The sequence below is a fragment of the Halomicrobium katesii DSM 19301 genome, from assembly GCF_000379085.1.
GTDB classification, from domain to species: Archaea; Halobacteriota; Halobacteria; order Halobacteriales; family Haloarculaceae; genus Halomicrobium; species Halomicrobium katesii.
Map to the genome: position 1 here is coordinate 515,378 of NZ_KB905378.1, position 217,780 is coordinate 733,157.

Below are 217,780 nucleotides of genomic sequence, written 5' to 3' on the forward strand. Positions count from 1 at the left end.
CCTGTGCGTCGTCTTCGTCGGCGACGAGTACGTCGATGGCGTCTTGCAGAGAGAGGAGCGCCTCGCGGGCGTCCGCCAGCGACCAGAGGCCGGACTGGTAGTCCAGATCGAACACGCAGGTCCCTTCGCAGGCCCGATAGAGCGCCTCCGTGGTCCGCCGGGCCGTCGGCGAGAGCGCGGGCGTCGAGCCGCTGACGAAGAACACGTCGGCGTTCTGGACCATCGCCATCCGCACGTCATCGGTCGACACCGTGGCCAGCGCGGTGTCGCCCCGGTCCTGGACGGTCACGTCGTCTCTGGGTGGACTCCCCCGTTCGACGAACTGCAGGCCCTGCCGGCCGTCCTCGTCCCAGACCACCTGCGTCTGGAGCCCGTCGCCCTGCTGTTCCAGTTCGGCGACGACGCGCCGACCGAGCACCGTGTCGGGAAGCTTCGACAGCCAGACGGCCGGCGCACCGAGTCGCGTGGCCGCGACGGCGGCGGAGCTCTCGGTTCCGTCCGCGTGCAGCGATACGTCGGTCGCCGTCTCCAGGCGCTCGTGGTCCGGCGGGCTCAGTCGCAACGCGGTCTCTCCGAACGTGACGAGTCGACTCATGAGCCAGCCATCGACGGCCGGGGGCTTAGTTGCCACGGGCGTTACGGCGCGCGATTTCGGTCGACAGCGGCGGCGTCTTCCGGCGGTTCGCGACACCGCGAACGGTGCGCTCCGCCGCGGGAGCCGTTAGGTCCGCCGACCGCTGTGGCCCGGATAGTCCCGTTCGAACCGGTCTTCGAGTTCGCCGCGGTCGATCTCGACGACGACCGGTCGACCGTGCGGACAGGCGTAGGGGTTCTCACAGTCGTCGAGCGCGGCGAGCAACTCCCGGATCGAACCCTCGGTCAGTGAGGTGTTGCCCGTGATCGAGGGGTAACAGGCGAGATCCGCAAGCAGCTCGTCGGCGGCGGCCTCCACCGTGTCGGCGGCCTCGTGCTCGCCTGCGACGAACGCCGCCAGCACGTCCTGGACGAGTTCGGGGCCGGCGGCGTCGGCGATCACGCCGGGGACCGTCCGCACCTCGACGGTCCGGTCACCGGTTCGGTCGGCGTGAAACCCCAGTCGCGCGAGCGCCTCGACGCGGTCCTCGAACACCGCGGCCTCCCCCGCCGTCAGTTCGAGTTCGACCGGCTCGGCCAGCGCCTGCGTCGTCGTCTCGCCTTCGAAGGCATCTTTCAGGCGTTCGTAGTTGATCCGCTCGTCGGCCGCGTGCTGGTCGATCACGACCAGTCCGTCGTCGGCCTCCGCCACGACGTAGGTCTCGTGGAGCTGCCCGAGGATCCGTAAGGCCGGCAGCGAGTCGAGCGACTGGCCCGGTTCCTCGCCGCCCAGCCGGGCCTGGCGGTCGTCGCCGCGGAACTTCCGCTCTGGGTCCGCGTCGCGCCCGGAGCGGCCACGCCCGCGGTCGGCGTCGTCCGTCTGTGTCGACTGCGCGCTCGTCGGTGGCTCGCCCCGTTCGCTGGACGCGCTCGACCGACTCCGCGGCGAGGTGGTGTCCGCCGCGCTGTCGGCCGTCGCACCGTCCTCCGTCACGCCCCCCGCCGTCGCGTCGGGCCGTCCGCGGTCGCCACGTTCGCCGGCGGACGCGCCACTCGCTCCGTCGGCGGCTCGACTCGAAGCTGGGGTGTCTGGACGGCTCGTCTCGCCAGCCGAGTCGCCGCCGGACTGCTCCCCGTCGGCCCCCTCGCCGGCCCCGGCGGCGTCTGTCTCGTCGTCCACTCGCCCGGACTCGGGCGCGATCTCGGTCTGCTCGGCGGCCGAGCGGCCCCGCGGTGCGCTGGAGCGGACGAGCCCTTCGGCGAGCAGCGCCGACTGGACCGCGTGCTCGACCTGTCGACGGACGCCCTCGTCGTCTGCGAAACGGACCTCCATCTTCCGGGGGTGGACGTTCACGTCGACGGTCGCCGGATCGACGGCACAAAAGAGGACCGCGAAGGGGTACCGATCGGGCGCGAGCTGCGTGTCGTAGGCGTCGACGATCGCCTCCCGAACCGCGTCGGCCCGGACGTACCGGCCGTTGACGTACGTCGAGAGGTAGTCCCGGCTCGCGCGGTTGGTCTCGGGGTGGCTCACGAGTCCGGTCACCGACTCCAGGGGCCCGTCCGGCAGATCGCCGTCGTCCACCTCGATCATCGACTGTGCGACGTCGCGGCCGTACACCGAGAGGACGGTCGCTTCGAGATCGCCCTGTCCCGTCGTCGCGAACGTCTCCCGGCCGTCGTGTGACAGCGTCACCGCCACGTCGGGGTTCGCGAGCGCGTAGCTTGTGACGACGGTGTTGACGTGGGCGAACTCCGTGCTCGCCTGCTTGAGGTACTTCCGGCGGGCCGGGACGTTGTAGAAGAGATCGTCGACTTCGATGGTCGTCCCGGCGGGACAGCCCGCCGGCTCGACGGCGGTCACGTCGCCGCCCTCGACGACGAGTTCGGTCCCCCGGTGCTCGCTCGCTCGCGGGCGCGTGGTGATCGTCGTCCGAGAGACTGCCCCGATCGCGTGCAGGGCCTCGCCGCGGAAGCCGAGCGTCCCGACCCCGCGCTCCAGGTCCGCGATCGAACTGATCTTGCTCGTCGTGTGCTCCTCGACGGCCCGCTCGACGGCCTCGCGACTCATCCCGATCCCGTCGTCGGTCACCTTGATCCCCTCGATACCGCCCTGCTCGACGGCGACGCTGACGCGGTCGGCGTCGGCGTCCAGCGCGTTCTCGACGAGTTCCTTGACGACGCTTGCGGGCCGCTCGACGACCTCTCCCGCCGCGATGCGCTCGACGGTCGCCGAATCGAGCCGTCGGATCTCGGTGTCTGTCCCCTCGCTCATTGTCCCCTCGTACTGGCGGGAGCGCCTTGAGCCTGCGGGCTCCGGTGTCCGATTGCCCTGTCGTCTCCCGCCGGGAACAGGTTGATAACGCCGTATCGAGTACGCTCTCGTGTGCCAGCAGGATTCGATCCATCCGACGTGCCACTGTACGAGGACCAGCAGGCGCGCGACGACGCCTACCACGAGGCCGAGGCCGAATCGACGCCCTTCTTCGCCGTCGAACGGTACGAGGAGGGGTACGCGATCACCTACGATCTCCTGCCGGCGGGCCACGAACTCTCCGAGCCGATGCGCAAGGAACTCAACGAGCGCGTGACCCGCACAGTCGAGGACGTCGTCGGCGACGAGGCGCTCGCGACCGTCGAAGTGAGCCGGTCGATCGGCGCGTCGCTCGGCAACGTCTCCTTCTTCCAGCGGGAGGCGACGGCCCGCGACGTGGCCGCGGTGATCTCTCGGCTCGTCCTCGCCGAGGAAAACTGGGTCGAGGCCGACGGACCCGGCGATCTGCCGCCGACGGAGATCCAGAAGAACTGATCGCGCCGCTAGCGGGACCGACCTCAGACCGCGAGCGCCTGCCAGCCGACGTACAGCCCCACGAGGACGAAGGCCGCGCCGACCGCCCGGATCAGCGAGTGGACCCGACGCCCAGCACGCTCGGCCGAGCCGTACTCGCCGCGACGGTCCTGGGGGCTCCGTCCGACGCTGTAGGCGGTCCGGACGGCTCCCGGCGCGGCCAGGAGGACGAGCCCCAGGCCGACGCCGAGGACGGCCGCCAGGACGGTACGGGTGTCCATCTCAGTTGCGGAGCCGCTCGATGCGCTTCTCGACGGGCGGGTGCGAGGCAAAGAGCGTGGCCAGCAGGCCGCGCTCCTCGCCGAAGATACACAGTGCGCTGACCTGCTCGTCGATCGCGGAATCCTGGGCGCGCTCGCTCCCACGCGAGATCTTCTCCAGCGCGCTGGCCAGTGGCTCGCCCCCGACCTCCGCTGCGGCGTCGCTGTCGGCGACGTACTCCCGGTAGCGCGAGATCGCCAGCACGAACACCATCACGATCAGCTGGACGATCTGGCCGACGACGATCGCCAGGAAGAAGTCGGCCAGGTCGTTGTCGCCGGTCAGCAGGACGATCCACTGGGCGGCGATGGCGACGATCGAGGCGATCCCCTGGCCAAGCACCATCATCACTACGTCGCGGTTGCGGATGTGAGCCAGCTCGTGAGCGAGGACGCCCTCGACCTCGTCTGCGTCGAGGAGCTGGAGCAGTTCCTCGCTGACGACGACCGTCCCGGCACCCTTGCGGCCGACGGCGAAGGCGTTGGGCACGCCCATCCGCGCGACCATCAGCCGCGGTTTCTCGATGCCCATGTCCGTCGAGAGGTACTCGACTTGCTTGTGGATCTGGGGGAAGCGGTCCTCTGGCAGGTCCTCCGCGCTGACGCTGCGCAGGGCCGCCCACTTACCGATCTTGTACTGGATGCCGACGAAGAGGACGCTCCCGACGAGGATCAGCGGGAGCGCGCTCTCGCCGAACAGCCCCATCAGCACTACCGCGGCGACCGCGTAGAAGCCAAACAGCAGCGACCCCACGAACGCCATCCGGGCTTTCAGTCCGACGTGTCTCATACACGCCCCTCTCTGGTCGCCACTTGAGAACCTTCTGGCCTGTGTGCCGGAGGTGCTATACTGTTGTAGAGACAACAACTATCTATGGCACTCGACGTTCCCGTTCCAGATCCGCCGTCGCTGTCCGGGCCACAGACCAGAGGCGAGTACGAAGCCATCGACAACGAGATCGTCGACACGAGCGACGACTACCGTCGCGAGGAGGTCGAGGGGTTCCTCCAGGCCGGTGCCTGGCAGGACGCCTTCGAGGAGTGGACGACCAGCGCCGGGCTCTCGACGGCGGAGTTCGCGGTCGTCGAGCGGCTCGATCTGATCGAGGCCTTCGACTTCTACTGGGACCCCGCCAGCGACGAGGTCGGTTACCGCGCCCCCGAACTCCCCGACGACGCCGCCGACGAGTACGCCCTCGACGATCCCGACGGGATCGACATGGCGCTCGACTCGCTGGGTCGGATCGTCTCCGAGATGCTGGAGAACGACTACGTCCTCCGGGACGACGACGACTTCGGCTTCTTCGACGACGAGGACGTGGACTACGGCGACCGCGAGGAGTGATACGGAAAGTTGTAGTTGCGTACCGGTAAGCGTCGCCACGGAGTAGACGCTCACCGGTAAATTCCGACAACCGTCCGTATGACGGCACCCGAGCGGTCTCACTCGCGTCCCGCTCTCGGAATCTGAGAGCGGTTTTCACCCGCTGGGAACACGCAGCCTCTTATATCCCGTATCAACGCCAACTCGTACATGTGAGGGAGTGATTATGGCAACTAACACGGCGAACCCCCTGGCGACGGACTTCGAGCTCGACTTGGATGGGCCGCTGACGAGCTACTGGCTGGCCCTGCTGCGGGTCATCACGGGCTGGTGGTTCTTCCACTCGGGCGTGACCAAGCTCGTCGAGGACGGGCTGGCCTACAGCTACGGGCCGATGTACATGCAGGAGATGACGGGCACGGCCCTGGGGCCGATCCCGGTCTGGATGGGCAACAACCTGGCGTGGTTGATCGCGCCGGGCGTCCCGCTGTTCGAGACGCTGATCGGGCTGGCGCTGATGGCGGGGCTGCTGACGCGGCTGGCGTCCATCGGCGGGGTCACCTTCATGACCCTGTTCTGGATCGGCAACGCCGAGTTCGGCCACGGCCTGGTCAACAGCGACCTGATGGGGCTGCTGTTGTTCATGACCGTGCTCGTGCTGGGTGCCGGCCGGTACTACGGCCTCGACGCCATCGTCGAGCAGACGAAGCTGGTGCAACGCCACCCGAAACTGCGCTACATCCTCGGCTAACGAGGTGACCCACAATGACTGACACCACAACGATCGTCGACCGTATCGCCATGGGACTGAGCGGTGCCCTGTTCGTGCTGGGCATCGTCGTCATGGGCGTGCTGGAACTGCTGGCGGGCAAACCCTACAGCCCGGCCGCGCTGACCAACGACGCCGGCGAGGTGATCGCGACGCCGCTGATCGACCCGACGCTGCGAACCGGGCTCGTCATCGCCGCGCTGGTCGTGCTGGCCGTCTGGGGTGCCTACAAGCTCGTCACGCCGATGGCCGCCGACGCCGCCGACCGCGCCGAGACGCCCGCCGACTGACACGGCTCATTGTCCGCCTTTATCGGATCGACCGGGCAAACGGCGACAGTAGTCCGTCCGAGAACGAGGCCGCTTTGCCTCGCTCGACTCGCCGCCCCGTCGCGGGACTGTGTCGACGATTTTCGCGGCTGTCTCTGTCGCGCCGACTGTCACTGTCTGGAGACGCTCGGCACTCCGAGATCGAGAGATGCGTCCCAGACACAGAGCCGAAGTGTCAGGAGCCGTCGAGCAGCCGAATTCCGAGCCGTCGGGGCATGTCGAGCGCCTCGACCTTCGAGATGACCCGGTCGATGTCGTACTGGACGCGGCGGAGTTCGACGCTGTCGTCGTCGGTGTCGAGGACGGCGTAGGCCGCCCGCGGATCTCCGTCGCGCGGCTGGCCGACGCTCCCCGGATTGACGATCAGGCGGTCGTCGACCGTCGCTTCGTGCTGGACGTGGGTGTGGCCGACGACGACGCCGTCGTGGTCGTCGAGGTAGGGCCGCAGTTCCGGAAACTGCCGCGGGCGGACGTAGGTGCCCAGCTGGTCCGGGTCCGGGTGGCTGTGGGCCAGTCGGTACCGTCCGTCGGCGATGGTCGTCCGGGGCGGGCGGTCGGCGAGCCACTCGCGTTGCTCGTCATCGAGTGTCCGCCTGGCGCGTTCGAGTCCCGCCCGTGCCATCTCGTTGTGCGCGTACCGCTCTGGGGTCTCGACGGTGCGGTCGTGGTTGCCCTGGACGACGACAGAGCACGTCTCGCGGACCAGTTCGAGACACTCGGCGGGCCAGGGATTGTAGCCGACCACGTCGCCGACACAGACCAGTTCGTCGACGGGCGGCAGATCGTCGAGGACCGCGTCGAGAGCCGGGCGGTTCCCGTGGACGTCTGAGAGCAGTCCGATTCGCATACGACTCCTTGGCGATTCCGTCCGGAAAGCGTGGCGGTCGCGCGAGGGACGGTAACGTACCCCGATCGACCCGAACTGTTAGGTCCCTCGCCCCGCGCTATGGACCATGGCCCGGTACGTCATCTCCGATCACCACTTCGGGCACTCGAACATCATCGAGTACTGTGATCGCCCGTTCACGTCCGTCGGCGACATGGACAGCGCGCTGCTCGATCGCCACTACGAGACGGTCGATCCCGACGACCTGCTCGTTCACCTCGGCGACGTGGCTATGGATATGCGGGACGGTCGGGAGACGATCGAGTACTTCCAACAGCTGGGCGGGGACCTCCTTCTTCAGGGCAACCACGACGTGGGGCTCGATCCCGCCGCGGCTCCGTTCCCGGTGCTCGACTCGTGTGTGCTCGAACACGGCGACTACCGATTCTACTGCACGCACCGCCCGGAAGACGTCCCCGACGACTGGGACGAGTGGGTGATCCACGGACACATCCACAACAACGACCCGGAGACGCACCCGTTCGTGGCTCCCCGAGCCCAGCGGGTCAACGTGAGCTGTGAGCTGCTGGAGTTCCGACCGATCTCGCTGGCGACGCTGACGGGGGTGCTGGACGCCGCGACGACCAGCCTCCGGGACGTGGCGGCAGCGAAGGCGCTGGTCGAGGAGTGATTCCCAGCGACTGAGAGCGCAGCCCCCTCCTTTTGACCGGGGACGACAGAGAGTCAGCCATGGACCAGACAGACCGCGTCTGTCGGTACTGGGACCCAGGCGAGTGCGAGGGGACGCGACACTGCCCGCCGCGGTGTCCACGGTTCGTCGACCGGGAGGGTTCGTCCTGGGTGATCCGCCCGGCGGCCGACGGCGACCACGACCCCCTCGTCGCGATGTACGACGACTTCGCGCCGGGGCAGGCGGCACAGGGATTGCCCCCACGGAGGCGCTCGCGGATCGCCGACTGGCTCGACGGCCTGCTCGACGAGGGGTGTAACTTCCTCGTGGTCGGGGAGACCGGCGTCGTCGGCCACGCGCTGTACACGCCGACCGACGACGCCGAGCCGGAGTTCGCCGTCTTCGTCCACCAGGACTACCAGGGACGGGGCATCGGGACCGAACTGAGCAAGCACGTCGTCGCGGCGGCGGCCGTCGCCGACCGCGAGGCGCTCACGCTGATCGTCGACCCGGACAACCGCACGGCCCGCCGGCTCTACGAGAAGCTCGGCTTCGAGGTGGTCGAGGAACTGCCCTACGAGGAACGGGGCCGCAGGACGGCGATCCTCCGGCTCCGTCGAGCCCTGGACGACCGGGACGGAATCGAGTACCAGCACGTCCCGATCGTGGGGACGAGAGCAGACGGTCGCCGATAGGTGATCGCTGGTCGCGTCAGTCGTCGTCCAGTTGCTCTTGCCACTGCTGGACCGTCGCCAGCAGCTCGACCGGCGGCGTCTCGTTGACGTCGAGTTCGCTCAGTTCCTCGACGACGGCCTCGGTCTCGGGGTCCAGTCCCCCGTCCGACGCCTCGGCCGCCGTTCCACCGTCGGCGGTGGCCGTCTCGCTCTCGTCGACGCGTTTGAACCCGCCGGCGTTCACGTCGAAGACGGTCTGGACGGGTTCGGACGACCCGCTGCCTTTCGCCTCGATGGCCTTCTCTTCGCGCAGGCGATCGAGCACCGTCCGGGAGCGGTCGACGACGGGCTCTGGGACGCCCGCCAGGTCGGCGACGTGGATCCCGTAGGAGCGGTCGGTCGGCCCGTCTCGCACCGTCCGGAGGAAGGTCACGTCACCGTCGGACTCGTCGGCAGCGACGTGGACGTTGTGGACGCGGTCGAGGTGGTCGGCGAGCGAGGTCAGCTCGTGGTAGTGTGTCGCAAAGAGGGTCTTCGCCCGGACCTCGTTGTGCAGGTATTCGGTCGCCGCCCAGGCGATCGAGATGCCGTCGTAGGTCGCGGTGCCACGGCCCACCTCGTCGAGTATCACCAGCGAGTCGTCGGTCGCGGAGTGGAGGATGTTGCTGAGTTCCTGCATCTCGACCATGAACGTCGACCGGCCCTGTGCGAGTTCGTCCAGCGCGCCGACGCGGGTGTAGATCCCGTCGACGAGTCCGACCGTCGCCGCGCGTGCGGGGACGAAACTGCCGACCTGTGCCAGCAGCGTGATCAGCGCGGCCTGTCGCATGTACGTCGACTTGCCGCTCATGTTGGGGCCGGTGACGATCAGGAACTGACGATCCGCGTCCGCGTGCCCGCTGGCACGCTCCTGGTCCGGCGGCGAAGTCGCCCCGTCCATCCGGAGGTCGTTGGGGACGAACTCCGTGGTCTGCTCGACGACGGGGTGCCGGCCCGCTTCCACGTCGAGTTCGCGCCCGTCGGTGAGTTCCGGACGCGTCCAGTCGTTGCGGACGGCGTGGATCGCGAGCGACGCGAGGGCGTCCAGTTCTGCCAGCACGCGGCCCACGTCCTGCAGGAGCGTCGCCCGCTGGGCGACTCGCTCCCGCAGGTCGCCGAACAGCTCGTACTCCAGCTCGTGGCGCTGTTCTTCGAGGCGGAACACCTCGCGTTCCTTCTGCTGGAGGTCGTCGGTCGTGAACCGCTTCGAGTTCTTTAGTTCCTTGATTCCCTCGTAGCTCTCGGGGACCTCGTCGGCCTCGCTCTTGCCCACCTGGATGTAGTAGCCGTCCGTCTTGTTGCGGTCGACCGAGAGGTGCGTGATCCCGGCCCGCTCTTTCTCGCGGTCGGGCAGCGTCTCCAGCCACTCCAGGGCGTCCTCGTGGCGCTCGATCACCCCGTCCAGTTCCTCGTCGTACCCACGGCAGAAGAGGCCGCCCTGCCGGACCGTCCCCGGCGGGTCGTCGACGAGGGCGGCGTCCAGTTCCGCGGCGAGGTCGGCGGCGGCCTCGCGGTCGAGCCGATCGAGGGCGTCGGCCAGCGGCGAGTCGGCCAGTCGGTCGTCGTCGTCGACGATCGCCTCGACCGTTTCCAGCAGGGACAGCGTCCCCGCGACCGCGCGCAGGTCGCGGGCGTCGGCGCTGTCCGAGACCGCCTTCGACGCGAGTCGTTCGAGGTCGTACGCGTCCGAGAGCGTCTCACAGAGCCGTTCGCGAGCCATCGCTGCCTCGGTCAGCGCGGCGATACAGGACTGCCGACGCTGTAGTTCCCCGCGGTCACGACGCGGACGCTGGAGCCACTCCCGGAGCAGGCGCGCGCCGGCAGCCGTCGTCGTGTGGTCGATCGTCTCGAACAGCGAGCCGTCGGTCCCGCCTTGCATCGTCTCGGTCAGTTCGAGGTTGCGCTGGGTCGTCGCGTCCAGATTGACGTGGTCGGTCGCGCCGTAGGACTGCAGGCGCGTGATCGAGGCCAGCGTCCCGACGCCGGTGTCCTCGACGTAGGACAGGACGGCACCGGCGGCACAGATGGCCGCGTCGTCGTCGGCGATACCGACGCTGTCGACGGTCTCGGGGCCGAAGTGGTCGCGAACGCGGTGGCGCGCTCGTCCGGGCGCGAACGACTCCTCGGTGTGGACCGTCAGCGCCGCGTCGGTCCGCTCGCGCAGGCGATCGAGGAAGTCGTCGTCGCCACGCAGGTCGGGGCCGGGCAACACCTCCGCGGGGTCGAACTTGTACAGCTCCGTCTGAATCCGCGTGCGAGCGTCCGGGCCGTCGAGCTGGGTCACGTGGAACTGGCCGGTGGTCACGTCGGCCACGGCCAGCCCGTAGCTCCCGTCGGCTCCCTCCGCCGGGTCCGACGAGTCGCCGCCGGCACCGACGACGGCAGCGAGGTACTGGGCGGCGTCGTCGGTCGTCTCCAGGTGGGTTCCCGGCGTCACGACGCGCGTGATCTCGCGGGCGTGCCCGTCCGCCGTCTCGTGCTGGTCGGCGACGGCGACCCGGTAGCCCCGCTCGACCAGCGCGGAGACGTAGGGGGTCAGGTCGTCGACCGGCACGCCCGCCATCGGGTACGAAGCGCCGTGGGAGGACTTCTGACTCACCTTCAGGTCGAGCTCGTCGGCGACGATCTCGGCGTCCTCGTCGAAGAACTCGTAGAAGTCGCCACACTGCATCGCCAGCAGATCCGCGTCACTGTCCGCCTTCAGCGAGAGGAACTCGCCGACGATACCCGTCGCCTCTGTCATACCCGCCCCTGGGAGCGACGGGTGCCTAAGGGTTGTGGGTCGCCGATTGGTCCGTGTTCCCACGGGTCAGCTATTTGTCGGGTGGTGTGCAACAAGTGGTAAATGGGCGAGGTGACGCGTGGTGCCGTCGCGGTGCTGGTCGTGGTGGTGCTCTCGGGGAGCATCGCCCCCGCGATCACCGTCGCCGACTCGTCCGCCGCCGAGACGACTGTCGACGCCGACGTGCCGGCGTCGGCGGACCGATCGGGCTCGCGGCCCCAGCAGCTGTCTGCCGGCGTCGGCCAGTTCGGTCTCAGCGTGGGCGACACCGCCGGCAGCGACACCGGCCAACAGGACGACGAGACGCTCGGGGTCACCCAGCGGTTCCATCGCTTGCCCGAGCGTCCCGGCACGGTTCGGGTCCGGCTGACCTACAGCGTCCCTGCACGCGTCGTCTCCATGCGGGCCGCGCTTCCCGACGGAGCCACTTTCGTCTCCCGGCAGGGGTTCGCCCGCGACAACGAGACCCACTTTCGCTGGCGTGCCACGACACAGCAGCCGACGCTGACCTACGACTACCGGATCAACGAGACCATCGACCGGACGGGGCCACAGGCGAGCGACGGCCGCGCGCTGTACGCGGGCACGGGCGAGTGGGCGCTGTTCGAACGCCCGCCGACGCCGACCTACTGGGAGGCGACTGGCGGGACGCCGATCGTGTTCGACCGCGGCTCGTCGACGGCCGGTCCCGGCGCGGCCGGAGAGTGGCTCGTCTACCTCGGCGAGCACGAACTGCACGAGCGGACCGCCCACGGCCAGCGGTTCCAGCTGGTCGTCCCGGCCGCCGCGACGCTGTCGGAGCCACCGTCGGCGATCCTCGACGCGCTGGCCGACAGCTCCGACGCGTTGCGCGTCGGGGACCGCGACGAGACGGTGTTCCTGATCGCCGCGCCCACGGGTTCCGTCGAGTGGGGCGTCCGGGGCGTCCAGACCGGCGACACCGACGCCTGGGTCCGGGACGCCGAGACGCTCGACCAGCCGGACAACGCCTGGCTCCACGAGTACGTCCACACCCGGCAGGCGTTCACGCCCACGAGTCAGACGGGCTGGTTCACGGAGGCGTCGGCGTCGTACTACGCGGCGTTGCTCTCGCTCGAACAGGAGTCCGTGGCGTTCGCGGCGTTCCGCGATCGACTGGCCCGCGGGACACATCCGGTCTACGACGGCGTCGTCCTCTCGAACGTCTCGACCTGGGAGGGCGCGCCCGACTACGACAGGGGCTCGCTCGTGGCCGGCGAACTGGACCGTCGCCTGCGCGTCGCGACCGACCGCGAGCGGACTCTCCAGGACGTGTTCCGCGAGATGAACGGCCAGCAGCGGCCGGTGTCACAGCTCGACTTCCTCGAACTGCTGGCGACGACCGGGGGAACGTCCGTGCTGGACGAGGGCCAGACCTACACCGAGACCACGGCGTCGGTCGAGACGTGGAACCGGACGACCCACGCCGCCGTCTTCGGCCAGCTCCCGGCACGGGTCGGATACGAGCTGCCGCCGGCCGGCGACGCCGGCGGCTACCGGATCACTGGCCCCTACCGAAACGAGACGGTCGCGGACGACACGATCCAGCTGGTGACCGGCGAGCGCCTGACCGTCGACACCCTCGTCAGCAACGCCGGGGGCACTGCGGGCGTGTACAACGTCTCGATGCGCGTCAACGGGACGGTCGTCGACGAGACCAGCGGACGGATCGAGGCCGGGGAATCGACGACTGCTCCGCTGTCCCACCGGTTCCCGACGCCGGGCACCTACCACGTCGTCGTCGACGGCGAGCGGATCAACGTCACCGTCCAGCGGCCGGTACGGACCAACGTCGTCAGCCTCGACGTCGAGCCCACGACCGCCCAGCAGGGCGACACCGTCGTCCTGACCGCGACGCTGTACAACGGGGAGCCGCGACCGGGCGAGGCGACCGTCGTGTTCACCCGCGACTCCGAGGAGGTCGGTCGACGGCACGTGACGATGCCGGCCTACAACAGGACCTCCATCGAGCGGGAGATCTCTCTCCCCCGTCCGGGCACGGTGTCGCTCGGTGCCGGCACCGTCCCCTCCGTCGAAGTGATGGTCCGACCGAACCGCGTCCGGACGATGACGGCCACGGCGACCCCGACGGCGACGGCGACCAGCCGCGGTGACGGGGCGGGACCCGGTGTCGTCGCCCTCGTCGCGGCCCTGTCCGTGCTGTGGGTCGCTCTCCGCCGTCGACTGGGGTAGGCGCTCACGCCTCGACGCTGGCGACGAGGGTCTGGACGCGTTCGAGGAGCTGGGTCGCCTCCGGCGCGATGACGACGAGCCGGTCGCCGTGGCGGTCGACGATCGCCGCGGGCGTCGTCTCACAGTCCGCGAACGCCGCCTGTACGCGGGCCTCGGTCTCGTCGTTCTCGACGGTCGCGGTCTCCCCGTCGAGCGTCCCCAGCGCGTCGACCAGCGGTGACGTGGCCGTACACGACAGCGCGAACCTGACCGCTGGATCGTGCTCCCGGCAGGCGAGGATCGTCGCTGCGAGCGGCGTCGAGACGCCGAAACGGACGCCGCGATTGGCGCGGATCCCGTCTCGGGTCAGCCCGATACCGCCCTCGACGGCTGCCACCTCTGCCGGGGATTCGGCGTAGGGCGTCGCCCCCGCGACGTTGGCGATGCCGTGTGGGACCAGCGCGGTCGCGTTCGCGTCGCCCAGTCCGGCGACGACGGCCTCGACGGCCTCGACGGTCTCGTTGCGCGCGGCCTCGTTGCGGCTCTCGACGGTGTGGTGGACGGCACCCGCTCCCTCGCCCACGTCGACGTTGTACCGGACCGCGCGGGCGAGCAGGGCGATCCCCTCGCCGACGGCGGTCTCCGTGTCGTCGCCGTGTGCCAGCCGCGTCGCGACGGCGCTGGAGAGGGTACAGCCCGAGCCGTGGGTCGCCGCCGTGTCGATCCGGTCGTGTCGGTAGGTGTGGACGGTCTCGCCGGTGACGAGCGTGTCGACGACGGCGTCGCCGGGGACGTGTCCGCCCTTGACCAGGGCCGCGTCGGCACCCATCGCCACGAGCGCCTCGCCCGCGCGCCGCGCCGCCTCGGCGTCGGTCACTTCGATGTCGGTCAACACCTCGGCTTCGTCGGCGTTCGGCGTCACGAGCGCCGACGCCGCGATCAGCTCCTCGTAGGCGGCTTCCGCCGCCGGGTCGAGCAGTCGGTCCCCGCTGGCGGCGACCATGACGGGGTCGACGACCAGTCCCGGCAGCGTCTCGGCGTACTCGGTGACCGTCTCGACGATCGCGCTCGTCGACAGCATCCCCGTCTTGACCGCCGCTACGTCGAAGTCCTCGACGACGGCGTCGATCTGCTCGCTCACCGTCGCCGGGTCGAGCGTGGTCACGTCCCGGACGCCCCGCGTGTTCTGTGCGGTGACGCCGGTGATCGCCGTCGTCGCGAACGCGCCGCCCGCTTCGATCGTCTTCGTGTCGGCCTGAATCCCCGCACCGCCGCCGCTGTCGCTGCCGGCGATCGACAGGACGACCGGGGGCGTGACGGGCGCGGCCTCTCGTGTCATGTGTGAGGACAGGGCGACCCGGCCCTAATGGATGGTGATCCTGGTCTCGCTGCGAATCGCCGCGAAATTAATAATATTTATGATATGTGGTCGTGTACGTCTGTCAACCCGGGTCGCCGGGTGGCATGGGACGATGACACGCACAGTCGATCGAACAGGTGGGGAACAGAGCGACAAGTACGGGACGTTCATGACGGGCGACGGGAACTTCGTGGTCTACGACCGCGAGAATCCGGACGCCTGGATCCAGTCGGACTTCGCACTGGATCTGAGTGGGCAGTAGCCGTCGATCGCACGCGTCCACGGCGTGCGCGGCTTTTCTTGTCCGGATCGTCGTAGCGATCTCTCCGACAGCAGCGAGTCCTAGTATGGTATTATCACTCCCTATTGTATTCGGGAAAGGCTTATGTCCATCATTCCATTGTGAATCGGTACCGCATTCCAATCGATGACCGAATCAGACACCAGTTCCGACGCGACGACCGACGACGAACCCAGCGCCGACGAACAGTTCGGCGCGTTCACGACCGACGACGGCGACACTATCGTCTACGATCGGACCAACTCGGCGGCCTGGATCCAGTCGGACTACGCCGTCGAGGTGGGCGGGGACACCTCCTCGGCTTGATACCGAAGACACACGACCGGCCAACGCTCTTCCGTCCGGACTGCAAAGCGCGGGTAGGATGACCGACACCGACGCCGCCGACCGGCCGGAGTCGCCGACGACGACCGACGAGATCGCGGTCTACTCCGACTACGTCTGTCCGTTCTGTTATCTCGGTCGCGAGTCGCTCAGACAGTTCCAGGCGGATCGGGACGAGCGGTTGCGCATCGACTGGCGACCGTTCGATCTGCGTCACAACAAACGCAATCCCGACGGCTCGATCGACCACTCCGTCGACGACGGCAAAGACGACGACTACTACGAACAGGCAAAGGAGAGCGTCCGCCGCCTGCAAGCGGAGTACGACGTGGAGATGAGCCTCGATCTGGCCAGCGAGGTGGACTCGCTGTCGGCCCAGATCGCCTCCTACCACGTCAAGACGACGGCCGACTACGAGACGTGGCTCGACTTCGACACGAGCATCTTCACGGCGCTGTGGCAGGAGGAACGCGACATCGGCGATCCGGACGTGCTGGCCGACCTCGCCGAACGCGCGGGTCTGGACGGCGACGAGGTCCGCGCCGCACTCGACGACGAGACGCTCCGCGAGGCGGTCACGACGCGCTTTACAGAGGCCCAGCGCGAGGGGATCACCGGCGTCCCGACCTTCGTCTACGACGGCTACGCCGCCCGCGGGGCGGTCCCCCCGGAACAGCTCGAACGGCTCGTCGACGGAACCTGATCGCGGTCGGCTCTCCGCTCCCCGCTCGTCATACTGCCGGTTGTCCGTCTATCTCGGATTTCTCGACCCCCGAGCCGCGAATAACGGCTGTGATGGAACGGGTCTCATACGGGCGGTTGTCGTTGCGTCTCGCGGAGTGGCCACTGTTCAATACAGAGGGTATAGCCAGCACGACATCAGTTCGGAAAGCAGGAACGATGAACGTGAGTGGTCTGCATCCACTAATAGATGAAACGGGGCGTAGTGAACGACACAGAAAAGAAGGGTTACGTGTGTCCACTAACCTAGAATAGCTCTATTAGCCCCTCTAATTGCTATTTTCACATATTCCCAAAAAGAGAGAACATGCAAGATATAAAGTACTCTCAGATCCGTATCTATGGTATGCTCACTAGCGGCGACGAGGAATCCCTCCTTGCTGATATTAAAGAGGGAATCCAATACGCTCTTTTCCTAGGCAAGGAACGAGGGCGCTTTGCGGAGGAGGACATCAGGCTCGATAAGATTCGTCTAAACAAGCTTCAGTACATCGTCAACGAAGATCGAGACCTTGGCCTGAGCTTTGGCTGGTATAAATACGGCCCCGCTCCAGAGGACGTTACTTCCGACCATAATACAACTCTGATGCCAGCACCGGGGAGCGAGATCTCGCATCTTGAGGAGTCTCGGCTACCGACAAGAGACTCTCTCTCAACCGAGGAGTTTGCCTACTATTTCATCTCAGAACTCGGCGAGGAGTTCGATAAGATTGTGACAGCTGAGAACACTAAGGAGTATCTGGAGGTTTTTTACGCCAAATACGCCCCAAGGGACCGATATGCGGCGCGATATACTGACCTGTATATTGCCAGTGCGCGTCTTCAGCAGACTCTCGACAAAATCAAGGATGACGGGAGTTGGCACGAGGACTCCACACACTACTACTACGAACTAGAGAAGCGGTTCACTCCCGTTATCAATGAGGTGGCAAAGCACGAAGAATTAGAGCATACTACCGAGCCGCTGAGAGAGTACCAAAAGGTCCTCACCAGCGTTATCGCTGAGGCAGACGCTATGGAAGAACTATCTTCGGGGCAAGATGCATTCATCAGCAATGCAGTTCGGAAATTCTACAGCACGATTTGGGACTTCGTTGCACAGGAGGTCTCATTGAAGACGATGCGTGGCGATAACGTTGACTCCCTTCGGCCCAGCGTAGAGGCTACCGTAAAAACGTACCGAGGCGGATCTTGGGTTGATGAGCTTGACTCAATTCGAGATCGGCGAGGGAACTTCGACCTTGACCCTGATCGAGAACCGTCGGAGCCTCAGGGAAATAGCGAGACTGGGGAACAATCCATAGACGAGTCTCTTCTGAATGCGGTTTCCCGGACGGGTGTAGAAGCTATCAAGAGGGCAGAAAGAGAAGTTACGCAAGAATGAGTTTTCCCGAATATGGAGACCTCATTCACGTCAATTTCATCGACAGCGAAGAATCCCCTCCGGGAGAATTCGAGGACCCCCATCCTGCTGTAGTCGTGCAACACACGAGCGATGAGGATAGGGGTGTGGTTGTGGCACCGGTCTCTTCAAGAGACAGGCAGAGTTGGGCTCGAGAGGTGCAGTTGCCAGGTACCGTCAATGGATTAGATGAAGATTCAGTAGTAATTCTGAATCTCATCACGACCGTGTCATACGGAAAGTTGTAGGTCTTTACCAGATCGACCGCACGCCATCGTGCGGTCGACTGGGTAAACGCCTACAACCGTCCGTATCATTCGCAGAGCGAGTAAAGGCAAATGATGACGATAGCAATTCGTGGAGATTAGGCAAAATCCCACCGAAACACATGGAAGACATCCAAAACAAACTCGGAACACTGTTCCACTGCTAGACTTAGATACCGGCCGATAGATATTCCCACGGTAGTGCGGCTTCAAGCACAAACTGTTATACTCTCGGTATTGGCCGTCTATCGGTCGTACCTATCAGTTCAGCGTTGAAGAGATAGTAGAAGTCTTCGGTGTCTTCGTATACGTGTGGAGATCGGAGTTGATCGGATCCTCCATCAACCCTCTCCCCACCGAGTCACCGCTAATATACTTCACAGTTCTCTGTTTACGCCCACTCGTTACGGCATGTTGAATGCGCGCTGTGTATCTTGCTGGCCGAACCGAATATCATCAAACCTGGTAGGAAATCCGGTGGTCAATGAGCAAACCCACTTGCCGGACCATTCGCCCACTTTCGACTGAAAGAATGGGTTTGCAAGCGGTTTTACGACGCGCTCTGATACGGAAAGTTGTAGGTCTTTACCAGATCGACCGCACGCCGTCGTGCGGTCGACTGGGTAAACGCCTACAACCGTCCGTATGAAACAGTGACAGCCGGCAGTATCACTCGGCTTCGGTGACGAACGCGCGCACGTCGTCGACCGGGACGAACCCGTCTTCGAGCGTCTCGACGAGTTCGCCGTCGACGAACAGCAACAGCTTCGGCACCGACCGCACGTCGTACTCGTCGACGAGAACGGCGTCGTCGCGGGGATTCATCGTCGCGACCGTCGCGTCGGTCCCCTTCGCGACCGCGTCGAGTACCGGAGCCATCGCCTCGCACAGCGAACAGCCCTTCGTGTGAAACTCCACGAGCAGCCGCTCCTCGCTGGCGATCAGGTCGTCGAGCTCCGGCTTCGAGTCGAGCAGGTGTGGACGGGGCTGTGTCTCCGTGGCCATACCTCTCTTTGGTCGCCCAGACGCATACGGTTGTCCCCGTCGTTCGCCTCGGCGGCCGAGACACCGCGCCGACCCGCAGTATATTTGGGCGGGCGGGGCTTCCCTCTCGGGTATGGACGCGGCGCTGGGACCTCCCGAGAAGATGGCCGAGCGGGCCGACGAGCTGACGCCGATGATGCGCCAGTACTACGAGCTCTGTCGGGCCTACGACGACTCGCTGGTCCTGTTTCAGGTCGGGGACTTCTACGAGGCCTTCTGCGGTGCCGCCGAGCGGGTCGCCCGGCTCTGTGAGATCACGCTGACCAAGCGCGAGGACTCCACCGGGCAGTACGCGATGGCCGGCGTCCCCATCGACAACGCCGAGAGCTACGTCGAGACGCTGCTCGACGCCGGCTACCGCGTCGCCATCGCGGACCAGGTCGAGGACCCCGACGCGGTCAGCGGCGTCGTCGACCGGGCGGTGACGCGGATCATCACGCCGGGGACCCTGACCGAAGACGAGCTGCTCGACTCGCCGGACAACAACTACGTCGCCGCGCTGACCGCCGACGGCCGCCGCTACGGGCTGGCGCTGCTGGACGTGTCGACGGGCGACTTCTACGCGACCAGCGCCGACGCCGTCGACGCCGTCGCCGACGAGGTGGGTCGGTTCGCACCCGCGGAGGCGATCGTCGGCCCCGGCGTCGACGTGGACGAGGATCGGATCTTCGAGGCGGCAGCGATGGTGACGCCGTACGACGAGTCGGTGTTCGCCTTCGAGGACGCCGCCGACCGAGTGCGGACGTACTTCGGCGAGCCGGACGCGCTGCTGGCCGACGACCTGGAGGTGCGAGCCTGCGGCGCGCTGCTTGCGTACGCCGAGTACACCCGCGGGGGCGGCGCGGGCACGAGCGACGAGATCGCAGACGACGACGGCGGGCAACTGACGTATCTCACGCACCTCACGCGTTACGACCCCCGTGAGTACATGCTGCTGGACGCCGTCGCGCTCGACAGCCTCGAACTGTTCGAGCGCCGGGCGGTGCGGGGCCACGAGGGGCGGACGCTGGTCGACACCGTCGACGAGACCGCCTGCGCGCTCGGCCGGCGACGGCTCGGCGACTGGCTGCGCCGGCCGCTGCTCGACGCCGACCGAATCGAACGCCGCCACGAGGCGGTCGCCGAACTCGTCGAAGCGCTCCAGCGCCGCGAGCGACTCCACGCCCTGCTCGCGGACGTGTACGACCTCGAACGGCTGATCTCTCGCGTCTCGCGCGGGCGAGCCAACGCGCGGGACCTGCGCTCGCTCGCGGCCACGCTCGCGGTCGTCCCCGACGTGCGCGAGCAGCTGGCCGACGCCGACAGCGCCCTGCTCGCGGACCTCCACGAGGGGCTCGATCCGCTGGCGGACGTGCGCGAGGAGATCGAGGCGGCCATCTGTCCGGACCCGCCCCAGGAAGTCACCGAGGGCGACGTGATCCGCGAGGGGTACGACGACGACCTCGACGCGCTGCGCGAGACCGAGCGGTCGGGCAAGCGGTGGATCGACGACCTGGAGATCAACGAGCGCGAACGCACCGGGATCGACTCGCTGAAGGTCGGGCACAACTCCGTCCACGGCTACTACATCGAGGTGACCGACCCGAACCTCGACAGCGTCCCCGACGACTACGAGCGCCGCCAGACGCTGAAAAACTCCGAGCGCTTCGTCACGCCCGAACTCAAGGAGCGCGAAGAGGAGATCGTCCGGGCAGAGACGGCCGCCGACGACCTCGAATACGACCTGTTCTGTGAGGTCCGGTCGGCGATCGCGGCCGAGGCCGAGCGCGTGCAGGCGCTGGCCGACCGCCTGGCGACGCTCGACGCGCTCGTGGCCTTCGGCGAGGTGGCGGCGGCACACGACTACTGCCGACCCAGCGTCGGCGGGGACGCCATCGACGTGACCGCCGGCCGCCACCCCGTCGTCGAGCGCGCCGAGGCGTCGTTCGTTCCCAACGACGCCCGCCTCACTCCGGACTCGTTTTTCACGATCCTCACCGGCCCCAACATGAGCGGGAAATCGACGTACATGCGCCAGATCGCGCTCATCTGCGTGCTGGCACAGTCCGGGAGTTTCGTCCCCGCTCGCGAGGCGAGTCTGCCGATCGTCGACCGCGTGTTCACCCGCGTCGGTGCGAGCGACGACATCGCTGGCGGGCGCTCGACGTTCATGATCGAGATGACCGAACTCGCCGACATCCTCCAGGGTGCGACCAGCGACTCGCTGATCCTGCTGGACGAGGTCGGCCGGGGGACCTCGACGGCCGACGGGCTCGCCATCGCCCGCGCCGTCACCGAACACGTCCACGACGAAATCGGGGCGTACACGCTCTTTGCGACCCACCACCACGAGCTGACGGCCGTCGCCGACGAACTGCCCGGCGTCCGCAACCGCCACTTCGAGACGCGCCACGACGGCGACGGCGTCGTCTTCGAGCACAGCGTCGCCCCCGGCGCGGCCGCGGCGTCCTACGGGATCGAGGTCGCGGCCCTGGCCGGCGTACCCGATTCGGTGGTCGAGCGTTCGCGGACGGTGTTGGCAGGCGAGGACGAGCGAAGCGAGTCCTCGGACGCCGAAAACGGCGCGGCGGCCCAGGTGTCGGCCCGGGCGAGCGAGCCGCCGTCGGCGTCGACCGACGGCCACGCCGTCGAGCCAGCGACCGGTGACGAGAGCGGAGCTGACGCCGACCCGCTCCGCAAGCGGCTGGCACAGCTGGACGTGGCGACGATGACGCCCATCGAGGCGATGAACGCCCTCGCCCGGCTACAGGACGACATCGCGGACTGATTCTGTTGGCCGTAACCGTCCGCAAAACGCCGTCGTCTCGGCGGTCTGTCTCCCGTTCGTACCGCCAGCATCCGGAGACGACCACCCGATGGTACCCATCGATATATAGGACTCTATCGAGATCGTATCGGTACGTACCGCACCGAAACGAACGTACCACCAAGTACCCCTATTATAAACGAGTTTAGTAATCCTCCGTCCGGTTTCTGGTGATGACACGCGAGTCAGCGCGACTGTCTGATCTGGTATCACGGCGGAAATTCATACTGACCTCTGGTGCGGTCGGTGCTGCGGGACTCGCAGGCTGCACCAGCGGAAGTGAACAGGGTGACGCCGGGAGCGACGGCGGTGACGGTGGCGATGGCGGCGACGGCGGTGACGGTGGCGACGGTGGCGACGGCGGCGACGGTGGTAGCGGCGACGACTCGACCGTCGACCGGGCGTCGCTCTCGGGGGACGTCCGAATCTCGGGGAGCAGCACGGTGTACCCCGTGGCCGAGGAGGTCTCTCGACTGTGGAACGAGGAGTACGGCGACGGCGTCGGGTTCAACATCACTCCGGACGGCAGCGGCGGGGGCTTCGAGAACGTCTTCATTCCGGGCGACAGCGACGTCAACAACGCGAGCCGCCCGATCAAAGACGAAGAGCTCCAGCGCTGCCGCGACAACGGCATCGAGCCGGTCGAGTTCTTCGTCGCGCAGGACGCGCTCACCGTGGTCGTCAACAACGACGCTGACTGGCTCGACGAGATCACTCTGGAGGACCTGGGAGAGATCTGGTCGCCGGACACCGCTCCCGAGATGTGGAGTGACGTCAATTCGGACTGGCCGGACGAGCCGTTCGACCTGTACGGTCCGGCGAGCACGTCGGGAACCTACGACTACTTCATCGAGGCGGTCATCGGCGAGACCGAGTCGGACCAGCCGATCCGCAGCGACTTCGAGGGGACCGAGGAGGACAACCTGATCGCACAGGGCGTCTCCGGCAACGAGTACGCGTTCGGGTACCTCCCCTTCGCGTACTACACGAACAACCCGGACTCGGTCAAGGCGCTCAGCCTCGTCGAGGGCGGGAACGACCCGGTCGAACCGAGTCTCGAAGGCGCACAGAGCGGGAACTACCCGCTCGCCCGGCCGCTATTCTTCTACGCCAACATGAACAAGCTTCAGGAGAAGACTCACCTCCAGGAGTTCATCTGCTTCTACGTCAACGAGGCCGACGAGGACTACATCGCCAGCGACATCGGCTACGTCCCCTCCAGCGACCAGATGGTCGAGGACAACCTCGCGAACCTCGAAGCGGGCATCGCTGGCGACTACGAGTTCAGCAGGTGACCTGATCGGTCGAAGAGAGCGCCCAACGTCTACTCCAATTTCAGTATTATGAGCAACGAATCACAGTCTGTCTCTGACTCACTCCAGCGAAACCAGTTCGTCGCCCGCAAGGAGCGCCTGTACGCATGGCTGATCGCGGGGAGTGCCGTTCTCACGATCCTCGTGACCGTGGGTATCGTCCTGGCGCTCTCCGTGAACGCACTCACGTTCTGGAGGGAGATCTCACCGATCGCCTTCTTTACGGGCACGAACTGGAGTCCGAAGATCGCCGGTGAATACGGCGTGCTGCCGCTCGTGAGCGGGACGCTGCTCGTCACCGTCTGCTCGGCGCTCATCGCGTTGCCCGTCGGGCTGGCGGCCGCGATCTACCTGAGCGAGTACGCGAGCGAGCGCGTGCGGTCGATTCTGAAACCGGCACTCGAGGTGCTCGCCGGCGTGCCCACGGTCATCTACGGATACATGGCGCTCGTGTACGTGACGCCGCTGATCGACGGCTTTCTTCCCATCGACGCCACGGTAATCCCGTCGAGAATCCAGATTCTCGCCATTCCCGACTGGCTTCCGGCGATTTCGGGGTTCGTCCTCGCACTCCCGGAGTTCACGTTGGTCGTCCCGTCGCTGCGGACGTTCAACGCGCTGTCCGCGAGCATCGTCGTCGGGATCATGATCATCCCGATGGTCTCCTCGATCAGCGAGGACGCGCTCAGCGCGGTTCCCGACAGCCTCCGCGAAGCGGCCTACGGGCTCGGCTCGACGAAGTTCGACGTCTCGACGAAGGTCGTCGTCCCGTCAGCGACCTCGGGCATCGTCGCCTCGTACGTCCTCGCGCTGTCGCGGGCGATCGGGGAGACGATGGCGGTGACGATGGCGATGGGGATGAGCCCGCAGATGCCCTACTTCCCGAACGTCCTCAAGAACCTCGCCGAGTCGAGTCAGACGATAACCGCGGCGATGGTACAGATCGCGGGCGCAGACTCCCTCGGAACGGGGCCCACGTTCGAAGCGATGTTCGCGCTCGGCATGACACTGTTCGCGATCACACTCACGATGAACGTACTGGCTGAACTCGTCCGCCGCCGCTTCAGGGAGGCGTACGAATAATGGCGACCGAAGACGAGAGCGTCGACCAACTGCGTCAAGCGAGCGGCACACGGCTTCGAGAGCTCAAAGGCCAGCTCTTCGAGGCGGCGCTGCTGGGCGCGACGCTCGTCGGCATCGTGTCGTTACTGATCCTGTTCGGGTACATCGCGTTCGACACGTTTCAGCCCCTGACGGCCTCGGCCCAGTGGTATCTCCTGTACTTCGGGACGCTTGTGGCCCCGACCGCCGCGTTCACGTGGTACGCGAGACGGGACCCGGCCGTTCGAGCCGTGAACGCGAAGGCCTTCGCCGTCGTGTTCGGCGGGCTGGCTGTCAGCCTCGTCACTTACGTCGTCGCGGACTCCGTGAGTCCGTACGACGTGCTCATCTACCTGCTGTTCGGAGCCATCCCGCCGCTGCTGGTCGGTGTGTACGGTCGCACGACGGACGAGCGGACGTACACCGGCCCCGCGATACCGGTGGCGGCCGTGCTCGGCCTCGGTGTCGCTGCGCTGCTCTACGGCCTCGTTCGCCCGGTCGTCGGTATCGCGGCCCGGTGGATCGCGTATTTCGGAATCACGACGCTTCCGGTCGCCGGCATCATCGGTTTCGTCGTGGCGCGTCGCTGGTCGCCCCGGCATGGTGTAATGGCCACAGCGGCCGTCCTTCTGAGTGCGCTCCTGGTCGCTGGCGGGCTACTCGGTGTCGGTACCGATCCGTCGTTCTGGGTCGTGCTCTTTTCGACGTTCGTGGTCCCGGTGGGGTACGTCGTCGGCTCGACGGTCGGCACGAACTCGGAGGGTCGAATCGGCGTCCTCGGACCGTTCGTGCTCATCGGCGGCGTGCTCGCGGGTGCCACGCTCGAACGACAGCTCGCCATCAAGGGTCTGGAGAGCTATCTGACGCCGACGCTGCTCTTGGAGTCGTGGCACGGGCGGGTTGCGAGTGAGGCCGGCGTCTATCCCCAGCTCGTCGGGTCGATCGTCGTCGTCGGGTTCATGGCGATCCTCGCCTTTCCGATCGGAATCAGTGCGGCCGTCTACCTCGAAGAGTACGCCCCGAAATCGGGCTGGGGCAGTCGGTTCGCGACGCTGCTCGAAGTGAACATCTCGAACCTCGCGGGCGTTCCGTCAGTCGTCTACGGCCTGTTGGGGCTCGCCCTGTTCCGGCGGACGCTTGGGTTCGGAACCGGGATCGTCGTCTCCGCTGCGGGGACACTCGGGCTCCTCATTCTCCCGATCGTGGTCGTCTCGGCACAGGAGGCGATCCGGGCCGTTCCCGACTCGCTCCGGGAGGCCTCGTACGGCATGGGGGCAAGCCGCTGGCAGACGCTTCGCAACGTGGTGTTTCCCGAAGCGGTTCCGAGCATACTCACCGGGACGATTCTGGCGCTGGCTCGTGCGATCGGCGAGACCGCGCCACTCGTCATGATCGCGGTGGCGACGACGACGTACACGCCGCCTGAGGGGCTGTTCTCGTCGGCGACCGCGCTGCCGCTCCAGATTTACGCTGCGAGGTCCAGCGCGTTGCCAGAGTTCAGACACGGCGTGGTGCCGGCGGCCGCCATCGTGTTGCTGGCTCTGATGCTGGTGATGAACGCGACGGCCGTCATCGTCCGGAATCGATACGAGCGAGACACCTGATACCTATGAGCAACAACGAAATCGCTACCGACGACGGCATCGACGGCGCAACGACGACCGACACCGCTTCGAACACGCTCGATCCCTCGGGGGACCCACTGGTCGACCACGATATCTCCGTCGAGGGCTCGGACAGTCGTTCAGCGAGTTCGGGCAAGACGGTCATCGAATCCCGGAACCTCGACGTGTACTACGATGACCTGCAGGCTATCGACGACGTGAGCATGGCGATTCCCGCCAGACAGGTCACCGCGATGATCGGACCGTCGGGCTGTGGGAAGTCGACGTTCCTCCGGTGCATCAACCGGATGAACGACCTCGTCGACAGCGCCCGTGTCGAGGGCGAACTCCGCTTCGACGGCCAGGACGTGTACGAGCAAGATATCGACCCGGTTGCACTGCGTCGCCGGATCGGCATGGTGTTCCAGCACCCCAACCCCTTCCCCAAGAGCATCTACGACAACGTCGCCTACGGCCTGCGAGTACAGGGCCGGGACGGCGAGGTCGATCTCGATCAGCAAGTCGAGGAGTCGCTCAGGCGAGCCGCCCTCTGGGACGAGGTCAAAGACCAGCTCGACAAGTCGGCCCTGGACCTCTCCGGCGGGCAACAGCAGCGTCTCTGTATCGCACGAGCGATCGCGGTCGACCCCGACGTGATACTCATGGACGAGCCCGCCTCGGCACTGGACCCGATCGCGACCTCGAAGATCGAGGACCTCATCGAGGAGCTGGCCGAGGAGTTCACGGTCGTCATCGTCACCCACAACATGCAACAGGCCGCCCGTATCTCCGACCGGACGGCGGTCTTCCTCACCGGCGGGGAACTCGTCGAGTACGACGACACGGGCACGATCTTCGAGAATCCCGAGCACCAGCGCGTCGAAGACTACATCACCGGCAAGTTCGGGTAACATGGACTCCCGCAAGATCCAGACGGTCGGCGGCGGGACCTACACCGTCTCGCTCCCCAAGTCGTGGGCACGGGCACAGTCGCTCGAAGCCGGCTCCGTCGTCGACCTCCACACGCACGTCGACGGCGTGCTCGTCGTCGAGGCCCGCGAGACCGACGACGGGGCCGGTCGCGTCGAAGTGGCCGTCGAGGACCAGCGCCCGGTCCACCTCGAACAGACGCTTCGGGCGGCCTACGCCGCTGGCGCGTCGACGGTCAGATTCGAGGCTGCCGGCGAGTTCACCGAGGCCCAGTCCCGCCGGATCCAGTCGGTGACTCGCACGATGACCGGGGTGACGATCGACGAGCGCACGGCGACTCAGATCACGGTCCAGAGCCTCGTCGACGCCGCCGAGGTGTCGATTCCCCAGTCCGTCCGCCAGCTCGCTTTCGTCGCCCTCTCGATGCACCGCGACGCGACGGCGGCCCTGGCCGGCGACGGCGGCCCGGACATCGCCGACCGGGACGACCAGGCCGATCGGCTGGCCGCGATGGTCGAGCGCCACTTCGGACGCGCGCTCGCCCGCCTCGACGAGGTCGACGCCCTGGGCCAGCGGCGGCCCGAACTGCTCGACTGCCGGCGGACCGCCTGCGAACTGGAGCGCGTCGCGGACCACGCAGAGCGGATCGCGACCACGGCGGCGGCCCTCGACGCGCCACCCGCCGAATCCGTCGACGCGCTCACCGACCTCGCCCAGCGGGCCAGAACGGTCGTCGAGGACGGCGTCGGCGTCGTCGTCGATCGGAGGGCTGCCGGGGCGGCCCGGGACGTGCTCGACCGTCGCGACGGCGTGAGAGAGCGAGCGGCCGCGATCGAGCGGCGACTGGTCGACGGTGCGGACGGCGACTACAGACTCGTCCGCGTCCTCGATAGCCTCCGTCGGACGGCCGAGCACGGCGGCAACATCGCCGAAGCGGGACTCCGCGGCGCAGTCCGCCGCGGGGACCACCGGGATCCCGTCCGCTCTCAGCGCGAGGGCAGCGCCGTCGACGCGGCCTCTGACGCGGGCAGCTGACTCGGCTCTGCCAGACGCCACTGTCGTCGGCCACTCACTCTGCCCCTCGATTCCGCCGAGTGGCCGACGAATGTGGGCTGGTGAAACCGAATAGCTCCGGCCTGTTTCGATATGGCGGCGTGTGGAAACACTTTTGATCTATCTACCCGTCGCTTCGGGTATGTCAGAGGACGAGTCGACTGACGAGGACGTATCCGTGTCGATGGAGATCACCGGCCGGTACGAAGAGGTCGTGTCGAAGCTGAAATCCGAGGAGAGTCGCCCGGACGCGCTCGCCCCGCTTGCCAGCGACCTCGAAACGCTGCTGGAGACGGTCCAGCGCATGGGCGGTGGCACCCGGAGCGCCATCGCCGACGAACTGCCCGGCGAGATGGCCGCCGACTACGACGCCGCGGCCGTCGTCGAGACGATGCAGGTCCTGGAGCGGTACGACCTGGTCGTGCTCGAAGGCAACACCTGGAAGCCGGGTCCCCGTCTCGGCGAGTAAACGACGATCTGGCCCGCCACACCGTCGCCCTGCCGCCACTGGTCGGTCTCGTGGCTCCCACTCGTTTCGACGGGCACACCACACGACGTTTGGGGTTGGGGATCGTATCGGCGACCAGTTCATGGGTACTTCCGAGACGACTGGCTGGCAGTGGCTCGCGATCGCCCTCGTCGCGGTCGCCGCCGTCGTCGTGACCGCTGCGTTTACCGCCGACGCCGGCAGTGCCCGCCCCGAGCCGGTCGCGTACGACGAGACGGTCGGCGTCGGCCTCACGATGGAAGCCGAACAGATCGCGCGTGCGGAGGGGGCCTCTGTCCCCCGTGCGGAGGTCTTCTACTCGCAGTTCCGGTACGTGGTCGGCTACCCCGGCATCGACCGGCTGGTGAGTGCGCTGGACGCGCCCGCCCGCGCCAGTCAGTTCGGCTTCCCCCTCGCGGTGTACGTCTCCGACTACGGCGGCGTCTCGGTGGACTGCTCGGCCGGCGGCTCGCTCTCGGCGTCGGCCACCCCGGAGTGGACGCCGGCCGGGACCGCCCACTACGTCGTCGACAGCGACGCACGCAGCCCCGCCGGGCCGGTGATCGTCCCCTTCGAGGACCGCGCGGACGCCGAGTCGTTCACCGAGGACTGTGGCGGCCGAGTCGTCGACTGGCAGACGGTCCGCGCTCGGGAGCCGACGACCGACGACCCCGCCGCGGGGGTCCGAGCACAGGTCGAGCAGCGAGCGTCGCGAGCCGACGAGCAGGTCGCGGCCGCCCGCGAGCGCCGCGATCGTCCGGTCTCGGTCGTCGTCGGCCGCGACGTGGCGACGCTACGGGCCGCGATCGACCGCGCGCCGCCGAACACGACGATCAGGGTCCCGACGGCGACCACCGTCGGCAACGTCACCGTCGACAAGCCGGTGACGCTGCGGGGCGAGGGCACCCGACTCGACGGCGGCGGCGACGGGACGGTCCTCCGGGTGACCGCCGATCGGGCCGGCGTCGTCGGCTTCGAGATCGTCGGCGTCGGGAACGCGACCGTCGGCGAACCGACGAACGACGACTCGTCGTGGGACGCACCGGTCCGCCAGGGATACGGGCAGAGCGACGCCGCCGTCGCGGCGACGAACGTCTCCGGGCTCTTCGTCGCGAACGTCTCCGTCGAGACGCCGGCCAGCGGGTTCGTCCTCGTGGGGACGCCCGGCGCGGTCGTCGAGAACGTCACCGTCGACGGGACCGACGACTGGCGCGACGGATTCATGGGCGTCGTCGGAATGGACGAGCCGATCGTCGTCCAGCACTCGACGTTTACCGACGGGCGCGACGGCGTCTACTTACACCGGGCCGACGGGACCGTGCTCCGGAACAACACGTTCCGACGCAACCGCTTCGGTACGCATCTGATGTACACCTCCGACGCACTGATCGCCGACAACCGGGCACGCGACCAGAGCCACGCGGGGATCGTCGTCATGACGGACCCCTCGGGCAACGCGATCGTCGGCAACGACGTTCGCCGTGCCAGAAGCGGCATCCTCACCGCGGGTTCGAGGAGCTACGTCGGTCACAACGTCGTCGTCGGCACCGAGCGGGGGCTCTCGACGAACGCCGGTCGGTCGCTGTACGAGCACAACGTCCTCGTGGACAACGCGGTCGGCGTGATAGCGGCGACGATCGTCCCGTCGAACCGGGTCGTCGAGAACGACTTCGTGGCCAACGACCGCCACGCCACGAGCAGGCCCGGCCCCATGCGCAGCTACACGCACGACGGTCGTGGCAACTACTGGAGCGGTGCGTACGACCTCGACGGGGGCGGCCCGACGCTGTCGCGCACCTACTCGGCGACGGACTCGGTCGATCGACGGCTCCACCGGAGCGACGCCGCGGTGGTGCTGGACGAGGCACCCAGCGTCCGCGCGCTTCGCTCTCTCCGGGGGACGACGCCCGGATTCAGGTCGGCCAGTATCGTCGACACGGCACCCCTGACCGAGCCGGCCAACCCGAGACTCCTGGCGACGGCGACCAACGAGACGACCGGCGGGGGTGTCTCGCCGTGACCGACGACGTTGCGCTCACGGCGACGGACCTCCGTCGCAGCTACGGTGACGTGACAGCTCTCGACGGCGTGTCAATCGACGTGGCCACCGACAGCGTGACGGCGCTGATCGGCCCGAACGGCTCCGGGAAGACGACGCTGCTGGAGGTGTTGCTGGGGATCGAACGGTCCGACGCGGGCACCGTCGACTACGGCGAGTCCGACGCCCGCCGACAGGTGGGCTATCTCCCGCAGCGCCCGACGTTCCGGCCCGACGACACGGTCAGGGAGACGATCGCGTTCTACGCCGCGCTGGTCGAGGACGACCCGGACCGGCTGCTCGAACGCGTCGGGCTCGACACCGTTCCGGATCGGCGCGTCTCGGCGCTCTCTGGCGGCATGACGCGACTGCTCGGGATCGCACAGGCACTCGCTGGCGATCCGCCGATCCTCGCGCTCGACGAACCCGCGAGCGGACTCGACCCGGCCGTGAGCGACCGGATCTTCGGAGTGGTCGACTCGCTGGCGGCGGACGGGCGGACCGTGTTGCTCACCTCGCACGCGCTCTCGCTGGTCGAGCGGACGGCGGACCACGTCGTCGTCGTCGAAGCCGGTGGCGTCGCGGCGAGGGGGTCGCCGGCCGCGCTGTGTGAACGGACCGGCGGCCCGCTCCACGAGACGTTTACCGATCTGCTGTCGGAGCCGACGGCCGCGGTCGGCGGGGGTGGCGAGTCGTGATCCGCCGGCTCGATCGCTTTTGGACCGTCTTCGGCCGCGAGGTCCGGGGACTGGTTCGGACGCGGGTCGTGTTCGTCCTCGGGGCCGTCATCGCCGCGCTCGCGTTCGGCGTCGCCCGCGCTGGCGGCGGCCCCTCGGGCGGGTACGTGCCGACGGTCGTCGACGTGCTGGTCGTCGTCGAACTGCTCGTTCCGGCCGCCGCCTTCGCGATCGGCTATCGCGCCCTCGCCGACGCGACGGCCCGCGGCGAGCCGGCGGTGCTGGAAACCTACCCGCTCTCGCCGTGGACCTACGTCGCGGGCGTGTACGCGGGTCGAGCGGTCGCACTGCTCGCGGTAGTCGTCGTCCCGCTGTTGGCCCTCGGAGCCCACGTCGCGACGACCGCGGGTCCGGAGACGACGGTGCTCGCGAGCCACCGGGGCGTCGACTCGGTGTCGCTGTACGTCCGCTTCGTCGCGCTGACGGCGCTGCTGGGGCTGGTCACACTCGCCGTCGCGCTCGCGCTGTCGGCGGTCGCGAACTCCCGCCGCCGGGCGATCTTGCTCGGCCTGTTCGGACTCCTCCTCGCCGTCGCCGGCACCGACGTGACCGTCCTCACCGCCCTCGGGGGCGGTCTCCTCGACGAGTCCGCGCTCGGGACCGCCCTCGCCCTGACGCCCTCCGGCGCGTACCGCGGGCTGGTGTTCGAACACGTCCTCTCGGTGGCCTTCGAGGGCCGTTCCGGATTCGTCCCGACCGGGATCGCCCTCGTCGCGTCGCTGTTCTGGTGGGCCAGTGGCCTCTCGCTGGCGGCGCTGTGGGCGGGATTTCGCTAACTGTCCCGACCGAGGCTGTCGTCGACGAGTCGGCTGAACCGATCGACCAGCCGGTCGGCCAGGGAGGGCTCGACGGTCTGTAACAGCCGTCGGGTCTCGGCCGGCCGCGTCAGAGCGACGACCGCCCGGCCGCGCTGGCCGTAGGACTTCTCGGCGACGCCGGCCTCGATCAGCGACTCGACGTGCCAGGAGACGGTGCTGCGGGCCACGTCGAGGCGGTCGACCAGTTCGACCGATGCCAGCGGGCCGTCTTCCAGCAGGTGTCGGACGATCGATCGCGTCGTCTCCCGGCGGACCAGCGCGATCGCGCGCCGTTCCCAGGGGTCGTGCTCCCGGTCGAAGTAGTGCGTTCGACCCCGGATCTCCTCGGTGTCGATGTCGCCGGCTCGGACGAGTTTCCGGAGGTGATACTGGGCCTGCCCCGTCGCGATGTCGAGGCGGCGGGTCAGTTCGTTGAAGTGGATCCCGGGGTTCGCGGAGACGGACTCGCGCACCTGCTCTCTGACTGTCGACATTCGGTGTCGTCCCGTCGTACGTCTCGACGCATAAACTGCCTGTCGCCGGTTCTCAGTTCGTGGGATCACTCCCGTTCGACCGCCTCCCTGGAGAGGTCCGTCGCGGCGACCGTCTGGCCGCCGCGTTCCTCGGCGAACGCGGTGGCGTCGTCGGCCTCGCCGAACGGGACCAGCGCCGGCCCCATCGCGCCTTCCACGTCGGCCCCGACGACGACGGTCAAATCGCTCGTCGGCGCGAAGGCCGACGCGTCGAGGTGCTGGGTGACGACGGCGGTTCCGTCCGTCTCGCGGACCTCGCTGTCGACGCTGCCGTAGTCAGTCAGATACGTGACGGTGGGCGTCCACCCTCGCTGTTCGGTCTGGAAGCGGTGGCGGTAGGTACAGACCGTGCTACAGAACCGAGCCGGTGGATCGTGGCCCGCCGGGCTGTTGTCCTCGTAGTACGTCTCGCCGACCGGCCCCGACTGCTGTCCGATCACCATGCCACACTGGTCGCAACTCTCCGTCCCGTCAAGTGTCACTGGTTCGGGCGGCGTCTGGCTCTGGCAGCCGGCGAGCAGTCCCAGCGCCGTCGCGCCGAGCAGCTCGCGCCGTGATAGGGTCGCGTCCATACGTCACCGTACGCGCCTGTCCACCAAGTCGCTCGTGGTGCGTCCCTCGAAACGCTCGGCCGCTACGACGACTGTGGACGCGACCGCGACCCGAGACAGCCAACGAGTGTCACTCGCCCACGGCGTAGGCGGCCCCCAGTACGAACAGCGCGATGAGGAAGTCGAAGCTGTGTTCGACGATGTGGTGGGCCGGCATCGCCACCGCGCCCAGCGCCGTTCCGAAGCCGACGATCGACCGCAACACCAGCAGTCCGATCGCGGCCGTCACCAGCAGGTACGTCGTCGTTCGACGCCGCCAGGCGGCCGCACACGCCACCAGAAAGAGCGCGATCGTCCCCAGCGTCGCCAGTGCGAGGGCGGTAAACAGCACCGCTGCCTCGCCGGTGTCGAGCCACGGACCGACGGCGGAGACCATCTCTCGTGGTCGTTCGCACGTCGTCGGTGTATCGTTTTCGACCGCGGTCGGGCGTCGGGCCGGCGACCACTGGCTTTTCGGCCGCTCGCAGCCAAGCCCGCGTATGGAGATCGCAATCGTCAGCGACACACACGTTCCGTCCCGCGCCAGTCGGATTCCCGACCCGTTCCGCGAGCGAATCCGCGCGGCAGACCACGTCGTCCACGCGGGAGACTTCGACGCCGAGAGCACGGTCGCCGACGTACGGGACCTCGCGGACACGCTGACGGCCGTCCGTGGCAACACTGACCCGGCCGTCGGGCTGCCGGAGGTGGCGACGGTCGAACTCGGTGGCGTCTCGTTCGTCGTCACGCACGGCACCGGCTCGAAACGCGGGTACGAGGACCGCGTCGCCCGCCTCGTCCGCGAACACGGCGGGACCGACGCCGTGGGGATCTCGGGCCACACACACGAGGTGCTGGACACGACTCGCGGGGGCGTTCGCCTGCTGAATCCGGGCTCCGCGACGGCGGCGTCGCCGGCCACCAGCGCGACGATGCTGACCGCCACCGCGGCGGACGGCGACCTCACCGTCCGCCGACACGAACTCTGACACGCTCTCGAACGGCGCTCGCGTGGCGGTGTCGGTCTACTGGTCCCACCACGCCTATGGCGGTGCCCCCCAATCTCCCCGACATGAGCGAGCCCGGACTCGTCGAGACCGCCGACCCGGAAACGGTGTTCGGTGCGCTCTCCGATGGGACACGCGTCGACATTCTGCTCGCGCTGTGGGACGCGGACGGCCGATCCGCGACGTTCTCGGACCTGCGCGAGGAGGTGGGGATGGCCGACTCCGGACAGTTCAACTACCACCTCGACAAGCTCAGAGACCGGTTCGTCAGACAGACCGACGACGGCTACACGCTGACGCTGGCCGGCGAGCAGATCGTCGGCGCGATCCAGGTGGGTGCCTACACGATGGAGGGATCGATCGAGCCGATCCCGCTCGCAGAGCCCTGTCGAGCCTGTGGCGGCGAGCGGACGCTGTACTACGAGGACGAGACCGTCCGCATCGAGTGTGCGGACTGTCCGAGCACCTCGACCTCCGGCGTCCCGCCGGGCGTGTTCGCCGACCACGAGCGCTCAGAGATACCCGCCGTCGCGAGCCGCTACTTCCGGACGATCCTCGCACACGTCGGCGAGGGCTTTTGCTGGCACTGCGAGGGACCGATCACGGCGACCGTGGTGCCGGCCGCTGAGACGCGTGCCGCTCGCGACGACCTCCCGACGACGTTCGCGGAGCTGCCGATGGCCCGCTACGACTGCGGGCGCTGTGGCTCCGAGATCACGTCGGATCTGGGCGGCGCGCTGTTGAACCATCCCGTCGTCGGCGGCTTCTTCCACGAGCACGGGATCGACGTTCGCGAACGGCCGTTCTGGGCGTTCAACGCCGTCGGACGGGAGCAGTCGCGGTTCCGCGAGCGCGATCCCGTGCGAGCGACGATGACGTACACCGCCGGGGACGCGACGCTGACCCTCGTCGTCGACGGGACACTCGACGTGGTCGCCGTCGAGCGGGACGGCTGACTGCGGGCCACGTCCGGAACGGCGCGTCTCGCCACCACAATCTCTCGACCTGACAGTTATCGCGTGCGCCGACGAGCGTCTCCCCCCGGCGACGGTCTCCGCGTCGTCTGGCGTCTGTGGGCACGTGTCAGTGTAGAGATCTTCAGTAATCGCCGTTACAGAAATATCATTCTGATTACTATTATGCCGGTGTGGCCCCTCCGTCTAGATACGATGGAGTCTCACTCACCGCACGAACGACGACGCCCCGATCCCGGACAGTCACTGACAGCTGCCGGTCTCCTCGGTTATTTGGCCGTCATGGCCGCTCTCCTCGCGCTCGCGACGGCCCCGTTGACCGGCATCGCTCTCGTACTGGCGGTCCTGATCGTCGCGCGCCTCGCCAGGGCCGCCCGTCCACGCCGGCCCGCGACGAGCCCGCGTCGCCGGACGACGGTCGTCCCCGGCACGACCAGGTAGCGCTTCGATCAGACAGCGGCAACGATTGCCGACGCTGGCAGCGTCTTCCCCTATCGCGGTGCTTTTTCCGGTTCCCCACACAGACAGTGTATGGAGGTCTTCGCGGTCGACGGGCTGCCCGAGATCCGGCCCGGTGACGACCTGGCAGCGCTGATCGACGCCAACGCAGCTATCCGCGACGACGACGTGGTCTGTGTCGCCAGCACGGTCGTCTCGAAGGCCGAGGGCCGTCAGGCAGACCTGGCGGCGTTTCCGGCCGGCGACCGGGCACGCGACATCGCCGAGCGGATCGCCGACGAGACCGACGAGCAGAAGGATCCGCGCTTCGCCCAGGCCGTCCTCGAAGAGAGCGAGGAGCTCGTCCTCGAAGCGCCGTTCCTGCTGGCCGTGACGCGGTTCGGCCACACGACGGTCAACGCCGGTATCGACCGCTCGAACGTCCCCGACGCGGACCTGTTGCTCCTGCCGGCGGACCCGACCGCCAGCGCCGAGCGGCTCCGTGCCGGGCTCGAAGCGGACCCGGCCGTCGTCGTCACCGACACCTCGGGCCGGCCGTTTCGCCACGGCCAGCGCGGCGTGGCACTCGGCTGGGCCGGCATCCCCGCCTCCCGAGACTGGCGGGGCGAACACGACCGCGACGGCCGGGAACTGGGCGTCACCGTCCAGTCCGTGGTCGACGAACTCGCCGGTGCGGCCAACCTCGTCACCGGCGAGGGCGCGGGCGGGACCCCGGTCGCCGTCGTCCGTGACTTCGCGTTCGGCGAGCACGCCGGCAGCGACGAACTGTTTCGCGACCCCGAGACCGACTTCGTGCGCCAGGCGCTCAGAGAGTGGGACTACTAGCTATGTACGCGATCGAACTCACCCCCGAACATCCAGTCGAGACGTTGACCGAACACGCCGTCGAGGCCGAAGCGGAGGGCTTCGACGCCGTGCTGGCCAGCCACCACTACAACAACCGCGACCAGTTCATGGCGCTGTCCTCGATGGCCCGGGCCACCGACGAACTCCTGGTCGGCCCCGGTATCGCGAACCCCTACGAGACTCACCCGGTGACGCTCGCCTCGCGGGTCGCGACGCTCTCCGAGGTGAGCGGCGGCCGGGCGCTGTTCGGCGTCGGTCCCGGCGACGAGGCGACGCTGTCGAACCTCGGCTTCGACCACGACCGGCCGCTCCGGCGGGTCCTGGAGACGTTCAAGGTGGCACAGCGACTGTGGGACGGCGAGCGCGTCGACCACGACGGGACCTTCCAGGCCCAGGACGCCGGTCTGAACTACGACGCGGGCGAGATCCCGGTCTACGTCGGTGCCCAGGGGCCACACATGACCCGGATGGCCGCCAAGCACGCCGACGGTGCGCTGTACAACGGCGCACACCCCCGCGACCTCGAATGGGCCAGCGAGCGAGCGGCCGAGGGCGCGGCCGACCGGCCCGACGCGCGCGGCAAGTTCGACCTGGCGGCCTACGCCAGCGTCTCCGTCGCCGAGGACGGCGCGGCCGCCCGCGAGGCAGCGCGGATCCCCGTCGCCTTCATCGCCGCCGGCTCCCCGCCGCCGGTCCTAGACCGCCACGACCTCGACGCCGAGCGAGCGCGAGAAGTCGGCGACGCGATCGCGGCCGGCGAGTTCCAAGAGGCCGGCGACGCCGTCAGCGAGGCGATGATCGACGCGTTCTGCATCGCGGGCACGCCCGAGACGGTGGCCGAGCGGACCGACGCCCTGCTCGACTACGCCGACAGCGTCGTCTTCGCGTCCCCGCTGGGTCCGGAGCTGGAGACGGCCATCAGTTTGCTCGGCTCGGCGGCTCGTTCGACACGTCTGGCGTGATGACATCTGCCACCGCGCCGAGTGTCAGGTAGCCGAAAAACAGCGACGCGCCGCCGACGAACGCCGCGCCGGCCAGCGCCATCAGCAGTGCGAGCGGATCGTTCATGAAGTGTGTCACGAGGTTGGAGACGAGTTCGCCGACTGTCGCTTGCATACGCCGCCGTTTCGCCGGGATATACTTTACACTGCCGGCTCGCGGTCTGTATCGTCTCTCTGTACGCACGTGGGGCCACGGTCCGCTCGGGGGACGGTCGCTTCTCGACGCGCCCGGGAAGCGACATCGTCGTTCTTGGGCCCGACGGTCGTGGTACCACGCCTCTCGCAAGCGTTATTGCTCCCCCGCCCCTCCGTATATTCGTAATGGCAAACGGTACGGTTGACTTCTTCAACGACACAGGCGGCTACGGATTCATCGAGACTGAGGACGCGGACGACGACGTTTTCTTCCACATGGAAGACGTGGGCGGCCCTGACCTCGAAGAAGGTACTGACGTCGAATTCGACATCGAACAGGCCGACAAAGGCCCCCGCGCGACCAACGTCGTCCGCCAGTAAGACGGCCGCCGTTTCAGCGCGATTTTTCGCAGTGCACCTACGACAGGTAGCGCAGCCCGACCATCACGAAGACGATCGAGAGCTGCAACACGCCCTGGACGCCCCCGAGCTTCACGTTTCGCATACCGATCTCGCCGATGAGCTCGGTGTCGGGCTCCTCGGACGCGATCTGTCGGTAGATCCGGATCTCGCCGGGGAGAACGACGCCAAAGCCCTGTAGCCCGAGGACCGTGACGATACCCAGCGCCGCGAGCAGCCACGGCGAGGTCGTCGTGACCATCGCGACCAGCGACGTTCCCGGCAGCGTCGTCGCGAGGTACGCCCCCGAGCCGACGACCGCGACCCCCAGGACGGCGAGGGCACGCCGGTCGCCGAGTGCGTCGAACTGATAGGCCAACAGGAGGACGATCGGCACCGCGTTGACGGCGGTAAACACCGCGAGCCACTGGTCGGCGTAGGCGAAGGTCGTGAGCCGCAGGGCCAGCACGATCCCGCCGGCGATCGTCACGATCGCCAGCACCGGCATCAGAAACGTCATCTTCGGGGTGAACCGCCCGAAGAAGTCCGCCCGCTGTTTCGGGTCGAGACTGCCGACGACCGGACCCAACACCGCACCCATGAACATGTCGATGCCCGTCCAGAGGACGCCGGCCATCACGTGGACGTAGGTCAACGCCCGCACGTCGTTGCTCGCCAGCGCGGCCGCCAGCGCCGCCAGCGGGACGACGACCGCGCCCGCCGCGAACGCGGTGTTTGCCTGTGTCGCGAGTCCACCGATCCCCCACTCCGGCGTGTCGGCTGTCGACTGTGCCATGGCCGGGTGGTGAGTGGTGTGTCACAAAAAGCTGACTGCCACGGCGGGACAAAGCGTACAAGGGGATCGTCGCCGATCACACACCCATGGCACAGATCCAGCGCCTCACCGTCTATCCGGTGAAGGGACTCGACGGCGTCACTCCCACGGCGGCGACCGTGACGCCGGGGGGCACTCTGAGACACGACCGGGAGTTCGCGCTGTTCGACGAGGCGGGCGACGTGCTCAACGGCAAGCGGACCGCCCGGGTCCACGACATCGAGACGGAATTCGACGTGGAACGGTCCGAACTGGCGGTCGAACTCGACGGGGAGCGCGAGCGGTTCGCGCTCGACGAGGAGCCAGAACGCGCCAGCCGGTGGTTCTCGTCGATGTTCGACGCCGAGTTCACGCTCGAACGAGACCGGGAACTGGGCTACGTCGACCGACGCGACATGGGCCCCTCGATCGTCTCGACGGCGACGCTCCGGACCGTCGCCTCGTGGTTCGACGACGTGACCGTCGCGGGCGCGCGCCGCCGGCTCCGGGCCAACGTCGAGGTCAGCGGCGTCCCGCCCTTCTGGGAGGACCGCTTCGTCGGCGCGGACGCGCCCGCGTTCGCGGTCGGCAGTAGCGGGGCCGGCGACGCGGAGGCGGATTCGGAGCCGACAGCGGGCGTCCGGTTCGAGGGCGTGACGCCGTGTGGCCGCTGTGTCGTCCCGGAGCGCGACCCCGAGACGGGCGAGCCGACGCCCGAGTTCCGCGAGCGATTCGTCGAACGCCGCGAGGCGACCTTCCCCGACTGGGCGGACCCCGACGCCTTCGATCACTACTACACGGTCATGCTGATCTCGCGGGTCCCCGAACGCGACCGGGGCGGACGGATCCGCGTCGGCGACGAGGTGTCGATCGTCGAGTAGCGGGGTCGACTACGCGTGGTGTTTCCCGGTGGCGGTCTTCGACGCCGCGTCCGGTTCGGGGAGGGTCACGTCTCGGACCTCCCGTAGTGCCTGCTCGGCAGCCTCGCGGTTCTCCTCGCGGGTCTCGACGTTGTCCCTGCTCGCGGCCGTGGCGAAACCGGCGAGCCACTCGGCGGCCTCCCAGTACTTCGTGGCGACGACCCGCCCTCGGCTGTTGTACTCGTGGATATCGTCCCCGTCGGCCAGTCCCTGCCCCTTCGTGAAGCGGTTGGTCGCGTCGCCGAACTCCTCGCTGGCCTCGTCGAACGCCGAGGCGGCGAGCCCCCAGTCGCCGGCCTCGCAGTGTTCGAGCCCGCTAGAGAGGTAGCGCCGCCCCTCGCGATACCGGGCGTAGCCGGTGCGGTAACACCCCCGTGCGGACCCGTCAGGCGTGATCGAGCGCAGCTGCGTCCGCAGTCGCTCGAACTCCGGCATCGCGCCGGTGTCCGAGGCCACCCACTCGTGGACGACGACGCCGCGATAGTCGACGACGAACAGCGACCGCTCGGTGACGACCTGGCCGGCCTCGCCGGTCGAGGCCACCCCGTACGCCTCCGTGACCGACCCGTCGGCGTCGCTGGCCAGGGCCACGTCTACGTCTGCCTCGGCGGCGAACCGCCGGTGACTGTACACCGACTCGGGCGCGATCCCGACCGCTCTGGCGTCGGTCTCGCCCGTTAGCTCGTCGACCGCGCGCAACAGCGCGGCGCTCTGTCCGGACCGCGGCCCGAAGTCGGAGGGATAGAACACGAGGACGACGATCGACTCGCCGATCCACGAGCCGACGTTCACCCGTTCGATCTCACCGTCGACGACCCCCGGCAGCGAGAACTCCGTTACGAACTGTTGACCACCCATATCGTTTCACCTAATTCGCGGCAACAGGTTAAATTCTACGAATGTTTTTCTTCCGACCGCGCTCGCATTTACACCAGTTCGCCAGGACACAGTGATCACATTCGCTGTTTACGTCGCCGCGCTGATATTGAGGGACTCGCACTTCTGGACGACCCGAGAGAACGCGCGTAGATTTCGAGAGCCGAATGTGTGGAGGGACAGCTTATCGCCGAATACTGTTGGATACGAGTATATAATAGGATAGGTCTACACTATCACAGTTCTACGCATAGAATCGCATCTATGCAGACAAATATGAGGAACAGCAAATTCGACACCAGATTCTGTACCGAGCGGTGAAATTCGACTCTCGAATCCCCTCTCTTCGCTTCACTCCGTCCGTCGCTGCGGGATCACAGCCGCTTTCGCGGTCGAGTGTGTACGATCGCGCGCTCGACTGCGAGAGAGATCACACTCTGGCCCCGACGGAGTCGTGTCGGCCCGTACCGGATCGACCACACGACGACGTTCGGCCGCCGGGAGCACGACGACGGGGCTGCGCGTCAGGAGATCAGGACCACGCTCGCCACCGCCAGTCCGATGCCGACCACCTTCGAGGCCGACAGCGGTTCGTCGAGCAGTGTCACGCCGATGATAGCCGCGACGACGAAGTAGAGTGCGGTGATCGTCGTCGCCGTTCCCACCCCGCCGTTCTCCAGCGCGAGATAGTACGCGACCGTTCCACCGCCGGCAAACAGGCCGCCAGCGAGGCTCAACGCCACCACCGACGCCGAGATGTCGAACCCCGCTCCGGTCGTCGCCGAGTAGCCGACGACGAGGACGGCGGCGAAGCCATACGAGAGCAACAGGACCGGTCGGTGGCTCGACCGCGACATCGCGAGCTCGACGAACACCGCCCACAGGCCCCACGAGACCATCGCGACAGCGGCGTAGCCAGTCGAATCGAGAGACATACTCGGATGTCGTAATCTCGTTACTTAACGCTCACCCTCTGTTCGGGACGGCGCTGTCGCGGTGATCGACCCGTCAGACTGGGACGCCGCGGTCGTCTCGTCGGGCGACCGCGTGTGGTCGTACAGCCGCTTGAACAGAATCGGGGAGAAGCGCGGTTCGAGTAGCTCGGGTGGCGTTCCCGCCTGGCTCCCGCCCGAACTGCGCGTCCGTTCGAGCACGCCGTCCGTCGCCAGCTCTCGGAGGAACCGCCGCACCGTCCTCGTCGAGAGGTCGATCGGGTCCCGGTCGGCGATCGCTGCTGCCGCCGCGTCGACGGTCGGATGGCGGTCGGGGTCGAGCGCGACGAGCTCTCGCAGGACCGACAGACAGTCCGCCGACAGCGCGAACACGCGCGTGAGCGAGACCGCTTGGGTGGGCACGTCCGCGATGCCGGTGGTGACATGTGTGTCCTCGATCTGCTCGCTCTCTGCCCGCAGGGCGGCGTCCGCGGCGACGAACAACGCTGCGAGCGCGTCGTTCGCGTCGCCGTCAGCCCACTCGGCGAGACGCTGGGCGTGCTCGTGGCCCAGCGCGTGCTGGCCGAGTGCGTCGTCAGCGCGAGTCATGAGAACGTCGACCAGCGTGCTCGTCTCGTACGGCGTGAACTCGATCGCGGCCGGCGGCGTCCAGTCGAGGGCCACTGGCGGCGACCGACCGACACCGACCCAGCCGACGTCTGCGGTCAGCCGGTCGAACAGCGTCGCCACTCGCTCCGGGGTCACGTGTCTGGACGCCGTGAGGTGATCGACGATCGGGACGACCGGTCGCTCCGCAAGCACCGCGTCGAGTTCCTCTCGGACCGCCTCGATGCCGACGGCCCGCTGTGGTGCCGGCTCGTCTGTGAGGCGGTCGAGCACTGTCGCGTAGAACTCGAACCCGCTCGCAGTCCGGTGGGTATCGACGTAGACGAGTTCGGGGACCGGTGGGGAGTGAGTCCCTGCGGCCGTCCGAATCAGCTGGCCCAGCGGGCGCAGGTGTCTGTCGAGGTGGTGAACCAGCGCCGCCAGGATGGCGGACTTGCCCGTCCCCCGCTCTCCCCACACGTACGTGTTCCGGGGGAGTTCCCCGGCGAAGATTGGATCGAGCTGATCGAGGACGAGCTCCAGCAGTGGGCCACGGCCGGTCGGCTCCGCCAGGTGAGTCGTCGGCGACAGCACCGCCCGGTCGACGACCCGCTCGGTCCCCGCCTGACTGCGATACCGCCGCTGGATGCGGTCTTCGAAGTTCATCGGTCGTTTCCACGCTTGGGCGGCCGGTCGCCGTCGCTCCGGAACGACGCGGGCCGCGGTGGCGACCGCTGTGGCTCGCTGCGCTGTCCACGACGGCTGTGGTGTCGGGGCGGAGCCGTCGGCTGTTCCCTGCTCGCGTCTGTCTGTCGTCTCGTGTGGTCTGTCATGCGTGGATCGGCCTCTGTCGAGGCTCGCTGTCCGTCCGCCGGCCGCTCCACCGCCGTCGCGAGCGCTCTCCGTCGGTCCGCTGGCGGCGATCCGTCGACCGGGGCGGACGTGTGCGTCGGGTGACTGGTATATTGGTCTCCCGAGACAAACATAGACAAAGGTTAATATATATCCATACTGATAGCGGCAGTGTATGAGTCAAAAACACCGCCGCCGAGCAGCTTTACTCCCGGGGTCCCCCCGAAACCGGGGGCTCCGACGGCGTTCGTTGGGACGTTCGGACGCCGACGCGCCACTCTGGATCGAACGGTCGAACGACGAGCGGGCGTCGCCAAGCCGGAGTAATCGCGGATAGGGACCATGCTGGAACCACTGACAGACGCCGCCGGAACCGTGCTGTCCGTCCTGCAGATCGGCGGTCTCGACGGCCAGAGCTTCGCCTTCGAACAGATCAGCCCCGAAGTCGTCCAGTTGGGCCTCGCGGTTCTGCTGGGGATGTTCCTCGGGCTCGAACGCGAGTGGTCCGAGAAGAACGCCGGGATCCGGACGTTCGCGCTCCTGACGCTTCTGGGTGCGATCCTCTCGATCACCGGCGAACCGCTCTTGCTCGTGGCCGGCGCGTTGCTCGTGATCACGATGAGCGTCCTGCTGGCCGTCCAGAGCCTCCTCACCTCCGCGTCCGAAGCCAGTCTCTCGTTGACCACGTCGGCCTCGATGTTCGTCGCCTACGGCGTGGGAATCCTCGTCACCCAGGGCTTTCTCATCGAAAGCGTGACGATTGCCGTCCTCTCGTCGCTGTTGCTCGTGCTCAAGCGAGAGCTCCACGAGTTCGCGTGGGGACTGTCCAAAGAGGAGATGCAGAGCGCCACCGAGTTCGCGATCCTCGCGTTCGTCGTCTACCCGCTGTTGCCAGACGAGGCGTTCGGTCCGTGGAACGCCATCGAACCCAGAACGGTCTGGCTGCTCGTCATCGCGGTCAGCGGGATCGGGCTAGTCAACTACGTGCTGGTCAAGCGATACCGGGGCCGCGGGTTCATCGCGACGGGCTTTTTCGGCGGTCTCGTCAACTCGACTGCGGTGATCGCCGAGATGGCACAGCGGGCGAAACAGCAGCCGTCGCTGCGCAGCCTCGCGGTCGGCGCGATCCTCATCAGCAACGCCGCGATGGCGTTTCGCAACGCACTCGTCGTCGTCCCGTTCATGCCCGAGACGGCGCTCATCGTCGGCGTTCCGCTCGGTGCGATCACCGTCACCGGTATCGGGCTGTCGCTGTTCGTCAGCGATCTGGACCAGGACTTCGAGGCCCAGCTCACCTCACCCTTCAGCCTGCGGAACGCGCTGGTGTTCGGTGGCCTGTTCCTGGCGGTGCTCGTGGTGTCTGCGGGTGCCGAGGCCACCTTCGGCGCGAACGGGTTCCTCACCACTTCGTTCCTCGCCGGCCTGATCTCCAGTGGCACCGCGACGGCCACGGCGGTGACGCTCGTCGCGACCGACCAGATCAGCAGCGACCTGGCGATCGCGGGCGTCATCGCCGGGACGCTGGCGAGCATCCTGGTGAAAGTCGTCTTCGCTGCGACGATCGACTGGGACCTGGTTCGGCCGGTGATGATCTGGAACGTCGTCCTCATCGCCGTCGGCGTCGTCTTCGGCGGCATCGTGATCATGTTCCTGTAGCGGTCCGTCCCCGTGACGACGCTTTGCTCGTCGGTGTGTGACGAAACCGGCGACCGCCGCGGACGGTCGAGACACCGCCCGCGACGATCTATACCCAACAATACCCGAACGTATCGGTTCGTTCCCCGATGGAATCACCGCACTGATAGGGGACTCCTATTATAAATCCATTTACTACCACCCCGACCACTCTCGGGCGATGACAGCATCGTCGGCGTTCGCCGTCGCACCGAGTCGCCCGAGTCCGCGGACGTGATCGATTTATGATGGCACTACAACACTATCTGTCCCGGTTCGGTCCGCAGGCATCGTCGGCGCAACCTCTCACCACTGGCCCGGTAACTGGTAGCCAGCGGGGTAATTGGGACCTAAACGATCGAACATGAATGATAAACCTACCAAAGAATTATATTCTATTACTACAACTCTGGGGGTGGAGATGAAGAAACCAACTCGCAGAGACTACGTTAGAGGAATCGGTGCAGCAACAATTGTCGGACTCGCAGGCTGTTCCGGAGACGGCGGCGACGGTGGTAGCGACGGCGGTAACGGCGGTGACGGCGGCAGCGACGGCGCTTCGACCGGCGACAGCGGCGGAAGCAGCGACCTGACGTTCGACTTCTGGCACATCCACGGTGACGAACTCGGCGACACGCTGAGCCAGTTCGCTCAGGAGTTCTCCGAGGAGACAGACGGCGTGACGGTCAACGCGGTCAACAAGGACGGCTACCGCCAGAACCTCAACCAGTCCCTGCAGGCCTCGCGGGCCGGCGACCCGCCGGGCGTCGCCCAGATCTTCGAGATCGGGACACAGCTGTGTCTCGACAGCGGGGCCTTCACGCCCATCGAGCAGGTCATCCCCGACGGTGCGGTCGACTTCGACGATCTCCTCCCGTCGGTGTCGAGCTACTACCGCATCGACGACGAGCTCAATTCGATGCCGTTCAACTCCTCGAACACGATCATGCTGTACAACAAGACGGCGTTCGAGGAGGCGGGCCTGGATCCGGAGGATCCGCCACGGAGCCTCTCTGGCGTCCGCAGCGCCGCAGAGACGATCGTCGACCAGACCGACATGGAGTCTGGCATCTCCTGGCCCAACCACTCCTGGATGCAGATCGAACAGCAGTTCGCGAAGCAAGACCAGGTGCTGCTCAACAAGGAGAACGGTCGCGCCGGTCGTGCCGACAAGACCTACTACAACAGCGAAGCCGGTCGCAACGTCTACGAGTGGTGGAAGGGCATGGCCGACGACGACCTGTACCTGAATCCGGGCATCGAGGCGTGGTCCGAGGCACGACAGGCGTTCCTCACGGGTCAGGTCCCGATGCTGTGGGACTCCACGTCGAATATGGTCTCGATGAAGGCCGGTGCCGAGGAGAACGGTTTCGAACTCGGATCGGCGTACCTGCCCGCACCGGACGGTGCCAACAACGGCGTCGTCATCGGCGGCGGTTCGCTCTGGGTGCCCGACGCCCTCGCAGACGAGAAGAAAGAGGCCGCCGGCAAGTTCATCGCCTACATGGTCCAGCCCGAACAGCAGGCCCGCTGGCACCGCAACAGCGGGTACTTCCCGGTGAGTCAGGGTGCCGTCGACCAGCTCGATAGCGACGGCTGGTTCGAGGAGAACCCCGACTTCCGTACGGCCTTCGATCAGTTGCAGGACACCCAGGACTCGCCCGCGACGCGCGGCGCGGTCATGGGCGTCTTCCCGGAGGCGCGGAGTATCAACACGGAGATCTCGGTCAGTATCCTCAACGGTGACGTCGGCGTCGAAGAGGGCCTCTCGGAGATGGACACCCAGGTCCAGGAGACCCTGTCGAGCTACTCCGGCAACTACAGCGGAGAGGAGTAACCACGAGCGCGAACTTTTATTGCTCAACTATGGCAGAACAGACGAAACCATTCGATTCCAAGCTCCAGGCAGCGGCGCTACTACTGCCGACGATCGTCGTGCTCGTCGCGTTCCTGTACTACCCGTCACTGGAGACGTTTCGGCTGAGCCTGTTCGAGTCGGCGTTCCTCGGACAGGATCTCAGGTGGACGGGTATCAGTAACTTCGTGGAACTGGCCACGTCGTCGACCTACCGGAACAGCTTCGTGGTCTCTGTCCTGTTCGCGGGCGTCGTCGTGATCGGGACGCTGGTGTTGTCGCTGTTGATCAGCTACATGCTGTTCGACGTCGACCTCGGCTCGTCGTCGTACCTCGTCGCGGCGATCTGGCCCTACGCGCTCCCGCCCGCCGTGGCGGCGATCCTGCTGAACTTCCTGCTCCACCCGAACCTCGGGATCTTCACCCACTACCTCGAACTGTTGACCCCCTGGACGCTCGACTGGTTCAACAGCGGGCCACAGGCCTTTGCCGTGCTGGCGATCGTCGCAATCTGGAAGCAGCTGGGGTACAACATCATCTTCATGGTCGCCGCGCTCAACAACATCCCAGAGACGCTGACCGAGAGCGCGCAGCTCGACGGGGTCGGCCGGCTCAAGATGCTGTACAAGGTGTACGTGCCGCTGATCTCGCCGACGCTGATCTTCCTCGTCGTGATGAACACGATCTACTCGTTCTTCTCGACGTTCCCGCTGGTCGATCTGATGACCAGCGGTGGCCCGAGCGGGGCGACGAACCTGTTGATCTTCAAGCTGTACCGCGACGCGTTCGAGTTCAGTAACTACGGGCTGGCATCTGCCGAGTCCGTTATCCTGTTCGTCCTCGTGGCGATCCTGATGTACATCCAGCTCAGGGCCACCGAGGGCCACGCACAGTACGGAGGGTGACTACGATGGCAACTACAACGGACACAGACTCAACGCCCGTCGACGAATCACGGACGATCAGCCAGCGACTGCCCGACAACCTTGGCATGCACGTCGGGATCATCCTCTCGGTCGTCGCGATGGCGGCCCCGCTCTTGCTCGCGATCGTCATGAGCACGCAGACGACCTCCGAGGTCTACGAGGTGACGAACCTCGGCCTGGGGAGTCAGGGGCTGTCGAACTACCAGACGGTCCTCTCTGAGTACCGGTTCACCACGTACCTGCTCAACTCGTTCGTGATGAGCATCATCATCGTCGTCGGCAAGGTCGGCATCTCGCTGCTGGCGGCGCTGGCGCTGGTCTACTACGAACTCCCCTACGAACGTGCGGTGTTCATGTTCATCCTCCTGACGCTGCTGTTGCCGGTGCCGGTCCGTATCGTCCCGCTGTTCCAGCTGATGGCGGACCTGGGGTGGACGAACACGATGCTCGCACTGACGGGGCCGTACATCGCCAGCGCGACCGCCGTGTTCCTCTTCCGCCAGCACTTCATGTCGATCCCGAGTTCACTGGTCGAGACGGCCCGGATGTCCGGGATCGGACCGGCCACATTCCTGTTCAAGGTCCTGATCCCGATGTCGAAGGGGATGATCGCCGGCGTCTGTGTCATCACCTACATCTACTCGTGGAACCAGTTCCTCTGGCCCCTCGTCGCGGTCAACGACAAGAGTTCGCAGGTGGTTCAGGTCGGGATCAGCTACCTCCAGGGGTCGGCACAGGCCGGACTGACGCCCTGGGGCCTGATCATGGCGGGTGCCTGTATCGCCCTGCTGCCGCCACTGATCGTCTTGATCGTGCTTCACCGGCCGCTCCTGCAGACGTTTGCTGTCCAACGGAAGTGATTACTATGGCAAGGATACAACTCACAGATCTCGAGAAGCAGTACGACGACGTACTCGCAGTCAAGGGTATCGATCTGGAAGCACAGGACGGGGAGTTCCTCGTACTGGTCGGTCCGTCGGGGTGTGGCAAGTCGACGACCCTGCGGATGATCGCGGGGCTCGAAGACATCACGTCCGGGACCCTGCGGATCGACGACGAGGTCGTCAACGACGTGCCCCCGAAAGACCGGGACATCGCGATGATGTTCCAGAACTACGCGCTGTACCCCCACATGACCGCCGCCGAGAACATGAAGTTCGGCATGAAGTCGGTCAGCGACTTCTCCAGCGACGAGATCGACCAGCGCGTCGAGGAGGCCGCAGAGACGCTCGACATCGCCGACCTCCTCGACCGCAAGCCAAAGGAGCTCTCCGGTGGGGAGCGCCAGCGCGTCGCCATCGGCCGGGCGATCGTCCGCGAGCCGGAGGTGTTCCTGCTCGACGAGCCGCTCTCGAACCTCGACGCCAAGCTCCGGGTCCAGATGCGCGCCGAGCTGCTCAGGCTCCACGAGGAGCTCGACTCCTCGACGGTCTACGTGACCCACGACCAGACCGAGGCGATGACGCTGGGCGACCGCGTCGCCGTCCTCGACGCGGGCGAACTACAGCAGGTCGCGCCACCGCAGGAGCTGTACGACTTCCCGGCCAACCGGTTCGTCGCGGAGTTCATCGGCGAGCCGGCGATGAACGTGTTCTCCGTGGACATCCGCGAGCGCAACGGACACTACGTCGCCGACCACGCCGGCTTCAGCATCTCGCTCCCCGACGGCGAGGGGCTCGACACCGCGAGCGACTCCTCGGTGTCGATGGGCGTTCGACCGGAGGACATCTCGCTGGCCTCGAACCTGCCCGACGACGCCGAGACGTTCGCGGTCGAGACCACGGTCAGGGAACCGCTCGGCGAGCTGTTGTTGCTGCACTGCCAGCTCGGCGACGACGAGATCCACGTCAAAGTCGAGCCACGCAGCGAGATCCAGCCGGGCGAGACGATCGAGGTCGGATTCGACGAGGACCGGCTCCACGTCTTCGACGCCCGATCGGGCGACGCGCTGTATCACTCGACGGCTCCCGAACCGACGAAGTCCGAAGCGGTGGCCACGGAGTAACACGATGTGGCCGACATTCGCGAACGGTGCCCCGTGTGCGGACGCGCCAGCAGCCTCTCTCACCGCAGCCTGGCACGACGGAGCGAGTCCCGCTCGCCCGCTCTCTCTCCCGGTGGGACGGCGCGGACTCGTCCGGTCGGGGCTCGGAGGTCTCGCCACGTTCCTCGCGGGCTGTACCGGGGGCTCGGGTCCCGGAACCGAGACGGCTTCGCGCACTCGGGCGGACGACGTTCGGCTCATCGGCCACCGCGGCTGTGCCGACCAGTACCCCGAGAACACGATCCTCGCCGTCGAGCAGTCCGCGCCACACGTCGACATGATCGAGTTCGACGTACAGCGGTGTGGCTCCGGTGAACTCGTCGTGTTCCACGACGACGAGCTCGACCGGCTGACCGACGCGACGGGACCGGTCGCGACGACCGACTGGGAGGAACTGCGCGAGCTCACGATCCTCGACTCCGAGGAGACCATCCCGCGACTCTCGGCGTTCCTGTCGGCGGTCCCGTCGGACACGGCAGTCAACATCGAGCTCAAGCACGACGGCATGGTCGAAGAGGTCGTCACGGCCGCCGACGAGTGCGACAACGAGGTCCTCTTCTCGTCGTTCTCGCCGGACGCGCTCCGGGAGGTTCGCGAGCGCGACGACGACGCGGCACTCGCCTTCCTCGTCAGTGACGCGCCGGAACGGAGCCTCTCTTTCGCCGACGAGATGGACTGCGTGGCGGTCAACCCCGGCGTCGACCTCGTTCTCGACACCGACTTCGTCGAACGGGCACACGCCGAGGGGTTCGAGGTGAACACGTGGACCGTCGACGACTCGGAGACCGCGAGACGACTCGTCGACGCGGGCGTCGACGGACTGTTCGTCGACCGGTGGGACCTCCTGACGGAGTGATCGAGGCGGTCGGCTGAACGGCCGCGACGACGCCCCGGCCCCGAGCCGCGAACCTCGCAGGATCGCTCACGGTACGAACCGCGAACCGTCTGCCGCCCCCTGTTCTACAGCGCCCTGCACCCGTCCGAAACCGCGTCGAGTCGCCGGCACTCTGTTCGGGAGGGTCGAACGAAATCGTCGTAACAGCCCCGCGTCGTCGGCCGTTTCCCCGCCCGTCGCGTCGAGCGCCCGCGGCCGACCGCTCGCGAGCCCCGCGAGACGATGCACGATATCTGCGGTCTCGACGGTCCTACTGTGGGACGATGGGGGAAACGCTCGCTGTCTCTCGGTACCGCTCTCGGCGTCGCGACACCTCGCCGTTCGCGACTCTCAAACGCAATTCCGTTCGACGAGTTCTCTGCGAAGCGGCGGGAGCGAAACAATCTCGTATCAACAGTACTCGTGTTATTCTATTGTCGAAACACTGTGATTATTCCTGATAAATCCTGTGCGCCGTCACTGAGACGACCGCCGGCCACCGAACGACGGCAAATCGTTTGCGAGAGACGAACAACCTTCGCCACCGCTCGACACCTGACCGGTCTGGTCTCGGGCACGGCACTACCGTACAGACGCACGACCGACGGCATCATACGGAAAGTTGTAGTTGCTTACCGGTGAGCGTCGCCACGGGGTAGACGCTCACCGGTAAATTCCTACAACCGTCCGTATCAGGAGAACTGCGCGTTGATCTCGATGACGTTGGCCGACCGCGTCACCAGGTTCGGGAGTTCGTCTTCGTACAGCGGTCCGCTGAAGCGACTGGCCGGCCCAGAGATGCTGATCGCGCCCATCACCTCGTCGTTCATCGTGATCGGGGCGGCGACACAGCGCAGGCCCTCGATGCGCTCTTCGCGGTCGAAGGCGTAGCCGCGCTCGCGTATCGCTTCGAGTTCTTCGAACAGCTCACCCCGGGTAGTGATCGTCGCGTCGGTGAACTCCGGCAGTCCGTGCTCGTCGGCGATCGCGTCGACCCGGCTCTCGTCCATCCGTGCGAGCATCGCCTTGCCCAGCGAGAGACAGTGGAGATGCGCCCGGTTGCCGACCGACGACGCGGTCTGGACGGCGTCTTCGCCCTCGGTCTTGTAGATGTACACCGCCTTTCCGTGCTCCTCGGTGGCGAACTGCGCGAGCTCGCCACACTCCTCTGCCAGATCGTCCAGCTCCTTGCGCACCACGTCGTAGATCTGGAGGCGGCCTTTGACCGTCTCGGCGAGGTCGAGATACTGGAGGCTCAGCCGGTACGTGCCGTCGTCGTTCACGACGTACTCGTTGTCGACGAGCGTCGCCATGTGTCCGTGGACCGTCCCTTTCGATCGGTCCACCGCGTCGGCGATCTCCGTGATCCCGGCGCTCTCGACCGACTGGAGGAACTCGATGATGTCCAGGCTCGTCTGTACCGCGTCCACCGTTCGGGACTGGTGCTCGCTGGCCATGCCCGGCTGTACAGGCCAGTGGTATATAGTCGTTCGGCTAGTGCGAACGACTCGGTACGTTCGTGGTGGCCGAACGGATCCGGGTCGGCGACGGGGGACAACGACGACCGCGTCTCACAGGGAAAAGGCTATACGGTTCTCGCCGAAATCCGGGGGTACGATGGTCGCAGTCGATTACATGGCCCACCAGGAGCAGTACAGTCCGTCGGAGCTACTGGCGTTCTCCGAGCTCGCTGCGGCGAACGGGTTCGACTTCATCTGGACGTCAGATCACTTCCACCCCTGGTTTCACACGGACGCGGAGGCGGGGTTCGCGTGGTCGTGGCTCGGGGCGGCGATCGAGCGCGTCGACCTCCCGGTCGGGACGTGCGTGACGCCGGCAGGCGAGCACTACCACCCCGCCCTCATGGCACAGGCCTTCGCCACGCTCCAGTCGATGCACGACGAGCGGGTCGTCCTCGGGCTGTCGACCGGCGAGGCGATGAACGAGAAACCGCTCGGACACGAGTGGCCCGACTACGACGTCCGGCGCAGCCGCCTCGAAGAGACCCTGGAGATCGTCCACGGCCTCTGGGAGAACGACGGCTTCTACAGCTACGAGGGCGAGCACTACGAGGTCGACGACGCCCGCCTCTACACGATGCCCGACGAACGACCCGAGGTACAGATCGCGGCCAACGGTCCCAGCACGGCGTCGCTGACCGGCGAGTACGGGGACGGGTTCATCACGGTCAAGACCGGCGAGGAGTACACGGAACGGATGTACCCGGCGATCAGGCGATACGCGACGGACGCCGGCCGAGACCCCGACCAGATCGAGACGACGCTGCTCGTGATCGCCTCTTACGACGAGGACCGCGAGCGGGCCCGCCAATCGACCCGACCGTGGTGGGCGACCACGCAGGACGTCTTCGACCGCGCGCTGGCGAACCCGAAAGAGATCGAGCGCGAGGGGGAGAAGGCCACGCGCGAACAGGTCGAGGCGAAGTTCCTCATCGCCGACGACCCCGCCGAGATCGCCGGCCAGCTCGAAGCGTACGCGGAGATGGGCTTCGACCGGATCGCGCTCGGCAACACCAGTCCGGAGCCGGAACGGTTCTTCGAGGTGATGGGCGACGAGGTCATCCCGTCGCTGTGAGCGCGGCCGGTCCGTCCGATTTGAGGTACGTTTAACAATTGGGGTTCCGTCAGTACGGACGAGATGTCTCGAATGAACGGTGGCGAGATTATCGCCACGTATCTGGAGAAGGAGGGCGTCGAGTACCTCGTCGGGATTCCCGGCCACGGGAGCACGAACCTGCTCGACGCATTCAACGACTCCGACGTATCGGTCGTCCAGCCGCGTCACGAGCAAGGTGCCGCCCACCTCGCAGACGGGTACGCCCGCGTGACCGGCGACCCGCTGGCCGTCTTCACCTCGATCGGCCCCGGTGCGACCAACACGGTCACCGGCGTCGCGACGGCCTACGTCGACTCGATCCCGATGGTCGTGTTCACCGGCGCGCCACAGACCCACGAGTACGGACAGGGGATCCTCCAGGAGATCGAACGCCAGAAGCCCGGCGACTTCCCGAGCGTCATGGAGCCGGTCACGAAACAGAGCTTCGAGGTCAGCTCCGTCGAGCAGCTCCCTCGCGTGCTCCGGCGGGCCTTCCAGATCGCCCGCTCCGGCCGTCCGGGGCCGGTTCACGTCGACGTTCCGATGGACGTACAGGGCGCTGCCGCCGACGTGACGCTGCCCGAACCCACCCAGCACCGCCCGCACAGTCGCCCCGGTGGCGATCCGGAGACCGTCTCGGAGGCCGCGACGCTGCTTGCCGAGGCCGACCGGCCGGTGATCGTTCCCGGCGGCGGGACGATGCTCGCGGAGGCCTGGGACGAGGTGCAAGCGCTGGCCGAACACCTCCAGGCACCCGTCGTCCCGACGTTCCAGGCCAAGGGGATCATCCCAGAGGACCACGACCTGTTCGTCGGCTACGCGGGGTGGATCGGCTCGACGGCCGGGAACGAACTGGCGTCCAACGCCGACACGATCCTCGCCGTCGGCTGTCGCTTCACCGACATGCACACCTCGTCGTTCGAGGCGGGCGTCAGCTTCGAGATCCCGCCGAGCAAGCTGATCCACGTCGACATCGACCCCCAGGAGATCGGGAAGAACTACCCCATCGAGGTCGGCATCCAGGGCGACGCGAAGGTGGTCACTCGCCAGCTCACCGAGCAACTGCGCGAGCGGATGGAGCCGGTCTCGACCGAAGACAACGACTACTACGCGGAGATACAGGAGCTGTGGGACGAGTGGGCAGCGATGGTCCAGGAGCGCTGGGACGACGACAGCGTCCCGATGAGCATCTCCCGCGTGCTGGCGTCGCTGCGCGAGGTGTTGCCCAGAGACGGCGTCGTCGTCTCCAGTGCCGGCCAGCCCCAGGAGACGGTCAACCCCGAGTTCCCGGTGTACGAGCCCCGGACGAACGTCTCCTGTGGCGGCTTCTCGACGATGGGCTTTGGCGTCTCGGCGGCGATCGGTGCCAAACTCGGCAAGCCGGACAGCCCCGTCGTCGACGTCGAGGGCGACGGGAGCTTCCTGATGTGCAACCAGGAGGTGGCCGCGGCCGTCGAACACGGCGTCGACGTGACCTACCTGGTCCTCAACAACCGTGGCTGGAAGTCGATCCGGAACCTCCAGGTCGACAAGTACGGCTGGGACCGCGTCCTCAACACGGCGTTCGACGAGGACGCGGGGGTCGACTACATGGCGATGGCCGACTCGTTCAACCTCGGCTACGCCGAGCGCGTCGTCAAGCCCGAGAACCTCGACGCCGTCCTCGACGACGCGATCGCCCACGACGGGCCCGCGATGGTCGAGGCGGTCGTCGAGCCAGACAACCCCGACTCCGGCGCGATCGTCACCGGCGAGTGGGACCTCGCGGACCTCCAGGAGTAAGCCGCGGCCGCTCGCTGCCGGCGGTCCCGGCTCTGGAACGTCGCTGTCGTAACATCTATGTGGTCTCGTCCTGACTGCATCAACGCATGACACGCAAGCACGAGCAGCCCCCAGCAGCGACTGCGATCCCCGACGCCGTCCGGAACTACGTCGGCGGCGAGTGGGCGTCCGGGTCGGCGGACGGCCAGCCGGTCGTCGATCCGGCCACCGGAGAGCGCCTCGCCGACGTACCGTTTTCCAGCGCCGACGACGTCGACGAAGCGGTCCGGACGGCCAACGACGCCTTCGAGGAGTGGCGGCGAACGCCGCCGGTCGAGCGGGTCCAGTACCTCTTCGATCTGAAACACGAACTGGAAGCGCGGGAGGAACAGATCGCACACGCGCTCTCTCGGGAGCACGGCAAGACCGTCGAGGAGGCCCGCGGGGAGCTCCGCCGCGGGATCGAGAACGTCGAAGTGGCCACCGGCATCCCGAACATGCTCCGCGAGGCCAGCGGGACCGTCGAAGACGTCGCCGTCGGGATGGACGAGACGGCCGTCCGCCAGCCACTGGGGACCTTCGCCGCCGTCACGCCGTTCAACTTCCCGGCGATGATCCCGCTGTGGTTCCTCCCCTACGCGGTCGCGACGGGGAACACCTTCGTCCTCAAGCCCAGCGAGAAGGTGCCGCTCACCGCACAGCTCATCTTCGAGGCGATCGAGGCCGTCGAGTTCCCCGACGGCGTCGTCACTCTCGTCAACGGCGGCGTCGAGACGGTCGACGCGCTGCTGGCACACGACGGTATCGAGGGAGTCTCGTTCGTCGGTTCGACGCCGGTCGCTCGACACGTCTACGAGACCGCCGCCCAGCACGGCAAGCGCGTCCAGGCCCAGGGCGGGGCGAAGAACTTCGCGGTCGTCACGCCGTCGGCCGAACTCGACCGGGCGGTGCCAAACATCGTCGGCTCGGGCTACGCCAACGCCGGGCAGCGCTGCCTGGCCAACGACGTGGTCGTCGCCGTCGGTGACGTGTACGACGAGCTGCGCGGAGCCCTCGTCGATGCGGTCGAGGACCTGACCGTCGGACGCGGACTCGACGAAGACACCGACGTGGGGCCGCTCATCACCGGCGCGTCTCGCGAACGGGTCACGGAACTGATCGCCGAGGCCGTCGCGGAGGGCGCGGAGGTCGTCGTCGACGGACGCGGGTTCGAACAGCCCGACTACCCCGACGGGAACTTCCTGGGGCCGACGCTGCTGGCGGGCGTCACGGCCGACATGGAGATCGCCCAGACCGAGATCTTCGGCCCGGTCCTGTGTCTCGCCGCACAGCCGTCACTGGACGACGCCATCGAGACGGTCAACGGCACGGAGTACGGCAACGCCTCCTCGATCTTCACCGAGGACGGCGGCGAGGCACGCCAGTACCGATACGAGGTCGACGCCGGCAACATCGGCGTCAACGTCGGCGTCTGCGCGCCGATGGGGTTCTTCCACTTCGGGGGCACGAAGGAGTCGTTCTTCGGTGACCTCCACGCGCAGGGCGAGGACGCCGTCGCCTTCTACACGGACAAGACGATCGAGATCGAGCGCTGGTACAGCTAGTCCGACGCTGTCCGCCTCGAACGCCGACGTTCGAGCGCGCCGACCGTTAGTCCTGTTCGGCCGGCGTCGTCTCCGCGACGGCGTCGTCGTATCGGTCGATGGCCTCGTCGACGCCGTCCATCAGCAGTGCGACGTCCTTCCCGGCGATGAGGAAGTCGTGGCCCTGCTCTACCCGCGTGTCGATGTCGTCGAGGTCGGTGACCAGCGTCCCGACCGGAACGTCCGCGTCGTTCCCGGCCTCGATGACCGACGCCATGGCCGTCGTGAGCGACTCGGAGTCCCACTCCGCGAACTGCCCCAGCGCCCCCGAGAGGTCTGCGGGGCCGACGAACAGGGCGTCGACGCCGTCGACGGCGGCGATCTCGGCGGCGTTTTCCAGTCCCTCCTCGGTCTCGATCTGTGCGATCGTGAGGATCGTCCCGTTGGCGTTCGCGACGTACTCCTCGAAGTTCCGGCCGTACTCCGTCGCTCGACTGCCCGCGATCCCCCTGATGCCGCCGGGCGGGTATCGCACCGCGCGGACGAGTTCGCGGGCTTCCTCGGCCGTCCCGACCATCGGGACCATGACCCCGGCGACGCCGATATCGACGACGCGCTTCAGTCGGACGGGATCGTTCCACGGGACCCGAACGACCGTCTCCGTCTCGCCGTCGGCGGCGTCGACGCTCCGCGCGATGCTCTCGACGGTCTCTAACCCCATCGTCGTGTGCTCCATGTCGACGAGGAGGAAGTCGATGTCGAGCTGTGCTATCGCCTCTGTGATCGTGGGATGGCCGACGGAGATCCACGTCCCGAGCGGCGACTCTCCGGCCTCGATTGCGTCTTTGACGTGTGTCATTTGTGGGGATGACGCAGCGACTCCTGGGCACTCGCCGGCCGCTGCGCCGCGTGTCTTCGTCTCCCCTCTGGGACGCCAGTGCAAATAAATCACGGGGTCGCGGACGGGGCCACCCAGTCTATCGGAAGTTATAACACCGACTGTCCGGATACGGCGTATATGCGATTCGGTATCATCGGGTGTGGCACGATCGCGCAGATCATGCACATCCCGTACGTGACGGAACTGCCCGATCTGGAGCTGTACGCGCTGGCCGACCCCGCAACCGAGCGGGTGACGACGCTGGGCGAGCGGTACAACGTCTCTCACCGGTACGAGTCGGCGGACGAGATGATCGCCGAACGCGGCGACGAACTCGACGCCGTGATCGTGTTGACGCCGCCGAGCCAACACGCCGACGTGGTCGAGACGACGCTGGGCGCGGGGATCGACACGCTCGTCGAGAAACCGCTCTCGGTCTCCGTCGCGGACGCCGACCGGATGGTCTCGGCGGCCGAGGCGGCCGACGCGACCGCGATGGTCGCCTACAACAAGCGCTACGCGCCCGCCGTCGAGGCCGCCCGCGAGGAGATCGCGGCACTCGATCGAGTCGACAAGATCACCGCCTACGACGTGGACCCGAACCACGGGCGCAACATCGACGAGGTGTACGATCTCGTCGACGGTGCGGTCCCCCAGTCCGTCATCGACGCGACCCGCGAGAAGCAACTCGCCGACAGCAAGCAGGTGATCGACAGCGACGACGACGAGCTGGCCGACGACTACCACTGGCACCTCGAACACATCTGCCACGACGTGAACCTCCTGCGGGGGCTGTTCGGCGGCGTCGAGTCGATCGACCACGTCGACCTGTACGCCGACGGACGGTACGCGACCGCGAACCTCGTCTACGAGGGCGGCCGGCGGTGTACGCTCGACTCCGGGCTCTCGGACCGCAAGTGGTTCGAGGAGTTCGTCCGCGTCGACTCGCCGACGGGGATGATCGAACTGTCCTTCGACGACCCGTTCATCCGGAACTCGCCGCCGTCGGTACGGGTCAAGCGCGGCACCGACGAGATCTCCGACGAGACCCGAACGCCCGCCTACGAGGAGAGCTTCAAGCGAGAGGTCGAGCACTTCGTCGCCTGTATCCGCGGCGACGCCGAGGTCCGGACTCCCTTCGAAGAGGGACGGGCCGACGTGCGCCTGATCGCCGATCTGTTCCGACAGATCCAGGGCGCGCCGCTGCTGGGCGATTACTGACGCGAGACGGACCGAAACCACTAAGCGAAACCACACGTCGATACACGACAACACATGTACGAAGACTTCGCATCGACGCTCGCAGCGACGATGTGGGCCGACTTCGACGAACAGCCACGCCGGGCGGACGGTCCGCCGGGCGAGATCACCGACGTACAGACGGTGGTCGTCGACGGCAACTTCCCGTGGACGATCGTCACCGTCGAGACCAGCGAGGGGGTCACCGGGATCGGGGAGTGCTACCCGTCGCCGGGCGTCCACGAGGTCATCACCGACTACCTCCGACCGGTGCTGGTCGGCGAGAACCCGACCGACGTCGAGCGGCTGTACAACCTCATGCGCGAGAGCCTCTCCGGACGCGGCTCACAGCAGGGGATCGGGACGATCGCGATCAGCGGCGTCGAGATCGCGCTGTGGGACGCCGCGGGGAAACTCCTCGATCAGCCGATCTATCAGCTTCTGGGCGGCAAGCTGCGCGAATCGGTCGCCGTCTACGCGGACTGTCACGCCGGCGAGGCGATGGTCGAGTCCGCCAGGGAGGGACAGGAGGCATCGACGTACGATCCGCAGGCGTACGCACGGGCGGCTCGCGGGGCCGTCGACGACGGGTTCGACATCGTGAAGTTCGACCTCGACGTGCCCTCCGGCCGGGAGATCGACACGCTCTCGCGGCACTTCGACCCGCCGGAGATCGAACACAAGCGCCGCGTCGTCGAGGCCGTCACCGACGAGATCGGACACGACGCCGAGGTCGCGGTCGACCTCCACTGGAACTTCAGTCCCGAGACGGCAGAGCGACTCTGTCGCGCGATCGAACCGTACGATCTGGCCTGGATCGAGGACCCGCTCCCGCCGGAGAACACGGACGCGATGCGGGAACTGAAACGCCGAGTCGACGTGACGCTGTTGACCGGCGAGAACCGCTACGGCCGTCACGGCTTCCGCGACCTGGTCGCAGAGCAGGCCGTCGACTTCCTCGCTCCGGACGTTCCGAAGACCGGCGGCATCGCCGAGACGAAAAAGATCGCCGAGCTGGCCGAGACCTACTACCAGGCGCTCGTCCCGCACAACATCGGTAGTCCCGTCGCGACGGCGGCGACGGTCCACGTCGGTGCGACGGTCCCCAACTTCGTGGCCCTGGAGTACCACGCCCGCGAAGTCTCGTGGTGGGACGACCTGCTCGTCCGCGACGAGCCGTTCATCCGCGACGGCCGCATTCAGGTGCCCGACGGACCGGGCCTCGGCGTCGAACTCGACTGGGACGCCGTCGAGGACCACCGCAAGCACTGATCGGCGCTATCGCCCGTCGGCCGCTCTCTCGACCGAGAGCTCGCGCCAGCGGTCGATGTTCTCCTTGGCGTGGACGAGTGGCTTTTCGGTCTGGTTCTCGATCTCGATCGTGTAGTGGCCCTCGTACCCCGCCGCGTCGAGGGCGTCGGCGAGCGCCCCGAACGCTACGACGCCGTCGCCGAGGTCCGTGAACGACCGGAAGTAGTTGATCACGTTGTCCAGGTGGAAGTCCCCGTCGGTGAGCGCGTCCCGGTTGTCGGCGAACCCCTGACCGGGAGCGACGTCCTTGAGGTGGACGTACGCGATGTCGTCGCCGAACCGCTCGACGGCGTCGGTCACGTCGCCCTCGGGGAAGTGGTCGCTATACGGGTAGTAGTGTGCCGTATCGAAGAGCAACTCTAGCCCGTCGACGGCGTCGAGGTAGTGGCGGATCTCCGACGGCCGTTCGACCGCCGTCGCGCCGTGGTGGTGGACGACCGGACGCAGGCCGGCGTCCAGCGCCGCGTCGCTGACCCGGGTCAACCACGCCTCGACCGTCGCTTCGTCGTGTCGCCCTCGCTGTGGCGGGAGCAAGCCGAGGAACTCGGCACCGAGATCGGCGATCGTCGGCACGTCCTCGACGATCCGCTCGACCGCCTCGTCGCTCTCGATCCACTCGCTCATCACGCAGTACAGCTCGACGTCCGCGTCGGCGAGCCACCGCTTTAGCGTCGCGGTGTCGTTGTCGCGGACCTTCCCGAGGCCGATCTCGATCCCGTCGTACCGACAGGCACTGATGTCGCTGATCGCGGTCTCGATGTCTGTCGGGTCGTACATCATCGCCGTGTATCCAGTACCCATGCGTCGAGCTATCACGACTCGCCGAAAAATAGCTTCCGACTGATACTGCTTGCTGTAACTGTTTCAAGATTTCGCGACCACGAGGTCGCGATATGCTTCACAGACGTACAGCCGGCAGTATGAGACGACGATCTGTCGCTCTCGCTTCCGTTCGGAGATGACGAACACATCTGGCCCGCTATTGGCCGTCTCCACCGGGTTCCGGACTCGTGGGCCCGTGCTTCGGGCGTTCGCGCTGTTCTCCACGACAGCGGTGTTCGGGAAAGACGAACGATATGGGCATAGATTTCTCTGGCGACGCGGCCGACTGCTCGCCTACGTAACGACCGTATTGTTGTTATCTAAGCGCCGCCGACGAGTGGTCTGTTATAGTAGCCATTGAAAATCAATGCACACCCGATCGCACGACAGCAGTGCGATCGGTGTGTAAATCGTTTCAATTGTTACTATACCGCGTTCTCCGAACGGGTCGTCGGCCCCGCTTCTCGGCTGGAAGCGCGCTTCAGACGTCGGTTCGCGGAACCGCCGGCACCCCCTTCTGTTCGGCCTGCCCGAACGGTATCGAGCGAAGACCGTTCCCTATCGATCTCCGCGAACGCTCGTCGACCGGTCGACGCCAGCGTTCCGGGCTCGCACTGACCGATCGCGTCCCGCTCTGCCTCTCCTTCTCGTTTGGGCACTCCAAACGCACGCACCCACGGCGGATTCGGAATCTATCTCTCTGCTTTGTAGGTAGAATAATTAATCTACTACCAAAAACTCTAATAAAGGCCTCAACTTCCTCACATATTCCACTTTCTCACTCTGACGCTCCGAAATAGGGTGTAAATGCGGTTGGAAAATTGAGAATGCTGTCGATACCGCTCGAAGCGTGTGTTGAATGGCGAACTCAACGAACAAATACTGATTTCCCCTTCTGCCGTGATCCCCGTTCCGTCGAGCCGGCCAGGTACCACCGTCTCCGGCGCTCGCGGTGATCACCCCGCTCAGCGGTCGAACAGCCACAGCGCCGCCGTGAGTCCGGTCGCGCCGATCAGCGCCGCTGCCAGCAGCCCGAACGCGACCCGAAAGTCCGCCACGTCCGAGAGCCAGCCGACGATCGCCGGGGCGACCGCGCCGGCTCCCATCAGCAGCGTCCGGACGACGCCGAGGCTCCCGCCGGCCACGTCCTCGGGGACGACGGCCATCAGATACGCACCCCGGACCGGCCGATATCCGTGCGCTCCCAGGCCGAGCGCGACGACGGCTCCGCCCAGCGCGAGCGGTCCGCCGGTCGGCGCGAGCGCCAGGATCGCGAGCAGTCCCGCGGTGGCGACGGCGAGTGTCACCACCAGGACGGGGGCGGTCCCGATCCGGTCGCTCACCTCGCCGGTGACCAGCTGGACGAGGCTGACGACGAACAGAGCCGAGAACAGGAGGTTCGCGGTCGCGGCCGACAGCGCGGTCTCGCTGGCGAGATACAGCGGGAGGAAGGCGACCGCACCGTTGTAGGCGAAGGAAAAGCAGATCGTCACGAGCACGAAGCCGGTGAACTGCCACTCGCGAAACATCGTGAGGTAGCTGCCCGGCGCGGCGGCCGCGTCGCCACGGCCACTGTCGCCCGCCGAGTCACCCGACGACGCGAGCCGGCGCGGGACGCGCCTGCCGAACGCGACGGCCAGCCCCACCGTCGCCAGCCCGCCCGCGAGAAACACCGTCCGCCAGCCGGCACCGCCGACCGCGCCGAGGCCGGTGACGGCGACGACGGCCGCCGGTGCCGCGACGCCGCCGAAGGTCCCGAAGGTGTCGAACACCCCCAGCGCCCGTCCGGTCCGCGAGGGATAGATCCCGGAGAGCAGGCGCACGCCGACGGTCTTGTACGCGCCCGTCCCGGCCCCCATCAGGAGCATCGCCGCGACGAGCACCCACAGCGGCGAGTCGACGACGAGCACCAGCGCACCGACCGCCGCGACGCCCGCCCCGGCGGCGAGCACCCGCACCGACCCCAGTCTGTCGGCCAGCGCGCCGGAGGGAAACTGCATCGCCGCGTAGACGAGCATAAAGCCCGTAAAGGCCGTCCCCAGCACGGTCCGGGAAACGTCGTAGCTCTCGCCCAGCGTGCCAAAGAGCGGCGGGAAGGCATAGCGCAGGAACTTCCCTACGAACCACAGCGACGCAGTCAGCACCAGCGCGTCGAAGCGAGCCAGCCCTCGGAGGCGCGCGGCGAGTGTCACGATACGGGCAGTGGCCCGCTCTGACGGAAAACGGCGTCGGCTTCCGCCCGCGAGAGCCGGCGGTCATCGGCCATCAACAACGTCGCTCGAAGCGGGTCTGTGATCTCGAATCGAACGCCTCGACGAACTCGCGGAGGGGCTGTCAGTCGTCGTCGGCGGCCGGCTGGGCCACGTCGCGGTCCGCACGCGGCCCCTCCAGATCGACCTTCGGCAGGAGGTCCCGAAGGTACTGGCCCGTGTAGGAGTCGTCGTTTCGGGCCACGTCCTCGGGCGTCCCCTCGGCGACGATCCGGCCGCCGTGCTCGCCGCCCTCCGGGCCGAGGTCGACGATGTGGTCGGCGTTTTTCACCAGATCGAGTTCGTGCTCGATGACGACGACGGTGTTGCCCTCGTCGGTCAGGCGGTGGAGCACGTCGATCAGCTTGCGCTCGTCTTCGGGGTGGAGCCCGGTCGTGGGCTCGTCCAGCAGGTACAGCGTCTCGCCGGAGTCTTTCTTCCCCAGTTCCTCGGCGAGCTTGATCCGCTGGGCCTCTCCGCCGGAGAGCGTCGTCGAGGGCTGGCCCAGCCGCATGTAGTCCAGCCCCACGTCTTTCAGGAGCTTCAGGCGGCGGCGGATACCGGTGTGGCCCTCGAAGAAGTCGTAGGCCTCTGCGACGCTCATGTCCAGCACGTCGGAGATGGTGGCGTCCTTGTACGTGACATCCAGCGTCTCGTCGTTGTACCGCGCCCCGTCGCACTCCTCGCAGGGGACGTACACGTCAGAGAGGAAGTTCATCTCGATTTTGACGTTGCCCTGGCCGCCACAGGCCTCACAGCGACCGCCCTTGACGTTGAACGAGAAGCGCCCCTTCTCGTAGCCGCGCTGCTTCGAGAGGTTCGTCTCGGCGAACAGCTCGCGGATGTGATCGAAGACGTTCGTGTAGGTCGCCGGGTTCGAGCGCGGCGTGCGACCGATTGGCGACTGGTCGATGAGGCGGACGGTCTCGATCTCGTCGATCCCCTCGATGCCGTCGTGCTCGCCGGGGTTCACGTCGGTGTCGTTCATCCGCCGGACGAGACCCTTGTACAGCACGTCGTGCATCAGCGTCGACTTGCCCGACCCAGAGACGCCCGTGATCGCGGTGAAGTTCCCGATCGGCAGGTCCACGTCCAGATCTGCGAGGTTGTGCTGGCGGGCTCCCTCGACCGTGAGCGCGCCGTCCGAATCACGTCGGGAGTCGGGCACGGGAATCTGGCGCTCGCCCGAGAGGTACTCGCCGGTGACGCTGTCCTCGCAGGCGATCACGTCTTCCTGGTCGCCGTTGACGACGACTTCCCCGCCCCGTTTGCCCGGACCGGGCCCCATGTCGATGATGGTGTCGGCTCGGCGCATCGTCTCCTCGTCGTGTTCGACCACGAGGAGCGTGTTTCCGAGGTCGCGCAGCTCAGCCAGCGTGTTCAGCAGGCGGTCGTTGTCCCGCTGGTGGAGCCCGATCGAGGGCTCGTCGAGCACGTACAACACGCCGACCAGTCCGGAGCCGATCTGGGTCGCCAGCCGGATGCGCTGGCTCTCGCCGCCGGACAGCGTCGACGCCTCCCGGTCGAGGGTGAGATACTCCAGCCCGACCTCCTCCATGAACCCGAGGCGGGCGCGGATCTCCTTGAGGATCTCCTCGGCGATCTTCGTGTCGCGTTCGTCAAGCGACGCTTCCAGCCCCTCGAAGTGTTCCAGTGCGTCGCCGATCGACATCCGGTTGACCTCGGTGATCGACGTACCGTCGGAGGAAACCTCCGACGACGGTCCGCTCGCATCGCTCGCGGAACTCCCGTCGACGAGGACGTGACGGGACTCCGCTTTCAGGCGGGTGCCCTCACACTCGGGACAGGTGGTGACGGCCATGAACTCCTCGATGTGTTCCCGTGCCCGGTCGCTGTCGGTCTCGACGTGGCGACGTTCCAGGTTCGGGACGACGCCCTCGAAGCGCTCGGTCTTCTCGCGGGTGCCGTTCTTGGTCTGCCACTCGAAGTGGACGAGGTCGTCCGTGCCATAGAGGAACTGGCGCTGGATCGACTCGTCCAGCTCCTCGAAGGGCGTCTCCAGCGAGACGCCGAAGTGGTCCGCGACGTTGTCCAGCTGTCGCGAGTAGTAGGTGCGGTCGTAGCTCCAGGGTTCGAAGACGTGCTTGAGGGGCTTCGAACGGTCCTGGATGACGAGCTCCTCGCTGACCTCCTTGGTCTCGCCGAGCCCCTCACACTCCGGACAGGCCCCGTGAGGGCTGTTGAACGAGAACGAGCGGGTCTCGATCTCGGAGATGTCGATCCCGCAGTGGGTACACGCCAGGTCCTCCGAGAACTCGACGACGAGCCGCTCGCGGTCGCTGTGGTCGTCGCTGTCGCCGGTCCCCGCGAGATCGCCCGTCGAGCGCGCCGTCGCCCCGCCGAGGGACACGCCTTCCGGCGGGTCCGGGAGGATCACCTTCGTGATGCCCGCCCCTTCTTCGAGGGCCGTCTCGACGGAGTCGGTGATCCGCGAGCGGGCGTCCGCGCTGACGCTCACGCGGTCGACGATCACGTCGATCGTGTGGTCGTAGTTCTCGTCGAGTTCGGGGTCGTCGATCGTCAGGTCGTACGGTTCGCCGTCGACCTCGACGCGGGCGTACCCCTCGCTCACCAGCTCCTCGAACAGCTCCTCGAAGGCCCCCTTCTGGTCGCGTACGACCGGTGCGGCGATCTTCGCGCGGGTCCCCTCGGGCAGGGCCAGCATCCGACGGACCATGTTCTGGGCGGACTGCTCGCCGACCTCGCGGCCACACTCCGGACAGTGTGGCGTCCCGATTCGGGCGTACAGCAGGCGCAGGTAGTCGTGGAGTTCCGTGACGGTCCCGACCGTCGAGCGGGGGTTGTTGGCGGCGTTCTTCTGGTCGATCGAGATCGCCGGGCTCAGCCCCTCGACGGTCTCGACCTGTGGCTTGTCCATCTGGCCCAGGAAGTTCCTGGCGTAGGCCGACAGCGACTCGATGTAGCGGCGCTGTCCCTCGGCGTACACCGTCTCGAAGGCCAGCGAGGACTTGCCCGATCCCGACAGCCCCGTCACGACCGTCAACTCCTCTCGCGGGATCTCAACATCGATGTCCTTGAGGTTGTGTTCCTCCGCACCGCGGACCTCGATGTACTCTCGTGTCATCTACGGCCCCCTGAGGACTGCCGGCGTGAAACGCTGTCGGTCCGTGGGTGGCGCTCGTTCCCTCTGTCAGAACTGGTCACAAAATTAAAGGGGAGATCACACGAGGGTCCGGACATGAGTGCCGTCTCGAAGTACGACATCGAGGGGCTCGACCTGACAGACAGCAGCTACACGGTCGAGCAGTCACTCGTCCGCAGCAAGTACAAGGCGATGGACGCCGCCGGCAACGTCGTCGTCCGCGGCAAGCAGAAGATGCTCAAGATGAAAGAGGAGTTCCCCTTCACCGACGGGGACGGCAACGAGGCCTTCACGGTCAAAGCCGGCGGCATCATCGACGTGGCCGGCAACTACGTGCTCTCGGACGCCCAGACCGGCGAGGACCTCGTGGTCCTCGACAACGACTACTCGGTCATGCAGGACACCTGGACGCTCCGCGACGCGGGCGACGAGCGCGCCATCGCGAAGATCGACTCTCGGGGCGCTGCGGTCACGCTCGCCCGCAACCTCCTCCCGTTCGGTGGCATCATCCCCCACAAGTACGAGATCACCGACGTCGACGGCAACCACGTCGGCTCTATCGACGGCCAGCTCTCGCTGCGGGACCGCTACGAGATCACCATCGACGACGCGAGCAACGTCCCCAAGGAGGCCGTCATCGCCGCCGCGATGGTCATCGACGCGATTCAGGGGAACTAGCGCAAAGCTTCTCCGTCCACGCTCCTCAGTGGGCGTATGCGTCGCCGCCCCCTCCTTCGAACACTCGGCAGCGGTCTCGCGCTCGGGAGCGCCGGCCTCGCGAGCGGGCACCCGACTGCCACCAGCGACGGGACGCCGCCCGCCGAGACGCCGGACAGCCAGCCCCTCGGGACGGTCTCGATCGAGAACGTCCGCGAGATGGTCCTGAATCTCGACGGGACGGTCGCCTACGTCGCCACCGTCGACGGCTTCGCGGTCGTCGACGTGAGCGATCCGACCGAGATGCGGGTGCTGGCTCGCGAGCGGCTCCTGGCCGACCACGCCGACGGGCCGCTGTCTGGGATCTGGGACCTGCACTGTGACGGCGACCGACTGCTCGTGGCCGGCCCGGCAAACGGTGGGCGCGACTCGGTCCGTGGCTTTGGCTACGTCGACGTGTCCGATCCCGCCGATCCCGAACTCCTCGCCGAACACGAGGTCGACTTCTACACCCACAACTGCGTGCTCGCGGACGGCGTCGGCTACTTCACCGGCGGCGGTCTGGACGGCTCGCCCCTGGTCGTCGCCGATCCCGAGAGTGGCACGGAACTGGCCCGCTGGAGCGTCGTCGACGTCGACGACCGCTGGGCCGAGCTGCCCTTCGGCATGGTGAACCTCCACGACGTGTGGGTCCACGACGACCGCGCGTATCTGGCCTACTGGGACGCCGGCACCTGGTGTCTCGACGTGTCCGACCCCGGCGAGCCGACGCTCGTTTCGCGGGTGCGCGGTCGACCACTCGACGATCTCCTCGACGTTACCAACAGGCGACGCGAGCGCACGGAGCCGCCGGGCAACGACCACTTCGTCACCGTCAACGAGACCGGCGATCTGCTGGGGATCGGGACCGAATCGTGGGCGGCGGCCTCGGGCTCGACCGGCCCGGGCGGGATCGCCTTCTACGACGTGACCGACCCCGCCGAACCGACGCGACTCGGGGCGATCGACCCGCCGCCGACGCCCGATCCCACCCGCGGCGGCGTCTGGACGACCGCCCACAACTTCGAGCTCGTCGACGGGCGCTGTTACGCCGCCTGGTACCAGGGCGGGGTCACCGTCCACGACGTGACCGACGCGACGGATCCCGTCGAGCGGTTCCACTGGCGCGACGCCGGCCGCGGGAAGTTCTGGACCGCACAGCTTGCCGCGCCGGGCGAGTTCTTCCTGGGAGCCAGCATCGGCGCGTTCGGTGTCAACACCGCCGCCGACTCGCCCCTGGAGTCGGCGCTGTTCGCGTTTCCGGACCAGCGGCCGGCCGACGGCGCGCCGACGACCGACGGCACCCGGTCGGGACGGGCGTCGACGCCCACCAGCGAGACGGGAGCCGGCGCTGGTGTCGGCGCGGGTCTGCTCGGACTGCTCGGTGCCGGCGCGTGGTGTCGACGGCGTTCGGAGTGATCACTCAAGGCCGTGTTTGACGGCCTTCGCGACGCTGCGGGCCTTCTCGGCCAGCCCCTCTGAGACGTGGCCCGCCTCGACTGCCGCGTCGAGTTCGTCGTCGTCGACCCGCTCGACGCGGCCGTCCGCGTGCTTGACCACGTCTACGTGGAGGTCGACGTAGCGGACCGCGTCGGGGAACACCTCGACGGGGGTACAGACGTTGACGTAGGTACCGCGCTTGGTCCCGTCCGCGCCCTCGTAGACCGTCGGATACCACCAGCGGCCCTCTTTGACTTTCGTCGTCGCCACGTCGCCGGCCTGACGGTCGACGCCGAGCGCGTCGTAGGTGCCTCCCGGCGACATCTCCCGTTCGACGGCCACCGTGCCGTCGGGCTCGACGGACTGGACCGCCGCGTCGCCCAGCGTGTACATCCGACCGTCGGGCTTGCCGTGGTCGAGGCAGACCGTGTCGCCGGCCGCGGGGCCGAACTGGCTCGCGACCGCAGTGAAGGGAACGTCCTGCTCGCCGGTCCGGAAGCCGTCGGCGACTGCCTCGGCCAGATCGACGCCGGCCGAGGCGCTCCGCGAGCCCGCCTTGATCCGGTGGTGGCCCGGCATCGTCGCTGTCACGGCCTCCCGCTGGTCGTCCAGCGCGAAGCGACTCTCGCGGCCGAACCAGACCCACGCCGTCGACTCGGGGGCCGCGTAGCGGTCCGGCGGGTCGTCACCCGGCGCGTCGGCGAGGGCGTCGTCCAGCGCCGCCGCGCGGTCGTTGGCCCGTTCGAGCGCATCGCCCAGTGCGTCGAGACTGGCGTCGTCGCTGTGGCGGTGCCAGGAGCTCCCCCAGCCGTCGATCGGGTCGGCCGGGAGGATGTCGGCGAGTTCCGGGCCGGTGTGCTCGATCGTCTCGCCGCGGACGAGCGTCACCAGCGAGCCGTGGGCCCGGATCGTCGTGTCCAGTGTCGGCCGGTCGTCGCTCCAGGGCGGGCTCGGTTCGTCGACCTGGACGCGGAGCCGATCGCCGTCCTCGATCCGCCGGTCGGTCGCGCCGTAGGGCAGGTACCCCTCGCCGTCTCCCAGGTCGACGATCGCGCCACCACCGAGCGTCTCGGTCACTGCACCGTCGTAGACTGCGCCACGGGGAGTCGGATCTGGCCAGACGAAGGCATCTCGCCCGACTGCCCCGAGTTCTTCGCAGACCGCCTCGACGGCGTCGGGCTCGCCGGTCACGCGAACGCCCTGCCGGTCGTCGGTCGTCTCGACTGTCACCGTCGCCGGCTCGTGAGTGAACTCGGCGTCGAACCGGTCGACGATCGGCGGCGAGGGCTGGACGACGCCGGGTTCGTCCCGGAACAACTCGGTCAGCGCGGTCGTGTAGATCCCCCTGATCCGGACGGTCATAGCGCGTCGTCGTCGTGAGCGAAGCGCACGCGGCCGTCGACGGTGGGACCGAGCGTCAGTTCGACCACGTCCTCGCCCAGGACGCGCCCGCCCTCGACCGGCACGCCCCACGAGTCAAAGCGGAGGTAGCCCCGGATGTCGTCGGCGTGGGTGAAGAGGTCCAGATAGTCGACGGCGTGTTCCTGTACGTCGCTGGCGCTGTGTGCCAGCTCCATGTCGGAGTAGACGGTTTCGCGATCGGCGAAAAAGCCCTCTAGCGTCGCGGCGGCCTCGTCGGTGGCCGCGACGACGGCCTCCGAGGCGGCGGCGATCTCGTCGGTCGAGAGGCCGGCCTCGGCCAGTGCCTGCTGCTCGCGCTGGCTGAAGTGCATGGACGGCCGTTGCGACGGAGCGATGAAAAGCCCGCCGTTACACCGCGCCCAGCATGAACAGCGCGTTGAGCATGAGGATCAACACGCCAAAGAGGACGCCGAATGCCACGACCGACCGGGGATCCATTCGGATCGTGTTGCTGTCTTCCGCGTCGAAGTACCGAACGAGTCCGGCACTGGACATCAGTCCGCCGCTGTCGCTGCTGCTCATACAGAGGCGTCGTCGGTCCCGCCGAGTAAGCCTTTCCCTTTCGTCCCCCGCCACGGGCAGGATCCGTCGTGGTGACAATCCTTATTTGGGCCCACCGGCTACCTCCAACGAGTACCGATGACAGTCACGCTCAAGGACTTCTACGCAGACTGGTGTGGTCCGTGCAAGACGCAGGATCCGATCCTCGAAGAACTGGAAGCCGACTGGGGCGACGTGAGCTTCGAGAAGATCAACGTGGACGAAGAGCAGGACGTGGCCAACGAGTACCAGGTCCGCTCGCTGCCGACGCTGATCGTCGAGAACGACGACGGCATCGTCGAACGGTTCGTCGGCGTCACCCAGCGCGAAGATCTCGAAGACGCCCTCCAGCAGGCTTCGGCGTAGTCTCCCCGTTCTCACCGTTCACGTACACGACCGCGAAAACGAGTCAGTCAGAGACGGCCGCGTCGGCCTGTTCGGCACCGGAGTCGGTGATCTCGTAGAGGTTCTGTCTCGCGTCCGCGAAGTAGACGTCTTCCTCGATGACGCCGACCTCGTCGAGGCGTTCGAGCGCGTAGCGGACGGTCCGCGCCGAGAGCATCGACTCCTCGACGATCCCCTTCTGGGTGAGTGGACCGTCGTACTCCAGAACCTTGTACACGAGCTTCGCGCTCGGTGGAAGGTCCGCGATGGCCTCCCCGTCGGTTTCGGTCATCACCTGTCACGAGTGGCGCGGGCTCCATAAAGATTGAGGAGTTGCGCCGAGCAACGAACTGTGCCGCCCGTACTGCACCGTATCGCGGGCGTTCTGGGTGGGGGTTCGACTCGCGACCGCGCTCGACGCCGACCCGTGGCTGGGACTCGTGACCGTGCCATCGAGCGTGCCCGAACCGGGCGGCTTTTGGTCCCCGACGGCGGACCATGGCGTATGGCAACGGACACGGTCGAGGGCATGAGTTCGCACTTGCGCGGACTCACTGTCACGACACTGGCGGCCCTCTCTGGGTTAGCCGCCGGTGTCGCGGCCAACGAGATAGCGGCCGGCGCGGGTGATCGACTCGCGGTCGCCGTGCTGATCGCAGCGATCGTCGTTCAGTTCCCGATCTTGAGTGTACTGGGCGTCGACATCGACGACTTCTCCGCGAAGGACTACCTGTTCGTCGGGTTCATGACGTTCTCGCTCTGGTTCGTCTCGTGGGGAATCCTCATGACAACGGCGGCACTCTAACATGGCCGACGACAGTATCGCGGTCGTCGACCTCGACCGATGTCAGCCCGACCGCTGTAACTACGAGTGTATGAACTTCTGCCCGCCCAACCGGACGGGCAAGGAGTGCATCGTCAAGCGCGGCGACGCGTACGACGAGGACGACAACTACGCCGGCAGCGACGACCAGGTGTGGATCTCAGAGGAGATCTGTCTGGGCGAGTCCTGCGGGATCTGCGTCGAGAAGTGTCCCTTCGACGCCATCGAGATTATCAACCTCCCACAGGAACTCGGCGACGAGCCGGTCCACCGCTACGGCGAGAACTCCTTCGCGCTGTACGGACTGCCAGCTCCCCAGGAGGGCCGGGTCACCGGGATCCTCGGCCCGAACGGGATCGGGAAGACGACGGCCGTCCACATCCTCGCCGACGAGATGACGCCGAACCTCGGTCGGTTCGACGAGGAGCCGGCCTGGGAGGCAGTCATCGACGAGTATCGGGGCACCGAACTGCAGGACTACCTCGAAGACCTGCGCGAGGGCGACATGACCGTCGCACGCAAGCCCCAGTACGTCGACCAGATCCCCGACCAGTTCGACGGGACGGCCAGCGAGTTGCTCGAACGAACGGACGAACGCGGTGCGCTGGACGACCTGATCGAGCGGACGGGGATCGGTCCGGTCGTCGACAACCACATCGACGACCTCTCTGGCGGAGAGCTCCAGCGGGTCGCGCTGGTCGCGACGCTCGCTCGCGACGCGGACTTCTACTTCCTCGACGAGATCACGCCGTACCTGGACATCGGACAGCGGATGACCGCCGCCCAGCTGATCCAGGAACTGGCCGAGGACGAGGACCGCTCGATGCTGGTCGTCGAGCACGATCTGGCGATCCTGGACCTGCTGGCCGACGCGCTGCACGTCGCCTACGGTGAGCCCGGCGCGTACGGTATCATCACCAGCCCGAAATCGACGAAAAACGGCATCAACGAGTACCTCTCTGGCTATCTCGACAACGAGAACATGCGCTTTCGCCAGCAGGAGATCGAGTTCGAGGAACACGCCCCGCGCTCGGTCTCGACGGGCGACGTGGTCGCCGAGTACCCCGACCTCACGAAGTCCTACGGCGACGGCGAGTTCTCGCTGGACGTCGAGGCCGGCCAGATCCGCGAGAGCGAGGTGCTGGGCGTCGTCGGCCCGAACGGGATCGGGAAGTCGACGTTCGCGAAGCTGCTGGCCGGGCGGCTCGAACCCGACGCGGGAACCGTCGACGCCGACCTCGACATCGCGTACAAGCCCCAGTACATCGAGATCGACCAGCCGATGCGGGTCGACGCCTTCCTCTCCTCGATCACGGACGACTTCGGCTCGTCGTACTGGAACACCGAGATCGCCCAGCCCCTCCAGCTCGACGCGGTGATGGAACAGCAACTCACCGATCTCTCTGGCGGTGAGCGCCAGCGGGTCGCCATCGCGGCGTGTCTCTCGGAGGACGCCGACCTCTACCTGCTGGACGAGCCCTCGGCCCACCTCGACGTGGAACAGCGGGTGATGGCGACGAGCGCCATCCGACGGTACGCGGAGAACCACGACGCGACGGCGATGGTCATCGACCACGACATCTACATGATCGATCTCCTCTCGGATCGACTGCTGGTCTTCGACGGCGAGCCGGCAAAGCAGGGCCACGCCAGCCCGCCCGTCGAGATGCGCGAGGGGATGAACCAGTTCCTCTCGAACCTCGACGTGACCTTCCGCCGGGACGAACGAACCTCCCGGCCCCGGATCAACAAACCGGGATCGCAGCTGGACCGCCAGCAGAAACGCGACGGCGAGTACTACTACGCGCCGTAGGAGATCCCGAACGCAGTGAGGGATCTCCGAACAACCGAACGGGGAGCGTAGCGACACGCGAGGTAGGGTGATCGCGACCAGCGGGAGCGATCACCTCGTGAGCGAACGGGTCCGGAGAGCGGTCACTACGACACGGGATCGGGTTCTCCGACCTCTGCTCCGTCGACGGCGTCGTCGAGCCCGTCCTCGATGTCGACGCCGCCGCCGTCGTCCGGGAGTTCGCGGTCGCTGCGCTTGGCCGCCCGGTCCTGTGACTCGGTCACGGCGTCGTCACCGGTGACCGACACGAAGATGTCTCCGAGTTCGTCGATGCGGGCGGACTCCTGTGTCTTGCTCATACATCGTGCCATAAGTTAACACACACAATAACGGCGATACCTAACTGAGTTGGTAGCATCGCATCTCGTCGTTTTCAGCGGCTGTTCGGAGACGAGGGTCAGCGACGAGACCGCACCGCAGAGAGCGACTACGTCACCTGTGTCGCACAGGAGCCACACAGCGACTGCTCTTTGACGTCGACCTCGCGGACCGTGGGGGAGAACTTCATCACGCAGCGTTCGTTGTCACAGTGTTCCAGGCCCAGCGTGTGGCCGATCTCGTGGACGACCTCCTTCCGGACCCGGTCGCCGAAGATGTCGCTCGCCGACCGATTCGAGAAGCCGCCGTCAGAGGAGGTCTGGAGCCGGTGTGTCGAGATGACGCTCCCGCTGCCGCTGAGGTAGGCCAGGCCGAAGACGTAGTTGCGCCGCCGGTAGTACAGGTCCTGTGGCGTGATCGCGATGTTCTTCTCGCCGCTCCCGGTCCGCTGGGCGAGATCGATGAACTCCTCGGCCCGGTACTGGTCCCGGTCGGCGTCGTACGCACCGGTGGGGATCGGCTGGGGTTCGTGCATCGAGACCTCGCAGTCGTAGACGGTCCGCAGTCCCTTGGAGGCCTCGCGCTTGACCCGTGCCGAGACGTCTCCCACCGGCACGACGTCAACGTGCATGCGAAGCCATATGTGCCGATGTGACATAAACATCCCGCCATGAACGACCCACGCAGCGCTCTCGTCGATCGATTTGTCGACTTCGAGCGCGTCGTCGAGGTCGGCGTCGGCCGACGGCCCGACGTGGCACGACGACTCGCTCGGCGGGGCGTCGACGTGACCGTCACGGACGTGGTTCGGCGGGACGTGCCGCGGGCGCTCGCCTTCGTCCTGGACGACGTGACCGATCCAGCACCCAGCGTCTACGCCGACGCCGAGGCCGTCTACGCGCTGAACTGCCCGCCCGAACTGCACCGTCCGCTGCGCGCCGTCGCCCGCGAGCACGGCGCAGTCTGCTATTTCACGACGCTGGGCGGCGACCAGCCCGCCGTCGCGGTCGACCGCGAGCAACTGCCCGGCGGCGAGACGCTGTACCGCGTCCGCGAGGACGGTCCGAAAGGCAAATGAAATAGTCGCCCACCGCGTTCCGGGCGGTATGCACGTGGATGCGGTCGTCCTGGACATCGACGGCGTGCTCGTCGACGTGGCCGACTCCTACCGACGGGCCATCGTCGAGTCCATCGAGCGGCTGTACGGCGAGACGATCGACCGGTCGGCGATCCAGTCGTTCAAGGACGCTGGCGGGTTCAACAACGACTGGGAGCTGACTCACGCCGGGGCGCTGTACGTGCTCGCGAGCCGCGAGGGACTCGACCAGACGGTCGAGGCGTTCACCGACGGGATCGCCCAGCGGGGCGGTGGCCGGGACGCCGCCGAGGCGATCGTCCGGGAGGCGCTGACGCCGAACGCCCGCGAGGACGTCTTCGACGCCTGGGACCCCGACCAGCTCCGGGACGTGTTCCAGATGCTCTATCTGGGCGCGGAGCTGTACCGCGAGATCGAGGGCCGCGAGCCCCGCATCGCCGAGCCGGGGTTCGTCAACGACGAGCCGGTCGTCGTCGATCCGGAGACGATCGCGGCCCTGCAGGCCGACTACGACGTGGGCGTCGTCACCGGCCGTCCCGCCCCGGAGGCCGACATCGCGCTGGAACGAGCCGGTCTCGACGTGGCCGACGAGCACCGCTTCACCATGGACGACTGGGAGGCCGGCAAGCCCGACCCTCACGCGCTGGTGACGCTGGCCGAGCGGTTCGACGCCGGCCGGATCGCCTTCGCCGGGGACACGCTCGACGACGTGCGAACGGCCGTCAACGCCAACGAGTCCGACAGTCGCGTGTACGACGGTATCGGCGTCCTCACCGGGGGACTCACGGGCGAGACGGGACGACAGAAGTTCAGCCGTGCCGGCGCGGCCGCCGTCGTCGAGAGCGTCGACGACCTCCCGGAGCTGCTCTCGCCGCGGTCGACGGACCGTTAGGGTCGCTCTTTTTGCCGGTTCGGGACCGATCGAACGGTATGGATCGAACGGATCTGCTGTGGTTCGTCGGCCTCACCGTGACCCTCGCAGTGTTCGGGCTCGTACTCGGTGTCCTCGTCGTCCCCCCAGACCCCGCCTCGCAGCTGTTCGTCGGCGTCCAGTGGGTCGTGCTGTCGCTCGTCCTCGCGTACCTGATCGTGCTCCGGGGCGAGCCGGGACCGCCGCTGCTTGGCGACGACTGACACTCCCGGCTGGTCTGCGTCGCGACCGGCCACTCCGGGCAGGCGAGCCTCTCCACGGCTTTTCAGCCGACACACGAGTGCCAGACATCGGCAAGTAGCGGGAGTGTGACAACACTTATTCGGTGTTCGCTCCACCCCTTCGGTATGGAAATCGCCCTACTCGGCGGCACCGGCGACATCGGCGAGGGACTGGCACTGCGGTGGGCCGCGGACTCCGCCCACGACGTGCTCGTCGGCTCGCGCGATCCGGAGCGCGCAGCAGCGAAAGCGACGGAGTACGCGACGGCACTCGACGACCGCGGCCGTGACGCGAGCGTCGAGGGGCTGGGCAACGTCGAGGCCGCCCGGCGCGCGGACGTGATCGTCACCGCCGTCCCCGCCTACCACCTCACCGACACCGTCGAGTCCATCGCCGACGAACTCTCGCCTGACGACGTGCTCGTCTCTCCCGCGGTCGGTATGAAACGCGACGAGGACGGCTTTCACTACAACCGGCCCGGCGTCGGCAGCGTCACGCAGCTGGCGGCCAACGCCGCCCCCGACGACGTCCCCGTCGTCGGCGCGTTCCACAACCTCGCGGCCGGCCGGCTCGCCGACCTCGACGCCGACCTCGACTGGGACACCGTCGTCGTCGGCGACGAGATCGACGCCAAGGACACCGTGATCGAGTTGGCCGAGTCGATCGAGGGACTGCGCGCGCTCGACGGCGGCCCGCTGGCCAACGCCGCGGAGATCGAGGGACTGACGCCGCTGTTGATCAACGTCGCCCGACACAACGACGGCCTCCACGACCTCGGCGTCCGATTCCAGTAGTCGTCGGAGCCACTGCAAGTCGACGCACGCTCGATCCGACGACGGCCGTGCGATCGGTGTGTGATACGGTTTATTGTAGTTGCTTACCGGTGATCGTCTACTCCGTGGCGACGATCACCGGTAAATCGCTACAATAATCCGTATGAGTCGCTTCGATTGTCACTGTCGCACTCGCCGGGACCATCACTCCGAGACTCGCCGGACCGCAGTCAGCCGACACGCGTCGGGCTCGGCCAGGCCGGCCCGCCCGGTGACCACCTCGGGCCGGTCACAGAGCCTCCGGAACCGCTCGCCGTCGGCCAGGGTAAAGTCGACGCCGAAGGCGAGGTAGCCAAAGCAGAGCCGCTGGCCGTCCGCGGTCTCGTCGACGCTGGCCCGCTCGACGAGCGCCGGCAGTGCCGTTCGATCGCCGGTCACACGGTCGACGGCGGCGACCCCAGCGCCGCCGAGGTCGGCGTACACCTGCGACGAATCCGTTCGCAGCAGCATCGGCTCGCTCGCCCACGTCAGCAGGTCGGTCGCGAACTCCCGTGCGAGCGCGTCGGTCTCGACGGGGACGACGGTGTCACACGCTCGGCCGAGCCGCTCGATCCCCCGGTCCGTCGCCCCGGTGACGACACCGACACAGGTCGCGTCGTCCGGACACGCCCGTCCGACTTCGGCGATCTGTCGCCGTGCGTCGGGACTGTCGACAGCTCCGGTCACGACGACGACATCGAACGCCGCGAGCACCGCCGCCGGCTCGTCCGCACCGCTATCGATGGTGAGCAGTCGGGGGTCCGGTCCCCGGTCCGGCGTCGCCGCCTCGCCCGTCCGCTCTTCGAGCCCGTCGCGGACCAGCGCACGCCCGGCACGTCCACAGCCGACGTACGCGGTTTCGATCCCGAACGTCATCTCTGTCCCGTCTCCGCCCGTCTAGGAGGGAACGACGGTGATCGTCTTGCCGCGGTCGATGGCCTGCTCTAGCTCCTCGGCGATGGCAGAGCCACGCGAGACCTGGATCTCGCCGCCCCGCGAGACCGTCGCGGTAAAGAGGTACTCGCCGTCGGCCTGCACTTCCACGGTGTCGCCCTGATGACCGTCCATCGGGATCTGGACGTGTCGGGAAGTGATCTCCGGGGTGACGATCTGGCCCGGATCGTTCGCGCCGCCGCCGGCAGTGCTCGACGCCGAGGAGCCGCTCGGCTTCTCGGCCAGCGTGCGCACGTCGATGTCGATGCCCAGGCGGTTCTCCACGTCCGTGATGCGCCCGCCGCCCTTGCCGATGACCTGCGAGATGTCGCTCTCTTCGACCCAGACGACGGCGGTGTCGGGGCTCTTCAGCTCCACTTCGACGTGGCCGTGTGCGATCGAGCGGATCTCCCGTTCGATCTCCTGTTTCGCGATGCGGTCGACGCCGGAGTCGGAGCCGGGGCCACCGCCGTCCCCGTCGTCCAGTGGCACCGTGACGACCTGGCGGTTGAACGTGTATATCTCGTACTTGGGTTCGCCGGTCTCGAAGTCCCGGATGAGGATGACCGGGCGAGCCAGATCCTCCTCCATCAGGCCGTCGGGGACCTTGACCTCCGTCGTCACGTCGTAGACGGTGTGGACCTCGCCGGCCTCGATGTAGATGACGGTGTCGACGATCTGCGGGATCAGCCCGAGTTCGACACGGCCGATCAGCCGTTGCAGGGCGTCGATGGCCCGCGTCGCGTGGACGACGCCGATCATCCCGACGCCGGCCAGTCGCATGTCGGCAAAGACCTCGAAGTCGTCGGTCTTGCGGACCTCGTCGTAGATGGTGTAGTCCGGCCGGACCATCAACAGCGAGTCGGCGGTCTTCTCCATGGAGCCGCCCAGCTCGGTGTACTGGGTGATCTCGTCGCCGACCTGGAGGTCGCGGGGCTTTTCCATCGTCTTGACGGCGTAGTCGGCGTCGACGAGGAACTCCCCGACGGCCTGGGCGAAAGTCGACTTCCCGGCACCGGGCGAGCCCGAGATGAGGACGCCCCGCTGGTGGTCGGTGAGCCGGTCGCGCAGCTCGTCGGCGTGCTCGTAGTCGTCCAGTTCCGTCTTGACGATCGGTCTGACGGCCGTGATCTCCAGGGCGTCCGAGAAGGGCGGACGCGCGATGGCGATCCGGAAGTCCCGGTACTGGATGATCGTCATGCCCGGCTCGGACAGCTCGACGAACCCCTCGGGACTGGCGTGGGCCGCCTCCTCGATGTCGGCGGCGTACCCGCGCAGTTCGGACTCGGTCGCGGGGTCGTCTCGGATCGGCTGGTAGGCCATGTCGCCGATCGACCCGCGCTTGGCGAAGGGCGCGACGCCGACCTTGAGGTGGACGCTCATCGTGGCCTCGTCGAAGAAGTTCTCGATGGTCAGGCGATCGACCGTCCGCTCGATCGGGTCGAGAAACTCCACTGGGATGCCCTTCGCGCTGGCGACCTCGGCCTGCACGTCGTCGCTCGTCACCAGCGTCGCCCCGCGGTCCTGTGCCACGTCCCGGATGAGCGCGTCGATCTCGCCCTCGCCGGCCTCGCGCTTCTCGACGGCGTCGGGCCGACGGCCGACGTACTCCACGTCGATGGTGCCGTCCTCGTCCAGCGAGACGAGGCGCTGGAGCTCTTCGAGCCCCTCCCAGCCGGTCTCTCGGCCGTCGTTGGCCTGTGCTTCGAGTTCGCCCACGACCGCTTCGGGGACGACCACGGTCGCGCCCGCAAAGCCCGTCCCCTCGACCTCGGAGTCGGGATCCGCGTCGGCTTCGATCCGCTCGGACACGCGGCCGTCGATGACCACGCTCGTGTCCGGTACAATATCCATATCCTGCCTTCGGGACAGGCGGTAAAAAGCCCGTCCCTCGCGGCACGACAGCGTTAGTGCCGATAGAGGTGGTAACCGACGCCCCAGACGCCGACGAGGACGGCCGTCACGAGCAGCATTCCGGCGGCCTCCTCGGAGATCGGGACGTTCGTGTACGCGGTGAGGAGCTCACCCGCGATCCGAGACACGCGTCGGAACGACGGCGCGAACGCCAGGATGTGTTCGATCAACAGTCCGCTGACGACGACGCTGACGAGATAGCCCGTCGAGTGTGACGCGCCTGACTTGGCCGGCATACGCGACGGTACCGTCACGCCGTCGTAATAGCTTGACGGGTTCGGGGCTCGGGGCGGGGTGACGCGGCGGTGCCCGACGGCCGGCGGGATCAGTCGCCGACGACGACGACCTTGACCTGATTGACGCCGCCGATGGCCCGCAGGCGGTTCGCCAGTTCGGTGATCGCAGTGCCCGCCCCCTCGACGACCAGCGTCTCCATGCAGGTGTCGTGCGAGAGGTGGATGTGCTGGACCGACGTGATCAGATCGGCCATCTCGTGTTGGATCGTCTGGAGTCGGTCGGCGATCCCGTCGACGTGGTGGTCGTGGACGACGACGACGGTGCCGTGGTGGACGGTGTCGTCGGCCGACTCCCACTCGTAGGCACCGAAGAAGTCACGCAGGGCGTCCCTGATCGCTTCCGAACGGCTGTCGTACTCCCAGTCGTCGACGATGTCGTCGAGCCGCGTGGTCATCTCCGCCGGGAGCGTGAGACTGATCCGGTCCAGATCGTCGCTCATGACCCCGGCTACGACGGGGGCGGGCAAGAGCGTGTCCAACTGCTGTCTCCGCGAGTATTACTGAGCGATAAGAAAGTATTATTTGTCCGCGCTCGGACCGGAGCGTATGCATATTCCGGACGGATTCCTCGATCTGTGGATCGCCGTCGTCTGTGCCGCCCTCGCTGGCGGGACGCTCGTCGTCGCTGCACGACGCGCCGACGGCGAGCTGACCGACACCACCGCACCGGTGCTCGGTATCGTCGCCGCCGGCCTGTTCGCCGCACAGATGCTCAACTGGCCGATTCCCGGCGGCACCAGCGCTCACTTCGTCGGCGGCGCGTTCGCCGCGATCCTGCTCGGTCCCCACCTCGGTGCGCTCTGTGTCGCCACCGTCGTGACGATCCAGGCGCTCGTGTTCGGCGACGGGGGGCTCGTCGTCCTCGGCGCGAACGTCCTGAACATGGCCGTTATCGAGGTGTACGTCGGCTACGGTCTCTACCGGCTGCTGGCCGGCCACAACGAGTTCGTGGCCGCCTTCGTCGCCGGCTGGCTGGGGATCACGGCCGGTGCCGTGGCCGCCGCGCTCCAGCTCGGTGCCTCCTCGGCGTTCGCCTACGAGCTGGTGACGACCGTCTCCATCATGGGCGTCGGGCACCTCCTCCTGGGGCTGATCGAGGGCGGCATCACCGCTGTCGTCTACCGCTACGTCGCCGACGCCCGGCCGGATCTGTTCCCGACCGCGACGACGACGGAGGTGGCCGCGTGAGCGTCGCCAGCGACGCCTGGGACCGCTCGTGGGTTCGCCGGAGTCTGCTCGCGATCGCCGCCATCGTCGCGGCCTCGCCGCTGTTCGCGTGGGCTGCCGGCCGGGTCGGCTACGCGGAACCCCTGGAGAACGCCGCAGAGCGCACGGGCGCGATGGCACACGAGGTGACATACAACCCCGGACTGCTGCCGGACTACGCGATCCCCGGCCTCGACCCGCTGGTGGGGACGTTCGTCTCGGCGGTCGTCGGGACGGCGCTGACCCTCGTCGTCGCCACGGCGATCGCACGGCTGCTCGCCGACTGATGGACGCGCTCGACCGCACCGTCGCGGCGGTCAGCGACGAGGCCCAGTCGTTTCTCGTGACGACCCGGACGCCGCGACGCGACGGCTTCATGCAGGCCGTCGACCCGGCACTGAAGCTGGTCGGCGTCCTCTCGCTCCTCGTGGTCGCGGTCGCGACCGACGACCTCGCGATCCTCTGCGGGCTGGCCGCCCTCCCGCTGGGACTGGCGATCGGCTCGCGGATCGCGCCCCTGACGCTGGGCAGACGGATCGCACCGCCGGCTCTGGCCTCGACCGCCGTCGTCGCGCCACAGGCGGTCCTCCAGCCGGGACCGACCGTCGCGGCGCTCGGCCCGCTCTCGCTCTCGGCGACGGGACTGGGCTACGTCGCGGTCTTCCTCGTCCGCGTGACGGCCTCGCTCGCACTGCTGTCCGTGCTGTTGCTGACGACCGGTTTCGGCCCGCTGGTGACGGCCCTGCGTCGCCTTCGGGTCCCGCCGCTGGCGATCACCCTCCTCGCGGTCACGTACCGGTCGCTACTGCTGTTCTTCCGGGAACTCGAACGGATGGCCCACGCTCGCCGGAGCCGCACGTTCTCGCGTGGCTCGCTCCGGAGTCGCTGGGCGCGGTCGGGCTCGTTTCTGGGCACCTTCCTCCTGCGCTCGCTCGACCGCGGCGAACGGGTCCAGCGAGCCGCCCGCGCCCGCGGTGGCACGCGCCTGCGACCGTACGACCGGTCCGGGTCGCCGGGCCGGGCCGACGCCGCGTTCGCGCTGTTGCTCGTGGCCGTCGTCGCCGTTCGGGTGATCGCCGCGTGACGGCGGACCCGGTGATCGAAGCGTCGGGTCTGGCCTACCGGTACGAGGACGGCACCACCGCCGTCGACGGCGTCGACCTGACGATCGAGGCCGGCGAACGGGTCGCGCTGCTCGGCCCCAACGGCGCGGGCAAGTCCACGCTCTTGCTCCTGCTGGGCGGGCTGTTACCGCCCGACGACGGCTCCGTTCGCTACTTCGGGACGGACCAGCCGGCCGACGCCGTCCGCGACCGCCTGGGCGTGCTCACGCAGGACCCCGGCGAGTACCTGTTCAACCCGACCGTGCGCGACGACATCGAGTACGGCCCCGCCCAGCTGGGGCTGTCGGCCGCCGAAGCCGACCGGCGGGTCGCCGAGCTGGCCGAGCGCTTCGACCTCGAACACCTCCTCGATCGCCCGCCGTTCCGACTCAGCGGCGGCGAACAGCGCCGCGCCGCCATCGCCAGCGTGCTCTCGGTCGACCCGGACGTGCTCCTCCTGGACGAACCGCTGTCGAACGTCGACGGCGACAACGAGGCCGCACTGCTCGATCTGCTGGACGAACTGTCGGCCGACGGCGTGACGATCGTCACGTCGACACCGGACACCGACCTCGTCGCGGCGGTGGCCGACCGGGTCGTCCTGCTCGGCCGCGACGGGCGCGTCGTCGCGACGGGATCGACTCGCGAGGTGTTGACCGACACCGACCGACTCCGCGAGGCCGGCCTCGCGCCTCCGACCGTCGTCGAACTGTTCGACCGGGCGGGCTTCGAGGACCTGCCGGTCCGCGTCGAGGAAGCGGTCGAACGACTGCGACGGCAGTGATACGGACGGTTGTAGGAATGTACCGGTGAGCGTCTACCCCGTGGCAACGCTTACCGGTAAGCAACTACAATTTTCCGTATGAGGGCACGCTGTCGTCGCGGCCCCGTCCAGCGCCGCCGACGCCAGCCGGCACGCTCACGTGGCTGGCGCGTCTCGGTGGCGGTATGTCTGGGATCGTCTTCTTCCGGACCGAGAACCGCGCCGAGACCGTCTCCTTCTACACCGATCGACTCGGCTTCGACGTGTGGCTCGAACAGGACGGCGGCTGTACGATTCTCGCGTACGACAACCTCCTCGTCGGCTTCTGCGACGGGACCGAGACGGAGACCGACGGGATCGTCACCGTCGTCCTCGACGACGAGGCGGCCGTCGACGACTGTCACGCCGACCTCGCCGACGTGGCCCGCGGCCCGCCGAAACCGAACGACGACTTCGGGATCTACCAGTTCTTCGCGACCGACCCGGACGGGCGGACCGTGGAGGTCCAGACGTTCCAGCACGAGACGCCGCCGGTCGGCTCCGGCGGCGACGCCCGATAGTCCGACGCAGTAGGACCCTCGTCGCAGTTCCGGCAGTATGAGGGTCTGGACCAACGCTTTTGCCCCTGTCTCCGCTTGCCGGCAGTATGGACCCAGACCTCGATCGGTTCGACTCGCGCCGTTCCACCGTCTACGCGAACCGCGGCGTCGTCTCGACGAGCCAGCCACTGGCCGCACAGGCCGGCGTCAGACTCCTCCGCGAGGGCGGTAACGCCTTCGACGCGGCCGTCGCCACGGCGGCGGCGCTGAACGTCGTCGAGCCCATGAGCACCGGTATCGGCGGGGACGCGTTCGCGCTGTATCGCACGGCCGACGGCGAGGTGGGCGCGCTCCGGAGCTGTGGCGGCGCACCCCAGCGCGCGACACGCGAGACTGTTCGGGACCGACTCGGCGACGAAGATGCCGAGATGCCCGACTTCGGCCCGCTGGCGATCACGGTCCCGGGCGCGGCGCGGGGCTGGGAGCACACCGTCGAAGCGCACGGTCGGCTCGCGCTCGGCGACGTGCTCCAGCCGGCCATCGAGTACGCGACCGAGGGGTACCCGGTCAGCGAGATCATCGCCGACGCGTGGGCCGCCTGTGCCCAGCGGTTCGTCAGCGACGCCGGCCGCGAGGCGTACCTGCCCGGCGGCGAGGCACCGGACGTGGGCCAGACCGTCACGCTGCCGGGGCTGGGCGAGACGTTCGAGACCGTCGCCCGCGAGGGGGCCGACGCCTTCTACGAGGGGGCGATCGCCGAGCGGATCGGCCAGGCCGTCCAGGCCGAGGGCGGTCTCCTCTCGGCCGACGACCTCGCGGGCTTTACCCCCGACGTGGTCGATCCCGTCTCGACGACCTACGGCGGCGCGACCGTCTACGAGCTGCCGCCGAACAACCAGGGCCTGATCGCGCTGGAGGCGCTCAACGTCGCCGCGGAGCTGGGCGCTGGCGACCACCCTGCGGGCTCGCCCGAGCGCGTCCACTACTTCGCCGAGGCGATGAAGCGGGCCTTCCACGACGGCCACCACTACATCACCGACCCCGACTTCGAGTCCGTTCCGGACCTCCACGACCCAGCGTACGCGAGCGAGCGGGCGGCGACGGTCGACGAGACCGCTGGCGAGGTCAGCGTCGGCGGGCCGGGTCTCCCCGACGAGGACAGCGACACGGTCTTGCTGACCGTCGCCGACGAGGCGGGCAACGTCGTCTCGTTCATCAACTCGCTGTACAACGGCTTCGGCAGCGGCGTCGTCGTCCCCGACACGGGGATCGTCCTCCAGAACCGCGGCGCGTCGTTCTCGCTCGATCCGGACCACCCCAACACGCTCGAACCGGGCAAGAAGCCGTTCCACACGCTGATCCCCGGCCTCGTCGAACTCGACGACGAGGACTGGGCGGCCTTCGGCGTCATGGGCGGATACATGCAACCGCAGGGCCACGTCCAGGTCCTCAGCAACCTCATCGACGACGGGATGCCCCTCCAGCGAGCCTTCGACGCGCCGCGCTGGCGCTACCTGGAGGACGGCCGCCTCGCGCTGGAGGAACGGCTGGCCGGCGAGATCGGTGCCGACCTCGCCCGACGGGAACACGACGTGGCCGTCCTCCCGCCCCGGCAGTTCGGCGGCGGCCAGATCGCGCGCCGCGAGCCCGACGGGACGCTGTCGGGCGCGACCGAACCGCGCAAGGACGGGAGCAGCGTCGGGTTCTAACAACGCTTTTCATGCTCTATCTCCGGGTGTACAGCATGCCCGAGACGAACGACAGCGGCTCGGCGACTCGATCGCAAGCGGTCGCCTCGGAACGCGTCGAGACAGTCGAACGATCTCCTCGGACACAGCGACGACACGACCGGGGTCGGGAGGCCGCCGCCAACCGTCGATGAACGACAACGACCGCTCGATCGTCGGCTTCGCGATGCTGGCCCACGCGACGGTCCACACCTACGAGCTGTCGATCCCCATCTTCGTCGTCGTCTGGCTCCAGCAGTTCTCGACGACGACGGCGCTGCTCGGGACGATCGTCGCCGTCGGCTACGCCCTCTTTGGCATCGGCGCACTTCCGGGGGGCGTGCTCGCCGACCTCCTGAGCGCTCGGACCGTCGTGATCGGCTGTCTGCTCGGGATGGGCGGCTCCTTTCTCTTGCTCGGGCTCGCACCGGGCATCCCGACGATCGCCCTCGCGTTGGGGCTGTGGGGCGTCGCCGCCAGCGTCTACCACCCGGCCGGCCTCTCCCTGCTCTCGACGGGCGTGTCAGAGCGCGGCACCGGCTTCGCTTACCACGGGATGGCCGGCAACGTCGGCATCGCGTTCGGACCGCTGGCGACCGCGCTGCTCTTGCTGGCCTTCGACTGGCGAACCGTCGCGGGACTGCTCTCGATCCCCGCCGCGCTGGCGGTCGCGTACGCAGTCACCGCCGAGTTCGACGAGACGGCCGCCGTCCGCGCTGACGGCGGCGCGGACGAGGGCCGTGGCGGCGGACCGTCTTCGCTCGGCGAGTTCGTCACCGGTACGCGGACGCTCTTTACCGCGGGCTTCGCGCTGGCGATCTGCGTCGTGCTGATGAACGGCGTGTTCTACCGCGGCGTCCTCACCTTCCTGCCGGACGTGCTCGGCGGCTTTCTCCCGCCGATCACCGACTACGTCCGCCTCTTCGATCCCGGCAGTCCGATGGCCGAGGAGTTCGATCTCGCCTCCTACGTCTACGCCGGCCTGCTGACGGTCGGCATCGCCGGCCAGTACGCCGGCGGCAAGCTCACCGACCGGATCTCGGTGACGACGGGGCTGATCGGGGTGTTCGCCGCGCTCGCCGTCGTCGCGGTGTTGTTCGTGCCGGCCGCCCAGGCCGGTCTGGGCCCGCTGCTCGCCGTCAGCGCGGTGCTTGGCTTCGTGCTCTTCGCCATCCAGCCGCTCTATCAGGCGACCATCGCGGAGTACAGCCCGCCAGACGACCGCGGACTCTCGTATGGGTTCACCTACCTGGCGAACTTCGGCGTCGGCGCGGCCGGCGCGGCGCTGTCGGGCATCCTGCTGTCGGCGGTCGGCACCGACGGCACCTTCCTCGCGCTGGCGGCGTTCCCGGTACTGGGCGCGACGCTCGCCGTGGCGCTGTCACGGGTGGGCACCCGACGAAGGGCGGCCTGATACGGATTATTGTAGCGATTTACCGGTGATCGTCTACTCCGTGGCGACGATCACCGGTAAGCAACTACAATAAACCGTATGACACGGGCGGCCGTGGCGCTGTCTCGGTACGCACCGACGGTTCGTACGAGGGGCTAGTCGTCCCCGTTCGACGGTCGCTCGGGGCTCCTCTCGTCGGTACCGCCGAAGAAACCGACGATGTTGTCGTTCTGGCGGCAGTACTCGCGTTCCATCGCGCGAATCTCCCGGTAGCTGAAACGATCCGCCATGGATACCCAATTTGTCCCTACGCTCTTAATTATTCCTCTCATAATACGACGGTATTCGAAATAATAGGCGCAATATGTGTATCTTTGTTGTATAACACCACATTCAGGTTGGTGATGTGGGGTTGTCGGACGCTCAGACCGCCTCGAAGTCGAGATCGACGGCGTACCAGTCCAGCACGAGGACGACCACCGCGCCGACGGCCGCGATGGCGGCGAACACGCCGATCGTCTCCGCCGTCCAGGTGACTGCCTCTCTGGTCGACAGCTCGGTGATCGGCGCTCGCAACGCGCCCACGACCAGCGCGACGAGGAAGGCCAGCGTCGCCCCCCGGTTCCTGTCCAGCGCCCGCCGGATCACTCGCGAGATCGAGAACAGGCCCACCAGCCCGCCGAGGATGAACGTGACGACGACCGTCCCGGCGTCGACCAGTCCCGCCGCCGGCCGCCCGGTGAGGACGGCCAGCAGGCCGTCGACGAACGTCGTCAGCGCGCCGGACAACCGCTCGTACTGCCCGAGCACGACCAGCAGGAGCGAGCCGGAGATGCCGGGCAGGATCATCGCGCTCACCGAGACGGCACCGCCCAGAAAGACGACCAGCAGCCCGTCGGTCCCCAGCGGAGAGGCGGGACCGGACAGGACGAACGCGAGGACGAACCCCGACGCGGCGGCGACCGCGTGGGTCGCGGTCTCGATGCTGAGCGCTCGCAGCAGGACCACCGCGGACGCGCCGATCAGGCCGAACAGCGCGCCGTACAGCAGGACCGGCGTCTCCTCGCTGGCGACGTGGACGATCCGGGCGACGATCACGACGGCGGTGCCGACGCCGCCGACCAGCGCCAGCAGGAACCACACGTCGACCTCTTCGAGGACGGCGACGGCCCGGCGAAGCGAGACGCCGCCCTCGACCGGTGTGAGCGCGCGGAGAAACCGCCTCGCTCGCTCCGGCGTGATCGCCGTAATCGCGGCGATCAGACGCTCGTAGATGCCCATAATCAGCGCGACGGTCCCACCGGAGATGCCCGGCGTCGCGTCGGCAGAGCCCATACACAGGCCGATCGCGAACGTCTTGAGCCAGCGACGCAGCGACGGCACCGAACTGAAAACCGAGTCCGTCGCCTCGCTCGACGAGGTCGTCATTGGCCACCTCTTCGACCACGCACACAATGGCTCTTGTGGAGTCCCCACGGCGGTCGCTGTAGCCTTTTGTGGCTGGCACTCTCTGTTCGGGTATGCACGTCGCCGACCTGACCCGCGAGCTGGTCTCGATCCCGAGCCACGAGGACGAGGCCGCCGCGGGCGACTACATCGAGGAGTGGCTCCGAGAGCACACCGACAGCGCCGTCTTCCGGGACGAGCACGGCAACGTCTTCGCGCGCAAGGGTCCGGGCGTCGATCTCGCGGAGGACTCTGTGGCCCGCGACGGGGCGGGCGGGGCGTCGCTCGCGCTGGCGGGCCACCACGACGTGGTGCCGCCGGACGACTCGCAGATCGACGACGGTGCCTACCGCGTCGCGCAACGCGATGGCCGCCTCTACGGCCGCGGGGCCGCCGACATGAAGGGTGCCGTCGCCGCCGCCATGCTGGCGTTTCGGGACGCGACCGACCTCGACTGCGAACTCGTCTTCGTCTCGTTCGTCGCCGAAGAATCTGGCTGTCTGGGCTCGGCGGCCGCGGTCGACGACGGGTTCGCGCCCGACTACGCCGTCGTCGGCGAGGGCTCGACGGGCTACTCCGCCGAGGGCGTCACGGACGTTGCCGTCGCCCACAAGGGCCGCCGTGGCGGTACGATCGAAGCCACGGGAACGGCCGCCCACGCCAGCGAGGTCGAGAGCGGCGAGAACGCCATCTATCGGGCCAGCGACGCGGTCGACGTGGTGCGGGACCTCTCGTTCCCGTCGACGACGGTCATGGGCCACGAGGTCCGCGGGAGCGTCGCCGTCACGGAGATCGACGGCGGGAGCGCGTGGAACGTCATTCCCGAATCGTGTGCGGTGACCGTCGACGAGCGGACGGTGCCCGGCGAGCGCGCGTCCATCGAACGCGTCGAGGCGATCGACGGCGTCGAGTGGACCGTCGATCAGGACCTCCCGCCGATGGCCTGCGAGGACGAGGCTTTCGCCGATCTCGTGCTGGACGCGGCCACCGCCACACAGGACGGCGCGCCCGAACACGTCGTCAAGCCCCACGCGACCGACGCCGGTACCCTCGCGGGCGCTGGGACCGACTGCGTCGTCGTCGGGCCGGCCCAGCCCGGCGAGGCCCACACCGCAGATGAGTCCGTCTCGATCGACGTGCTAGAGCGCTGTGTGGCGATCTACCGCGACGTAGCGAGTGAGATTGCGCGGTAACGGCTCTCGTTTGTCTCTCGCGTGTCGCCGGCTACCAGCGGTTGACGTGCTGGTGGCTCGGGTCGGCGGCCATCTGGACGTGGCCACAGCCCCCACACCGCCAGACGTACGCACCGAGCTGTGTGACGCCGGGCTCTCCGTCGGCGTTGCCGTCCCACCGCTGACCGCAGTTCGTACACTTCCTGGGCCGGTACTTGCTGTCGATTTTCTCCGTGCTGTGTGTCTCCTCGATGTCGCGCTCCAGGAGGATGTCGCGCTTGACTGCGCGGATGTCCTCCTGTTCCATCTCCTTGGTCAGGCCGGCGATGAACTTCTGTAGCTTGGAGGCCCGCTGCTGGAGTTCGTCGTACTCCGTTCTGTCGGGCGGGTGGTCGCCGTCGTGGATCTCGAACGAGGAGAGATCCACGTTCGTCTGGTAGTACCGGCTCAGTGCGAGATGGTAGTTCGACCGGCAGAGCAGCGTCTCGACGAGATCGACCAGCTCTTCTTCGAACACCGGCTTGAGGAGCTGGTGGTCCACGTTGAGTTCGGGGAACGGGTCCGACCGCTCCCGTGTCGCGACGACGCGACAGAGCGGTGCGCGCGACCGGACGATCTCCAGCAGCTTCGAGGCGGCACCGTCCGCGAACCCCTGGTTCAGGACGGCGACGACGACGGCCCCGTCCAGTGTCGCATCGGCCTCCTGTTTGGTCGCGGCCACGTCTACGTCGTACTCGTCGAGCCACAGCGAGTACAGCTCTCCGCGCGTCCTGTTTTCCTCGAAGACGACGACGCTGTCTGCCGGGAAGTTCATCGGTGGTTCTCTCAGGTGTCTCTGGCTGTCTTCGGGCGAGCGCACCGTCTCATCGGTCCTCGCTCTGGCTCGTCGACGCCGTCTCGAACACGTCGCGTGACTTGACCGAGAACGAGTGGACCGTCGCCAGGTCGTCGACGAGCTTGTCGGCCCGCCGAATCGACTCGACTGCGTTCTCGACGGCAGCCTGCTGACTGGGGTCGGCGATCGTCGCGACGGACTGCTCGGCACGCTGTAGCGGTGTCCGTAGCTCCTCTGCGATGAGTTCGCCGAACTCGTCGAGTCGTCGCTCGATCTCTTCTGCCCGCTCTTTGGTCTCCGTCACGTCCTGGAGGAACCCGACGAAGTGCGTCACCTCGTCGTCGTCGTCGGTCACTGGAGCGACGGTGATCCGGCCCCAGAACGGCGTTCCGTCCCGCCGGTAGAGGAGTGCGACGAGCGACCTCGACTCGCTGTCGTGGAACGCGGTGTCGAGTCGATCGAGCTGGTCGGGCTCCGTCTCCGCACCGGCCAGTATCGTGAGGTCTTCCCCGTCGAGCGCCGGCTCGTCGTAGCCCGTCAGCGACTGGAAGCTGTCGTTCGCGTAGACGATTCGGCCCGGTGGTTCCATCGCGTCGTGGATCGTGATTCCGATCGGTGCCTCCGCTATCGCCCGGTTCCGGAGGTTCAGCTTCTGTTCGTACTCCTTTTTCTCCGTGATGAGGCGGGTGACGCCGATCAGTCCCTGGATCTCGCCGTCCTCCGTTCGCCAGGGGACTTTCGACGTGAGCGACCACTCGCCGGTTCTGGGATTGAACTCCTCCTGGTTGATGATCCGATCCCCCTCCTCGATGACCCGCATGTCGTCGGCGTACGTCGACTCGGTGTACTCCGTCTCGCCGTAGATCTCCGGGTCCGTCTTTCCGAGGGTTCCATCGGCGTCGGAGTGGAACTCGCTCATCCGGACGTGACGGGCCTCGGTGTCCTTGACGTACAGCGCGGTCGGCACCTGGTTGAAGATGTGATCCAGCAGGCTCGCTTTCCGTCGGAGTTCCGCTTCGAGGGCCTTGCGCTCCGAGATGTCGCGTCCGATTCCGACGAGCCCGCGCACGTCGCCGTCGTCAGCGAGTCTCGCACCGGTGAACTCGTAGGGGATCGTCTCTCCGTCCGTGGTCACGAACGACGCCTCGACGCTCGACGATCCGGTTTCGAGCGTCTCGGCGACGGCCTCGTCGACCCGCTCTCGGTCCGACTCCTCGAAGAGAGCGATCGCGTTCATCTCCGCCAGCTCCGCGTCCGAGTAGCCGGTGACGGTCTTGAGGCTCTCGTTCCACCGTTCGAGCGTCCCGTCGGTGCCGACGAGGTAGAACACGTCGTCGAGCGTGTCCAGCAGGAGATCGGTCGCAGCCCGGTCCGACCGCAACGTCTCGGTGTCTCCTGCTCCCGTCTCCCGTGCGTCGCGCTCGTCGGACCGCTCTCGGGCGAGGATATGCTCCAGTCGCCGAGACAGCAGCCGTCGGCCGGCGTCTTCACGCAGGACGACCACGTCGCTCGCACCGGCTCCCAAGGCGTCGTCGACGGCCGTCTCGTCGCTCGTCAGGAACAGCCAGGGCGTCGCGCTCGCTCGATCGGCCAGTTTCCGGAGCGACTCCGGTTCCTCCCCGCTGGCACCGTGTTCGTAGACGATGCAGTCGACGTTCCCGCGGTCGATCTGCTCGCCGGCCGCCTCGATACTGCCGACGGTCGTCACCGCCACGTCGCCGCCTCCGGCGTCGACTGCGCCGCTCGCCTCCCGAAGCAACGTCTCGCGCTCGCCGACGTGGAGCAGTTGCGAGGTGCCTGTGTGATGCGGTGCCATGACTAGTACCAATCAGATGAACAGTTATAGTACTGCTCCCCCCGTTATCGGTCGTGAAACTGGGGGATCGACACCGCCGTCGAGGGGGCTCGCTCCGCTCGGGTCGTCGTCACGTGGCCGGCGCGTTCACTCGCTGATCGCGACGGCTTCGATCTCGACGAGCAACGTCGGCGGAGCGATACCCCGTTGCTGAGAGAAGCGCTGGATGACCTGTTCCAGCTGTTCGTCGTCTCTTCTTCGGTCTGAGTCGTCCGAAATTCGTTCGAAGAAGTGCTCGCCGAACAGGAGTTCCGTACTGATACTACCGGCTGTAAATCTGTGAGCGATTTCGCCACCCCGGGGTGGCGAAGATCTTCACGAAGGTACAGCCGGCAGTATGAGGAGCATGGCACCACAGACGAGTGCGACAGCTCCGGCGAGGAGTGGTTCCCCCAGAGCAGCCAGCGCAATCCCGTAGACTGTGGCGGTGAGAACGACTGGGGCGAGCACGACGAAGGCGAGGGCCAGGACCATGCTGAGTGGAAGTCGAATGTCCCTAATCGTAATCAACCCCTCCTCGACAGTTGCTTATAAGCATAAAAAAGACCTCGTGCTTCAGCAAGAAGTGAAAGAAGAATAGCGAGAAGAATCACCAATTCAATTATCCGAGACACGGTAATTAGAAGAGAAACTCCATTAATCATAGCAGTAAGTACAAGTAAAACGATGGGGGGGTGAATTTTTGAACGGGCGAATTTCCATTCAGTTCGACCCAGATTCCACAGAATAGCCGAAATTAAAACTGGGCAAATAGTGAAGCCCACGATCACCAGCCAAGTTTGAAATACATCACTTAGAAAATTTTCCGGGAACCAAATCGTTGCTATAATTACAATATGCGCAAAAGCGAGCAGCAGGAGCTTTCTCATTATTCTGGAATGTGATATATGGTTGTTTGATCTGCGATCAATAATATTGTCTTTGTTCTCTATGCACCTACACCGGTTATCCCTGCCGCCGCTGCAACGATAGCAAGTATAATTAGTGCTATCAGAGTGACAATCACTTCACCGACAAATTTGGCGGCCCCAAAAAGATCTATTTCAGGAACGAAATCTTCTGCAAGCTTAGTTGCTTCAGCCGTATCAGGACGGTCTCGGTAGCAATCCGTCACGCAAACGCCAGCAGCTTCACTGCCTAGCCAAACGCAATATTTTCCTGAATCTGTGATCTCCAATCCAGCCCACATGTCAATATAAACCTTTCCATCACCAACATTTCCTTCAGCAATCGTCACAGGGACTGAAAGTAGCGGTGGTGTCTTACCCCATGAGCATTGCTTTCTCATGCAGCCTATTGAGGTAGTTTTTGCACAAAACTCACCGAATGCACCAGCATCCTGACACTCTTCAATACCGACCTGTGGTAGCTTTGGAATGTTACAGCGGGATGGATCAAACTGTTGCGTAGTTATTTCAGTAGATGGTGTTTCGGATTGTGTTTCGATAATACCTTGGAGAGAGTCTGGAGCAGTCTGCTTACTCACAACTCTCTTTTTTCGATCCGAAGGCTGAGACTGGATTTCCACCGATGGGCCTTTGGAATTGTTCCTGTGTGACCGCCGCCCATTATTTTCGGTATCTAATTTATTGGTTATATCTAAAACATCAGTGGCAATTATCTCACCAGCTTCCCAGTAGCTAATTTCGGTCTTGCTGTGCCATTCGAGTTGCATTATAGCGCCAGTCTTGGCTTCCGCTACTTTGATTACCTCCGTGGCACGCCGACCTGGTGGGGTACCCTCTCGAGGGAGATAGGAATTCTTTGGCTTAGACACACCCGTGGCGATGTAAAGTCCAAGGCTTTCATCAATCACTGACGTGGTGAAAGCCAGCATTGAGTGTTTAGGATGCTCAATCACGTCAATAGCTAACTCATATATTGGTTTTGTTGCAAACTCATCCAGATCAACCTCTTCTTCTTCGATTTGTCCTGCTGATGCGGTGGATGATAGGAATCCACCGGTTGCACCCACTGATCCAATGGCCTTTAATAGTTCACGCTTATCTATGTCAACCTCATTCACACTATTACTATCTGTCATTACAAATGATCATAAATAGTGGACACATATACATGTATCGAATAGTTAGAAATATTTTAATCTACTAGAAATAGATGTTGGAAGACGATGGGGCTCAAATGGGCAGATATCAATCCGTTCTGCGCGGTATTTCGCTTCTACTTTCGAACGTTCCTCAGTAGACTTACGGCTGGGATAGAACTGTAGACAGCCAAGCGGTAATTCGCCCCAATGAACTTGCTCAGCAGATCTCATTGATCCTGCTGGCGTCATCAAATGTATCAGCAGGCATCACTCAAAAACCATACACAGAATCGATATTTCCCACGACTCCCTCCCTCGTTATCGGTCGTGAAACTGGGGGATCGACACCGCCGTCGAGGGGGCTCGCTCCGCTCGGGTCGTCGTCACGTGGCCGGCGCGTTCACTCGCTGATCGCGACGGCTTCGATCTCGACGAGCAGGTCCGGATCGACGAGGCGCTCGATCTCGTACATGCTCGTCGCCGGCCGCACGTCGCCGAACGCCTCGCGGTGAGCACGGCCGACGGCCTCGTAGTTCTCGATCTCCGTGACGAACATGCGCGTCCTGACCACGTCTTCGAGCCCCGCTCCGGCGGTCTCCAGCGCCGTCTCGATGTTCTCGATCGCCTTGGCTGCCTGTGCGTACGGATCGCCGACGCCGACGATCTCGCCCGCCTCGTCGGTGGCGGTCGTCCCCGACACCTCGATTCGGTCGCCGACGCGAACGGCGCGAGAGTAGCCCACTTCGGCTTCCCAGTCGGTGCCGCTATCGACGGTCTCGCGTTCCATACCGACGGCCCGACCAGAGAGGCTGTGAATCTTTCCCTCGTCGCGGGGATTATACGACGGCCGTTGTAACACAGTTGCATGGCAACGGAAGCCGACGCTGACGACGCAGAGACGCCCGACACCTACGAGCAGTTCCGCGCTCACGTCGAGCAGCTGACGTACGTCGGCGACGCCGCCGGTGTCCTCCAGTGGGATCAGGAAGTGATGATGCCCGAGGAGGGAACGCCCGCCCGCTCGAAGCAGTCGGCGGCGCTGTCGACGCTCTCGCACGACCTCCTGACCGACGACGACGTGGCCGAGTGGCTGGGCGAACTGGAGGGATCGGACCTCGATCCCGAGCGGGAAGCGGTCGTCCGCGAGATTCGCCGCCAGCACGACCGCGCCGCGAAGGTGCCCAGCGACCTCGTCCAGCACATCTCGGAGGCCACCTCGAACGCGCTGCCCGTCTGGAAGGAAGCCAAAGCCGAGGACGACTTCGAGATCTACGCCGACACGCTCGAAGAGCTGGTCCAGCTCAAGCGCGAGTACGCCGCGGCCATCGACCCCGACCGAGATCCGTACGCGGTCCTGTTCGAGGAGTACGAGCCGTACCTCGGGCTCGACACCGCCGAGGCGGCACTCGAAGACCTCCGCGACACGCTCGTCCCGCTGATCGACGACATCGAAGACAGCGACGTGACGCTGGCCGATCCCTTCGCCGGTGGCAGCTACGACGAGGACGCCCAAGAGGACCTCGTTCGGTCGGCGCTTGACTACCTGGACTACGACTGGGACCGCGGGCGACTCGACACCGCACCCCATCCCTTCTCGACGGGGACGCAGTTCGACGCCCGCGTGACCACGCGGTTCGACCCCGAGGATCCGCTGGGTGCGCTCAGTTCGACCATCCACGAGTTCGGCCACGCGACGTACACGCTCGGGCTCCCCGACGAGCACTACGGGACGCCGCTGGGCGAGTCCCGAGACCTCTCGGTCCACGAGTCTCAGTCCCGACTCTGGGAGAACCACGTCGGACGTTCCCGGCCGTTCTGGGAGGGCTTCGCCCCGACTGTCGAGGACCACCTCGCCACGTCGGCCACGCCCCGAGAGTACTACGAGGCGGCCAACACGGTCCACCCGGACAACTGCATCCGCGTCGAGGCCGACGAACTGACCTACCACATGCACATCGTCCTCCGCTTCGAGATCGAGCGGGACCTGATCCACGGCGACCTCGACGTGTCCGAGGTACCGCAGGTCTGGAACGACAAGATGGAGGAGTACCTCGGAGTCCGGCCCGAGACCGACGCCGAGGGGTGCCTACAGGACATCCACTGGAGCCACGGCTCCTTCGGCTACTTCCCGACGTACTCCCTGGGGTCGGTGCTCGCCGCACAACTGTTCGCCGCCGCCGAAGACGACATCGGCGATCTGGACGGACAGCTCCGCGACGGCGAGTTCGACGACCTCCACGAGTGGCTCACGGACAACGTCCACAGCCACGGCACACGCTACGAGACCGACGACCTCATCGAGGAAGCGACCGGCGAACCCTTCACCGCCGACTACTTCCTCGAATACGCCGAGTCGAAGTACCGCGACCTGTACGACTGCTAACACTGCCGGCAACGACACTGACGCTGCACGTCTCGATCGTGTGGCCGACATCTGGCCTTTCGGTATCGCTTTTGATTCTGTTGGGCACACCATTTTTAATCGCAGTTGGATAAACGGCTACCAATGTCAGACACCGAGCCCCAGTCGGAGCCGGATCTCTCGACAGCCAGTGACATCGACGAGGACCTCGACACGGACATCGACGACCAGATCGGGCAGCGGGTGGATCGGCAGGCGGGCTACGACAACGACGCCGCCAGCGAGATCCAGACCTCGATCGCCGAACTACAGGCGTCGTCCGAGGACATCGCGACGGAAGTCGACGACATTCGGGGCCGAGCGGCCGAACAGCACGAGGGGATGAGCCAGATCGCCGAAGAGGTGTCGAACCTCAGCGCGGCCGTCGAGGAGATCGCGTCCTCCTCGGAACAGGTCTCGACGGCGACACAGGATGCGACGGAGCTGGCCGATCGGGGCCAGGAGAACGCACAGGACGTGTACGGCGCGATGGAGCGGATTCAGGGGGCCGCCGACAGCGTGACCGAAGACGTCCGAACGATCCAGCGAAGCGTCGCGGAAATCGACGAGATCGTCGAGGTGATCAACGACATCGCCGACCAGACGAACATGCTGGCGCTCAACGCCTCCATCGAGGCCGCGCGTGCCGGTGAAGCCGGCGAAGGCTTCGCCGTCGTCGCCGACGAAGTCAAGTCACTCGCCGAACAGGCCCAGTCCGAGGCCAGCGAGATCGAGCAGATGGTCGGTCGCATCCAAGGCAACACCGACAACGCCGTCGACAGCCTCGAAACGTCCAACGCCGAGATCGACGAGGGTATCGAGTCCGTCGAGGAGTCCGTCGAGATCTTGGACGAGATCGGCGACGCGGTTCGCGAGGTCAACGACGGGATCGCGGAGGTCGCGAGCGCGACCGACCAGCAGGCCGCCTCTACCGAGGAAGTCGCGAGCATGGTCGATCAGGCGACGGCCGCCGCCGAGGAGATCGCCGAGTCGACCGCCGCCATCGCCGAGGAAGCCGACGACCAGACCGAACAGATCGCAGACATCAACCGCGCCGTCGACGAACTCGTCGCCGACTGGCAGGCCCAGCGGTAGCGCACGCCTTATTGTTCTCGGCGGTCCACGTTCGCCATGGTCGATCTCGATCCCGAGCAGCTCGACCGGTACTCGCGCCACGTCATCATGGACGACGTCGGGCCGTCCGGACAGGCGGCACTGCTGGACGCCAGCGTCCTCGTCGTCGGTGCCGGTGGCCTGGGATCGCCGGTACTGCAGTACCTCGCGGCCGCGGGCATCGGACGGCTGGGCATCGTCGACGACGACGCGGTCGAACGGTCGAACCTCCAGCGGCAGGTGCTTCACACCGACGACGACGTGGGCCGACCGAAGGTCGACAGCGCCAGCGAGTTCGTCGCCGACCTCAATCCGGACGTGACCGTCGACGCCTACGAGACGCGACTCACGCGGGACAACGCCGACGAGCTGATCGCCGACTACGACCTCGTCGTCGACGCCTCCGACAACTTCGGGACCCGGTACCTGGTCAACGACGCCTGCACGCTGGCCGGAACGCCGGTTTCCCACGGCGCGATCTATCGCTTCGAGGGCCAGGTGACGACGTTCTCGGGCGAGGGTCCCTGCTATCGCTGCCTGTTCCCGTCGGCACCGCCGGAGGGGGCGGTCCCCGACTGTGCGACTGCCGGCGTGCTGGGCGTGTTGCCGGGGACGATCGGCTGCTTCCAGGCGACGGAGGTCGTCAAGTGGTTCCTCGACGAGGGCGAGAGCCTCGACGGACGATTGCTCGTGTACGACGCGAGCGAGATGAGCGTCGACGAGGTGCCGATCGCGCCGAACCCGGACTGCCCCGTCTGTGGGTCGGAGCCGGTGCTGTCCTCGGTGACCGAAGCGGCGTACGACGGTCGGTGCTCGCTCTCGGAGTCTGCCGACGACTGACGGCCCGCTCGCCGCTCGTCGGGCGGTCCGGTCCCATACGGTTTATTGTAGTTGCTTACCGGTGATCGTCCACTCCGTGGCGACGATCACCGGTAAATCGCTACAATAATCCGTATCAGTGCTGGACCGCTTCGAGTTCGCCGACGGCGTCTCTCGGCGGTCGATCGAACAGGTCCGGATGGATCGCCCAGGCGAGGAACTCCAGCGTGTCGACGAGGCGCGGTCCCGACCGGTTGACGTAGTGGTGGCCGTCGACGAGCGTGACGTGCCCGTTCCGGACTGCCGACAGCTCCGCCCACCCCGGCCGCTCGGTCAGGTCCGTGAGGTTCTCGCGGATCTGTGCGAGGTCGAACCCGCAGGGCGAGACGATCAGTCGCTCGGGATCGTACGCCCTGATCTCGTCCCACTGGCGGGGCCGCGAGTGTGCGCCCGCCGACTCCAGCCCGTACTCGCCACCGGCGCTGGCGACCATCTCGGGCACCCAGTGGCCGGCGACCATGACCGGCTCCGTCCAGTCGAGGACGGCGACGCTCGGCGTCGACTCGGCTCGCCCGGCCGTCGTCTCGACCGCGGCCACCCGCGAGCGCAAGTCGCCGACCAGCTCGCTCGCCCGCTCGCCACGGCCGAGTACGTCTCCGATGCGCTGGATCGACTCGAAGAGGTCGGCGAGGGAGTGTACGTCGAGCGTCAGCACCTCCGCATCGAGACCCAGCTCTGCGACCGCGTCTTCGACGACGACGTGACCGACGGCACACACGTCACAGACGCCCTGCGTGACGATCAGGTCGGGGTCGATCGACGCCAGGGTCTCTCGTTCGATGGCGTAGACGCCTTCCTCCTCCGCGGCGGCGACCTGCTCGTTGATCTCGCCGCTCGCGGCCGTCGGATCGACCCGCGAGCGGTTCACCGAGGGCTGCTCCCCGGCAGCCGGGGGATAGTCACATTCGTGGGAGACGCCGACCGGCTCGACGCCGAGCGCGTAGACGATCTCGGTCGCCGACGGCAGCAGCGTGACGACGCGCATACCATCCGTTGCGACCGGCCGGCAATCAGCGTGTTGGTGGTCACGCAGGAGACCGTCTCGATCAGCTTCGAATGGCTTAAGGGCGCAAGCCGGGAAGCAGTGGGTAACTCGCTGGACGACGGGCACCAGCGGGCACCTGCATGGACCGATCGACGGGTCGTACAGGTCGGGATGTGACTCCGGAGGATTCCGGCGTTGAACCACGCAACGCCCGTGGTGATACACACATGGCACGAAGTTCGTACTCCTACATTCGAGAAGCGTGGCAGAACCCGGACGACGGCAAGCTCGCCGAACTCCAGTGGCAGCGACAGCAGGACTGGCGCGAAGAGGGCGCTATCGAGCGCATCGAACGCCCGACCCGCCTCGACAAGGCCCGCTCGCAGGGCTACAAGGCAAAGCAAGGCGTCGTCGTCGTGCGAACGTCCGTCCGCAAGGGCGGGGCTCGCAAGGAGCGATTCAAGGCCGGTCGACGCTCGAAGCGCCAGGGCGTCACCCGCATCACGCGCCGCAAGGACATCCAGCGCGTCGCCGAGGAACGGGCCACCCGCACGTACCCGAACCTCCGCGTGCTCAACAGCTACTGGGTCGGGGAAGACGGCCGCCAGAAGTGGCACGAGATCATCCTCGTCGACCCCGAACACCCCGCGATCCAGAACGACGACGACCTGGGCTGGATCGCAGACGACGACCACACCGACCGCGCGCTGCGCGGCCTGACCGGTGCCGGCAAGCGCAACCGCGGACTGGACACGCGTGGCAAGGGTGCCGAACACGTCCGCCCGAGCCTCCGTAGCAACCGCGGCCGCGGAAAGTAACTCTCGCTCGTTTTCCGCTCTCTCTTCGCCGATCGAACCCACCGACGAGGAGCGGCCGCTCACGTGCTGGCGTCCGGTAAAACGCGGCAGCCGAACCTCCGGACCGGCGCTGTAGATTGTCTGGGGCGTCAGGCCGGCTGGCTCGAATCTCGGACGCCGACCGGCGTCTCCGCGGCGGGCGACGGCTCGGAGATCGCACTGACCGCGTAGAACGCGGCCTCGGGATCGTGGTGGCGACGCCAGTGCCACCAGGTCCGGGCCAGCAGCCAGAGCCGACGACGACGGGTGAGCTCGGGCGTCTCGGTGAGTACGTCGTAGCCCCGTGCTCTGATGAGTCGGTGGTGTTCGGCGTACAGCACCGCCGACAGGAGGACGGCGAACTGACTGTCCTCGGGGAGGTATCTGATCCCGGCCACTCCCTCGTGGTACCGTCGTTCTGTCCGGGCCAGCTCCGTCTGCATCACCGCCCGGAAGTCGTCGGTGACGGTCGCCTCGGCGAGATCGTCTTCGGTGACGCCGTGTTCCGAAAGCGTCGCCTGGGGCAGGTAGACCCGACCGTACTCGTGGATATCTTCGCGCACGTCCCGGAGGAAGTTCGTCAGCTGAAACGCCTCAGCCAGCGCCGCAGCGTGTGGCCGTGCCGTCTCGGGCTGGTCAACGTCCATCACGTCCATCATCATGTTGCCGACGGCGACGGCAGACCCGCGCATGTACTCCACGAGGTCGTCGAACGTCTCGTAGCGGGCCCGGGCGATGTCCATCTCCATCGCGTCGATGAAGACGTTGACCTCCTCCTCGGGGATGTCGTGACGCTCGCGCAACTCCGCGAACGCTTCCAGCACCGCCGCGTCGTCGCCCGTCGCCGAGGCGTGACCGAGGGCGGCCTCTCGGATCTCTTCGAGGCGCTCGTGCTGGACCGCCGGCCCCGGGCCGTCGGGCTGGTCGACCACGTCGTCGGCCACCCGGAAGAACGCGTAGAGGACGTACGTGGCGTGGCGGATCCGCTTGGGGAGGACGCGGGTCGCCAGGTGGAAGGTCCGGCCAGTGCGCTGTTGAATCGATTTACTCGTCTTGATATCGTCAGTGTCTACCATTGGAAGTGCATTTTGTCGGGATCTACAGGCGCGGTGCCAGTCGTCGAATCCGGTTGCCTCGTCGGGATTGAAACGGTCGACCGACGAGAGTGAGATGGTCACGTGATTGTTATATACGGCAACCAGACTCATAAAACGTGTGCCCAACCAGGTTGGCGAGATCGCTCTCCGTCCGCGCTCGCTTGCAGTCTGTCTCCGCCTCGTCGACGCACCGATCACTGCGCGATCCCGACGCGCGAGACAGTGGTGACTCGCTCGCCCGTCTCGTACTGCCGGCTGTACCTTCGTTCGGATATTCGCCACCCCGAGGTGGCGACATCCGTGACAGATTTACAGCCGGTAGTATCAGCTCCCGTCGATCGGCGGATTGACGTACAGCGTGTCGGCGAGTGCGAGGACGCCGACCAGCGAACTGGCCGGCAACACCGTGCGGAGCGGGATACCAAAGAGGACGTTCGACAGCAGCGCGACGACGAAGGCCGTCGGAATGACGGCCAGCACGAGGTCGTATCGCGACAGCGCAGTTCGATTACCGTTCCGAGGAATTTTCCGTTTCGTACTGGCAGTCATCACGATTCACCTCCTCGTGTGTCTCTATGCGCGATTCTCACTAAAATCCTACGCCGATAAACCACTCCGAACACACCACGTAGTCACTCAACACACTCTCGAATAACTCCTATATAATTTTAATATTATTTAGCTCGCGTTCACCCACTGACAGACGTTCCACACTTCGAACCGTGAAAAATACCCTCCGAGAACTGCAGTATTTATTTGGCGGGGGCCCGCCGTACACTGCATGGACAGAACGGGGGACGAGTACTCGGTGGGCAACGGGGGACACGATATGGGCCCACTGACTGCGGCGGCGGCGATCGTGGGGAAAAAGTGGCACCCGCGTATCGTCGTCGAGTTGCTGCGCGACGGACCGCTCGGTTTCAACGACCTGAAAGAGAGCGTGGACGGCATCTCGGACAAGGTCCTCTCCGAGAGCCTCGACGACCTACAGGAACGCGATATCGTCCACCGAACCGTCATCGACGACAAGCCGGTCCGGGTGGAGTACTCGCTGACGGAGTGGGGCGAAGAGCTGGAGCAGGTCGTCACGGCGATGGACGAGTGGGGCACGCGATACCTCGACCGCACCGACGAGTCTGCGGAGTGAGCCGTCGTCCGCGATCGCACTGATCGACGACTCGCACAACGGACTGCTCGCCGGGTCGATCAGTCCTCGTCCACTACTTCCAGCCCGCGATTGTTCACCGCAGACGGATCGAGACCGATCTCTTCGAGGAACTGCTTGTACTCGCGCTCGCAGGTCTCGGCTGCCTTCTGCTTGTCGCTGGCGCGATCACACAGCGCGATCAGGTCCTCCGGCACGTCGTTCGTGTAGACGATCCAGTGGTTGATCAGGTCCGAGAGCCGCCGGATCGGCGAGGTGAAGTGCCCGTAGATCTCGAAGTTCAGGGCGTGGTGGCCGCCGAAGGGGTCGTTCATGTACTTCGCGCGGGGCATCACCTTCATGACGGCCCACTGAATCTTGTCCAGCTGTCGGCCCGGTGCCTGCTCCAGCGTCGCGTTGACGGCCTTCCGTGGGTCGTCCCAGGCGTCGCCGGGGATCGAGACGCCGTCGAGGTCCTGGATCTCGACGAGGGCCTCGTCCCACTCTTCGGGGCTGGGCTGGGGGTGGACGCGGTACATCGCCTCGACGCCGCGATCCCACATCAGCTCGTGTGTGACGGCTTTGTTGGCCTTGAGCATGCACTCCTCGATGATCGTGTGGGCGCGGTCGCGGGCGGGGTTGAGCACGAGCGACCCCTCCTCCTTGCGCTGCTCGTGCATCGCGTCCGCGAGGTTCCAGATGAGTTCGGTCTTTTCCGCCAGGTCGACGCGCTGGTCTTCGAGTAGCTCCTCGGCCGTCTCTGGCTCGTCGAGCAGGCGCTCGGCCTCGGTGTAGGTGAGCCGGGCGTCGCTGCGGATCACCGACTTGTAGATGTCGATCTCCTCGTAGCCCAGATCGTCCTTGTCGAGGTGCATCTCGACGGTGTGGGCCAGCCGATCCTCGTTGGGGACGAGCGAACAGACCGTCTCGGCCAGCATCGGCGGCAGCATGTGGATGGTGTAGCCGGGCAGGTAGACGGTGTTGCCCCGCTCGACGGCCTCCTCCCACATCGCGGTGTCGGGGTTGACGTAGTGGGTCACGTCGGCGATGTGGACCCACAGGACGTACTCGTCGTCTCGTTCCTCGACGGAGATGGCGTCGTCGAAGTCCTGCGCGTCGATCGGGTCCGTCGTCCACGTCGTCATCTCTCGCAGGTCCTCGCGATCGTCGACCTCGTCGGCGATCTCGGCCTGCACGTCGGTGGTCCGCGCTTCGGCCTCCTCCATCACCTCGGGGGGGAACGCGTCGCGGATCTCGAACTTCTCGAACAGCTCCTCGCGCTTGTTGGCCATGTGGCGAGCCATCTCCTCGTCGATCTCGACGGGGCCTTGCCCCTCCGGCGTGCCGGCCTCGGCCTGCGCGTCCTCGTTACTCATAGCATCGGATACGGGGAGTGGACAGATAGGCGTTGTGAGGGAGTGTCGAGAGCCCGAGCGCAGCGAGGGGTCTCGGAAAGCTCGAACGGCGACGGTCTGGAGCCGTGAGAGAACGAGCGACGGCCCTCGTTATTGCGAGCGGGAGCGAACGGAGTGGGCGACACGCGAGCAGCGAGAGGCGCGGTGAACGACGTGAACCGCGAGCAGCGCAGCTGTGCGGTACAGAGCGGCAATCCGCGAACAACGAGGCGCGCTCGAAAGGACGACTGCCGTTATCGCCGCTTCTCTTCGGCCAGTTCGACGTACCGCCGGAGGAACGAGTCCCGATCGTCGGCGTCTGCTTCGACCGTTTCGAGGAGGTCCTCCAGCCCGGGCCGTGGCTGGTGGGTCAGGTCGCTGTGACAGGGCTTGCACAGGTACTCGAACTCCTTGTCCGTCCGGTCCCAGCGGTCGCCGTGTTTGTCGTACTCGCGCGCGTCGGACCGGGAGACCGACTCCCCACAGGCGATACAGGTGACGACGTCCCGGGAACTCCGGGAACCGAGCATGTACGGGGGTTGCACGCCGTCCCACTTATAATATCTGCCCCGCAGACGAGGGTGGTGTTCAGAGAAGCCGCTGCATCTTCTGAGTTGTAGACACTGAATGACCCTACTCTCTCTCTTATCTGAACACCGCCCCGCAGCTCCGGAGAAGCTATTTCCGCGTCGTGGTCGTGTGCAGCGTATGGAGACAGCGATGCGACTGTACGACCGCGTCGACGCGTGGTTGCGGGACCTGTCTCGCGTGCCGTACGCGGCGATACTGGGGACGGCGACGGGACTCGGTGTCCTCGTCGTCGGGGCGGTGTTGGGCAGTGGATTGCTCGTCGGACAGGCCGTCACGATGGCAGTCGTCGTGTTCGGGTTAGAGTGTGTGTTCGGGCTCTACCAGACCGACGAGTGACGGAGTTGTTCGTCGTCAGCGAGAGACCGTCGGGGCGGAGCGACGACCACCGCTGGCGCTCTCGCGGACAGTGACGACGTGAGCGGCGACCGGGAGTTGCGTCTGAGCGGTAGCTTTATAAAGATGTAAAGTATGCTTTACTGTAAAGGGTGCTTTACACCGATACCCATGAGCGAGGAACTCACTGCCAGACAGCGAGTCGAGAAGCGCGAGCAGTACAGCCAGTGGATCAACAGGTCGGTCGGTTTCGGCGTGGTGAGTTTCTTCGTCGCGACCGCGCTGTGGATGCTGACCGACAGAGCCGTGGTGCTCTTCGCGGGACTGGGACTGTACTGGCTGGGCTGTCTCGGGATGGCCGTCGGGTACTGGCAGTCGCCCGTGTCGGTCGGCGACGAACTCGAACGGCGGATGGAGCGCGAGGCGAGTCAGACGACGTTGCTGTTCGTCACCGTCGTGACGATACTCGGTCTGCCGGCGGACGTGGTCCTCTCGACGACCGGCGTCTACACCGCTCCCGCCGCCGTCCGGGGTGCCCTCTGGGGGTACCTCCTGTTGATCCTCGTATTCGGAGCCGTCCACTGGTTCGTGAAGCGACAGTACGAGTGAGCCAGCGAGGAGCATGAAAAACGAGATCGCCACCTACCGGGAACGAGAGGGGTTGAGCCAGGGCGAACTGGCAGCAGCCGTCGGCGTCTCACGACAGACGATCAACGCGGTCGAACGCGAGCGCTACGATCCGTCGCTGGCGCTGGCGTTCACGCTCGCCGCCTACTTCGACTGCCGGGTCGAGGCGCTGTTCGAGCCCGACCTGGAGCCGGTCGGGGAGTGAGCGAACGTACTCCCGGAGGTGGGTGGGAGTCGGCGGCCGCCGTCGGCGCAAAAACAGTGTAGGGCGAAGGTTTATTCCCACCATACCACTAGCAGCGGGCGTGGCGTCCCCGTTCGAAGTTCTCGCCGTCGACCCGGACGCGAGCGACGAGGCAATCGAGCGCGCTTACAGGGAGCGAGTCAAAGAGACCCATCCCGACCACGGCGGCTCGCTGGAGGCCTTCCAGTCGGTGCGGGCCGCGTACGAGCGGATCCTGTCTGGCGAGGCCGACGGCACCGAGCGACAGCGTGCCGACGACGACAGCGACGACGGCGGCTCGATTCACCCGCGCGTGGAGTATCTCAATTACGAGGTACTGGACGATCACGGCTGGCACGCGGACGACGACGACCTCTTCGAGAAGGCGGCCGGGGCCGGGCTCGACGACGACGACTACGGGAGCTTCCGCGTCCACCCCCGCGAGTCGGTGCTGGAGGCCGCAGAGCGGAACGACTTCGCCTGGCCCTTCGCCTGCCGCGGCGGGGCGTGTGCCAACTGCGCGGTCGTCGTCCTGTCCGGAGCGCTGACGACCCGCGTCGATCACGTGCTGCCCGACGAGATGGTCGACCGGGGCTTTCAGCTGGCCTGCAACGGGATTCCGACGAGCGACGAGCTGCAACTGCTGTACAACGTCAAGCACATGGCCGAACTCGAAGAGCTGCTGTTGCCGCCACGGCCCTTCGAGCAGGCACACTCCGACGACTGATACTGCACGACGTTACAGCCGGTAGTATGATACGGAAAGTTGTAGGTCTTTACCAGATCGACCGCATGCCGTCGTGCGGTCGACTGGGTAAACGCCTACAACCGTCCGTATGAGACCGGCGAGGCTCCGTCTGTGACAGAATCGGGCTGAGAGCGTGCGTTTCACAGATCCGGCAAGCCGTATCAGTCCAGTCGGTCGGCCAGCAGCTCACTGACGACCGCGCCGGGCGACTCCCCGTCGAGCGCCGCGCGCCGACGCAGTTCGCGGTAGACGGCCGGATCGAGTTCGAGTTCGAGTTCGCCCAGTCGGACTCCTTCGGCTTCGAGCGCGCTGGCGACCGACTGACCCTCGTTGACGTCGCTCGCGACCGATCGGACCTGTCGGACGGTCAGCTCGTGGTCGAGCGCGGCCCAGGCGAGCTGGAGGCGGGCCTCGCCGCCGACCCGAGCGACGTGTTTGGCCGCGGTGGGAGCGATGTGTCCCATGGCGACGTGACGGCGGATCGAGCGCGGGAGATCGTGGACGCGAGACCACTTGCGGATAAACGAGACGGTGGCGTCGCCCCCGGCGCGTTCGGCGGCGGCCTTGTACGATCCCTCGCCCCGGACCAGCGCGGCACAGGCGGCCGCACCGCGGAGCATGTAGACGTTGTCGTCGGCACCAGCAGTGTTCTCTGAGAAGGCCCGGACAGTTCGTGCGGCCAGTTCGAGGCTCTCGGGGTCGTCGGGGTCGAACTCCACGGCCTCCTGGGCGCGCTGGCCGGTCAGGGAAGGGTCACCGCGGATGACCGGCTTCCCGACCGGCGACTCGCGCTCGGCGTGGCTGGGGCCGTCGCGGCCATCGGCAGTCATCACTCTCTGTTGGGAACGGTCCGATAAAAGGGTCCGGTCCGACGTGTGTCGGGACACGTCGGGACGCGTCTCACAGCGACTCAGTCGTCTGCGGCAGCGTCGTCTCGGTTCTCCGAGAGGTGCTCCCAGATCTCGGTACAACCGCATCCGTCCTCGACATCGTCGAGGTGGTCGGTCGCTGGCTCTTCGGCTTCGGCGTCTTCGCGTGAACTCTGTTGTGCGTCTGTCATTGGTTTGTGCATCGCGCCAGTGAGCGCGGTGTTTCGGTACTCACCCGTACTACCTACAGCCGCATAAAGCCGCTCTCACCCGTAATCCCTTCCACCACTCCCGTTTGCCGGCAACATTTGTGGCTGTCTCCGACGGCGGACCACGAGTGCCGGACAGTGACAGATACCCTCATGGACCGACGGAGGGAGCGGGGATCGTCGCAGTTGCGGCGAAACTTGGCTACGCCGAACGACTGACGTGGCCCGCGGATCTAATGGCATCTAATGACGACCGACGTTCACCAGCTCGACGACGGGGCCTGGATCAGCGTCAACGACTCCCGAGAGGTGAACGTCAGCGACCTGTGGTTGCTGGCGGAAAGTGAGTTCTGCAGGTGTGAACCGACCGATTTCCTCGCCGAAGGATTCGTCGATACGGGCGTCGATCCCCCGAATATTCAGGCCCGTATCGCCGGTCGATGTATCGCCTGTGGAACGGAGGGCGTGACCGACTGGCTCACCGTCGGACGCGTCATCGACCCCGAATCGGGCGAGTTCTACGGTGTCGTCCACGACAGCGTCCACATCCCGGAGAAGCGCCACCGACTGGCCGACCCGGAACAGTAGGCAACATTATCCTGTTGCGGGGAGAGGTGGGGAGCCTTGTCGAGAAGGCGTGTTGTATATGGGTGGGTCCCAAGAATAGAGGTACACTAACCATGCCGACGAAAGTCGAGAACTGGAAGGACGAGGTGTATGGCAACGAGATCCGTGACCGCCTCATGGAGTTTGCCGAAGAGGGCTGGGACGCGATTCCCGAGGACGAACACGACGCCTGGTTCGAGCGCTTCAAGTGGTGGGGCCTGTACCACCAGCGCTCCGGGCAAGAGTCGTACTTCATGATGCGGATCGGGACGCCCAACGGCGTCATCGAGCCCGGACAGCTGGAAGTGATCGCGGAGGTCGCCGACAAGTACGCCCGCGGCCCCGAGGAGAACCCGGAGTTCGGCGACGCCTACTGTGACTGGACGACCCGCCAGTCGATCCAGCTCCACTGGATCAAGATCGAGGACGTCCCGGAGATCTTCGAACTGCTCGAATCCGTCGGTCTCTCGACCCAGCAGGCCTGTGGTGACTCCTGGCGAAACATCGTCGGCTGTCCCGTCGCCGGCAAGGACAAACACGAACACATCGACGCCTGGCCGATCGCCGAAGACCTCCACGAGACGTTCAAGGGCGACGACGACTACGCGAACCTCCCGCGCAAGTGGAAGGTCTCGGTCACGGGCTGCGATCAGGGCTGTGGCCAGGGCGACATCAACGACCTCGCCTACGAGCCAGCCGAGAAAGACGGCGAACTCGGCTTCAACGTCCGCGTCGGCGGCGGCCTCTCCCGAAAGGAGCCCCGCCTCGCGCGTGACATCGACGTGTGGGTGCCACCGGAGAAGGCGGCCGACATCGGTCACGGGATGTCCGCACTGTTCCGCGAGTACGGCGACCGCGACGACCGGTTCAACGCCCGCATCAAGTTCCTCATGGACGAGTGGGGTCCCGAGAAGATGCGGTCGGTCCTCCAGGAAGAGTTCGTCGACTTCGAGCTTCCGCGGGCCGGCGAGGACATGCGCGACCAGTACACATACAACGCCGGGGGCAACGAGCACGGCGACCACGTTGGCGTCCACGAACAGCCCGACGGCAACTACTACGTCGGCCTGAACGTCCTCGTCGGTCGGATGGGCGTCGACGACGTGTACGAACTGGCCGAAATCGCCGAGGAGTACGGCTCCGGCGAGGTCCGGCTGACCCAGCGCCAGAACGTCATCGTCACGGACGTCGACAGTGACCGCCTCGACGCGTTCCTCGACGAGCCGCTGCTGGACGACTACTCGCCCGATCCCCATCCGTTCATGCGGGGCTCGATCGCCTGTACGGGGACAGAGTTCTGTTCGCTGTCGATCGTCGAGACGAAGAACCGACAGGTCCGCTACGCCCGCTGGCTCAAGGACAACGTCTCGCTGCCCGGGGGCGTCGAGGACTTCCACATCCACCTCTCGGGCTGTACGGCCTCCTGTGCCCAGCCCCAGATCGCCGACATCTCGCTGCGGGGCATGAAGACCCGCAAGGACGGCGAACCGGTCGAGGCATTCGACATCGGCCTGGGCGGCGGACTCGGGGAGAACCCCCAGTTCGCCGACTGGGTCGAGATGCGCGTCGCCGCCGACGAAGTGCCGGGCTACATCGAGAACCTCCTCGACGCCTTCGAGGCCGAGCGCGAGGGCGACGAGACCTTCCGCGAGTTCGTCGCAGACCGCGACGAGGAGGCCCTGCAGTCCCTGGCAGATCCCGAAGAGACGAGCTACGACGATCCGTACCTGGGCAACACGAAGATGACCTGGTACCCCTACGCCGAGGACAGCGACATGCAGTCCTCGCCGGCACCGACCGACGCCAACGACGAGCCGCTGCCGTCCGACGACTGACGGTCGTCGGCGTGTAGGTAGCTCTTTTGTACTGGCCCGCGAACGCTCTCGCATGGCATCTGACGGCGGTCGGAGCAACCTCAAGACGATCGCGCTGGGCCTCGCAGTGCTGTTCGTGCCCGCACTGATCATCGTCGCGACCCTGGAGTTTCTGATTCTTACGGGCGAGCTCGTGTTGAACGAGCTGACGCCGCTCGAACTCGTCGAGCTGTACCTCATCGACCTCGTGCTGTTCGCTGGCGGTGCGTTCGTCCTCTATCGACTCTTGCTGTACTCGATCGGAGGCCCGCTCGGCGGCACAGACGACGAGGAGTGATACGGAAGGTTGTCGCTGCGTATCGGTGAGTAGGACGGGTAGCCCCTCACCGGTAAATCGCTACAACCGTCCGTACGAGCGTCGCCGTCGATCGTGCAATGTCGGCGACGGATCGGCAGTCACCGACGCTATAAGTTCGAGCCGCTACTGTACAGCATATGGTCGATCGGATCATGCGGGTCAACGCGTACACGACCTTCGACCTGCTGGAAGGACGCGTCGAGGGGCACGGCTTCGAGGACGACGCCTACGCCGTGTTGAACGTCAGTACGGACACGCGCGAGGACCCCGACGCCGTCGAGGTACAACTCGAGATGGACAACACCGAGGTCGACGCCGTCGAGCCCCACGCCGACACCGTGTCGCTGTCGCCGGCCCAGGCCCGCGAGATGGCCGCCGAGTTAGAGAAGTACGCCAGTAAAGTCGACGCCAGCGAGGAGTAGCGCGGGTTGAGCACGGACCGGTAGAACGATCCCGTGGTTCTTTGGTGTGTCGTGACATACCGCAGAGTATGTCGACCGATTCGCCAGGGAACCCTGCCTCCCGCGAGCTGGGCTTTTGCCCGTGTTGTGGCTACCGGACGCTGCCGGAAGGCCACCCGGGTTCCTACGAGGTCTGTCCGGTGTGTCACTGGCTCGACGACCCCGTCCAGTTCGGCGACGCCGAGTACGTCAGCGACACTAACCACGTCTCGCTCAGCGACGCCCGCACCAACTTCGAGAAACACGGTGCCTGCACGCCCGAGGCCGCAGATCAGACAAAACGGCCCGCCGACGCGCCACGTGACCCGAACTGGCCCTACGCCGAGGAGTGACCGGCGTCGAGGCCGTGAGACGGCGTCCCGTTCGCTGCATGCACAACGATTAACACCACGTGTACTCCCATCCTAGACGATGTCCCATCCAACGCGTACGCTCCCGAGCGGTGACGAGCTTCCGACCCTCGGCGTCGGAACCTGGAACATCGACGGCGACACGCTCCGTGATTCGGTCCGAGCCGGACTGGACGCGGGCTACACCCACGTCGACACCGCCGAGGGATACAAAAACGAAGACGAGATCGGCGACGTACTGGCCGACTACGACCGCGAAGAGCTGTTTCTCACCTCGAAGGTCCTGCCCAAGAACCTCGACTACGAGTCGGTGATCGCCTCGTGTGAGGCCTCGCTGGAGCGACTCGGGACCGACTACCTCGACCTGTATCTCGTTCACTGGCCCAACCCCGCGATCTCGCTGCGCGAGACGATGAACGCGATGGCGACGCTGCACGACCGCGGGCTGATCCGCAACGTCGGCGTCTCGAACTTCAGCGCCTACCAGCTCAGCTGTGCGCACCACGTCAGCGACGTTCCCATCGCGGTCAACCAGATCGAGTTCCACCCCTACCTCCAGCGGCCCGATCTCGTCGACTACTGCCGCGAGACCGACACCGTGATCGAGGCCGCCGCACCGCTCGCCCGGACGGAGGTGTTCGACGACCCGGTGATCCAGGAGCTGGCCGAGACCTACGACAAGTCACCGGCACAGATCGTCCTGAAGTGGGCCGTCGAACAGGACGTGGTCGTCCTCCCCAAATCGTCCTCGCCGGAACACGTCCGCCAAAACGGCGCGCTGTTCGACTGGGAGCTGGCCGCCGAGGACCGCGAGCGACTCGACGACCGGGACCGCGACCAACCCGTCTACGACCATCCCGCTCGCGACTGGACCGGCGACACGTACGGCATCTCCCAGTAACGGGCACTACGGGTCGAGCCCACGCCGAGACGAGTCGGAGCCGTCGCACTCTTTTGACCGTCGATCCCAAGCGATAGGTGAGTGGCACTCCCAGCCCACGGTGATGGACGCTGACATCGACACCGCCGCCGAAGACCCACCACTGGGACTGCTCGCCGTCGCCGTCGTCGGCCTGCTTCTCACCACGGCGGGCGCGATCGCCGTCATCCTCGACCTGGTGGGCACCAGCGACATCGTCCTCGGGATCGTCCCCGCCCTGACGCCGCTGTTCGATCTGTCGCTGTTCGTCACCGTTCTGGGCGTCGCCCTGTTCCTGTTCGCGATGACCGAGTGGAGCCCGGATCTCGACACCTGACGGCCCCCCTGACCCACGGAAAGAGAGTGGCCGGAGCGGCGACCTCGCCACGGACACGCGGCGATGTCAGTACCTGACAGTGTCGTCGACCCGGTCCCACCCGGGTGCATCGACGAGCGCCCCCAGCTCCCAGCTCAGCCGCGTCAGAATCGGGAGTTCGAACGGCACGGCGTCAGGGAGTGTCGCGCGGTCTTCGTCGCCGGGCCGAGCGCTATGAGTGGCCATACCACGCTATCTGACAGCTGCGAGTAAAAGCGTAGCTATTCGCCGACGATCGGGGGCGGCACTGTGTCGGACGACGAGCAAGCGACTCCCGCGGCGGACAGAATTCGCTCACAGAACGTCGTCCGTTCCACACAACCGAAGGGGAAACGTCGCCCTGAAGTACGTGAAGACGCCAAAAAACGGACCTTCGAGATGATCCGATATAGCGATGGACTCGCCGGGATTTGAACCCGGGGCCTCTTCCTTGCGAAGGAAGCGATCTGCCACTGATCTACGAGCCCGCGTTGGCCACTCGCGCGCGGAACGGTTTAAACCCTGCGCGTGAGAGTGGCGTTCGGGAAGCCGTCACACAGTAGGTCACTGTCGGACGCCGAACGCTGGTTCGGAGCGGACGCGGTGTCGTGGCCGCGTTCAGTCCCGAAAGACGACGATTCCGTCTTTCGATCCTCGCAAACTGTCGGTTTGCTCAGTCCCGGAAGATGACGCAGTTATCTTCCGACCATCGCGAAGCCAGAGGCTTCGCTCAGTCCTCGAGGACGATCTCGATGGAGACGTCGTTCGGGACCTGGATCCGCATGAGCTGGCGCAGTGCCCGTTCGTCGGCGTCGATGTCGATGAGCCGCTTGTGGACGCGCATCTCCCAGTGTTCCCACGTCGCGGTCCCTTCGCCGTCGGGGGACTTGCGGGTGGGGACTTCCAGCGTCTTGGTCGGCAGCGGGACGGGGCCCGAGAGCTCGACGCCGGTCTTGTTCGCGATCTCGCGAACGTCACCGCAGATGTCGTCGAGGTCCTCGGGGCTGGTTCCTGCCAGCCGGACGCGTGCCTGTTGGGACATGCGTTATCGCTCGTTGACGTCGAGGACTTTGCCGGCTGCGATGGTCTGACCCATGTCGCGGATGGCGAAGCTCCCGAGCTCGGGAATCTCGCCCGACGGCTCGATGCTGAGGGGCTTCTGGGGTCGGATGGTGACGACCGCGGCGTCGCCGTTCTGGATGAAGTCCGGGTTCTCCTCGGCGACCTCGCCGGAGGACGGGTCGATCTTCTGGTCGATGGACTCGATCGTACAGGCGACCTGTGCGGTGTGTGCGTGGAAGACCGGTGTGTAGCCGGCCGTGATCACGGACGGGTGCTGCATGACGACGACCTGGGCCTGGAAGGTCTCGGCGACCGTCGGCGGGTCGTCGGCCGGGCCACAGACGTCACCGCGGCGGATGTCGTCCTTGCCGATGCCACGGACGTTGAACCCGACGTTGTCGCCGGGATCTGCCTTCGGGACTTCCTCGTGGTGCATCTCGACGGTCTTGACCTCGCCGCCCACGTCGCTGGGCTGGAAGGAGACGTTGTCGCCGACGTTCAGGATACCGGTCTCGACACGGCCGACCGGCACCGTACCGATGCCGTCGATCGTGTAGACGTCCTGGATCGGGAGGCGCAGCGGCGCGTCCGTCGGCGGCTCCGGCTCGGGCAGGTCGTTGAGCGCTTCGAGCAGGATATCGCCGTCGTACCAGTCCGTGTTCTCAGAGGCCTCGGCGACGTTGTCGCCCTCGAACGCGGAGATCGGGATGAAGCTGGCGTCCTCGGTGCCGAAGCGGACCTGCTTGAGCAGATCTTCGACCTCGGAGACGACCTGTTCGTAGTCGGCCTCGTTGTAGTCGACGAGGTCCATCTTGTTGACGCCGACGATGAGCTCGCCGATACCCAGCGTGCGTGCCAGGAAGACGTGCTCGCGAGTCTGGGGTGCGACACCGTCGTCAGCGGCGACGACGAGGACCGCGTTGTCGGCCTGGCTCGCACCGGTGATCATGTTCTTGACGAAGTCGCGGTGACCGGGACAGTCGACGATGGTGAACTCGTACTCGTCGGTGCTGAACTCCTGGTGGGCGATGTCGATGGTGACACCGCGTTCGCGCTCTTCGGCGAGGTTGTCCATGACGTAGGCGAACTCGAAGCCGCCCTTGCCCTTCTCCTCGGCTTCTTCCTTGTGCTGTTCGATGACGTGCTCGGGGACGGACCCTGTCTCGTAGAGGAGTCGTCCGACGAGCGTACTCTTTCCGTGGTCGACGTGGCCGATGATGGCCAGGTTCTGGTGTCGGTCGCTCATTGTTGTATCTCACGCGCAGAGGCGCTATATCGGAGTCTTTGCGCGGTAGTTCATAAAACGATTTCGAAAGCGTCCGTAGGCCGCCCCGACGCCGTCCTGCGATTTGGCACGCGGTGACACGGGTCGAACCGCGTTCGCGGCCCGCTCACACCACCGGAATCGGTGCCGATCGGGGGACAGAGGAGCCCCTGAGGTGCTCAGAGAGCGCGCGCGACACGACCGGCCGGGCCGCGAGAACGGGAGATCGGCTACGCCTCGGGGAGTCGCCCGACGTCGGCCAGGACCGCACTCGCCGTCTCGGGGCCGCCGGCACCGCGGCCCGAGATGTTGAGTCGCCCGGCGTGTTCCGTTTCGAGCTGGACGATGTTGCGCGTCCCGGAGACGGAGAGCGCGGCGTTTTCCGGAACCAGCCGCGGTCCGACGCGAACGTCGCCGTCGGCGACCTCGCCGATGAGGCGGATCGTGCGGCCGTCTTCCTGTGCGAGTTCGAGGGCGCTGCCGGGGATCGAACTGATCCCCTCGACCGTGGCGTCGTCGAGCGTGTACTCGCGTCGCTCGCCCGCGAGGACGTTCGCGACGATGACACACTTCAGGGCGGCGTCGGTGCCCTCGACGTCGAACGTGGGATCGGCCTCGGCGACGCCGAGATCCTGGGCCTCGGCGAGGACGTGTTCGTAGCCCAGCCCCTCGGCGGCCATCCGCGAGAGGATGAAGTTCGCCGTCCCGTTGAGGACGCCCCGCGCCGCGGTGATGTGTTCGGGGTCGAAGTCGTCGATCGTCGACAGGACGGGCATCGCACCGCCGACGGTCGCCTCGAAGAGCACATCGCCCGCGCTCTCGCGTTCGAGCGCGCGCACGTCGGCGTAGCGTTCTGCGACGGGGCCCTTGTTCGCGAGGACGACGTGACGGTCTCGCTCCAGTGCGGCCTCGACGTGGCCGAAGCCGGGCTCGGCGTCGCCGAGCGTCGTCGGCGTCGCCTCGACGAGGGCGTCGTACTCCGCTTCGAGAGCGGTCTCGGGCCGGGCCGATCCGACCGTCCCGTCGGCCTCTTTGGCAGCGAGGGCCGCGTCCACGTCGATTCCGTCGCCGTCGACGACCGCTCCACTGGAGTCGGCCAGCGCGGTCACGGTGTGACCGTAATCGCCCGCCAGTTCCGCGACCGATCGCCCCACTGCACCGGCACCCAGGACTGCGAGTTTCACGCGTCACCACCCGCCGTCAGCGGCTCGACGACAGTCAACTCCTTCTCGGCGGCGATCTCTCGGACCGCCGCCAGCGCGTTGTCGGCGTTGCCCGCCTCGGTGGCGAGACGGAGGCGTGCGCTCGATACGTCCTCGGTGCCTTCCGGGGCCGACAGCGACAGGTCGGTGACCGTCGCCTCGGTGGCTTCCTGGATGTGCGAGAGCGTGTGAGAGAGGTCCGTGTTCACCAGGTGACCCGAGAGGACGATCGTCAGCGCCTCGCTGTAGCGCTCTGCGCCGGCCTGGATGATGTTGAAGTTCTCCGCCTGGAGGGCCTCGACGATGTCCTCGAACCGCTCGGGCGTGGCCTCCAGGTCGACCTCCACGGGGATGTGTCCCCGTGGCGTCATGTTCCCACGCTCGTGGAAGATAGAGAGGAGGTTGCCGCCGTTGTCGGCGATCGGGTGGAGCGCCCGGAGCAGTTCGCCGGGTTCGTCGACCAGTTCGAGCCGGACTGTGTAGGCTCGAACCTCGTCCTGCGAGTCGCTCATCGACCGCTCACCTCCTGCTGGATACTGCCGCTCATTGTGCAAGCACACGAACTGCGTGCTATAAGAAACCGTCCGTTCGCCGTCGACAGCCAGCGTCCCACCCGGCCAGGGAGAGTCGTGCCGACGGTGAGACGGCTGCCACGAGATCGATCTGACGGACAGTGCTGCCAGAACCGGCCGACTCCGGACCGAACACTTGAGGCTTTTGGCGGAACATTCATCATGCTGCTTGGAAACTCTTCACAGGGATGGCGCGAACGACGACCACGGAGAGACGGGTCCGAAATCACGGGCAGGGAGGAAACCGAGACGAATCGACACCACGCGGCCAGCGGCTACGGGAGACAGTGCGATGACGACGGACGACCTCCGGCGGCGGGTAGAGCGACTGGAGGCGATGGTCGCGGCGGCGGACGACGGGCCGGAGGGAGAGGACGGACTGACGCGCCGGACGGTACTGAAGGGGCTGGGACTGGTCGGCGTCGGCAGCTACGCCGTCGGAAAGGCGCGGGCGGATCCACAGGGACAGCTCGGGACCGACACGGATCCGGTCGCGACCGTCTACGCCCAGCAGCTCCACGGCGGCCTGACGGGCAACACGGCGGTGAGTTCGCTGCTGGGGCCGGGACTGGGGATCGACAGTGGCTCGCTGTCGGCCGACGTGAGCGGCGCGACGAGTACGGGTTCCGGCACCGACCTCTACACCGGGACGACCGACGGCGACCTGCAGTTCCGATCGCTCGTCGGGGGCACGAACGTCTCGCTGTCGAGCGCCAGCGGAGCGGTCACGATCGACGCGACGGCCGGCTCGTCGGTGTGGAGCGACCCGGACGCGGACGACCTCCTCGAACCGACCAGCTCGTACAGAGGGATCGATCTGAGTGGCGTCAGCAATCCGCGGGTCGTGACGCCCTGGATCGGGACCACGACGGCGACGGCGTTCGAGGCCTTCGTCGGCACCACCCGCGTCGCCCGGCTCACACCGACCGGAACCGACGGAAACGCCGAGACGGCCGCGGGCAACGTCCTGCTGGGCCAGTACGCACAGATCGGTGACGGGGCGACCGGCGTCGCGGTCGGCGGCGGCGGCAGCCCGACCAACAGTCACGAGAACGTCGCCTACGACAACTACGGGACGATCAGCGGCGGCCAGAACAACACGGTCGGGAGCGACGACGGCGATCCGGTGACGGCGGCCCACGCGACGATCGGCGGGGGCTACAGCAACACCGCTTCGAGCGAGTACGCGACGATCGCCGGAGGAACGGCAAACACCGCGTCGGCCAAATCCGCGGCCGTCGGTGGCGGCAACGACAACACCAGTTCGGCTAACTACGCGGCCGTCGCGGGTGGCTACTCCAACAGTGCGCGCAGCCGGTACGGGACGATCGGTGGCGGGTCGACGAACACCGCGTCGGGCCAGCACGCGACGGTCGGCGGCGGGAACAGCAACACGGCCGGCGGCGACCAGTCGACCGTCGGCGGCGGGCAGAACAACAGCGCCACGGGACCGGACGCGGCGGTTCCCGGCGGCCAGAGCAACACGGCCGCTGGGAGCCACTCGCTGGCGGCCGGCCGTCGCGCGGCGGCCAACGACGCCGGGGCGTTCGTCTGGGCGGACAGTCAGGACGCCGACTTCGCGTCCGACGCCGACTACAACGGCTCCGGCGTGACCGGTAACGACACGTTCCACGTCAGGGCGCAAAACGGTGCTCGCATCGTCAACGGGGCCGGAACGACCTACATTCCGAGCGGGTCGACCGGGTGGACGGCGACGTCGACCAGAGCGGCGAAGACGAACTTCCAGCCGATCGATCCCGAGGGCGTCCTCGACGGCGTCCGCTCGCTGGACGTGGCCACCTGGGAGTACAAGACCAGCGACGGCGAGGCCGCCGGAGTCGAGCACATGGGTCCGACGGCCGAAGCGTTCGACGACGCCTTCGGTCTCGGAGAGAGCGAACGCCACATCAACTCCATCAACGCCGACGGCGTCGCTCTGGCGGCGATCCAGGGACTCGCGGATCGGGCCGACGAACTGGCGGGCGAACTCGAACGGAAAGACGAACGCATCGGCGAGCTCGAAGATCGGCTCGCGGACCGAGACGAGCGAGTCGACGAGCTGGCGGGCGAACTCGAACGGAAAGACGAACGCATCGACGAACTGGAGTCGCGACTCGACGACATCGAAACGCTCGTACAACAGGGTGAGTGAGACTGCGCGACAGCTGTCCGATCCTTGCAGGACGGTTGCAGAGTGATATCTCGATTGACAACAGCAGCCAATGCTTATGACTCCGAACGGACTCGTAGCGACTGAGAGAGCTATCGACGCCGTCGCGGCGTGGTCTCGGGGAGCTGGCCGACGAAGCCGGCGGGTCCGTCACCGTCGACAAGAGAGAACGCGGGACCGCGGCGGCGAACCACACCGACCGCAGCGACAGCCGGGATGACCGAATCACATGAAATCACTCACTCGTCGCGCGGTCGTCGCCGGAGCGGTCGTCGCGGTCCTCGTCTGGAGCGGACTCGTCCCGCTGTCGGCCGGTGCGGCCGGCGTCTCAGGCCTCGACTGTCAGCCGGGGAGCGAGGGAGCCGTCTTCGCGGCCGACAGCGGCCTCGAAGCGGTGTACGACGGCGAGACGCTGGACGGCAATCCGTTCGTCGACGACACCACGCTCGCGTTCCCGAACGTCACGGTCAGTGCGACCGACACCGCGTCGCTTCGCATCGTCGCGGCGACCGACGACGGCGTCTGCCTGCGCTCGATCGAACCCACCAGTGCATCGCTCCGGGTGACGCCGGACGCCGGTGAGACCGTCGTCGTTCGCGATTCGCTGGTGAACCTGAGCTACGGCCCGTTTCAGTACGCACGCTCGGCCAGCGGCGTCGATCTGGCCTACAACGCCAGCGCGCCCGCCGAGATCACGGTCGAAGACGGGGATCTCTCGGCCGGACGCACCGTCGAGGCCGTCGACGCCGACAGCGGGACGCAACTGACGACCGGAACCGTCAGTACCGGCAACACGGTCGACCTCCAGTTGCCTGCGGGACACCGGAACGTGGATCTGCGGTACGCGTCGACACAGACGGCGACGGCCACGTCGACCGTCCAGCCGGCCGCGACGGCGACGGACACCGCGCCACAGACTGCGACTGACACCGCGACTCCGACCGCGACGAACGCCACGACACGGACACAGACAGCGACGGAGACCGCGACACCGACCGCGCGGGAGACGCCACCGGACAGCGACTCGGCCACGGGCGGTTCGTCGGCTGGCGACGACACTGCGACGCCGACTCCGACGCCGGACAGAACCCAGACTGCGACTCCAACCGCGACGCCCGCGAACGCCACGGAATTTACCGTCCCGGAGTGGACCGGCGAGCTGGTGGCCTACGAGCCGACGCCACAGACCCAGCACGTCGGCGGCCTGCTCCCGTTGACGGTGTCGCTGTGGGGACTCGCCCTGTGGCTCGTGGTCGCCCGTCGGGGCCCCGAGACGCGCTTGCTCGCGCTGGTCCTCGTCGTCGCCTCCGTGCGAGCGACGAGCGATCTGACACAGATCGTGCTCGACGGCTTCGTCGGCGTCGAAGCCCCGTTAGCGACGCTCAACCTCCTGCTGGAGTTCGCGACGGCGGTGCTGTTTGCCGGCTTCGCCGTCCAGTACGCCGACATCGGCGAGCGCAGGACCCGACACGCGAAACTGGCCCTCGGCGTGCTCGGGGCAGTCGGAGCCACCGCCGTCCTGACGAACCCCATCCACGGACAGGTCTTTACCGACGCGGCCGTCGCGGCCGGCCCCTTCACCTACGTGACGGCCAGCGTCGGTCCGGTCGGCTGGCTCCTGTTCGCGCTCGCGACCGGGCTGATCGCTGCCGGGGGCGTGCTCGTCGCTCGAACCTTCGTCGTCGGCTCGCCGCGGGGAGCCTGGCGACCGGTCGCCGTCATCGGGACCGGACTCGCCGTCGCGGTCGGCATCGCGGCCCTCGACGTGCTGGAACTGGGACCGGTGACCGGCTACGACTACAGCGCGACCGGCGTCAACTACTTCCTGCTCGCGACGACCGTCTCGCTGCTCGGCTACGGCTTCCAGCGGCTCAAGCCAAGCGGGCAGCGCTCGATCGTCGCCGACCTCGACGACGCGATCGTCATCCTCGACGACGACTGGCGGGTCGTCGAGTGGAACGGGGCCGCCGAAGAGATCGTCCCGGAGCTGTCGACCGGCCGCTCGTTCGACGCCGTCTTCTCCGAGCCGCTGGCGCGCCCGACCGTCGACCAGACGGTCACCCGCGAGATGAGCCTGCAGGTCGATCGATGGGAGACCGACCGCGGAACCGACGCCGAGCCGCCGACCGACAGTGACGACCGGACGGACGGAGACTCGAACGGGACGGACAGTCAGGCGGCGGGAGCGAGTGAACGCAGCGAGACGACAGAGCCCGGAGCGAACGGGACAGAACCGGACGGGGCCGCCGAAGGCCACGGCGACCCCCTCGACACCGAGCGACGCCACTTCATCGTCAACGCGCGGGCAGTGACCACCGAGACCAGCGACGTGATCGGCTACACGGTCCGGTTCGCCGACGTGACGGCGCTGAAGCGCCACATGTCCCAGCTCGAGCGTCGCAACGAGCAGCTCGATCAGTTCGCGGGCGCTGTCACGCAGGACCTCCGCGGCCCGCTGGCCGAGGCACGCGAGGAGACGGAGCGCGTGCGAGCGGTGCTGGAGGACGCCGACGAGCCGGAGGCGGTGGACCGGCGAGCGCTCACGACCGCGCTCGGTTCGATCGATGCCGCGCTGAACCGGATGGCCCAGCTCGTCGAAGACATCCTCGGACTGGCTCGCGACCGAGACTTGCAGACCGATCCGGAACCGGTCTCGTTCGGTGCGATCGTCGAGTCGGTCTGGGACCGCTTCGATCCGGAGGAGGCCACCCTCTCGGTCGAGGCGACCGGCGAGATCAGCGCCGACCGCGAGCACCTCGATCGGCTCCTCGCCGTGCTGGTCCGGAACGCGATCCAGCACGGCGGCGAGGGAGTCACCGTCCGCGTCGGCCTCGACGACGACGGGTTCTACGTGGCCGACGACGGCCCGGGTATCGACTCGTCGGTCCGAGACCGCGCGTTCGAAGCGGGCGTGACGACCCGCGACGCGGCGGCCGGTCTCGGGCTCACGATGGCGCGACAGCGGGCCGCCGCCCACGGGTGGGAGATCGCACTCGACGACGGCGCGACCGGAACGCGTGTCGTCGTCAGCGGTTGTGAAACGGAGGGACCCGACGAATGACCGACGGCGGGCTGTCCCGAGCGGTCGCGACGGCGCTGTCGGAGCTGCGGTTCGACTACGCCCCGTCGCTACAGACCCAGCACCTCCTGCTGTTTGCCACGATGGCCCTCGTCACCGTCAGTCTGGCCTACTGGATCACGCGAACCCGACAGACGAGGGGGGCCCAGCTGTTCGCGCTCACCCTCGTCGTGCTCGGGGCCCGGCTGGCCTCGGACGTCGTCCACGGGCTCGTCGGCGAGCTCTGGCCGATCCTGGAGGTGCTGGTCGCGCTGAACCCGCTCCTCGAACTGGGGGTGCTGGTGCTTTTCGTGCGCTTTGCCGGCCGCTACGCCGGTGTCGAGCGAGTGGGGTCCGACCGGGCGCGTCGTGCGATGGGCGGCCTCGTCGCCGTGGCGGCGATCGCGATCGCGACCGACCCGGCCCACGGACTGGTGTTCGACGCCGTCCGGCGGGTGTCGGTCCCGTTCACCCACGTCGTCGTCGAGCGCGGCGTCCTCGGGTTCGGCCTGCTGGGGGTGAACGCCGTCCTGTTGGTCGCCGCCGCCGGCCTGCTCGCGCACGCGGTGACGACGGGGTTCCGGCCGGCGTGGTGGCCGGCGATCGTCCTCTCGATCGCGGTCTCGATCGCGATCGTAGTGATCGCGCTCCAGTTTCGCGTGGGCGGAGTGGTCCCCCAGTACGACTACACGGCGATCGGGTACGCCGGGTTCTTCTTCCTGACGACGCTGGCGCTGGTCGAGCACGGCCTGCGCCGCATCGAGGTCGTCGCACGCGAGGAGATCCTCGACGACATCGACGACGCCGTCGTCCTGCTGGACACCGACGGCACCGTCGTCACGACGAACGCCGCCGCCGAGGGGCTGTTCGGGACGCTCGACGGAGCGGAGGGATTCCTGGATCGGTTCGACGAACTCGGGAGCGAACAGCTGGACGGCGACCGAGAACGGACCGCGATCGCGATCGATCCCCAGACGACCGAGTGGGACACGCTCCGGAACACGACCGAGACCGCACAGCGGGGACCACGGCACTTCCTCGTCTACACCGAGTACGTCACCACGCAGACGACGCGGGTCATCGGCCACGTCGTCCGGTTCGTCGAGACGACGGAGCTCGAACGCCGCTCGCGGGAGCTCGAACGCAAGAACGACCAGCTCGACCAGTTCGCCAGCACCGTCTCTCACGACCTTCGGAACCCGCTGAACGTCGCGACGGGGTACCTCCAGATGGCGATCGAGGGCGTCGATCCCGACGACGACGCGGCCTTCGACGTCGCGGCGGCGCTGACCTACCTCGACAAAGTCGAGGTGTCCCTCGACCGGATGGCGACGATCATCGACGACATTCTGGCGCTGATCGACAACGCCGACCCGGTGACCGACACCGAGGCCGTCGACTTCGAGTCGGTCGTCTCGGCCGCCTGGTCGACCGTCGACACCCGGTCGGCGACGCTCGAACTGTCCGGCGAGGGCACTGTCGACGCCGACGAGACGCGACTCCAGCGCCTGCTGGAGAACCTGTTTCGCAACGCCATCGACCATGTCGGCGACGAAGTCACGGTCGAGGTCGGACTGACCGGCGAGGGGTTCTACGTGGCCGACGACGGCCCCGGCATCCCCGAGGACGAGCGCGAGCGGATCTTCGAACACGGCTACACGACCGGCGACGAGGGGACCGGGCTGGGCCTGTCGATCGTCCAGCAACTCGCCGAGGCCCACGGCTGGACGGTCTCGCTCGATCCCGACGCCGATGGCGCGGCGTTCGTCATCACGGGCGCGACGACACGCGGTCCGGCACAGACGACGGAGTCGACCGAGCCCGAGCGGCGACACCGTTCCCGACGAGAGCGGTGATCGATACCGGTGTCGACAGCCTTTTTTCCCCGGCGCAATGATTGCTGTGCATGACAGAGCTACATTTTATTACCTTCGCTTGTGACGCGCCGGAGCGACTGGCGACGTTCTGGGAAGCCGCGCTCGACGGTGAACGCCGCGACACCGAAGTCCCCGAGACGGCACTCGTCGACCGCCCCGGCGACGGCCCGGATCTCCTCTTCAAGCGACTGCAGGCCGGCACGAAGTGGCGGATGGCGCTCCATCTCGATCTGTCGGTCGAAGACAGAGCCCAGAGCGTCGAGCGACTCCGCGAACTCGGGGCGACCGTCCGCGAGACGAAGACGGAACACCACGACGGGACGACCGCCGAGTGGACGGTGCTTGATACGGACGGTTGTAGTCGTTTACCCAGTCGACCGCACGACGGCGTGCGGTCGATCTGGTAAAGACCTACAACTTTCCGTATGAAGATCCCGAAGGCAACGCCTTCTGCATGTCCGAGTACTGATCAAAGAGTCAGCAAGCAGCAAGCATACCGCGGCCGAAGGCCGCAGTTTCACGCGAATCGCTGCGGCGATTCGCGCTTTTTTCGCCACCGGGAGAGCAAGCTCTCCCGAGCCTTGTCGCTCGAAAATCTCCGATTTTCGTGATGACGAGAGCAGCGTCTCTCGAACCACCTCGCCACGCTCGGCAAGACCACGTTTTTGCCGCGAGCGGTTCGCGCAGAGCGCGAACCCGAGCGGGAAAAAGGTGGTCGCTTAGAAGTAGTCGATCGTCTCGGGCAGTTCGAGCTTCATGCCCTTCCGCGTGCGGATCTCGTCGATCTTGTCCGGCTGGAGGTTGTCGGCCATGACCTGGAAGCCGGCGTTCTCGGTGTTCCAGGAGGCGCGGCCCTCGGTGGCCGAGCGGATGTCCGACGAGAAGCCGATCATCTCGTCGACTGGCGCGACGCCCTCGACGACCATCAGGTCGCCTTCCTGGTACATGTCGTCGACGCGGCCACGACGGCCCTGAATCTCGCCGGAGGCCGCGCCCATGTGCGCGTTGGGCACGTCGATGCGGACGTTCTGGATCGGCTCCAGCAGGCGGATCTCGGCGTCGATCAGCGAGTTGTGGACGGCCTCGCGCATGGCCGGGATGACCTGTGCGGGACCGCGGTGGATGGCGTCCTCGTGGAGGCGGGCGTCGTGGAGGCGGATGAGCGATCCCTGGACCGGCTCGGCGGCCAGCGGACCGTCGTTGAGCGCCTCTTCGAGGCCCTCGATCAGCAGCTCCATCGTCTCGTTGAGGTGCTGAATCCCCTTCGTGTCGTCGATGAAGACGTTCGTCCCGTGGATGTGCTCGACGTTCTGGGACGTGTCTTTCTCCATGCCGGCTTCCTGCAGCGCTTCACGGCGCTCCAGTTCGGGCATGTCCATGGAGGCGTCGCCGAGCTTGATGGCGTCGACGATGTCCTGTTCGAGGGGTTCGACGCTGATGTAGAAGCGGTTGTGGCGGTTCGGCGAGATGCCCTCGACTTCGCGGGAGGGCTGCTGGGGTGCCTCGCGGTAGACGACGATCGGTTCGCCGGTGTTGACCGGGATGCCCTGGTTGCGCTCGATCCGCTGGGTCTGGACTTCGAGGTGGAGTTCGCCCTGTCCCGAGATGAGGTGCTCGCCGGTGTCCTCGTTGATCTCGATCTGGATGGTCGGGTCCTCCTTGGAGACCTGTCGGAGCGTCTCGATGAGCTTGGGCAGGTCGTCCATGTTCTTGGCCTCGATGGACTTCGTGATGACCGGCTCGGAGATGTGGTCGATGGACTCGAAGGGCGTCATCTCGACGCTGGAGACGGTCGAACCGGCGATGGCGTCCTTGAGGCCGGTGACTGCGGCGATGTTGCCCGCGGGGACTTCTTCGACTTCCTCGCGCTCGCCGCCCATGTAGATCCCGACGCTCTGGACGCGGTTCTTGCCCGCAGTCCCCGAGACGTACAGCTCCTGGCCCTTCTCCAGAGTCCCGGAGAAGACGCGACCGGCGGCGATCTCGCCGGCGTGGGGGTCGACGCCGATGTCGGTGACCATCAGGACGACCTCGCCGTCCTCGTCGACGAACTGCATGCTCTCTGCGACCTCGCTTTCGTCGTCGCCACGCCAGATGCGCGGGATACGACGGGGCTGGGCGTCGATGGGGTTCGGGAAGTGCTCACAGACCATGTCCAGGACCACGTCGGCGAGCGGCGTCCGCTCGTGGAGTTCCTGGCGCTTGTCCGACCGCTCCAGGTCCATGATGTCGCCGAAGTCCATGCCGGTGCGCTGCATCGAGGGCATCGAGACGCCCCACTTGTACAGCGCCGAGCCGAACCCGACGGTCCCCTCCTCGACGGAGACCGTCCAGTCCTCGTCGATGTCGTCCATCTCCTCGGTCATGCCCCGGATGAGCTCGTTCACGTCGGCGATGACGCTCATCAGGCGCTTTTGCATCTCCTCGGGTCCCTCCTGCAGCTCGGAGATGAGTCGGTCGACCTTGTTGATGAACAGCGTCGGCTTGACCCCCTCTCGGAGCGCCTGTCGGAGGACGGTCTCGGTCTGGGGCATCGCGCCCTCGACCGCGTCGACCACCACGAGCGCGCCGTCGACGGCGCGCATCGCTCGGGTCACGTCGCCACCGAAGTCGACGTGGCCCGGCGTGTCGATGAGGTTGATGAGGTGGTTGGTGTCCTCGTACTCGTGGGTCATCGAGACGTTCGCCGCGTCGATGGTGATCCCACGCTCCTGCTCGTCCTCTTCGGTGTCCATCGCGAGCTGCTCGCCCGCGGTGTCGTCCGAGATCATCCCGGCACCGGCCAGCAGATTGTCCGTCAGCGTCGTCTTCCCGTGGTCGACGTGTGCCGCGATAGCGATGTTCCGGATCTGCTCCGGCGTGTTCATCAGTGTCTCGCACTCCTGTACAATTTTCTTACGTCGGCCCATTATACGGTACAGTATCAACAGCACCGTCAAAAGAGTGCTGTTTCGGTCTGAGTGCGTCAATTCGGAGCACGGAGACCGGAGCCCGCCAGGGAGACTGCGACGACGAGACCGAGACGGTGTGTTCCGCCGTCGAGGAGCTGCGCTCGAGAACCGACATGCGCCGGGCGTCGATCCGCGCTGGCGGCGATCGTTGGGACGGCCGACAGCCTCATACGCCGAGAGTCCGTGGTAGGAGCACACATGGACGTGCACGTTCGGGGTGGTCCAGCCGCGCCGTTTCTCAGTGCCGCCGACCTGTTCGCCACCGAGTACGAGATCGACGGCGACGTGACGGTCCGCGTCCGCGAGGATCCGGACGAACGGACTCGCGTGAGCCACGACGAGGAGAGCCACTGTCTGACGATCTCACGGCAGGCGGCGACGAGCGCGATGGCCCGCGAGCTGACGCTGCACGAATTCGCGCACATGCACCGCTACGAAGAAGCCCACCCCTCACACACCCAATCGACGCGAGAGGCGATTTACCTGGCACTGGCGGGCCAGAGCGTCGAACGACGCACCCTCTCGCACTGCTACCAGATCGCCAACCACATGAAAGACATCTACGCCGACGACGTGTGGCTCGACGTGGTACCGTCGGACAAGCTCGTCGCCTTCCTCGAATCGAGTCTCGCGGCCGCCGTCGCGGACACCCCGCGAGATCGGGGAGCCTGGGACCGGCTGACCCCCGCGACCGACCCCGACATCAACGCCGTCAACGCCGCCTTCGCGCTGGCGCTGGTCGAGCGCCACGCCCTCGTCGACCCGGATCATCCGATCTACGATCTCGCTCACGCCGCCGCCGAGGACGCACCACACGTCAGTTTCGAGGGGTTCAAACGGCGGTTCCGCACGCTGGCTCGCGACACCGACGAGAGCGAGTACCGCAAGGCGCTGGTCGACGTGACCCGAGCCTACGCGGTCGCGAGCAACGGCGACAGCGCCGCCGACTGAGCGAGCGGCGACAGCGCCAACACGACACCGATCCCGGCGACCGGATAGTCCATCCGACCGAACGTCAGCGCCGGCAGCGTCGGGTTCCAGGCGAAACAGCGGGCCCGCAACGCGACTGCCAGCCGGTCGGAGCGAGCCATCGCCCGATCGATCCCCTGGACCGCGAGTCGTCGTGCCCGGTCCGTCACCGGCCGGTTGGCCCCGCCGCGGGCCACCATCGCCGTCCGGATCCGCCGGAGATCGGACACGACGAGCGGGAAGAACCTGACGACCAGCCCCGTGCCGACGCCGAGCAACTGGCCCGCTCGTCCCGGGACGAGACGCTCGATCGCCGCCCGCGTTCCGCGCACGGGCGTCGTGTGAACGTAGACGGCACTGACGGCCAGCACCGGCGGAACTCTGGCGACGGCCCGAAGCGAGGTCAGGGCCGGTTCGACCCGAAACCACGGCGGTCCCACCGCGATGCCGGCGATCACCGGCCCCAGCGCGAGCACGAGGAAGACGACCCAGTAGGCCCGGACGACCCGCCGGGGATCGAGTCGACCGGCGAGCAGTGCGAGCGCGGCCAGCGCGTAGACGCCGGCCAGCCAGGAGAGGGACGTGTCCGCGAAGGCGGCGACGGCGAACCCGGCCTGAAAACACAGCTTCGACCGCGGATCGAGCCGGTGGGCGAACGTCTCGCCGGGTCGATAGCTCAGCATCGCGGATCACGGACGCCGAGTCCATCCAGTTCGTCGAGCACCGCTGAGGGCGGCCCGTCGAGTGCGATCTCGCCGTCGACCAGAGCCACGATGCGGTCGGCCATATCGGTCAGGTCCCGCAGATCGTGCGTGACGACGACGACGCTGGTCCCGCCGTCGGAAAGCGTTTCGAGGTGTTCGAGGACCGAGCGACGCGCCGCCAGATCGAGGCCCGTCAGCGGCTCGTCGAGCACGAGGTGAGCGGGTTCCATCGCGAGCGCCCCGGCGATGGCCACTCGGGCCTGCTCCCCGCCGGAGAGGTCGGCGATCCGCCGCTGGCGCTCACCGGTGAGTCCCACCGCGGCGAGCGCACGATCGACGCGGTCGTCGATTTCCGACCGTTCGAGGCCGAGGTTCTCCGGTCCGAATGCCACGTCCGCGCCGACGGTGGCGGCGACGAACTGGTCGCGGGGGTGCTGGAACACCATGCCGACGCTCGTCCGGGCTGTGACTGGATCGTCGTGTGCGTCGCGGCCGTCGACCTCGACGGTCCCCTCGTCGGGCGTTAACAGGGCGTTGAACTGCCGGACGAGCGTCGTCTTGCCGGAGCCGTTGGGCCCCACCAGCAAGACGCTCTCGCCGTCGTCGATCCGCAGATCGATGTCGTCGAGGACGACCACGTCACCCCGACGAGCGGTCAGGCCCCTGACGGCGATCATTCACGGACTAGGTAGCCACCGCGCACGATCGCGATCGCGACGGCGATCTTCAGGAGGTCGAAGGGAGCGTACGGTGCCATGGTCGCGGCGGCTCGTTGCACCGGCAGTCCGAGGGCCCAGGACATCCAGGGGACGCCGACGGCGTAGATGACGACGACCGCGGCCACCAACGCGAGGACCTGGGTCGCCACGCCGATCGTCTCCAGGGACCGGGGAGTGATCTGCCGGTGAGCGATCCCACCGGCGACGACGGCCCCGAGCAGGAACCCCACGAGGAAGCCCCCGGTCCCCTGCCCGACGAGGACGTAGCCAAGTCCCGCGTTCGCGTTCGAGAAGACGGGAGCGCCCGCGATACCGACGAGGATGTACAGCGCGAGTGCCAGCCCGCCCCACAGCGGCCCCAGCAAGAGCCCGGCGAAGAAGGCCCCGAAGGGCTGGAGCGAGAACGGCGGCAACGATCCCGGCAGCGGGATCGATACCTGTGCCAGCGCCGCCGTCAACGCCGCCAACAGCACCGCCGTCGCGAAGTGCTCGACCGTCTCGTCGCCGACGAGGGCGACAGAATCGTGTTGCTGTGCCATATCGTGCCCTGCTACGTCAACGGAGATATACCCCGTGGTTTACGACGCCGTCGCGACGGTGACCGCCAGTGCTGGCAGCCGTCCGTGACGAACGTCCCGCCCGTGCGACGTGACATAGCCACGGCTGGCAGTCGAACGGGGCGTGTCAGAGAAAACTGCGCGCAGAGAGGATTACCGGGCTGCGGCCGCGACGCGTTCTTTCTCTTCTTTCTGGTTGACCGCGTACGTCTGGACGTCGTTGTTGGCCGCGCCGATGAGCTGCTGGGCGAGCGCGTCCTCGGCGTCCGTCGTCGTCTTGAACGAGTCGCCGTAGACGCCTTCGGCGAGGAACTTCAGTGCCTGGTCGACGCGGCGCTGGGGCGCGACGTCGACGGCCTTCGGGACGGAGATGCCACCGTACTTCAGGCGGACGGTCTCCTCGCGCGGAGCGCTGTTCTCGACGGCCTCGACGAGCACCTGCACCGGGTTCTCCTCGGTGCGCTCGTGGATCGTCTCGAAGGCGTTCTTGACGATGGTGGTCGCCAGCTGCTTTTTGCCCGTGTTCTCGTCAGTCTGCATCAGGCGGTTGATGAGTCGCTCGACGATGCTGATCTCCGACTTCTTGAACTGCTTTTCGGAGTGTCGACCCATCGTGTGGGCGATCGGCGTCACCGTCACGTAGCGCTCGGTCGATGGGTCCGAGAACTCGATCTCGGTCACGTTCCACTCGCCGAACAGCTGTGCGGGGGCTGCCTCGTCGTCGGTGCCGGCAGGTGCGTCCGGCTCGGGAGCGTCGTCTGCCGACATGTTATCGCACCGGCTTCTCCGCGTTACCGCGAACCAGTTCGATGAGCGAGACGCCGTTGACCTTCTCGACCTTGTAGTTGACCCCGGAGATGTCACCCATCGCGCGACCCTTCGCGCCACCGATGCCGGCGATCGTCACTTCGTCGTGTTCGTCGATGAAGGAGATCGCACCGTCGCCGGGACAGAACGCCGAGACCTGCTTGCCGTTCTTGATCAGCTGGACCCGGACACACTTCCGGATCGCGGAGTTGGGCTGTTTCGCTTCGATACCGATCTTCTCGAGCACGATCCCTCGACCCTGGGGCGCACCTTCGAGCGGGTCGGACTTCTGGCCCAGCCCGCGCTCGCGGCGCGCGTAGTCAGAGTCGGACCACCGGTGGTTCTGGCGGTCCTTCTTGAGTTTGCGTGCGGCGTATTTGCCGTTCGCCATATAGCCTTGCGTATCCCTCGGAGCTACTTAAGACTCCTCTTTCGTCGGCGCGAAACGGACGGAGAACGGGTGGTAGCGACTCGCACGCGGGCGGTGAAAGAGACGACGCGAGCGGTCGGCTGTCGCAGCTTCGCTCCGGTGTCTGACGGGACCAGCCGACAGCGTCGCCAGAAAGCGTCCACGGTCGTTGAGACGTGCGTCGTCACCGGCCGAGGCGGATCGGGTCTACGTCAGCTCGATACCGTCCACGTCGAAGTGACGCTTCGCGAGCCGGCGGGCGGCGTCGATGTTCTTCCCGTCGGCACCGATCGCGACGCCGCGGTCCTCCTGTGCGACCTCGACGTAGGCGATGGTGTCGTCGTTCTCCGAGATCGTCACGTTGTACACCGCGGCCGGTGCCAGCGCGTTGGCGACGAAGTTGCCAGCCGTGTCGGCGTCCTCGATCAGCTTGACCGCGCGGTCGAGTTTCGACTCGATGCGGTCGACGACGACGCCGCCGGGACCGATCGCGTCGGCCATCTCGCCGGCCTTGACGACGTAGATCACGCGGTCGTTGTCGTCGTCGATCAGGCAGTCCCGGACAGTCACGTCTGTCTCGGTCTCGAACAGCGCGATCAGCCGGCGCGCTTCGTCCGAGAGTTCGACGGGCATCAGTCCTGGCTCGCACCCATCCGGAGGTCCACGTCGCCGGTGCCCAGCTGGACCGGCTTCCCGACGATCACGTTCTCGATGACGCCTTCGAGCACGTCGACCTCGCCGTGGATCGCGGCGTCAAGCAGGTGGTTGACCGTCACCTCGTAGGCCGCACGCGCGAGGACGCTCTCTTTGTTGCCCGAGATACCGTGGCGACCGATCGACTCGATCTCGCCGCGGTTGGTCATGATGTCGGCGACCAGCATCAGGTGCCGGATGTTCACGTCGTCGAGCCCCTGCTCTTCGAGCGTGTGCATCGTCTCGTTGATCAGCGTCTCGCGGGCCGCCTCGATGCCGAGGTTGCGGTAGATCTCGTGGATGTTGTTGCACGTCGTCCGGGAGGCGTCGATCCCCTCGATCCCGAGCACGTCGCCGAAGGCCGACCCCTCGGTGTAGAGGACGAACTCCTCGCCCTCGTCGGTCTCTTCTTTCCGGATGACCACGCGGGAGATGTCCTCGATCCCCTTGAAGACGACCTCGCGAAGCTCCTCGACGAGCTGGAGGAGGTCGCGATACGACGGCTCTTCGGGGCCGAACTCGATCATCGTGCCGGCCTGGCGGGTCTGGACGGCCAGCTTCGACTCGATGGTCTCGGCGATCTCCTCGGCCACGTCCTCGACCTGGTCGACGGTGGGCCACCGCTCCATCAGCGTCTCCTCGTTGAGGTCGATCTGGACGAGCATGTCCGCGACGTTGGTCGAGATGTCACCCAGCGCGAGGATGCGCGTGGCCTCGATCTTCCAGACGACCTCGTGGGCCTTCTCCCGATCGGTCGCGTACTCGTCTTCGAGGTGGACCGTCATCATCGGCGTGTCGGGCGTCTTCCGGGCGTCGACCAGCTCGATGAGCCGCGGCAGTCCCTGGGTCACGTCGATCTCTGCGACCCCCGCGTAGTGGAACGTGTTCATCGTCATCTGGGTACCGGGCTCGCCGATGGACTGCGCCGAGACGGTCCCGACCGGGTCCAGCGGATCGACGCGGGTCTCCTGGTAGCGCGACTGGACGGCCTTGGCAATCTGGTCCGCCTCCTCGACGGTCACGTCGCGCTCTTCGATCGTACTGTACACGTCGTCTTTGAGCCGTCGCGGGAGGTCCGTATCCTCCACGATCGCCTCGATGTCGTCGGTTACGTTTGCTCGTGTCATCAGTCGTCACCCTCCGCCATCCACCAGTCGTCGGTGTGTTCCGACAGGTTGGTGGGTTCGGTGCGTTCACCGAGGAACTCGCTTTTGATGCTCTCGGACTCGAACTCGGCGTCGAGAACGCTGTCCGCGATCTCCTCGACGTCGACCGGCGTCTCCTCGTTCGAGGAGACCTGTACCGGCGAGGTACCGTCTTCGCCGAACTCGAACTGGACGATGTTGTCCGAGGTGTCCCGGACGGTGCCGTCGTACTGGGCCTCCAGTTCCGAGAGCGCGTTGATCAGACGGCGCTGGAGGTAACCGGACTTGGAGGTCCGGACCGCCGTGTCGACCAGCCCCTCGCGGCCACCCATCGCGTGGAAGAAGAACTCCTTGGGGTTGAGTCCGGAGCGGTACGACGCCTCCACGAAGCCGTGGGCGTCCGAGGAGAGGTCGTTTTGCTTGAAGTGTGACAGGGTGCGGTCCTCGTAGCCGCGGTTGATCCGCTCGCCACGGACCGCCTGCTGGCCGACACAGCCGGCCATCTGGGTCAGGTTGAGCATCGACCCACGCGCGCCGGACTCGGCCATCACGACAGCCGGGTTGTCGTCGTCGAAGTGGTCTCCGGCGATGTCACCGGCGGAGTCACGGGCCTTGCCAAGCGTCTGCATGATCTTCATTTCGAGGGTCTCGTCGACCGTCCGGCCGGGCAGCGACTCCAGTTCGCCCCGCTCGTAGGTCTCGATGAGTTCCTCGACGCGGTCGTAGGCGTTGTCGATGGCCTCGGTGATCTGGGCCTCCGCGGCCTCGGGAACGGACTCGTCGTCGATCCCGATCGAGAACCCGAAGTGCATGATCGAGCGCATCGCCAGTGCGGCGATCTCGTTGACGAAGATACGTGCGCGGGTGTTGGAGTACTCCTTGGTGATGATGTCGACGATCTCGCCGCCGAACCCACCGACTGCGCTGTCGTCGATGGTCCCCTCGACGAGCTGCCCCTCCTCGATGATCACGTCGTCGCCGGCCTCGCTGGTGAACGTCAGATCGAGGTCGTCTGGCAGCAGCTCCGAGAAGATGTCGCGGCCCGTCCAGTAGGGCGTGCCGTCGTCGTCGACGCCGGATTCGGGCGGGAGTTCGTCGATCCGGGTCGCACGCAGCAGGTCCAGTGCCTGGGTCTCGTTGAACTCCGGATTGGTGTGAGTCAGCAGGTAGGTCCCACTGATGTGGTCCTGAATCGCGCCGATGATGTTCTCACCGAAGCGCGGGCTGAGGATCTGCTCCTGGACTCTCATTAGCACGCGAGCCTCGGCACGGGCCTCCTCGTTCTGGAGGGCGTGCATGTTCATCTCGTCGCCGTCGAAGTCCGCGTTGTACGGCGGACAGACCGTCGTGTTGAGCCGGAACGTCTTGTAGGGCATCACCACGACCTCGTGGGCCATGATGGACATCCGGTGCAGCGACGGCTGACGGTTGAAGATGATGATGTCGCCGTCGATCATGTGACGGGACACTTCCCAGCCCGGTTCGACCTTCTCGGCCAGCTCCTCGCAGTTCTTCTCGGTGACCTTCAGTCGGCGGCCGTCGGGCCGCTTGACGTAGTTGGCACCGGGGTGGGCCTCGGGGCCGTTGGCGACGTAGCGACGAGCGTTGTCGAGGTTGCGCTCGTTGACGTTCATCGTCTGGGTCATCTCCTTGGCCACGCGGTCGGGGACGCCGACCTCGTTGAGCGACAGGGTCGGGTCCGGGGAGATGACCGTCCGGGCCGAGAAGTTCACGCGCTTCCCGGACAGCGAGCCACGGAAGCGACCTTCCTTGCCTTTCAGGCGCTGAGAGAGAGTCTTCAGCGGCCGGCCAGAGCGGTGGCGGGCCGGCGGCGTACCGCTGATCTCGTTGTCCATGAACGTGGTGACGTGGTACTGCAGCAGTTCCCAGAGGTCCTCGATGATCAGCTGGGGCGCGCCGGCCTCGCGGTTCTCCATGAACCGCTGGTTGATCCGGATGATGTCGACCAGCTTGTGGGTCAGGTCGTCCTCCGAGCGCTGGCCGTTGTCCAGCGTGATCGACGGTCGCGCGGTGACCGGCGGCACGGGCAAGACGGTGAGGATCATCCACTCGGGTCGAGAACGGGCGGGCTTCATGCCCAGCACCTCGACGTCCTCGTCCGGGATGTCCTCGAACCAGTCCCGGATGTCGCTGGGCATCAGCTTGTTCTCGTCTTCCTCGGTGAGGTCCACGTCCAGCGCCGACTCGATGGCCCGACGGTCGTCCTGTCGGGGTCGGAACTCCCCGGAGATGATCTCCTGGACGCGAGAGGGGTCGATACCCGTCTCGTCGGCCAGTTCCGACGGCGTGGTCCGTTCGCGGCCGGCCTCCTCGTCGGGCTCCATCGCGGCGACGATCCGCTGGGAGTACTCCGAGGAGAGCACGTCCTGGACCTCGTAGTAGGTCGTCGGCTTCTCGTGTTTGATGTCGTACTGGGGCTCGCCACAGAACGGGCAGCGGTCCTTCTTGCGTGCCTGCCGGATCGCGGCCTTCGTCACGTCGTTGACGTCCTTGCCCAGCTCCTCGGATCGTTCGAGGCGGTCCTCGAACTCCTCGCGTTCGCGTTCGTCGAGACAGAGCCGCGAGCACTCCCGACAGGTCCCGCGCAGCAGGCGTCGGATGAGCTTGTTGAACCCGACGTGGATGACGGGCGCTGCGAGTTCGATGTGACCGAAGTGGCCGTTACACGACCCACTGTGCTTGCCACAGGTCTTACACTCCAGACCGGGGTCGATCACGCCCAGACGCGGGTCCATCAGTCCCATGTCGATCGGGAACCCGTCGTCGTCGTAGGTGTCGGCCGTGATGACCTTCGTGGCGCTCATGTCGCGGTACTCCTCGGGATCCATCAGCCCGAAGCTAATGGAACTGATCGATTTGGGTGTCTGTTGTGCACTCATCGTTAGACTGCGTCTTCCAGTTCGATGCGCGGTGCGATTCCGAGCGCCTTCATCTCGTCGAGCAGGAGCTTGAACGCGTACGGCATCTCGACCTCGTGGATGTCGGTCTCTTCCTCACAGTTGGGGCAGTAGATGCGGCGTTGCTCGACGTTCTCGACGGCGGCCATGCCACACTCGCCACAGATCTTGATCCACTCGCGGTCGGACTCGTCGAGGAGCCGTTCCTTGAGGACCATCGCCGCCCCGTGGCCGATCAGCACGTCCCGTTCCATGTGTCCCACGCGCAGGCCGCCCTCGCGGGCACGCCCTTCCGTCGGCTGACGGGTCAGCACCTGCACCGGCCCGCGTGAACGGGCGTGGAGCTTGTTCGAGACCATGTGGTACAGCTTCTGGTAGAAGATCGTCCCGACGAAGATCTCTGCTTCGACCTTCTCGCCGGTGACGCCGGAGTACATGACCTCCTTGCCCGAGGACTTGAACCCACGGTCCTCCAGTGCGCCGCGCAGTTCCGCCTCGTCTTCGCCGGTGAAGGCAGTGCCGTCGACACGGCGACCTTCGAGTGCGCCGACCTTCCCGCCCAGCATCTCCAGTACGTGGCCGACCGTCATCCGCGACGGCAGGGCGTGTGGATTGAGGATGAGGTCGGGCACGACGCCGTCCTCGGTGAAGGGCATGTCTTCCTGGGGGGCCAGGTGACCGACGACGCCCTTCTGTCCGTGCCGAGAGGCGAACTTGTCCCCGAGCTCGGGGATCCGCTCGTCACGCACGGAGACCTTCGAGAGCTTCGAGCCGTCCTCGCCTTCCATCAGCGTGACCGTGTCGACGACCCCGCTCTCGCCAGAGCGCATCGTGACGCTCGTCTCACGGCGCTTCTGGGGGCTGAGACCGCCCATATCGTCTGGCTCTTCGAGGAACCGCGGCGGCGAGGTCTTGCCCAGCAGGACCTCGTTTTCCTTGACGTTGGTCTCGGGGTTGACCAGTCCGTCCTCGTCGAGGTGGGTGTAGGCTTCCTCACCGCGTGCGCCCCGCACCTCGTCGTCGGGCACCTCGAAGCGGTCCTCCTGACCGCCGGGGTAGCGCCGTTCCTCACCCTCGTAGGTCCGGAAGAAGTGCGAGCGAGCGAGCGCGCGCTCGACCGAGCCCTCGTTCATCACGAGTGCGTCCTCGATGTTGAACCCCTCGTAGCTCATCACGGCGACCGTGAAGTTCTGGGCCGCCGGGCGGTCGTCGTACCCGATCTGTTCCGTGGTCTGGGTCTTGACCATCGACAGCTGCGGGTAGTGCAGCAGGTGCTGGCGCGTGTCCGGACGAATCCGGTAGTTCGCGCTCGGCAGCCCCAGCGACTGCTTGATCATCCCCGACCCCATCGTAATCCGGGGCGAGGCGTTGTGTTCCGGATACGGGATCATCCCGGCACCGATCCCGAACATCAGCTGTGGGTCCACTTCGAGGTGGGTGTGGTCGTCGGTCACGTCCTCCTCGCTGACTGCGACGAGGATGTCCTCCTCCTCCTCGGCGTCGATAAACTCGACGACGCCGCGTTCGACCAGTTCCTCGAAGCCCAGTTCGTCGTCTTTGACCTGCTGGACCTCCGATTCCGTGATCAGTGGTTCGCCGTCCTCGACGACCAGCAGCGGGCGACGGGCCCGGCCGGCGTCGGCGTTGACGATGACTTCGTCCGTCCGATCCTTGACGGAGACGTTGACCATCTCCGAGACGTCCCCGCGTCGGCGGGCCTGTCGGATCTGATCTGCGAGCTGTTCGGGGTCGGGATGTGTCCCGACCAGACTGCCGTTGACGTACACTTTGGCGTCGCGTCCCTGACTCATGATTTAATCGTCCGCTGGCTGCTCGATTCGCTCGATTCCGGGGATCCCCTGGACCCCCATGTCGGCGAGTTCCTGTTTGAGATCCTGTTCGTCTTCGACGTTCTGAGAGAGTTCCATCGCCTGCGCGAAGTTCTTCACCAGACCACAGTTGGGTCCTTCGGGGGTCTCTGACGGACAGATCCGGCCCCACTGGGTCGCGTGCAGGTCACGCGCCTCGAAGTGAGGCTGACTCCGAGAGAGCGGCGAACGGAGGCGGCGCAGGTGAGAGAGCACGCCCATGTAATCGGTCCGGTCGACCAGCTGGCTCACGCCGGAGCGGCCGCCGACCCAGTTGCCCGTCGCGATCGGGTGTTCGAGCCGTTCGGTCAGCACGTCCGACCGAACGACCGTCGACACCGAGAGCTGACGGTTGCGCATGTTGGCCCGTTCGAGCTGGTACTTCACGTCGCGTGCCAGCTTGTTCAGCGCGGTCCGGAACAGGTCTTTCATCAGGTCGCCGCTGACCTTCAGGCGCTTGTTGGAGTAGTGGTCCTTGTCGTCCGCGTCGCGCCGACCGAGCGCGAGCTCGAAGCAGGCTTCCGCCATCCGGCAGAGGTAGAAGGCCTTGTTGATGCGTACGTCCTCCTCGTCGACGCCCTCCTCGTGAAGGTGGGGCAGGAGATAGCGGTCGATGACGTAGTTGGCTCGCTTGAGCTGGTAGTTCTTGCCCTGGCCGGAGGCGACGCGCTCGCCCAGCGTCTCGATCGCGCCCTCGGTGGTCTGGACGTCGGCGGCCTCCAGGTTCTCCAGCATGAACTTCACGATCTCCGGGTCGTCGCTGACGCGGTGGACGATCTCCTCGTCGGACTCCAGGCCCAGCGCACGCACGAGAGTCACGAAGTTGATCGAACCCGAGACGCTCGGGAAGGAGACTTCGAGGATGCCGTCGCGGGTTCGCTCACAGAGGACGAGGGCACGGTAGCCACGGCGCTGGGAGAAGGTCTTGGCGACCTGCACGTCGTCGCCGTACTTGGTGTCGTGTTCCGCGAGGATCTTGTTGGGCGCGAGGTCCTCGCTGGTCATCAGGACTCGTTCCGAGCCGTTGACACAGAAGTAGCCGCCGGGGTCGGCGGGGTCCTCGCCGATGTCGATCAGCTCTTCGTCGGTGAACCCGTCGATGTTACACTTGTTCGAGCCGACCATGATCGGCATCCGGCCGATCTTGGTCTCGGTCTGGTCGACGACGACCTCCTCTTCCTCGTCGCCGCCCCGAACGATCGCCATCTCCATGAAGACCGGCGCGGAGTAGGTGATGTTTCGCAGTCGGGCCTCCTGTGGGTAGAGCAGTTCCTCGCTGCCGTCGGCCTCACGGACCCGAGGCGTGACGACGCGCACGTCACCGAGTTCGACGAAGACCGGCTCCTGGCCCTCCTTGTCGCCGATGTCGGTCTCGATCGTCTCCTTCTCGTCGACGACCTGCTGCATGCCCCGGTCGAGGAAGGAGTTGAACGATCGGAAGTGATGCTCCGCCAGGCGCTCCCGCGAGAAGTACTCCCGAGAGATCGCGCGTCGGTCGTTGACGTCCATCAGGACACCACCAGTCGATACACGACTGCCTGATCGGTCGTTCGCGAATTACGGACGATCTTGATCACGTCGCCGACCTCGGCCTCGTCGGGGGTGGCCGGGTCGGTGCGTTTGATCTTCGGCAGGTCCGTCTTTTTGATGTTGTACTCCTCGAGCACGTCGTCGAGAACGTCCTCGTCGACGATGCTGTGGTCTGGAACGAGTTCGTGTTGGCTTACGTCTACCATGTGTGTTGTTGCCGGCGAGTGGAGAAGGTGGCTGTCACGAGATACTACAGGTCGTTATTAGCGGAACGCATTTAACCCTTGCCAAGTCCGTCTGCAGTAGCTATCGAACGCCGGGCCGGTCGCCGCGTCGTCAGAAACTATGCGAACGACCTTCATAGTCGTTTGGGTCCGGGCAGATCTGGCCCTCCCCGGACCGCAGACGCCGACAGACGACCGGTCGGGCTGGCGCGACGCCGGGCGCTGACCCCACCACGACACCACAACCCAATGACGGCGCGTTTGGAAAGCCTTAATACTATCACCAGGATACGATGAGATGCGTCGTGCCCGGATGGTGTAGTGGCCCATCATACGACCCTGTCACGGTCGTGACGCGGGTTCAAATCCCGCTCCGGGCGCTTCTGCTGTGAACGAATTGCCGAACAACTGAAAATCCGTCGTGCCCGGATGGTGTAGTGGCCCATCATACGACCCTGTCACGGTCGTGACGCGGGTTCAAATCCCGCTCCGGGCGTTCTACGACAGTTCACTCCCCCCAGCGAAGCCTCTCGTCGTCGATCGACACCCGGCTGTGGCTCACAGAACACGTGGCGTGGAAGGGGAAAAGTCCCCTCACCCTGTCATAGGTCCGTCCCACCTCGGGAGGCGGACACGGCTGTGATCGGCCGACGGCGATAAATGCTTTGCGGGGGTGGGGAACTGTTTAGTGTCGGCGCACGAATCTCGCCCGTATGGAGGACGTGGACCGCGAATCGATGCCGCGGGCGATCGTCGAGGAGTTTCTGGCACGCGAACGCGGGACGCGCGCGCTGCTGGACGACCTCGAGAAGCTGGCGATCGAGGGCCGGACCGAGGAGTTGCACGATCGGATCGAGAACCTCGCCGAGAACGACGAGGCGGTCTTCTACACCGTCGCGTTCAGCCTCGCGGACTCGGTGCAGTTCTTCGGCGACGTGGAGTCCCAGCTCGACGTGACCGCGGCCGATCGGCTCCGGGAGCTTGCCGAGACGTACCCGACGCTGGCAGAACCGTTCGCCGTCGTTCGAACGGAGCTGTCCGAAGACCGAAAGAACCCGGTGACGAACGTCAGCTACAGCGTCGCCTACCACCGTGGGATCGAGTCGCCGATCGTCACCTACCGCCCGCTGTCGGGCGGGCGAGAACTCTACGAGTCGCGAGCGACGCCGTCGGAAGTGCTGGGCACGGCCGCAGACCTCGTGGCGGCGACGACCGACGCGCTCGACGTGGCCCTGGAGAGCGATCACTCGGTCAACACGGAGGAGCTGAGCGAGCTGATCGACCGCCGCGAGCGACTGGAGACGGAGCTGTCGCGCCTGCGTGACGATCTCGACGAGCTCCGACGGACGCCGATCGACGGCGAGTAGCGAGGCCACACCGGATGCGTTTATATGTCCAGGGACAGAAGCACGGAGCGAGCACATGGGACTGGACCGACTGGCCGAGCAGGTCGAGAAAGAACGGCGCGACCTCCAGATTCTCGAAGCCATCATCGAACACGGTCCGATCGGGATCGTCCGCCTCGCCGAGGAGGCCGACGTCCCCGAACACAAGGTGCGGTACTCGCTGCGGATGCTCGAGAACGACGAGCTCGTCCAGCCGACGCCAGAGGGCGCGATTCCAGTAGAGAACATCGAAGCGCGGATCGCGACGATGAACCAGGGACTGGAACGACTGCGCGACCGGACCGAGACGCTGAAGACGATTTTCGACGCGGAGTGACACCGGCTGGACGCTTCGACAGCGATATACGCCATCACCAGGGCAGACCCATCGATCACGACGGCACCCAGATGTCAGAGAGCACCACACGGTCGAAACGCTCGCCCTCGTCGGCGGGGCGCTCGGCGTGCTCTGTCGCCACTGGCTCGCAACGGCCGTCGGCCTCGGGTGGCTCGTCCTCTCGGTGTGAGGACGGGCGGCCACGGGTTTATGTACCGGGACGGGACCACGACTCGCCATGTTCGTGGAACTGTGGCGCGACGACCGGGCGATCGAAGGACTGCCGATCAGACTCGTCATCGCTCTCGTCGTCGGCGTCGCGAGCCTGAGCGTCATGATGAACACCATCTCGGGACTGGACACAATGACCGTCAGCGAGCTCGACGTCGACCCCTCGAAGGAGGTGGTCGGAGAGGGCGAGACGGACGTGACGCTCACGGTCGTCGATCCGGACGGCCAGCCGGTCTCGGACGCGACGGTCGTCGTCACCGGTGGCACCGCGACGATGGACGGTGCGGTGACCGCGACGACGAACTCCAGGGGCAACGCCACCGTCACGATCACGCCGCAGTTGGGGCCCAACCAGCAGGAGGGGACAGTGACGATCGACGTGAAACCCCCCGCCAGCGGCGGGTACAGCGACCGGCGGCGCAACACCCGAATCCTCGTCGTCGACGACGGTGGCTAGGCCACCATCCGCGAGTCGCCACAGCGACTGGTCGACCCGCTCTCGTGGGGCGACCCCGCTGTGTCGGCCAGTAAGCGAGCGTTACGCGCGCCGACGGAGAGAAACGACTCTATAATTATCCGGTCGTGGGCCAACGACCACCGCATGAACCTCGCCGCAATCGGGTTCGGTAACGCGGGTGGCAAGATCGTCGACAGATTCCTCGCCTTCGAGGAGCGGTCTGGGCGGTCGCTCACGACAGAGGCGCTCGCGATCAACTCCGCGGAGATCGATCTGGCGAAGTTGGACGTGCTCCCGCCGGACCGTCGGCTCATCATCGGCCAGACCGACGAGCGGGTGAAGGGACGGGGCGTCGGTGCCGATCCGGAGCTGGGCTCGGAGATCGCTCGCCAGGACCTCACCGAGATCGAGCGCCAGCTGGACACCGTTCCGATCCACGAGACCGACGGCTTTCTCGTGGTCGCCGGGCTCGGCGGGGGAACCGGGAGCGGTGGCGCGCCGGAGCTGGCCGAGCGGCTCGGTCGGATCTACGACGAACCGATCTACGGGCTGGGGGTGTTGCCAAGCGCCGACGAGGGGGGTCGTCCCTCGCTCAACGCCGCCCGCTCGCTCCAGGCCTTCGCCGACGCGACGGACAACCTCATGATGTTCGACAACGACGCCTGGCGACAGACCCAGGGGTCGGTCGCGGCGGGGTACGACCGGACCAACCGAGAGATCGCGCGGCGGTTCGTCACGCTCCTAGCAGCCGGCGAACTCGACGGCTCGCAGGTGTCCGAGTCCGCGATGGACGCCAGCGACATCCGCCGGACGATGGCGACCGGGGGGCTCAGCACGATCGCGTTCAGCCAGGCAGATGTCGAGGCCGAGACGAAATCGAAGCAAGGACTGTTGGGCCGACTGCGATCCAACGGCGAGAGCCACACCGACGAGGGGGACCTGGCGAAGAAGATCCACGGGCTCGTCCGGAAGGCCGTCCAGTCGCGGCTCACCTGTCCGGCAGACGTCGCCTCCGCCGAGCGCGCCCTGGTCGTCGTCTCCGGCCCGCCACGCGAGGTCTCACAGAAGGGGCTCCAGCGGGCCCGCCAGTGGCTCGAACGCGAGACCGACAGCGTCGAGATGCTGGCCGGCGACGACCCCCGGGCCGACGCCGACGCGCTCTCGGTGGCCGTGTTGCTGTCGAACGTCACCGAGGTGCCACGCGTCGACGAGCTACAGGAGCGGGCCGTCACGGCACAGGAAAACAGCCGGCAGCAAGCCGCCGAGCGCAGAGCGGAGATCGACGAGTTGCTCACCGACGAGGAGAACGAGCTCGACCCCCTCTAGTAGTCGTCCCAGTCGATCCACTCTTGCTCCCAGCCCGCCCGCGACTGGGCGGCCTGCTGGGCGCGTTCGCGGTCCTCGCGGTGGGTGCGGTTGCGTTCGACGGTGTCTGCCTGCTCGCCCTCGACGAGCATCGGCTGGAAGGCGACGCCACCGAGGCGGCGGCGCTGACTGCCGTCGGCCGCGACGACCGTCAACGTCTGCTCGGCCGCACCGAGTGGCATGACCAGGCGACCGTCGTCGGCCAGTTGCTCCCGGAGCGCTCGCGGCGGTTCGACGGCCGCCGCCTCCAGCAGGATCTTGTCGTAGGGCGCGTACTCGGGGAGTCCCTCGGCCCCGTCGCGACGGTCCACGAGGACCGCCTCGTAGCCCGCCGTCGCGAGGTTCGAACGGGCGTCGGACACCAGCCGGCGCGTGATGTCGATGGCGTGGACGCGCTCGGGGCCGACGATCTCGGCGACGAGCGCGGCCGTGTAGCCGACGCCGACGCCGACGATCAGCACGTCGTCGTCCGCCTCGGGGGCCAGCGCTTCGAGGAGTCGTGCCGCGGTGCTCGGTGCGAGGACGCGGGTCCCGAACCGCTCGAACGACCGGTCGGAGTAGGCCGCTCGGTCGTCCTCGACGAACGCTTCCCGCGAGACCGTTCGCATCGCGTCCGCGAGACGCGGTGTCTGCAGACAGCCCTTGCTCTCGTGGGTCAGGCTGTCGACCATGTCTTCCCGCAGCACCGCCTGTTCCATACCCGAGGTTCCCGCCGGAAGTATATGAATGGCCCGTCCCGGAGCGGCGCGAGGATCGACGGCAGAGCGAAATCTGGTGAACCGCCGGGGCCGATCCCGAGGCACTCGCCCCGTTCGTCCGTGGAAAGATTCACCAGTCCATCGGTCGAAGGCGATCACGATGCCGGGCACACCCGAGCCGGTCGTCGGGAGCGCAGTCGTGACCCTGGGGCTCGCGGTCGCAGTCGGGACACTCGTCGCCGTGGTTCCGCTGGTCGTCGGCCGGCGGGCGTCGCCCCGGCGATACGCCGCCGTCGGCGGCGGCGTGTACGCGCTCGCCGTCGGGGGCCTCTGGGCAGTCCCGCGGATCGGCGTCGCCGGGCTGGGGTGTTCGCTGCCCGGAGACGCGGGGACGTGTGGCCCGTTCGCACTGATCGGCGTCGTCGTCCTCGTCGGACAGGGGGCCGTGGCGCTGTACACCCACAGCGAGTACGGCTACGTCGTCCCGCTTGGCGCGACGGCGTCGGTGACGCTGGTGCTGGCGTGGTCGTTCCTGCGGATGGGTGGCGAGAGCGATCCGATGACACTCTACGCCCTCTTTTTCGGGCCGGCGGCGGTGGGCGTCACCTGCGTCCTCGGCGTCTGTGAGGGGATCGTCCGACGGCAGGGAACCACGGTCACTGCATCGTGACGAACCGGACGCTGCCGTGGTGCTCGCGCTCTAGCTCGCCGTCGGCCCGCTTTCGAGCACGGACGAGCGTCTGGGGCCGTCGACCGAGCGGGCCGAGCACCACGCCGCCGGGCCGGAGCTGTTCGACGACGGCTCGGGGAAACTGCACTGGGCCACAGGTGAGGTACGCCCGGTCGTAGGGCGCATGTTCGGGCCAGCCTTCGCGGCCGTCTCCCGCTCTGATCGTGACGGTGTCGTAGCCGAGATCCGACAGGCGCTCGCGGGCCGTCTCGGCGAGGGTGGCGTGGTACTCGACGCTGTACACTGTGTCCGCGAGTTCGGCGGTCACGGCCGCGTGATAGCCACAGCCGGTGCCGATCTCCAGAACTCGGTCGTCGGGGCCCAGCTCCAGCAGGTCGGCCATGATGGCGACCATATGCGGGGCGCTGATCGTCTGCCCGTCCCCGACCGGGAGGGGACGGTCGTCGTAGGCCCGTTCGCGGTGCTGCTCGGGGACGAACTCGTGGCGGGGGACCGATTCGATCGCCGTCAGCACTCGCTCGTCGTCGATGCGGTCGCTCTCGGCGAGGGCCTCGACGAGCGCTCGTCGCCGGGCCGCCCAGTCCATGCTACCACGCCGACCAGGCGGTGGTCGACTCGTCGCGGACGTACAGTCGCTTGATGTCTTTCGCGAGGGCGCTGTCGCGGTCCTGGTCGTACTGTTCGCGGTCGTAGCCGTGGGCGTCGTCCCGGACGTGGAACCCCTCGACGGTGAACTCGTTGTCGCCGAACTCGTCGGTCGCGCCGACGGTGAACTCGTAGTCGCCGGGGACGTTGAGCTTGAAGCTCTCGGTGCTGTCGTGGCGGCCGTCTTTGGGGTGCATCGTCACGTCGACGGCGACGTTCCCGACCGCGCGGGTCCAGATGGTCTCGACGGCGTCGGCGGTCCCCTCGTCGACGCGTCCGCCTTCCGCCAGTTCGACGGCGGTGATCCGCACGGTCATCAGGGCCTCCTCGGCGTCCAGCAGGAACTCTTCGCCCTTGGCCAGTTCCTCCTCGGCCGGCACGTCGACCTGTGCGCTGAACGACTCCCCGTCCTGTGAGACGACGACGCGGCGCTGTACCTCGTTGTCGTCCGGGAGCTGTTCCTTGTGGGTGTGGTCACATTCCGTACAGCGAACCGTCACGTGGCTGCCGGGGCTGAGCACCTCGTGGACGGTCTCGAAGGCCGGCGAACACGCCGGGCACGGCAGGGCGAGGCGATCGCCCGGTGTCGCGTCTGTCATAGACGGGCGTACTCGGGCCGAACGTAAAGGGGCGTCGTCCCGGCCGTCTGGCCGCCTGTGACTGCCGGCCGGGGACGCACAAAACGAGATCGAACCGTACAGAAGGGCCTTACAAACGGCGACCGATGACGGACGTATGGCACCGATACGCCGCCGCCGAGCCCTCCAGCTGGCGAGCGGAAGCCTCAGCGCGCTCGTCGCCGGATGCGTCGGCGGATCACCGTCCGCCGGTACGGACGAACCGACAGAGACGCCGACCGACGAACCGACGGAGACGACGACGGACGGACGAACGGAGACGCCCACGGCCGCGACCGAAGTGACCGGGAGCGAGCAGGTCCGGTATCCGTCGGGCCCGTCAGAGCCCGACTGGGCGAGAGAAGACGCCGTCGGGCACGTCGCGCTGGCGGCCTCCCGAGAGCGGGCACGGGCGCTGCTCGCGCCGTTCGAGCTCCCCGAAGCACGACGCGAGCCGGTGGTCGAGTCGCTCCGGGAGACCGACTTCGAGCGATCGCTGCTGGCGCTGGTCGAGACCGTCGGCCCGAACGGCTGCTACCGGACCGTCGAGGTCTCGAACCTCGCGCTGAGCGGCGACCGGCTCGTCGGCGACGCGAGCGCGGTAGACGAGAGCGACAGCGAAACGGCCTGCACCGAGGCGCTGACCTACCCCGCGACGCTCGTGCGGGTCACCTTCGACGGCGCACCGCCGGACCGGGCGATGTTCACGATCACGGACGGCCGGGGCGAGAGTGCCGACGTGACGGGGACAGTCGAGGATCGAATCGGCCCGGACCCCGACGATCTGGCCGGTCACGTCCGTCCGGACGACGACCCCGTCGTCCGAGCGCCGCTGTCCTGTGACCGCGAGGGGCTCCAGCGCCACGGCAGCTGGGTCAACGATCCACCGTGGGGGCTGGCCACCGACGACGACGGAGCGCCGACGTTCGCGCTCCGGGTCGACCGACTCGAAGCCGGCGTCGGTGAGACGGTCACAGTCACGATGACCAACGTCGGCGACGGCGTCCTGAGCACCGGCAACCGCCACAAGTACGGCCTCCAGACCCGGACGGAATCGGGGTGGGAAGACGTTCGCGGCGCGACCGACGGCGACCCCGTGCCCTACACCGACGAGGCGATCGGCCACGCCCCCGGCGACGGCTTCGAGTGGACGCTGGACCTCACCGAGGATGGTCTCGTCGCGGACCACGTCCACGCCGACCGGCTGGTCGTCTGTCCCGACCTCGAACCCGGTCGCTACCGCTTCGTCTTCTGGGAGCCCGCCGTGGCCGTGGCGTTCGACCTCGTGGAGTAGCCGGGGCGATCACTCTGCCTGTGGCAGTTCCACTGCCACGCCGTCCTCGCGTGTCGCTTCGCTCCCGCTCACTCTACCTGTGGCAGTTCCACTGCCACACCGTCCTCGCGTGTCGCTTCGCTCCCGCTCACTCTACCTGTGGCAGTTCCACTGCCACACCGTCCTCGCGTGTCGCTTCGCTCCCGCTCACTCTACCTGTGGCAGTTCCACTGCCACACCGTCCGCGAACACGGTCGGCTCTCGCAAGATGCCGTCGAGGTGGATCGGCGCGGTCGTGTCCCCGCCGATCGCGTGGTCGTCGCCGATGGCGATGTGGACGGTGCCGCCGGCCTTCTCGTCCAGCAGCACCGAGCCGACGAGATCCCGGACGGCGACGTTGGTCCCGATCCCGAGTTCGGCGAGGTTGTAGGCGGCGTCACCGACGGTTTCGGCGGCCTCTTCGATCTGCTGGCGGACGGCGTCGTCGCCGATCTCGGTGACGAGCCCGTCCTCGACGGTGAACTCCAGCAGTTCCCCCTCCAGTTGGCCGTGGGGCATCATGGTCCCGTCGACGACGAAGGTGCCGTCGGCGGTCGTCGGGCTACAGAACACCTCGCCGGCCGGGAGATTCGACATCTCGCCGGGCTTGTGGACGATGCCGGTGTCGAGTTGCCACTCGCGGTCGCCCAGCCCGAAGGTGATGTCGGTCCCCTGGGGAGAAGTGACTCGGATCTCGTCGGCATCGTCGACCTGTGCGAGGACGTCTCGACAGTGGCCCGCGATCGCCTCGTAGTCGGCGTCCAGCCCCATCAGGAACACGCCTTCGGTGATTCCGGGGAGCGTCGCGATCCGGGCACCGGCCTCGTTGGCCTCGCTGCGGGCCTGCGTGTGGCTCAGACTCTTGGTCGTCGGCGCGAGCACGACATCCGCGCCGGCCATCGCGGCGGCGACCGGTTCGGGTGGCTCCTCGCCGTGTTGCTCGCCCGGCGGGTACCGGAGGAAGACGGTGTCGTCGCTGATCTCGCTGGCGACGCGGTACAGCGCCTCGCCGATGGCCGTGCGCTTCTCGTCGGTGACGACGGCACAGGACTCCGTCGACTGGAGGTTCAGACACTGCTCGACCGCGGTTCGGGCCGGCTTTCGGAGCGACGAGTTCATGCACGGTAGTGGCCGCCCGACCCACCTAAAGGTACCCGGCCGCGAACAGGGTACTCCGAAGCGAGTACGTTTCTATCACTAACAATCATAAAGAATATGGTCGCCACCGGCGAACCTCCGTGTATGCTCCGCGTGGGCATCAACGGCTTTGGCACCATCGGGAAACGGGTCGCCGACGCCGTTCGTGCACAACCAGATATGACGGTCGCCGGAGTCGCCAAACGAACGCCCGACTACGAGGCCGAGATCGCTCGTGATCGGGGCTACTCGCTTTTTGCCGCCGCAGAGACGACGCCGTTTACTGCGGCCGGAATCGACGTTGCAGGCCAGGTCCGCCAGCTCGTGGCTGCGAGCGACGTCGTCGTCGACGCGACGCCGGCCGGCGTCGGCGAGCGAAACCGCGCGCTGTACGAGGAGTTAGAGACGCCAGCGATCTACCAGGGCGGCGAAGACGCGAGCGTCGCGCCGGTCAGCTTCAACGCCAGGGCGAACTACGACGAGGCGGTCGGTGCCGACGCCGTCCGCGTCGTCTCGTGTAACACGACCGGGCTGTCACGCGTCCTGGCACCGCTGGAGGAACGCTACGGGATCGAGAAGGTGCGCGCGACGCTGGTCCGACGCGGCGGCGACCCCTCACAGACCGGACGCGGACCGATCAACGACACGCTGCCGGACCCCGTCTCGATCCCGTCCCACCACGCGCCGGACGTCAAGACGGTCTTCCCGGAGCTGTCGATCGACACCATGGGCATGAAGGTGCCCGCGACGCTGATGCACACCCACGCGATCAACCTCACGCTCCGGGCGACGCCCACCGCCGAGGACGTTCGCGATCTGCTGACCGCCGAGGGGCGACTGCTGGTGATCCCGGAGCGGCTGGGTATCGACGGCGCGGGCAAGCTCAAAGAGTACACCCGTGACGCGGGCCGCCCCCGCGGCGACGTGTGGGAGAACTGCATCTGGGCCGAGTCCCTGACCGTCGAACCCCTGTCGGACGGCCGCGCGGACTGCTACCTGTTCCAGGCGATCCACCAGGAGGCCGACGTGGTCCCCGAAAACGTCGACGCCATCCGGGCGATCGCCGGCCTCGCCGACGGCCCCGAGAGCGTCGAGCGCACCGACGAGGCCCTGGGGATCGGCTGCGGGCTCGCGGGGATAGAGCCCGACACGACCGCGCCGGCCCGCGACGCGGCGAGCGACGACTGATACGGATTATTGTAGCGATTTACCGGTGATCGTCTACTCCGTGGCGACGATCACCGGTAAGCAACTACAATAAACCGTATGAGACTGCCGGCAGTCACTTCGAGACTCGCCACTGAGGTCGCGAGACCGTTCACGGACAGGGCAGTACGCTCAGAGCCGGTGGAACTCGATCTCGCCCGACTCGGTGTCGAGGACGGCGACGTGCAGCGGTTCTGGTGCGGCCTCGATCGGGACGCCACCGGGGTTGATCCGGACGGTGCCCGCGTGTTCTTCGAGCACGCGCTCGTGGGTGTGCCCGTGGAGGACGTAGTCGTAGTTGCCACACTCGACCAGCGCGTCGACGATCGCGGGGCTGGTGCCGTGGTAGACGGCCACCTCGACCCCGTCCAGAGTCAGCTCACCCATCTCACCGAGGTAGGTGCCGAACGCGTCGATCTGGGCGGCGAGTGCCCACTCGCCGTCGTTGTTCCCCCGGACCGCGTAGAAGTCGAACGCTCGCTCGAAGGGGGCAGCCGAGAACGGGGCGACGAAGTCACCGCAGTGGACGACGGCGTCGACGCCGACGGCGTCGAACTGCTCGATCGCTGCCGCGACGAGATCCGTGTCGTCGTGCGTGTCCGAGACGATCCCAACGTGCATACAGACAGGCGACGCCGGACCCCCATATTCGTACCGGCTACAGAACCGGGCCATAGAACCGAGCGATCGAACAGCTAACTCTATTCCGAGTTCATTGTTTACTTGTTTCTGTACAAGAAATTTAACAGTCGGCGACGTATTCCCAGGTATGAGACGCCCTTCGACCGGCCGTGACAGGACCGACGGTCTCGACGCAACGTCAGACACCACCGCCGGCGACGTGCCGCGGAGAGAGGACGGCGACTGGGCGGCGCGTCACGGCCGCACGCGTCGCACCTGAGCGGTCCAGCGCTGTTGGCACGAACCAGTCCACCCACCACTCACCCCCCACCATTCTCTCTTTCAGTTCGCGAGCGATCGGACAATGAGAATGTCCCCGAAGACGCGCCGCAGACGACCGTTCACGAGAAGGATCACCGCGTGACGACCCGAGCGAGCGCCTCGGGATCGTCGACGACCGACAGCACCTTCGTATCGTCGTCCCGGACGAGACGCACCGTCCCAAAGTCGTTCGAGAAGAACGTACTCGCGATTCCGGACCCGGCCCGGACGTCTGCGATTTCGTGACGGGCGACGCTCCATTGCGGCGCGTCCAGTCTGCGGTCGTACGCGACAACCACGTCGCCGTAGACGCGATACTCGACCGCCCCGTACGCGAGACGCGCGACGGGAATCTCCAGGACCGCGCGGCCCGCGACGAGCGCGACGACGGTCGAGACGGCGGCGACGAGACCGAACCAGAGGCCGACGCCGACGGAGACGAGCGCGACGAGGAACCCGTACGGCGGGAGCAGCGCCAGGAGCACCCCGAGTCCGAGCGCGTGCAGGACGACGCCGCGATCGTCGGTCCCCACCACCGTGATCGGCTCACCGTCGGGGACCGTGATTGGGTCGTCCGCCTCGACCTCCGGCTGCGCACCGTCGTCAGTCGTAGACATCACGTCGAGGACGTCTGCGACGAGCTTCGCCGCGACCACGACCGCGAGCGTCGCCGTGAGTCCGACGCCCGCCGAGTCGGCGCCGGCACCGGCGATCGGGAGCAGGAACCCCGCGATGACGACGGCCATCCACCGGCGCCTCGAGAACGTCGACAGCGCGGAGTGGTGCTCGTACCGCTTCGCACGGACGAATTCGGACAGCGTCCCCGCGTGTCGGACGACGACGATCACCGCGCCGACAGCGACGCCGGGGAGCACGAGTCCTGCGAGCGAGCCAGACGATCTCGCGTACCCCCACACCAGTATCGCGACGACCCCGAGTCCGAACAGGACCCAGCCGGCGTTCAAGGCGAACGGGAGGTTCCGGGGATAGATCGGCGGCAACCAGTCCACGAGGGTCACGCTGCCGCGTTTCTCACGGAGGCGCTCCAGTGGCACCTGGATGCCGTAGAAGTCGTCGTCGACAGGCCGCGTCGCGAACAGTGCCTCGACTGACGAACGGGTGACGTACGCGACGGCCTCTATCCAGTAGAGCACGAGCACCGGGAACAGTGCCCAGTCGAACGCGAAGACGCCGACGAGCGGCACGGCGTTCACCAGGAGAGCCAGTGCGACGGTCGAACGCCTGTGCGTCGGATTATCCGCCACCATGCGACAATGTTCGTTTATTCAATATGATAAACTTATCGAGACGAGACTGCATCGAGCGCCGGACGGCGAATCCGGTGCTGGCCCTGACGAACCGGCGGGACAGCGAAGCGGGAGTCGCCACGGTGGCGGCTACTCGCCCACAGCGTCGGAGGTGTCAGCAGAATCCTGCCTGTGTCGGGTAGGTGTCCGAGCTACAGATGTCCTTTGCGTCCGGTAGCGCGGAGATAGTGAGCGAACAGATCGCGCCACCCAGGACCGCACACGGCACCGTCCCGAGGCCGAGCGTCGTCAGCGAGAACGCGCCACAGAACGCGGCGACGCCGTACCCGCAGAGCCCGACGTCCAGCGATAGTCGGATGAACGCGACACAGGCGCCACAGTCGTAGTTCTCGTCACCGATGGCCTCGAACACGCCGCTCCCGACGAGAGAGATCATCGACGAGTACCCGGTGATCCTGAGCTTCCACAGGGCCTTGATTTTGAAGTCGTCGATGAACTTGGTCGCGAGCGACTGGAAGGAGTTGATCGTGTTCGCGACGATCTTGCCACCCGTCACCGCGATCTCGGACGAGGACACGTCGGCGTACTCGATGGCTTCCGCCAGATAGTCGGCACTAACGTCCTGGATGCCGTCAGCGACGTCCTTCAGGCCGTCGTAGATATCACCGATCCAGTCGCCCCAGGGGATGGTGGGGATCCAGTCGCCTTGCGTCTCGGGTTGGGTCGTCTCGGGCGCGTCGAACTCGTACGTCTCCGTCGAGAGGCCGGCGGCAGCCGTCGAGAGAGAGCCGACCTCAAGCGTGTCGTGACGGAACTGTTCGATGTTACCGGCGTCGTTGCGCCACTGGTAGGTGTTCTTGCCGGCGACGACGTCGTCGGTGTCGTGGCGCTTCGTGACGCTGACCGCGCCCTCGTCACCCGTTTCGAGGTCGGTGAGTTTGAAGGTCACCGAATCGACCGGGTCGGTCGCCGTGTCGGAGGTGATCGTGTAGAGACCGTCGGCGTCGTGCCGGATTCGTCCCTCCACCGCCGACGCGAGCTGGTCGTAGGCATCGAGACGCTCGAATTTGGCGGCCATCTGGAGTCTCGCCGAGGACTGCGCGCTCTCGTAGGCCATGTAGTCGAACGACACGGTCATCCGCGCGATGCCGACCGACGTGACGTCGCCGAAGTACTGAATCCGTTCGGTCTCGCCGGCAGCGACGGTGACCGTCGGGTTCTTGTGGACTTCTTCCTCGTAGATGAACGCCTCCGTCGACTCGGTGCTGAACTCGACCGAGCGGTTCTCGGGGGCCGTACAGACCACGCGCTTGGACTCGGGGACGATTTCGACGGTCGCGCCGCTCTCGTGTTCGATACGCTCGACGCGCCCGTCGTAGCGCGCGGTCGTCCCGCGCTGGGTCGAGTAGGCACTGACGCTGCCGTCTTCGACGCTCGCGTGGGCGTGGTCGCTGTCCGCGTCGCCCGACACCTCGACGGTGACGCCCCGTCCGTCTCCGGAAATCTCCATCTCGCCGGGGAGCGAGGCCGGCAGTGCGTCGTCGGGTGCGAGTTTCTGGCCGTCCCTGCGGACCCAGACCCGGTCGGAGGCGTCGAAGTACGTGAGTTCCCCCGCGTACGAGATGTCGGTTCGTCCATTGATGGTCCCGCGGACGGTGCGAGCGTTCGGCTTCTCGAGTTCGTCGTCGGCTTCGACACGCCCGCTGGCGGAGATGTCGACGTCGACGTGGCCCGGCGCGATGACGGTGAGTGTCTGCTGGGGGAACGCGTCGGGGTCGACGGAGTCGCCGTCGACGACGACCTCCGCCCCGCCGGAGACGTCGAGTTCGGTGAACTCACCGGAGAAATCGTATGCGTGTGTCTCCCCCTCGATCGTGGCGGTGGCCGTGCCAGCGTCGAGGGATTCGCTCGGAGCGTCGGTCGCGGAGACGAGTCCGGTGACGGAGAACGTGTAACTGGCCTCACCGCTCGCACGGATGGAGACGCTTCGCGTGACCTCACTGGCAGCGAGCGAGGGTGTGCCGCGTTCAGTGATATCGTTGAGACTCGCGTCGGACGCGGCACCAGCCGTGGAAGCACCGATTGCGGTCGCACCGGCGACAGCCATCCCTCGGAGGACTTCGCGTCGAGACTTGTTCTGATTGTTGTCGTCTGACGACATACAATACCAACTTTTTCCACTGAATAATATAGTTTGGTATTAATATTCTAATAAGAATAATTAATCGGGCAGGACGCCAGCGGGTGACGCCCCTCCGAGGACCGATCGTCGGCACCGCCTCCGAACGGCTACGGGCCCTGGTCGAGGAGTGACTCGACGAGGGAGCGCTGACTCGCGACGAAGCGCTCGGCTCGCGGTCCCGACCAGTACGGCGCCCACGAGAGCGACGCGACGGTCGACAGCAGGAGGTACAGACGGCGTCGCCGCCGGAAGGCCTCGTCGGTGGCCAGCGAGCGTCGATCGCGGTACCCTTCGTGGAGCGACGCTCTCACACGCTGTCGTTTGTCACTCCCCAGCGGTGCCCATCCCGAGCAGTACTGTTCGGTCACGGCGAGTTCGAACTCGTCGTGGACGCTCCGTGCACCGCCCCAGTCAAGCACCGCGCGGACCCGACCCGCGCCCTCGTCGACCACGACGTTCCGCGGCTGGTAGTCGTAATGAGCGAGGACCGGATCAACGGCCGGAAGCTCCGGGAGCTCACTGTCGAGGACTGACTGGACCGTCGACGCCAGCCCGTCCAGTCGCGTGTCCCCCTCGGTTTCCGCGGCGAGTTCCCGGAGCCACGACTGCCACGAGCCAGCCGGGTCAGTCACGGTGAGCGTCCCGTCGTCGACGGTGATCGGACCGAACCCGGACACCGGTCCGCAGTCGTGCAGTGCCGCCAGGTGGCGCCCGGCCTGCCGGACGATGTCGTCGAGTATCCCATCGGGCCACCCGGTGTCCCCGTTCTCCCGAGCGCTCGCCCGCGTGGGGGATCCACCCTCGACGTGCTCCATCACGAACGACGGAGCCGGCAGGTCGTCGGGTTGCAGGTGACTGCCATACACGTCGGGGACCGGGATCGAGGTGTGGTCGGCGACGTACCGGAGCAGTGCGGGCTCCCGACGGAGTCCCGTCGCGTCGCCCTCCACAGCGGCCTTGAACACGACGGTCCGCCGGTCACCCTCCTGGTCTCGGACGCCCACACGATACGTCGTCGCCGACCCGGTGCGCAACGGCTCCGCGTCCAGCACCTCACACTCGATGCCGGCGGCGGCGACCATCAGCGCAATCATCTGTTCGGAGAACGGGTCCGGATCCCGTTCCCGGAGCGACGACGGTTCTCTCATGGGCAAATAGTGTAAAACTACAGTCAAAAAGATGTCGGATAGATCTCCCGGCGACGCTGGGCTCTGGTCTGACGTCATCGCTGCCACGTGACGCGACACCGATAGTCGCGCGCGTCATCGAGAACAGCGATGATCGAAAGCGACGCGATCCCCAGACCGAGCGCCTCAGTCCTCGCGCTGGAGGACCTCGACGCCGATCAGTGATGCCCCGGTGAGCGCGCGGATGTACGCCCCGCCTGCGATCGAGACGTGGCCGAAGTCGTCCTCGCTCATGCCGTACATCTCGATCGCCCGGGAGGTGTCGCCGCCACCGACCACCGAGAAGCAATCGGTCTCGGCGATCGCTTCCAGCACCGACACGGTCCCGACGGAGAAGCGCTCTTCCTCGAAGACACCCAGCGCACCCTTCACGAAGACGGCCTCCGAGTCCCGGACCACGTCGGCGTAGCCCTCGGCGGTATCGCTACCCACGTCCATGAACGAGACCGTCTTCTCGTCGATGTCGGCCACGTTCGTCTCGGCGCGGTCGCCGTCCTCGTCGGCGTAGGCCATGTCCGTCGCCAGCGTGATCTTCTCGCGGTTCTCTTCGAGGATCCGCTCGATCAGCTCGTGGTTGTCCGCCCACTGGGAGTCGTAGAGATCGAGGTCGGGATCGAGGTCGAAGCCCACGGGCGCGCCGTCGGCCCGCAAGAACAGTTCGCCCGCGATCCCGCCCAGCAGGAAGTCGTCGACCGTGTCGCCGAGGTGGTCCATCACGTCGATCACGTCGGTCGCTTTCGTCCCGCCGACGGCCATCGTCACCTGCCCGTCGAACTCCTTCTGTGCGATGGCGGTGTTTGCCTCGTACTCGGTCTCCATGACGCGGCCGGCGTACGCCGGGAGCACGAGCGGGAAACCCACCAGCGAGGCGTGCGAGCGGTGGGCCGCCGAGTAGGCGTCGTTGACGTATGCGTCGAACTCCGGGGCGAGCGTTCGGACGAACTCCGTCTCGGCCTTGACCTCGGGGTCTTCCTCGGGCAGTTCCTCGCCACACATCCGGGTGTTCTCCAGCAGGAGCACGTCGCCGCCGCCGAGGTCGTCGATAGCGGCCAGCGCGTCCTCGCCGAAGGTGTCGGAGACGAAGTCCACGTCACTGCCGATGTGTCCGCTCAGGATGTCGGCGTGCTGTTCGAGCGAGACGAACGTGTCTCGACCGGGGCGGCCCTGGTGGGCCATCAGCACGGTCTCGAAGCCACGGTCGGCGAGTTCCCGAACCGTCTTCGCGTGGCGTTCGAACCGGCGGTTGTCCTGCACCGCGCCGTCCTCGACCGGCGAGTTCAGGTCGAGGCGGACGAGGACGCGCTGTCCGTCTGCGAGGTCGTCGAGCGTCTGGAACGCTGCCATACGCGAGGAGAGAGGCGTCCGGGAGAAAAAACCGCCCGATCCGTCTCACACTGTCGGCTGTCAGTCTGTGACGAATGTCGCGACCCCGTATCGCGAATTTCTCAAAACAGTGACAGCCGGCAGTATCAGCGGGTGAGCTTCGCCTCGTGGTTCTCGTCGAGTTCGCGCAGTCGGTCGCCACACGAGCCACACTCCGCGGCGATCACCTCGTGGAGCCCACAGCAGGACTCGACGGTGTCTGCCGTCGTCGTGATCTGGCCGCCACACGCGGGACAGTCGTCCCCCAGCGTCCGCAGTTCCTCGCGGATGGTCGCGCGCTGTTCGACCGGCACGTCGGTCCAGCGGTCGGTCCACGCTGCCATCGCCGCGTCGGTCGCCACGTCCGCGAGCAGCGCGGCCTCGCTTGGCCACTTGCGAATCCGGTTGTCGATCTCGATGGCCGGGTAGTCGCGGTCCGTCGTCGCGACCGAATCGGGAGCGGCGTCGAACAGGGTCGCCAGCGTCGCCGGTTCCCGCAGCGAGTCGCGGTTAGCCTCGACGTGCTCGTCTCGCAGCGCCGCAAAGTCCTCGGTGAAGCGGTCGCTCCCGCCGTCGCGGGCGACGACGCCCTCGTCGGCGAGGAACCGTTCGGAGTCGACGGCGTTCTCGCGGTGCTGCTCGATCTTCTGGATCGTCTCCCACTCCTCGTCGTCCGCCTCGTGGTCGTCGAAGCGCGCACGGATCGGCTCGGGGAGGTACCGCTTGGTCAGCGTCGGGGTCCCGGGGACGAGATAGCCACGCAGGTAGATCGACAGCAGCGAGACGACGAAGACGGCGACGCCGGCCGGTGGGACGACGACGCCGACGAGTGTGCTCGCTACGGCGGCGATGACGACGTTGACGGCGGTACAGGGGACACAGCGGTTCGGACCGGTGTACTCCGGCCGGCGAACGCGCTCGACCACAGAGAACTCTGTCATAGAGGGGGTTGGTGGTCAGCCGTCAAAACTGGTCGGGCTCTTACCGCACGAGTCGGACGACACACTCGTCGGCGAGAGACCCCTCGTGACCGTCGACGTTGACGTGTGCGCCGAGGGCGTACTCGCCGGGGTCGGCCGGCTCCCACTCGCGCTCTGTCACCCGGAATCGTCCGCTCCACTCGCCGGCAAACTGCTTGCGTTCGCCCCGCTCGAAGTGGAGTTTGCCCTCCTCGTCGGGCGGGTCGTACTGGTCGACGTGGGACGCTTCGGTGAGGCCCTCGACCGTCCAGGCCCACAGCACCGGGGACCGCGTCGTCAGCGTGATCGGGATCGGCAGCGCGTTTTTCATCGTCACGCGAAAGGGGATGGCACTCCCGAGTTCGTACTCGGCCTGGGGCGTCTCGATCGACAGCGAGATCGCCCAGCGGCGGATCGCCCTGGGGACGAGCCACCGGCTCAACAGGCCGCTGTTGACCGAGCGAGCCGACTGTGGTCGGTACTCGTCGTCATCGTCGTCCGGAGTAAAGGGGTCCACGTCGTCTGGCGGCCCCCCGCCGAGCAGTCCGCGCATCGACTGGACGGCGGGTCGGAACGAGCAAAAACCTTGGCGTCCCGGCCGCAGTCCAGTCGTGTCCGATCTCGACGATCGCCGCGCGGGCGGCCAGCGAGGTCAGTCGCCAGCGAGCTCGCCGTCACGGAGGACGGCCGGTGGATCCGGGTAGTCGTCCTCGTACAGCAGACAGGCGATCTGCTGGCCGTCGCCGGTGTGAGTCAACGGCGGGTCCCGTCGTTCACAGGGCGACTCGAAGGCCTCCGTCGCACGGCTGCGCGCGCCGTCCAGATCCGCCTGGGCCAGATCGTCGACCAGATCGGACAGCACCGACTCGACCTGGGGGTCCCCGACCTGCTCGGGGAGCCCGAACTCCTCGCGGACGAGGCGGTCCAGTTCGTCCCGGCCAGCGTCGTGAGGATCGGTGTCCTCGTCGGCCGGGATCGCCGTCAGAGACTTCAGAGAGTCGGTCCCGGAGAGCCTGATCTTCAGGTCCATGACGGCACGCCACACGGACTGGTCGAGATCGTACTCGTCGGGCTGGATCACCCGCGGACACCGCGTGTGGAACCGACAGCCGCTCGGCGGGTCGATCGGCGACGGGACGCTGCCAGACAGCAGCGTCTGGTCTGCCTCCCACAGCGGGTCCGGTTCGGGAATCGCCGACAGCAGCGCTTCCGTGTAGGGGTGGTGTGGGGGGTTGAACACCGACTCGGTCGGCCCGACCTCGGCGACCTGGCCGAGGTACATCACCGCGATCCGATCCGAGATGTGTTCGACGACGCTGAGGTCGTGGGCGATGAAGACGTAGGAGAGCCCGAACTCCTCCTGGAGGTCTTCGAGCAGGTTCAGAATCTGGGCCTGGACGGACACGTCAAGCGCCGAGACGGGCTCGTCGCAGATGATGACCTCCGGATCGACCGCCAGCGCGCGCGCGATGCCGATCCGCTGGCGCTGCCCCCCGGAGAACTCGTGGGGGTACCGGTTGGCGTGGCTGGGGTTGAGCCCGACCGTCTCGAGGAGTTCGTAGATTCGCTCCATGCGAGCGTCGCCGCTGGCGATGTCGTGGATGTCCAGGGGCTCGCCGATGATGTCTCCGACGGTCAGGCGCGGGTTCAGGCTCGAAAACGGGTCCTGAAAGATGTACTGGAGGTCGGTACGCAGCGATCGCAGCTTCGAGTTCGAGACCTCGGTGAGGTCGATCTCCTGTTGGCCGTCGTGGTAGTACACCGACCCCTCGGTGGGCTCGACGAGCTGGAGCATCGAGCGGCCCAGCGTCGTCTTCCCGCAGCCACTCTCACCGACGACACCCAGCGTCTCGCCGGCTTCGAGTTCGAGATCGACGCCGTCGACGGCTCTGACCAGCTGTGGCTCGCCGAGCAGCCGGTCGACGAAGCCCTCGTCGCTCTCGTAGTACTTCGTGAGCCCCTCGGTTCGGAGGATCGTTCTACTCACGCTGATCACCCGGTGTGATCTGTGGGTCCTCGCCGTCGACTTCGACGGTGTAGTCCAGCCCGCCGGTCAGATCGCCCGTGTACTCCAGGCAGGCGGCGGCGTGTTCGCCCGGGTCGCCGCTGGCCTCGTGGCCGGTCTCGGGATCGACGAGCACCGGGTCCTTGCGGGTGCAGGCCTCCTCCGCGTACGGACAGCGGGGGTGGAAGCTACAGCCCGTGGGAACGTCGACGAGGTCCGGCATCGTGCCGGGGATCGTCTGGAGGCGCTCTCGCGTGTCCCCGATCCGGGGAATCGAGCTCATCAGCCCGACCGAGTAGGGGTGTTTCGGGTCGTAGTACAGCTCCTCGACCGGTGCCTTCTCGACCGGCCGACCGCCGTACATCACCATCACGCGATCGCACACCTGTGCGATCACGCCGAGGTCGTGGGTGATCAGCTGGATCGACGTGTCGAACTCGTCGGCGAGGTCCTCGAGCTGGTCGAGGATCTTCGCCTCGATGGTCACGTCCAGGGCGGTCGTGGGCTCGTCGGCGATCAACAGGTCGGGATCACAGGACAGCGCCATCGCGATCACCGCTCGCTGTTGCATCCCGCCGGAGAACTCGTGGGGATAGTCCGAGTAGCGCGCTTCCGCCTCGGGGATCCCGACCTCGTCGAGGAGGCGAATCGTCCGTTCCTTTGCCTCCCGCTCGCCGTAGTCGAGGTGGTGTCTGATCACCTCGGAGATCTGTTCCCCGACGGTGTAGACGGGGTTGAGCGCGGTCTGGGCGTCCTGGAAGATCATGGCGATCTCGTTGCCGCGGATCGAGCGGACCCGCTCTTCGCTCATCTCAAGGAGGTCCTCGCCCTTGAACAGGATCTCGCCGCTCTCGATCTGGCCGGGGTCCTCGATCAGTCGCATCAGCGACATCGCGGTGACGCTCTTGCCGGCACCGCTCTCGCCGACGACGCCGAACTTCTCGCCGCGTTCGATCGTGTACGAGAGGTCGTCGACGGCCCTGACGACCCCCTCTTCCGTGTAGAAGTTCACGGTGAGGTCGTTGATCTCGACGAGGGCCATCAGTTACCGCCTCCCTGTTCGACGTCGACGTTGCTCTGGGCGTCCAGCGCGTCGTTGACGCCGTCACCGATCATGTTCATCGCCATCACGAAGATGAAGATGGCTCCACCGGGGAAGACGGTCGCCCACCACGGGATCGAACCACCCGGCCCCTGGATGAGCGTCTCGCGGGTCGCGTCCAGCATCGTCCCCCACTCAGGGGTACCCGGCGGGAAGCCCAGACCGAGGAAGCCAAGCGCCGCCACGCCGATGACGACGGTCCCGATCGACAGCGACGCCTGGACGATCAGGGGCGCGATGGCGTTGGGAACGATGTGTCTGAAGATCACCGACCGGTCACGGGCACCGAGGGCCTGTGCGGCCGTGACGTACTGGTTTTGCTTGACCGAGAGTATCTCACCGCGTATCAGCCGTGCGTAGCCGGCCCAGCCGGGGAAGGCGAAGGCCGCGACCAGTTGCCAGTAGCCACCGCCCAGAATGGCGATGATCACCAGCGCCAACACGAGCGCCGGGAAGGCAAAGACCGTGTCGACGATCCGCATCATGACCTCGTCGACCCAGCCGCCGTAGTAGCCCGCGACGGCACCGTAGACGAGCCCGAAGCCGGCAGTGATGAACACGACGACGAAGCCGATCGAGATGCTCGCGCGACCGCCGACCATCACGCGCGAGAACATGTCTCGGCCCGAAGCGTCGGTTCCCATCGGATGTGTCAACGACGGCGGGTCGTACGCGCCGGCGTTCGAACCGGGTTCGAGAAAGAGACTCTTCTGGGGCTCGAAGGGTGCGAGCGAGATCGGCTGGACGGTGATGCCGGCGATCTCGACCGGCCGAGCGAACGTCGTCAACACCACCATGATCGCGACGACCGAGAGCCCGATCATCGCCGTCCGGTTGCTCTTGAACTGCCGCCAGGCGCGGTGCCAGCGGCCCTCCGTTCCGCCACCCGTTCCACCCGCTGTCCAGTCGGACAGTGGCTCCCGTTCGGTCACCTGTTCCGTGTCGAAACCGCTGATCTGTATCCGTCCTCGTTGCGTAGACATAGTTAGTCGTATCTGATCCGTGGGTCCAGCATCGCGTAGACGATGTCTGCGAGTAGGTTCGCGAGCACGAGTGCGACGCCGGTAAACAGCGTGATCGCCAGGATGAGATTGACCTCGCGGGAGGTGATCGCCTGGACGAACTCTCGGCCCAGTCCGGGCCAGCTGAAGACGACCTCGACGACGACCGAGCCAGCGACGATGTTGGCGGTCAGGAACGCCGCGACCGTCGTCACCGAGATCAGGGAGTTGCGCAGAACGTGCTTGAGGATCACCGTTCGCTCGGGCAGTCCTTTCGCCCGCGCGGCGGTGACGTACTCCTTGTTGAGCTCCTCGGCCATCGACGAGCGCATGATCCGCATCAGCGTCGAGGCGGAGGCGGTCCCGATCGTGATGCCGGGCATCACGAGGAACCACAGTGTGTCCAGACTCAACAGTCCCTTTCGCGGGGGCAAGACCGGCCAGATGTTGAACACCAGCGCACCGAACAGGATCAGCATCAGGCCGAGCCAGAAGTTCGGAATCGAGATGCCCGAGAGGGCGACGAAGCGACTCACGTGGTCGCCCAGGTCGTCCTTGTTGACGGCCGCGTAGATCCCCGTCGGGATAGCGATGACCAGTGCGAACACCCATCCGAACAGCCCGAGCACGATCGTTTCGGGCAGCCGGCTCATGATGACGTCGTTGACGCTGACACCCGAGCGGGTGATGACGGGACCGAGATCGCCTTGTAACACGTTCCCGATCCAGCGGAGATACTGCTCCCAGACCGGGAGGTCGTATCCGTATCGTTCGCGCAACGCCGCCTCTTCGGCCGGACCGACATCCGGGTTGAACGACACCAGCACGTCGATCGGGTCGCCCGGCGTGAGATGTACCATGCCGAACGTGACGATCGAGACACCGAACAGTATCGGGATCGTCAGCAGTACTCGTTTGACGATGAAACGTCGAAGGCCCATACGTTGTCCTCGTTATCTGCTGAGGTACGTAATCTGTTCGTCCTGTGGAGCGAACAGGCCGTATCCGATGATGTCCTGCGTGCTCGGATACGTGTTGAACCCGTTGACGACGGTGTCGTCAACGACACCGACGAGCGTGCTGTGCGTACCGTAGGAGTTGGCGCTGAGTTCGAGGACGCGTTCCCAGACCGCGTTGTACCGCTCCTGTCTGAGTTCGGGGTCCTGGGCCACGTCGACGCCGTACCGCGCGTCGCGCAACAGCGTACTCAGCTCGTCGTCGTCGATGTTCTGGAAGTTACAACACTGAGCGAAGTTGTCCTGTGAGTGGACGGACTTCGCGTAGCCGTGTGGGTTGAACCCGCCCGAGAGCCCGATGAAGGCGAACTTGCCGTCGTCGTAGTACTCCTCGCTGAGGAGTTGGCCGATGAAGTCGAGGAACTCGTAGGTCTCCAGAGTGGCCTCGAAGTACTCCGACCGATTGAGCGCTTCCTGGATCAGCTCGACGGTGCGGACGCGGTCGTCGTTGTCGGAGTTCGTCTCCAGCTGGACCTCGATCGGGGTCTCCCAGCCGTTGTCATCGATTGCCTCTTCGACGAGTTCCGTCGCTCGCTCTTGGTCGTATTCGTTGTACTCGCGGCCGTCCTCGACGAGCTGCTCGTAGTCGTCGGTCCCCGTCCCGGCAGCGACCGGCGGCAGCGGCGTCCAGGCCGGATTTTCCCACCCGGAGAAGATGTTCTGGGCGATATTTTCACGCGGGATGAGGTGGTTGATCGCCTGTCGAACCCGCTTGTCGGTGAAGGGTTCGACCGTGACGGGGTGCTGGAGGAACGTGTAGCCGGCACCGTCGGTCGGGGCCGTCCGGAAGTCCTCGGAGTTCTGGTAGTCGTTAAGCGTGCTCGCGGTCAGCCCGTAGCTCATGTCGATCTCGCCTTCCTGGAGGGCAGCAGACCGTGAAGCGTCCTCCGAGACGAACGAGATGTCGACTTCGTCGACGACCGGGCCGTTCGGGAACTCCGAGGAGCCCTCGAACCAGTCTTTCATCTCGGTGTCGAACCAGTAGTCGTCGAAGGCGGTGAACACGACGTACTCGCCTTCCTGGAACTCGTCGAGTTCGAACATCCCGGTCCCCATCGGCGTGTTCCCCTGTCGGGGGTCCATCGCCTCGGGCGGGAGCGTCGCCGACTCGGAGGGGTAGATCGGTGCGGCCGCGAGTTCGAGCACCGCGGCGGCGTCAGGTTCCTGGACGTAGAGGTGGACGGTGTAGTCGCCGTCGGCCTGGATGTCCAGCATCGAGTCGTAGTACTGGCCCGACAGCGTCGAGTTCCGGATGCGCTCGTAGGACTCGACGACGTTGTCGGCGGTCATCTCGTTGCCGTTGTGGAACGTGACACCCTCGTGGAGGTCGAACCGGAAGTGCATCCCGTAGGTGCCATCCGCGGCGGCGTCGCCGGCCTCTTCGACGGTCAGAACGCGAGCGTCGTCACCGGACGCAGGATCGTTGTCCGGGTGTTCCAGGACGATCTGTGCGTCCGTGTCGATGACCATCGCGCCGTCTTCGGTCTCGGTGTAGGGGACGGAGGTCATGTAGTCCGCGTAGTCGGTGGGCGTGATATCCTGTACGTCGACCTGTTCGTAGGACTCGGCGAGCCACGGATAGATCTCGCCGCTCGCGTCAGTCTTGGTCAGCCCCTCGAAGATGAGGTTGTGGAGGATCGAAGCCGAAGCGGAGCTACTGTACGCGAAGTCGAACGTGTCCGGTCCCTCACCGATCGCGGCCTTGAACGTCCCGCCCTCTTCGATGTCGGCGGGATCGACCGTGACGCGGTCCTGAACGGGGTCGACGCCGCCGTCGCCGCCGTCGCCGCCGTCGCCACCGTCACCACCACCGCCGAGCTGATCCGAACAGCCCGCAAGTGACATTGCGCTGAGGGCAGCTGCGCTTTGGAGGACCTTACGACGCGAAATACCGGGCAAATTATCGTCCAAATTTAATTTCGACATGTCTGAATCACCAGTGAAAGCCTACCCCACCATCACAGTGGTCATCAAAAAGGGTTGTGGCGTTGTCCCACGCATCAGAGATATATACTATAAATAATCCTATTTAGTTGTGTAATAATCATACATGAGGCAAGTATACTTGCGCCGGCGGTGGTTAACGCTGGTCAATACCCCAGTTCGTAAACAACAATATTGTGGTTTGTCGGAAACTCAATCATATCGAGGCAGGCGCGAGCTGTCGGCCGCTCGCGTCGAATGAATCCATCGCAGCCGTCGGCCGATAGCCGCATATTCCGGCCGCCGAGGATTAGCGTCCGTTATGAAATGACGAGTTGCAGTTAACACTTCGAGACGGCATCCGACGGTCGACGAGAGACCAGAAGGATATTTGTAACGGCGTGCCTAGGACCGCCGATGCAACCCACCCAGCGCGGTGTCTCACGGCGCGAGTTCGTCAAGGCGGCCGTGGCTATCGGCGGGTCGGCCGCGCTGTCGGCCTGTCTCGAACGAGAGTCTCCGGACCTGGCGACCGGAGATCCCTCGTCCGTCCCCGACCGCCAGCACGCCTGGAACGAGGCGTTGCCACGAGACGACCACGGAAACGTCCGAATCCCCCGTCACCACGCCCTCTTGCTCGTCGAGTACAGTGAGACCGGCGTTCCCGACGACGACGCGCGCGAGGCCGTCGAAGCGGCGTTCCGCTCGCTCGAACGAGCCTACCCGTGGAGCAACGAGGGACTGCTCTTTACCGCGGGCTATGCCCCCGCGTACTTCGACCGATACGACGCCGACCTCGACGGCGTTGCGCTGCCAGCGCCAGCGGCACTGGCCCCGTTCGAAGACCCGGAGCTGGACGAACCAGACGCGATGATACACCTCGCCAGCGACTACGGCAGCGTCGTCTTGGGGGCCGAACAGGCCCTGATGGGCGAACGGGCGACGCTCAACGGCGTCGACGTGTCCGGCTTCGGCGAGGTCTTCGACCGCGTGGACAAGCGGACCGGGTTCGTCGGCGACGGCCTCCCCGCGGAGAACCAAGACGTGGACGGGATTCCGGACGACGAGCCCGTCGACGAGGACGCACCGCTGTTCATGGGCTTCGAGTCCGGCTTCGAGAAGAATCAGGCCAGCGAGGACGGCGTCGCGATCGAGAGCGGCCCCTTCGCCGGTGGGACGACCCAGCACCTCTCGAAGATCCGGCTCCATCTGGACCAGTGGTACGATCAGGACAGTCGCTCCCAGCGTGTCGCGAAGATGTTCTGCCCGGCCCACGCGGAGGACGATCGCGTCGAGGGCGTCGGCGAGAACCTCGGCGACGACAATCAGGTCGGCGACTGCGTCGACGACATCGAGGCCGACGCCGGCAGCCACGGAATCGTCGGTCACGCCCAGAAGAGCGCCCGCGCACGCGACGAGAACGACACGCCGGTCCTGTTGCGCCGGGACTTCGACTCGACCGACGACGGCGCGGCCGGCGTCCACTTCCTCTCGCTGCAGTCGTCGGTCGCGGACTTCGTCGCGACGCGAGCGGCGATGAACGGCAGCGACGTGAGCGAGGGGTCGAGCGTCGGGACCCGACTCAACAACGGGATCCTCCAGTACATGACCGTCCAGCGGCGGGGCAACTACCTCGTCCCGCCGCGCTCGTCGCGTGCGCTGCCACGGCCCAGCCCGTAGCGTCTTCGACGGTCAGACCACATCGCTATAGAGGGACCAGTGCCAAGCGCCGGTATGGACAGATCGCAGTACACGCGTCGATCGCTCCTCGGTGGCGTCGCCGGCCTCGGTGCGACCGCGATGGCCGGCTGTTCGGGACTCCTCGAAAGTCAAGCCGTCGGCGAGCCGCCGGTCGTCGAGGAACGCCCCAACGCCGTCTACTCCCCGACACACGTCGAGGGGATGGAGATGATCGGTATGACCGACGCGGGCGACCGTCGGATCGGACTGATGTACTCCTACGCCCACCGGTTCTGGACGATGGACGTGGGCGACACCGCACGCGTCTCCGCCGGTGACGCCGACACCCACCTGATGGCGAGCGTCTGGGATCCCGACACCGGACAGGTGTTGCCCGTCCGGAGCGGGCTCTCGATCACGATCGAACGGGACGGCCAGACGATCGACGAGCGCACGCCCTGGACCATGCTCTCACAGAACATGGGCTTTCACTACGGCGACAACGTCTCGCTCGACGGGGACGGCACCTACACCGTCACGGTCGAGGCCGGCGGAGTCGGGATCGACCGGCTCGGCGCGTTCGCAGATCGCTTCGCAGAGCCGGTCACCGCCGAGTTCGAGTGGGAGTTCAGCCGGAGTCGGAGAAACGAGATCAGCTTCCGGCAACTGGACGGTGCCGGCGACCCCGGCGCACTCGACCCGATGGAGATGAAGATGCCCCTCTCGGTCGCGCCCGCTCGCGAGGACCTTCCGGGACAGGTCGTCGGAACCGGCGAGACCGGCGACGCGACCCTCGTCGTGGCAGTGACCGACCGCGGCGGAGAGCCGTACCTCGCCGTCGCCCCCCGGACGCCGTACAACCGCTACGTCCTGCCGGCCATGTCGCTGTCCGCGACGCTCGCCCGCGAGGGCGAGGCGGTCCTGGACGACTCGCTGTCGGCCGCGATCGATCCCGAACTTGGCTATCACTACGGAACCGCAGTCGACGGCGTCGACTCCGGCGACGAGCTGACGATCACCGTCGATTCGGTCCCGCAGGTCGCTCGCCACGAGGGCTACGAGACCGCCTTCCTCTCGATGCCCGACGTGGAGCTGACCGTCGAGTGACGGCACGACCGCGGAGTGCGGTCCACCCGCCGTTCACGACCGCTGTGGTGCGCGTGGAAAAGAAATCGTTATAGGTCGCGGCTTCCGACCGTCGAAGTATGCAACGACGAGCCGCGGCGATTTACTTCGTGTTCTTCCTCGTCGTCGGTGCTGGGGCGTATGCCTACATCGGCGTCGCCGAGCAGACCAGCCAGCCACAGTACGACCTCGACGGAACGATGGTCGAGAGCAACGAGACGGTCGCGATCGGCGAGACCGAGTACACGCTCAGCGGGATCAATCGCGAAGGAGGGAGCCACGGCAGTGGCGGCGAGCTCGTCTCCGAGCTGACCTGGACCAACGCCTCTTACGTCGGCACGGGATCGATCTCGCACAACTCGACGACGGAGTATCAAAACGAGAGCTACCGGGTCCTCGTCGCCAACGAGACCGGCGTCTCCGAGTTCACGCTGGAGGCCCAGCAGAACGTCAGCGCGATCTTGCAGGCCGACCCCGCGGTCGAGAACACCACCGCGACGCGTGACGGGACCGACTACGTCGTCTACCGGAACAACGACACCATCCAGCCACTCGCGGAGTACCTGCCCGAACCCGAGCGCCGGACCGTCTCCGTGGGCGAGACCTTCCCCTACGAGGGCAACGACGCGACCGTCGTCAACGTCACCGCCAGCGAGGTCCGCCTCGAATGGGACAGCTCCGAGGAGAACGCCGTCGAGCTCACCGAGGGCGGGAACGTCACGCTCGCCGACGGCCAGCAGTACTTCGCCAACTACCACGGCGAAGAGTCGGTCTCGCTGGTCCCGGCAAGTCAGTACAGCGAGTACGTCCAGACGAACAACGAACGCGACAGCTTCCAGACGCGGCTCAACGGTCTGTGGGGAATCGCGATCATCAGCGGACTCGCCGCACTGACCGCCCTCTCGACCGCGTACCTGCCCGTCCGGGGCTAACACGTCCGGCCGTCACTCTTTCGTGAGCGTTACTCTCCGAGTATCGGATGTGGGTACACGGCCGCCGCTGTGAACAGTCGCCGCCAGAAACACCGCTTCTCGCTCGCGTTACCGCCCGCTCCAGCTGAGCGACGCCAGCGCCGCGCCCAGCGCGATCGTCGCCACGACGCCCAGAATCTGTAGCACCGACACCACCAGACTCCCGTTGGTCGTCCACGGCGTGCCCGCGACAGTTCCGAGTCCGATCAACACGAGCACCACGCCCGTGCCGATCCCGAGCGGTTCCGCGAGGTCGTCGAATCGCTCCGTGAGTGCGTTCATACTCGCCACCTCGGCACTGACCGTGGTAAATCTCGTGGTTCTGGCACGCGCCGTCGGATCTCCGACTCGGAGACACCTCTCATGCGGACAGTTGTAGTTGCGTACCGGTGAGCGTCGCCACGGGGTAGACGCTCACCGCTACATTCCTACAACTGTCCGTATCAGCGTGGTACTCGCAGCAAACTGCGACGGGCCGGGAGGGACCTGAACCGGATCCAGACGTGCTCGCCTGCTGCGCGCGACTGGTAGGGTGCAAGTCCTCCGTACGCATTTGCTGCTCGCAGATCGCTCGCAGCAAACTGCGACGGGCGGGGAGAGACTTGAACCGGAGGAACAAATGCTCACTCGCTTCGCTCCTTGCGCGTTCCTTCCAGGGTTCAAGCCCACGTGACCGCTTCGCCCTTCACGTCCGTTCGTCGCAGAAGCGGGCCGGGAGGGACTTGAACCCCCGACCGTCTGGTTAAAAGCCAGACGCTCTGCCAACTGAGCTACCGGCCCTCGATTTGGTGTGAGGGCAGCGAGGGCTAAGGGCTTACGATTACTCGTCGTCGAAGGGGAGTTCGATTTCGTAGCCGACGGCCTCGATAGCGGCGTCGAGCACGCCGTCGACGTTGTCCTCCTCGGTGACGCTCATGTAGTGGTCGGCCTCGACATCGCGGGTGAGATCCGCCTTGTTCGCGACCGTCAGGACGGGCGCGTCGAAGCGGTCTTCGAGCGCGTCGCGCAGTTCCAGCTGGACCGCGATCGGGTAGCCGCAGTTGCCGCTGGCGTCGAGGAAGACGAGCACGGCGTCGGCGAGGTGCTCGACGGCGCTGACGGCCTGGGACTCGATGTCGTTGCGCTCGGCCTCGGGGCGGTCGAGGAGCCCCGGCGTGTCCACGAGCTGGTAGCGGATGCGGTCGCGTTCGACGTGGCCGACGCGTATCTGTGTCGTCGTGAAGGGGTAGCTCGCAGTTTCGTTGCGGGCGTTCGTGACCAGGTTAACGAACGACGACTTGCCGACGTTGGGGTAGCCGGCGACGACGATGGTCGGTTCGTCGGGGCGGATATCCGGCAGCGTCTTCAGGGCGTCGCGGGCGGCGGAGATGCCGGCGAGGTCGTCTTCGACCTCCTCGACGATGTCCGCCATCCGGGCGAACGCCTGCTTGCGGAGCTTGCGGGCGGTGTCGGCGTCGCCGGTCATCCGACCCTGGTACTCGCTGTGGATGTCCTTGGCCTTGCGAGAGGCCCACTGGACCTCCGAGAGGTGCTGTCGAAGGGCGTCGATGCCGCCCTCGCCCTCGACGTTGCTCGTGATGACGGCGTCGGCGAGTTCGACGTAGAACGGATCGAGCGTGTCGATGTCCGGCCACGCGGTGACGACGTTCTGGAGGTTGTCCGAGACGATGTTCGACGCCGTCTGGAGCATCGACTGCTGGCCCTCGATCCCGGTCTTCGCCTTGCCGGCGCGGGCAGCCCGAGAAAAGGCCTTGTCGATGACTTCCTCGGCGGTCGGCGTCGTCGGAAGGTCCTCGAAGGGATGGCTCATTGGACCGGGATACACGGCCTGCGCGTAAAAGCACGTTCGTTCGAGCGCGCGTCTCGGAGAGTCGGTGCCCAGCGCCGTCGAATCTCGGCGTCGAAGCCCTCGACGGTGCGGCGTCGGGCCGAAGCCAGGGCTACTGTTCCGTGAGCAAGTCACAGTGTCGCCGGAGAGAGGACGGCAGCTCCTCGGCGTGACCGTGGAGCAGGTCGACGAGCGCGGCCGCCTCCGCGAACCGCGGTCCGCGTCTGACACGCAGTGGCTCTCGGTCCCACTCGATCAGATCGGCCTCGGCCAGCGTCGGCAGGTGGGAGTGTACGAATTCTCTGTGTAGCAGGTCCCGGTCGCGCTGTGGCGGCGACGAGTGTGCAGCCTCGGGGAGCGCCAGCGTCTCGTCGGCCCGCGCGTCGGCCAGCGCGACGACGACCCGTCGGCGCGGCTCGGCCGCGAGTGCCCGAAACATCGTATCCCACCGTTCGATCGACCGTCGTCCGTCGACCGTCCCCGTCATCGTTGCGCTGGAGTTATAATCCAGTTCACAAAAAATTTCTGAAAGTAGACTATCAGGAATTGTCGTTCGTTTCGACGCCGCTTTTGTATCGCGTGAGACAACGACGGGTATGGCCGAGATCGACGCCGGGGAGATCCTCCCCAACGAGCACGTCCAGCAGATGGCCGCCGACGGGACGGTCACACAGATGCACCGCGGTCACGCCTACGCCAGCGAGGGCGACACCTTCGTGATCGACGGCCAGCGCTTCGCGGTCACCGACGTGACCCACCGGACGCTGGGGGACCTGACCGACGAGGACGCACGGCGCGAGGGATCGGACGACCTCGAAGCCTACAAGCGCCGCCTCGAACGCGTCCACGACGAATTCGAGTGGGACCCCGAGAGCGACGTGGTGCGCCATCGGTTCGAGCCGGTCGAGGACTGAGGACCGGTTCCCGACCGCTCGTCGGGCTCACGCTCGCTCCTACCGACGAGCCGCCAGTTCGTCCCGCAGATCGCTCACGTCCACATCGCTACCACCTTTTTCCGCTTCGGGTGCGCTGTGCGCACCACTCGCGCAAAAACGTGGGCGAAAAAACGAGCGCTCGCAATGCTCGCGCTCGCTCCTACCGCCGCTCGGCCAGTTCGTCCCGCAGATCGCTCACGTCCAGATCTTTCATCGCCAGCATCACCAGCAGGTGGTAGACGATGTCGGCGCTCTCGTGGGCAATCTCCTCGTGGTCGTCGTCTTTTGCCGCCAAAATCAGTTCCGTCGTCTCCTCGCCCAGCTTTTCCAGGACGGCGTTCTCGCCTTTCTCGTGAGTGAACAGCGAGGCGGTGTAGGAGTCTTCGGGCAGGTCGGCCTTGCGCTGCTCGATGACGCTGAACAGTTCGTCGAGAATCACGTCGGCGTCGGCATCGGTCATATGCAACTCAGCGTGGGCGCGCGTCTTGAGAGCATCGCTCCGTTACGCTGCTCCTGGGTGGTCGTTTGAGAGATAGTAGTACGCAGTGAGTGCGCCGTAGTACAGCAGGCCAGCGATAATCGGGAGCAACACGAACGCAATCCAGTGATTCGGAAGGAGGTCTCCGAAGAGCACGGCTGAGACCATCAACGACGCGAACAGGAGGACGACACTGGTACCGAGCGTCAGTGAGCGGGTCATCTGTCGTCGGCGTTTACGGCCTGTAGACTTTTATTTATCGACTGATTGCAGTCGAAAGAACGGCGCTCGTCACAACCCACTTCAAGCTTCCACACTCTCGAAGAACGCCAGATCGTGGAGCCGGGAGTCCTCTGTCAGCTCCGGGTGGAAAGAGGTCCCGACGACGGGGCCCTGTTTGACCGCCACCGGACGGCCGTCCCACTCGGCCAGCACCGCGACGCCCTCGCCCACGGCGTCGATGACGGGCGCGCGGATGAACACCGCCGGGAAGGGCTCGTCGAGGCCGGCCACGTCCAGTGGGGCCTCGAAGCTGTCTTTCTGGCGGCCGAAGGCGTTGCGCTCGACTGTCACGTCGAGCAGGTCGAGTTCGTCGACGCGGTCGTCCTGTGGGTCCGTCGAGGCGACGATCAGGCCGGCACAGGTCGCCAGCATCGGCTTGCCGGCGTCGACGTGGTCGACGATCTCGGCGGCGATGCCCTCGTCGCGGAGCAGGCGGGAGATCGTCGTCGACTCCCCGCCCGGCAGCAGCAACGCGTCACACTCCGGGACGGTCCCCGAGTGGCGGATCTCGCGGATCTCGGCGTCCTCGCCGTGGGCTCGTGCGGCCCGCTCGATGGCGGTCGCGTGCTCGGACACGTCGCCCTGGACGGCGATCACGCCAGCGGTCAGCGTCATGCCCGCCCGTAGGCGATTGGGGGCGAAAAAGCTCTCGTTGTCGTCGGCGGACCAACGCTTAGGTGCGGGGATTCCCTTGCCGGAGACATGGGAGACAGCCGCCGCGATCCGGTGTCGGTCCGCGACGACGGCTCACAGGACCTCTACGATATTGCAGAGTGGGAAGTCAGGTCGTGGCTCGACCGCGTCGCGTGGCTCTGCTACGCCGCGCTGGTGTACTCGCTGCGCGGGTTCGTCGTGCTCGCGGCGATCGCGATCTTGCTCTCGCAGTTCCTCGTGGGCGGTCTCGGCGCGCTGTCGAATCCGGTACTCGGCGCGTTCACGGTGCTGTCCGCGGTCCCGGCGCTGGCACTGGCCGCCTACGCCTGGCACACCGACGTGACGACCAAAGAGCCACTGGCGTTGCTCGTCGCGACGTTCGCTCTCGGAGTGTTGTTCGCCAGTTTCGCCGGGATCGCCAACAGTGGCCTCGGCCCCGCAGTCCAGGGGATCGGGTCGGGCTTTCTGGCGTCGATCGTCGGCACCGTCCTCTTTTACTTCCTCGTCGTCGGCCCGGTCGAGGAGGGCGTCAAGCTGCTGTCGGTGCGACTGGTCGCCTACCGGAGCGACCGCTTCGACGCCGTCATCGACGGAGCGGTGTACGGTGCAGTCGCCGGACTGGGCTTTGCGACGATCGAGAACGCGCTGTACATCACCCAGAACGCCGACGCTGGCGTGACCGTCGCCAACGCCGTCATGGAGGCCGGCTCGATCACGTTCCTGCGCTCGCTGGCGGGTCCGGGTCACGTGATCTACTCGGCGTTCGCCGGCTACTACCTCGGACTGGCGAAGTTCAACCGCGAACACGCCGGCCCGATCGTCATCAAGGGGCTCATCGTCGCGTCGCTGATCCACGCCACCTACAACACGCTGGTCGGCGTCGTCCCGGCCGTCGTCTCGGTGCTCACCGGCGTCTCGCCGCTGGTCGCCTTCCTCGGCTTCGTCCTCGTCTACGACGGCGTGTTCGGCGCGTTGCTGCTAGGCAAGTTCAACGCCTACGAACGGGCCTACGAGCGGGCACACACCGACGAGGTGCCCGCACCGGAACTGACAGAGTTCGATCCCTGATCAGACCATCCGCTCGACGTACTTCGCGATCACGTCGACTTCCAGGTGGGCGGCGTCGCCGGGGGACTTCTCGGAGAGCGTCGTCACGTCGTAGGTCGTCGGGATGATCGCCACGGCGAAGGAGTCCTCGCAGCGGTCGGCGACGGTGAGACTGATGCCGTCGACGGTGATCGAGCCCTTCTCGACGACGTAGCGCTCCACGTCGGCGGGCAGCGAGAAGGTAAAGCGCCAGTCCTCGCCGACGCGCTCGATCTCCTCGACGGTCGCCGTCGCGTCGACGTGGCCCTGCACGATGTGGCCGTCGAAACGGCCGTCCGCCGGCATCGCCCGTTCGAGGTTCAGTTCGTCGCCCTCGGCGATTTCGTCGAAGAAGGTGCGGTCGATCGTCTCCTCGGCCAGGAACACGGAGAACCACTCGCCCGGTTCGAACGCCTCGACGGTGAGACACGCGCCGCTGACGCTGATCGACTGGCCGTGGCTCAGTTCCTCGAACGGCGATCCGATCCGGAGTCGTCGGCCGTCCGCTGTATCCTCGACCGCCCGCACTTCGCCCGTCGCCTCGACGATGCCCGTGAACATACCACCGCTTTGAACAGCCGTCACAAGAGAGTTATGGCTAACGGATATGGAACGGCCGCAGCGAACGGCTTTTGCCAGACGGTCGCGTACGCTGGCCCATGCCACGCGGGATTCTGGAACTGATCGGCCTCGCCGGCTCGGTCCTGTTCGCGTCGTCAGTGGGGCTGTTCGGTCTCCAAACGCTCGCCGACGGCGACACCCTCGCCGGACTGGGCTATCTGGCCGTCGCTGCGCTGATGGTGCTCGTCCCCTACTACGTGACGACACCCGACGACGTGGCCGGTAGCGCGGCTGAGCGAGCGGTCGGGTGGGTCGTACGAGACGACGACTAGTCCTCAGCGCGCCAGCAGTCGTCGCGCTCAACTACGAGAGAACTCGAAAACGGATCTGTCAGGGCGTCGGCAGCGGTTCCTGAGCCTCGATCAGGAGCTCTTCGGGCGAATCGGGCTTGGGCTCGTTCTCCAAGATCACGTCGATGGGGAGCGTCGGCGCGCCGTCGACGAGATTCTCCATCAGGACGAGCCGCTCGCGTGCGCGGCTCATGCCGACGTAGAACACGCGCCGTTCGTTGTCGGTCAGGGTCGGGATCGGATCGGTGTGCTTGGTGAACTCCTCGTCGCCCGGCACGTGACGGTCGTTTTGCTCGACCTGTGCGGCCATCTGTTCGACGACCTTCTCGGTGAGGTCGGTGCCGACGAAGACGTGGTCGGCCTCGCGGCCCTTGGCGGAGTGGATCGTCCCCAGCCGGACCTGATCGGCGTCCATGCCGGCGTACTCCCCGTGGAAGTAGGCCTCGACGGTCCGCTCCTGGAAGTTGGTCACCTTCCGGAGCATGTCGGCGGCGGCCCGCGGGTCGGGCGCGAACGGTGCGTGTTCGCGGATCACGTCCGGATCGATCTCGATGTCCGCCAGATCGTCTTCCTCGCTGGCGTCTGCGATCTCGTCGAGTTCGTCGAACAGGTCGTCGCGGTCGCCGGTGCCGAAAGCGGAGTCGGCGAGCATGTCCGCGAGGCGGCGGCCCTCCAGCACGGAGAGGGGTTCGTCGGCGTCCAGCGCCTCGACGCCGCGAACGTACTCGGTGAGCCGGTCGGTCCACATCCGCTGGTCGGTCAGGCAGGTGAAGGGGATCCCTTCGCCGATGAACTCGTCCATGAACTGGAACATCTGGTACCGCGCCCGAAAGAGGATCATCACGGTCCCCTCGTCGTCGTCGACGGTCCGGCGGATCTCGCGGACCAGATCGAGCATCGAGGGGTTCAACATCGGCAACACCTCGCCGCCCTCCTTGCGCGGGTTGAGGTCTTTCTCCTGGCGCTTCTCGATGTGGCGCACCTCGCGGTTGACCACGTTGAGAATCGAGGACGGCAGTCGGTAGGAGTTGGGCAGGACCTCGTCGACGTCGACATCTTCCTCAAGCAGCAGGTCGGGGTCTGCGCCCTGCCAGGCGTAGACGACCTGGTCGTCGTCGCCCGCGATGAGGATCTTCGTCATGCGGGGTTTCCACTCCTCGTACACGTCGTACTGGAGGGTGGTGATGTCCTGGAACTCGTCGATGATGAGGTACTCGACGTTGGGCAGCAGCGATCGCTGCTTGACCCGTTCGAGCATGTCTGCGAACCCGGTGAGGTCGTTGTCGCCCTTGTAGGTGCGCCAGGCGCGGATCGCTTCGGGCACGTCGAGTCGGTCGTCGTCGCCGGGCCAGGTCGGCGTATACTTGTTGCCAGTCTGGGCATTGTCGTCAATTTCGGGCGGGAGTCGGACCTCCTCCTCGTCCCACTTGAAGGGCACGTCGTACCAGTCGGCAACGTCCCGGCGAGTGCGCTGGAGCCACTGGCTCGTAGCGATGACCTTGTTCCCGAGCGTCGTCGAGCGGGCCGACCGACGGCGAGACCCTTCGTACTCGTCTTCGAACTCCAGCCCGAACTCGTCACAGAAGTCCTCCTTGTCGGACTCGCCGACCACGTCGCCCCGAGAGAGGTCGAGCAGTTCGTACGCCTTCGCGTGCATCGTACAGACGTTCCCCTTCAGAGAACGTGGGTTGATGTCGAGTCGTTCGGCCAGTCGCTCGCGGATCTCGGCGGCAGCTGCACGGGTGTACGAGACGACCAGAATGTTGCGAACGTCGGCGTCGTCCTCGGACAACAGTTCTTCGACGCGGTCGAGCAGCGCCGTCGTCTTCCCGCTCCCCGGACCGCCGAACAGCCGGACCACCTGCGGGGTCGTGTCAGTCATTGCACACAGAGACGGGCCGCTCACTCATAAACGACGTGCTTTCTACGGGGTGAGTGCTCGGCGTCGCTGGCGGCGCGAGAAGACAGATCGGAGACGACAGCGACGGCGTCCTACGAGTGTCGGGGAGACCGTGCCTCCCGAACGTCTGCGCCGTCACGGATCATGTCCTCGCAGTCGGGACAGACTCGCGGGTCAGTGTCTTCTTGAGGTGTGAACACGCGTACGTAGTCTTTGGTCACGAACGAACCGCAGTTCTGGCACTTTGGCATGGGCTCTCTCCCAACCTAACCCATACTGGTTATCGCTAATATAAGTATCGCCGATTTACATAATGATCGTTCCAGTCGTGGCAGCCACACACTGCTCACACGACTGTGCTGGATCGCACACGGATAGTCGGCACCGTCACCGGTACAGAGAGAGATACAGCATGCTGAAGCCGATGATAAAGGGGATCGTCTCCGCGAACTGGAAGAACAGGCGGGTGGCCTCGCCGGTGTCGCCGACACTGAGCTGGGTGATGACACTCGAAACCGCAACCCCCATACTGATGAACGCGAAGCCGACGAAAGCCGCCTGAAGCCGTTCGGAGGGACGCTTTCGGTAGGCCTGGAAGCTGATCAGAGTGATTCCCAGCGTCAGGCCGAACACGACCATCCGTAACAGTGCCAACGCCCCACTCGCGATCACGACTCCATCGACCATCCTACCTACCACCTAGTCGGGATTGAGCTCGTCCCAGAGCTGACTGAAACGGTCTGGGAGGTTCTCTTCGCGGTAGATCCGGACCTTGTACTCGTCGTCTTCTAGCGAGATGACCGTCGACTCGAAGTTCGACTCGTACACCTTGTAGTGGTTCCCGTCGTCGGCGACGAGTGTGCGAGCCGTCACCAGTTCGTACTCGGTGAGCATCTCGATGCGGCGATACACCGTCGGCAGCGACATATCGCACTCCTCGGCGAGTTCCTTCGCCGACTGGGACTCGCGACTGATCGCGGCCAACACCTGCCTTGCGTGCTGGTCGCCGATCGTGTCGAGGATCTCTTCGATGCTCTTCTCGTCGTTCACTACCGGATGCTTCTCCTCTCGTCATATAAGCGTTTTCAGCCGACGGGGTTCTTTCAGATCCAGAAAACACTGGTGGGAACTTATGCACGGACCAGCCGTACGTCAGAGCGCGGATCGACTCCGGGTGACCACATGACCGAAGACGAACTCCGTCACGTTCCGACGGGCGATGCAGGACACGCCAGCGCCGACGAGCGCTTGACCCCCCTCGTCGGCGGGCGCGACACCGAGACGTCGTCCGACCGATCGAGCCCTGACAGCGTGCCAGAGACGCTACTATCTTCGGTCGGCGAGACCCTCGCCGATGGCGACGCCGCGATCGACGAGGGTCTCGTGACCGAGAGCCTGGACGAGATCCTCCTCGCGTTGATCGCGTCTTCGACCGATCAAACGCACGGCACAGAGCTGATGGACGAACTGGAGCGGTGTTTCGACGCCCAGTTGAGCCCAGGAACGGTCTACCCCCGACTCCACGAGCTCGACTCCGAGGGACTCCTCGAGATGCACGAGCTCGTCCAGACCAAGCAGTACTCGATCAGCGACGACCCCGCTGCTCGAGACCGCATCGAACGCGCAGTGTATCAACACCTCGCGATCGGCATGTTCCTGCACGCGTCACTCGACGACGCGTAACTCCGTCAGAACTGACCCCCCAACTCTCTCCCCCCTTTCGACGTTCGAGAGCGACGGTGACGCTTCGAACACCACTGGTCGACGTTGCGTGAGGCTGCCATCGGTCACTACCGCACGACTTTCGTCACGCTGTGACAGCAGGAGCTCTCACGGACCGACAGCCACTGCTACGGAGGACATTGCCACGAGACGCGCCGGCAAACGCCAGTACGACGGACAGTTGGACGTGTGTGCTACTGGGGAGTTAGTTAGCGGGTCCCCAGCCACACACCGAGCACTCTGTGGCCGCCCCGTCGTGAAGACCGCCACAATCCGGACACTGTTTCTTGTTGTAGCTTTCTTCCCAGCCGCTCGTTTCGACGTCGTGACCGCGCTGGGACAGGAACTCGTCGATCATGTCGTCGGTACTCGGTGCGGTCGCCATACATGTTATGGTATACCACACCAGTATATAGCTCTATTGGTATCGACCCATGTTGCCAGGACACATGGTACAGAGAGACGACTGGACACTGTTGGCCTTCACGTCGTCGAGACGCTGGTCACGCCGACGCGGCGACAGTCTGCAGAGGAGGACGGACGACACCGTCGCCGTGTCGCGGTATCACTGCTCGGTGTGGCGACGTTCCGCACCGCCAGTAGCGTGGACGAAGTAGAAAGCATCCGACCGTATTGATGTCACTCGACGGTCGAAAACGGAAAGGAAGGGTGGTGGGGGTGGGTGGTGGGTGCTGGCACCGGGATGGTGCCGTACCTGAAAGGAGGAGGTGATGGATAATAAAAACAGTGGCCAGAGTATCACAGACAATAACTGGAACAGGGCAGAGCACGGCAGCGGCGAGTTGCTGGATGTCCCTTTAGTAGCTGGAATCACGTGAGAAAATTCGACAGTACGTCGACGAGCGTCTCGAAACCGGCGGCGAGACGAGCGGCGTCGGCGAAGAACTCGATGGGCCCTGGCGGATTTGAACCACCGCTCAATCGGTTATGAGCCGATCGCTTTGAACCAGACTAAGCTAAGGGCCCTCGTACGTTCGTATTCCACCGGCCGACAAAATTCTACCGTCTCGTTGCGGCGGCGGCGAGACACTCGTCACGGGCCGCTCGACGGAACTGTGCGGTTGGCTCGGAAGTCGACGACGGGAGAAGCGCCACCGCCAGGGCTCGAACAGGTGCAAGACCGTCCTGCTCACTTCGTTGTGCGGGCTGGGACTCGCGTGCTCGATCCCTGTACGAGGCACGCACTCGGCGCGCTGACGCTTCGCTTACCGTGATACGCGCCGAGAGAAGCGCCACCGCCAGGGCTCGAACCTGGGACAACCACGTTAACAGCGTGGTGCTCTACCAACTGAGCTACGGCGGCTCTGTCCCACCATAGCCCGAGTTGTTAAATAGGACTTTCGCTTTCCGTCGTCCATCGACACGCTTTCACGCACTCCTCGCAAAGCCGGGGGCATGAGCGACGAGGTCGACGCCGTGGTCGAGCGGGTTCGCGAGCGGGTGACTCCCGGCGACAACGAGCGCGCGGAGTTGCAGGCGGTCGCGGACAGACTCACCGAGCGGGCCGAGGACGCGATCGCGTCGTTGCCCGTCGGCGCGCACGTCGTGCGGGTGGGCTCGACGGCGCGCGGGACGTGGACGGCGGGCGATCGAGACCTGGACCTGTTCGTCTGTTTCTCCCCCGAGCTCGACCGCGAGGAGTTAGAGGAGTACGGGCTCTCGGTCGGCCACACCGTGTTGCCGGCGGGCCACGAGGAGTACGCCGAGCACCCTTACGTCAAGGGCACCGTCAACGGGTACGACGTGGATCTGGTCCCGTGTTACGACGTCGACGACGCGGCGGCGATCCAGTCTGCGGTCGACCGGACGCCGTTTCACACGCGCTATCTCACAGAGCGGCTCGACGAGACGCTGGCCGCGGACGTGCGGGTCTGCAAGCAGTTCATGAAGGCGATCGGCGTCTACGGCAGCGACCTCAGGACGGAGGGGTTCTCCGGGTACCTGACGGAGCTGCTCGTGCTCGAACACGACGGGTTCCGGCCGCTCGTCGAGGCCGCGGCGGCGTGGACGCCGCCGGTCGAGTTCGATCCGGCCGACCACGGGCGGGAGAGTTTCGACGATCCGCTCGTCGTGATCGATCCCACGGACCCGGAGCGAAACGTCGCGGCGGTGTTGTCGACAGAGCAACTGGCGACGTTCCAGCACTACGCACGCGAGCTGGCAGCCGAGCCACGAACGGACCTGTTCGAGCCCAGCGAGTCCGAGCCGGTCGACGCCGAGACGGTCCGGGCGTGGTTCGAGCGGCGGGGGACGACGCCGGTCGCGGTGCGGTTCGACGCGCCGGATCTCGTCGACGATCAGCTCTGGCCCCAACTCGAACGGTCGCTGTCGGGAGTGACCGGCGCCTTGAATCGGCGCGGGTTCGACGTGCTCCGCTCGGCGGCGTTCGCAGACGAGACGGCCGTCTTGCTCGCAGAACTGGAAGTGGCCGAGCGGCCCGCGGTCGAGCGCCACGAGGGGCCGCCGGTCCACGTCCGGGACCACGCCGAGGGATTCTACGAGACGTACGCAGACGGTGACGCGACGGGACCGTACGTCGACGGCGATCGGTACGTCGTCGAGCGTGACCGCGAGTTCGCGACGGCGTCGGCGTTCCTGCGAGGCGACGCGCTGTCGAACGTGGCGCTGGGGACGCACGTCGCGTCGGCGCTCGAATCGGAGTACGAGGTGCTGGTCGGCGAGGCGGTCGCGTCCCTGGCAGGCGAGTTCGGCGTCGAACTCGCAGACTACGTCGATCCGAAGCCCTGATCGACCAGAGCGTCGAGCACGTCGCGGGCGTCCTCGCTGACCGATCCGTCGGGCTGTGAGGGCTGGTAGCCGTCGAAGACCTCGTGGACGGTCGTGAGGCTGTCGGTCAGGGTATCGAGGCTGTAGCCGCCTTCGAGAACGAAGCCGAGGCCGGCGTCACAGCGGTCGGCGAGGTCGCGCATCCGCTGGGTGAGGAGTCCGTACCCCTCCGAGGAGACCCGCATCCGGGAGATCGGATCGTGGCGATGGGCGTCGAAGCCGGCGCTGACCAGCAGGAGGTCGGGATCGAACGACTCGATCTCCGGGGCGATCAGCTCGTCGACGGCAGCCAGGTAGTCGACGGTGTCGGCACCGGGATCGTAGGGGACGTTGAGAGTCGTCATCGCGCCGTCACCGGTCCCCGTCTCGTCGACCTCGCCGGTGCCGGGGTACAGGCCGTCTTCGTGGATCGACGCGTAGAAGATGTCGTCGCGGTCGTAGCAGATGTCCTGGGTCCCGTTGCCGTGGTGAACGTCCCAGTCGAAGATCGCGACTCCGTCGGCACCGTCGTCGAGCGCCGACTGGGCGGCGACGACGGCGTTGTCGACGAAGCAAAATCCCATCGCGTCGTCCGCGACCGCGTGGTGGCCGGGCGGACGGCCGAGCGCGAACGGCGTCTCGCGGCCGTCGTCGCCGTCCAGCGCCGAGAGCGCGGCCCACTCGGCGAGGCCGGCGCTGGCGAGTGCGGCCTTCCAGGTGTCCTCGACGGCGACGGTGTCTGCGTCCCAGTTGCCCCCACCCTCCTGGCAGAACGTCTTGATCTCCTCGACGTAGTCGGGATCGTGGACCTTGCAGATCAGTTCCTCGTCGGCGTCGCCCGCGGCGACGTACTCGACGCCGTGGTATTCCGCGAGGCCCCGCCTGATCGCCCGGAGTCGATCGGCACTCTCGGGGTGGCGCGGACCCGTGTCGTGGTCGAGGCAGACCTCGCGGTAGCCGAAGTTCATTCAGTAGTACTGCCGCAGTTCGAAGTACGTCTCGACGTCCCCTGCCTTGATCGTCCGCCGGTCGGCGTGGCGGGCGAGCGTCGCGGCGGCCGCCGCCACGTCGTCGGCGTACGCTTCGAGGATGTCGGCGAGCGCGACCCGGGCGTCCATCGCGACCCGGTAGCTGTCGTCGATGTCGAGCCGTGCGATCCGGTCGACCGGCGCGACCGGCAGCTCCAGTTCGTCCTTGTCTCGGACGCCCTCGGTGTCGAAGTCCTCGGGCATCAAGGTCTTTCGTCCGTCCGCCGTCGCCGTCTCGGCGGCGTCGGCGGCCAGTCGCGCCCCGTACTCCTGGATCCGGCGAGCCAGTTCCTCGGCGGCTTCGGCACTGACACGCAACCCACCCGCGTTCCGCCGGATCACGGAATCGACCGGCGCGAACGGTAGCTCGACGCTCATACACAAAGGCGGGACTGTCGCAGCCTTAAGAGTTTCCGTAACTGCGCTCGGCGCGTCAGAACACGTCGTCGGCGTCGAGTCGGTCGTCTCGGAGGGTCCCGCGGGCCGTGACCTCCTGACCGAGCTGGACGCGTTCGTCCGTCTCGACGCTCATCGTCTCTTCGCCGTCGTCGAGTACGACCGGGTCGCCGGTCTGGACGACCGTCCCGGTGAACTCGATCGTCTCGCCGGTGGTCGCGTCTGCGTCGCCGGCAGTCTCGCTCGCGTCGTCGGTGTGCTCGTCGGCCCCGTCGTCGGCGAAGGCGTCCAGCCCGGCGGACTCGTTCCCGCCGTCGGCGCTTGCGGTCTGCTGGTCACCACCGCCACTCTCCGGAGCACTGGCGGCACCGTCGAGGACGACCACTGTCGACTGCCAGCCCGCAGAGGCTTCCTTGTCGTCTTGCCACCCGTCGTCGATCTCCACGTCGGCGGCGAGGATCTCGTCGCCGGGTGCGATCTCCTTGTCCGCCTTGTCGCCCCAGAGCGCGACGCGGATGTCACCGGTCGCGTCCTGAATCCGGACGTTGCGAACCTGGCCCTCGCTGCCGTCGTCGCGATCGAAGGTTCGCTTCGGATCGGCCGAGCGAACGACGCCGGCAATGTCGACAGTCTCGCCGATCTCGACGCGTTCGATCGCGGCGGCGTCGGGCTCGAAGGCGACCTCCTCGTCGATCTCGTCGACGGCACCGTGGTCGCCGACGTGGAGTTCGAGACTCCCTTCGCGCTCGCGGACGTAGCCGTCGACGATCTCGACGGCCGTCCCCGGGTCGATCTCCTCGGCGCGGTCGGCCCGGTCGTCCCACAGGGTCACCCGGACCCGCCCGGTCTCGTCGCCGATCGTCAGGTTCGCGACCCGCCCTTCGCTGCCGTCGTCGCGGTCGAAGGTTCGAATCGAGTCGGTGTCGAGAACCACGCCGCACACGTCGACGTCGGACTGGCCCATGCTCAGGGCGTCGATGGTCGACCCCCCGCCCGGCTCGACGTCGACAGTCGCGTCCGCGTCGGGTTCGGCCTTGTCGACCGATACTTCGAGCCCGTTGTACCCCTCCTGTGGCCGGCCGGCGACGCGTAACACGTCGCCAACGTCGAGTTGTCCCTCTGCGATGGACTCGGCTTCCTGGTCCCAGAACGCCAGTCGAACCGATCCCGTCTCGTCGGCCGCCTCGACGTTGATCACGCGGCCCTCGTCGGGTTCGTCCTCACCGTCGCCGTCTCGCTCGAAGGTGCGCAGATCGCCGACCGACATCACCTTCGCGATGAACTTCACCTCGTTCATCCCCGGCTCGATGTCGGCGACCGCGTTGACCTCGTTCTCGTTGAGTTCGTGTGCGAGCAACATCGCGGCGGTCTCCTCGTCTGCGAGCCCGCCCATCTGCTCGACCTTCTCCTCGACGGCCTCGCGGAACTCCTCTTCGGAGACCTCGTCCGTCTCGAGGTCCGCGTAGATGTCTCCTATCGCACCCATTGATCTATACGAGGCAAGGTTGGCCGCCGCTTAAGCGTTGTCGTTACGAGAACGCACCGCTCACGTCCGGTGGTTTCCGCCCCTCGGCTCGGTGGCATAGGGGCGATGGGTCGCGTTCACGAATAAACGCACGGACCGCCGGCGGGGTCACGCCGTCGCCGTCGCAACCGTCTCCACACCCTCGTCGGTCTCGTGTGTGACCGTCACGCTCCCGGGCAGGCCATCCGAGAACGTCGCCGTGACCCGGTACTCAATCTCGGCGATACACTGGACGACCGGGCCGCTGTCGTCCCGCGGTTCGACACCGACGGCGACGGTCAGTTCGTCGGCGTCGGCGTCGTAGCTCGCAGCCGACAGGACCGCCGTCCAGCCGGGGTCCGGAGCCCAGATCGTCCCCGAAACGGCCACGTGCTCCGCGAACGACACCGTCGCGTCGCTGGTCGTCTGTCCACAGTCGTTGCGCTGTACCGCGATCGTCGCGTCGTCGAGTGTCGGAGTCATGGCTGTCTGAGTCGTCGTCCGCTGGGGAGGGCCGCCGCCGTCGCTGCCGGACACACAGCCCGCCAGTCCCGCCGTCACGAGCCCGCCGAGCCGGGCCAATATCGTTCTACGCTCCACGTTCCCCGCCAGAAGCGCTGAAAGTAATTAGCTTGTGGTCGTCAACTCGACGGGAACGGCCCCGCCGCGCGACAGTGGAGCGCTCCGAGTAGCGTCGGCGACGCCACGGCGGCGACACTCGTGGTATCGTCTCGCAGTGCCCGCTCGAACCGTAACCCCTTTACAACGCTCCCCCGTTCGTCGATATGAGTCCGGGTAGGGTAGTGGACTATCCTCTTGGCTTGCGGAGCCAGGGACCAGCGTTCAAATCGCTGTCCGGACGTTTTTCTTTCACCACACTTCGAGTGACGACTGTCCGTCCGACGACGAGAGGCGACGGTCGATATCGCGTCGGGACGACGTGTGGGGCCGGCGACGGTCTACACACAGCCGGGGAACTCTTCGCCCCGGATGTGGACGGAGTCGACCCACGGCGGACGCTCCGCGGCCGATTTCGTGAACCGCGAACGGGCGTCCATGTACGACATGATGAGCGCGCGCCGCCACTGGTCGGTCGTGTTGGGCGCGGTGAAGTGAGGGACCAGACAGTGAGCGAACAGCGCGTCGCCCGGTTCCATCGGGACGGGGACGGCGTCGGCCCGGTCCACGTCGCCCTCGGCGATGACGATGTCGGTGTCGTAGTCGGCGGCCTCGTGGCCAAGCAGCCCGTCCGTGTGTGCGCCCGGAACGACGTTCATACAGCCGTTCTCGGTCGTCGCCTCGTCAAGCGCGATCCAGACGGTGACGTGGTCCATCGGCTGGATCGGGTAGTACGCGGCGTCCTGGTGGAACCCCTTCTCGCTCCCGACCGCGGGGGGTTTGAACATCGCGGCGCTGCGCAGGAGCTTCAGGTTCGGCCCGAGCAGTTCGGCGGCCGTGTCGACGATCGTGTCGTCGTCGGCGACCGATCGGAACACGTCGTCGGTCTCGACCATCCCCAGTCCCTCGAACTTCCGCACCGCGTCGCCCGATTCCTCGACATCGACCTCGCCGCGTTCGACGGCCGGCTCGATCTGTGACTTGAACCCCTCGACTGTGCGGTCGCCGTGAGTGTACGCTCGCAGGCGTCGCTTCACGCGGTCGACCATCTCGGCGTCGAGGGCGTCCTCGACGACGACGTAGCCGTCTCGCTGGTACTGTTCGAACTGCGTGTCGGTGAGTGTCACGACCGCAACTGAGTGGTACCAGTGCCTAATTCTTGTGATCCGGCGACCGGCGGAATGTTGATCGAGGAGGAGTCCCCAGGCGTTTTGCCCGCCGGGACCGAAGCCCGTGCATGCGCGATCACCTCCGGGCGGGCGTCGCGATCTACAACGAGGGCCGGTACCACGCGGCCCACGACGCCTGGGAAGACCGCTGGCTCGACCTGTCTCAGGGGACCGACGACGAGCGGCTGCTCCACGGGCTGATCCAGTTCACCGCGGTCGTCCACCACCTCGACGACGGGAACCACTCCGGGGCCACGGGGCTGGCCGAAAGCGCGGCGGCGTATCTCGCCGACCTGCCGGCGGCGTACCGCGGCGTCGAGCTGGACGCCGTCCGGTCGTTCCTCGGTCGCGTCGCGACGGCCTCGCGGAAACTGACGCCGGACGACGCGCCGCCGCTGGTCTACGAGGGCCGGCGGTTGACCTACGACGATCTCGGCTTCGAGGCGACGGCCGTCGCCGCGAGAGTGCTGGCCGAGGGCGACGACGAGCACGCCGTCGACGCCGGCATCGAGTATGCCCGCGAGGAGGTCTCCGCCGACGAGAGCGGCACCTACACCGGACTGGTCTTCGCGTTCGTGCGCGAGCGCGACCGCCGGCCGATCGTCGCGACCAGACTCGGCGAGCACGTCCAACGGCGCGAACACCGGGAATCGGACGTGAACGGACTGTTCGAGTGAGACCGCCGACTGGAAGTCCGTGCGGAACTTCGCGGCCCCGTAGTCGCGAATGTCTCGAAACAGTGACAGCCGGCAGTATGAGACGGGGCACTGTCGCCGCGCTCCCGGTCGACCGCACACGCTCGTCTCCTTCGGGAAGATTCTTGTAGACCACCGGTGTAATCGAGACGCTATGTCAGTGCTATCGACAGCAGACGAGGGGAAGTTCCTGATGGACAACGAAGCCGAGCAGATCGGCGTCGTCACCGAAGTCGACCCCGACGAGCAGGTGGCCTACGTCGAACCGGAGCCCGGCATCGCCGAGAGCGTGATCCAGGGCTTTGGCTTCGGCGACGCCGACGAAGACGACATCGAGGTACCCGCCGACTCCGTCGAGACGGTCACCGACACGGAGCTCCGGGTCGCGACCGATCTGTGAAGCGGCCCCGCTGGGCGGGCGTTCGCCGCGAGCGCGTCGGTGGCGATAGCCACCGGCTTCGTCTCGGTCGTTCGCTGCACAGAGAGCGGTCGGCAGCGGTGCCACCGAGTGGCTACGCGGCACGCAGCTGGCCGAGAAACCGTCAGACATAGATGACAAGACGAGTATGAGTTGGCTATGATCGGGCCAGTTTCGGGCCAGCTCGTTCTCGCGACCTTGCTGTGGGCCGCCCTTGGCGTGTACGGCTTCTCATCGCTGTGGTGGCTCGTCGAGACGGGCGTGCTGTCCCGGGGGTGGGCGTCGGCCGACGAGACCGCGTGGGGACTGGACGACGTGCAGGTCCGGGTGCTCACGATCGACGCCGCTCCGGTCGTCCAGCAGACGGTGGCCGCGATACCGGACGCGGTCGCGGACGTGCGCGTCATCGCCGAGGGCGACATCGAGATCGACGGCGCGACGGTCCACGTCGTCCCGGACGAATTCACCTGCACGGCGACGAACAAGGGCCGCGCCGTCGAGTGGGCGCGGCGCAACGTCGAGTGCGACGCGGAGTACGTCCTCTACCTCGACGAAGACACGATCGTGACGGAGCTGGCCGGGCTCCCGGACGCCGATTTCGTGCAGTTCACCGAGAAACCGATCTACACCGGCTCGCGGCTGACGTATCTGTGTGAGGTCTTCCGAACGGGCTATCAGTTCGAACAGTTCGGCTTTCACCGGCTGACCTACCCGCTGTACGCCTGGGGCGGCGGCTTCGCACTCCGCCACGAGATCGAACAGGAACTCGGCTGGGACGTGGCCACGATCACCGAAGACACGAACCTGATCTGGCGCGCTGCCGACCGGTACGACCTCGAGTATCGACTCGTCGACGCGCGCTTTCGAAACCAGGCCCCGCCCTCAGTCACGTCGATGCTCAAGCAGCGTCGGCGCTGGATGTCCGGCACAGTCGGCGACGACCACCTCTTGCCGGCGTCGTACCGGCCGCTGTATCTGACGCGCGTCGTCGCGTGGGCCTTCTCGCCGTTCGTGCCGCTGTTGGTGGTCGCCTCCTACCTCTTGCCGGGCAGCGCGCCCGGCATCGAACTGTACGGTCTCCTCTCGACGGCGCTGCTGGGTATCCTGTTCGTGTACATGCTGCTCGGCGTCGTCGCCTATCGGAAACATCCCGTGCTCTGGCCCGTCTTCCTGGTCCTGACACCGCTGGCCGTCGTGCTTCACGCGGCCGGCGCGATGTGGGGAGTGGTCCGCCCGGTCGAGGAGTTCGAGGTGACCGAGAAGGTGCCCCCCCAGACTATCGAAGAAGTGAACCAGACGCTGGACGCAGGGGATCTGCAGCGCCACGACGGGACCGACCGCTTGCTCCGAGAGTCCAGTAGCGAGTTCGAGACGAACGTGTTCGACGATTGAGAACGCAGTGTCGTCGACCCGCCGGCCCCACCGTGTCACCGTCGACCCGAACCGCGTCGCCGGCCGTCAGCCGTCAGTTTCGACGCGCTCCTCGCCGTCGAAGTGCGCCGAGTTGTCCTGGGGTTCGTAGCCGAGCACCTCTGTGGCCCGCTCCAGCGAGTAGTACTTGCGATCGTTGTCGGAGACACCGACAGGCTCGCTACGCTCGCCTGTCGAGCCCTCGCTCGCTTCGCTCGCGAGGATGCCGTAGACGATCTCGAAGTCCGTTCCCGGAGAATATGGCGGAATTACTCCGTCTCGACGACCCGCTCCTCGCCGTCGAAGTGCGCCGAGTTGTCCTGGGGTTCGTAGCCGAGCACCTCTGTGGCCCGCTCCAGGGAGTAGTACTTGCGATCGTTGTCGGAGATGCCGTAGACGATTTCGAAGTCGTAGTCGGCGAGGAGGGCTCGCTCGTGGATGTGAGCGCAGTCGCGGTAGGAGAGCCACATCGCCTGGCCGCGCTCGTAGTCGATCGGCGGATGGCCCTTCGTGAGGTTGCCGATGCGGACGTTGCACACGTCGATCCCGTACTCGTCGTGGTAGTACCGGCCGATGATCTCCCCGGTGGCCTTCGAGACGCCGTAGAGGTTCCCCGGGCGGGGGAACTCGGAGCCGTCGAGTCGGAAGTCGTCGTGGGTGCGGTACAGGTCGGGAGCGCGCTCGTCCTCGTAGGCACCGACGGCGTGGTTCGAGGAGGCGTAGACGAACCGCTCGACCCCCTCGTCGACGGCCGCCTCGTACATCTTCTGGGTGCCGTCGATGTTGTTCGCCAGGACGGAGTTCCACGGCGCGTCGGGTCGCGGGTCCCCCGCCAGGTGGATGATCGCGCCGACGCCCTCGACGGCGGCCCGAACGTCCTCGTCGTCGGACACGTCGCCGACGACGTAGTCGTGGTCGGGCTCCTCGACCGGCGGACTGTGGAACATGAGCTTCCACTCGTAGTCGTCTTCGAGCCCACCGAGGATGGCCTCCCCAACCGCACCGCCAGCGCCCGTGAGCAGAACAGGCTCGTTCATTCAAGTAGATGCTACGGCGGGGGCGATACGTACCTTGCGGTTTCGGTGCCCTCTCGACAGTCTTTCGTCAGGTCGCCCCCACCGACGGGTATGGACCCGACAGATCCACAGGTCGCGTGCTTCGAGGCGGGCGTGAAGTTCGGCTCGCTGTACCACCAGTTCGCGGGGACGCCGATCAGTCCCGACAGCGCCGACTCGCTGGCGGCGGCGATGACCGAAGCCATCGAGAACCAGCCCCACTGCGAGGACGTGACCGTCGAGATCCGCGAGGACGCGCTGCGCGCCGAAATCGAGGACCAGTCCGCCGACTACACCGAGTTCACCGGTCGCTTCGCCGAGGTCGAGATGACGGTCGACTACGAGGGCGTCGCCGTCGAGACGAGCATGCGGATGGACGGCGACTATCCGCTGATGGCGGTCGACGACGTGGACGCCCCCGAGTAGCGTCCGCGAGGTGTGTTCGGAAAGCGATAATTTTAGTGCCGTCGTCGCTGTAGCGCCGTACATGGGATACGCTGCCCTGGATGCTATCGACGACGCAATCGACGCCACGAAGGGATTCCTCCTCCCCTTCGACCGCGGAACGTGGCTTCGTCTCGCAGTGATCATGTTCTTCGTCACCGGCGGCGGTGGCGTCCTGAACAACGCTGGCAACGCAGGACAGTTCGCTGGCAACGGTGACCCCGGTACCGCGCCGGGTGCCGGAGCCGGGACCGTGATGCCCGACATCGCGTTCGGTGCAGTCGCGATCGCCGTCGTCGGGTTTGCCGTCCTGTTTGCCCTCCTGCTGCTGTTTGCCTCGCCGATCATGGAGTTCGTCTTCGTCGAGTCGCTGTTCGAGCGCGAGGTCCACGTCCGACGGTACTTCTCGCGCAACGTCGGCAACGGCCTCAGACTGCTGGGCTTTCAGATCGCGGTCGTCCTCGCCGCGGGGGTGTTCGTGGTCGGACTGTTCCTGGTGGGACTGCTGGTCGCCGGCGGCCTCGACAACATCGCGGCGTCGCTGGGCCTGCTCGTGCTGGCGTTCCCGTTGACCGTGCTCCTGGTGATCGCCATCGGGATCGTCAACGGGTTCACGACCGTGTTCGTCGTCCCGATCATGCTGGCAGAGGACCGCGGCCTGCTCTCTGCGTGGCGTCGGCTGTGGTCGTCGATCACCAGTCACCTCGCGGAGTACCTCGTTTACCTCGTCGTCAGCGTGTTGCTGGGGATCGGCGTCGGGATCGTCGGCAGCATCGTCATGCTGTTCGCGCTCGCGCTCGCGGCGATTCCGTTCGGGCTCGTCGCCTTCGGCGTCTACACGTTCGCCGCGTTCAGTACGGCCGCGATCGCGGTCTACGCCGTGCTGGGACTGGGCTTCCTCGTGGTGGCCCTGCTCGTTGGCGGACTCGTACAGGCCCCCCTCCAGTCGTTCCTGCGCTACTACGCGATGCTGGTGCTTGGCGGGATCGACGCCGACCTCGACCCGATCCCGGAGATTCGCGAGGGGCTGCGAGCCGACGACGCGATGCAATAGCGCCTTTCGGTTTCGCCGCTCACGGTCGGCCGCGCGCTTGCGGTTACACTTTCACTTTCAGGCGGGCTTTTAATTCCCCGCCGTGTGAACGTGTGGCTATGAGCCAATCGACGCTCGACGACGACGAACTGTTCGGCGAGGCCGCCTCCGAGATGCGCGAGGACGTCGAGGCCTCGCTCGACGAAGCGCGCGCGGTCCTCCCGGTGGCCGACGACATCTGGAACGTCGAGGCCGACAACACGCTGGGCGTGCTCAACGCGCTGAAGGGCGCGCTCGACGTGGACGACGCCGAGGAACACCTCCGGGACGCCAAGAAGTGGTACACGATGGGCGAGCGCGCCGACGCCTTCGAGGACGCCGATGACCTCGAAGCGGACATCGCCGCGCTCGAAACGCTGCTCGAAGACGTGGAGACGGCCCGCGAGCAGGTGGGCGAGCTGACTAGTACCGTCCCACAGCTCCGGGGCACCCTCGAAGAGTTCGCCGCCGAAGACGCAGACGAGGAGACCGACGACGACGCGGACGCCGACGCGGACGCCGACGACGACCCGGAGGCCGAAGCGGAGGCCTAGCGGTCCCGCTCTCGTACGCTCGCCAGCACGTCCGCCAGCGCGTCGCTCGCCGCGTCGAGCAGTGCGTCGCCCCGTTCTCGGTTCGCGTCTCTCGGATCGCCGACCGTTCCGTTCTCGCTGAACGCCTCGGTGTCGTAGGCCAGATTCACCCCGTGTTCGAACGCGCCCCACGAGTCGGCCCCATTCGCGGCGCTCGCTTCGAGCCGATCGGTGCGCACGAGCTCCGGAGCCGTCGACAGGAGGAGGCTCGTCTCGACCGGACCGCCGTGGCCCATGTCGGGGGCGTCGACGGCGTCGAACCAGGTCAGCGGGACCGCGTAGGCCGTCCCGTCGCGGGTAACGCGACCGCAGACTTCTCGGAGCGCGTCGACGTTGCCGCCGTGGCCGTTGACGACGACGACCCGATCCCAGCCGTGGCTGGCGAGGCTCGCGACGGTCTCGCGAACGTAGTCCCGGAAAGTGTCCTCGCCGACCCACAGCGTCCCCGCGAAGTGACGGTGCTCCTCGGCGACGCCGACCGGAATCGCGGGCGCGACGACGACCTCGCCGTCGTAGGCCTCGGCCCCGGCTTCGGCGACGGCCTCGGCCGTGAGAACGTCGGTTCCGAGCGGGCCGTGGGGGCCGTGCTGTTCGGTGCTGCCGACCGGCAGGATTGCCAGGTCCGTGTCGAGATCCGCGGCGTCGGTCCAGGTGGCCTCGGAGAGGTGCATACGCGTCCCGTGGCCGGCGAGGGAGACAAGCGTACCGCTCTCGGCCGTCGGGAGGTCAGACGATCGAGCCGGGCCGGGTCCGGAAGTACTCGAAGACGAGTCCGAGGCCGACGCCGTAGACGACGTGTGCCAGCAGCGTCAGGACGGCGTAGCCGACGAGCGCGAGGCCGGACTGGCCGGTGTAAAAGCCCAGCGCGAAGCCGGTCCAGATCGCGAACCCGAAGAACGCGCCGCTGATACGGAAAGTTGTAGGTCTTTACCAGATCGACCGCACGCCGTCGTGCGGTCGACTGGGTTAACGCCTACAACCGTCCGTATGACGGGGTCCCGGCGGCCGGGCAGGTACTCCTTGAGCGAGACGTACAGCAGCGGCCAGGGAACCATCCCACCGGCGAGGAAGATGAGATAGCCCGCGAGGATCGAGGGGACCAGTTCCTCGATGCCGACGAGTTCGGTCAGCAGCGCGAACGCCGACCGTTCGAAGACGCCGAGACTCTCCGCGATGAGGAGGACGACCGTCGACAGCGCCGTCCCGACGAGCCCCCCCGCCGCGCCGACGACGCCGTCGCCGACGATGCCGATCAGGCTGTCGAACTCCTCGGTTTCGCTCAGTTCGTCGACCGGATCGTCGACCGGATCGTCGACGCCGTGCGGTGCGTCAGCCATGTCCCGTTATAGCATACCAGGAGTCAAAAATCTCCCGAAGGTGTTCGGCAAGCAACTGGTTCGAATGCTGGGACCGGCCGTGCGGGCGGCGAGGCGGTCGTTGGGGCGCGCTCGCCCCGGTTGTGGAGTGTTCCCGGCGGCGACGCGTTCCTACTCCGGAACGTCCCCGATGGCGACGAGGCCGTCGCTGCTGCTGGTCGCGAAGAACACGGCCCCGTCGGCGAGGCTCGGCGGGATCGAGGGCGTGTGGAAGCCGTCAATCACGTAGTCCCAGCGCGCCTCGCCCGTCTCGCGGTCGAACGCGGTGATCGTCCGGTCGGTGGACTCGCCGCCGTCGGCCATCGCGACCACGGTCTCGGTCCCGACCGAGCAGCCGGCGGTGTACACCCACTCGTCGTACTGCCACCGCGTCGTTCCGTCGGCGATGTCGACGGCGGTGAGTCCGTCGTCGCTGGTCACGAACGCGGTCCCGCCGTCGGTAGCGACCGTCGCGTCGAAGGTCGTCCCGTCGTAGTCGAACGAGTGGCGTTCGCCGCGGCGGTCGCCCGTCTCCCGGTCGTGGACGACGAGCGTCCGGTCGTCGACGACGAGGACGCCGCGGTCGGTCACGACCGGCGCGCTCGGGGACCGGCCGTCGAGCGAGCGCGTCCAGCGGACCGATCCGTCGGCGAGCGCGAGCGCGGCGAGAGTGGCCGCCCCGTCGACGCTGCCGACGGCGTAGACCGTCCCGTCGGCGATGGCAGGTGTGACCCGCTGGCCCGGCAGTTCGGGCGCTTTCCAGCGCTGTTGTCCCTCCGCCGCCTCGAACGCCCTGAGACCGTCGGCGTACGAGACGACGATCGTCCCCGTCGAGCGGTCGACGGCCAGCAGTTCGGTGAACCGCTCGTCGAAGCTCTCGTTCGGGCGTCGCCAGTCGACGGTGCCGTCCCGTGTATCGAGGGCGACGAGTCCGGAGCCGTGTGCGACGATAAACCGGCCGTCGACGAGGGCGCGCCCGTGACGACCCTCCCTGTCGAGCGTCGTTCGCCACCGTTCGCTGCCGTCCCGTGCGTCGAGCGCGATGGCGCTACCGTCGTTGCTGGGGTCGAAGTTCGTGGTGTAGATCGTCCCGTCGACGATCACGGGGTCCCAGCGCGTGAACGCCGCCGATGTCCAGGCGTGGCTCGCCCGCGAGGGCGCGGCGACATCCGGGGCGAACGTGTTGGCCGCGTCGGCCCCGTGCTGTGTCCAGGAGCCGCCGGGGACCTCCGGCAGTGGCGTGTTCCCCCCGCTCGTCCACGGAAGCGAGGACAGGCACCCAGAGAGGGCCGCCGTGCCGGCACAGGTCGTCGTCAGGAACGTCCGTCGATCCATACTAGCGCTTGAAATAATATTTTGATAAATCCAGCGGAACCGAGCGACCGAGCCGCGACGGCGGGCGGCGCAGCGTGGCGCTCACAGCGTCTTCTCGAAGTGGATCAGCTCGTACTCGCCCTGGGTCGAGCGGTCGACCTCGCGATAGCCCGCAGCGGGGTAGAACCGCGCCGCCGCTTCCTGACGGACGGCCGTCGTCGCCAGCAGCGTCTCGAAACCCAGCTGGGCGGCCCGGCCTTCGAGTGTCGCCAGCAGGTCCCGGCCGTGGCCACGGCCCTGCATCGGCGGGGCGACGCGCATCCGATGGAGTTCGCCAGCGCCGGGGACCGTCCGCTCGTCGTCGTGGCCCGACTCCGAGGGCAAGATCCCGCCCATCGCGACCACCGGCCCGTCGAACGTCTCGGGGACGGCGGCGTCGCTCTCGTCCTCGCCGTCCCCGATACCGACCAGAAACTCCCCGCCCACGTCGAGGTACTGGGTCTCGATCTCCCGGAGGTCGTCGGTGCCGGGCACGTCTGCCGGATCGGTGCCGGCGACACGCATCGCCCACTCGTGGAGCTCCCAGACGGCGTGGGCGTCTCGCGGGTCGTACCGTCGGAGGGTCAGCTCGCTCGCCATCGCTCTGTCCGGGAGTGTTCGGCCAGTGGCTTCAGAGTGCCGCCCGGCGCTGGCCAGTGATTCACTGCGCGCCCAACAACGCACACAAACGGACGTGCGGTGTCCGAAGCCACTTCCGGGTGCCCGTCGAAGTGAGATCGATGTCAGACACCAACCGCGTCTTCTTGCTTGCGGAGCGACCCGACGGACGACCGGACGAGGACACCTTCGAGCTGGCAGAGCGCGACGTACCGACGCCAGGCCCCGGCGAAGCGCTCGTCCGGACGCTGTACCTCTCGGTCGACCCCTACATGCGCGGTCGGATGGACGCCCGCGAGTCCTACGCCGATCCGTGGGGCGTCGGCGATCCGATGGAGGCCGCCGTCGTCGGGGAAGTCGTCGAGTCCAACGGCGCGGGCCTCGAAGCGGGGACCGTCGTCACGGGTGAACTCGAATGGGCCGACTACGCAACCGCGCCGGGGACGGAGCTGTACCCCATCGACCCCGAGCTGGCCCCGATCTCGACGGCGCTGGGCGTGCTGGGCATGCCCGGCCGCACGGCGTACTTCGGGACCAAGGAGATCGCACAGCCGACCGCGGGCGACACGTTCGTCGTCAGCGGCGCGGCGGGCGCGGTCGGCTCGGTCGCCGGCCAGATCGCGGGACTCCAGGGCGCTGACGTGGTCGGCTTCGCCGGCTCCGACGAGAAGGTCCAGTTCCTCGAAGACGAACTCGGCTTCGACGCCGGCATCAACTACAAGACGACCGACGACTACGGGGCGGCACTCGACGAGGCGGCCCCCGGCGGCGTCGACGCCTACTTCGACAACGTCGGCGGCCCGATCACCGACGCCGTCTTCACACGGCTCAACGTCGACGCCCGCGTCGCCGTCTGTGGACAGATCTCACAGTACAACGCGACCGAGCTCCCGACCGGCCCGCGCAAGCTGGCGACGCTGGTCGAGACGCGCGCCACCGTCGAAGGGTTCCTCGTCGGCGACTTCCAGCCGCGCTTCGAGGCCGCGACCCGCCAGCTTGGCGAGTGGGTCCAGCGCGGCCAGGTCCAGTACCGCGAGACCGTCACCGAGGGCCTGGAGAACGCCCCCGACGCCTTCCTGGGCCTCTTCGAGGGCGAGAACATCGGCAAGCAGCTGGTGAAGGTCGCCGACCGGGACGAGTAGATCACACGACTGGCAGTCCATCTGTGACGGCGGCAGTGCCAGTCCCGACGACCCGGTCCCGTGGGGACCCCCACGCTCTTTCGGGAGTGGCACGTAGGCGAGATCATGTTGCAAGGAGCGACGCCGGAGCCGACCTCCCAGCCGTCGACGGTGGCGATTATCGACGAGTTCGTCGACGACATCCTCGCGTCGATTCCGCGGCTGCTGTCGGGACTGCTCTTTCTCGTGCTCGCGTACCTGACGATCAAGCTCGTGCTGGCGGTCGTCCGGTCGGTCGTCGATCGGCTCTACCGGGACGAGGAGCAGCTCGTCGTCGACCTCGTGGTCACCGTCGTCGGGATCTTCCTGTGGTTCGGCGCGACACTGGGGCTCCTGAAGGTCGTGGGACTCGGCGACGTGGCCGCCAGCCTCGGCACCGCCAGCGGGTTCATCGGACTGGGCGTCGCGTTCGCGCTCAAGGAGATGATCGCCGACACGGTCGCGGGGGTGTACCTCCTGCAAGACGAGGACTTCTCGGAGGGGGACCGCGTCGAGACCGCGTCGGTGACGGGCCGACTCGTGAGTATCGACCTCCGGAAGACCCGGATCGAGACCGGCGAGGGGAACCTCGTGGTCGTCGCCAACCGCGACGTCGAGAAGCGCTGGACGCGCCACGCTCGGGCCGACGAGGCCGCCGAAACGGACGCCTGACTGCGGCAGTGGCGCGGGAGTTCGGCCGAGAACGGGAGAGGGCGGACGGAGCGGCTACTCGAAGTGCGATTCGGCGTCGGCTTTCGCCCGATCGACGACGAACGCCTCGGCCTGGGTCATCGCCCGCAGCGCCTCGTCGGTGTAGTCGACCGTGATCGACGGGAGCGCGCGTGCCAGCCCGCCAAGCAGGTCGCCGGGGTCGATGTCGATGGTCAGTGCGTAGGCCTCGGGCGAGGCGTGCAGCGGCTCGGTGAAGGCAAACTGGGCGTCGATCAGGTCGGTCGTCGCCTCCCAGTCGTAGGCGGTCGCCGCGGCGGCCCACAGCGAGTCAGCGTCCGCGGCGACCAGGGGCGCGACGGCGTCGCCCATGCGTCGCTGGCGAGCCAGCAGCGTCTCGCGGAGCTCGCCTTTGCGGTCCGGTGGGACGTCGGACCGGAGTGCGTTCCAGTAGAGGTCGCGGGCCAGAATCTCGTCGGCGAAGGCCTCGAAGTCGTCGTCACTGGCGGCATAGGAGAGGACCGCGTCGAACTGGTGGAGGATCGCGTCTCGGTAGGACTGCAGTTCTGGCTGGACGATCTTCCGGTCGACCGTTTCGCTGTGCGAGAGGAGGCGATCGATCACCGCCCCCTCCGGACCGGTGGCGCTGCGCAGCGCCCGCGAAATGCTGAAGGCGTCGCTGGTCTCGCTGGCCAGTCCGTTGACGTACCGCTCGAACCCGTCCCTGACGGCAGCGCGTGTCACGTCTTCCCGTGAGGGCCGGATCCCCCTATCGGTTTCGACGGTTCGGACGTTTTAAGCACCCCCAGAGTAATACCCAGGTATGGCTGAAGGATTATCGACCGAGCGGTCGGACGCGATCGCCGACGCGGGCGAGCGAGAACTCGTCGTCGGCGGCGACCGTCCCATCCGGATCAGCACGGGCCACCGTATCATGCACCACGACGGGAAGTGCAGTCGGCCCCACGGCCACAACTACGAGGTGACGGTCCGGGTGACCGGAGCGCTCACGGCGGAGGGGTGGGTCGTCGACAAGGGCGACGTGACCGACGCCATCGACGAGTGGGACCACCGCTTCCTCGTCGAAGCGGGCGATCCCCTCGTCGACGCCTTCGAGCGCAGCGGCGACGGCGACGCGCTGGTCGTGCTCGACCACCCGCCGACAGCAGAAGTGATGGCGATCGTCCTCGAAGAGCGACTCGCTGAATCACTTCCGGACACCGTCAGCGACGTGGGAGTGACCGTCCGCGAGACGGGCGAACTCGCAGCGGGGCCGTAGATGCCCGTCGACGCCGACCCGGTCGCGGAGCGAGCGGCCGAGACGCCGCCAGAGGCCGACGCCCTACCGATCAACGAGCTGTTTCACTCGCTCCAGGGCGAGGGGAAGCTGGCGGGGGTCCCGTCGGTGTTCGTCCGGACGAGTGGCTGTAACCTCCGGTGTTGGTTCTGTGACTCCTATCACACCTCCTGGGAGCCCAGCCACGCCTGGCTGACGATCGACGAGATCGTCGCCGAGATCGAGGGCTACGAGGCCGACCACGTCGTGGTGACCGGCGGCGAGCCGCTGATCCACGAGGAGACCGTCGACCTGCTGGAGCGACTCGACGAACGAGGCTACCACACCACCGTCGAGACCAACGGGACCGTCGCCGTCGACGCGCCGATCGACCTGGCGAGTGTCAGTCCGAAGCTGGCGTCCTCGACGCCGACGCCCGAGCGGGACCCGACCGGCGAGGGCGACTGGGAGCGACGCCACGAGCAGCGCCGCCTCGACCACGAGGCGCTGGCGACGCTCGTCGAGCGCTACCCGACCCAGCTGAAGTTCGTCGTCACCGGTCCCGACGACGTGGCGGAGATCGACCGGACGGTCGAGGAGCTTCGAGAGCGAACCGAGACGACGATCGACGACGCAGACGTGCTGTTGATGCCCGAGGGGCAGACGCGTTCGGATCTCGACGAGACGCGCGGGGTCGTGGCCGACCTCGCGCTGGAACACGGCTACCGATACACGCCGCGACTCCACGTCGACCTCTGGAACGACGCCCCGGGCACCTGAGACACATCATGACCGACGAGACAACGATGGAGGACGCGACCGAGGCAGCGAACGCCCCGGCCGCAGTCCCCGACGGCGAGGGTATCGACTGGGAGAAAGCACAGGAAGGCACCCGCCTCCTGCTGGAATCGATGGGCGAGGACCCGACCGCGGACGGCCTCGAAGCCACCTGGCAGCGCCGGGTGCCCGCACTGTTCGAGACGTTCAGCGAGGCCAACCGCGAGGCCGAGAAGCCGACGATGCGGACCTTCGAAGCCGATCAGGAGGGACTGGTCGTCAAGACCGGTATCCCGGTGTATAGCCTCTGTGAGCACCACCTGCTGCCCTACCACGGGACGGCACACGTCGCCTACCGACCGGACGAGCGGGTCGTCGGCCTCTCGAAGCTGGTCCGGTACGTCCGCTGGCAGGGCCGCAAGCCCTCGATGCAGGAACGCCTGACGCGCGACATCGCCGACGGACTGGCGGCAGAACTGGACGCGGCGGCCGTGCTGGTCGAAATCGAGGCCACCCACATGTGCGAGGCCATGCGCGGCGTCGAGACCGCGACCACGACGACGACCCGCTCGGTCGTCGGATCGCCGACGACGACCGAACGCGAACGCTTCACCGACGCCGTCAAGAAACATGAGTGACGAACGATCCGCCGCCGCCGACGCACCGAGCGGCGACGACCAGTCGGCCGCGGACGGCCCGACCACCGACGCCCCACAGACGACTGACGACCCCGATTCGGCGGACGACTCGCCGACGGCCGACAGCGCCGTGATCCTCGCCTCCGGCGGGATGGACAGCGCGACAGCGGCATACGAGGCCATAGATCGGGGGTACGAGGCGCTGTACCTCCTGCACACGAGCTACGGCCAGGCGACCGAAGAGACCGAGCGCGCGTGTGCCCAGGCGCTGGCCGACCACGTCGACGCGGCCGACTTCCTCCACGTCGAGACCGGCCACCTCGCACAGATCGGGGCCTCCTCGCTGACCGACGAAGAGATGGCCGTGGCCGACGCCGATCTGGACAGCGACGAGATCCCGACCTCCTACGTCCCCTTCCGGAACGCGAACCTCCTGTCGATGGCCGTCTCCTACGCCGAGGCCAACGACTGCTCGGCGATCTTCATCGGCGCACACAGCGAGGACTTCTCGGGATACCCCGACTGCCGCCCGCAGTTCTTCGAGGCGTTCCAGCGGGTGATCGACGCCGGGACGAAACCCGAGACCGAGATCGAACTGGTCGCGCCCTTCGTCGAGTGGTCCAAGACCGACATCGCCGAGCGCGGACTCGAACTCGGAGTGCCCTACGAGGACACCTGGAGTTGCTACCGCGAGTCCCCGCCGGCCTGTGGCACCTGTGACGCCTGCGCCTTCCGGCTCCAGGCCTTCCAGAACCTTGGCGAGCGCGACCCCGTCGAGTACGCCGAGCGGCCCGACTACACGGAGTAGGGAGCCAGAGGACCGTCGCGTGATTTTCGTTCGACAGAGTGGATCGGCCGGTCAGTCGGGGTGCAAACGACCTTTTGCATCGTCGGGTACCCTCGCTTCGCTCGCCCGGGTGCTGTTGCGCCGCGCTTCACCAGGACTGGTTAAAGAAGAGAGCCGATTCGCGCGAACTCGAACCCGATTGCGTCGCTTTAGGACTCGACGCCGGCCTCTGTGGCCAGCCCGTCGAGCAGGTACACCGCGCCGGTCTCGGTCGTCGCCAGGGGCACGTCGTGAACGTCGCAGATCCGCAGGAGCGCCGAGATGTCCGGTTCGTGTGGCTGGGCCGTCTGGGGATCCCGCAGGAAGACGATGCCGTCGATCCGGCCGTCGACGACCTCGGCACCGATCTGGGTGTCGCCCCCGACCGGTCCCGACTCCTTGCGCTCGACGGTCAGGTTCGTCTCCTCGGTGATGCGCTTGCCGGTGGTGCCGGTCCCGACGAGTTCGAACGTCGAAAGCAGGTCCTCGTACTCCCGTGCCAGATCGATGATGTCGGGCTTCTTCTCGTCGTGTGCGATGAGCGCGACGCGCGTCATAGCGAGTGGGTGGTACCCCTCGTCTATAGGTGTGATGCACGCCGCCGGGGACTACTCGACGGCCACGTCGCCGTCGCTGGTGACGGTCACGTCGTACCCCTCGACCGCGAAGGTGATCGTCTCGCCGCTGCCGTTGACGACCGCGGCCAGCTCGTCGGCGTCGACGTAGCTCCCGAGATCGTCGATCTCCGCCGCCGTCAGGTCGCTGCGCTCGGCCAGCGACTCGACGATCACGTCTTCGGCCGGCGTCGGACTGACCCACTCGTCCCCGGCGTCCCCACGAATCATGTACACTGTGCTGTCGTCCGAGTCCATACACGGTCGAACGACCCCGACACATATAATCCGGTACGAGTAGTTTCTGGCTCTGAAACAACCGGAAACAACGGCACTCGGCCTCGACAGCGAGCGTCGTGACTGGGCGAGCGAAAATAGGCCGGCCGCGAACAGCGCGTGCCGACCCAGTGACCAGACTGACGAATCCGGGCAGCCGTTCTCGCAGTGTACGGGAGCCGCTGCCCTGGCATCACCTCCGAAGTGATGCAGTTGTGCGGTACACGGCACCGCATCATAGTTCTTTCGCCGACCGCGCGGCGTCGGAGTCGCGACCGACCGCGAGAGGGACAGCTGGCAATTCCATACTGCCACCTGTCCGTCCGGGTCGAGTCGCAACGACCGACCGCGAGAGGGACAGCTGGCAGTATCAGTCGAGTTTCTCGTGCTGGTAAGAACCCTCGTAGGTCTCCTCGTGGGCGGCCTCGGCGAGGACGAACTGTGCGATCCGGGCGTCCGATTCGAGTTCGATCTCGTGGTGGACTTCGAGCAGACCCTCGCCGCGGCCCTCGTAGCCGGCGTCCCAGACCGCGGTGTGGAGCATACAGGAGTTGCGCATCAGCGACGACCGCGGGTAGACGAAACCGACGTGGCCTTCGGGAACGGCAACGCGTTCAGCGTACTCGGCGACGTACGCGCCCGGTTCGAGCCGATAAACGCCGTCGTCGGGATCGATCTCCGTCCGGTCACCGACGTGCTTGTCGCCGCGTTCGATCCGACCCGGCTCGACCTGTTCGGACACCGCCGCGAGCGTCAGGTCGACGCCGTTGGGCTGGATCTGTTCGGGCCGCAGGTCACCCAGCGCCTCGGCGACGAAACGTCCGCTCTTGTACATGCCCCATCGGTCGGTAACCAGCGTGATGAGCCTTCCGAGACCGGCACGTCGAACCGGGGGACGCGAGGCGGATCCGGATGAACAATGGTTCGGATTTCCCGAGCAGTATCGAACGATCGGCAAAGATCGTCGGCGAGAGTCACGAGAAACTGAGCAGATCCGGAAGCTAACGGGCACAAAAGGCCACAATTCGGCAGCCACCGCTCGAAAACTCGCGGGAATACGCGGGATTTATACGCGCGCGCCGTCGACTCACGGACGTTATGGGACAGACGCTCACGGAGAAAATCCTCGACGATCACCTCGTCGAAGGCGAACTCACGCCCGGCGAGGAGATCGGGATCGAGATCGATCAGGTGCTGACACAGGACACGACTGGAACGCTCGTGTGGCTCCAGTTCGAAGCGCTGGGGCTCGAAGAGGTCCAGACGGAACTGGCCGCACAGTACTGTGACCACCAGACCTACCAGTTCGACTTCAAGAACACGGACGACCACCGCTTCCTGCGCTCGGCCGCTGGGACCTTCGGTGCCCACTTCTCCCGGCCCGGCAACGGTATCTGTCACAACGTCCACAAGGAGAACTTCGCCGCGCCCGGCAAGACGATGCTCGGCTCGGACTCCCACACGCCGACCCCTGGCGGACTGGGCGAGCTCGCGATCGGCTCGGGCGGCCTCGACGTGGCCGTCGCCATGGGTGGCGGTGCCTACTACATCGACATGCCCGAGGTCGTCAACGTCCGCCTGGAAGGCGAGTTGCCCGAGTGGGCGACCGCCAAGGACGTCATCCTCGAACTGCTCCGCCGGCTCTCGGTCAAGGGCGGCGTCGGCAAGGTGCTCGAATACACCGGCCCCGGCGTCGAGAGCCTGACCGTCCCCGAGCGGACGACCATCACCAACATGGGGACCGAGCTCGGTGCGACCACCTCGATCTTCCCGACCGACGAGAACACGGAGGACTACCTCTCGCGCCTCGGTCGCGACGAGGAGTACGTCGAGCTCCAGCCCGACGACGACGCCGAGTACGCCGACGAGATCGTCGTCGACCTCTCGGACCTCGAACCGCTCATCGCACAGCCGTCCATGCCCGACAACGTCGTCCCGGTCGAAGAGGTCGAGGGCGTCGACGTCGAGCAGGTCATGATCGGCTCCTGTACGAACGGTGCCTACGAGGACATTCTGCCCTCGGCGAAGATGCTGGAGGACCGCAACGTCGACAAGAAGACCGAGATGATCGTCGCGCCCGGCTCCAAGCAGGCCTCCGAGATGCTGGCCCGTGAGGGCTGGACCGCGGAGATGATGGCCGCTGGCGTCAACTTCTCGGAAGCAACGTGCGGTGCCTGTATCGGCATCGGCCACGTCCCGGCTTCGGACTCGGTCTCGCTGCGGACGTTCAACCGCAACTTCGAGGGTCGCTCCGGTATCGAGGACGACTCCGTCTACCTCTGTTCGCCGGAGGTCGCCACCGCGGCGGCACTCAAAGGCGAGATCGTCGACCCGCGCAACCTCGCCGACGAACTCGGCGATCTGGACGCGCCGGGCATCGAGCTGCCCGACGAGTACATCGGCAACTCCGAGTCGGACCTCATCGCGCCCGACGAGGCCGTCGACGACGAGCTCATCAAGGGCCCGAACATCGGCGACGTGCCGCTGAAGGACCCGCTGGGACCGGATATCCATGGTGAGACGCTCCTCAAGATGGAGGACAACATCACCACCGACCACATCATCCCGGCGACGGCGGACATCCTCAAGTTCCGCTCGAACATCGACAAGCTCTCTGACTTCACGCTCTCGCGTGTCGACGACACCTTCGCACAGCGCGCGAAGGACAACGACGGCGGCGTCCTCGTCGCAGGCGAGAACTACGGCCAGGGCTCCTCGCGCGAACACGCGGCCCTCTGTCCGATGTATCTCGGCATCGACGCCGTCCTCGCACAGAGCTTCGCCCGCATCCACAAGGCGAACCTCTTCAACTTCGGGATCGTTCCCCTGGAGATCGACGCGGACACCTACGAGCAGATCGAGCAGGGCGACGACGTCGAGATCGTCACCGACGTGGCCGACGCCATCCAGTCCGGCGAGACGGAGTTCACGATCCGTGTCGACGACGACTGGGAAGCAAGCGCCACGCTGGACGCCTCCGATCGCGAGCGCCGGTTCCTCGCCTCCGGTGGCAAGCTCACCCACACGAAACAGCAGTACGAGGACGACAGCGGCGCTGCGCCCGCGGACGATTAGAGCGAGGGGCGCTGTGAGCGTAGCGAACAGCGGCCCTCGTCAGTGCGAGCGGGAGTGAGCGAAGCGAACGACACGCGAGCAGCGGGGGGCGTCGCAACTGAAAGGAGCGACGGCCCTCGCTATTGCGAGCGCGACGGCACTCACACTTCGTTTTTCTTTTGGGAGCGCGACCAGACGCGGGGGTGGCCGGAAGGCCGAATCTTGATACGCGCGGCCTCGACAGTCGGTGTATGGGCACGTTCCGTAGCGTCACCGAAGACGAGCGGGCGACACACCAGCGGATCAAAGATCACGTCTGGGGGGACGGCGGCGTCCCCGATCCGGACGAGGCGGTGCCGCGGGCGCTGGGCGAGCGGTGGGCCTACGTCGAAGGCGGGCGGTTCCGCTCGATCTGTGCGCTGCTGGAGATCGACGTGCGTCTCGCGGGGGAATGGCGCACCATCGGCGGGATCAGGGGGTTCGTCACGCCGCCGGAGCACCGCGGGCAGGGATACGGACGGCGGCTCCTGCGCGGGGCCGTCGCGGAGTTCGCCGACCGCGGACTGTCCTACGCGGTCCTGTGGCCCGCGTCGATCGACTACTACCGAGAGCGAGGCTGGGGACTGGTCCACACGGAGACCGCCTACGCCTTCCCACCGGATGCGATGGCAGATCCCGGCCCAGCGGGACGCTTCGAGCGCGTCGGTCCGGACGACTTCGGACGCCTCGAAGCGGTGTGGGAGGCCGACGCCAGCGACTACGAGCTGGCGCTTCGACGGACCGAGCGGTGGTGGCGCGAGCGCGTGCTCGACGACGCGTGGGCCTACACCTGGACGGCGGACGGGGACGACGAGCCCGCGGGCTACGTCGTCTACAGGCTCGACCGCGACGCCGAGACGCTGACCGTCGAAGAGCTGGCCACCCGGAGCGAGCGGGCGCGCCGACAGCTGCTTGGCTTCCTCGAACGCCACGCTCCACAGGCCGACCGCGTGGAGTGGGAGTGTCCGCGGGAACGACGGCTGCTGAGAGAGGCCGCCGACCCCGACGCCGTCGAGGCGTCGGTCGAGCCGGGAGCGAGCGGATACGTCGTCGACGTACCGACGGCGATCGAGGCGCTCCCCGCCGAGCGAGGGCCGGCGAAGGCGGTGACGATCGAGGTGACCGATCCGCTCGCGCCCCGCAACGACGGGCGGTTTCGAGTCGAACCGGACATGACGTGTCGGCCGCTCGAAACCGGAGCGACGATCGACGATCCCGGTCTCGTGGTCGACGCCGCCGTCCTGGCGCAGTTGTACGTCGGAACGCTGTCGATCGAGACGGCGGCGGCCCGCGAGATCGTGACTGCGACCGACGACGCCGTGGCTGCGCTGAGCGAGACGTTCGGAGCGCGGGACGTGTACGTGAGCGATTTCTTCTAGTGGTGTCGGTGGGTACCGGTTCGAGAGAGCCGCGACGCTGTGGTCGCGAGAGCGGTCACAGAGAGCGAGTCGCCAAAACGAAAGTGGGGTGGGATGGTTGGGGGGATGTGGGGGTAGCACCCAGTTGGGTGCGTTTACTCTTGCGTCCTTGATAGTTAAGAGCTTTTTGGCACGATGTGAGACGTACACGCCGGTCGCAGGAGCGAACATGTCGTGTCTCGGTGGGCCCGAGAATAGAGGGTGTGTCGATCACCGGGAACCCCGGAGGCCGCCATCCATTAGTGAGCCCGCGACGTAGAGAGCGGCAGTGACGACCGTTCCCGACAGCGATACGGAGCCGCCGACGGTCCGTCCCGCAACGCGGTCGGACCTGCTGGCGGTCCATCGGATCGAGTCGGCCTCGTTCCCACAGCCCTGGCCGTTCTCCGCGTTCGAGAGCTACGTCGGCGAACCCGGCTTCCTGGTCGCTGTCGACGAGCGCGACGACGACCCCGAACTGCTGGGTTACGTCGTCGCCGACACCGTCCCCAACCACGGGACGCCGCTTGGCCACGTCAAGGACCTCGCGGTCGAGGAAGCGTACCGCGGACAGGGGATCGGTCGACGACTGCTCCGGCGTGCCATCGGCGTGCTCGAAGACGCCGGAACGGGCTCGGTCAAGCTCGAAGTCCGGGCCACCAACACGGCCGCGCGCTCGCTGTACCGGTCGTTCGGCTTCGAACACCGCCGGACGATCCCCAACTACTACGGCAACGGCGAGGACGCACTGGTGATGATCCGGGCGCTGGACGACGGGTGATCGACAGTTTATACCCGTCTCGGGCACGCTGTCCTCGTATGGGCTATGCCTGCCCCGTCTGCGAGGAGCCACAGGCCGACGCCGGCCATCTGGCGAACCACCTCGCGTTCACGGCGCTGACCGGCGGCGACGACCACGAGGACTGGCTCGACGAGCACGTTCCCGAGTGGGGCGGGTTCGGCGAGGACGAACTGGCCGCCGAGGTGGTCGAACTGGCCGAGGAGGCGGAGTTTCCCTTCGAGGCCGACGGCCACGACCACCGGCACGAGCACGATCACGGCCAGGGGGTCGACCCCCAGCAGGCCCGTCAGCGCGCCACCGGCGAGCTGGACGACGAGGCCGAGTCGATCCTGCGCGAGGCCCGCGAGATGACCGAGTCGATGCACGACGAGGACGACACGAGCGACGCAGACGAAACCGAGTAGTCCCCGCCAGACCAAGCGGGGGTATGCACACCGAGGGGACGTTTCTACCGGAGACCGCCCGAGAGGCACGCGAGCGCTACGAGGCGCTGGGCTCGACGGCACAGGTCGTCGTCAAGGCCGTCGCCAAGTCGATGGCGTTCGACAGCGAGGAGTACGACGAGCGGGTGACCAGCGACGTCGTCGAGACGGCCCGCGAAGCCATGTTCGGCGAGGAGCTGGCGGTCCGTGTCGGCACCGCGGCGGAGTTCGAGGAGTGGCGCGAGACGGCCGACCACGAGGTCGAGGTCTTGGGTGCCGACACCGTCGACGCCGTCGCCTGGCACGCCCCGCCGTTCGCCGAGACCGCCGTCGCGGCGACGTTCCAGGAGGAGGAAGCGGCCGCCGTCGCGACGCTGCGCCGACAGGCCGTCGCTCGGATCTACCAGGACGTGGTCTGATGCGGACAGTCACCCGGAACCTCCTGCTCGGTATCGGGGTCGTCCTGGTCCTCTTGCTCGCGCTGGGGGCAGCGCCGTCGCTGCTTCGCAGCGGCGATCCCTACTACGTGAGTGCGACGCCGATCGGCGAGGTCGACGACAGCGAGGCGAACCTCACGAGCGGCCCGAACGCGACGGCCGTCGGCGGCGACACCCTCTCGGAGCGGACTCATCCGTTCACGACGACGGCACTCGCCGACGCGGGCGCGAATCAGACGGGCTACTCTGAGCCCTACTGGCGCGGTCCAGTCGGGATCAAGGGCGCGTTCACGCACTCGCCGTTCGACGAACTGGCGGCGCTACGGCAGCGCAACCCACGGGCGGCCGACGGCGAGTCGGTGCGACTGGCACACAACGGGACGCTTTATCGCGTCGGCGTCACACAGGATCGAGCATGAGCCCGGATTCGAACCCCGAGCCGAGCCGCCAGCCGAGCCACGAGTGGCCGATCGTCGACTCCGAGACAGAGTACGAGACCGGCTGGTACACCGGCGGCTACGATCGCGTCCAACAGCCGGACGGGAGCGAGAAGTCCTACTACTGGGCGGAGCTGCCCGACGCCGTCGTGGTGGTCGCTCGCAGCGGCGACGAACTGATCCTGGTCGACCAGTACCGGCCGACGATCCGCGAGCAGTGTCTCGAGCTGCCGGCGGGCATCGTCGAGGACGGCGAGTCCTACACCGAGGCGGGCCGGCGCGAACTCCGCGAGGAGACCGGTTTCGATGCCGCCGGCGTCTCCCTGCTGGAGGCGTTCTGGTGTTCGACCGGCGTCCTCAGACACCGGCGAGGGATCGTCTTCGCCGAGGGGCTGGAACCGGTCGAGTCGGATCTCGACGACAACGAGTTCCTCACAGTCACGACCGTCCCGATCGCGGACGCGCTGGACGTGGCCCGCCGCGAACCGGCCAACGACGCCACGATCGAGGGGATCTTGCTCGCGCGAGCGGAGGGGCTATTGTGAGCGGGGAGCCACGCTATCCCTGGGACCGACCGGATCCCGAGTGGCCGGTCCACGAAAGCGTCGTCGTCTGGGAGACACCCTTCTTCGAGGCCGGCTACGACACCGTCGAGCGGCCCAACGGCGACCTCGCGGACTACTACTGGCTGGAGCCGGCCGACGCCGTCATCGTCGTCGCGCCGACGGCCGAGGACGAGCTCGTCTTCGTCGAGCAGTACCGTCCGCGGTTCCGGCTGCGGTCGCTGGGACTCCCTGCCGGCGGGATCGACGACGGCGAGGAACCCATCGAGGCCGCCCGCCGCGAACTCCGCGAAGAGACCGGCTACCGCGCCGAGGAACTCAGCTACGTCGACTCGTACGTCCCGTCGGGGTGGACCCGCTACGTCCGGCACGTCTTCTTCGCGACGGGACTGGTGTCGGGCGAGCCCGATCCGGACGAGGGCGAAGTCATCGAGAGCCTGACGGTCCCCGTCGACGAGGCCGTCGACGTGTTGCGGTCACGGGAGGGGCCGGTCAACGGCTTCGCGCTCACGCCGATCCTGCTCGCTCGCGAGGACGGACTGCTGTAGTCGTCGGCGACGCGCCCTCCCAGAACAGCCCCACAGTGCGAGTATCGACCGTGAGGCGTAAGGGAGCCCAGCACCCAGCGTTCGGTAATGGACGGGGAAATCGGCCACGAGGAGCTGGCAGCGATACTGGAGGACGGTGCCGAGGCACGCGTCGTGGACATCCGTTCGCCCGGCGCGTACGAGCGGGGACACATCCCCGGCAGCGAGAACGTCCCGCTCCAGCAACTGGTCGACGACATCGAGCAGTTCGACGGCGCGGAGCGGGTCGTGACGGTCTGCCCACACGGGAAATCGAGCGTCCAGGCCGCGCGGCTGATCGCCTCCTACGAGGGGTTTTCGGGCCGCGCCGAGAGCTTCGGCCCCGGGCTGGCGGCCTGGGACGGACCGATCGAGAGCGGACGCGGCGAGGGGGAGATGGCGGACGAGGGCGCGGGAGCGCCCGCCGACGAGGGACCGGACGCGCCGTTTTAGCGGCGGCCAGTCAACGGCCGACTTATGTGTTCTGCCCGTCGTACCGTAGGCAATGACTGTTCGACACGACGGGCTCGCCGTCGAGTGGCTCGGCTACGCCACGATCCGGCTCGCGGGCGAGGAGACGGTCGTCTACTTCGACCCGGGGCGGTACGGCGTCCTCACCGGCGACTGGGAGCCCGACGAGGCGGGACTGAACCACCCGCCGGGACGCGACTACCGGCCGGAAGACGGGGACGTGATCTGTGTGAGCCACGTCCACCACTACGACCCCGACGGCATCGAGCGGGTGGCGAGCGCGGACGCGACCGTCGTCGCCTTCGAGGGGATCGACGGGCAGGATCGAGAGCGCGGGCTCGCGCCGATCACCGAACTGCCCTACGAACTGCGGACGGTCGACGCGACGGCGAGTCTCACGGTCGACGGCGTCTCCGTCTGGTCGACGCCGGCCCACAACGAGCCGGACGGTCCCCACACGCGCCCGGACGGGACCCCCTACCACCCGGAGGGATTCGGCTGCGGATTCCTCGTCGACGTGGAGGGGACGCGGGCGTTCTGGCCGGGGGACACCGACGTGTTGCCGGGCCATCGCTCGGTCGACGTGTCGCTGTTCTGTCCGCCGATCGGCCAGCGGTTCACGATGGACCGCCGCGAGGCCGCGCGGCTGGCCGCGACCATCGAGCCGAACCTCGTCATGCCGGTCCACTACAACACGTTCTCGACGCTGGCGACGGACTCGCGGGCCTTCGCCGCCGACGTGGCGGCCGCTGGCGTCCCGGTCGTGCTCGACGAGCAGTGACGGGTCGTCGCGAGTCGAGAATGGTGGCTCTGGTGAAAGCTCTCGTCAGAAAGGGCTCAGAGGGGGTAACGTTTCGTCATTGCCACCACCAGCCCGTAGCCGGCCACGGGTGAAAAACGCGTTTATCCGGGACGGGCGAGAGCCAACACCGAAACGATCACCCGATCGACCACCGTAGCACCCGTATGGACAGATCTGCCGAGTCGTTCGCCGAGGCGCTCGCGTCGGGCGACAGCGACAGCGTGAACGAAGCGATCGACGAGATCGAAGCGGTCGAGTCGGCTCTCCGCGTCGAACAGTACGGGGCGCTGTTCGATGCGTGTCGTCCAGTCTACGAGAGCGACGACGGCTACGTCCGCCAATCCGTCGTGCGGTTTCTGCGCGACGCCTACCCGATGCTGGAGCTGACGATCGCCGCAAGCGAGCGAGAGCGCGTCGACGGCTACGCGATCGACGATCTGCGCGAGAACAGGACGCGCCTCGTCGAGCTCCTGCTCGACGCGCTCGGAGACGACGACGGACGGGTCCGGAGAGCCGCCGTCGACGGCTTCGACACGCTCGGTGTCGCGATCGATCTTGCGGAGATCGACGCCGAGAAGCGGGTGCTACTCGACGAACTCGACGACCTCGCCGACGACCTCCCCGAGGAGAAAGCCAAACACGTCGAGGAAGCGAGGCAGTCGGTGGCGCGAATGGGGTTGGTCGGCAGTCTCGTCGGCGACCTCGATCTCGATGTCCCGCGATGACGAGCGCGGCGGCCACATGAACGGGGAAACTCGCGTCCGGCCTCGATGAGCGGCCGAGGCGATCACTCCTCGGGCGGTGCCAGCGAGACGAACTCCAGTCCCTTCTGGGCCAGGAGTTCGCGGGCGCGGTCGGTGACCGACGGGGCGACGAGGATGCCCCGGATCTCGGCCTCGTCGTGGAGGTCGCGCCCGAGCGCCTGGACGTACCGGTCGAGCTGTCCGACCGCGTCCGGCCCGACGCGCCGTCGTTTCAGCTCCACGACGACGGTCCGCCCGTCTCCGTCTTCGCCGTAGATGTCGATCGCACCGGCCGGCGTCGACCGCTCCGTCGCCAGCGGGGTAAACGCGGGTTCGAGGAGGTCGGGATCGTCGAGAATGCGCTCGCGCAGATCCGCTTCGGTACCGGTCAGCGACAGGTCGGTGGCGTCGGTCACGTCGAAGACGCCGACGTGGGCCAGCGACTCGAAGGCGATCGAGAGCAGTTCGTCGGGCGAGGACCGCTCGCTCTCGACGACGAACTCGCCGTCGACCACGCGGACCGCGTGCTCACAGCCCGGCGGCTGCCAGTTGACCGGCTGCTGGCCCTCGTCGGTGTGGACCAGCGCCGCCCCGTCGGGTTTGAGCATGACGTGGCGATCGCCGGGGCCCAGCGTACTCGTCGCGCGTCCGTCGTAGTCGACCCGGCAGCGGCCAAACAGCGTCACCAGCGCCCCCGCGTCGATCCCCCGCTCGACGAGGTCCCCGGCCGCGTCAAAGTCCGGGTCAGACAGCGTCGCGGTCGCGTCCCCGTGGGTCGTCACGCTCGGCCGTAGTCAGTCGGGTCGTAAAAAGGACGCGTCGTCGATCGGGTACAGCGGTGCCAGTCGCGCGAGCGTCTGCCAGAGCGCACGGCGGGCACGCTCCGGAGACAGTGCCCCGTCGTCGACGCGCTCGCCGAGTCGATCCTTGGCGGTGACCAGCGTCCGACGGAGCCGTTCCTCGTCGGCCGTCGGGCCGGCGACGGCGAGGGGCTCACCGCCGTCGAGACCGAGCGGACAGACGAGGTAGGTGCTGGTCTCGGCGGCGGGTCCGACGACGACGAGCGACTCGATCGTCGGGTCGACGGCCGCCAACACGTCGGCGGGGTCCAGCCGCCGGGCCAGCGGTCGCGGATCGACGCGTGTTCCGACGGCGTCGTCCCGGCCCGAAGCGAGGTCGAACTGGTGGGCGATCCGGTCGGGAACGGGCGGGGGCCGCGAGCGGTCCCGTCGGCCACCGAACGGCGTCTCGGGCGTGATCGCAGCGGCCAGCCCCGTCCCCCAGTGTGCGTAGTGGAGACGGTAGCCGTCGCCGTCCCGGTAGGCGACCAGTGCGCGGTGTGCCATGGCGTCGCTGGGCGCGTGTTCGGTGATAAACCCGCGCCGCCGATCGTGACACTGAATGGCACAATCCTCAAGTGCGTACCCGTCGTAGTCGGACGTATGTTGGGGACCGAGTGGGTGTACGCCGCGATCGCGGGCCTGCTCTTCGCGCACCTCCTGACACTGCTGTATGCCTACCGGTCGAGCCGATCCGAGCCGGCCGCCGACGGTGTGTCCGACGCCGCGGCGGTCGAGGTGGCCGATCGAGCCGACCGGAGCGTCTGTCGGTGCCCGGAGTGTGGCACGGAGAACGACCGTGCGTACCGCTTCTGTCGGCAGTGTGTCGCCGAGCTACCGAGTGCGCGGCTCCGCGTCGAGCACCCCCGCGAGCAACGACAGCCCTACTGATCGCTGTCCCGAACGTGGCGCTCGGGCCGGACCCGAACTGCGGCCGCGTCAACAGACCGGACGCGGGTCGAGACCCATGGCGTCGAGACGCCGGGCGTAGTCCTCGTACGCGACGGCGATCGTCTCGGCGGCCGCCCGCTGGGCGCGATCCGGTTCGGCCCCGAGTTCGACCACCAGCGCCGCCCCGTCGTCGGCGTCCTCGTCGTAGGACGACCGGACGGTGCGACACGCGTCGGCCGTGGCGTCGTCGCCCTCGTTGACGAAGAAGTTGATCGCCTGGAGGGCCGTCCGATCACCGACGAGACCGGTCGCGACCAGCGCACCCGCCCGCTCGGCGTCGGCCCCGAGCCCTCGCAGGTGCTCGACGACCGGCCACGCCGTCTCAGTCGGCGGCTCGTCGAGTTCGGCCGAGAGAGTCCCGTGTCGCGTTGCCGCGCGCTCGCTGGCCCGTTCGAAGGCGTCGGCCGCCGGGCCGTCTGTCTCGCCGGCCCACGCGTCGAAGACCGCTCGGCGACCCGCCTCGCGTCCGGACAGCGTCGCGCGGACGGCGGCGGGTTCGAGAGTCGCGTCCGTCGCCGCGAGCAGTACCTTCTCCGAACCGAGCCGGTCGAGTTTGGTCGCGCTGTCCGCACGGACCCGCTCGACGAACGTGTCGGCGTCCATACCGGAACGACGCGTCGACACACCTTAACGTCCGGGCCCGATCGTGACACTGCTTATGGCTCGCGGGGCCGTACAGACAGCTATGTCCGAGTCCTATCCCGACCCGCCGGTCGAGCCGGCGACGATCACCCCGGAGACGCTGGCCGGACGGCTGGCCGACGGCGAGAGGGTTCGGTTGCTCGACGTGCGCGACCGCGACGAGTACGAGCGATGGCACATCGCCGGGCCGTCGGTGACGGCGACACAGCACTCGTTCGCGAAGGCCCTGCAGGCACAGGTCCGAGGGTCGGTCGACGAGCTGGCCACACAGGTCGCGGGCGAGGGGCCGATCACGGTCGTCTGTGCTCGGGGGGAGGCGAGTGCCTACGTCGCTGGACTGCTGACGGAGGCCGGCGTCGACGCGCACAACCTCGCGGGCGGGATGGACGGCTGGGCCCGCGTGTACGAGGCACACGAACTCGACGCGGACGAGGCGACGATCGTCCAGTACCAGCGACCGGCCTCGGGCTGTCTGGGCTATCAGATCGTCGCGGACGGCGTGGCAGCCGTCGTCGATCCGCTACGCGCGTTCGCAGATCGGTACGCCGCGGACGCGACGCGATTAGACGCGACGATCGAGTACGTGATCGACACTCACGTCCACGCCGACCACGTCAGCGGCCTGCGGTCGGTCGCGACGGCGACTGGCGGCGAGGCGCTGGTGCCGGCGCGGGCTCACGAGCGCGGCGTCGTCGGGACCGTCGGGACGCTGGCCGACGGCGAGACGCGCAGCCTGGGAGAGACGACGCTCCGGGCGGTCGCGCTGCCGGGTCACACGACGGGGATGACCGGCGTCGCGGTCGGCGACGTACTGCTGACCGGCGACAGCCTCTTTCTGGAGAGCGTCGCCCGCCCGGACCTCGAAGCGAGCGACGACGCGGCGGCGTTCGCCCGAGAGCTGTACGCGACGCTGACCGAACGGCTGGACGCGTTCGACGACGAGACCCTGATCGCGCCGGGCCACGTCGGCGAGCGAACGGTGCGAAACGACGACGGCAGCTACGCGGCGACGCTGGGCCCGCTCCGAGAACGGCTGTGGGCCTTCGCGGTCGACGAGGCGACGTTCGTCGAGCGCGTCACGGAGAACGTCCCGCCGCGCCCGGCCAACGCCGAGGCGATCGTCGCAGCCAACCTCGGCCGACGGACGCCGAGCGACGACGACGCCTTCGAGTGGGAACTGGGACCGAACAACTGCGCCGCGACGGCGGAGTGATACGGATTATTGTAGCGATTTACCGGTGATCGTCTACTCCGTGGCGACGATCACCGGTAAGCAACTACAATAAACCGTATGAGACGGGTCGTCGCCGGTCCGTGCCGGGTCGATCCCACGGCGATGTGCGGTCGCCCGGGAGAACGCTGACGATAGCCGTATAGTAGGGGCTACAGCGAGAAGCGACGCCGGATCGCGTCGACGAGTGACTCCTCGTCGGTGGGTTCGTGCTCGCCGACGACGCCGGACTGGGGCGAGAAGACCGTCCGCTCGCCGTCCCGTGTCACCTCGATGAGCGCGTCCGCCTTCAGTTCGGCGAGGGCGTCCTCCAGGTGGTCGATGTCGGCGTCGACCCGCGACCGGAGTTCGAAGACGGTCATCCCGTCCTCGGGGCGATCCCCGAGGGCATCCAGCACTGCGACCTGCGTGTCGGGACGGTCGCGGTACTCCGGTTTCGCTCTCATACCGGGAGATAGTCGTGGAACCCCCTTGTGTTTGTCCCCGAGCGAGAGAGACCGGCGGTCGGCTCGCGGTCGTCCCAAGCAGTAGGCTTATCACTCGGAGCGGGCCATGTCGTGACAATGAGTCTCAAATGCTCCGTGCTTGGGCACGCGTACGGAGAAACGACTGTCGAGCGCGACCGCGAAGAGCAGGGTAGCGAAGTCGTCATCACGATCCGAGAGGTCGAAACCTGCGAGCGGTGTGGCACCGAGCGCGTCGTCTCCGAGAACAAGGAGGTCACGGCGATCGAAACACCCGACGACGTCGAGACGACAGCAGAGACGGCAGCGCCGGAGGGCGAAGCGACGACACCGGACGCCGAAAGCGAGTCCGAGTCCGACACTGCCCGAGAGGAGCCGTCGGACGAGGAGGACGACGAGGAGGACGACGACACCGAGGACGTTCCGGCGGCGGGCGAGGAGCTGTCGGCCTCGGAGATCGTCGGCGGCGAGGAGACGCCGTCGACACCCGATGCCGACCCCGATACCGGCGCGGAGATCATCGACGCCGAATCCGACGAACCGGTGTCCGAGGAGGCCGTCGACGAGGAACTGGCCGACCCCACGGTCGACCCCGAGATCGACGAGCAGGACGGCGACGAGCAACTGGGCGGCGGCTCCTCCGCCGTCGATACCGAGGAGATCGACGCGGACGACCCCGACGCCGACGACGCCATGATCATCGACGAGGACGACGACGATCCCGTCGAGCAGGGGGACCGCCAGCCCGGCGAGTGGCCCGAAGAGCCCGACACGGGCGACGACGAGTGGCAGCCCGACACGATCGGGACGATCGAAGAGGACGACGAAGAGCAGGCCACAGAGACGACGACGCTGACGCTCCCCGACGGCCAGTTCCGCTGTCCGGAGTGTGACTTTACGACGCTGGTCGAGTCCTCGTCGCTGCGGCGTGGCGACTTCTGTCCGGAGTGTCACCGCGGCACACTCGTCCACGAGCCAGAAGACGAAACGCGAAAAGAGTAAGGCAGGGCCAGCACAAATCGACTTCTATGCGAGAGTACAAGATGCGGCGCGGCGAGCACCTCGAAGATCGGGTTCCCGACATGGAGGCGTTCGTCGAAGACTACTTCGGCGAGATCACCGACACACAAGAGCGCAAGGGGAGCGACCTGCTGGTCGTCGACGACCCCGATAATCCGGTCTTCGAGCGCGTCGTCGCCGGCACCGTCGAGTACAGCGGCAAGAAAGACAAGCTCGCGCTCCACATCGACGAGCGCGACGCCGAGGACGTCATCGCCGAGGGCAACGCCGACGCGGCACAGGAGGCCGTCACGGCCAAGAACGACTTCCTCGAAGAGGCGACCGGCCGCGACGCCAAGGCCCGCCGGGACTCGATGAAGCGCTCCGTCGAAGACGACGCCGACAAGCCCGACAGCGTCTGAGGATCTTCTCAGCTCGTCGCACTCTATCGATCGCGGACAGCCGCGCCCGCGGCGTTCAGATGAGAAACAGAGATGAGAGTGATTACGCCGCCCGTCAGGTTCAAGTAGACCCGTGACAAAGCATACCATACGCCACGCCCGGAGGCGGTCGAGAAGTATCCGGGTCACAGCGCACGGTGCGCGTGCGTGGCCGACTGGCGCGGGTAGGGCCAGTCCGCCACGGCCCTGTCATAGTTTGGGGCGTCCCCGTCGATCGACGGGGGCGCTCTTTCTCGTCGCTCCCGAGCCCCTGCCGTGGCCTCCGAGCAGATCACTCGGTGAGCCCGTACCCCCGTTTGAACAGCGCGAGGTCGACGGCGAGGACGGCGACGGCGGCCCCGGTGAGCACGAGCAGCGAGGTCGTGGGCTCGATCTCGGTGACGCCGATCATACCGTACCGGACGCCGTTGACCATGTACACCATCGGGTTGAACAGCGAGACGGTCCGCCACAGCGGCGGGAGCACCTCCAGCGAGTAAAACACCGCGCCGAAGAACACGAGCGGCCGGAGGATGAACTGGTTCATCACCGTCAGGTAGTCGAAGTCGCTGGCCCACAGCCCGCCGATCACGCCGAGTCCGCCAAACAGCGTGGTGATGACCAGGACGAACGCGATCAGGTACAGCGGGTGAGCCACCGAGACCGACGTAAAGACCAGCCCGACGCCGACGATCAACAGCGAGGTGACGATCCCGCGCAGTGCGCTGGCCGAGACGTAGGCGGCGACGACGCTGCGATGGGACATCGGCGAGGTCGTCACGGCCTGAATGTACTCGTTCCAGCGGCCGTGGAAGATCGTGAACGACGCGTTCTCGAAGCTGTCCGAGATCGCGCCGAGGACGACCAGGCCCGGCAAGACGAACTGGATGTAGCTGACGCCCGCGATCTCGCCGATCCGGCTACCGAGAATGACTCCGAAGACGGCGAAGTACAGCGCGTTCGTGATGATCGGCGGCAGGAAGGTGTTGTACGGCCGCCTGACGAAGCGCAGCACCTCCCGACGCACGAGCGTCAGGAGTTGCGTGGCGGTTCGGTTCACGCGTCGACCTCCATCTCGACCTCGGTGTCGCCGCCGTGGTCCGCCCGCGTCATGTCGACGAACACCTCTTCGAGGGAGGCCCGGCGTACGTCCAGCGACGTGACGGTGTGGCCCGCCGCTTCCAGTTCACGCATGATCGCCGGGGCGAGAGAGCTCCCGCCGGCAGCGGAGACGAGCAGCGTCTCGTCTTCCATGCGGGCGTCTCGCGCGCCCTCGACCGAGAGTGTGGGGGCGGTCGCGGGCGGCGATTCGAGGCCGATCTCGACCGTGTCGGTGCCCCGTTCCATCAGCTCGTCGGGGGTCGCGACCTCGACCTTCCGGCCGTCGTCGACGATCGCCACCCGGTCACAGAGGCGCTCTGCCTCCTCGATGTAGTGGGTCGTCAGCAGGATCGTCGTCCCGCCGTCGTTCATGCGGTTGATGATCTCCCAGAGGTCGTGGCGCAGCTGTACGTCGACCCCCGCCGTCGGCTCGTCGAGGATCAGCAGGTCCGGATCCGAGACCAGCGCGCGAGCGAGCATGAATCGTCGTTTCATCCCGCCGGAGAGCCAGTCGAAACGAGTGTCGCGTTTGTCCCAGATGCCGACGGTCTTCAGGGCGTCCTCGGCGCGTTCCTCGGCCTCGGCCTCGGGGACGCCGTGGTAGCCCGCCTTGTGCTCTAAGACCTCGTGAATGGGGAAAAAGCGGTCGACGTTGTACTCCTGGGGCGCGAGCCCGATGGCGTCGCGCGCCTCGCGGTAGTCGTCCTCGACGTCCTGGCCGAAGACCGTCGCCTCGCCGCCGTCGGCGTCGACCAGTCCGACCAGCGTGTTGATGAACGTCGTCTTCCCGGCACCGTTGGGGCCGAGCAGGCCGAAGAACTCCCCGGACTCGACCGTCAGCGAGAGTCCGGCAAGCGCCTGCACGTCGCCGTAGCGTTTCGTCAACTCGCGGGTGCGAATCGCGGGTGCAGTCATTACCGTTTCCAGTCGTTCGAGGCGGTTAAGGGGCGTGAAAGGCTCGGTGGCGTAAATCGTACGCGACAGAACGGCGGCGAAAGGAAGAGCGAGCTTACTGGCCGAGGCGTTCGCGACTGATCGCGACGCCGGCCGGCGTGATGATGAGCTGGTCGTCGTCTTTCTGGACGATGTCGCCCCCGACCTCGTTGACGACCCGTTTGAGTTCGTCGGAGATGTGTTCCATCGTACGGTCCTGCGTGCTGTGGCGCGTGATGTCGGCCACGACGATGTCGCCGTCGTAGACGGCGTCTTTGATCTCGACGACGTCCTGTTTCTCGCCGATGCGTGCGATTCGGACCTGTCGGTCGACCTCGACCGCGTCGTCGAGGTCGTCGGCAGACAGTTCGACGTAGTCCTCGGTGGCCCGCGAAGAGCCCGACTCGCCCAGTATCTTGCTCATCAGTCCCATACCCACTGTGGGGGTCGCCGGTGGTTTAGGCTTTACGTCAGACGGAACGACTCGGCCACCCAACTGTCGTAGTGTCCAGATAAGTGACTGTCAGCATAGTGGTGCAGACACCGAAAGCCCTCGCGCAGTTGCGGTCCCGCGACTCGCTGCGCTCCAGTCGGTGCTTGCATCGTCGGGGTTCCCGCAACTGCGCTCGCCCTTTCATCCACCAGGGTCTAGACGGCTCAACGGCCGAATCCTGGCGTCTGTGCGAACAGGGTGAGCACAGGCTCAGGAGAGCGTGCTCTCCTGGCGGATGAAAGGGCGAGTCGTGGTCCGGCATTCTGTGGCGGCACTATCTGAACGAAGTGAAGATATCCGTCACAGAATGCCGGAG

Annotated in this window: 233 protein-coding genes, 7 tRNA genes and 2 pseudogenes (1 of these 242 only partly in view); 124 read left to right on the forward strand and 118 right to left on the reverse strand. The window is 66.7% G+C overall.

All coding sequences use genetic code 11. The features are described from left to right. Together HALKA_RS0102645 and mutL are read right to left on the reverse strand one after the other, a co-directional pair. Positions 1–595, reverse strand: the 5' portion of a protein-coding gene (locus HALKA_RS0102645) for a sugar kinase (RefSeq protein ID WP_018256539.1). Its footprint begins 365 nt before the window's first position; only the first 595 of its 960 coding nucleotides appear in the window; the start codon lies at positions 593–595; its stop codon lies off the left edge, out of view. A gap of 126 nt (positions 596–721) precedes the next feature. Beyond that, entirely contained in the window at positions 722–2,848 is a 2,127-nt protein-coding gene (gene mutL / locus HALKA_RS0102650; protein ID WP_018256540.1) for a DNA mismatch repair endonuclease MutL, read from the reverse strand. 111 nt (positions 2,849–2,959) lie between these two features. On the opposite strand from mutL, the gene HALKA_RS0102655 reads away from it, so the two are divergent. After that, positions 2,960–3,382 carry a hypothetical protein gene (locus tag HALKA_RS0102655; protein WP_245545311.1) on the forward strand — a complete coding sequence of 141 codons (423 nt, stop codon included), beginning with the start codon at positions 2,960–2,962 and terminating at the stop codon, positions 3,380–3,382. 23 nt (positions 3,383–3,405) lie between these two features. Here the strand turns inward: HALKA_RS0102655 and HALKA_RS0102660 are convergent, their stop codons facing one another. After that, positions 3,406–3,642: a hypothetical protein gene (locus tag HALKA_RS0102660; protein ID WP_018256542.1), complete on the reverse strand. Its 237-nt coding sequence runs from the start codon at positions 3,640–3,642 to the stop codon at positions 3,406–3,408. Position 3,643: 1 nt separating this feature from the next. Next, a complete protein-coding gene (locus HALKA_RS0102665) occupies positions 3,644–4,471 on the reverse strand; it encodes a M48 family metallopeptidase (RefSeq protein WP_018256543.1) in 828 nt (275 codons plus the stop codon). A gap of 84 nt (positions 4,472–4,555) precedes the next feature. Here HALKA_RS0102665 and HALKA_RS0102670 point away from each other — a divergent pair, with 84 nt between their 5' ends. The 3 genes from HALKA_RS0102670 to HALKA_RS0102680 all read left to right on the forward strand — a co-directional run bounded on the left by HALKA_RS0102670 (position 4,556) and on the right by HALKA_RS0102680 (position 6,064). Next, positions 4,556–5,026, forward strand: a complete 471-nt coding sequence (locus tag HALKA_RS0102670) for a DUF7992 family protein (protein ID WP_018256544.1) — start codon at positions 4,556–4,558, stop codon at positions 5,024–5,026. Positions 5,027–5,231: 205 nt separating this feature from the next. Next, the gene (locus HALKA_RS0102675) at positions 5,232–5,756 is read left to right on the forward strand and encodes a DoxX family protein (protein WP_018256545.1); all 525 of its coding nucleotides are present in this window, start codon (positions 5,232–5,234) and stop codon (positions 5,754–5,756) included. Between the two features lie 14 nt (positions 5,757–5,770). Continuing rightward, positions 5,771–6,064: a hypothetical protein gene (locus tag HALKA_RS0102680; protein ID WP_018256546.1), complete on the forward strand. Its 294-nt coding sequence runs from the start codon at positions 5,771–5,773 to the stop codon at positions 6,062–6,064. Between the two features lie 214 nt (positions 6,065–6,278). Here HALKA_RS0102680 and HALKA_RS0102685 read toward each other — a convergent pair whose 3' ends face one another. Beyond that, the gene (locus tag HALKA_RS0102685) at positions 6,279–6,950 is read right to left on the reverse strand and encodes a metallophosphoesterase family protein (RefSeq protein WP_018256547.1); all 672 of its coding nucleotides are present in this window, start codon (positions 6,948–6,950) and stop codon (positions 6,279–6,281) included. A 106-nt stretch (positions 6,951–7,056) separates the two neighbouring features. Here HALKA_RS0102685 and HALKA_RS0102690 point away from each other — a divergent pair, with 106 nt between their 5' ends. Continuing rightward, a complete protein-coding gene (locus HALKA_RS0102690; protein ID WP_018256548.1) occupies positions 7,057–7,620 on the forward strand; it encodes a metallophosphoesterase in 564 nt (187 codons plus the stop codon). Between the two features lie 59 nt (positions 7,621–7,679). Continuing rightward, a complete protein-coding gene (locus HALKA_RS0102695) occupies positions 7,680–8,315 on the forward strand; it encodes a GNAT family N-acetyltransferase (RefSeq protein WP_018256549.1) in 636 nt (211 codons plus the stop codon). Between the two features lie 16 nt (positions 8,316–8,331). On the opposite strand, the gene mutS (HALKA_RS0102700) is transcribed toward HALKA_RS0102695, so the two are convergent. Further along, on the reverse strand, positions 8,332–11,076 hold the full coding sequence (gene mutS, locus HALKA_RS0102700; protein ID WP_018256550.1) for a DNA mismatch repair protein MutS: 2,745 nt from the start codon (positions 11,074–11,076) through the stop codon (positions 8,332–8,334). 102 nt (positions 11,077–11,178) lie between these two features. Here mutS (HALKA_RS0102700) and HALKA_RS0102705 point away from each other — a divergent pair, with 102 nt between their 5' ends. Further along, positions 11,179–13,326, forward strand: coding sequence for a hypothetical protein (locus tag HALKA_RS0102705; protein ID WP_018256551.1), 2,148 nt, complete (start codon positions 11,179–11,181; stop codon positions 13,324–13,326). 4 nt (positions 13,327–13,330) lie between these two features. Here HALKA_RS0102705 and thiD read toward each other — a convergent pair whose 3' ends face one another. Then, positions 13,331–14,644: a bifunctional hydroxymethylpyrimidine kinase/phosphomethylpyrimidine kinase gene (thiD, locus tag HALKA_RS0102710; RefSeq protein WP_018256552.1), complete on the reverse strand. Its 1,314-nt coding sequence runs from the start codon at positions 14,642–14,644 to the stop codon at positions 13,331–13,333. A gap of 133 nt (positions 14,645–14,777) precedes the next feature. On the opposite strand from thiD, the gene HALKA_RS21265 reads away from it, so the two are divergent. The 5 genes from HALKA_RS21265 (at position 14,778) to HALKA_RS21780 (ending at position 17,681) form a co-directional block, all read left to right on the forward strand. After that, complete coding sequence (locus HALKA_RS21265; protein WP_018256553.1) at positions 14,778–14,927, forward strand: DUF7331 family protein; 150 nt, start codon at positions 14,778–14,780, stop codon at positions 14,925–14,927. 165 nt (positions 14,928–15,092) lie between these two features. Beyond that, on the forward strand, positions 15,093–15,272 hold the full coding sequence (locus HALKA_RS0102720) for a DUF7331 family protein (protein WP_018256554.1): 180 nt from the start codon (positions 15,093–15,095) through the stop codon (positions 15,270–15,272). Positions 15,273–15,330: 58 nt separating this feature from the next. Beyond that, a complete protein-coding gene (locus HALKA_RS0102725; RefSeq protein WP_018256555.1) occupies positions 15,331–15,993 on the forward strand; it encodes a DsbA family oxidoreductase in 663 nt (220 codons plus the stop codon). Between the two features lie 384 nt (positions 15,994–16,377). Beyond that, positions 16,378–17,415: a DUF8098 family protein gene (locus tag HALKA_RS0102730; RefSeq protein WP_245545312.1), complete on the forward strand. Its 1,038-nt coding sequence runs from the start codon at positions 16,378–16,380 to the stop codon at positions 17,413–17,415. Next, a complete protein-coding gene (locus HALKA_RS21780) occupies positions 17,412–17,681 on the forward strand; it encodes a type II toxin-antitoxin system PemK/MazF family toxin (RefSeq protein ID WP_245545313.1) in 270 nt (89 codons plus the stop codon). The genes HALKA_RS0102730 and HALKA_RS21780 overlap by 4 nt, the downstream gene beginning before the upstream one ends. A 687-nt stretch (positions 17,682–18,368) precedes the next feature. Here the strand turns inward: HALKA_RS21780 and HALKA_RS0102735 are convergent. Beyond that, entirely contained in the window at positions 18,369–18,704 is a 336-nt protein-coding gene (locus HALKA_RS0102735) for a thioredoxin family protein (RefSeq protein WP_018256557.1), read from the reverse strand. A gap of 112 nt (positions 18,705–18,816) precedes the next feature. Between HALKA_RS0102735 and mutS (HALKA_RS0102740) the strand changes: the two genes are divergently transcribed. The 10 genes from mutS (HALKA_RS0102740) to HALKA_RS0102785 all read left to right on the forward strand — a co-directional run bounded on the left by mutS (HALKA_RS0102740) (position 18,817) and on the right by HALKA_RS0102785 (position 31,588). Beyond that, positions 18,817–21,510, forward strand: a complete 2,694-nt coding sequence (gene mutS, locus HALKA_RS0102740) for a DNA mismatch repair protein MutS (RefSeq protein ID WP_018256558.1) — start codon at positions 18,817–18,819, stop codon at positions 21,508–21,510. Between the two features lie 212 nt (positions 21,511–21,722). Continuing rightward, positions 21,723–22,844, forward strand: a complete 1,122-nt coding sequence (locus HALKA_RS0102745; protein WP_018256559.1) for a PstS family phosphate ABC transporter substrate-binding protein — start codon at positions 21,723–21,725, stop codon at positions 22,842–22,844. A gap of 48 nt (positions 22,845–22,892) precedes the next feature. Beyond that, a complete protein-coding gene (gene pstC / locus HALKA_RS0102750; protein ID WP_018256560.1) occupies positions 22,893–23,945 on the forward strand; it encodes a phosphate ABC transporter permease subunit PstC in 1,053 nt (350 codons plus the stop codon). Beyond that, positions 23,945–25,567, forward strand: a complete 1,623-nt coding sequence (pstA, locus tag HALKA_RS0102755) for a phosphate ABC transporter permease PstA (protein ID WP_018256561.1) — start codon at positions 23,945–23,947, stop codon at positions 25,565–25,567. Before pstC ends, pstA begins: the two co-directional genes overlap by 1 nt. A gap of 5 nt (positions 25,568–25,572) precedes the next feature. Further along, positions 25,573–26,478 (forward strand): phosphate ABC transporter ATP-binding protein PstB, encoded by a 906-nt coding sequence (pstB, locus tag HALKA_RS0102760; RefSeq protein ID WP_018256562.1) that lies wholly within the window; start codon positions 25,573–25,575, stop codon positions 26,476–26,478. Position 26,479: 1 nt separating this feature from the next. Next, positions 26,480–27,532: a phosphate signaling complex PhoU family protein gene (locus tag HALKA_RS0102765; RefSeq protein ID WP_018256563.1), complete on the forward strand. Its 1,053-nt coding sequence runs from the start codon at positions 26,480–26,482 to the stop codon at positions 27,530–27,532. A 160-nt stretch (positions 27,533–27,692) separates the two neighbouring features. Continuing rightward, complete coding sequence (locus HALKA_RS0102770; protein WP_012807882.1) at positions 27,693–28,019, forward strand: hypothetical protein; 327 nt, start codon at positions 27,693–27,695, stop codon at positions 28,017–28,019. 121 nt (positions 28,020–28,140) lie between these two features. Continuing rightward, entirely contained in the window at positions 28,141–30,057 is a 1,917-nt protein-coding gene (locus HALKA_RS0102775; RefSeq protein WP_018256564.1) for a NosD domain-containing protein, read from the forward strand. Further along, on the forward strand, positions 30,054–30,773 hold the full coding sequence (locus HALKA_RS0102780; RefSeq protein WP_018256565.1) for an ABC transporter ATP-binding protein: 720 nt from the start codon (positions 30,054–30,056) through the stop codon (positions 30,771–30,773). Before HALKA_RS0102775 ends, HALKA_RS0102780 begins: the two co-directional genes overlap by 4 nt. Beyond that, the gene (locus tag HALKA_RS0102785) at positions 30,770–31,588 is read left to right on the forward strand and encodes a hypothetical protein (RefSeq protein ID WP_018256566.1); all 819 of its coding nucleotides are present in this window, start codon (positions 30,770–30,772) and stop codon (positions 31,586–31,588) included. Before HALKA_RS0102780 ends, HALKA_RS0102785 begins: the two co-directional genes overlap by 4 nt. On the opposite strand, the gene HALKA_RS0102790 is transcribed toward HALKA_RS0102785, so the two are convergent. The 3 genes from HALKA_RS0102790 to HALKA_RS0102800 all read right to left on the reverse strand — a co-directional run bounded on the left by HALKA_RS0102790 (position 31,585) and on the right by HALKA_RS0102800 (position 33,129). Then, complete coding sequence (locus tag HALKA_RS0102790) at positions 31,585–32,103, reverse strand: winged helix-turn-helix transcriptional regulator (protein ID WP_018256567.1); 519 nt, start codon at positions 32,101–32,103, stop codon at positions 31,585–31,587. The genes HALKA_RS0102785 and HALKA_RS0102790 overlap by 4 nt on opposite strands. Positions 32,104–32,168: 65 nt before the next feature. Then, complete coding sequence (locus tag HALKA_RS0102795) at positions 32,169–32,714, reverse strand: nitrous oxide reductase accessory protein NosL (RefSeq protein ID WP_018256568.1); 546 nt, start codon at positions 32,712–32,714, stop codon at positions 32,169–32,171. A gap of 109 nt (positions 32,715–32,823) precedes the next feature. Further along, positions 32,824–33,129 (reverse strand): DUF7471 family protein, encoded by a 306-nt coding sequence (locus tag HALKA_RS0102800; RefSeq protein WP_018256569.1) that lies wholly within the window; start codon positions 33,127–33,129, stop codon positions 32,824–32,826. A 103-nt stretch (positions 33,130–33,232) separates the two neighbouring features. Here HALKA_RS0102800 and HALKA_RS0102805 point away from each other — a divergent pair, with 103 nt between their 5' ends. From HALKA_RS0102805 to HALKA_RS0102825, 5 genes are all read left to right on the forward strand, one after another. Continuing rightward, positions 33,233–33,721, forward strand: a complete 489-nt coding sequence (locus tag HALKA_RS0102805) for a metallophosphoesterase family protein (protein ID WP_018256570.1) — start codon at positions 33,233–33,235, stop codon at positions 33,719–33,721. Between the two features lie 83 nt (positions 33,722–33,804). Next, the gene (locus HALKA_RS0102810) at positions 33,805–34,695 is read left to right on the forward strand and encodes an ArsR/SmtB family transcription factor (RefSeq protein WP_018256571.1); all 891 of its coding nucleotides are present in this window, start codon (positions 33,805–33,807) and stop codon (positions 34,693–34,695) included. Between the two features lie 300 nt (positions 34,696–34,995). Then, the gene (locus HALKA_RS21270) at positions 34,996–35,154 is read left to right on the forward strand and encodes a hypothetical protein (protein WP_018256572.1); all 159 of its coding nucleotides are present in this window, start codon (positions 34,996–34,998) and stop codon (positions 35,152–35,154) included. A 90-nt stretch (positions 35,155–35,244) separates the two neighbouring features. Further along, positions 35,245–35,997: a coenzyme F420-0:L-glutamate ligase gene (locus HALKA_RS0102820; RefSeq protein WP_018256573.1), complete on the forward strand. Its 753-nt coding sequence runs from the start codon at positions 35,245–35,247 to the stop codon at positions 35,995–35,997. Positions 35,998–35,999: 2 nt separating this feature from the next. Continuing rightward, positions 36,000–36,980, forward strand: coding sequence for a 5,10-methylenetetrahydromethanopterin reductase (locus HALKA_RS0102825; protein ID WP_018256574.1), 981 nt, complete (start codon positions 36,000–36,002; stop codon positions 36,978–36,980). Here HALKA_RS0102825 and HALKA_RS0102830 read toward each other — a convergent pair. Continuing rightward, positions 36,937–37,134, reverse strand: coding sequence for a DUF8024 family protein (locus HALKA_RS0102830; RefSeq protein ID WP_018256575.1), 198 nt, complete (start codon positions 37,132–37,134; stop codon positions 36,937–36,939). The genes HALKA_RS0102825 and HALKA_RS0102830 overlap by 44 nt on opposite strands. 206 nt (positions 37,135–37,340) lie before the next feature. Here HALKA_RS0102830 and HALKA_RS0102835 point away from each other — a divergent pair, with 206 nt between their 5' ends. Continuing rightward, on the forward strand, positions 37,341–37,535 hold the full coding sequence (locus tag HALKA_RS0102835) for a cold-shock protein (RefSeq protein WP_012807869.1): 195 nt from the start codon (positions 37,341–37,343) through the stop codon (positions 37,533–37,535). Positions 37,536–37,572: 37 nt separating this feature from the next. Here HALKA_RS0102835 and HALKA_RS0102840 read toward each other — a convergent pair whose 3' ends face one another. Further along, positions 37,573–38,349 carry a hypothetical protein gene (locus tag HALKA_RS0102840; RefSeq protein WP_018256576.1) on the reverse strand — a complete coding sequence of 259 codons (777 nt, stop codon included), beginning with the start codon at positions 38,347–38,349 and terminating at the stop codon, positions 37,573–37,575. A gap of 86 nt (positions 38,350–38,435) precedes the next feature. On the opposite strand from HALKA_RS0102840, the gene HALKA_RS0102845 reads away from it, so the two are divergent. Further along, the gene (locus HALKA_RS0102845) at positions 38,436–39,248 is read left to right on the forward strand and encodes an MOSC domain-containing protein (RefSeq protein ID WP_018256577.1); all 813 of its coding nucleotides are present in this window, start codon (positions 38,436–38,438) and stop codon (positions 39,246–39,248) included. Between the two features lie 9 nt (positions 39,249–39,257). Here HALKA_RS0102845 and HALKA_RS0102850 read toward each other — a convergent pair whose 3' ends face one another. The 3 genes from HALKA_RS0102850 to HALKA_RS0102860 form a co-directional block, all read right to left on the reverse strand. After that, positions 39,258–40,145 carry a redoxin domain-containing protein gene (locus HALKA_RS0102850; RefSeq protein ID WP_018256578.1) on the reverse strand — a complete coding sequence of 296 codons (888 nt, stop codon included), beginning with the start codon at positions 40,143–40,145 and terminating at the stop codon, positions 39,258–39,260. 542 nt (positions 40,146–40,687) lie between these two features. Then, the gene (locus tag HALKA_RS0102855) at positions 40,688–41,098 is read right to left on the reverse strand and encodes an EamA family transporter (RefSeq protein WP_018256579.1); all 411 of its coding nucleotides are present in this window, start codon (positions 41,096–41,098) and stop codon (positions 40,688–40,690) included. A 24-nt stretch (positions 41,099–41,122) separates the two neighbouring features. After that, complete coding sequence (locus tag HALKA_RS0102860) at positions 41,123–42,367, reverse strand: AAA family ATPase (protein WP_018256580.1); 1,245 nt, start codon at positions 42,365–42,367, stop codon at positions 41,123–41,125. A 528-nt stretch (positions 42,368–42,895) separates the two neighbouring features. Between HALKA_RS0102860 and HALKA_RS0102870 the strand changes: the two genes are divergently transcribed. From HALKA_RS0102870 to HALKA_RS0102895, 6 genes are all read left to right on the forward strand, one after another. Continuing rightward, positions 42,896–44,209: an MgtC/SapB family protein gene (locus HALKA_RS0102870; RefSeq protein WP_018256582.1), complete on the forward strand. Its 1,314-nt coding sequence runs from the start codon at positions 42,896–42,898 to the stop codon at positions 44,207–44,209. A 439-nt stretch (positions 44,210–44,648) separates the two neighbouring features. Continuing rightward, complete coding sequence (locus tag HALKA_RS0102875; RefSeq protein ID WP_018256583.1) at positions 44,649–46,064, forward strand: ABC transporter substrate-binding protein; 1,416 nt, start codon at positions 44,649–44,651, stop codon at positions 46,062–46,064. Positions 46,065–46,093: 29 nt separating this feature from the next. Then, entirely contained in the window at positions 46,094–46,987 is an 894-nt protein-coding gene (locus HALKA_RS0102880; RefSeq protein WP_018256584.1) for a carbohydrate ABC transporter permease, read from the forward strand. 5 nt (positions 46,988–46,992) lie between these two features. Next, complete coding sequence (locus tag HALKA_RS0102885) at positions 46,993–47,868, forward strand: carbohydrate ABC transporter permease (protein ID WP_026190126.1); 876 nt, start codon at positions 46,993–46,995, stop codon at positions 47,866–47,868. A gap of 5 nt (positions 47,869–47,873) precedes the next feature. Then, positions 47,874–49,013, forward strand: coding sequence for an ABC transporter ATP-binding protein (locus HALKA_RS0102890; protein ID WP_018256586.1), 1,140 nt, complete (start codon positions 47,874–47,876; stop codon positions 49,011–49,013). A gap of 4 nt (positions 49,014–49,017) precedes the next feature. Next, on the forward strand, positions 49,018–49,908 hold the full coding sequence (locus HALKA_RS0102895) for a glycerophosphodiester phosphodiesterase (protein ID WP_080505789.1): 891 nt from the start codon (positions 49,018–49,020) through the stop codon (positions 49,906–49,908). A gap of 710 nt (positions 49,909–50,618) precedes the next feature. Here HALKA_RS0102895 and HALKA_RS0102900 read toward each other — a convergent pair. Continuing rightward, positions 50,619–51,383: an IclR family transcriptional regulator gene (locus HALKA_RS0102900; protein WP_018256588.1), complete on the reverse strand. Its 765-nt coding sequence runs from the start codon at positions 51,381–51,383 to the stop codon at positions 50,619–50,621. Positions 51,384–51,543: 160 nt separating this feature from the next. On the opposite strand from HALKA_RS0102900, the gene HALKA_RS0102905 reads away from it, so the two are divergent. The 3 genes from HALKA_RS0102905 to HALKA_RS0102915 all read left to right on the forward strand — a co-directional run bounded on the left by HALKA_RS0102905 (position 51,544) and on the right by HALKA_RS0102915 (position 55,907). Beyond that, entirely contained in the window at positions 51,544–52,521 is a 978-nt protein-coding gene (locus HALKA_RS0102905) for a TIGR03557 family F420-dependent LLM class oxidoreductase (protein ID WP_018256589.1), read from the forward strand. A gap of 72 nt (positions 52,522–52,593) precedes the next feature. Beyond that, positions 52,594–54,324 (forward strand): thiamine pyrophosphate-binding protein, encoded by a 1,731-nt coding sequence (locus tag HALKA_RS19005; RefSeq protein ID WP_155119353.1) that lies wholly within the window; start codon positions 52,594–52,596, stop codon positions 54,322–54,324. A gap of 86 nt (positions 54,325–54,410) precedes the next feature. After that, a complete protein-coding gene (locus HALKA_RS0102915; RefSeq protein ID WP_018256591.1) occupies positions 54,411–55,907 on the forward strand; it encodes a CoA-acylating methylmalonate-semialdehyde dehydrogenase in 1,497 nt (498 codons plus the stop codon). A gap of 46 nt (positions 55,908–55,953) precedes the next feature. Here HALKA_RS0102915 and HALKA_RS0102920 read toward each other — a convergent pair whose 3' ends face one another. Further along, complete coding sequence (locus HALKA_RS0102920; RefSeq protein ID WP_018256592.1) at positions 55,954–56,745, reverse strand: HpcH/HpaI aldolase family protein; 792 nt, start codon at positions 56,743–56,745, stop codon at positions 55,954–55,956. Positions 56,746–56,904: 159 nt separating this feature from the next. On the opposite strand from HALKA_RS0102920, the gene HALKA_RS0102925 reads away from it, so the two are divergent. After that, positions 56,905–57,987: a Gfo/Idh/MocA family protein gene (locus tag HALKA_RS0102925; protein WP_018256593.1), complete on the forward strand. Its 1,083-nt coding sequence runs from the start codon at positions 56,905–56,907 to the stop codon at positions 57,985–57,987. A 54-nt stretch (positions 57,988–58,041) separates the two neighbouring features. Continuing rightward, the gene (locus tag HALKA_RS0102930) at positions 58,042–59,277 is read left to right on the forward strand and encodes a mandelate racemase/muconate lactonizing enzyme family protein (RefSeq protein WP_018256594.1); all 1,236 of its coding nucleotides are present in this window, start codon (positions 58,042–58,044) and stop codon (positions 59,275–59,277) included. Between the two features lie 6 nt (positions 59,278–59,283). Here the strand turns inward: HALKA_RS0102930 and HALKA_RS0102935 are convergent, their stop codons facing one another. The 3 genes from HALKA_RS0102935 to uvrA all read right to left on the reverse strand — a co-directional run bounded on the left by HALKA_RS0102935 (position 59,284) and on the right by uvrA (position 65,493). Beyond that, complete coding sequence (locus HALKA_RS0102935) at positions 59,284–60,117, reverse strand: sugar phosphate isomerase/epimerase family protein (protein WP_018256595.1); 834 nt, start codon at positions 60,115–60,117, stop codon at positions 59,284–59,286. A gap of 986 nt (positions 60,118–61,103) precedes the next feature. Further along, positions 61,104–62,330, reverse strand: a complete 1,227-nt coding sequence (locus HALKA_RS0102945) for an MFS transporter (RefSeq protein WP_018256597.1) — start codon at positions 62,328–62,330, stop codon at positions 61,104–61,106. Between the two features lie 142 nt (positions 62,331–62,472). Continuing rightward, positions 62,473–65,493 (reverse strand): excinuclease ABC subunit UvrA, encoded by a 3,021-nt coding sequence (gene uvrA / locus HALKA_RS0102950; protein WP_018256598.1) that lies wholly within the window; start codon positions 65,491–65,493, stop codon positions 62,473–62,475. A 114-nt stretch (positions 65,494–65,607) separates the two neighbouring features. On the opposite strand from uvrA, the gene HALKA_RS0102955 reads away from it, so the two are divergent. Both HALKA_RS0102955 and HALKA_RS0102960 read left to right on the forward strand, forming a co-directional pair. Next, positions 65,608–66,189 carry an LURP-one-related/scramblase family protein gene (locus HALKA_RS0102955; RefSeq protein ID WP_018256599.1) on the forward strand — a complete coding sequence of 194 codons (582 nt, stop codon included), beginning with the start codon at positions 65,608–65,610 and terminating at the stop codon, positions 66,187–66,189. 36 nt (positions 66,190–66,225) lie between these two features. Next, positions 66,226–67,626, forward strand: coding sequence for an LVIVD repeat-containing protein (locus tag HALKA_RS0102960; protein WP_018256600.1), 1,401 nt, complete (start codon positions 66,226–66,228; stop codon positions 67,624–67,626). On the opposite strand, the gene HALKA_RS0102965 is transcribed toward HALKA_RS0102960, so the two are convergent. The 3 genes from HALKA_RS0102965 to HALKA_RS0102975 are packed head-to-tail and all read right to left on the reverse strand — an operon-like array spanning position 67,627 to position 69,591. After that, a complete protein-coding gene (locus HALKA_RS0102965) occupies positions 67,627–69,009 on the reverse strand; it encodes a ribonuclease FAU-1 family protein (protein WP_018256601.1) in 1,383 nt (460 codons plus the stop codon). Beyond that, positions 69,006–69,380 carry a DUF7532 family protein gene (locus HALKA_RS0102970; RefSeq protein ID WP_018256602.1) on the reverse strand — a complete coding sequence of 125 codons (375 nt, stop codon included), beginning with the start codon at positions 69,378–69,380 and terminating at the stop codon, positions 69,006–69,008. Before HALKA_RS0102970 ends, HALKA_RS0102965 begins: the two co-directional genes overlap by 4 nt. A gap of 37 nt (positions 69,381–69,417) precedes the next feature. After that, positions 69,418–69,591 (reverse strand): preprotein translocase subunit Sec61beta, encoded by a 174-nt coding sequence (locus HALKA_RS0102975; RefSeq protein WP_018256603.1) that lies wholly within the window; start codon positions 69,589–69,591, stop codon positions 69,418–69,420. 117 nt (positions 69,592–69,708) lie between these two features. Here HALKA_RS0102975 and HALKA_RS0102980 point away from each other — a divergent pair, with 117 nt between their 5' ends. Beyond that, the gene (locus HALKA_RS0102980; RefSeq protein WP_012807842.1) at positions 69,709–69,975 is read left to right on the forward strand and encodes a thioredoxin family protein; all 267 of its coding nucleotides are present in this window, start codon (positions 69,709–69,711) and stop codon (positions 69,973–69,975) included. Positions 69,976–70,018: 43 nt separating this feature from the next. Here HALKA_RS0102980 and HALKA_RS0102985 read toward each other — a convergent pair whose 3' ends face one another. Next, positions 70,019–70,285, reverse strand: a complete 267-nt coding sequence (locus HALKA_RS0102985; RefSeq protein ID WP_012807841.1) for a MarR family winged helix-turn-helix transcriptional regulator — start codon at positions 70,283–70,285, stop codon at positions 70,019–70,021. 213 nt (positions 70,286–70,498) lie between these two features. Here HALKA_RS0102985 and HALKA_RS0102990 point away from each other — a divergent pair, with 213 nt between their 5' ends. Together HALKA_RS0102990 and HALKA_RS0102995 are read left to right on the forward strand one after the other, a co-directional pair. Then, entirely contained in the window at positions 70,499–70,798 is a 300-nt protein-coding gene (locus HALKA_RS0102990; protein ID WP_018256604.1) for an EMC6-like membrane protein, read from the forward strand. Between the two features lies 1 nt (position 70,799). After that, entirely contained in the window at positions 70,800–72,629 is a 1,830-nt protein-coding gene (locus tag HALKA_RS0102995) for a ribosome biogenesis/translation initiation ATPase RLI (protein WP_018256605.1), read from the forward strand. Positions 72,630–72,754: 125 nt separating this feature from the next. On the opposite strand, the gene HALKA_RS0103000 is transcribed toward HALKA_RS0102995, so the two are convergent. Then, a complete protein-coding gene (locus HALKA_RS0103000) occupies positions 72,755–72,967 on the reverse strand; it encodes a hypothetical protein (protein WP_018256606.1) in 213 nt (70 codons plus the stop codon). 128 nt (positions 72,968–73,095) lie between these two features. Then, positions 73,096–73,617 (reverse strand): archaemetzincin family Zn-dependent metalloprotease, encoded by a 522-nt coding sequence (locus HALKA_RS0103005; protein ID WP_018256607.1) that lies wholly within the window; start codon positions 73,615–73,617, stop codon positions 73,096–73,098. A 39-nt stretch (positions 73,618–73,656) separates the two neighbouring features. Between HALKA_RS0103005 and HALKA_RS0103010 the strand changes: the two genes are divergently transcribed. The 4 genes from HALKA_RS0103010 (at position 73,657) to npdG (ending at position 76,029) form a co-directional block, all read left to right on the forward strand. Further along, positions 73,657–74,064: a UPF0146 family protein gene (locus HALKA_RS0103010; RefSeq protein ID WP_018256608.1), complete on the forward strand. Its 408-nt coding sequence runs from the start codon at positions 73,657–73,659 to the stop codon at positions 74,062–74,064. Positions 74,065–74,092: 28 nt separating this feature from the next. Then, positions 74,093–74,974: a TIGR01548 family HAD-type hydrolase gene (locus HALKA_RS0103015; protein WP_018256609.1), complete on the forward strand. Its 882-nt coding sequence runs from the start codon at positions 74,093–74,095 to the stop codon at positions 74,972–74,974. A 38-nt stretch (positions 74,975–75,012) separates the two neighbouring features. Further along, positions 75,013–75,216: a hypothetical protein gene (locus tag HALKA_RS0103020; protein ID WP_012807834.1), complete on the forward strand. Its 204-nt coding sequence runs from the start codon at positions 75,013–75,015 to the stop codon at positions 75,214–75,216. A gap of 144 nt (positions 75,217–75,360) precedes the next feature. Next, positions 75,361–76,029 carry an NADPH-dependent F420 reductase gene (gene npdG / locus HALKA_RS0103025; RefSeq protein WP_018256610.1) on the forward strand — a complete coding sequence of 223 codons (669 nt, stop codon included), beginning with the start codon at positions 75,361–75,363 and terminating at the stop codon, positions 76,027–76,029. A 183-nt stretch (positions 76,030–76,212) separates the two neighbouring features. On the opposite strand, the gene HALKA_RS0103030 is transcribed toward npdG, so the two are convergent. From HALKA_RS0103030 to nikR, 4 genes are all read right to left on the reverse strand, one after another. Then, entirely contained in the window at positions 76,213–76,923 is a 711-nt protein-coding gene (locus HALKA_RS0103030; protein WP_018256611.1) for a hypothetical protein, read from the reverse strand. Between the two features lie 21 nt (positions 76,924–76,944). Then, positions 76,945–78,834 carry a PINc/VapC family ATPase gene (locus HALKA_RS0103035; protein WP_018256612.1) on the reverse strand — a complete coding sequence of 630 codons (1,890 nt, stop codon included), beginning with the start codon at positions 78,832–78,834 and terminating at the stop codon, positions 76,945–76,947. A 53-nt stretch (positions 78,835–78,887) separates the two neighbouring features. Beyond that, positions 78,888–79,130 (reverse strand): hypothetical protein, encoded by a 243-nt coding sequence (locus tag HALKA_RS0103040; protein WP_012807830.1) that lies wholly within the window; start codon positions 79,128–79,130, stop codon positions 78,888–78,890. An 89-nt stretch (positions 79,131–79,219) separates the two neighbouring features. Next, a complete protein-coding gene (nikR, locus tag HALKA_RS0103045; protein WP_026190129.1) occupies positions 79,220–79,630 on the reverse strand; it encodes a nickel-responsive transcriptional regulator NikR in 411 nt (136 codons plus the stop codon). 106 nt (positions 79,631–79,736) lie between these two features. Between nikR and HALKA_RS0103050 the strand changes: the two genes are divergently transcribed. The 7 genes and pseudogenes from HALKA_RS0103050 (at position 79,737) to HALKA_RS0103085 (ending at position 85,942) form a co-directional block, all read left to right on the forward strand. Further along, a complete protein-coding gene (locus HALKA_RS0103050; RefSeq protein WP_026190130.1) occupies positions 79,737–80,378 on the forward strand; it encodes an energy-coupling factor ABC transporter permease in 642 nt (213 codons plus the stop codon). Continuing rightward, entirely contained in the window at positions 80,375–80,683 is a 309-nt protein-coding gene (locus tag HALKA_RS0103055; RefSeq protein WP_012807827.1) for a PDGLE domain-containing protein, read from the forward strand. The genes HALKA_RS0103050 and HALKA_RS0103055 overlap by 4 nt, the downstream gene beginning before the upstream one ends. Beyond that, positions 80,683–81,480, forward strand: a complete 798-nt coding sequence (gene cbiQ, locus HALKA_RS0103060; RefSeq protein WP_018256614.1) for a cobalt ECF transporter T component CbiQ — start codon at positions 80,683–80,685, stop codon at positions 81,478–81,480. The genes HALKA_RS0103055 and cbiQ overlap by 1 nt, the downstream gene beginning before the upstream one ends. 50 nt (positions 81,481–81,530) lie before the next feature. Further along, positions 81,531–82,283 (forward strand): annotated as a pseudogene (locus HALKA_RS0103065) (energy-coupling factor ABC transporter ATP-binding protein); the annotation flags it as partial. 164 nt (positions 82,284–82,447) lie between these two features. Then, positions 82,448–82,822, forward strand: coding sequence for a VOC family protein (locus tag HALKA_RS0103070; protein WP_018256616.1), 375 nt, complete (start codon positions 82,448–82,450; stop codon positions 82,820–82,822). 86 nt (positions 82,823–82,908) lie between these two features. Further along, positions 82,909–84,510: a gamma-glutamyltransferase gene (gene ggt / locus HALKA_RS0103075; RefSeq protein WP_018256617.1), complete on the forward strand. Its 1,602-nt coding sequence runs from the start codon at positions 82,909–82,911 to the stop codon at positions 84,508–84,510. Between the two features lie 169 nt (positions 84,511–84,679). After that, positions 84,680–85,942, forward strand: coding sequence for an MFS transporter (locus HALKA_RS0103085; RefSeq protein WP_018256619.1), 1,263 nt, complete (start codon positions 84,680–84,682; stop codon positions 85,940–85,942). 134 nt (positions 85,943–86,076) lie between these two features. Here the strand turns inward: HALKA_RS0103085 and HALKA_RS22090 are convergent, their stop codons facing one another. Both HALKA_RS22090 and HALKA_RS0103095 read right to left on the reverse strand, forming a co-directional pair. After that, positions 86,077–86,211 (reverse strand): hypothetical protein, encoded by a 135-nt coding sequence (locus HALKA_RS22090; RefSeq protein ID WP_018256620.1) that lies wholly within the window; start codon positions 86,209–86,211, stop codon positions 86,077–86,079. Between the two features lie 133 nt (positions 86,212–86,344). Next, on the reverse strand, positions 86,345–87,349 hold the full coding sequence (locus HALKA_RS0103095) for a DUF368 domain-containing protein (protein ID WP_018256621.1): 1,005 nt from the start codon (positions 87,347–87,349) through the stop codon (positions 86,345–86,347). 92 nt (positions 87,350–87,441) lie between these two features. On the opposite strand from HALKA_RS0103095, the gene HALKA_RS0103100 reads away from it, so the two are divergent. Then, positions 87,442–88,560: a M20 family metallopeptidase gene (locus HALKA_RS0103100; RefSeq protein ID WP_018256622.1), complete on the forward strand. Its 1,119-nt coding sequence runs from the start codon at positions 87,442–87,444 to the stop codon at positions 88,558–88,560. 31 nt (positions 88,561–88,591) lie between these two features. Here HALKA_RS0103100 and HALKA_RS0103105 read toward each other — a convergent pair whose 3' ends face one another. From HALKA_RS0103105 to HALKA_RS0103125, 6 genes are all read right to left on the reverse strand, one after another. After that, positions 88,592–89,353, reverse strand: a complete 762-nt coding sequence (locus HALKA_RS0103105) for a hypothetical protein (RefSeq protein ID WP_018256623.1) — start codon at positions 89,351–89,353, stop codon at positions 88,592–88,594. Between the two features lie 49 nt (positions 89,354–89,402). Continuing rightward, positions 89,403–91,190: a PAS domain S-box protein gene (locus tag HALKA_RS0103110; RefSeq protein WP_018256624.1), complete on the reverse strand. Its 1,788-nt coding sequence runs from the start codon at positions 91,188–91,190 to the stop codon at positions 89,403–89,405. A gap of 354 nt (positions 91,191–91,544) precedes the next feature. Then, on the reverse strand, positions 91,545–91,703 hold the full coding sequence (locus HALKA_RS21570; RefSeq protein WP_018256625.1) for a hypothetical protein: 159 nt from the start codon (positions 91,701–91,703) through the stop codon (positions 91,545–91,547). Positions 91,704–91,735: 32 nt separating this feature from the next. Continuing rightward, complete coding sequence (locus HALKA_RS20725) at positions 91,736–92,098, reverse strand: hypothetical protein (protein ID WP_126967044.1); 363 nt, start codon at positions 92,096–92,098, stop codon at positions 91,736–91,738. A gap of 59 nt (positions 92,099–92,157) precedes the next feature. After that, the gene (locus HALKA_RS20730) at positions 92,158–93,273 is read right to left on the reverse strand and encodes a hypothetical protein (RefSeq protein ID WP_155119354.1); all 1,116 of its coding nucleotides are present in this window, start codon (positions 93,271–93,273) and stop codon (positions 92,158–92,160) included. 403 nt (positions 93,274–93,676) lie between these two features. After that, positions 93,677–94,063, reverse strand: coding sequence for a RidA family protein (locus HALKA_RS0103125; protein WP_018256626.1), 387 nt, complete (start codon positions 94,061–94,063; stop codon positions 93,677–93,679). A 78-nt stretch (positions 94,064–94,141) separates the two neighbouring features. Here HALKA_RS0103125 and HALKA_RS0103130 point away from each other — a divergent pair, with 78 nt between their 5' ends. The 3 genes from HALKA_RS0103130 to ubaA all read left to right on the forward strand — a co-directional run bounded on the left by HALKA_RS0103130 (position 94,142) and on the right by ubaA (position 97,630). Continuing rightward, positions 94,142–95,659, forward strand: a complete 1,518-nt coding sequence (locus HALKA_RS0103130; RefSeq protein WP_018256627.1) for a carboxypeptidase M32 — start codon at positions 94,142–94,144, stop codon at positions 95,657–95,659. 123 nt (positions 95,660–95,782) lie between these two features. Further along, positions 95,783–96,772, forward strand: a complete 990-nt coding sequence (locus HALKA_RS0103135) for a methyl-accepting chemotaxis protein (RefSeq protein ID WP_018256628.1) — start codon at positions 95,783–95,785, stop codon at positions 96,770–96,772. Positions 96,773–96,808: 36 nt separating this feature from the next. Continuing rightward, complete coding sequence (gene ubaA, locus HALKA_RS0103140) at positions 96,809–97,630, forward strand: SAMP-activating enzyme E1 (RefSeq protein WP_018256629.1); 822 nt, start codon at positions 96,809–96,811, stop codon at positions 97,628–97,630. A gap of 115 nt (positions 97,631–97,745) precedes the next feature. Here the strand turns inward: ubaA and HALKA_RS0103145 are convergent, their stop codons facing one another. Then, on the reverse strand, positions 97,746–98,654 hold the full coding sequence (locus tag HALKA_RS0103145) for a cobalamin-binding protein (RefSeq protein ID WP_018256630.1): 909 nt from the start codon (positions 98,652–98,654) through the stop codon (positions 97,746–97,748). Between the two features lie 227 nt (positions 98,655–98,881). Between HALKA_RS0103145 and HALKA_RS0103150 the strand changes: the two genes are divergently transcribed. Further along, positions 98,882–99,472: a 50S ribosomal protein L15e gene (locus HALKA_RS0103150; RefSeq protein ID WP_018256631.1), complete on the forward strand. Its 591-nt coding sequence runs from the start codon at positions 98,882–98,884 to the stop codon at positions 99,470–99,472. 128 nt (positions 99,473–99,600) lie between these two features. On the opposite strand, the gene HALKA_RS0103155 is transcribed toward HALKA_RS0103150, so the two are convergent. Then, positions 99,601–100,566: a phytoene/squalene synthase family protein gene (locus tag HALKA_RS0103155; RefSeq protein ID WP_026190131.1), complete on the reverse strand. Its 966-nt coding sequence runs from the start codon at positions 100,564–100,566 to the stop codon at positions 99,601–99,603. A gap of 345 nt (positions 100,567–100,911) precedes the next feature. Beyond that, entirely contained in the window at positions 100,912–101,136 is a 225-nt protein-coding gene (locus HALKA_RS20735; protein WP_044956475.1) for a DUF8015 family protein, read from the reverse strand. Positions 101,137–101,368: 232 nt separating this feature from the next. On the opposite strand from HALKA_RS20735, the gene HALKA_RS0103165 reads away from it, so the two are divergent. Then, complete coding sequence (locus tag HALKA_RS0103165; protein ID WP_012807803.1) at positions 101,369–101,734, forward strand: winged helix-turn-helix transcriptional regulator; 366 nt, start codon at positions 101,369–101,371, stop codon at positions 101,732–101,734. A 59-nt stretch (positions 101,735–101,793) separates the two neighbouring features. On the opposite strand, the gene HALKA_RS0103170 is transcribed toward HALKA_RS0103165, so the two are convergent. Then, positions 101,794–103,107 (reverse strand): RNB domain-containing ribonuclease, encoded by a 1,314-nt coding sequence (locus HALKA_RS0103170; RefSeq protein ID WP_018256634.1) that lies wholly within the window; start codon positions 103,105–103,107, stop codon positions 101,794–101,796. Between the two features lie 272 nt (positions 103,108–103,379). Next, entirely contained in the window at positions 103,380–103,655 is a 276-nt protein-coding gene (locus HALKA_RS0103175; protein WP_012807801.1) for a DUF7562 family protein, read from the reverse strand. 178 nt (positions 103,656–103,833) lie between these two features. Here HALKA_RS0103175 and HALKA_RS0103180 point away from each other — a divergent pair, with 178 nt between their 5' ends. From HALKA_RS0103180 to fer, 4 genes are all read left to right on the forward strand, one after another. Then, complete coding sequence (locus HALKA_RS0103180; RefSeq protein ID WP_018256635.1) at positions 103,834–104,052, forward strand: hypothetical protein; 219 nt, start codon at positions 103,834–103,836, stop codon at positions 104,050–104,052. Positions 104,053–104,220: 168 nt separating this feature from the next. Beyond that, entirely contained in the window at positions 104,221–104,658 is a 438-nt protein-coding gene (locus tag HALKA_RS19020; RefSeq protein WP_018256636.1) for a DUF2178 domain-containing protein, read from the forward strand. A 13-nt stretch (positions 104,659–104,671) separates the two neighbouring features. Beyond that, a complete protein-coding gene (locus HALKA_RS0103190; RefSeq protein WP_018256637.1) occupies positions 104,672–104,881 on the forward strand; it encodes a helix-turn-helix transcriptional regulator in 210 nt (69 codons plus the stop codon). Between the two features lie 100 nt (positions 104,882–104,981). Further along, entirely contained in the window at positions 104,982–105,626 is a 645-nt protein-coding gene (fer, locus tag HALKA_RS0103195) for a ferredoxin Fer (protein ID WP_018256638.1), read from the forward strand. A gap of 182 nt (positions 105,627–105,808) precedes the next feature. Here fer and HALKA_RS0103200 read toward each other — a convergent pair whose 3' ends face one another. Then, entirely contained in the window at positions 105,809–106,477 is a 669-nt protein-coding gene (locus tag HALKA_RS0103200) for a DUF7119 family protein (RefSeq protein WP_018256639.1), read from the reverse strand. 80 nt (positions 106,478–106,557) lie between these two features. Beyond that, on the reverse strand, positions 106,558–106,707 hold the full coding sequence (locus HALKA_RS21275; protein WP_018256640.1) for a DUF8595 family protein: 150 nt from the start codon (positions 106,705–106,707) through the stop codon (positions 106,558–106,560). Positions 106,708–106,971: 264 nt separating this feature from the next. On the opposite strand from HALKA_RS21275, the gene HALKA_RS0103210 reads away from it, so the two are divergent. The 7 genes from HALKA_RS0103210 (at position 106,972) to HALKA_RS0103240 (ending at position 111,570) form a co-directional block, all read left to right on the forward strand. Further along, positions 106,972–107,313 carry a DUF8134 family protein gene (locus HALKA_RS0103210; RefSeq protein ID WP_018256641.1) on the forward strand — a complete coding sequence of 114 codons (342 nt, stop codon included), beginning with the start codon at positions 106,972–106,974 and terminating at the stop codon, positions 107,311–107,313. A gap of 92 nt (positions 107,314–107,405) precedes the next feature. After that, positions 107,406–109,166 (forward strand): nitrite/sulfite reductase, encoded by a 1,761-nt coding sequence (locus HALKA_RS0103215; protein WP_018256642.1) that lies wholly within the window; start codon positions 107,406–107,408, stop codon positions 109,164–109,166. Between the two features lie 52 nt (positions 109,167–109,218). Next, positions 109,219–109,482: a hypothetical protein gene (locus HALKA_RS0103220; protein WP_018256643.1), complete on the forward strand. Its 264-nt coding sequence runs from the start codon at positions 109,219–109,221 to the stop codon at positions 109,480–109,482. A 158-nt stretch (positions 109,483–109,640) separates the two neighbouring features. Continuing rightward, positions 109,641–109,925 (forward strand): DUF6360 family protein, encoded by a 285-nt coding sequence (locus tag HALKA_RS0103225; RefSeq protein ID WP_018256644.1) that lies wholly within the window; start codon positions 109,641–109,643, stop codon positions 109,923–109,925. A gap of 68 nt (positions 109,926–109,993) precedes the next feature. After that, positions 109,994–110,296 (forward strand): CPCC family cysteine-rich protein, encoded by a 303-nt coding sequence (locus HALKA_RS0103230; RefSeq protein WP_012807965.1) that lies wholly within the window; start codon positions 109,994–109,996, stop codon positions 110,294–110,296. Positions 110,297–110,375: 79 nt separating this feature from the next. Next, entirely contained in the window at positions 110,376–111,215 is an 840-nt protein-coding gene (locus HALKA_RS0103235; protein ID WP_018256645.1) for an aldo/keto reductase, read from the forward strand. 103 nt (positions 111,216–111,318) lie between these two features. Next, positions 111,319–111,570: a hypothetical protein gene (locus tag HALKA_RS0103240; protein ID WP_018256646.1), complete on the forward strand. Its 252-nt coding sequence runs from the start codon at positions 111,319–111,321 to the stop codon at positions 111,568–111,570. 66 nt (positions 111,571–111,636) lie between these two features. Here HALKA_RS0103240 and HALKA_RS21280 read toward each other — a convergent pair whose 3' ends face one another. The 6 genes from HALKA_RS21280 to HALKA_RS0103270 form a co-directional block, all read right to left on the reverse strand. Then, positions 111,637–111,795, reverse strand: coding sequence for a hypothetical protein (locus tag HALKA_RS21280; RefSeq protein WP_018256647.1), 159 nt, complete (start codon positions 111,793–111,795; stop codon positions 111,637–111,639). A gap of 209 nt (positions 111,796–112,004) precedes the next feature. Continuing rightward, positions 112,005–112,076 (reverse strand) — tRNA-Ala (locus tag HALKA_RS0103250). 242 nt (positions 112,077–112,318) lie between these two features. Then, entirely contained in the window at positions 112,319–112,630 is a 312-nt protein-coding gene (rpsJ, locus tag HALKA_RS0103255; protein WP_012808023.1) for a 30S ribosomal protein S10, read from the reverse strand. A gap of 3 nt (positions 112,631–112,633) precedes the next feature. Then, on the reverse strand, positions 112,634–113,896 hold the full coding sequence (gene tuf / locus HALKA_RS0103260; protein ID WP_018256648.1) for a translation elongation factor EF-1 subunit alpha: 1,263 nt from the start codon (positions 113,894–113,896) through the stop codon (positions 112,634–112,636). A 248-nt stretch (positions 113,897–114,144) separates the two neighbouring features. Next, positions 114,145–115,098 (reverse strand): homoserine dehydrogenase, encoded by a 954-nt coding sequence (locus HALKA_RS0103265; RefSeq protein WP_018256649.1) that lies wholly within the window; start codon positions 115,096–115,098, stop codon positions 114,145–114,147. After that, positions 115,095–115,628 (reverse strand): amino acid-binding protein, encoded by a 534-nt coding sequence (locus HALKA_RS0103270; protein ID WP_012808026.1) that lies wholly within the window; start codon positions 115,626–115,628, stop codon positions 115,095–115,097. Before HALKA_RS0103270 ends, HALKA_RS0103265 begins: the two co-directional genes overlap by 4 nt. Positions 115,629–115,980: 352 nt before the next feature. On the opposite strand from HALKA_RS0103270, the gene HALKA_RS0103275 reads away from it, so the two are divergent. The 4 genes from HALKA_RS0103275 (at position 115,981) to HALKA_RS0103290 (ending at position 123,200) form a co-directional block, all read left to right on the forward strand. Next, positions 115,981–117,840 carry a tail fiber domain-containing protein gene (locus HALKA_RS0103275; protein ID WP_018256650.1) on the forward strand — a complete coding sequence of 620 codons (1,860 nt, stop codon included), beginning with the start codon at positions 115,981–115,983 and terminating at the stop codon, positions 117,838–117,840. Between the two features lie 247 nt (positions 117,841–118,087). Then, a complete protein-coding gene (locus HALKA_RS0103280; protein WP_018256651.1) occupies positions 118,088–120,919 on the forward strand; it encodes an ATP-binding protein in 2,832 nt (943 codons plus the stop codon). Next, positions 120,916–122,772, forward strand: a complete 1,857-nt coding sequence (locus tag HALKA_RS0103285) for an ATP-binding protein (RefSeq protein ID WP_018256652.1) — start codon at positions 120,916–120,918, stop codon at positions 122,770–122,772. The genes HALKA_RS0103280 and HALKA_RS0103285 overlap by 4 nt, the downstream gene beginning before the upstream one ends. Positions 122,773–122,822: 50 nt before the next feature. Further along, the gene (locus HALKA_RS0103290) at positions 122,823–123,200 is read left to right on the forward strand and encodes a VOC family protein (protein WP_018256653.1); all 378 of its coding nucleotides are present in this window, start codon (positions 122,823–122,825) and stop codon (positions 123,198–123,200) included. Between the two features lie 312 nt (positions 123,201–123,512). Here HALKA_RS0103290 and HALKA_RS0103295 read toward each other — a convergent pair whose 3' ends face one another. Further along, positions 123,513–125,702 carry an elongation factor EF-2 gene (locus HALKA_RS0103295; protein ID WP_026190133.1) on the reverse strand — a complete coding sequence of 730 codons (2,190 nt, stop codon included), beginning with the start codon at positions 125,700–125,702 and terminating at the stop codon, positions 123,513–123,515. Positions 125,703–125,942: 240 nt separating this feature from the next. On the opposite strand from HALKA_RS0103295, the gene HALKA_RS0103300 reads away from it, so the two are divergent. Further along, complete coding sequence (locus HALKA_RS0103300; RefSeq protein ID WP_018256655.1) at positions 125,943–126,695, forward strand: DUF5781 family protein; 753 nt, start codon at positions 125,943–125,945, stop codon at positions 126,693–126,695. Here the strand turns inward: HALKA_RS0103300 and HALKA_RS0103305 are convergent. The 11 genes from HALKA_RS0103305 to HALKA_RS0103355 form a co-directional block, all read right to left on the reverse strand. Beyond that, positions 126,656–127,396, reverse strand: a complete 741-nt coding sequence (locus HALKA_RS0103305) for an energy-coupling factor transporter transmembrane component T family protein (RefSeq protein ID WP_018256656.1) — start codon at positions 127,394–127,396, stop codon at positions 126,656–126,658. The genes HALKA_RS0103300 and HALKA_RS0103305 overlap by 40 nt on opposite strands. Next, a complete protein-coding gene (locus tag HALKA_RS0103310; RefSeq protein WP_018256657.1) occupies positions 127,390–128,094 on the reverse strand; it encodes an energy-coupling factor ABC transporter ATP-binding protein in 705 nt (234 codons plus the stop codon). Before HALKA_RS0103310 ends, HALKA_RS0103305 begins: the two co-directional genes overlap by 7 nt. After that, positions 128,091–128,675: a biotin transporter BioY gene (locus HALKA_RS0103315; RefSeq protein WP_018256658.1), complete on the reverse strand. Its 585-nt coding sequence runs from the start codon at positions 128,673–128,675 to the stop codon at positions 128,091–128,093. The genes HALKA_RS0103310 and HALKA_RS0103315 overlap by 4 nt, the downstream gene beginning before the upstream one ends. A 171-nt stretch (positions 128,676–128,846) precedes the next feature. Then, a complete protein-coding gene (locus HALKA_RS0103320) occupies positions 128,847–129,461 on the reverse strand; it encodes a 30S ribosomal protein S7 (protein ID WP_018256659.1) in 615 nt (204 codons plus the stop codon). A 1-nt stretch (position 129,462) separates the two neighbouring features. After that, positions 129,463–129,891 (reverse strand): 30S ribosomal protein S12, encoded by a 429-nt coding sequence (locus HALKA_RS0103325; RefSeq protein WP_012808037.1) that lies wholly within the window; start codon positions 129,889–129,891, stop codon positions 129,463–129,465. 225 nt (positions 129,892–130,116) lie between these two features. Then, positions 130,117–130,542, reverse strand: a complete 426-nt coding sequence (locus tag HALKA_RS0103330) for a NusA-like transcription termination signal-binding factor (RefSeq protein ID WP_018256660.1) — start codon at positions 130,540–130,542, stop codon at positions 130,117–130,119. Then, positions 130,542–131,729, reverse strand: coding sequence for a DNA-directed RNA polymerase subunit A'' (rpoA2, locus tag HALKA_RS0103335; protein ID WP_012808039.1), 1,188 nt, complete (start codon positions 131,727–131,729; stop codon positions 130,542–130,544). The genes HALKA_RS0103330 and rpoA2 overlap by 1 nt, the downstream gene beginning before the upstream one ends. Next, the gene (locus tag HALKA_RS0103340) at positions 131,729–134,647 is read right to left on the reverse strand and encodes a DNA-directed RNA polymerase subunit A' (protein ID WP_026190134.1); all 2,919 of its coding nucleotides are present in this window, start codon (positions 134,645–134,647) and stop codon (positions 131,729–131,731) included. Before HALKA_RS0103340 ends, rpoA2 begins: the two co-directional genes overlap by 1 nt. 2 nt (positions 134,648–134,649) lie before the next feature. Continuing rightward, positions 134,650–136,476, reverse strand: a complete 1,827-nt coding sequence (gene rpoB, locus HALKA_RS0103345) for a DNA-directed RNA polymerase subunit B (RefSeq protein WP_018256662.1) — start codon at positions 136,474–136,476, stop codon at positions 134,650–134,652. Positions 136,477–136,479: 3 nt separating this feature from the next. Next, on the reverse strand, positions 136,480–138,042 hold the full coding sequence (locus HALKA_RS0103350) for a DNA-directed RNA polymerase subunit B'' (protein WP_018256663.1): 1,563 nt from the start codon (positions 138,040–138,042) through the stop codon (positions 136,480–136,482). Then, positions 138,042–138,269 carry a DNA-directed RNA polymerase subunit H gene (locus HALKA_RS0103355; protein ID WP_012808043.1) on the reverse strand — a complete coding sequence of 76 codons (228 nt, stop codon included), beginning with the start codon at positions 138,267–138,269 and terminating at the stop codon, positions 138,042–138,044. Before HALKA_RS0103355 ends, HALKA_RS0103350 begins: the two co-directional genes overlap by 1 nt. Before the next feature lie 325 nt (positions 138,270–138,594). Between HALKA_RS0103355 and HALKA_RS0103360 the strand changes: the two genes are divergently transcribed. The 6 genes from HALKA_RS0103360 (at position 138,595) to HALKA_RS0103390 (ending at position 142,023) form a co-directional block, all read left to right on the forward strand. Further along, a tRNA-Asp gene (locus HALKA_RS0103360) sits at positions 138,595–138,667 on the forward strand. Between the two features lie 43 nt (positions 138,668–138,710). Continuing rightward, positions 138,711–138,783: transfer RNA gene (locus HALKA_RS0103365), tRNA-Asp, on the forward strand. 217 nt (positions 138,784–139,000) lie between these two features. Beyond that, positions 139,001–139,654: a hypothetical protein gene (locus tag HALKA_RS0103370; RefSeq protein WP_018256664.1), complete on the forward strand. Its 654-nt coding sequence runs from the start codon at positions 139,001–139,003 to the stop codon at positions 139,652–139,654. 55 nt (positions 139,655–139,709) lie between these two features. Continuing rightward, the gene (locus HALKA_RS0103375; protein WP_018256665.1) at positions 139,710–140,009 is read left to right on the forward strand and encodes a winged helix-turn-helix transcriptional regulator; all 300 of its coding nucleotides are present in this window, start codon (positions 139,710–139,712) and stop codon (positions 140,007–140,009) included. Positions 140,010–140,247: 238 nt separating this feature from the next. Further along, a complete protein-coding gene (locus HALKA_RS0103380) occupies positions 140,248–140,697 on the forward strand; it encodes a DUF7382 domain-containing protein (RefSeq protein WP_018256666.1) in 450 nt (149 codons plus the stop codon). Between the two features lie 144 nt (positions 140,698–140,841). Further along, the gene (locus tag HALKA_RS0103390) at positions 140,842–142,023 is read left to right on the forward strand and encodes a tubulin/FtsZ family protein (protein ID WP_018256668.1); all 1,182 of its coding nucleotides are present in this window, start codon (positions 140,842–140,844) and stop codon (positions 142,021–142,023) included. Here the strand turns inward: HALKA_RS0103390 and HALKA_RS0103395 are convergent. Further along, positions 142,020–142,760: a protein-L-isoaspartate O-methyltransferase family protein gene (locus HALKA_RS0103395; protein ID WP_018256669.1), complete on the reverse strand. Its 741-nt coding sequence runs from the start codon at positions 142,758–142,760 to the stop codon at positions 142,020–142,022. The two genes, HALKA_RS0103390 and HALKA_RS0103395, sit on opposite strands and share 4 nt — an antisense overlap. Before the next feature lie 160 nt (positions 142,761–142,920). Between HALKA_RS0103395 and HALKA_RS0103400 the strand changes: the two genes are divergently transcribed. Further along, on the forward strand, positions 142,921–143,430 hold the full coding sequence (locus tag HALKA_RS0103400) for a hypothetical protein (RefSeq protein ID WP_018256670.1): 510 nt from the start codon (positions 142,921–142,923) through the stop codon (positions 143,428–143,430). Here the strand turns inward: HALKA_RS0103400 and HALKA_RS0103405 are convergent. Both HALKA_RS0103405 and HALKA_RS0103410 read right to left on the reverse strand, forming a co-directional pair. Next, positions 143,417–144,037 carry a protein-L-isoaspartate(D-aspartate) O-methyltransferase gene (locus HALKA_RS0103405; protein WP_018256671.1) on the reverse strand — a complete coding sequence of 207 codons (621 nt, stop codon included), beginning with the start codon at positions 144,035–144,037 and terminating at the stop codon, positions 143,417–143,419. The two genes, HALKA_RS0103400 and HALKA_RS0103405, sit on opposite strands and share 14 nt — an antisense overlap. 1 nt (position 144,038) lies before the next feature. Next, positions 144,039–144,695: an HVO_0476 family zinc finger protein gene (locus tag HALKA_RS0103410; RefSeq protein ID WP_018256672.1), complete on the reverse strand. Its 657-nt coding sequence runs from the start codon at positions 144,693–144,695 to the stop codon at positions 144,039–144,041. A 136-nt stretch (positions 144,696–144,831) separates the two neighbouring features. Between HALKA_RS0103410 and HALKA_RS0103415 the strand changes: the two genes are divergently transcribed. Then, entirely contained in the window at positions 144,832–146,007 is a 1,176-nt protein-coding gene (locus tag HALKA_RS0103415; RefSeq protein ID WP_018256673.1) for a hypothetical protein, read from the forward strand. Positions 146,008–146,193: 186 nt separating this feature from the next. On the opposite strand, the gene HALKA_RS0103420 is transcribed toward HALKA_RS0103415, so the two are convergent. Continuing rightward, a complete protein-coding gene (locus HALKA_RS0103420) occupies positions 146,194–147,144 on the reverse strand; it encodes an aminopeptidase (RefSeq protein ID WP_018256674.1) in 951 nt (316 codons plus the stop codon). A gap of 123 nt (positions 147,145–147,267) precedes the next feature. Between HALKA_RS0103420 and HALKA_RS0103425 the strand changes: the two genes are divergently transcribed. Then, a complete protein-coding gene (locus tag HALKA_RS0103425) occupies positions 147,268–148,350 on the forward strand; it encodes a type II glyceraldehyde-3-phosphate dehydrogenase (RefSeq protein WP_026190136.1) in 1,083 nt (360 codons plus the stop codon). 150 nt (positions 148,351–148,500) lie between these two features. On the opposite strand, the gene HALKA_RS0103430 is transcribed toward HALKA_RS0103425, so the two are convergent. Then, positions 148,501–148,989 carry a metallophosphoesterase gene (locus HALKA_RS0103430; RefSeq protein WP_018256676.1) on the reverse strand — a complete coding sequence of 163 codons (489 nt, stop codon included), beginning with the start codon at positions 148,987–148,989 and terminating at the stop codon, positions 148,501–148,503. Between the two features lie 148 nt (positions 148,990–149,137). Between HALKA_RS0103430 and HALKA_RS22095 the strand changes: the two genes are divergently transcribed. Continuing rightward, positions 149,138–149,269 (forward strand): hypothetical protein, encoded by a 132-nt coding sequence (locus HALKA_RS22095; RefSeq protein ID WP_281170671.1) that lies wholly within the window; start codon positions 149,138–149,140, stop codon positions 149,267–149,269. A gap of 133 nt (positions 149,270–149,402) precedes the next feature. On the opposite strand, the gene HALKA_RS0103435 is transcribed toward HALKA_RS22095, so the two are convergent. From HALKA_RS0103435 to HALKA_RS0103485, 11 genes are all read right to left on the reverse strand, one after another. Further along, the gene (locus HALKA_RS0103435; RefSeq protein ID WP_018256677.1) at positions 149,403–150,578 is read right to left on the reverse strand and encodes a DUF6498-containing protein; all 1,176 of its coding nucleotides are present in this window, start codon (positions 150,576–150,578) and stop codon (positions 149,403–149,405) included. Positions 150,579–150,732: 154 nt separating this feature from the next. Further along, the gene (locus HALKA_RS0103440) at positions 150,733–152,739 is read right to left on the reverse strand and encodes a hypothetical protein (RefSeq protein WP_018256678.1); all 2,007 of its coding nucleotides are present in this window, start codon (positions 152,737–152,739) and stop codon (positions 150,733–150,735) included. A 128-nt stretch (positions 152,740–152,867) separates the two neighbouring features. Continuing rightward, entirely contained in the window at positions 152,868–153,908 is a 1,041-nt protein-coding gene (locus HALKA_RS0103445; RefSeq protein WP_018256679.1) for a phosphotransferase family protein, read from the reverse strand. 165 nt (positions 153,909–154,073) lie between these two features. After that, positions 154,074–155,291 (reverse strand): phosphoglycerate kinase, encoded by a 1,218-nt coding sequence (locus tag HALKA_RS0103450; protein ID WP_018256680.1) that lies wholly within the window; start codon positions 155,289–155,291, stop codon positions 154,074–154,076. 125 nt (positions 155,292–155,416) lie between these two features. Beyond that, positions 155,417–156,250, reverse strand: a complete 834-nt coding sequence (locus tag HALKA_RS0103455) for a DUF8054 domain-containing protein (RefSeq protein ID WP_018256681.1) — start codon at positions 156,248–156,250, stop codon at positions 155,417–155,419. 40 nt (positions 156,251–156,290) lie between these two features. Beyond that, entirely contained in the window at positions 156,291–156,821 is a 531-nt protein-coding gene (locus HALKA_RS0103460) for a DUF7974 family protein (protein ID WP_018256682.1), read from the reverse strand. A gap of 99 nt (positions 156,822–156,920) precedes the next feature. Continuing rightward, a complete protein-coding gene (locus HALKA_RS0103465) occupies positions 156,921–158,255 on the reverse strand; it encodes an ABC transporter ATP-binding protein (RefSeq protein ID WP_044956610.1) in 1,335 nt (444 codons plus the stop codon). Further along, positions 158,248–159,315: an ABC transporter ATP-binding protein gene (locus HALKA_RS0103470; protein WP_018256684.1), complete on the reverse strand. Its 1,068-nt coding sequence runs from the start codon at positions 159,313–159,315 to the stop codon at positions 158,248–158,250. The genes HALKA_RS0103465 and HALKA_RS0103470 overlap by 8 nt, the downstream gene beginning before the upstream one ends. Then, positions 159,315–160,358, reverse strand: coding sequence for an ABC transporter permease (locus HALKA_RS0103475; RefSeq protein WP_018256685.1), 1,044 nt, complete (start codon positions 160,356–160,358; stop codon positions 159,315–159,317). The genes HALKA_RS0103470 and HALKA_RS0103475 overlap by 1 nt, the downstream gene beginning before the upstream one ends. 2 nt (positions 160,359–160,360) lie before the next feature. Further along, positions 160,361–161,317, reverse strand: a complete 957-nt coding sequence (locus tag HALKA_RS0103480; protein WP_018256686.1) for an ABC transporter permease — start codon at positions 161,315–161,317, stop codon at positions 160,361–160,363. Between the two features lie 12 nt (positions 161,318–161,329). Continuing rightward, positions 161,330–163,237, reverse strand: a complete 1,908-nt coding sequence (locus HALKA_RS0103485) for an ABC transporter substrate-binding protein (RefSeq protein ID WP_018256687.1) — start codon at positions 163,235–163,237, stop codon at positions 161,330–161,332. A gap of 495 nt (positions 163,238–163,732) precedes the next feature. Between HALKA_RS0103485 and HALKA_RS0103490 the strand changes: the two genes are divergently transcribed. The 3 genes from HALKA_RS0103490 to HALKA_RS0103500 all read left to right on the forward strand — a co-directional run bounded on the left by HALKA_RS0103490 (position 163,733) and on the right by HALKA_RS0103500 (position 167,052). Beyond that, complete coding sequence (locus tag HALKA_RS0103490) at positions 163,733–164,995, forward strand: DUF7405 family protein (RefSeq protein WP_018256688.1); 1,263 nt, start codon at positions 163,733–163,735, stop codon at positions 164,993–164,995. A gap of 54 nt (positions 164,996–165,049) precedes the next feature. Beyond that, a complete protein-coding gene (locus tag HALKA_RS0103495; RefSeq protein ID WP_018256689.1) occupies positions 165,050–166,102 on the forward strand; it encodes an iron transporter in 1,053 nt (350 codons plus the stop codon). Positions 166,103–166,200: 98 nt separating this feature from the next. Continuing rightward, complete coding sequence (locus HALKA_RS0103500; RefSeq protein WP_018256690.1) at positions 166,201–167,052, forward strand: DUF8231 family protein; 852 nt, start codon at positions 166,201–166,203, stop codon at positions 167,050–167,052. A 108-nt stretch (positions 167,053–167,160) separates the two neighbouring features. On the opposite strand, the gene HALKA_RS0103505 is transcribed toward HALKA_RS0103500, so the two are convergent. The 4 genes from HALKA_RS0103505 to HALKA_RS0103520 all read right to left on the reverse strand — a co-directional run bounded on the left by HALKA_RS0103505 (position 167,161) and on the right by HALKA_RS0103520 (position 169,406). Beyond that, positions 167,161–167,373, reverse strand: a complete 213-nt coding sequence (locus HALKA_RS0103505) for a DUF8123 family protein (RefSeq protein WP_012808072.1) — start codon at positions 167,371–167,373, stop codon at positions 167,161–167,163. Between the two features lie 425 nt (positions 167,374–167,798). Continuing rightward, positions 167,799–167,871: transfer RNA gene (locus HALKA_RS0103510), tRNA-Lys, on the reverse strand. Between the two features lie 40 nt (positions 167,872–167,911). Further along, a complete protein-coding gene (locus HALKA_RS0103515) occupies positions 167,912–168,901 on the reverse strand; it encodes an NOG1 family protein (RefSeq protein WP_018256691.1) in 990 nt (329 codons plus the stop codon). 130 nt (positions 168,902–169,031) lie between these two features. Next, positions 169,032–169,406: a DUF7344 domain-containing protein gene (locus tag HALKA_RS0103520; RefSeq protein WP_018256692.1), complete on the reverse strand. Its 375-nt coding sequence runs from the start codon at positions 169,404–169,406 to the stop codon at positions 169,032–169,034. 109 nt (positions 169,407–169,515) lie between these two features. Between HALKA_RS0103520 and HALKA_RS0103525 the strand changes: the two genes are divergently transcribed. Beyond that, positions 169,516–169,833 (forward strand): ASCH domain-containing protein, encoded by a 318-nt coding sequence (locus HALKA_RS0103525; protein ID WP_018256693.1) that lies wholly within the window; start codon positions 169,516–169,518, stop codon positions 169,831–169,833. A gap of 181 nt (positions 169,834–170,014) precedes the next feature. Here the strand turns inward: HALKA_RS0103525 and hisE are convergent, their stop codons facing one another. From hisE to pdxT, 3 genes are all read right to left on the reverse strand, one after another. Then, complete coding sequence (hisE, locus tag HALKA_RS0103530; RefSeq protein WP_018256694.1) at positions 170,015–170,314, reverse strand: phosphoribosyl-ATP diphosphatase; 300 nt, start codon at positions 170,312–170,314, stop codon at positions 170,015–170,017. Between the two features lie 42 nt (positions 170,315–170,356). Next, entirely contained in the window at positions 170,357–170,554 is a 198-nt protein-coding gene (locus HALKA_RS0103535; protein ID WP_018256695.1) for a hypothetical protein, read from the reverse strand. A gap of 81 nt (positions 170,555–170,635) precedes the next feature. Further along, complete coding sequence (pdxT, locus tag HALKA_RS0103540) at positions 170,636–171,229, reverse strand: pyridoxal 5'-phosphate synthase glutaminase subunit PdxT (protein WP_018256696.1); 594 nt, start codon at positions 171,227–171,229, stop codon at positions 170,636–170,638. 87 nt (positions 171,230–171,316) lie between these two features. Between pdxT and HALKA_RS0103545 the strand changes: the two genes are divergently transcribed. After that, a complete protein-coding gene (locus HALKA_RS0103545) occupies positions 171,317–172,336 on the forward strand; it encodes a PrsW family intramembrane metalloprotease (protein ID WP_018256697.1) in 1,020 nt (339 codons plus the stop codon). Here HALKA_RS0103545 and HALKA_RS0103550 read toward each other — a convergent pair whose 3' ends face one another. Beyond that, on the reverse strand, positions 172,337–172,915 hold the full coding sequence (locus HALKA_RS0103550) for a riboflavin synthase (protein WP_018256698.1): 579 nt from the start codon (positions 172,913–172,915) through the stop codon (positions 172,337–172,339). It abuts the gene before it with no gap. Between the two features lie 98 nt (positions 172,916–173,013). Between HALKA_RS0103550 and HALKA_RS0103555 the strand changes: the two genes are divergently transcribed. After that, positions 173,014–173,247 (forward strand): DUF7533 family protein, encoded by a 234-nt coding sequence (locus HALKA_RS0103555; RefSeq protein ID WP_018256699.1) that lies wholly within the window; start codon positions 173,014–173,016, stop codon positions 173,245–173,247. Between the two features lie 58 nt (positions 173,248–173,305). Here the strand turns inward: HALKA_RS0103555 and HALKA_RS0103560 are convergent, their stop codons facing one another. The 4 genes from HALKA_RS0103560 to HALKA_RS0103570 all read right to left on the reverse strand — a co-directional run bounded on the left by HALKA_RS0103560 (position 173,306) and on the right by HALKA_RS0103570 (position 176,215). Further along, complete coding sequence (locus HALKA_RS0103560) at positions 173,306–175,147, reverse strand: UvrD-helicase domain-containing protein (protein ID WP_018256700.1); 1,842 nt, start codon at positions 175,145–175,147, stop codon at positions 173,306–173,308. Positions 175,148–175,257: 110 nt separating this feature from the next. Then, on the reverse strand, positions 175,258–175,416 hold the full coding sequence (locus HALKA_RS22430) for a DUF7563 family protein (RefSeq protein WP_012808084.1): 159 nt from the start codon (positions 175,414–175,416) through the stop codon (positions 175,258–175,260). 136 nt (positions 175,417–175,552) lie between these two features. Next, a complete protein-coding gene (locus tag HALKA_RS0103565; protein ID WP_026190137.1) occupies positions 175,553–175,852 on the reverse strand; it encodes a DUF7521 family protein in 300 nt (99 codons plus the stop codon). Positions 175,853–175,864: 12 nt separating this feature from the next. Then, positions 175,865–176,215 carry an ArsR/SmtB family transcription factor gene (locus tag HALKA_RS0103570; RefSeq protein WP_012808086.1) on the reverse strand — a complete coding sequence of 117 codons (351 nt, stop codon included), beginning with the start codon at positions 176,213–176,215 and terminating at the stop codon, positions 175,865–175,867. Positions 176,216–176,347: 132 nt separating this feature from the next. On the opposite strand from HALKA_RS0103570, the gene HALKA_RS0103575 reads away from it, so the two are divergent. Next, positions 176,348–176,848 (forward strand): PadR family transcriptional regulator, encoded by a 501-nt coding sequence (locus HALKA_RS0103575; RefSeq protein WP_018256702.1) that lies wholly within the window; start codon positions 176,348–176,350, stop codon positions 176,846–176,848. Between the two features lie 244 nt (positions 176,849–177,092). On the opposite strand, the gene HALKA_RS0103580 is transcribed toward HALKA_RS0103575, so the two are convergent. The 3 genes from HALKA_RS0103580 to HALKA_RS0103590 form a co-directional block, all read right to left on the reverse strand. Further along, on the reverse strand, positions 177,093–177,272 hold the full coding sequence (locus tag HALKA_RS0103580) for an HVO_0416 family zinc finger protein (RefSeq protein ID WP_012808088.1): 180 nt from the start codon (positions 177,270–177,272) through the stop codon (positions 177,093–177,095). Between the two features lie 526 nt (positions 177,273–177,798). Beyond that, a tRNA-Ile gene (locus HALKA_RS0103585) sits at positions 177,799–177,874 on the reverse strand. Between the two features lie 264 nt (positions 177,875–178,138). Next, positions 178,139–178,211 (reverse strand) — tRNA-Asn (locus HALKA_RS0103590). Positions 178,212–178,303: 92 nt separating this feature from the next. Here HALKA_RS0103590 and cca point away from each other — a divergent pair. Then, a complete protein-coding gene (gene cca, locus HALKA_RS0103595) occupies positions 178,304–179,656 on the forward strand; it encodes a CCA tRNA nucleotidyltransferase (protein WP_018256703.1) in 1,353 nt (450 codons plus the stop codon). Here cca and HALKA_RS0103600 read toward each other — a convergent pair. The 4 genes from HALKA_RS0103600 to HALKA_RS0103615 all read right to left on the reverse strand — a co-directional run bounded on the left by HALKA_RS0103600 (position 179,635) and on the right by HALKA_RS0103615 (position 183,202). Then, entirely contained in the window at positions 179,635–180,642 is a 1,008-nt protein-coding gene (locus HALKA_RS0103600; RefSeq protein WP_018256704.1) for a histone deacetylase family protein, read from the reverse strand. The two genes, cca and HALKA_RS0103600, sit on opposite strands and share 22 nt — an antisense overlap. Continuing rightward, the gene (locus HALKA_RS0103605; RefSeq protein ID WP_018256705.1) at positions 180,643–181,080 is read right to left on the reverse strand and encodes a histone; all 438 of its coding nucleotides are present in this window, start codon (positions 181,078–181,080) and stop codon (positions 180,643–180,645) included. A gap of 55 nt (positions 181,081–181,135) precedes the next feature. Next, positions 181,136–182,584, reverse strand: coding sequence for a single-stranded DNA binding protein (locus HALKA_RS0103610; protein WP_018256706.1), 1,449 nt, complete (start codon positions 182,582–182,584; stop codon positions 181,136–181,138). Between the two features lie 147 nt (positions 182,585–182,731). Then, positions 182,732–183,202, reverse strand: a complete 471-nt coding sequence (locus HALKA_RS0103615; RefSeq protein ID WP_245545316.1) for a hypothetical protein — start codon at positions 183,200–183,202, stop codon at positions 182,732–182,734. A gap of 189 nt (positions 183,203–183,391) precedes the next feature. On the opposite strand from HALKA_RS0103615, the gene HALKA_RS0103620 reads away from it, so the two are divergent. Further along, a tRNA-Arg gene (locus HALKA_RS0103620) sits at positions 183,392–183,464 on the forward strand. 97 nt (positions 183,465–183,561) lie between these two features. Here the strand turns inward: HALKA_RS0103620 and HALKA_RS0103625 are convergent. After that, entirely contained in the window at positions 183,562–184,347 is a 786-nt protein-coding gene (locus tag HALKA_RS0103625) for a phytanoyl-CoA dioxygenase family protein (protein ID WP_018256708.1), read from the reverse strand. A gap of 110 nt (positions 184,348–184,457) precedes the next feature. On the opposite strand from HALKA_RS0103625, the gene HALKA_RS0103630 reads away from it, so the two are divergent. The 3 genes from HALKA_RS0103630 (at position 184,458) to HALKA_RS0103640 (ending at position 186,894) form a co-directional block, all read left to right on the forward strand. Next, the gene (locus tag HALKA_RS0103630) at positions 184,458–185,066 is read left to right on the forward strand and encodes a DUF309 domain-containing protein (RefSeq protein ID WP_018256709.1); all 609 of its coding nucleotides are present in this window, start codon (positions 184,458–184,460) and stop codon (positions 185,064–185,066) included. A 172-nt stretch (positions 185,067–185,238) separates the two neighbouring features. Further along, positions 185,239–185,484, forward strand: coding sequence for a DUF8593 domain-containing protein (locus HALKA_RS0103635; protein ID WP_018256710.1), 246 nt, complete (start codon positions 185,239–185,241; stop codon positions 185,482–185,484). A 177-nt stretch (positions 185,485–185,661) separates the two neighbouring features. Further along, positions 185,662–186,894: a glycosyltransferase family 2 protein gene (locus HALKA_RS0103640; RefSeq protein WP_018256711.1), complete on the forward strand. Its 1,233-nt coding sequence runs from the start codon at positions 185,662–185,664 to the stop codon at positions 186,892–186,894. A gap of 66 nt (positions 186,895–186,960) precedes the next feature. On the opposite strand, the pseudogene HALKA_RS21785 reads toward HALKA_RS0103640, so the two are convergent. Together HALKA_RS21785 and azf are read right to left on the reverse strand one after the other, a co-directional pair. Then, a pseudogene (locus HALKA_RS21785) lies at positions 186,961–187,083 on the reverse strand (NAD(P)-dependent oxidoreductase); the annotation flags it as partial. A gap of 98 nt (positions 187,084–187,181) precedes the next feature. Continuing rightward, complete coding sequence (gene azf, locus HALKA_RS0103645) at positions 187,182–187,949, reverse strand: NAD-dependent glucose-6-phosphate dehydrogenase Azf (RefSeq protein ID WP_018256712.1); 768 nt, start codon at positions 187,947–187,949, stop codon at positions 187,182–187,184. Between the two features lie 90 nt (positions 187,950–188,039). Between azf and HALKA_RS0103650 the strand changes: the two genes are divergently transcribed. The 3 genes from HALKA_RS0103650 to HALKA_RS0103660 all read left to right on the forward strand — a co-directional run bounded on the left by HALKA_RS0103650 (position 188,040) and on the right by HALKA_RS0103660 (position 190,037). Next, positions 188,040–188,393, forward strand: a complete 354-nt coding sequence (locus tag HALKA_RS0103650; RefSeq protein ID WP_018256713.1) for a dihydroneopterin aldolase family protein — start codon at positions 188,040–188,042, stop codon at positions 188,391–188,393. A gap of 61 nt (positions 188,394–188,454) precedes the next feature. After that, on the forward strand, positions 188,455–189,465 hold the full coding sequence (locus HALKA_RS0103655; protein ID WP_018256714.1) for a DUF7544 domain-containing protein: 1,011 nt from the start codon (positions 188,455–188,457) through the stop codon (positions 189,463–189,465). A gap of 98 nt (positions 189,466–189,563) precedes the next feature. Continuing rightward, positions 189,564–190,037 carry a DUF5790 family protein gene (locus HALKA_RS0103660; RefSeq protein WP_018256715.1) on the forward strand — a complete coding sequence of 158 codons (474 nt, stop codon included), beginning with the start codon at positions 189,564–189,566 and terminating at the stop codon, positions 190,035–190,037. Here HALKA_RS0103660 and HALKA_RS0103665 read toward each other — a convergent pair. The 5 genes from HALKA_RS0103665 to HALKA_RS0103680 all read right to left on the reverse strand — a co-directional run bounded on the left by HALKA_RS0103665 (position 190,034) and on the right by HALKA_RS0103680 (position 193,384). Next, on the reverse strand, positions 190,034–190,747 hold the full coding sequence (locus tag HALKA_RS0103665) for a creatininase family protein (RefSeq protein ID WP_018256716.1): 714 nt from the start codon (positions 190,745–190,747) through the stop codon (positions 190,034–190,036). The two genes, HALKA_RS0103660 and HALKA_RS0103665, sit on opposite strands and share 4 nt — an antisense overlap. A gap of 55 nt (positions 190,748–190,802) precedes the next feature. Continuing rightward, positions 190,803–190,958 (reverse strand): DUF6789 family protein, encoded by a 156-nt coding sequence (locus tag HALKA_RS22335; RefSeq protein ID WP_394324986.1) that lies wholly within the window; start codon positions 190,956–190,958, stop codon positions 190,803–190,805. Next, positions 190,886–191,413: a DUF6789 family protein gene (locus HALKA_RS19025; protein ID WP_245545318.1), complete on the reverse strand. Its 528-nt coding sequence runs from the start codon at positions 191,411–191,413 to the stop codon at positions 190,886–190,888. Before HALKA_RS19025 ends, HALKA_RS22335 begins: the two co-directional genes overlap by 73 nt. 150 nt (positions 191,414–191,563) lie before the next feature. Continuing rightward, positions 191,564–192,766, reverse strand: a complete 1,203-nt coding sequence (locus tag HALKA_RS0103675; RefSeq protein ID WP_018256717.1) for a PQQ-binding-like beta-propeller repeat protein — start codon at positions 192,764–192,766, stop codon at positions 191,564–191,566. A gap of 81 nt (positions 192,767–192,847) precedes the next feature. After that, positions 192,848–193,384: a GNAT family N-acetyltransferase gene (locus HALKA_RS0103680; RefSeq protein ID WP_018256718.1), complete on the reverse strand. Its 537-nt coding sequence runs from the start codon at positions 193,382–193,384 to the stop codon at positions 192,848–192,850. Between the two features lie 140 nt (positions 193,385–193,524). Here HALKA_RS0103680 and HALKA_RS0103685 point away from each other — a divergent pair, with 140 nt between their 5' ends. Next, a complete protein-coding gene (locus HALKA_RS0103685) occupies positions 193,525–194,544 on the forward strand; it encodes an NADP-dependent oxidoreductase (RefSeq protein ID WP_018256719.1) in 1,020 nt (339 codons plus the stop codon). Positions 194,545–194,649: 105 nt separating this feature from the next. After that, positions 194,650–195,234, forward strand: a complete 585-nt coding sequence (locus tag HALKA_RS0103690; RefSeq protein ID WP_018256720.1) for a mechanosensitive ion channel domain-containing protein — start codon at positions 194,650–194,652, stop codon at positions 195,232–195,234. A gap of 54 nt (positions 195,235–195,288) precedes the next feature. Here HALKA_RS0103690 and HALKA_RS0103695 read toward each other — a convergent pair whose 3' ends face one another. Further along, on the reverse strand, positions 195,289–195,975 hold the full coding sequence (locus tag HALKA_RS0103695; protein ID WP_018256721.1) for a hypothetical protein: 687 nt from the start codon (positions 195,973–195,975) through the stop codon (positions 195,289–195,291). Positions 195,976–196,054: 79 nt separating this feature from the next. Here HALKA_RS0103695 and HALKA_RS0103700 point away from each other — a divergent pair, with 79 nt between their 5' ends. From HALKA_RS0103700 to queC, 4 genes are read left to right on the forward strand one after another with little or no spacing between them, the layout of a single operon-like run. Next, the gene (locus HALKA_RS0103700; RefSeq protein ID WP_015761570.1) at positions 196,055–196,510 is read left to right on the forward strand and encodes a 6-pyruvoyl trahydropterin synthase family protein; all 456 of its coding nucleotides are present in this window, start codon (positions 196,055–196,057) and stop codon (positions 196,508–196,510) included. Next, the gene (locus HALKA_RS0103705) at positions 196,511–197,287 is read left to right on the forward strand and encodes a 7-carboxy-7-deazaguanine synthase QueE (RefSeq protein WP_018256722.1); all 777 of its coding nucleotides are present in this window, start codon (positions 196,511–196,513) and stop codon (positions 197,285–197,287) included. An 8-nt stretch (positions 197,288–197,295) separates the two neighbouring features. Further along, entirely contained in the window at positions 197,296–197,922 is a 627-nt protein-coding gene (gene folE, locus HALKA_RS0103710) for a GTP cyclohydrolase I (RefSeq protein ID WP_018256723.1), read from the forward strand. Further along, positions 197,915–198,730 carry a 7-cyano-7-deazaguanine synthase QueC gene (queC, locus tag HALKA_RS0103715; protein WP_018256724.1) on the forward strand — a complete coding sequence of 272 codons (816 nt, stop codon included), beginning with the start codon at positions 197,915–197,917 and terminating at the stop codon, positions 198,728–198,730. The genes folE and queC overlap by 8 nt, the downstream gene beginning before the upstream one ends. A gap of 188 nt (positions 198,731–198,918) precedes the next feature. Here queC and HALKA_RS0103720 read toward each other — a convergent pair whose 3' ends face one another. The 3 genes from HALKA_RS0103720 to HALKA_RS0103730 all read right to left on the reverse strand — a co-directional run bounded on the left by HALKA_RS0103720 (position 198,919) and on the right by HALKA_RS0103730 (position 200,473). Beyond that, a complete protein-coding gene (locus HALKA_RS0103720) occupies positions 198,919–199,305 on the reverse strand; it encodes a methylglyoxal synthase (RefSeq protein WP_018256725.1) in 387 nt (128 codons plus the stop codon). Positions 199,306–199,356: 51 nt separating this feature from the next. Beyond that, a complete protein-coding gene (locus HALKA_RS0103725; protein WP_018256726.1) occupies positions 199,357–199,620 on the reverse strand; it encodes a HalOD1 output domain-containing protein in 264 nt (87 codons plus the stop codon). Between the two features lie 388 nt (positions 199,621–200,008). Continuing rightward, positions 200,009–200,473: a deoxyuridine 5'-triphosphate nucleotidohydrolase gene (locus HALKA_RS0103730; protein ID WP_018256727.1), complete on the reverse strand. Its 465-nt coding sequence runs from the start codon at positions 200,471–200,473 to the stop codon at positions 200,009–200,011. Between the two features lie 263 nt (positions 200,474–200,736). Here HALKA_RS0103730 and HALKA_RS0103735 point away from each other — a divergent pair, with 263 nt between their 5' ends. The 11 genes from HALKA_RS0103735 (at position 200,737) to HALKA_RS0103785 (ending at position 209,353) form a co-directional block, all read left to right on the forward strand. Continuing rightward, a complete protein-coding gene (locus HALKA_RS0103735) occupies positions 200,737–202,713 on the forward strand; it encodes an aconitate hydratase (RefSeq protein WP_018256728.1) in 1,977 nt (658 codons plus the stop codon). A gap of 230 nt (positions 202,714–202,943) precedes the next feature. Next, the gene (locus HALKA_RS0103740; protein WP_018256729.1) at positions 202,944–204,110 is read left to right on the forward strand and encodes a GNAT family N-acetyltransferase; all 1,167 of its coding nucleotides are present in this window, start codon (positions 202,944–202,946) and stop codon (positions 204,108–204,110) included. Positions 204,111–204,417: 307 nt separating this feature from the next. After that, positions 204,418–204,909, forward strand: coding sequence for a ribosomal protein S18-alanine N-acetyltransferase (gene rimI / locus HALKA_RS0103745; RefSeq protein WP_018256730.1), 492 nt, complete (start codon positions 204,418–204,420; stop codon positions 204,907–204,909). Between the two features lie 38 nt (positions 204,910–204,947). Beyond that, positions 204,948–205,334: a DUF5810 domain-containing protein gene (locus tag HALKA_RS0103750; protein ID WP_018256731.1), complete on the forward strand. Its 387-nt coding sequence runs from the start codon at positions 204,948–204,950 to the stop codon at positions 205,332–205,334. 23 nt (positions 205,335–205,357) lie between these two features. Continuing rightward, positions 205,358–205,771, forward strand: coding sequence for a DUF5809 family protein (locus HALKA_RS0103755; protein ID WP_018256732.1), 414 nt, complete (start codon positions 205,358–205,360; stop codon positions 205,769–205,771). Beyond that, on the forward strand, positions 205,771–206,208 hold the full coding sequence (locus HALKA_RS0103760; RefSeq protein WP_018256733.1) for a hypothetical protein: 438 nt from the start codon (positions 205,771–205,773) through the stop codon (positions 206,206–206,208). Before HALKA_RS0103755 ends, HALKA_RS0103760 begins: the two co-directional genes overlap by 1 nt. Beyond that, on the forward strand, positions 206,205–206,771 hold the full coding sequence (locus HALKA_RS0103765) for an NUDIX hydrolase (protein WP_018256734.1): 567 nt from the start codon (positions 206,205–206,207) through the stop codon (positions 206,769–206,771). The genes HALKA_RS0103760 and HALKA_RS0103765 overlap by 4 nt, the downstream gene beginning before the upstream one ends. Next, positions 206,768–207,337 carry an NUDIX hydrolase gene (locus HALKA_RS0103770; RefSeq protein WP_018256735.1) on the forward strand — a complete coding sequence of 190 codons (570 nt, stop codon included), beginning with the start codon at positions 206,768–206,770 and terminating at the stop codon, positions 207,335–207,337. Before HALKA_RS0103765 ends, HALKA_RS0103770 begins: the two co-directional genes overlap by 4 nt. Before the next feature lie 87 nt (positions 207,338–207,424). Continuing rightward, positions 207,425–207,808 (forward strand): rhodanese-like domain-containing protein, encoded by a 384-nt coding sequence (locus HALKA_RS0103775; protein WP_018256736.1) that lies wholly within the window; start codon positions 207,425–207,427, stop codon positions 207,806–207,808. A 52-nt stretch (positions 207,809–207,860) separates the two neighbouring features. After that, positions 207,861–208,607, forward strand: a complete 747-nt coding sequence (locus tag HALKA_RS0103780; protein ID WP_018256737.1) for an MBL fold metallo-hydrolase — start codon at positions 207,861–207,863, stop codon at positions 208,605–208,607. Between the two features lie 185 nt (positions 208,608–208,792). Continuing rightward, the gene (locus HALKA_RS0103785; protein WP_018256738.1) at positions 208,793–209,353 is read left to right on the forward strand and encodes a hypothetical protein; all 561 of its coding nucleotides are present in this window, start codon (positions 208,793–208,795) and stop codon (positions 209,351–209,353) included. 62 nt (positions 209,354–209,415) lie between these two features. Here HALKA_RS0103785 and nucS read toward each other — a convergent pair whose 3' ends face one another. Together nucS and HALKA_RS0103795 are read right to left on the reverse strand one after the other, a co-directional pair. Further along, positions 209,416–210,153 (reverse strand): endonuclease NucS, encoded by a 738-nt coding sequence (gene nucS / locus HALKA_RS0103790; RefSeq protein ID WP_018256739.1) that lies wholly within the window; start codon positions 210,151–210,153, stop codon positions 209,416–209,418. A 12-nt stretch (positions 210,154–210,165) separates the two neighbouring features. Next, positions 210,166–210,717, reverse strand: a complete 552-nt coding sequence (locus tag HALKA_RS0103795) for a DUF6735 family protein (protein WP_020493627.1) — start codon at positions 210,715–210,717, stop codon at positions 210,166–210,168. Between the two features lie 96 nt (positions 210,718–210,813). Here HALKA_RS0103795 and HALKA_RS0103800 point away from each other — a divergent pair, with 96 nt between their 5' ends. Further along, the gene (locus HALKA_RS0103800; RefSeq protein ID WP_018256742.1) at positions 210,814–211,101 is read left to right on the forward strand and encodes a DUF7577 domain-containing protein; all 288 of its coding nucleotides are present in this window, start codon (positions 210,814–210,816) and stop codon (positions 211,099–211,101) included. Between the two features lie 48 nt (positions 211,102–211,149). On the opposite strand, the gene HALKA_RS0103805 is transcribed toward HALKA_RS0103800, so the two are convergent. After that, positions 211,150–211,764, reverse strand: a complete 615-nt coding sequence (locus HALKA_RS0103805) for a hypothetical protein (protein WP_018256743.1) — start codon at positions 211,762–211,764, stop codon at positions 211,150–211,152. A gap of 82 nt (positions 211,765–211,846) precedes the next feature. On the opposite strand from HALKA_RS0103805, the gene HALKA_RS0103810 reads away from it, so the two are divergent. Continuing rightward, positions 211,847–213,016: an MBL fold metallo-hydrolase gene (locus HALKA_RS0103810; RefSeq protein ID WP_018256744.1), complete on the forward strand. Its 1,170-nt coding sequence runs from the start codon at positions 211,847–211,849 to the stop codon at positions 213,014–213,016. Positions 213,017–213,186: 170 nt separating this feature from the next. Here the strand turns inward: HALKA_RS0103810 and HALKA_RS0103815 are convergent, their stop codons facing one another. Beyond that, the gene (locus HALKA_RS0103815) at positions 213,187–213,480 is read right to left on the reverse strand and encodes a DUF6432 family protein (RefSeq protein WP_018256745.1); all 294 of its coding nucleotides are present in this window, start codon (positions 213,478–213,480) and stop codon (positions 213,187–213,189) included. 117 nt (positions 213,481–213,597) lie between these two features. Between HALKA_RS0103815 and HALKA_RS0103820 the strand changes: the two genes are divergently transcribed. Together HALKA_RS0103820 and HALKA_RS0103825 are read left to right on the forward strand one after the other, a co-directional pair. Then, entirely contained in the window at positions 213,598–214,500 is a 903-nt protein-coding gene (locus HALKA_RS0103820) for a DUF7093 family protein (protein ID WP_018256746.1), read from the forward strand. A gap of 26 nt (positions 214,501–214,526) precedes the next feature. Further along, positions 214,527–214,919, forward strand: coding sequence for a DUF5611 family protein (locus HALKA_RS0103825; RefSeq protein ID WP_018256747.1), 393 nt, complete (start codon positions 214,527–214,529; stop codon positions 214,917–214,919). 310 nt (positions 214,920–215,229) lie between these two features. Here HALKA_RS0103825 and HALKA_RS0103830 read toward each other — a convergent pair whose 3' ends face one another. The 3 genes from HALKA_RS0103830 to HALKA_RS0103840 form a co-directional block, all read right to left on the reverse strand. Then, positions 215,230–215,997, reverse strand: coding sequence for an ABC transporter permease (locus HALKA_RS0103830; RefSeq protein ID WP_015761596.1), 768 nt, complete (start codon positions 215,995–215,997; stop codon positions 215,230–215,232). Then, positions 215,994–216,953 carry an ABC transporter ATP-binding protein gene (locus HALKA_RS0103835; RefSeq protein WP_018256748.1) on the reverse strand — a complete coding sequence of 320 codons (960 nt, stop codon included), beginning with the start codon at positions 216,951–216,953 and terminating at the stop codon, positions 215,994–215,996. The genes HALKA_RS0103830 and HALKA_RS0103835 overlap by 4 nt, the downstream gene beginning before the upstream one ends. A 94-nt stretch (positions 216,954–217,047) precedes the next feature. Then, positions 217,048–217,404 (reverse strand): cell division protein SepF, encoded by a 357-nt coding sequence (locus HALKA_RS0103840; RefSeq protein ID WP_018256749.1) that lies wholly within the window; start codon positions 217,402–217,404, stop codon positions 217,048–217,050. Between the last annotated feature and the right edge of the window lie 376 nt (positions 217,405–217,780).

Excerpts from the sequence above, each read along its gene's own strand:
- mutL (WP_018256540.1), bottom strand. The coding sequence starts at position 2,848 with ATGAGCGAGGGGACAGACACCGAGATCCGACGGCTCGATTCGGCGACC.
- HALKA_RS0102660 (WP_018256542.1), bottom strand. The coding sequence starts at position 3,642 with ATGGACACCCGTACCGTCCTGGCGGCCGTCCTCGGCGTCGGCCTGGGG.
- HALKA_RS0102665 (WP_018256543.1), bottom strand. The coding sequence starts at position 4,471 with ATGAGACACGTCGGACTGAAAGCCCGGATGGCGTTCGTGGGGTCGCTG.
- HALKA_RS0102670 (WP_018256544.1), top strand. The coding sequence starts at position 4,556 with ATGGCACTCGACGTTCCCGTTCCAGATCCGCCGTCGCTGTCCGGGCCA.
- HALKA_RS0102675 (WP_018256545.1), top strand. The coding sequence starts at position 5,232 with ATGGCAACTAACACGGCGAACCCCCTGGCGACGGACTTCGAGCTCGAC.
- HALKA_RS0102680 (WP_018256546.1), top strand. The coding sequence starts at position 5,771 with ATGACTGACACCACAACGATCGTCGACCGTATCGCCATGGGACTGAGC.
- HALKA_RS0102685 (WP_018256547.1), bottom strand. The coding sequence starts at position 6,950 with ATGCGAATCGGACTGCTCTCAGACGTCCACGGGAACCGCCCGGCTCTC.
- HALKA_RS0102690 (WP_018256548.1), top strand. The coding sequence starts at position 7,057 with ATGGCCCGGTACGTCATCTCCGATCACCACTTCGGGCACTCGAACATC.
- HALKA_RS0102695 (WP_018256549.1), top strand. The coding sequence starts at position 7,680 with ATGGACCAGACAGACCGCGTCTGTCGGTACTGGGACCCAGGCGAGTGC.
- mutS (WP_018256550.1), bottom strand. The coding sequence starts at position 11,076 with ATGACAGAGGCGACGGGTATCGTCGGCGAGTTCCTCTCGCTGAAGGCG.
- HALKA_RS0102705 (WP_018256551.1), top strand. The coding sequence starts at position 11,179 with ATGGGCGAGGTGACGCGTGGTGCCGTCGCGGTGCTGGTCGTGGTGGTG.
- thiD (WP_018256552.1), bottom strand. The coding sequence starts at position 14,644 with ATGACACGAGAGGCCGCGCCCGTCACGCCCCCGGTCGTCCTGTCGATC.
- HALKA_RS21265 (WP_018256553.1), top strand. The coding sequence starts at position 14,778 with ATGACACGCACAGTCGATCGAACAGGTGGGGAACAGAGCGACAAGTAC.
- HALKA_RS0102720 (WP_018256554.1), top strand. The coding sequence starts at position 15,093 with ATGACCGAATCAGACACCAGTTCCGACGCGACGACCGACGACGAACCC.
- HALKA_RS0102725 (WP_018256555.1), top strand. The coding sequence starts at position 15,331 with ATGACCGACACCGACGCCGCCGACCGGCCGGAGTCGCCGACGACGACC.
- HALKA_RS0102730 (WP_245545312.1), top strand. The coding sequence starts at position 16,378 with ATGCTCACTAGCGGCGACGAGGAATCCCTCCTTGCTGATATTAAAGAG.
- HALKA_RS21780 (WP_245545313.1), top strand. The coding sequence starts at position 17,412 with ATGAGTTTTCCCGAATATGGAGACCTCATTCACGTCAATTTCATCGAC.
- HALKA_RS0102735 (WP_018256557.1), bottom strand. The coding sequence starts at position 18,704 with ATGGCCACGGAGACACAGCCCCGTCCACACCTGCTCGACTCGAAGCCG.
- mutS (WP_018256558.1), top strand. The coding sequence starts at position 18,817 with ATGGACGCGGCGCTGGGACCTCCCGAGAAGATGGCCGAGCGGGCCGAC.
- HALKA_RS0102745 (WP_018256559.1), top strand. The coding sequence starts at position 21,723 with ATGACACGCGAGTCAGCGCGACTGTCTGATCTGGTATCACGGCGGAAA.
- pstC (WP_018256560.1), top strand. The coding sequence starts at position 22,893 with ATGAGCAACGAATCACAGTCTGTCTCTGACTCACTCCAGCGAAACCAG.
- pstA (WP_018256561.1), top strand. The coding sequence starts at position 23,945 with ATGGCGACCGAAGACGAGAGCGTCGACCAACTGCGTCAAGCGAGCGGC.
- pstB (WP_018256562.1), top strand. The coding sequence starts at position 25,573 with ATGAGCAACAACGAAATCGCTACCGACGACGGCATCGACGGCGCAACG.
- HALKA_RS0102765 (WP_018256563.1), top strand. The coding sequence starts at position 26,480 with ATGGACTCCCGCAAGATCCAGACGGTCGGCGGCGGGACCTACACCGTC.
- HALKA_RS0102770 (WP_012807882.1), top strand. The coding sequence starts at position 27,693 with ATGTCAGAGGACGAGTCGACTGACGAGGACGTATCCGTGTCGATGGAG.
- HALKA_RS0102775 (WP_018256564.1), top strand. The coding sequence starts at position 28,141 with ATGGGTACTTCCGAGACGACTGGCTGGCAGTGGCTCGCGATCGCCCTC.
- HALKA_RS0102790 (WP_018256567.1), bottom strand. The coding sequence starts at position 32,103 with ATGTCGACAGTCAGAGAGCAGGTGCGCGAGTCCGTCTCCGCGAACCCC.
- HALKA_RS0102795 (WP_018256568.1), bottom strand. The coding sequence starts at position 32,714 with ATGGACGCGACCCTATCACGGCGCGAGCTGCTCGGCGCGACGGCGCTG.
- HALKA_RS0102800 (WP_018256569.1), bottom strand. The coding sequence starts at position 33,129 with ATGGTCTCCGCCGTCGGTCCGTGGCTCGACACCGGCGAGGCAGCGGTG.
- HALKA_RS0102805 (WP_018256570.1), top strand. The coding sequence starts at position 33,233 with ATGGAGATCGCAATCGTCAGCGACACACACGTTCCGTCCCGCGCCAGT.
- HALKA_RS0102810 (WP_018256571.1), top strand. The coding sequence starts at position 33,805 with ATGAGCGAGCCCGGACTCGTCGAGACCGCCGACCCGGAAACGGTGTTC.
- HALKA_RS21270 (WP_018256572.1), top strand. The coding sequence starts at position 34,996 with ATGGCCGCTCTCCTCGCGCTCGCGACGGCCCCGTTGACCGGCATCGCT.
- HALKA_RS0102820 (WP_018256573.1), top strand. The coding sequence starts at position 35,245 with ATGGAGGTCTTCGCGGTCGACGGGCTGCCCGAGATCCGGCCCGGTGAC.
- HALKA_RS0102825 (WP_018256574.1), top strand. The coding sequence starts at position 36,000 with ATGTACGCGATCGAACTCACCCCCGAACATCCAGTCGAGACGTTGACC.
- HALKA_RS0102830 (WP_018256575.1), bottom strand. The coding sequence starts at position 37,134 with ATGCAAGCGACAGTCGGCGAACTCGTCTCCAACCTCGTGACACACTTC.
- HALKA_RS0102835 (WP_012807869.1), top strand. The coding sequence starts at position 37,341 with ATGGCAAACGGTACGGTTGACTTCTTCAACGACACAGGCGGCTACGGA.
- HALKA_RS0102840 (WP_018256576.1), bottom strand. The coding sequence starts at position 38,349 with ATGGCACAGTCGACAGCCGACACGCCGGAGTGGGGGATCGGTGGACTC.
- HALKA_RS0102845 (WP_018256577.1), top strand. The coding sequence starts at position 38,436 with ATGGCACAGATCCAGCGCCTCACCGTCTATCCGGTGAAGGGACTCGAC.
- HALKA_RS0102850 (WP_018256578.1), bottom strand. The coding sequence starts at position 40,145 with ATGGGTGGTCAACAGTTCGTAACGGAGTTCTCGCTGCCGGGGGTCGTC.
- HALKA_RS0102855 (WP_018256579.1), bottom strand. The coding sequence starts at position 41,098 with ATGTCTCTCGATTCGACTGGCTACGCCGCTGTCGCGATGGTCTCGTGG.
- HALKA_RS0102860 (WP_018256580.1), bottom strand. The coding sequence starts at position 42,367 with ATGAACTTCGAAGACCGCATCCAGCGGCGGTATCGCAGTCAGGCGGGG.
- HALKA_RS0102870 (WP_018256582.1), top strand. The coding sequence starts at position 42,896 with ATGCTGGAACCACTGACAGACGCCGCCGGAACCGTGCTGTCCGTCCTG.
- HALKA_RS0102875 (WP_018256583.1), top strand. The coding sequence starts at position 44,649 with ATGAAGAAACCAACTCGCAGAGACTACGTTAGAGGAATCGGTGCAGCA.
- HALKA_RS0102880 (WP_018256584.1), top strand. The coding sequence starts at position 46,094 with ATGGCAGAACAGACGAAACCATTCGATTCCAAGCTCCAGGCAGCGGCG.
- HALKA_RS0102885 (WP_026190126.1), top strand. The coding sequence starts at position 46,993 with ATGGCAACTACAACGGACACAGACTCAACGCCCGTCGACGAATCACGG.
- HALKA_RS0102890 (WP_018256586.1), top strand. The coding sequence starts at position 47,874 with ATGGCAAGGATACAACTCACAGATCTCGAGAAGCAGTACGACGACGTA.
- HALKA_RS0102895 (WP_080505789.1), top strand. The coding sequence starts at position 49,018 with ATGTGGCCGACATTCGCGAACGGTGCCCCGTGTGCGGACGCGCCAGCA.
- HALKA_RS0102900 (WP_018256588.1), bottom strand. The coding sequence starts at position 51,383 with ATGGCCAGCGAGCACCAGTCCCGAACGGTGGACGCGGTACAGACGAGC.
- HALKA_RS0102905 (WP_018256589.1), top strand. The coding sequence starts at position 51,544 with ATGGTCGCAGTCGATTACATGGCCCACCAGGAGCAGTACAGTCCGTCG.
- HALKA_RS19005 (WP_155119353.1), top strand. The coding sequence starts at position 52,594 with ATGAACGGTGGCGAGATTATCGCCACGTATCTGGAGAAGGAGGGCGTC.
- HALKA_RS0102915 (WP_018256591.1), top strand. The coding sequence starts at position 54,411 with ATGACACGCAAGCACGAGCAGCCCCCAGCAGCGACTGCGATCCCCGAC.
- HALKA_RS0102920 (WP_018256592.1), bottom strand. The coding sequence starts at position 56,745 with ATGACACACGTCAAAGACGCAATCGAGGCCGGAGAGTCGCCGCTCGGG.
- HALKA_RS0102925 (WP_018256593.1), top strand. The coding sequence starts at position 56,905 with ATGCGATTCGGTATCATCGGGTGTGGCACGATCGCGCAGATCATGCAC.
- HALKA_RS0102930 (WP_018256594.1), top strand. The coding sequence starts at position 58,042 with ATGTACGAAGACTTCGCATCGACGCTCGCAGCGACGATGTGGGCCGAC.
- HALKA_RS0102935 (WP_018256595.1), bottom strand. The coding sequence starts at position 60,117 with ATGGGTACTGGATACACGGCGATGATGTACGACCCGACAGACATCGAG.
- uvrA (WP_018256598.1), bottom strand. The coding sequence starts at position 65,493 with ATGACACGAGAGTACATCGAGGTCCGCGGTGCGGAGGAACACAACCTC.
- HALKA_RS0102955 (WP_018256599.1), top strand. The coding sequence starts at position 65,608 with ATGAGTGCCGTCTCGAAGTACGACATCGAGGGGCTCGACCTGACAGAC.
- HALKA_RS0102960 (WP_018256600.1), top strand. The coding sequence starts at position 66,226 with ATGCGTCGCCGCCCCCTCCTTCGAACACTCGGCAGCGGTCTCGCGCTC.
- HALKA_RS0102965 (WP_018256601.1), bottom strand. The coding sequence starts at position 69,009 with ATGACCGTCCGGATCAGGGGGATCTACACGACCGCGCTGACCGAGTTG.
- HALKA_RS0102970 (WP_018256602.1), bottom strand. The coding sequence starts at position 69,380 with ATGCACTTCAGCCAGCGCGAGCAGCAGGCACTGGCCGAGGCCGGCCTC.
- HALKA_RS0102975 (WP_018256603.1), bottom strand. The coding sequence starts at position 69,591 with ATGAGCAGCAGCGACAGCGGCGGACTGATGTCCAGTGCCGGACTCGTT.
- HALKA_RS0102980 (WP_012807842.1), top strand. The coding sequence starts at position 69,709 with ATGACAGTCACGCTCAAGGACTTCTACGCAGACTGGTGTGGTCCGTGC.
- HALKA_RS0102985 (WP_012807841.1), bottom strand. The coding sequence starts at position 70,285 with ATGACCGAAACCGACGGGGAGGCCATCGCGGACCTTCCACCGAGCGCG.
- HALKA_RS0102990 (WP_018256604.1), top strand. The coding sequence starts at position 70,499 with ATGGCAACGGACACGGTCGAGGGCATGAGTTCGCACTTGCGCGGACTC.
- HALKA_RS0102995 (WP_018256605.1), top strand. The coding sequence starts at position 70,800 with ATGGCCGACGACAGTATCGCGGTCGTCGACCTCGACCGATGTCAGCCC.
- HALKA_RS0103000 (WP_018256606.1), bottom strand. The coding sequence starts at position 72,967 with ATGAGCAAGACACAGGAGTCCGCCCGCATCGACGAACTCGGAGACATC.
- HALKA_RS0103005 (WP_018256607.1), bottom strand. The coding sequence starts at position 73,617 with ATGCACGTTGACGTCGTGCCGGTGGGAGACGTCTCGGCACGGGTCAAG.
- HALKA_RS0103010 (WP_018256608.1), top strand. The coding sequence starts at position 73,657 with ATGAACGACCCACGCAGCGCTCTCGTCGATCGATTTGTCGACTTCGAG.
- HALKA_RS0103015 (WP_018256609.1), top strand. The coding sequence starts at position 74,093 with ATGCACGTGGATGCGGTCGTCCTGGACATCGACGGCGTGCTCGTCGAC.
- HALKA_RS0103020 (WP_012807834.1), top strand. The coding sequence starts at position 75,013 with ATGGATCGAACGGATCTGCTGTGGTTCGTCGGCCTCACCGTGACCCTC.
- npdG (WP_018256610.1), top strand. The coding sequence starts at position 75,361 with ATGGAAATCGCCCTACTCGGCGGCACCGGCGACATCGGCGAGGGACTG.
- HALKA_RS0103030 (WP_018256611.1), bottom strand. The coding sequence starts at position 76,923 with ATGACGTTCGGGATCGAAACCGCGTACGTCGGCTGTGGACGTGCCGGG.
- HALKA_RS0103035 (WP_018256612.1), bottom strand. The coding sequence starts at position 78,834 with ATGGATATTGTACCGGACACGAGCGTGGTCATCGACGGCCGCGTGTCC.
- HALKA_RS0103040 (WP_012807830.1), bottom strand. The coding sequence starts at position 79,130 with ATGCCGGCCAAGTCAGGCGCGTCACACTCGACGGGCTATCTCGTCAGC.
- nikR (WP_026190129.1), bottom strand. The coding sequence starts at position 79,630 with ATGAGCGACGATCTGGACCGGATCAGTCTCACGCTCCCGGCGGAGATG.
- HALKA_RS0103050 (WP_026190130.1), top strand. The coding sequence starts at position 79,737 with ATGCATATTCCGGACGGATTCCTCGATCTGTGGATCGCCGTCGTCTGT.
- cbiQ (WP_018256614.1), top strand. The coding sequence starts at position 80,683 with ATGGACGCGCTCGACCGCACCGTCGCGGCGGTCAGCGACGAGGCCCAG.
- HALKA_RS0103070 (WP_018256616.1), top strand. The coding sequence starts at position 82,448 with ATGTCTGGGATCGTCTTCTTCCGGACCGAGAACCGCGCCGAGACCGTC.
- ggt (WP_018256617.1), top strand. The coding sequence starts at position 82,909 with ATGGACCCAGACCTCGATCGGTTCGACTCGCGCCGTTCCACCGTCTAC.
- HALKA_RS0103085 (WP_018256619.1), top strand. The coding sequence starts at position 84,680 with ATGAACGACAACGACCGCTCGATCGTCGGCTTCGCGATGCTGGCCCAC.
- HALKA_RS22090 (WP_018256620.1), bottom strand. The coding sequence starts at position 86,211 with ATGGCGGATCGTTTCAGCTACCGGGAGATTCGCGCGATGGAACGCGAG.
- HALKA_RS0103095 (WP_018256621.1), bottom strand. The coding sequence starts at position 87,349 with ATGACGACCTCGTCGAGCGAGGCGACGGACTCGGTTTTCAGTTCGGTG.
- HALKA_RS0103100 (WP_018256622.1), top strand. The coding sequence starts at position 87,442 with ATGCACGTCGCCGACCTGACCCGCGAGCTGGTCTCGATCCCGAGCCAC.
- HALKA_RS0103105 (WP_018256623.1), bottom strand. The coding sequence starts at position 89,353 with ATGAACTTCCCGGCAGACAGCGTCGTCGTCTTCGAGGAAAACAGGACG.
- HALKA_RS0103110 (WP_018256624.1), bottom strand. The coding sequence starts at position 91,190 with ATGGCACCGCATCACACAGGCACCTCGCAACTGCTCCACGTCGGCGAG.
- HALKA_RS21570 (WP_018256625.1), bottom strand. The coding sequence starts at position 91,703 with ATGGTCCTGGCCCTCGCCTTCGTCGTGCTCGCCCCAGTCGTTCTCACC.
- HALKA_RS20725 (WP_126967044.1), bottom strand. The coding sequence starts at position 92,098 with ATGAGAAAGCTCCTGCTGCTCGCTTTTGCGCATATTGTAATTATAGCA.
- HALKA_RS20730 (WP_155119354.1), bottom strand. The coding sequence starts at position 93,273 with ATGACAGATAGTAATAGTGTGAATGAGGTTGACATAGATAAGCGTGAA.
- HALKA_RS0103125 (WP_018256626.1), bottom strand. The coding sequence starts at position 94,063 with ATGGAACGCGAGACCGTCGATAGCGGCACCGACTGGGAAGCCGAAGTG.
- HALKA_RS0103130 (WP_018256627.1), top strand. The coding sequence starts at position 94,142 with ATGGCAACGGAAGCCGACGCTGACGACGCAGAGACGCCCGACACCTAC.
- HALKA_RS0103135 (WP_018256628.1), top strand. The coding sequence starts at position 95,783 with ATGTCAGACACCGAGCCCCAGTCGGAGCCGGATCTCTCGACAGCCAGT.
- ubaA (WP_018256629.1), top strand. The coding sequence starts at position 96,809 with ATGGTCGATCTCGATCCCGAGCAGCTCGACCGGTACTCGCGCCACGTC.
- HALKA_RS0103145 (WP_018256630.1), bottom strand. The coding sequence starts at position 98,654 with ATGCGCGTCGTCACGCTGCTGCCGTCGGCGACCGAGATCGTCTACGCG.
- HALKA_RS0103150 (WP_018256631.1), top strand. The coding sequence starts at position 98,882 with ATGGCACGAAGTTCGTACTCCTACATTCGAGAAGCGTGGCAGAACCCG.
- HALKA_RS0103155 (WP_026190131.1), bottom strand. The coding sequence starts at position 100,566 with ATGGTAGACACTGACGATATCAAGACGAGTAAATCGATTCAACAGCGC.
- HALKA_RS20735 (WP_044956475.1), bottom strand. The coding sequence starts at position 101,136 with ATGACTGCCAGTACGAAACGGAAAATTCCTCGGAACGGTAATCGAACT.
- HALKA_RS0103165 (WP_012807803.1), top strand. The coding sequence starts at position 101,369 with ATGGACAGAACGGGGGACGAGTACTCGGTGGGCAACGGGGGACACGAT.
- HALKA_RS0103170 (WP_018256634.1), bottom strand. The coding sequence starts at position 103,107 with ATGAGTAACGAGGACGCGCAGGCCGAGGCCGGCACGCCGGAGGGGCAA.
- HALKA_RS0103175 (WP_012807801.1), bottom strand. The coding sequence starts at position 103,655 with ATGCTCGGTTCCCGGAGTTCCCGGGACGTCGTCACCTGTATCGCCTGT.
- HALKA_RS0103180 (WP_018256635.1), top strand. The coding sequence starts at position 103,834 with ATGGAGACAGCGATGCGACTGTACGACCGCGTCGACGCGTGGTTGCGG.
- HALKA_RS19020 (WP_018256636.1), top strand. The coding sequence starts at position 104,221 with ATGAGCGAGGAACTCACTGCCAGACAGCGAGTCGAGAAGCGCGAGCAG.
- HALKA_RS0103190 (WP_018256637.1), top strand. The coding sequence starts at position 104,672 with ATGAAAAACGAGATCGCCACCTACCGGGAACGAGAGGGGTTGAGCCAG.
- HALKA_RS0103200 (WP_018256639.1), bottom strand. The coding sequence starts at position 106,477 with ATGACTGCCGATGGCCGCGACGGCCCCAGCCACGCCGAGCGCGAGTCG.
- HALKA_RS21275 (WP_018256640.1), bottom strand. The coding sequence starts at position 106,707 with ATGACAGACGCACAACAGAGTTCACGCGAAGACGCCGAAGCCGAAGAG.
- HALKA_RS0103210 (WP_018256641.1), top strand. The coding sequence starts at position 106,972 with ATGACGACCGACGTTCACCAGCTCGACGACGGGGCCTGGATCAGCGTC.
- HALKA_RS0103215 (WP_018256642.1), top strand. The coding sequence starts at position 107,406 with ATGCCGACGAAAGTCGAGAACTGGAAGGACGAGGTGTATGGCAACGAG.
- HALKA_RS0103220 (WP_018256643.1), top strand. The coding sequence starts at position 109,219 with ATGGCATCTGACGGCGGTCGGAGCAACCTCAAGACGATCGCGCTGGGC.
- HALKA_RS0103225 (WP_018256644.1), top strand. The coding sequence starts at position 109,641 with ATGGTCGATCGGATCATGCGGGTCAACGCGTACACGACCTTCGACCTG.
- HALKA_RS0103230 (WP_012807965.1), top strand. The coding sequence starts at position 109,994 with ATGTCGACCGATTCGCCAGGGAACCCTGCCTCCCGCGAGCTGGGCTTT.
- HALKA_RS0103235 (WP_018256645.1), top strand. The coding sequence starts at position 110,376 with ATGTCCCATCCAACGCGTACGCTCCCGAGCGGTGACGAGCTTCCGACC.
- HALKA_RS0103240 (WP_018256646.1), top strand. The coding sequence starts at position 111,319 with ATGGACGCTGACATCGACACCGCCGCCGAAGACCCACCACTGGGACTG.
- HALKA_RS21280 (WP_018256647.1), bottom strand. The coding sequence starts at position 111,795 with ATGGCCACTCATAGCGCTCGGCCCGGCGACGAAGACCGCGCGACACTC.
- rpsJ (WP_012808023.1), bottom strand. The coding sequence starts at position 112,630 with ATGTCCCAACAGGCACGCGTCCGGCTGGCAGGAACCAGCCCCGAGGAC.
- tuf (WP_018256648.1), bottom strand. The coding sequence starts at position 113,896 with ATGAGCGACCGACACCAGAACCTGGCCATCATCGGCCACGTCGACCAC.
- HALKA_RS0103270 (WP_012808026.1), bottom strand. The coding sequence starts at position 115,628 with ATGAGCGACTCGCAGGACGAGGTTCGAGCCTACACAGTCCGGCTCGAA.
- HALKA_RS0103275 (WP_018256650.1), top strand. The coding sequence starts at position 115,981 with ATGACGACGGACGACCTCCGGCGGCGGGTAGAGCGACTGGAGGCGATG.
- HALKA_RS0103280 (WP_018256651.1), top strand. The coding sequence starts at position 118,088 with ATGAAATCACTCACTCGTCGCGCGGTCGTCGCCGGAGCGGTCGTCGCG.
- HALKA_RS0103285 (WP_018256652.1), top strand. The coding sequence starts at position 120,916 with ATGACCGACGGCGGGCTGTCCCGAGCGGTCGCGACGGCGCTGTCGGAG.
- HALKA_RS0103290 (WP_018256653.1), top strand. The coding sequence starts at position 122,823 with ATGACAGAGCTACATTTTATTACCTTCGCTTGTGACGCGCCGGAGCGA.
- HALKA_RS0103295 (WP_026190133.1), bottom strand. The coding sequence starts at position 125,702 with ATGGGCCGACGTAAGAAAATTGTACAGGAGTGCGAGACACTGATGAAC.
- HALKA_RS0103300 (WP_018256655.1), top strand. The coding sequence starts at position 125,943 with ATGGACGTGCACGTTCGGGGTGGTCCAGCCGCGCCGTTTCTCAGTGCC.
- HALKA_RS0103305 (WP_018256656.1), bottom strand. The coding sequence starts at position 127,396 with ATGCTGAGCTATCGACCCGGCGAGACGTTCGCCCACCGGCTCGATCCG.
- HALKA_RS0103310 (WP_018256657.1), bottom strand. The coding sequence starts at position 128,094 with ATGATCGCCGTCAGGGGCCTGACCGCTCGTCGGGGTGACGTGGTCGTC.
- HALKA_RS0103315 (WP_018256658.1), bottom strand. The coding sequence starts at position 128,675 with ATGGCACAGCAACACGATTCTGTCGCCCTCGTCGGCGACGAGACGGTC.
- HALKA_RS0103320 (WP_018256659.1), bottom strand. The coding sequence starts at position 129,461 with ATGTCGGCAGACGACGCTCCCGAGCCGGACGCACCTGCCGGCACCGAC.
- HALKA_RS0103325 (WP_012808037.1), bottom strand. The coding sequence starts at position 129,891 with ATGGCGAACGGCAAATACGCCGCACGCAAACTCAAGAAGGACCGCCAG.
- HALKA_RS0103330 (WP_018256660.1), bottom strand. The coding sequence starts at position 130,542 with ATGCCCGTCGAACTCTCGGACGAAGCGCGCCGGCTGATCGCGCTGTTC.
- rpoA2 (WP_012808039.1), bottom strand. The coding sequence starts at position 131,729 with ATGACACGAGCAAACGTAACCGACGACATCGAGGCGATCGTGGAGGAT.
- HALKA_RS0103340 (WP_026190134.1), bottom strand. The coding sequence starts at position 134,647 with ATGAGTGCACAACAGACACCCAAATCGATCAGTTCCATTAGCTTCGGG.
- rpoB (WP_018256662.1), bottom strand. The coding sequence starts at position 136,476 with ATGAGTCAGGGACGCGACGCCAAAGTGTACGTCAACGGCAGTCTGGTC.
- HALKA_RS0103350 (WP_018256663.1), bottom strand. The coding sequence starts at position 138,042 with ATGGACGTCAACGACCGACGCGCGATCTCTCGGGAGTACTTCTCGCGG.
- HALKA_RS0103355 (WP_012808043.1), bottom strand. The coding sequence starts at position 138,269 with ATGGTAGACGTAAGCCAACACGAACTCGTTCCAGACCACAGCATCGTC.
- HALKA_RS0103370 (WP_018256664.1), top strand. The coding sequence starts at position 139,001 with ATGGAGGACGTGGACCGCGAATCGATGCCGCGGGCGATCGTCGAGGAG.
- HALKA_RS0103375 (WP_018256665.1), top strand. The coding sequence starts at position 139,710 with ATGGGACTGGACCGACTGGCCGAGCAGGTCGAGAAAGAACGGCGCGAC.
- HALKA_RS0103380 (WP_018256666.1), top strand. The coding sequence starts at position 140,248 with ATGTTCGTGGAACTGTGGCGCGACGACCGGGCGATCGAAGGACTGCCG.
- HALKA_RS0103390 (WP_018256668.1), top strand. The coding sequence starts at position 140,842 with ATGAACCTCGCCGCAATCGGGTTCGGTAACGCGGGTGGCAAGATCGTC.
- HALKA_RS0103395 (WP_018256669.1), bottom strand. The coding sequence starts at position 142,760 with ATGGAACAGGCGGTGCTGCGGGAAGACATGGTCGACAGCCTGACCCAC.
- HALKA_RS0103400 (WP_018256670.1), top strand. The coding sequence starts at position 142,921 with ATGCCGGGCACACCCGAGCCGGTCGTCGGGAGCGCAGTCGTGACCCTG.
- HALKA_RS0103405 (WP_018256671.1), bottom strand. The coding sequence starts at position 144,037 with ATGGACTGGGCGGCCCGGCGACGAGCGCTCGTCGAGGCCCTCGCCGAG.
- HALKA_RS0103410 (WP_018256672.1), bottom strand. The coding sequence starts at position 144,695 with ATGACAGACGCGACACCGGGCGATCGCCTCGCCCTGCCGTGCCCGGCG.
- HALKA_RS0103415 (WP_018256673.1), top strand. The coding sequence starts at position 144,832 with ATGGCACCGATACGCCGCCGCCGAGCCCTCCAGCTGGCGAGCGGAAGC.
- HALKA_RS0103420 (WP_018256674.1), bottom strand. The coding sequence starts at position 147,144 with ATGAACTCGTCGCTCCGAAAGCCGGCCCGAACCGCGGTCGAGCAGTGT.
- HALKA_RS0103425 (WP_026190136.1), top strand. The coding sequence starts at position 147,268 with ATGCTCCGCGTGGGCATCAACGGCTTTGGCACCATCGGGAAACGGGTC.
- HALKA_RS0103430 (WP_018256676.1), bottom strand. The coding sequence starts at position 148,989 with ATGCACGTTGGGATCGTCTCGGACACGCACGACGACACGGATCTCGTC.
- HALKA_RS22095 (WP_281170671.1), top strand. The coding sequence starts at position 149,138 with ATGAGACGCCCTTCGACCGGCCGTGACAGGACCGACGGTCTCGACGCA.
- HALKA_RS0103435 (WP_018256677.1), bottom strand. The coding sequence starts at position 150,578 with ATGGTGGCGGATAATCCGACGCACAGGCGTTCGACCGTCGCACTGGCT.
- HALKA_RS0103440 (WP_018256678.1), bottom strand. The coding sequence starts at position 152,739 with ATGTCGTCAGACGACAACAATCAGAACAAGTCTCGACGCGAAGTCCTC.
- HALKA_RS0103445 (WP_018256679.1), bottom strand. The coding sequence starts at position 153,908 with ATGAGAGAACCGTCGTCGCTCCGGGAACGGGATCCGGACCCGTTCTCC.
- HALKA_RS0103450 (WP_018256680.1), bottom strand. The coding sequence starts at position 155,291 with ATGGCAGCGTTCCAGACGCTCGACGACCTCGCAGACGGACAGCGCGTC.
- HALKA_RS0103455 (WP_018256681.1), bottom strand. The coding sequence starts at position 156,250 with ATGACAGAGTTCTCTGTGGTCGAGCGCGTTCGCCGGCCGGAGTACACC.
- HALKA_RS0103460 (WP_018256682.1), bottom strand. The coding sequence starts at position 156,821 with ATGCGCGGACTGCTCGGCGGGGGGCCGCCAGACGACGTGGACCCCTTT.
- HALKA_RS0103470 (WP_018256684.1), bottom strand. The coding sequence starts at position 159,315 with ATGGCCCTCGTCGAGATCAACGACCTCACCGTGAACTTCTACACGGAA.
- HALKA_RS0103475 (WP_018256685.1), bottom strand. The coding sequence starts at position 160,358 with ATGTCTACGCAACGAGGACGGATACAGATCAGCGGTTTCGACACGGAA.
- HALKA_RS0103480 (WP_018256686.1), bottom strand. The coding sequence starts at position 161,317 with ATGGGCCTTCGACGTTTCATCGTCAAACGAGTACTGCTGACGATCCCG.
- HALKA_RS0103485 (WP_018256687.1), bottom strand. The coding sequence starts at position 163,237 with ATGTCACTTGCGGGCTGTTCGGATCAGCTCGGCGGTGGTGGTGACGGT.
- HALKA_RS0103490 (WP_018256688.1), top strand. The coding sequence starts at position 163,733 with ATGCAACCCACCCAGCGCGGTGTCTCACGGCGCGAGTTCGTCAAGGCG.
- HALKA_RS0103495 (WP_018256689.1), top strand. The coding sequence starts at position 165,050 with ATGGACAGATCGCAGTACACGCGTCGATCGCTCCTCGGTGGCGTCGCC.
- HALKA_RS0103500 (WP_018256690.1), top strand. The coding sequence starts at position 166,201 with ATGCAACGACGAGCCGCGGCGATTTACTTCGTGTTCTTCCTCGTCGTC.
- HALKA_RS0103505 (WP_012808072.1), bottom strand. The coding sequence starts at position 167,373 with ATGAACGCACTCACGGAGCGATTCGACGACCTCGCGGAACCGCTCGGG.
- HALKA_RS0103515 (WP_018256691.1), bottom strand. The coding sequence starts at position 168,901 with ATGAGCCATCCCTTCGAGGACCTTCCGACGACGCCGACCGCCGAGGAA.
- HALKA_RS0103520 (WP_018256692.1), bottom strand. The coding sequence starts at position 169,406 with ATGACGGGGACGGTCGACGGACGACGGTCGATCGAACGGTGGGATACG.
- HALKA_RS0103525 (WP_018256693.1), top strand. The coding sequence starts at position 169,516 with ATGGCCGAGATCGACGCCGGGGAGATCCTCCCCAACGAGCACGTCCAG.
- hisE (WP_018256694.1), bottom strand. The coding sequence starts at position 170,314 with ATGACCGATGCCGACGCCGACGTGATTCTCGACGAACTGTTCAGCGTC.
- HALKA_RS0103535 (WP_018256695.1), bottom strand. The coding sequence starts at position 170,554 with ATGACCCGCTCACTGACGCTCGGTACCAGTGTCGTCCTCCTGTTCGCG.
- pdxT (WP_018256696.1), bottom strand. The coding sequence starts at position 171,229 with ATGACGCTGACCGCTGGCGTGATCGCCGTCCAGGGCGACGTGTCCGAG.
- HALKA_RS0103545 (WP_018256697.1), top strand. The coding sequence starts at position 171,317 with ATGGGAGACAGCCGCCGCGATCCGGTGTCGGTCCGCGACGACGGCTCA.
- HALKA_RS0103550 (WP_018256698.1), bottom strand. The coding sequence starts at position 172,915 with ATGTTCACGGGCATCGTCGAGGCGACGGGCGAAGTGCGGGCGGTCGAG.
- HALKA_RS0103555 (WP_018256699.1), top strand. The coding sequence starts at position 173,014 with ATGCCACGCGGGATTCTGGAACTGATCGGCCTCGCCGGCTCGGTCCTG.
- HALKA_RS0103560 (WP_018256700.1), bottom strand. The coding sequence starts at position 175,147 with ATGACTGACACGACCCCGCAGGTGGTCCGGCTGTTCGGCGGTCCGGGG.
- HALKA_RS22430 (WP_012808084.1), bottom strand. The coding sequence starts at position 175,416 with ATGCCAAAGTGCCAGAACTGCGGTTCGTTCGTGACCAAAGACTACGTA.
- HALKA_RS0103565 (WP_026190137.1), bottom strand. The coding sequence starts at position 175,852 with ATGGTCGATGGAGTCGTGATCGCGAGTGGGGCGTTGGCACTGTTACGG.
- HALKA_RS0103575 (WP_018256702.1), top strand. The coding sequence starts at position 176,348 with ATGACCGAAGACGAACTCCGTCACGTTCCGACGGGCGATGCAGGACAC.
- HALKA_RS0103580 (WP_012808088.1), bottom strand. The coding sequence starts at position 177,272 with ATGGCGACCGCACCGAGTACCGACGACATGATCGACGAGTTCCTGTCC.
- cca (WP_018256703.1), top strand. The coding sequence starts at position 178,304 with ATGAGCGACGAGGTCGACGCCGTGGTCGAGCGGGTTCGCGAGCGGGTG.
- HALKA_RS0103600 (WP_018256704.1), bottom strand. The coding sequence starts at position 180,642 with ATGAACTTCGGCTACCGCGAGGTCTGCCTCGACCACGACACGGGTCCG.
- HALKA_RS0103605 (WP_018256705.1), bottom strand. The coding sequence starts at position 181,080 with ATGAGCGTCGAGCTACCGTTCGCGCCGGTCGATTCCGTGATCCGGCGG.
- HALKA_RS0103610 (WP_018256706.1), bottom strand. The coding sequence starts at position 182,584 with ATGGGTGCGATAGGAGACATCTACGCGGACCTCGAGACGGACGAGGTC.
- HALKA_RS0103630 (WP_018256709.1), top strand. The coding sequence starts at position 184,458 with ATGCGCGATCACCTCCGGGCGGGCGTCGCGATCTACAACGAGGGCCGG.
- HALKA_RS0103635 (WP_018256710.1), top strand. The coding sequence starts at position 185,239 with ATGTCAGTGCTATCGACAGCAGACGAGGGGAAGTTCCTGATGGACAAC.
- HALKA_RS0103640 (WP_018256711.1), top strand. The coding sequence starts at position 185,662 with ATGATCGGGCCAGTTTCGGGCCAGCTCGTTCTCGCGACCTTGCTGTGG.
- azf (WP_018256712.1), bottom strand. The coding sequence starts at position 187,949 with ATGAACGAGCCTGTTCTGCTCACGGGCGCTGGCGGTGCGGTTGGGGAG.
- HALKA_RS0103650 (WP_018256713.1), top strand. The coding sequence starts at position 188,040 with ATGGACCCGACAGATCCACAGGTCGCGTGCTTCGAGGCGGGCGTGAAG.
- HALKA_RS0103655 (WP_018256714.1), top strand. The coding sequence starts at position 188,455 with ATGGGATACGCTGCCCTGGATGCTATCGACGACGCAATCGACGCCACG.
- HALKA_RS0103660 (WP_018256715.1), top strand. The coding sequence starts at position 189,564 with ATGAGCCAATCGACGCTCGACGACGACGAACTGTTCGGCGAGGCCGCC.
- HALKA_RS0103665 (WP_018256716.1), bottom strand. The coding sequence starts at position 190,747 with ATGCACCTCTCCGAGGCCACCTGGACCGACGCCGCGGATCTCGACACG.
- HALKA_RS19025 (WP_245545318.1), bottom strand. The coding sequence starts at position 191,413 with ATGGCTGACGCACCGCACGGCGTCGACGATCCGGTCGACGATCCGGTC.
- HALKA_RS0103675 (WP_018256717.1), bottom strand. The coding sequence starts at position 192,766 with ATGGATCGACGGACGTTCCTGACGACGACCTGTGCCGGCACGGCGGCC.
- HALKA_RS0103680 (WP_018256718.1), bottom strand. The coding sequence starts at position 193,384 with ATGGCGAGCGAGCTGACCCTCCGACGGTACGACCCGCGAGACGCCCAC.
- HALKA_RS0103685 (WP_018256719.1), top strand. The coding sequence starts at position 193,525 with ATGTCAGACACCAACCGCGTCTTCTTGCTTGCGGAGCGACCCGACGGA.
- HALKA_RS0103690 (WP_018256720.1), top strand. The coding sequence starts at position 194,650 with ATGTTGCAAGGAGCGACGCCGGAGCCGACCTCCCAGCCGTCGACGGTG.
- HALKA_RS0103700 (WP_015761570.1), top strand. The coding sequence starts at position 196,055 with ATGGCTGAAGGATTATCGACCGAGCGGTCGGACGCGATCGCCGACGCG.
- HALKA_RS0103705 (WP_018256722.1), top strand. The coding sequence starts at position 196,511 with ATGCCCGTCGACGCCGACCCGGTCGCGGAGCGAGCGGCCGAGACGCCG.
- folE (WP_018256723.1), top strand. The coding sequence starts at position 197,296 with ATGACCGACGAGACAACGATGGAGGACGCGACCGAGGCAGCGAACGCC.
- queC (WP_018256724.1), top strand. The coding sequence starts at position 197,915 with ATGAGTGACGAACGATCCGCCGCCGCCGACGCACCGAGCGGCGACGAC.
- HALKA_RS0103720 (WP_018256725.1), bottom strand. The coding sequence starts at position 199,305 with ATGACGCGCGTCGCGCTCATCGCACACGACGAGAAGAAGCCCGACATC.
- HALKA_RS0103725 (WP_018256726.1), bottom strand. The coding sequence starts at position 199,620 with ATGGACTCGGACGACAGCACAGTGTACATGATTCGTGGGGACGCCGGG.
- HALKA_RS0103730 (WP_018256727.1), bottom strand. The coding sequence starts at position 200,473 with ATGTACAAGAGCGGACGTTTCGTCGCCGAGGCGCTGGGTGACCTGCGG.
- HALKA_RS0103735 (WP_018256728.1), top strand. The coding sequence starts at position 200,737 with ATGGGACAGACGCTCACGGAGAAAATCCTCGACGATCACCTCGTCGAA.
- HALKA_RS0103740 (WP_018256729.1), top strand. The coding sequence starts at position 202,944 with ATGGGCACGTTCCGTAGCGTCACCGAAGACGAGCGGGCGACACACCAG.
- HALKA_RS0103750 (WP_018256731.1), top strand. The coding sequence starts at position 204,948 with ATGGGCTATGCCTGCCCCGTCTGCGAGGAGCCACAGGCCGACGCCGGC.
- HALKA_RS0103755 (WP_018256732.1), top strand. The coding sequence starts at position 205,358 with ATGCACACCGAGGGGACGTTTCTACCGGAGACCGCCCGAGAGGCACGC.
- HALKA_RS0103760 (WP_018256733.1), top strand. The coding sequence starts at position 205,771 with ATGCGGACAGTCACCCGGAACCTCCTGCTCGGTATCGGGGTCGTCCTG.
- HALKA_RS0103765 (WP_018256734.1), top strand. The coding sequence starts at position 206,205 with ATGAGCCCGGATTCGAACCCCGAGCCGAGCCGCCAGCCGAGCCACGAG.
- HALKA_RS0103775 (WP_018256736.1), top strand. The coding sequence starts at position 207,425 with ATGGACGGGGAAATCGGCCACGAGGAGCTGGCAGCGATACTGGAGGAC.
- HALKA_RS0103780 (WP_018256737.1), top strand. The coding sequence starts at position 207,861 with ATGACTGTTCGACACGACGGGCTCGCCGTCGAGTGGCTCGGCTACGCC.
- HALKA_RS0103785 (WP_018256738.1), top strand. The coding sequence starts at position 208,793 with ATGGACAGATCTGCCGAGTCGTTCGCCGAGGCGCTCGCGTCGGGCGAC.
- HALKA_RS0103795 (WP_020493627.1), bottom strand. The coding sequence starts at position 210,717 with ATGGCACACCGCGCACTGGTCGCCTACCGGGACGGCGACGGCTACCGT.
- HALKA_RS0103800 (WP_018256742.1), top strand. The coding sequence starts at position 210,814 with ATGTTGGGGACCGAGTGGGTGTACGCCGCGATCGCGGGCCTGCTCTTC.
- HALKA_RS0103805 (WP_018256743.1), bottom strand. The coding sequence starts at position 211,764 with ATGGACGCCGACACGTTCGTCGAGCGGGTCCGTGCGGACAGCGCGACC.
- HALKA_RS0103810 (WP_018256744.1), top strand. The coding sequence starts at position 211,847 with ATGTCCGAGTCCTATCCCGACCCGCCGGTCGAGCCGGCGACGATCACC.
- HALKA_RS0103815 (WP_018256745.1), bottom strand. The coding sequence starts at position 213,480 with ATGAGAGCGAAACCGGAGTACCGCGACCGTCCCGACACGCAGGTCGCA.
- HALKA_RS0103820 (WP_018256746.1), top strand. The coding sequence starts at position 213,598 with ATGAGTCTCAAATGCTCCGTGCTTGGGCACGCGTACGGAGAAACGACT.
- HALKA_RS0103825 (WP_018256747.1), top strand. The coding sequence starts at position 214,527 with ATGCGAGAGTACAAGATGCGGCGCGGCGAGCACCTCGAAGATCGGGTT.
- HALKA_RS0103835 (WP_018256748.1), bottom strand. The coding sequence starts at position 216,953 with ATGACTGCACCCGCGATTCGCACCCGCGAGTTGACGAAACGCTACGGC.
- HALKA_RS0103840 (WP_018256749.1), bottom strand. The coding sequence starts at position 217,404 with ATGGGACTGATGAGCAAGATACTGGGCGAGTCGGGCTCTTCGCGGGCC.